Here is a 230,686-nt window from a genome sequence, read left to right as displayed (position 1 = left end):
GTAACTTTGATGCCTTTGTGCTCTAAATCTAGCGCCAAGGTTTGCGCTATATAGCTAAGTGCCGCTTTCGATGCACCGTAAGCTTCTGCTCGCGGCAAAGGAATGTAACTTGCAGTTGAACCAACAAAGACCAACTGACTTTGGTTACCAAGACGTGCCTGCATAGCTTCTACGCAATGAAGGAGCCCAAACACATTGACATCAAACACCCGTTTAAATAACGCAGTATCTACGTGTCCATTGTCGATATATTCACAAGTGCCAGCATTTAAAATAATCAACTTAGGAATGACGGCTAAGCTATCGAATGCCGCTTGAGTCGCAGCTAAGTCGGTTACATTAAACGCCAAGGTTTGTATATTGTTGCTCTGGGCTGACAATGCCGCTAAACGCTCTTGGTTCTGCCCACACGCAATAACCTGTAGGCCTTGATTGGCATAATCTAAAGCGAGCTGCAAACCGATACCCGAACTCGCACCTGTAATTAAAATATCAGCCTCGGGTTTAACACTCATTGACCTAACCTCGTTTTAATATGGCGAATGACTTTGCCCAGTAGCGGCACGCCTTCATAAATCATTTCACCTAAATCGAAATAATCTCGGTGAAAGACCACCTTATTGCCATCGAGCTCTAAGCGAGTACAGCCTTCGACTGTACGTGCTTTTCCCTTCTCAATATCAGGGTGCGAAAATGTCATGGTCCACTGCACAAAGGCCTGCTTTTCATCCACTAGCGAATGGTGAATCTGGAAATCACAACTCGTAATGTTGCTGTAAAGCTGAGCAAAATACTCATGGAGCGCATCCCAGCCTTCAATACGATGCGCTGGGTCTTCAAATACAATATCGGGATGATAGATAGCCTCTAAGTCGACTAAGTTATCCTTTCCTAACTGACTGTATACCGTAATAAAATTTGCTAATACTTGGTTAGAACTATCTATAACACCTTGAGTCATCGTCTTATCCTCTGCACGGCTAGCTATCTTGGTGCTCTATACCAAACACCTCTTTAAACGCTACCCTGTAACTTCCCTTGTTCATTGGCTCGTTTAAAGGTTTCAATTGCTAGCAATCTTGCCTGTTTATGATCCACTATTGGCTTGGGATAACTCAGCGTATGGGCACCTAGCCAAAGGTGTGGGCTGTGAATGAATTTATCAGGAACATCTTTCAGCTCCTTTATCCATTTACGAACAAATTCACCTTTCGGATCAAAACGTTGACCTTGTGTTGTCGGATTAAAAACGCGGAAATATGGTTGCGCATCTGTACCCGTTGATGCCGCCCATTGCCACCCGCCGTTATTGGAAGCCATATCACCGTCAATCAGGTGCGACATAAACCACTGCTCGCCTGCTTGCCAATGAATTAACAAATCTTTGGTCAAAAAACTCGCAACTATCATACGAAGACGGTTGTGCATCCACCCAGTCGCTTTTAGCTGCCGCATTGCAGCATCAATAATTGGAAAACCAGTCTCACCCTGCTGCCAAGCATGAAGCAGAGTTTCATCATTTTTCCATACCACATAGTTTGTCCATGCATGGAAAGGCTGTTCACGGCACAATTTTGGATTCGCATCCATCAGATGGCGGTAGAACTCTCGCCACACTAACTCGTTAAACCAAGTAAATGCCCCTGATTCTGGGTTTTCTAAACACTCAGGATATTCTGTCATCAAGCTATGAAAGCATTGACGAAGAGACAGCGCGCCTATTGCAAGATAAGGCGATAAACAGCTCGTACCATCAACGGCGGGATAATCACGGTTAGCGTGATAGTCCATGGCTTTCTCATAGCAAAATGTCAGTAAACGTTGGCGAATCGCTTCATCATCCACAGCCCAATCAATGCTTGTTGTTACGGGGTAACTAAAAGAATGCGTTGACTCTAAATCGGGATATTCTTTATTAAGCTCATCAAGATCACCTAAAATACTAGGGGTTGGCTGAACAAGTGCCCTTCCCGTTGACCGAATTTGCTCCCGATACACTTGAATCCAGCTTTTGCGAAAAGGCGTAAAGACTTTAAATGGATCACCTTGTTTATTGAGCACTCGTCCTGGTTCAATAATGCAATCGTCATCAAACACACTCAGCTTGATAGCTCGCGACGCAAGTTGCTCACCAACGTGTAAATCTCGCTGGTTTTCGTTGATCAAATACTGTTTATTGCAAAATACATGATCCACCTGATACTGCTGAGTGAGCGCTAAGATACAAGCTGGCACAGCAGCAAAGTCAGCCACTTCTTTTACAATTAGCGGAATATTCAATGCTGCAAGAGACTGTTTCAACTCAACTAAGCGGCGCTGAATAAAGTCAATTTTTATTGGCGCTTCATGGTGCTCATGCCACTGCATAGGTGTTGCAATATAAAGGGCAATCACTGGCTCTGAGACTTGGCGAAGTTGGCATGCTTGTAGTAATGCCGTGTTATCAACAACACGAAGATCATTACGTAACCAGACGAGTTTACTCATTGTTTCACCTCGCTATCTTGCCTTTCAGGCAAAGATCCATCCGAACTTATCTGCGCTAACTCAGGGTGAATCTGCTTAATCGTGCCGGTAATTTTAATTGGGATACCTGCCTTTGTTACCCAAGCGATAAGATCATTTAAGACTTTATTCTGTAAGGCTTTTTCGCCACCTATCACTACGGAACAAGCATTTACTTGATCTATCATTCTGTCTAACCCAAATAACTTCCCTTGATAGTTTTCTAGCAAGAAAGTACGCCGCCCCTGCTGCTTTGCTCTTAACAGTTCCAGCGGTAATTTATAACTACCCTCATTATCAAAACTCATGACGACAATGAGTTGCTTACCTGTTGATTTAATCTGCGCTTCGGTCGAGATTAAACATTTACGACAAAGGCTAATCCAAAACGCACGTTGCGCATCTGAAAGTGGTGTATCTAGTCCATCTAAGTGCTGCTGTATGGGGAAAAAAAACTGCTTTTCCAGCACAGACAATGGGTACTCTTTTAAGAGTTGGAGCACTGTTTTTTCAAGCGATTCTTTACTAAAGGCATCGATGCTTGCGAGCACCTCAGCGGTAATATCGAGCGCCTCTGCACTCACCATATTTGCTGGTGATTGCTCTAATAAAGGTTTCACTTTGCCGATAGAAACCCCTTTATCAAGCCAACTTAAAATAAGTTGAATTCGTTCAATATCGCTTTCTGAATATAAACGGTGGCCTTTTTCTGTTCGCGTTGGATTCAATAAACCATAGCGTCTCTGCCACGCCCTTAATGTCACCGTATTGACACCCGTTTTTTCAGACACGTCACTGATAGCGTACTGAGGCTTTTCCTGATGACGATTATTCACGCGCTGAGTGGCCGCTTTTGTATTACATCGCATAACGAAGTTTCAACTCTTGTGGGTATGGGTTTAGAAATACTTGAGTTTGCAAGTACGCATCTGGGTTTTGCTGTAAATGGTGATTAATCAAAGTCAGCGCCGCCAGCAGTGGCATATTGCCAACGCGGTAATCCATAATGAGATCCGCTAATTCTTTTTTCTGCTGCTTATCAAGATCACGTTTAAAATAACCTTGAAGGTGCATTAATACATTGGTGTTATTACGGCGATTTGCGCGGTTTTTAATCGCCTCCATAAATTGCAAACGGTAACTGTGGTAAAACTCATCCAAATCCCAGTCTGCAATTTCAGCCACCATTCGACCAAGCGATTTGTAGGCGACTGGGCAATGTGCCATCAAGACTAATTTATAACGTGAGTGGAACTTAACCAGCTTGGCTCTAGTGGGCTCATTCCCCATACAGTTGTAAAAGTCATTCAAAGTAAAGACACGAAATACAAAGTTCTCACGAAGGTATGGGTCTTGTAGGCGGCCGTCTTCTTCAATCGGTAACCATGGCATGGCTTCCATTAATTTTCGAGTAAACACACCAGCCGTGCCACCTGGAATCGTATTGCCGTTTTCCATATACAGTTTTACTCGCTCCATGCCACAGGTTGGTGATTTTGCACACACCACATAGCCACGTAGCTGACTAAGGCTAGGAATTTTCTTATCGCTAAAAATCATCATTTCATCGGTAAAATCTTTAGTGACATCTTTAGTGCCGACTAAGCGTTCTTCACCGTCTTCTGTTTTCATTAAACGTATTGTCGGGCGTGGAACAGGTAAACCAATCCCGACCTCAGGACAAATCGGCTGAAAGTCAAAGTAGTCAACAAGCTGCTCTTCAACAAAAATATTTCGTTTGTGTCCGCCATCAAAGCGAACTTTCTGGCCAATCACACATGCGCTTACACCTACTGGAATACCCATGAGTTTTTATCCTTTTAGTTATACAAGATTTACCATTTGTACAACTAAGAGTAGAAAATGGATCACTCTTGTACAAGAATTTTTTTTGTATAACTAATAAGCATCAAAATTAATACGCGATATGGATTGCATTTACGCGTCTAAGCTCATATTTTTGGGTATGTGTTTCTCTTTGATATTGAATTATGAACCCAGAAGAAAAACAATTTGCAGTGATTGGACTTGGTCGTTTTGGTATGGCGCTTTGTGAAGAATTATCAAGCCATGGTGCACAAGTGCTTGCCATCGATATTCACGAGCCAAGCGTGAAAAAAGCGGCGGACATTACAACTCAAGCCGTTGTTGCTGACTGTTCAGATGAACAAACAGTGGCAGAGCTTGAGCTGCATGATTACGACATGGCGATGGTATCTATAGGTGAAGATGTTAATGCTAGCATTCTCACCACCTTAGTGCTGAAAGAAGCTGGCGTAAAAACGGTGTGGGTAAAAGCTAAAGACAAGCATCATGCCAAAATATTGCAAAAAATAGGCGCAGATAAAGTCATCATGCCTGAGCGAGAAATGGGGATCCGTATTGCTTGCAATATGCTCGATAGCCGCATTTTCGATGTACTGGATTTAGGCAGTGGGCTTGCCATCGCTGAAGTCATTGTGTCACACAGCCATTTAGGCAAAGAGATTCAGCAACACCCCTGCTGCCAAAGTAAAGACTTGCAGTTATTAGCGCTAAAGCGTGGCCCTGACATTCGTAAAGATTTACCTTGCACGACCTACTTAGAAACTGGCGACATTTTAATTGTCGCAGGACCTGAAAAAGAACTGATTAAACAGTTAAAACGTTTATGAAACGCTTACCAAACCATGGGCTTTACATCCCCCTAAAAACACCTAAACGGGGCGAACGCTGGTCTGAGCCTAAAATCATACTGGTCAGTTTTTTGTGTATTTTGCTGCCAGCTGCGGCATTGATGACCATGCCCGTGTTCTCGGTCAGTGGGTTAAGTTTTATGGATGCCCTATTCACAGCAACCTCAGCTATCAGCGTGACAGGGCTTGGGGTTGTCGATACGGGTAGCCATTTCACCTTATCTGGCCAAGTGTTATTACTTGTTTTGATGCAAATTGGTGGTCTAGGGCAAATGACCTTATCAGCTGTTTTGCTCTATATGTTCGGGTTACGCTTGAGTTTACGGCAACAGTCATTAACGCAAGAAGCGCTGGGGCAAAACAAAGTTGTTAATTTGCACCAGCTCATCAAGCATATTGTCATTTTCGCTTTTACCATCGAATTGATTGGCACTATTGTTTTGGCTTATCGCTGGGTCCCAGAAATGGGCTGGAAAACAGGCTTATTCACTGCATTATTCCACTCAATATCAGCTTTCAACAACGCTGGTTTCTCGCTATTTTCAGACAGTTTAAGCCAATTTAATCATGAGCCTTTGGTGCTTCTGACCATTGCTAGCCTGTTTATTCTTGGCGGGCTGGGCTTTACGGTGGTTTCAGATATACACCGAAATAGTCATCGTGGTTTTCAGCACCTGCAACTTCATAGCAAGATTATGCTCATTGCGACGCCTTGCTTGTTGCTCTTTGGTACCCTGATGTTTTGGCTGCTCGAAAACACCAATCCAGCAACCATTGCTAACCTAAGCACTGGCCAGCAATGGCTTGCAGCTTTCTTTCAGTCTGCCACCATGCGCACCGCAGGCTTTAATAGTGTCGATTTATCGCAACTCACCCACCCGACAATATTAATCATGATCTTGTTAATGCTAGTTGGTGCGGGGTCTACGTCAACGGGCGGTGGTATTAAAGTATCGACCTTTGTTGTTGCTATGACGGCAACCTGGTCTTTTTTACGTCAACGTAATCATGTGTCTTTGTTTAAACGTACTATCGCAACCAATACAGTGACTAAATGTCTAGCCATTATTGTGGTCAGTGGCTTAATGCTAACGTGCGCCATGTTTCTTCTTATGATTACAGAAAAAGCCAGCTTTGTTTCTATCATGTTTGAAACCATCTCGGCATTTGCCACTGTTGGGGTTTCTGGCGGATTAACAGCTGAGTTATCTGAACCTGGAAAGTTCATCATGGTGGTGGTGATGATTACAGGCCGTATAGGCCCATTAACGCTGGCATACATGTTAGCGCGTCCAAAGCCGTCTAAACTTAAATACCCAGAAGGCAATGTGTTCGCCGGCTAACTTTACAGTCAGCATACAAAATGTAAGCGCGACACATGAATAATGCGTCGCGCTTTACATCTCTACAATGAAACCCACTATTACCAATCAAACATGGCTGGAAACGGTAGTAAATTCATTGTTATCACAGAGAATGGGCAAGCTTGCTTACACCTTACGCAACCATCACATTTCGCTTGATCCAATTCAGGCAAGCAAAAATCGGCGATAGAAATCGCTTGATGAGGACATTGCTCGGCACACAGTTCACACTCACCAAATAAACGGTTCTGACAGTTGGTACTGAAACTCGGCCTAAGTTCGGTGTCGTTTTGCTTATCCTGTAGCTTCTTAGCGTGTAACGCCCCTGTCGGGCAAGCTTTTTGGCATTCACCACACATGCTGCAATAACCGTAATCAATATCTAATTGTGCTAAACCACTTTCAACATGAATGATCGTTTCTGGGCAGGCCAATTCGCACTCTGTACAACCCGTGCATATTTTCTGAAAAAGCACTTCTTCAATGGCGCCCGGTGGACGTGCTACCACTCTGATAACTTGACGTGCATCTAGCTGTTTGGTGACCACATTTTGATCTGCTGATGCTTTTACCGATGACGAGTCAGCCGATGCCTTCTTGGTACCCGATGTGAAAGCACGAAACAAACCACGCCGACTAATGGTTTTATGTTCCATATAGGCTTTGTAATAACGCTCGTCCTTTTCTGCCATCTTAGCGATAAACCTTTAATGATAGCGGCTTCAATTGCCATGCATCCTGTATCGACAAGCACCAGTCTTTCACTAAAGCAGCTAAATGCTGATAAGTGTTGGTTGCAGCATGCTTTTCAACCAATTCAAGATAGCGTAAACACCAAGGTAACAAGTGATCGGTCAATAAGCGCTCTACAATCAGTGGCTCTTGGGACTGTTCAATCAGCTGGCTCACAGCAAACAACATTAAGCCAAATTGATCTTCAGGTTCACGCATTCCTGTGTCTAATTCAATATTGTTTGCTCTTAAAAACTGACGTAAGCGTACTGTTGAATCACCAAATACAACCTGTTCTTTATCTAGATAAACCGATCCCCACGGGGGCGCAACCATGGTTTCTCCGCCTTCAAACAACAAGAAAAAATCATCGTTAAGTGCATCATTTGTGTCAGACTCGACTGCATGAACAAAATCGGCAAAGCCATTATGCTCTAAATCATCACAGCCTTTGAGCAGCGTAATAATGGCCTGATTGTTTTCGTGAGTTAGTGGAAAATAAAATAATGAACCAAAAATTTTGCTCATTGCATTCACATCGGCAAGGCTTAGTTCAGTTGATGTGTCATTTACGTTCTGCATAAGGTAACTCGGTAGTTCACTTAAAAATGAGGGGGAAAGCCCCCCCTCAGCACTCAATGGTTAATACTTTACACGTAGCGTGACAGTTACAGCCCAACTGTCATGTGAAGATTAAAGAAAATATTACGCCCCAGTAATTCAGCCACTAGCACAAGTGCTAACCCCACAACAGGCAAGGCAACACTGCCCTTGATACGATTGATACCAGTCAGCGCAATCGCAGCACCAACAATAAGCAGTACAATTCGGCTACCTTGCAACATTGCCATGTTCGGTACTAGGTCTTTTGCCGACACGACAGAAGATTGAATCTCACCTAACGCCACCATTTGTGACAACGTCACGACAATATTCGCAATAATTGAGGAAACCACCAGACCTTGAAGGCCACGTGTATATTTCGCATCTTCAAACTGCGCATTATGCATCAAGATTGACGCAAAAATGGCCCCCACAACAGCCATCGTCAGTAGGAAAGACCAACTGGTGTAAGGCGTATCCCATGTTGGAACCGTTTCAATTAAGTACACATTCATCATTGAATACATGAAGGCAACACCAGCCACCATACCTGCTATTTTCAAGCCTTTACGTACACTTTCAGTGCCTTTATTCAGCATTTCTAACAACCAATAAAGACCACCAAAAGCAAAGAACATGGCTCCCGTCAGGATCTCGTTAGATAGCCAGCTGCTACCCACTTGATTTAATGCATTCATTGCGCGCATTGCGCTACCAAGGTGGGTTGATGAAGCAACAAAACCCAACCCCATTACAACCCACACAAAAAACATATTTCTCGTGATTTTGCTTTTCACATCAACACGTGAATTTGTCATCAAATTTGCAAGCGTCATAATTAAATACGCGCCAACTGCAGTCTGTGCCAGCACTGTAAATAGCACTAAAGACAATTCATGATAACTCATCTTAAACCTCCTTCGGATTCGCTAGGTGACCAGTGGTGTCATTTGTTGGGCGTGCATGACGATTAGGCTTGATCACGATATTAGGCTTGGTAATTAATGAAGAAGGAAGCGGTGCAACATCAGCATTTGTGCCATATTTTTTACGCAGTTCACTAATAGGGCCAAATTCAAGCGCACGTAGTGGACATGAACCAACGCAAATAGGCTCTAAGCCTTCCGCTACGCGTTCATAACAGCCATCACATTTGGTCATGTGACCTTGTTCTGCATCAAATTGTGGTGCGCCATAAGGGCACGCATTGGCACAGTGCTTACAGCCAATACAAACGTCTTCATCAACAATAACAAAGCCGTCTTCTTTGCGTTTATGCATCGCACCTGATGGACACACTTTGGCGCACGCAGGTTCATCACAGTGGTTACAGGCAATAGAGGTGTAATATGCGAAAACATCTTGGCGGTATGTGCCGTTTTCTTCTACCCAGTTACCGCCAGCATATTCATATACACGGCGAAAGCTTCTGTCGACACCCAAGTCTTTCACATCTTTACAAGAAAGCTGGCAAGTTTTACAACCTGTACATTTACTCGAGTCAATATAAAAACCATATTGTTTCATGATTCAGTCCTTACGCCTTTTTCACTAGTTGAACTTCAACTAGGTTTGTATGTTGAGGGTTACCTTTCGCCAATGGGCTTGGTTTTTGCGAGGTCAACACGTTGATTGAGCCATTATGGTCAACCTTTTGGCCGTCTGGTGCATACCATGCACCTTCACCTAGCGCGACCACTCCTGGCATCATACGAGGCGTTACTTTGGCGTTGATACGTACTTCGCCACGATCATTGAAGATACGAATACGATCACCATTTTTAATCCCACGCTGCTCAGCATCTAATGGATTAATCCACATTTCTTGCTGTGCTGCTTGCTTCAAAATATCGACATTGCCATAAGTCGAGTGGCAGCGGGCTTTGTAGTGGAAGCCCGTTAACTGCAGCGGGAACTCTGCACGTTTAGGAGAATCCCAACCCTCAGAAGTACTCACGTAAATTGGTAATGGGTGAATTACATCACCTTCAGGCAATTCCCACTCAGCCGCGATGTCTGCCAAGGCTTCCGAGTAAATCTCTACCTTACCTGACGGCGTATTCAATGGATTATTAATTGGGTCTTCACGGAAGGCTTGGTAAGCCACATAGTGACCATTAGGATCGCTACGTTTCACAATGCCTTGTTGACGCACGGTTTCGAAGTCTGGCAATGTTGGATCTAACTTTAAGGTTTCTGCATACAAGTGACGTAGCCAACCTTCTTGATCACGACCTTCAGTAAAGGCTTCACCTACCCCCAAACGCTCTGCTAAATCCGCACAGATTTGGTAGATACCACGTGATTCAAACTGAGGCTCAATCGCTTTATCAGCAAAGATGAAATATGGCATGTTGGCCGCTTTACCATCCATACAAAAGTCAGCTTGCTCAGACGTAGTTAAATCAGGCAAGACAATGTCTGCATACTTCGCCGAAGACGTCATGTGGTTATCAATCACGACGATCATCTCACACGCTTTTTCATCTTGAAGGATGTCATGGGTACGGTTGATGTCTGAATGCTGATTGATCAAACAGTTACCTGCATAGTTCCAAATGAATTTGATTGGCACATCAAGCTTATCTTTACCGCGAACACCATCACGTATTGCCGTCATTTCTGGACCGCGCACGATGGCATCAGTCCAAAGGAACATAGAGATCGACGTTTCGATAGGATTTTTCAGGGTTGGGAAACGGACAAATGGAATATTGTAATCCGATTCACGCGCACCAGAGCCGCCACCATGAATACCTAAGTTACCCGTTAGCAAGGCCAACATGGCAATGGCACGAGAAGCAATTTCACCATTCTGAGTACGCTGTAAACCCCAGCCTTGATAAATAGCACAAGGTTTGGTTGAGCCAATTTCGCGGGCAGTTTTGATAATGATATCGGCAGGAATACCTGTGATAGGTGCAGCCCATTCGGGTGTTTTTTCTACGCCGTCTTCACCCAAACCTAAAATGTAAGATTTGTAGTCACTGTTTGCAGGCGCTGAAGTCGGCAACGTTTTTTCATCATAACCAACACAGTATTTATCTAAGAATGGCTGATCAACTAAACCTTCTTTAATCATTACGTGCGCCATTGCAGAAATGAATGCTGCATCGGTACCCGGTTTGATTGGGATCCACTGATCTTCTCGCCCTGCTGCTGTGTCATTGTAGCGAGGGTCTATCATGATCATTTTGGCGTTAGATTTCGCCTTACTTTCCATTAAATGGTGAATCAAGCCACCGCCAGACATACGTGTTTCAGCGGGGTTATTACCAAATTGCACGATCAGTTTGCTGTTTTCTGTATCCGAAAAAGAGTTACCGTTTGCCCAGCCACCGTAGGTATAACTCAGACCTTTAGCAATTTGTGCTGTTGAGTAATCACCGTAGTGGTTCAGATAACCGCCAGTCAGATTCATTAAGCGTGCAATCAAGGTTGAACCAGGAGGCCATGACTTAGTCACCGTCCCACCTAACGTTCCTGTACCATAGTTCAGGTAGAAAGCCTCATTACCATACTCTTTTTTAATACTCTTAATGCTATTGGTAATTTCGTTGTAGGCTTCATCCCAAGAGATGCGCTTAAACTTGCCCTCACCACGCTTACCAACACGCTTCATTGGGTATTTTAGGCGATCAGGATTATAGACACGACGACGCATTGAGCGACCACGCAAACAAGCACGTACTTGCACATCTTTGTTGGCGTAATCATCGGTGCCAGTATTATCAGCATCGACCCATTTGATTTCACCATCAGCCACATGCATACGTAAAGGACAGCGGCTGCCGCAGTTTACTGTACAAGCACTCCAGACGACCTTTTCTTCTGCTGGAGTTTTATCATTCGCCTGAACACTACTGGATTTGAAGGGCAAAGTAATTGCACTTGTGGCCGCGGCTAAACCTCCAACGACAGATGAGGACTTAATAAACCCCCTCCGCGTAAGTTTTGGAATGAGATTTTCTTTATATTTATTAGTCATGACACATCGCTCATAAATTATTATTTATAATGGTGTCAATTTTGTTCACATACCTCTTTATGGTTATTGATAAGCGTCAACAAATGAATGAGAAGTGCATAAGCTTACAAGCACACGTGATAAGCATCATGTTTTTATGCCTACAGAAAAAAGCATGTAAAAGCACGCTATTGCTGCCTGAAAACTATTATCAATCGGGATTAAATCGCATTATCACCTCCTTACTCCTTAATTTTCACATAAAAAAAACAGCTACCGTTACGATAGCTGTTTCTTCATTTCAATATGACTTCAACGTTTTCCCATTATGCCAAAACAAACATTGCAATATATATTCACTTATCAAGCATATATTTGTTATCAGTCATTGCATTTCATAACGGCTAATTGGCATATAATACTAACGATACTGATAGTAAGACGACTAGCTTAAAACTGTTCCTATACTCAGTAGTACCATCACCATCGCAGTCAAAAACACCAACAGCGGGCCAATGAAGCGAAGCCATGACGAATAAGCGACACGTCCAATTGCCAAACCACCCATGACAACGCCCGATGTTGGTGTAACTAAGTTAGGTAAACCAGACGCCGATTGGAATGCCGTTACGACAAGCTCGCGCCCCACCCCAGCAAAGTCAGCTAAAGGTGCCAGTACTGGCATAGAAAGTACGGCTAAACCTGATGATGATGGCACAACCAAACACAGTACCGCTTCTACCCAATAAATCGCATTCACAAACGCTACTTGGTGCAAACCACCTAATAAACCTTCAGCATAATTCAAAATGGTATGCGTGATATTCCCGTTGTCCATCACTACAACCAGACCACGCGCGATGGCAATAATAAGCGCCACACCAAGCAAATCACGCGCACCATCAACAAAACTATTAGTCAGTTCAGTTTCAGACAGTTTACCGACTAAGCCAGCCACAATACTTGCGCCAATGAACAATGCTGAGAGCTCTGCCATCCACCAGCCAGCAACCGACACCCCCCACATCATGACTGCAAAAGTTGCCCCAAAAATGGCCAAGACAGCTTTGCGAGTACCCGTCAGTTCTGGCGCTTCTTGCTCTTTACTGTGTAAGAAATGACGTTCATTCTCTTCTTTTTGGTGTGCAACAAGCGACTGTGACGGATCGCGTTTTACTTTTTCCGCATAGCGCATGACATAGAATACACAAGCTAGCCAACCAATCACCAAGATAGCAACGCGTAGCCACAGACCTTCCATGAAGTTAATTTCAGCTGCGTTCGATGCAATCACAGTTGCAAATGGGTTGATAGTTGATCCCAAACAACCAATACCCGCACCGACCATGATGATAGCAACACCAACGATGCTGTCGTAACCTGCCGCAATCATGACGGGGATCAATAAAGCATAAAACGGGATTGTTTCTTCAGCCATGCCGTACACAGTCCCCCCCATTGCAAATAACCCCATAAGGATTGGGATCATCCATTTTTCTTTACCGTTAAGGCGTTTCATTGTGCCAGCAATACCCGCATCAATCGCGCCAGTACGGGTAACAACCGCAAGGAAGCCACCAATTACCAGTACAAACAAAGCAACATCAACAGCACGAGCAGCATAGTTACTAGGGTCGTAAAAACCTTGAATCGGTGCCATTAATACATCGACCACACCTTGAGGGTTTGCTTCTACGGTTTGGTATGAACCTACGAGTGGCACCATACGACCGAGTGTTTCATTCTTCTCCATTTGATATTGGCCTGCAGGGATCAACCACGTCAGTACCGCCATCAAAACCGTCAGGATCATTAAAATTGTGTAGGCAGAAGGAAATTTTAGTTTTTTCATTATGATGTCCTTATTGTGTGGGGCGATTTATCCGCCCCACGTTGGGTGGTTATCCACCTTCTTTTTATGCAACGAAATCCATGATTTCTTGAACTGACATGCCCGAAAGCCCCATTTTGTTTAAGGTACGCCCTTGCTCAAAATAGTTTGTATCGTTGTAAGCATTATCAATGTGTAAACAAGAGGTCACCATGGTCGTTGCTACGCCAGCCAGCTGACCAAACTCAAAGCACGGTACCAATAAGAAAGCGGCATCTTCCGTGATATAGCGGTTTCCCGCTGAATTTGGTGCGCTGTTTAACTTGCCATGTGTTTCAGATGTACGGTTAACTTCATAAACGGTTTCACACTCCATTGCGTATAACGCATTCATTGCATCAAGTTCTGGGGTCAGCGTTAAACCTAATGCTTTACCCACAGCCTGACGTTCTTGTTCCATAACGGCAGCAGCTTTTGCTGTAGAAATAGAGCAGCAATCTTTGTAGTAATTAAACTGGCCATCATAGTTTTCTAGTAATCCCATATTTAATGTGGTTAACAATGGGTGGCCGCCAAAGTTGATATTTTCCAATCCTGCACTAATTACGTTATCTAGCGCAGTCAAAGGCAATGGCATTACAGGTTGCAAACGAGCAATCGCCTCTTGCGTTTTACTTGCGGGTAATGCTGCAACAGGTAGAAACTCTTTCATGCCTAAAATGGCAAGTTCAGCAGGGCCGACAATTCGGGTTGCCCAAGGAATTGAGATAGCATCCACAAAGGTAATATCAAGATCCGCATAACCTTGATCTTGCTTGATACGGTTGAGTACCAATGAGCCATAGTTGCCCGGCATTAGCATGATAATTTGTCCATCACGTAAATGCGGCAACATCTCAATAAACAGCGGCTCTTGAGCGAACGATGGGACAGGTAAAATAAGTAAATCTGAGTAGGCAATTGCCTCTTTTAATTCACGCGTCACCTTGTCTATTTTTTGAAAGCCTGCATACGTGAGGGGAACATCATTAAATGAAGATAACGCTTCTATACCGCCGCGAGCTTCAATATCAGCTAACGGCTGATCAAAGCCTTTTGCACCAAATAAGCATACGTTCGCGCCTTGAAGAGAAAAGTGGTAAGCCGCTGTAAGTCCAGCATTGCCAGAGCCAATAATAGAGACTTGAGGAGCCATGTTTTGTGTCCTTAATCTGGTTGTTTTTCCTGAAACCAGATTAAGGAATTCTTCGTGCTTCTCGCCAATGCATCACTTTACTACTGGTATGCAAAAAAGTAATAGTTACTCAATAAAGCACACCTAAGCAACTGATAAATTACACTTTAACATTCACCCCCCGCTATTACCGAAACCCAGCAATAATGTGACTTTACACATTATCGCTAATATCGAGATCGCGCATTGGGCCAATTTTAAGGTAAATATTCATTTCATCAGCAAGTAGTAAAAATTGTTCAATGAAATGTTCGGCGTGACGATGAATCGGTTTTAAAGCTGGGTATAAAATATCGAATTCAAACGGTAATCCAAACACAAGTGGCCGCATTACGACCGCTGGATGTTCACTTGCCATATGTGCCGTAAAAGGATCAGTTATTGCGATACCTATTCCCTCACGGACAAGTGCTGCAGCCGTACTTGCCAATGACACTTCAATATGTTCTATAGTGGATAAACCATAGCGTCTTAATAGGGCATCTATACGTCGCTGAGTAATATCCTTCTCATGGCGGATCACCACCTGATCAGCAATGTCATAAATATCAATGCAGTTTCTTTTCGCTAGCGGAGAGTCACTGGGTAATAAACACACACATTCACACTCCACACGCTGCGCTTTCACTCCCGCGAGTGGTTCGTCAATAAAAGCAAAACCAATATCTGTTGTTTGGCTTTGTACTCGACGCATCACATCTTCAGAACGGTAAGTTTTAAAACCCACTTTTAACTGTTGAGATTGTTTTAAAAAACTCGCAAGAATACGAGGGAGAAATGCATTGGATAATAATGGCATAGCTGCAATATTCAGGGTACCGAAATGATGTGACCGAATCGAATCAGCTGCATTATCCAGACCTGACACGGCATCAAAGACTTTCGCTACCTCTAAATAAAAAGCTTGCCCTTCATCACTCAATATCAATCGGTTACGTTGCCGCGTGAATAGCTTAAAGCCCAATCTATCTTCTAATCCCGCTAAGACTCTACTCACAGCAGGCTGGCTTAAGTTAAGGCGTTCAGCAGCTGCAGTCACCGTCTGGCATTCGACAATGGCACGGAAAGCATTTAATTGGGACAATTTCATAAAAGTTTATTTTCAGGCGCAATATAAAGAGATCGGCAGATTACCAAACCTATGAACTGAGAGCTTTTACACAATGTGTAATCTGTGATTACTATTCACTTCATGCAAATAAAATAAAGTTTACGTCTGATTAATTTCATTCAACACACTCATAACCATAGCTAATTAGTCGCAGCACTAACCCCTGATTAAAATAATCTCATCAAAATATAGCCATGAGCAGAAACCGTATGAAGCAAGGAGGCTTTATATCTATTGCATTAAAAAAAATGTACTGAATTACATATAGTGAGTAAATAATGAAAAAACTCGTCCTTGCGCTTACGCTTTCAGCATTAAGCAGCACACCTACGCTGGCAGACATTCACCTTTCACCGGAAGTTAAAATTGGAGCATACAACGGGTTTGGTTTACAGGCAGGCTTAACTGACACTTTAGGTTTCGATGCTGTCTTTGTTAGCTACAGCCGCACTGAATATAATAAATTCAACTACGATGAAAGGTTGGATACCTACCGTATCGGGGCTCAACACATGTTCGGAGCCTCTAAAATTCATGGCTTACAAATTGAATTGGGATTAGCCGATTACGACGGTAAAAAAAATCGATCAGGGAATGAAGAAACGAAAGCAAGTAAAGGCGTTAGTATTGGGGCATCGTATATTTTCCAAGTTACTCCTAATATAGGCTTACGTGCAGGTGGCGATCTCAATACTTTCAGATCATCCACCACTTTTATCCCGCATGATTTGTCTCCAAATCTCAATATCGCCATGACCTTTACATTTTAATCCTCAGTTCCAAGCTGTTGCTTAAAGCCAAAAATGAAAAAGAGCTCACAGAGCTCTTTTTGCTTAAAAACGACTATTTCGATTTAGGCTGCACAAACTTACGTTTTGCGTCAATTACAGCAACATCACGTGTAAAGTTCTCACCCAGTACAACCCCCTTACCTTTCACCAATATGAACTCGGTTTGTTCATTTAAATCAGCTAAGCGTGTTCGTACTTTAACAACAGGCAAGCGCTCTTTATTACTTTTAACCCAACGCTCTACAGGTAATTCAACTTCTTCTTTACCCGCTTTGATTTTCACCCAATCTTTCCCATCTCGCTCAAACTCTTGAATATCTGAGACACCAATCGTAGACATTTTGGCTTTACTATCAACCGTTACCTTTACATGTGCTTTTGCTGCACCCAACCACACAAACTCTTGCGCGCCCAAAATCAACTTACCGTCTTTCGTTGTAGTCACTGGCTTAGGTTTTGGTTTCGGCTTTGGTTTTACCTCAGGCTTAACGTCTGGTTTCACCTCTGGCTTGATCTCTGGTGCTATCTCAGGTTTTAGATCTGGGTCTGTCGGCTTAACATCTGCCGGCTTTTCTGTTTCAGGTATAGGTTTTACTGGTTCTTGTATCGCTTGTTGCTGTGCACACCCTGCGAGTAAAATAGCAAAAAGACCTACCGCGACTTTTTTCATTCACTTACACCTATTTTTATTTTGGTATTATTTCAATAATATGCGTGATAAGCGTTCAACACCAACCCACATATAACAGAATGTCGCATTAAGCACATTCTTGGCCATAACGCTCAAACTTATGGCTGATCCACTCTTCATCGTACCAACCAATATTACGGCTATGCTTTGCGTCATCCCACAAACTGAGAAACCAGCGTCTAGCTTGGTAGCCGTCTGCAAGTTTGGCTTTCTTAATGTACATGTCAGCTAGCTTTAAATCTGGGCGAACATCGTATAAGTGAAACAGATCAAACTCACGGTGCTTAAAGCCAACATCGCAAGGGTCGATCAAAGCAGCGACTTTATAAGTTTTGGGGTCAAATAAGACATTACCTATATGGCAATCATCATGCACTAACGATGAACCTTGGTTTATAGGTGCTAAAACTTGCGCTCGTGACTCCCATAGACTGGCAAAATCATCTTTTAGTTGGCGAGAAAATGGGGATGCTGCACTCATTAAATAGCGGTAAACGGGATACATCCAGTGTTCAAAAGCATCAATTAGCCTTGGAGAAAAAGTGTGATCATCAAGTTCAAAGCCTTGTTCATGGCTGCATTCATGTAACGCGAGTAAAACATCAGTGTAGTGTTCACCAAATGTCGCGATGGCTTTTTTGTCCAGCGGAAGCTCATGGGCAGATCGACCATCTAACCACTCTAAGACCAAATAATCATACCCTTCATCACGGCCATAAAAGTAAATAGCAGGAACCGGGCAATCAAGGATTTTATTTAAGCGCTCAAGCCCTTGAATCTCTTTAGCCAACCGGCCAATTTCTTTTGAAAATTTGATGACAGCTTTTTGTTTATCTGTCGCAAGGAATACAACACATCCATAAAATGTCAGCTCAGTTTGAACAAATGAAGCTCGCAACCCAAACAACTTTTGAAACGTATCAGACGCAATGCGTTCTAATTGTTGCTGATTCATAATATTCCTTTTAATCCAGTGCAATCGGTATCATACCAATAAAACAACACCACATTCTGAATTAGAATAACCCATTGAAAAATATAAAATTTACCCTTTAATCTTTAAAAACAATGCAACAAAAAAACCATAATTGCTAGTTTTTTGAATCAAATTTATGATTTTATCTTCATCTTCCTAAATAAATACAAGGTCACTAACCACAAAGAGTTAACAACACCATAACGACCACTACAGCTTAAAGTATTCCATTTACGCCTCCCTGACTTACGAAGGTTAAGTTTTTCTTAACCCTAGCATCAATTTATTTAACTCAACGAAAACTTACGACTCACGTATACTCCCTCATTATTCTCACCCTACATAAATTCACTCATGCAATTTGCTAAAAAACCTTTTGCTTTTCATAAAGCTGATCTTCCTTTTTATTTAATAGCCCTTGTATGCTTTCTCCCTATTGTTAGCTCGCCTGTTGCGCTTATTTTGGGCTTTACACTCGCGAGTCTTGGCTTAATTCCCGAAAAGCTTAATCTGGCTAGTTTTACTAAAAAGCTACTAGCCTACTCAATTGTAGGCTTAGGCTTTGGTATCAATTTAAGCGAGGCAATTACCGCAAGCCAACAAGGTTTAGGGATTATTGTTTCATCTATATTCTGTACCTTAATTTTAGGAACTATACTGACCCGCTTGTTCAAACTCGATGTGAAAACAGGTCACCTGATTGCCTCAGGTACTGCAATTTGTGGTGGTAGTGCTATCGCCGCAGTTGCGCCAGCCATTAACGCAAAAGATGAACAAATTTCATTAGCACTGGCGACTGTGTTTGTGCTCAACTCTGTGGCGCTATTTATTTTCCCTGCTATTGGTCATTTATTTGAAATGAGCCAACACGCTTTTGGTACTTGGGCTGCTATCGCAATTCACGATACATCTTCTGTGGTAGGTGCAGCGGGAGCATATGGCGATGAAGCATTAAAAACAGCAACAACATTAAAGCTTGCTCGAGCACTGTGGATTATTCCAATTGCCTTTTTGAGTGCGCTAATGTTCAAAGGCGACAGTAAGAAGATTGCCATTCCTTATTTCATTGTGTTTTATTGTGTCGCCATCGCTATTGCACACCTACTGCCACAACTTGGCGATCTCTACAGCTTAATATTCTTGGCATCAAAGCGTTTACTTGTCGTGTGTTTGTTCTTAATTGGTTCTGGCATTACGGTGCAAAAACTACGTGCATCAGGTGCTAAACCACTTGTATTAGGTATTTTGCTCTGGATTGCGATTGGCGGTTCATCGTTAACTTACATCTTGATGAGCTAATCAAAGAGCCGTTCACACTATCTATAAAAACGAGAGCATGTGTTCTCGTTTTTTATTCCTTGCTTTTAATCCTCACCATTTCACCTCAAAATTCACCTGCAGCATCCGCCTTTCGAACCCATCTTTTATAAAATGTTATCTCACGCTTTTTGTCATTCCCTTGAGTTTTATTTGCGAATTGTTGGCCACTCTCACCTCTAACTTTAATTAAAATCACTCATCGTAACGATGAAAATTATACGCTTCGCAACGGGGTGCTTTTTCCCTAGTATTCGCCTCCCATTACCGACCAAAAACGCGATTTGTGACAATGCAGGCAGTAACCACGTCTTCTAATGCTTTATACACCGACTTATCTTCTTACTACGATTTGATGTGTGCAGACATCGGTTACGAAGCACAAAGTCATTATGTTCGTCGACTCCACCAACTCTTTGGTAACGAGGGAAATACGCACCTTGATCTCGCCTGTGGTACGGGCCCGCATGTACGCTACTTTATTGACTATGGCTACCAAAGTCGTGGACTCGATATTAATCAGCCCATGCTAGACATGGCTCAAGTTCGCTGTCCTGAAGCAGAGTTCACGCTAGGGAATATGTGTGATTTTACGGTAGAAGAACCACTTGATCTCATTACCTGTTTTTTGTATTCCATCCATTACAGCGGTGGTATTGAAAACTTAAAAGGCTGCATTGCAAGTGTGCATAAGGCATTAAAAGACGGCGGTGTTTTTTGTTTTAACTCTGTAGAGAAAAACAAAATCAATAATGCGTCTTTTGTTCGCCACTCCACACACTTCGATGACAGCGAATTTGTGTTTAGCTCTGGCTGGCACTACAGCGGTGAAGGCGAAAAACAATCGCTTAAATTGAGCATTGAGAAAACAACCGAACAAGTTACTCAATCTTGGCAAGATGAACACCCTATGGTTGCGGTAGGTTTTGATGAGTTAAAAGCATTGCTGATGCCTTACTTTGATGTTCATGTGTTTGAGCATGACTATGACAAGATCATTCCAGTGGGCGATAACGCGGGCAACGCCATTTTTGTTTGTGTGAAACGCTAAGATTTAACGTACTGCCCCTTACTGAACGCTATCATGTGTAGCATTCATTAAGGGATAACTTTACGCCTCAATAGGTGTAAAGCAGATTGCCGACAATGATATACGCGTTAGTTCGTAAACAGCTCTAAGGCGTAATATCGAGTTTGTCATTCCTCTGCTTCTTCACATTAAATGCCAAATGAGCTTCCTGCTCTTTGGTTTGTTTTCCTCGGTGATATTGTTTGTGGTTGAGCCCCATATAAACTAATACAACAAAAGCGATCAAATCTAATACGGCACTATAAATGCCTGAGGTCAGCAGCGACGCCCCCACTAACGCAATAACCAACCCGATCCCTTTATACATAGATTTTTCCCTACTTCTTTTTCTAGTTCGTCCTTCATTATTGAAAAAGAATCAGGAAGTAAAAAATACCGTTTATCTCTAACTAAGTCAGAATTGGTATAACTCCCCTTGTTATCTCACTATTTTATAGCTTGTTAGGCGATACCAAGCGCGTCATACAACCAATTAACTAACAAGTACTTCGTCTGTTACTAGCTTTTCATGTACTTGTTTCACAATAGCGTCTAGCCCTTGTGTTCTTCCAGGAGTGAGGTGAGATTTTAGTTCCAGTGCCTCAAACCAAGCTTGAATATCGAAAAGTCGTACCTCATGGGGCTGCTTACCGTGATAAGCAACTCTAAGCAAAGCAAGTAGGCCTTTGACTATGGCTGCATCACTGGTGGCTAAAAAGATCAAGGTTCCTGATTCTATGTCACAGCTCAGATCGAGCCATACCTTACTCTGGCACCCCTTGACGATATACTTCGCTGTCATCTTTGCATCTGGGTAACTCGGTAAACGCTCTCCGAGCTCAATCAAATACAAATAACGCTCTTCCCAGTCACAACAACGATTGAAGTTGTTAGCCAATTTTTCTGGTGTCATGTATTTACCTTAAGAGCTGAGTAATTCTGCGCAAACCTTGCACTAAGACATCAATATCCGATGATTGTGTATACATGCCAATTGAGGCTCGACAAACCGCACTTTGGCCTAACTTTTCAATTAATGGCATAGCGCAATGATGACCTGTGCGTATCGCAACACCATATCGATCGAGAAACGCCCCGACATCAAATGCATGGTGTCCTGTCAAATTAAAAGCAACGACTCCTTCACGGCTATCATCGCAGCCATAAATTTCAATGTCATCCACTTGCACAAGACAATCGAGCAAATACGTCATCACTTGGCGTTCATACTGGGCAATTTTTTCCAGCCCTACCGCTTCGATATACTCAATAGCTGCGCCTAAACCTAGGATACCAGCTATATTCGGGGTCCCCGCTTCAAAGCGCCATGGTGCCTCACCATAGGTCGTCCCATTTGGTAAAGTGACTTGCTCTATCATGGCACCACCACCTTCCCATGGCACCATATTGTCCAGATGACACCCTTTCGCATATAGAACACCCGTACCAGTCGGCCCGTAAAGTTTATGTGCTGAAAATACGTAGAAGTCACAGTCTAAGCCCGTTACATCAACAGCTTGGTGCATCACTGCCTGCGCACCATCAACTAAGACGGGAACATTGTGATTGTGCGCATAGCTAATAATCGCTTTGATTGGATTCACGGTGCCAAGTACGTTCGATACATGAGTCACAGCAATTAAACGTGTTCGAGCAGTAATTAAGGATTGAAGCGCCCTCATCTCCAAGCGATTATCTTGATTCAGTCGCCACACCTTTATCGTCACCCCGCAGCTCGCCGATAAAAGCTGCCAGGGAACCAAATTCGCATGGTGCTCCATTTCCGTTACTATGATTTCATCGCCCTTCGATAACAAAGGCCTTAAATAGCTATTAGCAACAAGGTTAATGGCTTCTGTCGCCCCCTTGGTAAATACGACATTATTCGGCGAATTGGCACCAATAAAACCGGAAACTTGTAAACGAACATCTTCCATGTCTTGCGTGGCTTTTGCGCTTAGATAATGAATACCACGATGTACACTGGCATAATCATTTTGATAAAAGCGTGTCATTCTCTCGATCACAACATTCGGTGTTTGCGCCGTCGCTGCAGTATCGAGGTAACGCAATGTTTTTTGATATACCTCGGTCTTTAATGCAGGAAAATCATCAACCCAAGGACTCTTTATTACCGTATGATCACACATAAAATTCACCTTGTGATCTGCCTGTAAACTTCTCTGGAATTAGATGTGGATCTAACCCTTTTTTATCAGAATGGGGCCGTACTTGAGATAAAGATCCCACCAACTTGTCACATACATGTTGTTTAACGCATCCATTACGGATCTTAAACGCCACTTCAGAAGCAAAAGCAAACAACAGCATTTGTTGCGCTTTGTCCTTTGATATCCCTCTTGCGCGCATATAATCTACCTGTCTAGCATCAAGCTGACCTGTCGTTGCGCCATGGCTACATTTCACATCATCAGCGTAGATCTCTAGCTGAGGCTTACAATTTACTTGAGCGGATTCACTCAATAGCAAATTATGGCTATCCATTTGCCCATCTGTTTTCAAAGCACTTGGTTCAACATAGATCATGCCATCAAACACCCCATTAGACGCACCTCTCGCAATTGTCTTATGCAGCTGTTCACTGCGACAATGAGGTGCTTGATGCCGTAAATAGGTTCGACTATCAAAAGTCTGTTGATCATCTGGCATAGAGAGGCTATTCATTTCGATAAAACCATTTTCACCCTGTAAATGACTACTTGTTTGATGACGGCACAATACGCCAGATAACATCAAACAATGAGAATGAACACTAGCATCGCGATCCACAACTATATCGTTATGCCCAAAATGATGCTGGCAAGGCGCCTCTTCTATTAATTTAGTGTGATAGAAGTGTGCCCCTTTGCCCACATCGGCACTCATTCGAGAAAGCGTCACACCACCACCTTGATCCAATGAGATGTGATGTTCAATCAGCTCACACTGCGATAAACGCCCTAACGATATATGATGACGATAACTGCACACGTCCCCCTTCATACCGCTGCTAATATGCAGTAAGTAAATGGGCTTATCGATTACAGTCTCTGCGTCCACTTCAATTAAAACACCACCGGTTGCCGTGGCATCCGTTAGATAAGTGAAAGCATCAGGTTGAACAGATTTCGACAATTCATACGTTTCAACATCTGATAGTCGATCGAGAGGTGTAATGGTTATTTTAGGGATCCAATCTGAGCATCGAACTGAAAATAGCCCATCAAAGAACACTAACCGATAACCATCAAGGTTAAGACTTAAGCTTTCATATGAAATATTTTCTACAGGTTGAAATACCGCAGAGTGAAGTGGCAGTTGTTTAAAACCCGACAACGATGTGTATTTCCAAGCATCGTCTTTGTTTATAGGAAGCCCTTCAGCTGCAATTTTACGCCATTGTTGTTGTTGCCATTTCCCCGATTGAACCATGCCCTCAAGGTTTTCCATTAATGCCGCATTATTCTTCACCTGTGATCCACCCATAGCCTTTATCCTCAAGTTGTTTTGCTAATGAATGGTCCCCTGATTTCACTATTTTTCCTTTATAGAGAACATGCACATAATCTGGTTTGATGTAATCTAAAATGCGCTGGTAGTGCGTTACCATAATAAACGAACGTTTGTCGTCTCTAAGGGCATTAACCCCAGCAGAAACCGCTTTTAACGCATCAATGTCGAGCCCCGAATCTGTCTCATCAAGAATGCATAATTGCGGCGACAAAACAGCCATCTGCAAAATATCATTACGTTTTTTTTCGCCACCCGAGAAGCCTTCATTCACTGCACGCTGAAGGAGGTCGGCTGGCATTTTAAGCAGCTTGGCTTTATCTTCGAGCAAATCATCAAAATCAAATCGGTCAATTTCATCTTGACCTCGATACTTTCTAATGCCATTTAACGCCGTTTTTAAAAATAACTTGTTGCTGACACCGGGGATCTCAACCGGATACTGAAACGCCAAGAAAATACCTTCACCTGCACGCTCTTCTGACTCGAGTTCCGCTAATTCCTTACCATTGAAGACCATGCTTCCCTTGTCGACTTGATACTCTTCTTTTCCCGCTAATGTCGACGACAGGGTACTTTTACCCGATCCATTTGGCCCCATGATGGCGTGAACCTCACCGGGCTTAATGGTTAAATGAATACCTTGAAGAATGGGCTTATCGTCTACACTGACATGTAAGTCTTTAATTTCTAACATTTTGGTTATCCCACGCTGTGTTCGAGGCTAATAGAAAGCAATTTTTGCGCTTCAACCGCAAACTCGAGCGGTAATTCTGAAAACACGTCTTTACAGAATCCATTAACGATCATTGAAATAGCATCGTCTTCACTGATGCCTCGCTGGGTGCAGTAGAAGAGTTGCTCTTCGCCAATTCGAGAGGTCGTCGCTTCATGTTCAACTTGAGCGCTTGGATTTTTAACTTCGACGTATGGAAAGGTATGGGCTCCACAATCTGCGCCAATCAGCATCGAATCACATTGGGTAAAGTTGCGAGCCCCCTCTGCACTGGCCAGGATTTTGACTAGGCCGCGGTAACTGTTTTCACTTTTACCGGCAGAAATCCCTTTAGAGATAATGGTTGAGCGGGTGTTTTTTCCGATGTGGATCATCTTGGTTCCAGTATCAGCCTGCTGAACACCGTTGGTCAGCGCCACCGAGAAAAACTCCCCAACAGAATGATCCCCTTTCAAAATCACACTGGGGTATTTCCACGTAATGGCAGATCCTGTTTCTGATTGTGTCCAGGACATCTTGCTATGAGCACCTTCGCAAACCGCTCGCTTTGTCACAAAATTAAGTATGCCGCCCTGAGTTTCTTCTTCACCTGAAAACCAATTTTGCACCGTCGAATATTTCACCTCTGCATCTTGGTGAATAATCACTTCTACCACGGCAGCGTGTAACTGATAGGCATCGCGCACTGGCGCCGAACAACCTTCTATATAACTGACATAAGCGCCTGCATCAGCAATTAAAATTGTCCGTTCAAACTGACCTGTTTTTGCTTGGTTAATTCGAAAATAAGTGGATAACTCTCTCGGGCAGCGAACTCCTTTGGGGATATAGACAAAGGTGCCATCAGAGGCAACGGCTGCATTTAGGGCCGCAAAAAAATTATCATCCGCAGGAACAACTGTCCCTAGGTACTGCCGCACTAAATCTGGATATGTATGAATAGCTTCGCTGAATGAACAGAAGATAATCCCTAGCGCTTTTAACTCTTGTTGATAAGTTGTGGTAACAGATACCGAATCAAAAATAGCATCAACTGCAACCTCCGCCCCCTCTCTTACAGGAACACCCAATTGCTTAAATGCGGCTTCTACTTCATGGGTAAGAAATTCATTGGAACCATCATTTGTCGTCGCGCTATCGCATTTAGCACAAGTCGGTGCGGAGTAATAACTGTAACTTTGATAATCAAGGCCAGTGTATTCTGCTTTTAACCAATGAGGTTCTTCCATTTTTTGCCATTTTCGAAAAGCATCTAGCCTAAATGCCAACATCCACTCAGGTTCATTACGTTTTGCCGATATCGCACGCACTACCTCTTCATTAAGCCCTATAGACAAGGTGTCTGATGACAATTCAGTATAAAAACCTTGTTTGTAGTTGCTACTTTGCAACATCTCTTCCACTTCTGGCTGTGTCTCAACTGCACACATTTTTACACTCCGAAGCTTTCACCACAGCCACACATGTTTTTGACATTAGGGTTATGGTAAACAAAGTGACTGTTTAATCCTTGGCGAACAAAATCAATCTCTGTGCCATCAAGCATGGGCATAGCACTCAAGGCAACATAAAACGCCACATCCCTAGAACTAAATCTAAGATCTGATTGCTCTGCTTGTTTGATGAGCTTCACCTCGTAAGCGAAACCCGTGCACCCTGAAGGCCGTACACTTAAATGAAATAACTGTTCATTAGAAGACAGCTGCGCAATTCTGCTGGCCGCTGATTCAGATAAGTGAATCCCCTTCCACACCATGTCATGAATAGAAACCTCAGTTGAATCTGACCTTTGAACACTCATGCTCCATTCCTCATTGCATTTATCAACCCGAACAGCAAATGTGAATGATATTTATTCTCAATTAATATTCAACCATGAATTTTATATGGGATTATAATCAACCACATCATATTGACATTTCCCAGCTTGCAAATACTATATGTGGAACACGAAGGGATAATAATTATCATTTAGATTAAAAGGAGACTGTAAAATGGATATTGTTGTTTATTCAAAACCTCAGTGTGTTCAATGCACAGCCACCGTAAAAGCGCTTCAAACAAAAGGCATTAAGCATAGCGTAGTTGACCTCACCCAAGATGATTCTGCAATGAAGGCGGTTCAATCTATGGGTTACAGGCAAGCACCAGTTGTCGTCGCAGGTTCGCACCATTGGTCTGGATTTCGTCCTGATATGATCGACCAGATCTGCTAATGCTTGTCTATTATTCAAGCCTTTCGGGTAACACAGAGCGCTTTATTAAACAGCTCAAGCTACCCGCAATACGTTTACCACTTAATGCTGACGATCCCACACCAGCAATAACACGCCCTTTCGTTTTGGTGTGCCCCACCTATGCCGACGGGAAAGGGGACGGCGCCGTCCCTAAATCGGTGATTAAAGCATTAAATGACACCCAGATACGTTCTTTACTAATAGGCGTAATTGCATCGGGAAATCGAAATTTTGGTGCATTATTCGCTCAATCCGGCGTCATTATTTCACGTAAATGCAACGTACCATTACTGTATCGATTCGAGCTATCTGGAACACCGCAGGATGTACACAAGGTGCGGCATGGACTACAACAATTTTGGAACCATCATGGACACGCAATTCACGCATAATTCGTTGGACTACCATGAGCTCAATGCGATGCTCAACCTCCTCGATGATCAAGGAAATATTCAATTCGAATCAGACAAACAAGCTGCCCGTCAGTTCTTTTTACAACACGTTAATCAAAATACCGTGTTCTTTCATAACTTAGCTGAAAAACTGGATTACCTTATCAGTGAAGAGTACTACGAACCTGAGGTTTTACAGCAATATAGCACTGCGTTTATTGACCATATTTGGCAAGCGGCTTACCAAATTAAATTCCGTTTTCGGACTTTTCTCGGTGCGTATAAGTTCTTCACCTCTTACGCGCTTAAAACCCGAGATGGAAAGCGTTACTTAGAGCGTTTTGAAGATCGCGTTGTAATGACTGCTCTCGCGTTAGCCCAAGGCGATGAAACATTCGCCCTGCAATTAATGAACGAAATCATCCACCAGCGATTTCAACCAGCCACCCCTACCTTCATCAATTCAGGAAAAAAAAGCCGTGGCGAACTAATTTCATGTTTCCTGCTGCGAATTGAAGACAATATGGAAAGTATTGGTCGAGCAATCAACGCCTCACTACAGTTGTCTCGACGAGGTGGTGGGGTTTCGCTATTGCTAAGTAATTTACGCGAGCAAGGTGCTCCAATAAAAGGAATTCTCAATCAAAGTTCTGGTGTCGTACCTGTAATGAAATTGCTCGAGGACAGCTTTTCATATGCCAACCAACTCGGGGCAAGACAAGGTGCTGGGGCCGTTTACCTCAATGTTCACCACCCAGACATCATGCATTTTTTAGATACTAAACGTGAAAATGCCGATGAAAAAATCAGAATCAAAACACTGAGTCTGGGTGTCGTTATCCCCGATATCACCTTGACACTCGCGAAACAAAATAAAGACATGTATCTGTTTTCACCATACGACGTCGAGAGACGTTATGGTATGCCCTTCTCTGAAATTAGCGTGACAGAGAAATACCAAGAAATGGTGGATGACCCTAAGATCAAAAAAAGGAAAATCAGCGCGCGAGCCCTATTCCAAACACTGGCTGAGATCCAGTTTGAATCTGGCTACCCTTACATCATGTTTGAAGATACTGTTAATCAAGCCAACCCAATCCAAGGCCGAGTTAACATGTCTAATTTGTGCTCTGAGATCCTCCAAGTTAATGAAGCATCAGAGTTTAATACTGACTTAAGCTACAACCAATTAGGCCGTGATATCTCATGTAATTTAGGCTCAATGAATATAGCCAAAGCCCTCGATGGCGGTAACCTTCCACAGACCATCGCAGTGTCGATAAAAGCGCTGAATGCGGTCTCAGAAATGTCCAAGATAGACAGCGTTCCTTCCATTCGTAAAGGTAATGACGAAAGCCATGCGATTGGTCTGGGTCAAATGAATCTCCACGGGTTCTTGGCAAGAGAAAATATTCACTACGACAGCCCAGAAGCTATCGACTTTACCAATGTCTACTTTGCTATCGTACTATTCCATTGCCTTGTCGCCTCTAATCAACTAGCAAAACAAAGGCAAGCAACCTTTTGTGGCTTTGAGCATTCAAGTTACGCCAGCGGCATATTTTTTGACAAATATCTAAACCAGAGTTTTCAGCCTAAAACTGAGAAAGTCACTGAATTACTCACAAAATTAAGTCTGAAACTACCTAACCAAGATGACTGGAGCACGCTCAAGCAGCAAGTCATGCAGCACGGCCTGTACAATCGTAATTTACAAGCCATTCCACCAACAGGTTCAATTAGCTATATCAATGACTCGACCGCTTCTATCCACCCAGTGACGGCCAAAATTGAAATACGTAAAGAGGGCAAAATCGGCCGTGTCTACTACCCAGCCCCGTATCTCGATAACACCACTATCTCATACTATCGCGATGCTTATGAAATCGGCCCCAAAGCAATTATTGATGTATATGCTGCTGCGACTCAACACGTCGATCAAGGGCTGTCATTAACCTTATTCTTCAATGATAACGTCACAACCCGTGATATTAACAAAGCACAGATCTATGCCTGGAAAAAGAAAATTAAAACGCTCTATTACATTCGTATGCGCCAAAAAGCACTCGATGGCACTCAGGTTGATGGCTGTGTTTCTTGTTCGCTGTGATTAAAAAGGAAATCCCCATGACAATAACTCCCACTTTACAACCAGTCAGAGCGATCAACTGGAATCGAATACAAGATGATAAAGATCTCGAGATTTGGAATAGATTAACCGTCAACTTTTGGCTTCCAGAGAAAGTGCCTTTATCTAACGATATACCAACCTGGCAACAACTCACGGATGAAGAACAGACCCTGACAATTCGCGTTTTCACAGGCCTAACTCTGCTCGATACTATCCAAAATACGGTTGGAGCCCCTGCGCTAATGGCAGACTCAAGAACACAGCACGAAGAAGCGATATTGACTAATATCGCTTTTATGGAAGCAGTGCATGCCCGTAGCTACTCCTCGGTATTTTCGACTCTGTGTACCACACCTCAAATTGATGAAGCCTTCCGTTGGGCAGAAGAAAATGAGCTATTGCAAAGAAAAGCGCAGATTATTTTAGATGACTACCAAGCCAATGACGATCCACTGAAGAAAAAGGTCGCCAGTGTATTTCTCGAAAGCTTTTTGTTCTATTCCGGCTTCTATCTACCTATGTATTGGTCAAGTCGTGCCAAGTTGACCAATACCGCTGATTTAATTCGCTTAATCATTCGCGATGAAGCCATTCATGGTTATTACATTGGTTATAAGTTTCAACAAGCCTTCAATGAACGCAATGAAACGGAACAAGCACAAATTAAAGACGAAGCGTTTGCCTTAATGTTCTCATTGTATGAACTAGAGAGCCAATATACTGAATCACTCTATGATGGTGTCGGCCTCACAGAGGATGTTAAACACTTCTTACACTACAATGCTAACAAAGCATTAATGAACCTAGGTTTTGAGCCTCTCTTTCCTGACGAGTTATGCCAAGTCAGCCCTGCAATTATGGCAGCACTCTCCCCCAATGCCGATGAGAACCATGATTTTTTCTCGGGTTCTGGATCTTCATATGTGATTGGCAAAGCCGTCGCGACCGAGGATGAAGATTGGGATTTCTAGCGCCCCATACGAAAAAAGCGACTAATTAAGTCGCTTTTTCGTCTCAACTTGCTCCCTCAGACTAGAGGGTACAATTACTGGCTAGGGACTTCATCACCCACCAGCTTGCCATCACGAATTGTAATAATTCGCTTGGTTCGCTGAGCTAATTCCAAATCATGGGTAACCACAATAATGGTTCGGCCTTCTTGGTGAAGTTGATTAAACAGAAGTTCAATTTCAGCACCGGATTTAGTATCAAGTGCCCCGGTTGGCTCATCCGCTAAAATAATTTGCGGCTCATTAACGAGTGCACGCGCTATCGCAACACGTTGCTTTTGACCACCAGATAATTGATTGGGTTTATGATCCATTCGATTACCCAAACCCACTTTTTCAAGTAATACCGCCGCACGTTTACGCCTTTCACGTAAAGAGACACCACCATAAACTAAAGGTAAAGCAACGTTATCGAGCGCACTGGCATATTCCAACAAATTAAAACTCTGAAATACAAAACCAATTTTTTGGTTTCGGATGGCAGCAAGTTGATTACTGGTTAAGCCTTCTATCGACTCACCTTCCAGCAAATATTCACCGCTACTGGCTTTGTCTAAACAACCTAACATATTCATTAAAGTCGACTTTCCCGAACCAGAAGGCCCTAAAATAGAAAGAAACTCGCCTCTATTGATGGTTAAGCTAACGTCATCAAGTGCTTTAACTACTTCTGCACCACTTTGATAAATCTTACTAATAGCTTGCAATTCTACTAATGACATAACTAAATTAATCTCTACTCGCCTTGTAGCGCTTCTAGTGGTGTCACACTGGCAGCTTGTCTTGCTGGGAACCATGCCGCCAACAATCCAACAAGCGCTAACGCGCCAACCACGATCATAACAACAGCTAATGACAGCTCAGGTACAGGTCGACCAAGCTCTTCGTACAAATAATTACCTTCGATAGGAATAGCTGATAAAGCCTGAACAGCTGATTGCGAAATCGCTAAACCAATGACGCCTCCAAGCCCCATTGTCAGAAATGCCTGCACCAAGTAATGCAGTGTAATATCCGTTGGCGTTGCGCCAATTGCCATACGCACGCCAATATCTCGGGTCGCTCGTTTCACTGATGCATACATTACATTGGCAATCCCAACACCAGCGACTAACAAAGTGACCAAACCGATGATGCCAAGGAAACTTTGTAGCCCAAGCAAAAATGTCTTCATGGTTTTCTGGCGCTCTAGCATATCTTCCAATTGCACAATTTGTGCATCTTGCAAGCTAGCGCCATATTTACGGCTGATCACTTGCCGAATGGTTTTAGCAAGTAACGTACGGTCACTGCCTTCCGCGGGGTAAACCTCAAGCGCAGAAACAGGTGCATTGGTATTGAAACGTTGCCAAGTGGTAAAAGGAATAAACACCGCATAATTAGCGGGTACACCTTCCCCAACGCGCATCGCTGACGGTTTAAGAATACCGACTATGGTAAATGACTCTTCACCAATTTTGACGGTTTTACCAACAGGAGATTCATCAAGCTGAGGTAAATTATCCCAGTCAGTGATCTCTCCTTTATAGAAAAGTTCAACCGCGACACTCTCACCCAACACGATGACTTTACGTTGCTCTTTTAAATCCAAAGGATTGAGCCAACGTCCACCATCAGCAATCGAAAAACCCATCATGGATTGGTAATCCGCCGAAACAGCCATTGGGGCTTGCCAACTCACTTGCTTGTTATAAATAACCTCTTTGTCCCATGTCACGACGGGTTCTGCGGCTTTAACAGCAGGCAAAGCACGAATAAGGTCAATATCTTCAGGGTAGAGTTTTAGCATCTTTCCTTGGCTAAACTGACCATAATTCATGGTCGCCATACCGCCCATAACACGGATCAATTTACCGTTACCACTCTCTGCATGACGCGTTAACCCTTGGCTCAGACCTTCACCAATCGAAAGCATTAACGCAATACAAATGGTTGCCCAAGCAATCGCAAGGATCATCAAACCAAGACGCAGTTTTTCTGCTGCCATCTCTTGGAATATCTGTCGAAATGGAATCATGCTACCCCCTTGCACTTAACGCGATAACAGGCGTTAATCGTGCGGCGCGACGAGCAGGAAACCAAGCCGCCAGTAACGCCAAAACAATGGTAACCCCAACCGTTAGCCACAATGACCAAGTGGTAATTTCAGGCTTACCTAACCAACCAGGTAAACCAATGGCAAGCAAACCTTCAACAGCCCCATAAGCCAATAGCACGCCAACCAAACAACCAAGCCCTACTAATAAGCACCCTTCGGCAATAAAGTGATTTAAAATATCTCGCTGCCTAGCACCAATTGCCAAACGCACGCCAATCTCACGCGTTCGTTCAGTTACCGATAAGAACATAATATTAGCCACACCTAATGCGCCAACAGCCAATGTCATTACGCCACTGGCTCCAAGAAAGCTTTGGATACCGCGTAATAATGCATCGAAAAACTTCGCATCTTCACCGAAGTTAGGCAGCCAGATAGCATTCGGATCAGAAGGGTTAAAATGCTCAATTTTTGCGAAGTAATGTTGCAAGCTCTTGCGCAATAAAGCGCCAGATACACCCTGGTGCGGTTTAACCCAAAGTTGTGAGGGCTTGGCGTACCATAAATCTAGATATGTTTTTGAGGGGATGATTACTTGATTATCTTCACGACGGCCAAATGCACTGCCACCTTCTGCTTGCTGAGTTAACCCAACCACAGTAAAAGGCACGCCATTAATTTTCAGCTCACCTCCGACCTGTAAGTTTGCTTGCTTTGCCAGCTGCCAACCAATAACAGCAACGCGTGAATGGTTGATCATGTCACTAGGGTTAATCCCTCGCGAGCCTTGCTGCAAACGAACATTTCGCAATTCGGTGTAATACTGATCAGCGCCACGGACATAACCGGGAATTGTTCTCCCTGTAACGTCTGTAACACTTGCATCCCATTTAAAGTAAAGGACGGACACCGCGTCGATTTCCTTATGTTCAACCAACTTGCGGGCAGTCTCTTCACGAAAGGTAATAGCACGTCCTGCAGGTAATCCTTGCCAAGGCTGGGTTGTACGGCCATTCATTGCAAGTTGCGTATCACTCATTAACACCGCGAACGATTTAACGTTCACTTGGTAAAAGCCCTCACCCAACGCCACAAGTACAAGTACAGCCAAAATCCCCCAGCTCACCGCTATAACGGCCAAGGCTGCCCGCAGCTTGTGCGCAAACAACGTTTGGTATATTTGCTGAAGTAGCATCATGAATGAAGTGCCTTACTCACCATAGAAATTGCATTATCGTCTAACTGGCCAACGGCTTTTAGCAAGGCTGCTCGGTTTTTCCAATACTGGTAAAGTAAGACTTGCAGCGCGTTTTTGCTGTCGTATAACCGGTTATGGGCACGAATCACTTCGAGGGAGTCAATTAAACCGGCACCATAAACAGATTGTTTGCTTGAGAGCACTTGCTGCCTTGAGTTCACCTGTTGCTGCGCCATTTCGACACGCTGCCAATCAAGCGCGAGTTTACGGTAGCGGATTTGTACATCTTGTTTTAACTGAATCTCAACAGCGCGTACATCTTGTTTCGCTTGCAAGATCTGCAAAGACGCTTTTTCTACATTGGCACTTGTTGATCCATTTAAATCAATTGGCACGCTGAGGCTTAAACCTGCATACAAATCGTTATTGTTCGATTTGCTCTCATTACGGTAGCCAACGTTGCCTTTGACAGTCGGATAATACCCTGCTTTCGCAGTATCTTTATCAATTTGGGCGGCTTTTAAGTTTTGCAGAGCAACCAGTAATTCAGGGCTGTTGTCCTTTGCCATTTTTAACCAATCTTGCTCACCGTTATATTTAAGCGGTGGCGCAAACAGGTGTTCTGCGTTTACTTCATCAACCTGATCAGGCATAACATTAATTAAATTCGCTAAAGCTGCTTGGTTATCGAGTAACTGCGCCCTAGCCGTTAAGATAGAAGCTTGATCATCAACATGGCTAGCGCGCGTATCTTCCAGATCCGTCGCCATTATTTTACCTGCTTTAAAGCGCTGCTCAGTCAATGCTAATAATTTGGTACTTTCGTTATATTTCTGCTCAGCCAGTTTCAAAGCAGCCTGTGACGATGCGACATTCAAATAAGCCGATATCACCTTTTCTGCTAATGCATTCTTTTGCGCAGAGGTCTGTAATGCTTTACTCATTAAACGCGCTTCACTCGCATCTAATGTTCGCCACTTTGCACTGTCCCAAATGGTTTGATTTAATCTGATCCCATACTGGCTTGTGACCTCATCACTGTTAGAGTCACTCCAGTTTGCACCTGCACTCGCAGAAACGTCTGGCAATAAGCCCGCCCGAGAGCTATCAACATCGGCTTCACCAATTTGAACATCAATTTGTGACTTTAGATATTGTGGCTCATTAGCCTTGGCTGCGACCCAAGCATCAGATAAAGTAAGAGCATTCACCACAGAGCTAAAGGCCGTGGTCGCCATAATAGAGCAGCTCAACGCTATGCCTACCATCACTCGATTTAAGCGAAGCGGCTTAGCCGGTATGTTCCGTGTTTGTCGATTAGGCATTCGGTGCTCCCATCATACTAGCATCGAGTATCGCTTCGCCTTCAGTCAGGCCTTCAATAACCTCAACATTAATACCGTCCGATAAACCTAGCTTAACAGGCTGCACTCGAAAACCAGCTTCACTCTCATCTGGGATCAAAACAGACGGCGATTCACCATCGAACTGTAATGCTCGTTCAGGAATAGTGGGTACATCAGTAACAGACTTTAACGTGATTTTTGCAGTTGCGGAAAAACCAGAACGCACACGCAATGATTCAGGGAATAAGATCTTATCTATTTCAATCTGGAAACCATTATCAAAATTGCCGTTGGTCGCTTGGCCATTAACGGCATTAAGCTTTTCAGACTGAACGGCAACTTTATTCAAATGCGCTTCTACACTCACTTCTGGGTAAGGTGCGAGCGTCAGATTTGCTGCCATACCGGGTGATAATTGTGCGGCATCATGCTCACTCACACTGCCTTTGAAGATAATATTATCCATGTTTGCCATCGACATCATTACCGTCGCCGCTTGATTGGACTCGGTCGAAATAATGGGCTCACCCACTTCAACTAATACATTCAAAACAGTGCCAGTAATAGGCGCATAAATGGTCGAAGATAGCTTTGCCTTACCAACCGTCGACTCACCACTTTGAATAAGATCGAGGTTTTGTTTTTTCTGACGTAAATCGGCTTCTGCCTGACGTACCTCAGTCCTAGCGCCAATAAAGTCCCCATAATTTTTAGGGATAACATTATTTTTAACCAGACCAGCTAAGTTGTCGTATTTCTGTTGCGCTGAGTCCAATCTTGCTTGGCTCGTCATTACGTCTGTTACGGCTTGCGTTAACTTTTGGGGGGTTGGGTTTGGTCTGATCTTAAACAGTGCCGTCCCCGCTTCAACCTGCTCACCCGTTTGGTGATAGATTTCTTCGACGATCCCTTCTAATTGAGATTTGATTTGTACCGAATGGGCGGGAACAATTTTACCCACTGCAATCGCCGTCTTTTCAATATGACCTTGCTCAACAGTCAAAGTAGGTTGTGTCGCAGAAGTATCTTCTGCCGGTATTTGCAAATAAAAATATCCACCAGTCGCTAATGCAATCGCGATAGCGCCTGAAATCCAGCGTTTTTTCATAGTTATATTCGTAATGGCTTGGGTATATAAGGGTTATTGACCAGAAGGTCTGCGTGAAGTTCAAAAATAATACATCGTTCAATTCGATATAGCTAGCCATAATATAAAAGCCTCAATACAAATGTTGAGGCTTTACATTACTTACACAATTTTGCTACCAAAGGGGCATTTTAAGCAGGGTTAACTTGCAGTAAGAGTAAGGAGGTGTTCTTTGAAACCAACATCAACCAAAGATTCAAATGCTTGCCAGACATCGTCGGGAATGGGTTGTTCTATGGCGTATTCAAATTCTGGGTAAACACGAATACGTTGTAGATCACCAAGCATAACATTGATCAGATCACTGTAACTGATCACATCATTTGGGTAATTATCAAAAGAGATTGCTGGCGAAGTAACAATACAGTGCTTATTTGGCCACTGTCGCATAAAGGTCGCATAGGTACGACGCTCCATAAATGGCTTCTGAACCAGAATAAAGTGTTGTGGGTCTAGACCTTCATTCTCGAGTAAGGCTTGGGTAAATTGAATATTCTCGCCAGTATTTGTCGACTGAGGCTCAACGAGAATCTTACTTTCAGGCACACCAAGATCGGCTGCAATCTGAGCAAAATGCTCTGCTTCCGATCCTTCAAACATGCCTTGGGTCAGCTCACCGACCCCGCCCGAAAAAATAATAAAGGGCGCATAACCGTCTAGATACAGCTGCGCCGCATATTCAGCAACGCGAACATCATTGCTACACAACACAAAAATGCAATCACTCTTAATCAAAGTGTGGTCTAATTTATGGTAGTCCCATACTTTTTGCGCGAGTGCATGAAGTTGTTTTGCCATGTGATTTCCCTTTCCAAAATTCATGAGTTCTTACTTAATGTGAGAACTTAAAATGAAATTAAGATGACACTGCCGATATTATTCGAGCGTTGCGGCTTAGATAAGTAACTCGATTAACTTGCGCGTTTTAGCCAAACTGGTGTAATTGCACAGCTACCTTTACCTGCACTTAACCATGCTTGCTCACTTTCAATGGTTAATTGAAGCTGCATTGAGCGTTCAAGCAAGGCTTCCATTTCCACTAAAGATGCATCTGAAATTTGAATGATTTCTAGATTTTTGTAAACCGCAAGTTTTTGTTGGTGCTGTTGCCACCATTGTGCCGTCGCATTATCGCCATAAACGACTAATAGAACTTGCTTAGCTTTATTGCATGACTTTTTAATGCGTTTTTCATCAGGTAGACCTAAATCAACCCAAAGTTCGATTTCGTCACTGTAGTTCTTATTCCACAGCTCTGGTTCATCAACATCACTAAGACCTTTTGTAAAAACAAGCTCTTCTGATGCTTTAAGACCCCATGCAAGCAAACGTAACATCAAGCGCTGTTCAGTTTCTGAAGGGTGTTGAGCTATAGTGTGGTTGACGTCTAAATAAACGTGACGGTCAAGATCGGCAACATTGTACTGTGCCTTATAGATAGTGGCTTTTAGCGCCATGAGAATGTACACCTGAGAAGTTAATATCAGGAGTGTAGCCAGAATAGGATGGTTAAGCAATTTCCATTTTATTCAAATAGATAAGCATGCACTACAACAGCCATAATCGTGCAAATATCCAGCAAATTATATGTTACTCATTCATTTGGAGCCAAGGAAAGCACATCCCATTGCCCTTGAATTAATGCTTCTTTTTTGGCTTTAGTTAGCCGTTTAATTCGGTATTCTAACTGCATAGCTAGGCGCTTATCGCCAACTTCTTGCGACCATACAAGCAACAAAGGCCCTTTCCCTTTTAGTGCTTTCGCTCCTTGATTACCCGTTTGATGTTGTTTAAAGCGTCGTGAGACATCAATCGTCACACCACAATACAAGCTATTGTTGCGCATTCGAATTAAATAAACTGACCACGCTTTCACATCCGCTACTTCTTCTGTCGCCATTGGTTGAGTAATCTGACTATCACATTCAGTGGTTATTAGTTTCGTCACTGCTTTAGGGGAATTCATCGTAATCGTTGGAATAAGTTAGGAGTTATGATTTTAATACAACGGGATCAGTCGATATATACGGAACTAAAAACAGAAAGCTCAGCGAATTGCTGAGCTTCTAACTAAAACAAGTACATTATATCTAAGTTAGCTCGTTAGGCTTTCAAGCATGTCACGTAGCTCTGCAACATCTTGTTTTAATGTGGCAACCTGCTCTTCCAATTCAACAATACGCTCTTCTGATACCGCAGATTTCGCACTTGCCGTTGCTGGAGCGGCAACAACAAAATTTTCGACATCCACTTCACCACTAAACAAATGCATATAGCGGCAATCACGCTTACCGGTTTCACGCGGTAGCTTAACAACAAAGGGGCCTTTTGGGTGAGCCGCTAATTGATCAAGCACGGCTTCTGCTTCTTTCACATCCGCAAACTTACATAAGCGGTTCGTACGTGTTCGGATTTCGCCTGCGGATTGTGCACCACGCAATAGCATGACACAAACTGCGCCTTTCTCTTGCTCACTGAACTGGAAGGTACTGAATTCAGTGTTACAAAAACGGTGTTGGAACTTAGCGACACGACTACCAAAACCCGTGACTTCTTGAATAAAGTGGCGTGATTTAAGTAGCTCTATCGTATCGAGGACTTCAGCTTCTGTCAGCGCCATCACTGGCTCACGGCTACTTTTTTGGTTGCAAGCTGTTGTAATCGCATTCAATGTTAAGGGGTACTGATCCGGGGTAGTGACTTCCTTCTCGAGTAAACAACCAATCACACGTGCTTCATTTGGTGAAAAGTTAATATCCATGATCTATTCCTCTACCCTTCAATTTTCTAATTTCCATAAATTTTATGGAGATACCTCTAGACACATTAGCACGACACTTACACACGGCAAGCACCAATGATTTTAACTGCTGAAAATTTCAGCGCAGATAGAATAAAAGTGAGATCAAAATCGCACTTACTCTACAGCTGCTCTCGGCTTAGCACTGCACATAAAATACTAATCAGCGATAAAACGACAATAAAAAAGCGCCTTTCGGCGCTTTTTCATTATAACGTTACGCTTTACTGCTGAACTTCAAAGCCAGGTGTATACACTTCTACACGACGGTTTTGAGCACGCCCTTCTTCATTGTCATTCGTTGCGATCGGCTGAGTTTCACCGCGACCTTCCGTTTTAATACGATTAGCATCAATATTGAAGTGACTAGCTAGGTAGCCCGCAACAACATCAGCACGTTGCTCCGAAAGTTTCTGGTTATACGCTTCTGCACCACGGCTATCTGTATGACCAATCACAAACAATTCAGTTTCAGGGTAATCGACTAAGCGTTGTGCAATAGGCTGCAAGCGATCAATATCTGCTTGAGATAACGCATTACTGTCAAACGCAAATGGTAACAATTGCGTTAATGGCTCAACTTGCACTACAACAGGCTCTACAACTACAGGTTCAGCTAACACAGGCTCTGGCTCAACAACCGCTACAGGTGCTGGCGCTCCCCAACCGTAAACTAAGCTAATACCGTAAAATTGAGCGTCGATACGTCCCGTTTTATCTTTGTCACCAAGATTGAAGTAGTATTGATACTCAAGTCGAGTCGATAGATTATCGGTAAAGAAGTATTCCGCACCGACACCCGCCGTAGGCGCAAAGCCATTTTCTTTCTCATTGCCGGCTTTTACTTTGTAGCCATAACCACCAGCTTTTGCAAACAGATCAAAAGAGTCCATCGCTTGCCAAGTAAATTTACCCACAAGATCGATACCTTGTGTTTCGAAAGAGCCACCACCGTCGACTTTACTTTTTAGTTTACCAAGATGGGTATAACCACCTTCTAAAGCAAACCAAGGAACAAAGTTATAACCAACAAACACACCTCCCCCGAAATCATCTTTATCTAGCTGATCATCAGCTCCTTTAATGATTCCTTCGAAGTTGTTGTAATGCGTACCACCAATACGGGCACCCGCATACCAAGGGTTATCACTTACTGCGTGTGCTGCTCCTGAGATTAATAGAGCCAGCGGTAGAACATAGGTGAGCTTAGACATATTGAATATCCTTATTATTTTGAGCCACTACAACCATGTGTTTAGTCCGAGTATTAGTTAAATACAAAATTTAAACGTGAAAAATTGTAGATATATCAAATTTTTGGGAATTTTCTGGGGATATGCCATGTCTATTTTAAATAGTTGGCAAGAAAAATACATTTATTGCGTCTGCATTAGTATTAAGAACCAATCACTTATCCACAAAAACAATGATGAAAGAAGAATAAAACAGACAAAGAGAGGGAAAAGACTAATTAAAGAGAGAGTACTGAATATTTTCGGTGAAAACCCAGTACTCTCGCTTATAATTCAAGACTATTTTATTTATTCGATAACTGTATTTGGCAGCTAACCACAATAAATTAGACAAAACCTCAGTCTAAATATAGCCAAGGCCATTGCATTTAATTATTTGCAGTCGCTCCTTCCGCAATCGCTTCAGCTGTTGCATCTTCAACGGCTAAAAATAAGTAGTCCACAGTACCTTTTGGTGATGTCATCGGGTTCAGAGTCACGTTCTGATACATAAATGAGGCCTGCTGAGTTATTGGTCTAACATTACGGCACTTAAACAAATATGGGCGCTGACGCCAGATTAAAAAACTGCGACAACCTAAGTTAAAAACTGGGCGTGATTTAGCAACAAACCATTCTTTAGGGATTTCCGGAAAAACCTCAAACAGTGTTTTGCCAATCACTTCGTGCGATTGCTTGCCACTATGATGGACCATAAAACCATTCCATACATGAATGGTGTATTCACGATCCAGAACAATCAAGCCAAGATCAACATGTTGAACCATGTCGACCATCCAGTGAAACTGCTCAAATTCAGCGGGTAGCGACAGCATTCTTTAATCCTCGTCCAATAAATAAGACAGCTTGTTATCAAGCAGTGGCAGCGATTCATCAACAAACATCAATAGCATGTCACATTTGATATTTGTGTTTTCAATACAGTAACTCACTTCAAACGTCATTGTACGTCGCCAGTTTCCTGATGTTTGATCAATAAATGAATCGACGGGTTGATGCTTACCAAGCAACACAGGGTGGCTTTGGAAGAACTTCACTTCAGCCTGCTGCCCTAACCCTTTTAAGAAAGACCCCACAAGAATATTACTGACATCCATCAGTAGTTCTAACTCAAAATCTTGTCCACTGTCTTCTGGGTATTGCATCAACTGCATGACTTCACTAACACTTGAGTCACTCAGCAAAACTAGCGCTTCACCAGCAATACCTTCACCACTGAAACCTTGGCATACACCCGACATATTGCTATTGCTGGCAAGGTGGCGCATGGTCATATGAAGTTCGCTCACTTCAAACACATTAACATTAGGAAGCGGTAGATTCACAAATACGTCAAAGTGGCGAGCAAGTGAATCAGCCGCACGACCAATGGCTACGTTGGCAACTTCTAGATAAATATCACGACGACGCAATGCTGGAATAGCGGTACGTTGAATAGGCGCATCAAAATCAAACTCTGCAGGCGGCGGTAACAACTCTTGCAACAAGGTTTTGATATAAGCTTTATCAACGGGTTTTTTCAAGAAATCAAGCGCGCCAAGGGCTTTAACACGTGATTGAGCTTGTGGTTGGATGTCGCCTGAAACGACAACCACTTTGATATCGATGCCCTGCTCTTGAATCGCTTGCAGCGTTTGATAACCATCCATTTCTGGCATGGTTAGATCAAGGAACATCAAAGAAAACTGTTTTTCTTGCAGTTGTTTCAGGGCATCAAGACCATTCACTGCAAATGTGACTTCCGCATTTAACGAGCTTGGTAAAGCGCGAGCCATTTGTTTTCTGGCTAATGCGGAGTCATCACATATTAATACTGACGGTGTCATACTCGCTCCGATGCGCTTCTTGTTGCCGATATACGCCAACATGCAGTGTAATGCGGTTTTAAACCAACCAAAATGAGGTTGTTAACACACTTATTATTAGTATGAAGAACCTAATAAGGCGCTTTCAGCACCACGCTAAAATGACGGGGCTGGCACATCGCCAATCTTAGTTATAGAGGCTGCATATTGATACGCGTTTTGGTTTCTGGAGCGCTTTTTTTGACTTATTTTAGTGTGGTAATAATATCAGTAGATTGTTGCTCGGTCTTGTTTAATTCCTTTTAGTAGGCACTTTTCTCGCGTTTTCATACAAAGCTATCCATTCTTGGACGCTAACTTTGGCCACAAGCTGCGCAATAAGCTCAAAGGGGATCTTATTTATATTCTTAAAACGAATACAGCTCTTTCCCATGTCCAGTTTGCTCTTACAATATTTAGGGTACTCGTCCACAAACCAAGCGAGTAACTCAGGGCTACTGTAAATGCCAGAATGGTAAAGCGCGATAAAGTTTTTTTGGCTAGCGATATTAATGAATGGTAAAGGTAGATCGGGAGAACAGTGATACCCATCAGGATAGAGTGAATGAGGCACAACGTAACCTATCATGCCGTAGCTCATTGTTTCTTGAAAACCTTCAGGTAAATTATCAAGAATAATATGCCGTAACTGCTCGATGACCACTTGACGCTCTGCGGGCAGATCAGCCATGTACGCTTTAACGCTTGTTGCCTCGGATTTCATGTTAACCTCTGCTCGACAATGGTTGATTGTTCAAATCATAATCCCAATCTGTAATACACTTGCTTGTCCGATCATTCACTTAGACAAGATAGCAGCACATTGCTCATCCATAGTCCTATCAAAATGAGCCACTTTTGCATCAATTAGGCGATGAACAGGCAAACGTTTACATTCTAACTGTTTCAATACCTGTTCGGGCTAAGTAGAATAGTCGTTCGATTTTTCGGATTGATTGTTATTACCCAATGATTATAAACAAAACAAATAACACTAAAACCCTCACAAAAGTTGGCATTGTAGGCGGTGGTGTTGCTGGATCAACCATCGCACTACGTCTCGCTGAAATAGGTGTTGATGTTGTGTTATTTGAAGAAGGGGCATCACTTGTCAATGGGCCACCTATCTGTCATTTGCACGCTGGTGGTAATCTGTACCGTGAAATTTCAGATCAGCAATGCTTGGATTTATTAAAACAATCAATCGACACCCTTAGAGTTTTTCCACACACGGCAAATATTCGCCCTACCGTTATCGCCGTTCCAACACGAGATAATGGTGAACCCGACGCATTGCTCCCTCGACTTGAGTTACTTCAACAGACATACCAAAACTTAGTTGAAAGCGATGAAAACAATAAAGTACTAGGCGAACCTAACGATTACTTTAAGCTCTATGATCAGGCCACATTAACTAAACTGGCTGCCAAAGCATTACCCACCACCCCAGCCACACTAGATGACTGGATGATCCCAGTGGCAAAAAACCTCAATCTTGATGAATTTAAGTACCCGATCGTTCTAGTCCAAGAATATGGCTTGAGTGTCTTTCGTATCGCTGCAACAGCCTCACTCGCATTATCGAAACTAAATACATGCCAAGTGCTAACAGGTGCAAAAGTAAATCACCTTGAGCAGAATGACTCAACACAACAATGGGATATCCACTTCCAGCAATTTAATGCTGAGTTACAAGATTGGGTTACGGATTGCGAACAAGTCGATTATCTCATCAATGCTTGTGGGTATCGAACAGGCACAATAGATAACATGGCTCAGCTTCCTCGCGAACGCATGGTCGAATTTAAAGCCGCTTATGTCACCCATTGGAAAAATAGCCAAGGTATATGGCCTGAAGTTATTTTTCACGGTGAACGCGGCACTCCAAATGGCATGGCACAACTAACACCATACCCTGATGGTTACTTCCAACTTCATGGCATGACAGAAGATATTACTTTATTTAGCAAGGGCTTAGTACACTCTACTGCAACGAATGCACAACCTGAATTAAGTGCTCCTTTCATTAAGAAATTGACCCACGCATGGCAAGAAAATGAAGTCACACTCAGAAGTACACGCGCAATCCACCACATGTCGCAGTTTGTTCCTGAGTTTTCAACAGCTACAGTAGGTGGGCTTCCCTTATTCGGAGCACAACAAATTCCAGGGCAAGATGCAACGTTACGCGCTGCCGATATTAGTTTTGATGGGATGAATTATGCCCGCACCGAAATTGTCAAAGCTTCGTCTGCTCTATCAGCTGCAAATGCCGTTGTTGAAAAACTGCAATCACTTGGGCTTATTACGGCAAGTGTTTCTGGCTCGCTGGAAGCAGACTTCCCCGTGACATTGAGTCTAACATTGTCACAAGTTGAACACTTCGCCGAACAGTTAGCTGAACAACGAAACTACCCTTCCGCACTAGCTCGCCAAGTTGCTTTCTAAGAATGCAAAATAGCCATGCTCAGAGTATATCTCTGAGCTTGCTAAGCCTACCTTCGTCGTCACCCACCTTGCTCTTTACCTCTCAAATACTCCTAAGCACCGCATCACGAAAATAAAACCATAAAAAGCGAAGATATATTCATCAAACCATCATCTTGCAATTGATGTTTATACTACAATCCACTACCTTAACCGCTCATTTACTTCACCGCTTTAGCTCTAGACGAACATCTTGGTGTAATCTTCTTTCTTCACCTCTACCGCCATCATGAATAACTACGCGTTATTTGGATGTTTACGACTAGGCTTAATAGCATCTATTTAAAAGCTAAACATTATAATGAATAATAAATTAGGATTAGGCGCTCTGACCGCACTAGTCTTGAGCACTATGGTCGGTGCCGGAATTTTCAGTTTGCCGCAAAATATGGCAGCAGGCGCAGGGCCAGGTGCCGTAATGATAGGCTGGCTCATTACCGGTATTGGTATGCTAGGTTTAGTGCGCGTCTTTTACAGCCTTTCTATCCGCAAACCCCATTTAGATGGTGGTGTTATTGCCTATGCCCAAGCCGGTTTTGGCGATTTCCTTGGCTTCAATTCCGCTTGGGGATTCTGGCTAAACACCCTTTTGGCCAATACCTCCTATGCTGTGGTCGTATTTAGCGCGATTGGCTACTTTACTGACTCACCGGGCAACATTTTGTTTGGTTCAGGCAATACGTGGCAAGCAATGCTAGGGGCAACAATCTTAATTTGGTTGATGCACTACCTTGTGACGAGAGGTGTAAAAGAAGCGGCCTTAGTGAACATTGTGGTTACTTTCGCAAAACTGGTCCCTCTTTGTGCCTTCCTTGCTTTTGCTGTACTTGCCGCCAATTTTGATAAATTCAATATGGACATCTGGGCGCAGAATAACAGTGGTTTAGGCAATGTCATGGATCAAGTCCGCTACACCATGTCGATTACCTTATGGGTCTTCATTGGTATTGAAGGTGCAGTGGTATTATCAGGCCGTGCAAAAAGCCGAAAAGCAATTGGTCATGCGACTATTATTGCTCTTCTGGTTGCATTGGTTTTATACGTCGCTGTCACTTTGTTTGCTTTTGGCGTGATGACTCAACAAGAACTCGCTGAACTGAATAACCCTTCAATGGCATTAATTCTGGAGCATATTGTTGGACCTTGGGGGGCATGGCTGATCAATATTGGTTTAATTGTTTCAGTATGTGGTGCGTTACTCAGTTGGACAGTTGTTACAGCGGAAGCACCTATGGTTGCCGCTAAACAAGGGCTGTTTCCTCAGTGGTTTGGCCGAGAGAATAGCCATGGCGCACCGATTACGGCATTAACGGCTTCAACTATTGGTGTACAAGCCTTTTTGATCATGACCTTATTTAGCGAAAGTACATACCTTACGCTGGTCAACATCGCGACCTCTTCTATCTTAATTCCTTACGGTCTTTCTGCCGCTTACGGTTTGCAAGTGGCATTGAAAAATACTTGCTACGACGGCAACAACAATGCGCGACGTTGGGATTTGCTCGCCAGCGCCATTGCAACCCTTTACGGTACTTGGCTGATTTATGCCGCAGGTTTGGATTACTTGCTCTTGGTTGCCCTGCTTTACTTCCCTGGGTTATTAGTCCTGTTTTGGACACGTAGAGAGCGTCAGCAACCCTTGCTGAAAGGTAAAGGCGAATGGCTTGGCGCTATCATCATCACCCTGATGTCAGCTTCTGCTGTTGTTTTACTCGCTAACGGTACACTGAACATTTAAACAAAGAACACGTTAACAGTGCGCGGCTTACTCCATTATCGCAAAATGGTAATGAGTAAGCCTTTCTCTTTCTGGATGCTATCAATAGAAAACAGCAAGCCATATCGTTTCTTGCACCGGGTCTGTCCACGAGACACGATGGCGTTGATGCGCTTTGATATCAATATAATCTCCTTCCTGTAAGCTAACCTCGACCATCCCTTCTTCAAACAACAGCTTCGCCTGTCCTTTAACCACCATTACCCATTCATTTTCTTTTTGATCGTACCATTCATTCTTAGGCGTAACCTGTCCTTTAGAAACGATACGCTCGATACGAACGTTGGGAGTATTCAATACTTCCTCGAAAATTTCTTGAGGTAACTCACGAGGTATATGCGTAAATAAGTTATTTTTCACCTACGATCCTTGTTTTTGTTCTATAAAAAAGGCGGGACAAGCCCACCTCTTAGTAAATTAACTTAAAATTCGCTATTTTAATAAAACAGCTATTTAGGTAATGAGATTTCAATTTTACGATTTAGTGCTTCAAGCTCTGCTTCTAAGGCGCTAAGTTTAGCTTGTTCACCTTGTACAATATCCAATTTAGCTTCATATTTTGTACAATCAGCTTCTGACACCCAGTCCCAACTCGTACCACTTTTAAACTCATCGCACGCTTTTTTAGACTCTTTCGCAACAGCTTGTGCTTTTTTCACATCTACCGCTGCATTATCTACCTGTTTTTGTAACTTCAACTGCTGCTGATAGAGTTCTTTTGAGTTATCAAGCACAACTTTTTGCTTTTCTGCTGTCGTTTTTAGTGCAACGACTTTGGTGTCAAGTTTCTTCTGGGTAACCGTCATTTTCTTTTGCTGTTTTTTCAGCGAGGCAAGTTGTGCATCAAAGTCTTTCTTCTGTAGCTCTAACTGAACATTTGCCGCTTCGAGCTCGGTGGTATACTGCTCTTTATCTAGTGAGGATTGCGTTTCAAGCTCTGTATAACTTGCTTCAAGTTTTGAATACTTCGCTTCTAACTGCTGACTTTTATCAACCGCTAGCTGGTATTGCTCTAGCGTGGGATGCTGTTCCCGTTGCCACACTGCCGTAGCTAAAATAAACCCAACCACAGAACCAACAAGTGCAGCTATTACCAATGATGATGTCGTGCTTCCATTTTGCATTTTTGAGGGCATAGTTACCTTCTTCACATTCAAGCCTGCTCTGTTACTAATCATATCAGTTAGATAGTGTGATATGTCAGTACATTATCAATTTTATCACTGCACTTTTAGTAATTTCACCTGTCCTACTGTTAATACAATTTCTCAGGCTAAAGCAATCCTGTCTCTAAGACATCATTCTCAGCGTGAGCTCGCTACATTCAAGTCATGAAGACACATTTCGCACTGCGATAATATTACCGCTCAAGGAGGCAAGTAATGGTTACCCCACTTTTATTTCTAACCGTATCAGCATTTTCGACACCATTGCTTGAGAACTCAAGTTACCATCAGCAGGGTAACACCTGTTTCTTAACCGTAAATGAAGAACGTAACCAAGAAAACATCGTCCTGCTACTAAGCCTATCGGCAAATGACGAAGCATCGGTGACAGTATTTCATCGTCAAGCTTTTACAGAAAAGAGTGAAGGCTTGCTTCACCAATCTGCCACTAAGCTCAATAACTGGTATGCGAATCACGATTACCCCGTTACCCACCGTTTATATAAAAAAGTCGATGACAAGCCCATTTATGCAACCACACTCACCGCACCATCAGACAACGCTTCGACATTTATTGATATTTTTAAGACACGGGGAAACAAAACACGTTTAAATATGGATGGGATGGATTCACATTTATCTTTTGTTGCTGATAAAGTTCAAGCTGACGCTTTTTATCAATGCGGACAATCTGTGAGACACTTAGCTGCTATCCATGATAACAGCTAAGTGATTGGTTCACAGTTACTTACTGGAGAGATTTAAGGTTAGGTCACCAGGCTTAATCCAGCCTATTTTGCGCATCATTTCTGCAATTACGAGTGTAATAACAGCAGGGGCAACTATGTGCATTATTAAAATGGCTTTATAAATTTCACCATCGGCTAAGCCAGTGCCTTCCATTGCTATGTAGGTTTGGATCTGACCAACAAACCCTGACGTCCCCATCCCAGCACCTAATGGTGTATTTTCCATTGTAAAAATGAGTGTGGCAACAGGGCCTAAAATGGCTGATGTGATAATTGGTGGCCACCAAATTTTAGGGTTTCGGATAATATTTGGCATTTGGAGCATAGAGGTACCTATCCCTTGAGCAGCAAGTCCAGCCCAACGGTTTTCTCTAAAGCTCATTACAGCAAAGCCCACCATTTGTGCACAACACCCGACAGTCGCCGCACCTGCAGCCAAGCTATTTAAACTCAGCATGATCGCAATAGCAGCACTACTAATAGGTAACGTTAGTGCCATCCCCATTAATACGGCGACAACAGCTCCCATTAGAAGCGGCTGTAACTGTGTCGCTGATATGATGATATTACCCAAACCATCCATTAATTCGCCAACATGCGGCCCTACCCAGCTGCCAACCAATACCCCAACCGTCACAGTTACGGCAGGCGTAACTAAAATATCAACTTTGGTTTCATTCGCGACCAGTTTGCCACATTCTGTTGCTACTACAGCCGCAATATAAGCACCTACAGGCCCTCCCATTGCAGCACCTGCAGCACCTGCGGTTGTTGCCGAAAAAAGCACTAATGGTGGCGCTTTCAGTGCATAAGCGATCGCGACACCAATTGCTGGACCTGTCATCTGCTTGGCAATTGGCCATAATGTTTCGGACAAAATGGGAATACCAAACTTAATACCTATAGTATTTAAAATCGATCCAATAAGAAGTGATGAAAATAGCCCTAACGCCATAAAACTCATGACATGAATAAAATAATTACGAAAGGTAAACTCAATATTTTTCTTTTGCAGAAATGCTTGAATACCTAGCTTTGTTACTTGCATAGTCAACCTGTATTTTCTAGTCCTGTTACAGCTAGTTTTTCTTTTTGTATGATCCCCACTCGGCATGCGATTCTAACGCAGCTCAGCATGAATACCAATTTCCTTGTATTTTGCTCCAATTTATACTCATTTTATTATTAGGCAGCACTAAAAAAGCAGCGCATATACCACTATCAGCATAAAAAACTATATCAAGCATTATTTCGACTAGCATAGAAGTCACCTATTGGCTTTTGCTGCTTGAGGCTTGATATGAAAATCACCCCTATCACTCTCGCGTTAACTCTCTCTTTCCCTCTTTTGGCTCATGACTCAGCCCCTGCCATTATGCAAGCCAAAGATTTACTCCTCACTACGGTTCAAAATAAGCAAAGCTTAGAAGGGTCTATTAGCGACTACCTAGTCAGTGAAAAGTTAGATGGTATTCGTGCTTTTTGGGATGGGAAAGGCTTCGTCACTCGCTCAGGCAATAAACTCAATGCACCTGATTGGTTTATCGATCAATTCCCCACTATTCCATTAGACGGTGAATTATGGGCTGGTCGCGGCGGTTTTCAGCATGTTGCCAGAACGGTTCTAGATACACTACCCAATGAAGATTCATGGCGTAGGATCAGCTTTATGGTCTATGACACCCCTACGCCGAATATGACGTTTGCTCAGCGCTACACCATGCTAAATACGTCAATTACCGCACTTAACCACCCGCATATTCAAGTGATCGAACAGTTTGAAGTCAATAACCTAGATGAATTAGAGAAGACTTTAGACAAAACATCCTCGTCTGGCGGTGAAGGCCTGATGATTCATCACAAAGACAACTTGTACCAACTAGGACGAAGTGAACAACTTTTAAAATTAAAGCGTTATCAAGATGCAGAGGCCAAAGTTATTGGCTACGAAGAAGGTAAAGGTAAATACACTGGTATGATGGGCGCAATTTGGGTTGTGACCCCCGATAATATCAGGTTCAAAATTGGCAGCGGCTTTAAAGATGCTGAACGCCAAACACCACCAGCCATTGGCAGCACAGTGAATTATCGCTATAACGGACTCACTGAAAGCGGCATTCCGCGCTTTGCTCGCTACGTCAGGATCAGAAATAACCCTGATATTTAATGCTCACACGATTTGTTCTAGCGAGGTTCACTCTAAAGATTCCCACTAGATGGCTTCCCCAAATACAAGAAAAGCGCCATAGGGCGCTTTTCTTATAACGGTAAGATCAATAATTTAATCGTACTTCTTTGTTTCTAAGATTTTATATTACTGAGCTTTGAAAATTTGTGCTGCTTCCAGTTGTGTCATACTACGGATCTGGCGCCAAACAAAATAGAAGATCCCCATCATCATAATCATCGATGGAATAGCTATCATAGGATAACTTAGCAAGGTCATACGACCCAACTCTTCATTAAAAGCGGCCGTTCCCGCAGGGCTTGTTACAATCCAAGTCGCTAATACGTAATTCATGATCGATGAGAATACAAACGTACTTGCAAACAAATAGTTAGAATTCATTAAGCAACGCTCAAAATCCGCTTGTTGACCATTTTGAATCAAGCGTTGGTTGATTTCAGTTAAGTTCAGCACTGTATCGTTAAAAATCATCTTCTTCACGACAGGAAACTTGGTGAATGTCGAAATGAACACACCCACACCAATCAGGCCTGGAATCAGTGCTTCTTTTACTGCTAACCATTTAGTATCTAATTCAAGTAAACCAATACCACCTGTTAGCAAAACACTCACAAAACCCAGTAAGGATATGAAGTTAAATTTACGAAAACGTACTAGCTCATAACCACCAAATGCTAATGGAAAAGCCAGAGCAATCACTAGCGCCCCGACAGATCCTAGGTGTTCTTCACCGCTGAGCTTCATGAGGATCCCAGAAGGAACCACTACATTAAACACAATCTCTAAAAACGGATTTGATTTTTTCTCTGTCATAGTGCCTTACAAACGTTAATCTAATATCAATGCGCGCCTATTGTTCCGTGATTTGAACACACTGTAAAGCCCGAGTGCGTTACAAAGCGTTAAGCGGCGTATACCTACTACTTATAAACATAGCAGATACCCACTAAGCACCTAATTTCCTTCTATAACGTAAAGATATTGTGACCTAACCGACATTATTCAAAGAAAACATGTAAATTTACCCTACTCCTTCTATGGCAGTTTATGCATTTCTTACGAATCAAAAGTATATAATGACCTTACTATTAATTACATTTACTCATGAAGCTGGATAATTAATCGCTGTTACGCTTTAGCGTTATTTCCTTCGTACTTGCTAGTACTATGATAGTTAGAGTTTTATCACATTTCATCATGCTTTTTTTTCTTATTCTACCCCCACATTAAGGCGGTAAATATTTCAGCCACTTAATGATTATTCTACGACCCGATATAAATAGCCTGGTTTCACCAGAGTTAATTTAGTCAAAAATAAATAATAATTAAATAATCAGAGAGATATGATCATATGCGTATAGTATTAGCTTTAGGCGGTAATGCCTTATTAGCTCGTGGCCAAGCACTCACCGCTGAAAACCAACGCGAGAATATTAAAAAAGCAGCAGCAAGCATTGCTGCAATTGCTAAAGAGCATGAAATTGTTGTTGTTCACGGTAACGGCCCACAAGTTGGCCTATTAATGGAACAAAACTCAGCGTACCAAGAGTACTCACCTGAAACTACACCATACCCAATGGACGTACTTGGTTCACAAACTTGTGGCATGGTAGGTTACATGCTTCAACAAGAACTTCGTAACGTTGACCGCGAACTAGCAATTGCTACACTTGTAACACAAACAGAAGTAAGCAAAGAAGACCCAGCTTTTGCTAATCCAACTAAATTTGTTGGCCCTGTATACACAGAAGAGCGTGCAAAAGAAATCATGGCTTCATCTGACATGATGTTTAAAGCAGATGGCGACTACTTCCGCCGCGTTGTTCCATCACCTAAGCCTAAAGATATTGTTGAACTTCAACAAGTTGAAACACTGCTTAAAGCAAGCAACCTAGTTATTGCTTGTGGCGGCGGCGGCGTACCAGTTTGCTTCGACGACAACCGTATTGGCACAGGTGTAGAGTGTGTTATCGATAAAGATTTAACCGCTGAATTACTAGCAGAAAAAATCAATGCTGACCTATTCATCATTCTAACTGACGGCTCAGTTTACCGTAACTTCGGTAAAGAAGACCAAGCTGAAATGAAACAAGCAACGCCAGCTGGCCTGGCTGAGTTTAACTTCCCTGCTGGTTCTATGGGTCCTAAGATTGATGCTGTATGTCAATTTGTAAATTCAGGCCGTGGTAATGCAGCTATCGGTTCTTTATTCGATTTAGACCGTATTACACGTAACGAAGCTGGTACGCTAATTACTCAAGGCGAAGGTATTGTTTACTACTAAGGTTAAATAACCTGTCGTTTAAACAAAACTACCAATTCCATTTAAGTGTAACTTCTTTTGAAGTTACACTTTTTCATCTTAAATAAGTTATTAATTACTGCGTCTATTTTTTCATATATACATGTAACTTTAATAAAATTAAAAAGAGCACCTTCCCTCTCTGCTTTAATCCACTCTGCATTTTTAATGTAATCTACAAACTATATCTAGCTATATCCTTCTTATATTATTGAATCAATGCCCATCTAGCCTTCGTCTACTAACTTAATAATCTTTACCAAAATTGAAATCTCTTTTTTAGATTTTATTTAACATCACAACATGCTGGGAATTCCAACAAAAAACAGATTTTAGACGATAAAACACGCAAAAACAGCAGCGATAATCACACCTCACTCTCGCTACACATAAAGAGCATTTTAAATGCCACTTATAATGCTTTATGATGTAGTCATTGCTTTGCTTATCAACTCATTAAGCCGCGATAAGCCCCTATAATATGGAACGTAAGATGGCCATTTCTCGACGTACTTTTTTAAAAACATCCATTGCTACGGCTGTTGCCGCAGGTGGTGGCTTAATGGTTTACCCTGCTTCAAAATTTTTTGATGATGAAGATATCGAAGTGATCCCACACGCTAGTCATTGGGGACCTTTTAATGCCATCGTAAAAGCGGGGGTACTTGTTGGTATTCAACCTCGCAAAGAAATAGATGCAATGCCAACTGAAATGTTAACAGAGGGTTTAATTGGTCGTGTTTATGATAAAACTCGCGTTAAGTACCCCATGGTCAGAGCATCTTACCTTGCAGACCCTAAAGGCAACAGCAAGCCACACTTACGCGGAAAAGAACCTTTCGTGCGTGTTAGTTGGGAAACGGCTCTTTCTCTTGTTGCCGATGCGATTCAAACTACAGCAACCAAGCATGGCAATGAAGCTATTTTCAGCAGCTCTTACGGTGGTTGGTCACACGCAGGACTGATGAGACCCCAAGTATTACAAGGACGCTTTTTCAATTTAATCGGTGGTCAAAGTACAACAACAGGTGACTATTCAGGTGGTGCATCCCAAGTGATTTTGCCTCATGTTATTGGCGACATGGAGGTCTATTCACCGCAAACAGCTTGGCCAGTTATTGAAGAACACACCGAAACATTTGTGCTTATTGGCTGTGACCCTTGGAAAAACAACCGCATCGAATTCCGTGTTGCTGATCACCAGATGTATTCACATTGGAAGCAGTTTGCAGATAAAGGCATAAAGTTCATATCCATTAACCCACAACGAACAAGAACTGATGACGAACTCAATGCTGAGTGGGTAAAAATTGTTCCTAATACCGATACCGCGCTTTTTTTAGCCATGGCACAACACGTTTACGTTAGTGGCCTGCACGATAACGCCTATCTCGAACGCTACACAGTTGGTGCTGATAAATACATCAATCACCTGATGGGAAAAGACGATGGCGTTGTTAAGTCGCCAGCGTGGGCAGCGAATATTACGGGTATACCTGCCGAAAACATACAGGCAATGGCTGAAAAGTTTGCAACAAGCAAAACTCAGTTTGCTGCAGGCTGGTCTTTACAGCGAGCAAATCATGGTGAAATGACGCACTGGGCAATCATTAACTTCGCAGCAATGCTAGGTAAAATTGGTAAGCCGGGTGAAGGTGTTGGCTTTAGCTGGCATTACGGTAATGGTGGCATGCCACAATCGGGCAAAGCACTACCAATCGGTTTATCACAAGGGAAAAACCCAGTCAGTGCAACCTGCCCTGCATCACGCATTTCCGAAATGCTAATGAACCCAGGTAAAACGTTCACGCGTGATGGCATTGAATATACCTATCCTGATATCAAAATGGTGTATAACGCTGGTAATAATTTATTATCACACCAACAAGATACTAACGAGCTAATCGCAGCGCTTAACCATAAAGTTGAAACCTTCGTTTGCCAAGACCCATGGTGGTGTGCCTCTTCACGTTATGCCGATATTGTACTGCCAGCAACAAGTACCTTAGAGCGTAATGATCTTTCTTCTGGTGGCACTTACAGCAACGATAAAATTTATGCCATGCGCCAAGTTATTCAGCCTTATGGTGAAAGCCTTGATGATTTTGAAATCTTCCGCAAGCTGGCAGCAATCTTTAACGTTGAAGACAAATTTACCGATGGTTTATCATTCGATGACATCTTAAAGCGCGCCTATAAAGCGTCTTCAGCCACACTTCCCTTCGATGATTTCTGGCAAACTGGCGTTGCATTGCTACCTGTACCGCAAGAAGCAAATCAATGGGTAAGGCATGGTGATTTTTATCACAACCCTGATAAGTTCCCGCTTCATACTACATCTGGAAAAATTGAGCTTTTCTGCCAAGATATTGCTAATTTTGAGGTTAAAGATTGTCCACCCATGCCGACATTTCTAGAACCCTTTGAATACTTGGGTAATGCAAAGCCAAACCAAGTGCATGTCGTGAGTCCTCATCCTTATATGCGCGTACACTCTCAACTAGCAAATTCAGACGTCCGCAAGTATGAAAATGTACAAGGCCGTCAATATGTTCTTATTAACGATATAGATGCCCAAAGACACGGCATTCGTTCCGGCCAACTGGTTGAGATTTTTAATGATCGCGGGCGTGTAATTGCAGGTGCAAAAGTTTCTGATCAAATCATGGCTGGTGTGATCAGTTTGGAAGAAGGAGCATGGGTACAGTTTGATAGTCAAGGACGTTGTAACGGCGGTTCAATCAATGTCTTAACATCAAGCCAAGCATCCAGTGATTTGAGCCAAGCGACCAGTGCCAATACTTGCTTAGCCTACATCCAACGGTGTCGTGACCCTGAATCATCAAACTTAGCATTCGAACCACCTAAGGTATTGGCGCAAAAGACAGAAGTAAATATAGGCACAGTCACTACAACTTTGGCGAATGAAAGTTCAGTAAGCTCTCAGCAAAGCGTTGGTGAAGAATTATTTTATCAGCGCTGTACTATGTGTCATTCGGCCAAAGATCCCAAACAATATACGAAATCACAATGGCACGGCATAACTAAAAGTATGTTCCCTCGTGCAGGGCTGAATCCGATAGAACGCGAAGAAGTCATGGCGTTTCTTGAAGCTAACGCGAAAGATGCCAAATAATACGACTAGGATGTTTCATTGAAATTAAAAAAGCAGCCAAGGCTGCTTTTTTATTAATCAATACTTTCACCAACACAATGGCTATTAACCATTTATGCGTCAGGATAACCACTCGGGTTCGTTGACTGCCAGCGCCATGTATCCGCTGTCATATCTTCTACTGTATGTTTAGCTTCCCAGTGCAATTCAGCTTTTGCTTTAGCTGGATCAGCCCAACACTCTGCAATATCACCAGGACGACGGTCTGCAATATGGTATTTCACTTCAGCACCCGAGGCTTTTGAAAAAGCGTCGACCATTTCTAACACACTGCTACCATTGCCGGTACCTAGGTTATAAATATGAAGACCCGCATCTTTCCCTTTGTAATTTAGAGCAGCAAGGTGACCATCCGCCAAATCAACAACATGGATATAATCACGCACACCCGTACCGTCAACTGTCGGGTAATCATTACCAAATACCGCTAAAGATTCACGACGACCAACCGCCACTTGAGAGATAAATGGCATCAGGTTATTTGGAATACCTTGTGGATCTTCACCCATGGTGCCTGATTGATGCGAGCCGACTGGGTTGAAGTAGCGAAGTAACGTAATACTCATTTCAGGGTAAGCATGCTGAATATCCGTTAAGCACTCTTCCACCATTAGCTTACTACGACCATATGGATTCGTTGCGCTTGTCGGAAAATCCTCAGTGATAGGCACAGATGCAGGATCACCGTATACCGTTGCTGACGATGAAAAAATCAAGCTATTCACACCCGCTGCGCGCATAGCCTCAACCAGCACCAAGCTGCCATGAACATTGTTGTCATAATATTCTAATGGTTTTTCTACAGACTCACCGACCGCTTTTAAGCCAGCGAAGTGAATAACTGCCTCGACATCATTTTCTTTAAATACAGCATCAAGGAAAGCACGATCACGAATATCACCTTGATAAAAAGCAGGGCGAACATTGGTCAATGCTTCAATACGATCCAAAACTGATGATTTACTGTTGTATAAGTTATCTAAAATGATTGGCGTCATCCCAGCTTCAATCATCTGCACACATGTATGGCTACCTATGTAACCCATACCACCAGTAACTAATACGCGCATGGCGTTCTCCTTGATTTGGCTGCCTGTTCTTTAAAAGCGAAGACAAAATTTCTGTCACCATTGTACGCTATTTTTAAAGACTTATAAAAATGTAAGGCACTTTACGCTGATTTTATAACCATGAGTCGCAAGTTTCATAACTTTTATCCATCAATCAAGAATAACTAAAACTCCGAGACACACGCTAAACGAGCCAGTTCTAACAAACACCAATACCTCCAAAGTATTAATAGATTACCTAGTAACCATACAGACACCAATTAAGTAAATACCATTGACTCAATGGATGATTAAATTCATTCTTACGCCAAATTAATTTAGTCCACTTATTTCATATAAATATTGGACATCGCACAATTTGCCGCTTATTCTGGTGACGTTCTTCACATGATGAGAAGTTCTTCACTCACACAGTTACATGGAAGTTAGAGATATATGCCGGTTTGCATAAAGAGCAGTCAACTTGAATCCCCCAATTTCGCATACATTGAATTAAGTAAACAGACCCTACAAAAGCAACTTTCGGTCCTTTTCCCTGCTTCAGGGATTATCTGCACCATCATTGCTTTTAGCTACTTTGTGTCTGATGTAAGCAGTATATTCACCTTATCTGCACTAATAGGCGCACTACTTTGTTACGCCTTAATGTATGTTAATCGCCAAAATATTAACCCCTACTTGCTCGTGTGGGTGCTCATCTTTTTTACCACAACAGCATGTACACTCGGGTTTATGCTGAAAGGTGACAATGACATTTGCCACACCATCGGGCTAACGATTCCACTACTTTGCTTTTTTTCCCTAAATACCAAAACGGCTTGGTGGTATAGCTCTCTGTTTGGCATTCTTTATATGGTCCTCAGTGTAGAGTCCATGACTGAAAAGCATATTCAAATACCCGAAGCGCTGCAGAACATTAGTGCTTACTCAATTGTACTGATCCTTGCCTATTTGCTTGCCCGCCATCGAAATGAAGCTATTGAGTTAGTCAAAAAAACCGCTTCAACTGACTTTTTAACCGGCTTACATAACCGCCAAGGTTTAATACCGATTTATCAAAGTGAAGCTGCGAGAAGTAAACGCTACTTACGCGATTTTTCACTCGCGTTGATCGACATCGACAACCTAAAAGAAATTAATGATCGTTTTGGCTTAAAAGCCGGTGACAAAATCCTAATGATGATCGCCAAGTGCCTGAAAGAACATTGCCGCCAAAGTGATCACATTGCTCGCATTGGTGGTGAAGAGTTCTGTTTATTACTACCAGAAACTGACATAAAGCAAGCAGAAGAATTAGCCTCCCGACTTCGTGAAGTGTTATCAAGTTGGTCTTTAGAACTAGACTCTGGGGAAAAAATACAAGTCACTATCAGTATTGGCTTAACGCAGGTTGAGTACCAAGAATTCAGTTACGATTATATCAAAGCAGACAGCGCCCTACTTCGCGCTAAAAGCTGGGGTAAAAACCAAATCGCCGTCAGCGACTAGTTTTCCCACCTTATTATTAACCGTCACAATACATTTGCTATCGTGGCGGTATGAATAAAGCTTACTGTCAATTCGCTGAATATCTTTTATAAAAATAATTTCTACTCTATTTCCCTTGTTACTATATCAATATTGATAACCCAATATATCGACATGCAGGGATTGGATGAAAATCGAAGAGTTGAAACTATTTATCAAAGTAGCTGAACTTGGAAGCTTTACCGCCGCCGCAAATGCACTTGATCTACCACGAAGTAATGTAAGCCGTAAGATTATCGATCTTGAAAACACCCTTGGTGCAAAATTGTTTCATAGAACAACTCGAACATTATCCCTTACGAACAATGGTGAAGCTTACTATCAAGAAGTACTCAAAGGACTCGCCATTCTCGATTCAGCCAACGCAATGGTCACAAATGCAACCTCGAATGTCACAGGCCGTATAAAGCTAGGCTTATTACCGGAAACTCATGAGTTATTGCAACCCATTTTGTTTAAGTTTCAGGACAATTACCCAGATGTCGAACTTGATGTACGCAACATTACTAACGGTTTTAATGACATGCATCTACAAGGGTTAGATCTTTGTTTTCATGGCGGACAATTGTTCGATTCAGACTTGGTTGCCAAAAAAATCCTATCATTAGGCCGTTGCCTCGTAGCTTCTCCAGCCTATCTTGAAAAATACGGGAAACCAACCAAACTTGATGACCTTCAGCACCATCAAAGCATCTGTTTTCGTTGGCCAAGTGGCGAAGTTGATGACCATTGGCATTTTGCTCAACAAAGTATCAAGCTCTCACCCAAGCTCATTTGTAACAGCATAGGGTTTGTCAAAAGTGCCACTATGCTCAATAGAGGGATCAGCTTCGTCCCTAAGTTAATGGTAAGCAAAGAAATTCAGGAAAATAAACTGGAAATTGTATTAGACGGCCAAACAACGATCGATGAAAATGGTTGGTTGCTTTATCAACAACCGCGCAGTTTGAATACCGCCAGCCGCACACTTATTGATTATTTGGTCACTGAAGTACCGAAACTCAGCATATTGTCCTAACTTTTAGGACAGTGAATCTCATAAATCACCGATTATCCGAATAGTGTTCAATTGTAAGATAGCTCGCAACATCAAGGAGCTATCTTATGAATACATTCAACAAAACCACTTTGGCTGTATTACTGATCAGTCTTACTGGTTGCAATCAAAGTATCTCTTCTACGCCCACGACTAAAGCAGAACGCCCCGTTCAAGTTATTGAACTACAAACAGCACAACCAACAAGTCAGAAATTTTTTAGCGGTGTGGTTCAATCGCAAGAACAAGCGGCATTAGCTTTTCGTGTTCCCGGGACAATCACAAATATTTCGGTCAAAAAAGGTGACGTGGTCACTAAAGGCCAAACACTTGCCCAACTGGATCCTCATGACTATCAAGTCGCCCTCGAGGAACTACAAGCCCGCATGCTAGAAGCAAGATCTGCCCATAGGCTTGCCAAAGCCGAGTTAAAGCGTGTGCAGCAAGCAATACAAGATGATGCCATTGCCAATGTTAATCTTGACCGCGCCATCAGTGGGTACGAACGCAGCCAAGCGGCAGTCAAAGTGGTTGAAAAAAATATTCAACGTGCGACGGACACCTTGAACTACACCACCTTAACAGCTCCTTTTGATGGTGTTATTGGTGATATCACGCTTGATAGCTTTGAGCAGGTATTGCCAGGACGTGCCATTCTAACACTGCAACAAAACAACCAACTTGAAGTGGAAATTGACGTACCAGAAAGCCTAATTGCACAATTCAAGCTAAACCAAGTTGCTGCCCTTTCTTGGTTCCAATCAGACAAAAGTTTGCTCGCGACAGTGTCTGAAATCACCACAACGCCAAATCTTATCAAACAAACCTACACAGTCACCTTAACCCTTGACGAGCATGACAGTGAACTTTTCCCGGGGAAAACGGTGACAGTCAGTACCCCTCTATCGCTCTCAGACAGTGATTACTGTTTGCCTTACTCAGCCTTGATTGGAAATAAAGAAGACATGCATGTTCACCTTATTCGCAATAACCTTATCACGAGAGAAAGCGTTACCCTGCAATCTTTAGATGCCTACAGCGCTTGTGTTACTGGCAATTTCGCCGCTGATGATTATGTCGTTATCAGTGGTAGCAGCTATTTAACGCCCGGTGATAATGCACCGACATTGATCATTAAAACGCTATAAGGAATCACCATGATCAATTTAGCCGAATTCGCGATACGCCAGCGAACATTCGTCATTTTTTTCAGCGTACTAAGCATCATTGCAGGACTTTACTCTTACTTTGATTTAGGAAAATTAGAAGACCCTAGTTTTACGGTTAAAACAGCTGTTGTCGTGACGCTGTACCCAGGAGCTTCCGCCGAAGAAGTCGAATACCAAGTCACCGATACCATAGAAACAAAACTCCAAGAAATGGGCTCACTCAATCGACTACGTTCATTATCTCGACCGGGCCTTTCAATGGTATTTGTTGATTTAAAAGAAAACCTCAACTCTAAAGATTTACCACAGCAGTGGGATTTATTACGTCGGAAAGTGAATGATGTAAGCTTGCTCTTACCTGCAACAGCACAAATGAATATCGTTCAGGACGAATTTTCTGAAGTCTACGGCATGCTATTTTCGATTCATAGCACCGATGCAGCACCAGAAGAGTTACGCCGCTATGCAGAAACACTTCAACGCCAATTAAAAGCTGTTGAAGGTATCAAGAAAATAGAACTTCATGGGGTTCAACCGCGCGCTGTTTATATTGATTTACCAGACGAGCGTCTCGCGCAGTACGGTTTATCTGCCTCTCAAATTTGGAACCAATTGAATGCTCAAAACATGGCTTTTGAAGCAGGTAAATTCGATGCAGGCCAAGAACGCATTCGCGTAAACCAAAGTAGTAATTTCCAATCATTGACCGATGTTAAAAACCTCGTCATTAAAGGCGGTATCAGCGAATTAGGAACCGGTCTTATTCGCTTAGGTGATATTGCTAATGTCACTATGGGCTACCAAACACCAGCATTAACTGAAAACCGTTTTAATGGCGAGCCCGCTGTAACATTAGCCGTTAGCCCAGTTCAAAGTATTAACGTTGTCTCGCTTGGCGACTCAATAAACACCATTATTAAAGACTTTAAGCAAACATTACCATTGGGCGTTGAAATATCAACAGTGGCCTATCAACCCGAAGAAGTCCAAAAATCAATCGATGATTTTGTCATAAACTTACTAGAAAGTGTGGCCATCGTCTTCATCGTCCTTTTGGTATTTATGGGCTTTAAAAGTGCTTCGATCGTCGGTGGCAGCTTACTGCTCACTATTCTATTGACACTTGTCTACATGAACATCAACAGCATTGATTTACATCGGGTTTCTTTGGGCACATTTATTCTTGCATTGGGGATGCTTGTCGATAATGCCATTGTCATCACAGATATGATGCAGTCAAAACTCAACAAAGGTATAGAACGTACAGTCGCAGCCATTGATTCAGTGAAAGAAACCACACTGCCCCTACTTGGCGCTACGGTAATTGCCATCATGGGTGCCAGCCCTGTTTTGTTCTCAAAAACAGATGCAGCTGAATTTGCAGGTTCTGTCTTCTACATCATCGCCGCTTCACTGTTACTTTCGTGGTTTGTCGCCATGACATTCACCGCTTTAATGTGCTGGTTATTCATTAAACCACAATCAATCAAATCAGACGTAAAACCAAGCCGATTAAGGCAATGTATTCACTGGACAGTCGATCACCCGGTAAAAACACTCACAGGTCTGATTCCGCTTATCATAGTGACGGCTATTGCCGTTCCATACATCAATGTTAACTTCATTCCACAATCTGATCGCCCTGTTGTATTCCTTGATTACTGGCTACCAAACGGCGCAAAAATAGAGCAAACATCGGCTGACATGAAAGAAATAGAACAATGGCTACGCGCTCAACCTGAAGTCGAAAGCATTTCAACTATGATTGGCGCGAGCGTCCCTCGTTTCTCTGTCACTGTAGAACCTGAACCACTCGACCCTGCCTATGGCCAAATACTTATCAACACAACAAACTTTGAAGGCATCAACGCCCTCGTTGCACGTGGTGATAAATGGCTAACAGAAAATTACCCAAACGCAGAACCACGCTTCCGAGGTTTGAAGCTAGCTACAGCTGATAAATATGCAGTAGAAGCTCGTTTCTCTGGGCCTGACGTTAGTGTTTTACATCATCTTGCTGAGCAAGCAAAAGTCATCATGGCAGCACACCCAGAAAGCAAATATGTACGTGATGATTGGCGCCAAACCAGTAAGGTCATTACACCGATCATTAATCAAGAAAAGTTACGACGTGCAGGGATCAACCGAGCTGATATTGCATTCGCGATGAAACGAGCATCAAATGGTATACCACTCGGTCAAATGAACCTAAATGATGAACTAATCCCAATTCAACTTCGCGGTTCAGAGCAGAGCATGGCATCACTAGAAACACTGCCTGTGAAGTCATTACTTGGCTTACACACAGTTCCACTCGGGCAAGTCGCTGATGGTTTCACGCTTTCCGCTGAAGAAAGCATGATTTGGCGCCGTAACCGTTTGAAAACCATCACTGCACAGGCTGGCGTCAGCCGTGATTCAACCCCAGCCAGAGTGCGTAATGCGATAAAAGCCGACATTGAAGCAATCGCCCTTCCCCCTGGCTATCACATGGAATGGGGAGGTGAATATTATGATGAAAATAAGGCGATTACCGATATTTTCAAACAACTACCAAAAGCCATGCTAATCATGGTTGTGATTTTGGTTGCTATGTTCAATAGCTTTAAACAACCCGCCATTATTCTTGCCACGATTCCACTTGCAGCAACAGGTGCCACTTTCGCCTTACTGGGTTTTGGCAAGCCATTTGGCTTTATGGCATTGATAGGTGCAATTACCCTCACAGGCATGATTATCAAAAACGGCATCGTTTTGATGGATCAAATAGAGCTTGAACGTAAAAACGGTTTAGCCCTGTCAGATGCAATCAAAGAAGCAACCGTAAACCGTACTATGGCGATTTCCATGGGGGCATTAACCACGGCTCTTGGCATGATTCCCCTGCTTAGCGACTTACTCTTCGATCAAATGGCAGCCACAATTATAGGCGGACTAGCTGCAGCAACGGTACTGTCATTGCTGGTGATGCCAGCCATTTATAAGCTAACGACAAAAGACACCTCTGCATTAATAAAAACAGCCACAATAGCGCAAATTTAGGAGTTATTATGACGTTTTATACATCACGAAAATTAGCCCCCATTGCTCTTGCTATGTTGTTAACTGGCTGTGCGGTTGGACCTGACTACCAAGCTCCAATGGTATCGATTGCTGAGTCATACCTAAATACAGAGGCAGCTGAAAGAGCATCGAACGACTTATGGTGGCGACAACTCAACGACGACACATTAAACGCGTTAATCAACGATGTGCAACAACAAAACGTGTCGCTAAAAGTTGCCGCAGAACGCATCAAAATGGCGAATCAATACCAAACTATGGTTGCCTCATTCAAAGTGCCAACAGTCAGTGTTGGAGCGGGATATTATAACTATCAGATAAGTAAAAATGATTCGTTAGCGGGACCATTGGTCAGCCCCATTGCTATCCCGCCAGTTACCCCTCAACTGCCATCCAACGTTACCTTAATGGACAATCAACATGACGGTGGTTATATCGGAGCCTCAGTTGCTTGGGAGTTAGATCTTTTTGGTCGTATTGACCGCCATGCTGATGCAGCTCAAATTCGCGTAGAGCAAGCAGAAATAATGACATCTGGGCTAAATACCTTATTAACGGCAGATCTCATCCATAACTATCTGCAATACCGTGGCGCACAAGCGCGAAAGGCATTGGCGCAGGCGAACATTGAAGATCAACGCAAGACACGTCAACTGATAAAGAAAGTCGTTAAAAGTGGCTATGGTTCACAATTGGATTACGCACAAGCCACAGCCGCTTTAGCTGCAACAGAAGCGCTGATCCCACAATTAGAGATTGCAGAGCAAGCGCATAAACACAGAATAGCTTTATTGCTCAATGAGCCATTAACACAAGTGGATATTCGATTAGCCCAACAGGAAAAGCTCCCGACTCTGAACGGCATTATTCCAACAGGCTTACCTTCAGATTTACTAAAACGTCGCCCAGACATTCGCGTTGCTGAACGAGAAATGGCCGCAATAAATGAAGAACTCGCTGCCAGCATTGCGAATCGATATCCGAAATTTTTCCTAACAGGCACGCCTGGCGTATCTGCCAGCAGTTTTGATGATCTGTTTAGCCGTGATTCATTGGGATGGGCTGGTGCGGTAGGGGTTAACTGGAATGTATTTGATGGCGGCCGTGGAAAAGCCGCAGTCAAAATCAATGAAGCACGATTACAATCTGCAGCGTTGCAATATGAATACACTGTAAATGCCGCGATAGCAGAAGTCGATTCCAGTTTATTTGCTTATGGTCGCTCACAAGAAACGCAGAAACAAATTGATGAAGCATTAACAGCAACCGACCTAGCTGTTAGTAAAGCAAAATCACTTTATAAAGCTGGCTTGATTGATCACCTATCAGTACTTGATGCACAACGCCAACAGCGCATGATTCAAGATAGTCAATTAGCAGCTCGCCTCCAAACAGCAAATATCACCATTGCTGTGTATAAAGCACTTGGTGGAGACTGGCAGATACTCCCACCGCCAAGTGAACAAAAAGCAATGCCAACCACCAACTCAAATAGAACGAGTGAAACATTGGTAAGCTTATAATCAATCAAGGTGTACACCAAAAGGTGTGCACCTTAATCACACTTAGTTACGAAAAAAACACAGTAAAATGAGACATTAACATCAGTTTTTAATGATTCTACAAACATTAGTTCACTCTAGTGGATGTCGCTCCATAACCCCGCTAGGATAATTTGATAGGCAATCACTAACATATATTAATAAACTGGACATCCATTTCTCAGGAGGAGTAATGAACTATATCGACGGTGTACTCCACATCGAATCTTTCTTAGCAGTGACGCTGGGTATTATCGTGCTGTTTATAGGGCGACGCTTAACTCAAGCGAGTTATTGGCTTCGTGAGTTCAGTATTCCCGAACCCGTATCCGGCGGAATTTTAATTTCCATTGCTTTCGCCATCTTACACTACGTCACAAATGTAGATGTCCAGTTTGAACTCGCTACACGTGATTTATTGTTAGTTTATTTCTTCACCACAATCGGTATTAATGCCAGCCTGGCTGATTTATTCAAAGGCGGAAAGCCGCTCATCATCCTGCTCTCGATTACAATTGGCTATATGCTAATTCAAAACATCACAGGCATTGGTATTGCTACCTTACTCGATCAACCTGCTGCATTTGGCTTACTAAGTGGTACCGTCTCGTTAATTGGCGGCCATGGCACTGCAATCGCTTGGGCACCTAAAATTGGTGAAGCCTTTGATTTAGACACTGCGATGGAGATTGGTATTGCCAGCGCAACATTTGGCTTAATTCTCGCCAGCATTATGGGGGGACCAATCGCAAAATTCCTCATTAATAAACATAAGCTGACGCCAACCAAGCATGAGGAAATGGATATAGGTACAAAACAGTCTGAGCCACAACCGCGGATCAACGCTTATGATTTTCTTGATGCGGTGCTAGCCATTCATATCTGTATCATTTTAGGGGCAATCTTAAATGAAACAATCGCATCGGCAGGCTTAGAATTGCCACTATTTGTCACGTGTTTATTTGCCGGTATTCTAATATCAAACCTTGTGCCAGCCTCCTACCCTCGCCTAACAGGTACACGTTGGCCCTCACGCAAGCCTGCGGTTGCTTTAATTGCAGATATTGCCTTAGGGGCTTTTTTAGCCATGTCGCTGATGAGCATGCAGCTATGGGCACTCATTGATTTAGCCGGGCCAATCTTTGTGATTCTAGGCGTACAGTTCATTGTCGCGGTTTGTATCGCCATCTTTATTATCTTCCCATTAATGGGTAAAACCTATGATGCTGCCGTGGTTTGTGCGGGGTTTGGCGGTATATCACTGGGATCGACCCCAACCGCAATGGCGAATATGTCTGCGGTTGCTCAAAAATACGGTAACTCCCACCAAGCCTTTATTATCGTGCCTCTGGTGTGTGCTTTCTTCATTGATTTGGCTAACGCCTTAATCATCCCCTACTTTATCGGATTTATTTCTTAAATCTCGCTCAATATATTGCTATCAAGGAGAGGGCTGATGCAGATAACCATAAAGCGTCACCCTCGCTGTCTTATCATTCTTGCTGGTTAATCCACAGATAGCCTTGATATAATTAGCAAAAATATCGTAAAAAGGTGCAAGATGAAAACAACACTTTGCCAGTGGAAATGCTTTTCTGTTGAAGAAGAAAGCCAAACCTTACCTGATGGTCGAGACATATGTTTTACCACAGTAAAACACCCAGGTGCTGTCATTATTCTTCCCGTGACAGAAAATGGGGATTTAGTACTCGTCAATCAATACCGCCCTGCGATAAAGCAATGGATTTTAGAATTCCCAGCAGGAACACTTGAAGATAGTGAGCAAATAGAAATTTGTGCGCAACGTGAATTAGCAGAGGAAACCCAATTAGCGGCAAAAAACTGGACGAGCCTAGGCCAATTATTACCCGTACCGGGATTTTGTGATGAACTTCAGCACCTTTTTCTAGCTACAAACTTAGAGAAAACAACTGGCGAGCTAGACGATGATGAAATCATAGAAGTTATCACAATCAGTACTGAAAAATTTGAATCCTTAATTGCTAACAATACAATTCAAGATGCAAAAACCATCGCCACTTATATGAAAGCAAAACTTACTGGCTTGATATAAGACTTGAGGCAATGAAAAATAACCATCATCCAACGTCAGTGAAATAGACTCGCTAAAGCCTTTTGCCTCTACAGAAGGCTTTCACCTATTCTGCTAACTTCTCCGCGCGAAGGTATACCGCTTTTACATTCGCTCCCATTAAACAACTCGAAGATACTTTAAACCCTAGCGGCTGAACCATAGTCGCAGCTAACTGCGGCGTAAGAATGATTGAAGATGTCGATTTTGTGCCATATTTTCGACTGTAACGATATTTAAGCATCAGTTGGTTTAACCAAGTCATACCATGAAGAGTAAAGCTCAGCACAATAAGTCGTCCCCCCGCTTTTAGTACTCTAAAGCATTCAGCCAAAGCGAGTTCAGGGTTAGGTATAACGTGCAGTAGATTCGCCATGAAAACAGTATCGAATGAAGCATCGGCATACTGCAATTTAAAACAATCCGCCACTTCCACACTAACATGATCTTGTTGGGCAAACCTGTCAAAAGTAATGGTGACCATTTGCTCTGATATATCAGTGGCAGTAATCGCCGTCGCAGTCTCTAGAAAACACTCCGTATAAGTACCATTACCACAGCCAAGCTCTAACACATTGCCGAGATCTTTTAATCGTCTCAGTTCAGACTTCACCAAAGTAATATCTTTTACACCAACCACATAGTTATTACTTTGCTCAAAATCTTGCGCAAAAGCTTCCCACTTGTTATCACCCATGCTTACCGCCTTTTTATGCAACTTGATCATCTAACAAGATCATCCGCCTAAAAAAAGCATCTGGCAATTAGAGTAACTCACAATCACGAAGTGATTCACATTATCATTTAATATCTACTAGCAAGATCGGAGCTAAAAGGAAGTTATTGCAAAATGGTTATATTCTGTCGCTAACACATTGATAAAATTTAATAGATGATTGCTTCACCATCGTTTCTTCGTCCTTATAAACGAAGTGAGTATTATCAAATGAACTGGCAGATAAATTTGATTGTTTCGTATAGCGTAAGATTAATCGATTACCTCTAACATAAACCGACACACTCCAATCTTCTTTAAATAGACCGTATGCTCCACCCAGTGTTTTTACGTTATACGTCAACGAGAACTTTTGCTCTTCATCTTTGCGCCAATTCGATGAACGGCTAATCGCTGTAGAGTCACCGACAACACTGTATGTACAATCTAGTGCCTTTTTATAGGGGGTTGTCACTTCACTAACATCATATATAGAAACAATGGCAGATTGCGGTTTATACAGGCGCCCTCTGCTTTCTAATGTCTGAACACAACCAGATAACAACACCAAAGTAAAAGTGCATAAGGCTAATTTTAAAATTCTCACAACGCCGCTTTGTTCCTATTCTTCAATGGACTCATTTTACAGCACCACATACTAATAAAAGTAGAGCTATGCCCCTTTCTAATCCTTTATACCAATCCGGGTGAGTAAATGATCAGGTTATTGCGCAGGAAAAAGCACTGAGAACAAAGCCTAGATTGCAGCTAGCTAGTTGCTCTAACTACAAAATCTATAACGCCGTTATCATTGATTTTAACCAGCAAGAACGATCAGTTGCTCAGTTAGATTGGTATTACATTCAAATGCTCTGCTACATTGCCAAGTCATTTCGCCAAAACAACCAAAATAAGAGATCTCATCCCTTATAGTGCAGGGTAATCGCTGACAAGCATAATATCAAGAATATCAATACAGATTAGAAGGCACGCGATGAATCTAATATGAATAAGATGTGTGATTGAATAAGATGGCTAAAGAATCAGCCAATCATAAAAGAAAGAAAATAAAAAAACGGCCACCACATATTCATGTGATGGCCGTTTAGAGCACCTAGTAACAGATGCTTTCAACTGGAATCAGCAATTACAAGTGTTTTGAAATCTCGTCAACACTCGCTTTAGCATCACCAAATAGCATTTGCGTGTTCTCTTTAAAGAACAATGGGTTTTGAACACCCGCATAACCTGTATTCATAGAACGCTTAAACACAATAACGTGTTTTGCATTCCACACTTCAAGTACAGGCATACCTGCGATAGGACTGTTTGGATCTTCCATTGCAGCAGGGTTTACTGTGTCGTTCGCACCAATAACCAGTACAACATCCGTTTCAGACAGATCATCATTAATCTCATCCATCTCTAACACGATGTCATACGGTACTTTTGCTTCAGCTAACAGTACGTTCATATGGCCAGGTAAACGACCCGCTACAGGGTGAATACCAAAGCGAACGTTCACACCTTGAGAACGCAGTTTGTCAGTAATTTCATGCACAGGGTATTGCGCTTGTGCTACTGCCATACCGTATCCAGGAGTAATAACTACTGATTTCGCATCTTTCAGCATTTCAGCAACTTCTTCCGCTGATGCTTCACGGTGTTCGCCTTGCTCTTCATCTGATGAAGACACTTGAACATCAGTACCGAAACCACCAGCAATTACACTGATGAATGAACGGTTCATTGCTTTACACATGATGTAAGACAGAATGGCACCAGAAGAACCAACCAATGCACCCGTTACGATCAACAAGTCATTCGCTAGCATGAAGCCCGCTGCTGCTGCTGCCCAACCTGAGTACGAGTTAAGCATAGAAACAACCACTGGCATATCCGCACCACCGATTGAAGCAACCAAGTGGTAACCGAATGCAAATGCGATAAGCGTTACAACAATAAGCGCAAATGTCGAACCTTCTACATTTACGAAGTAAAGCATAAGAAGGAAAGAAACCACTAGAGCCGCAAGGTTTAGCTTATGACGATGAGGTAGCATCAAAGACTTAGAGTCAATAATGCCGCGTAGCTTACCAAACGCAACAATAGAACCAGTGAAGGTTACAGCACCAATGAATACACCAAGGAAAACTTCCACAAGGTGGATATTCAGTAGTGCACCAGTTAGCTCACCATGATCAATGTAGGTATTGAAACCTACTAGCACTGCAGCCAAACCAACAAAGCTGTGAAGAATTGCCACTAGTTCTGGCATTTCAGTCATTTCAACTTTCTTCGCAAGGTGCATACCGATACCACCACCGATAACCATCGCTAAGATGATCCAGCCAGTACCATGTGCATCAGGGCCAAAGATTGTTGCGAGAAGCGCAATCCCCATACCCGCGATGCCGTAGTAGTTACCTGCGCGTGCTGTTTCTTGCTTGGATAGCCCCGCAAGAGACATGATAAATAGTACCGCAGCAACAAGGTATGCCGCTTGTACGATTCCTGCAGACATGTGTTACTCCTTATTTATCTTTACGGAACATTTCAAGCATACGTTTGGTCACCATAAAGCCACCAAATATATTGATACTTGCAATTAAGACAGCAATAAACGCCAGGAAGGTGACAATCCCAATCCCCTGACCTATCTGCAATACCGCACCAAGAATGATGATGCCTGAAATAGCATTAGTTACTGACATTAGTGGTGTGTGCAATGCATGCGTTACATTCCAAACCACGTAATAACCAACAACACACGCAAGAACAAATACCGTAAAGTGAGCAAGGAACTCAGATGGCGCGTAATTAGCAATCCAACCAAATGCTGCTAATCCCGCCGCCATAAAGCCATATTTCTTCACAGGAGAAGTTGGCTCTTTTTCGATCTTAACTTGAGGTTTAACCTCAGGTGCTGGCTGTTGAGGCGCAGCCGATACTTTGATTGGTGGCGCAGGCCACGTAATCTCACCTTCTTTGATCACAGTAAGACCACGTAATACTTCATCATCAAAATCAATGTTGATATTACCGTCTTTCTCTTTGCAAAGAAGTTTAAGGAGGTTTACAAGGTTAGTACCGTACAGCTGAGAAGATTGTGTTGGTAAACGACCTACCATATCGGTATAGCCGATCACTTTAACACCATTTGGTGTAGTAACGACTTTATCCGCTTCAGTGTAAGCACAGTTACCGCCATTAGCAGCTGCCAAGTCAACAATCACACTGCCCGCTTTCATTGAATCAACCATTTCTTTGGTGATCAACTTAGGTGCAGGACGACCAGGGATTAGCGCTGTCGTAATGATGATATCAACATCTTTCGCTTGCTCAGCGTATAAACGCTCAGCCGCTTTGTTGAATTCATCTGACATTTCTTTTGCGTAACCGTCACCAGTGCTGGTGTCTTCTTTGAAATCAACTTCAAGGAATTCAGCACCCATACTTTCAACTTGCTCCTTAACTTCAGGACGCACATCAAAAGAACGGACAATTGCACCTAGGCTCCCCGCAGCACCGATAGCCGCAAGCCCAGCAACACCCGCACCAGCTACCAAGACTTTCGCTGGTGGAACCTTACCTGCAGCCGTGATTTGACCAGTGAAGAAACGACCAAATTCATGAGCCGCTTCAACAACCGCACGGTAACCCGCGATATTAGCCATAGAACTCAACGCATCTAGTGCTTGCGCACGCGAAATACGCGGTACAGAGTCCATTGCCATAATGTTGATGTTTTTGGTTGATAGCTTTTCTAGCAATTCTTTATTTTGAGCTGGCCAAATAAAGCTAACAAGGCTTGCACCTTCTTTGATCAAATCAAATTCATCAACACCAGTTTCATCATTTACCTGTGGCGCATTAACTTTCAGAATTAAATCTGATTGCCATACATCTTCAGTTGAAACGATAGTTGCACCCGCAGCTTCAAAAGCCGCATCGTCAAAACTAGCCAAGACACCAGCATTACTTTCAATCGCAACGCTGAACCCCATTTTTAATAACTGCTCAACCGTTTTCGGCGTAGCAGCCACTCGCGTTTCGTGCGCGAGTATTTCTTTTGGCACACCAATCTGCATTATTATTCCCTGAACATTGGCATTAATGTAATGTTCTTGTATCCAACCAACAACGTAATATCAAGCACTTTGTAAGAAAAATACAAGAAAACCCAACAATAGCCGATAATTTACATCAAATGTCGCTGACTATTGAAATTAAATAACACTTTTAACACCAGGACAGAGGTCAAACCACGTTATAAAACGGGCATTTAGCTATAAGTAATTACATAAATGACTAATAAATGTATCACCAGCCAATTATCAGGCTAAAAAGACCACACTTCGTGTTAAAAATATCTGTTTAAAACGTTGGCTAGCTAATAACCACATTGAAAATTCAGCCATCATTTCAAACTTGATGATCCTGCAGTACCATCAGCGATCACTAGTACTTCATGATCCTCAAACTGTAAGACACCTATCGCATCTTCTTATTTCTACTTATTCGCGACTCGTAATATTCATCGTAATCGTTAGCCGTATCTATGCTGTGAGTACAAACAAACGACTAAGCGGCATTACTTAAACATACGGTCGCCATTTTGATCGATGAACATTCTCGCTTTATCTAGCATGAAGGTCTCTGCATCTTGCTTCGAACCCAAGAGATCAGAGCGAATAAATGTATGCGTTTTGATTTCACCGTCGATAGTTTTACAAATGCGTCCCGCAATACGGAATTGGCCACCTTCAGATATTGGCTCTGGGTAAATCAAATATCCATTATGCTCAATCGGATCGACAACCACTGGCTGTTTTTCTTCTTTATTGAAACCAAATAATTTTGACAGGAAACCCACGTCATTCATCTCCTAAAAAGCCTATGCCTTGATAATGCCACAGTGTACAGAAGAAAAATTAAACCAAGGTTAAAATATAAAGAAAAAACCTTGTGAAGCATTGCCTTGTACGCAAATTAGTCACAAAAGAACCATGTAGAACACATTAACATCGTAGATCGAAGCTAGCCTTGCGCGGCTTTTCATTAATTACGGTGTTTTATGAAAGGATGCTGCAAAAGAAGTGTATGAATGTTAGAAATGAAAAACGCCAGCATGAGAGCTGGCGTTAAAATTTGTCTACGTTATCAGCTATCGATTAACGATACATGCCGATATCTTTTTGTAGATGTACAGGAAGATCCGATACATTGTATTGCTTAGGTGATTTAGAACCACCGAAAAGAACGTCTACTGCGTGTGCAATCAATCCTTTGATATCTAACGCATAGGCTTTCTTAGTTTCAGTGCTTGATGGAGCAATGGTATCAAAGTTAAGTGCCTGTGCCATGATTGCCTCTACTTTATGGTTTAATTTTGAACTGTGGTAATAATAGCCGCTTACTTTCCGTTCCAAAAATGACAATATTTTCAAATTAAAATAAGAAAAACTAATGCGTTAATCAGTTGTTAAGCACCATTCAAAGCGAAAGAATATAAGCACAAAAAGAATGAATAAAACCGCACTTCCTCGCTATCCAATGAATAACTTAGAATTAGTTTGTTTTTAGCCTTAGCTTGTAGTAACAATGAGGTAACAATTTCGCGGGTGAGTTTTTTATGTTGGCATTTATATCTAAACATTCGTCATTACTTTTAATGCTAGCAGCAGTATTTGGCTTTTTATTACCTAATGCATCAAAAGCACTCTTCCCCTACCTTCCTTTCATCTTATTTTTCCTGATGCTGTTTACCCTATTGGGTATACAGCAACAAATACTGATAAAAAAATTAGCAGAGCGACAAATCTGGGGATATGCCTTTTTCCATGCCGCAGGCCTATCACTCATCAGCTGCTCACTTGCAGCGCTATTGGGTGCAGATAACACATTATTACTAGCAATCTCAGCAGTTACGGCGACAGGCTCACTGTTTGCTACACCTGCAATTGTTCGCTCTATCGGCTTAGATGCACTAGAAGCAATGGCGATGACAATTGCTACAACCTTATTAATGCCTACAGTCTTGTATTTTAATCTCATGATTTTTCAAGACGGTGCTTTTAGCTTAGATATGAAAAGCTACTTCGTGCGTTTGATTATTTTTATCGCGGGTCCAATGTTAATTTCTGCACTATGCCATCGCTTAATACCCAAGGAGTCACTGCAAAGGATCCACACTAAGCTCGCGCAATTTACCATCTTATTAGTCTTTAGTTTTCCTTTCGGTCTCGTCGGTGAATTTCGCAAAATATTCGATTTATCACTCTGGCTTGGTGTTCAATACTTACTCATGGGCATCGCCTTATGTGCACTCTTCTTTATAGCGGGCTATATTTATTATCACCGACAAGGCATCGACCAAGGGTTAGTCTCTGCAATAACTGCTGCTAATCGAAATGTGCTACTCACTTTTACTGTTGCTAGTGGGTATTTAGGGCCAGAATACCTCGCCCTTATGGGAGCAATTCAATTCCCAACCTTTTGTTTACCTCTTTTTGTGAAGTACCTATCACCACGGCTCCATAAACGCGCATCTAGATTAGAAATCGACCAATAGCGTTGTAACTTCAAACAAATCACGCTGTCTGAAGCTAATCACTTGCCTGATTGGAATGATTTTTTTATGATGCGAGTGAATTCTCAGGGCGGGGCGAAATTCCCCACCGGCGGTAAATAAAGGTTGTTACTCATATTTTCACCTTTATCAGCCCGCGAGCGCTTGAATGCGAGCACTTTTGGTAGTGAGCAGTCAAGGTCAGCAGATCTGGTGAAAACCCAGAGCCGACGGTCATAGTCCGGATGAAAGAGGATCAGTGGAGGTCAACACCTATTGTTGCCTCGTGCTTTGCATACACACTATTTACTCGTGCTAGTTACCTCTAGATACCGAGTATTTGGTTGTCTTAGTTATTTCAGTTCTCCTGAAACGCTGCCTTTCTATGCCCTGATTCTGGTATCAATATTTATTTGGAGTTAATTACCATGAATCAGTCTCTACTTTCCCCTTTTGGAACGGCTTTCCAACGTGTTGAAGCTGGATTAGAAGCAATCCGCCAAGGTCGCGGAGTACTTGTTGTTGATGATGAAGATCGTGAAAACGAAGGCGATATCATTTTTGCAGCAGAGACCTTAACACCAGCACAGATGGCATTAATGATCCGTGAATGCTCAGGGATTGTTTGCTTATGTTTGACCGATGAGCGTGTTGAACAGCTTGAATTGCCGATGATGGTAGAAAATAACACTAGCGCTAATGAAACTGGCTTTACTGTAACAATTGAAGCCGCACAAGGCGTGACAACGGGCGTTTCCGCTGCTGATCGCGTAACAACCATCAAAGCAGCCATTGCCGATGGTGCTAAACCATCCGATCTTTGCCGTCCAGGCCACGTCTTCCCATTAAAAGCAAATGCTGAAGGTGTGCTCGGTCGACGTGGTCATACTGAAGCAACCATAGATTTAATGCGCCTTTCAGGCTTGAAACCATACGGTGTATTGTGTGAACTTACAAACCCTGATGGCACTATGGCACGTTTACCTGAAGTGATTGCTTTTGGTGAAGAGCATGATATGCCAGTGTTAACAATTGAAGATCTTGCGGCGTACCGCCTAGCAAAAGAGACGAACACTCAAGAGACTTTAGCTGAAATCGCTTAATGATTAATCCTTAGCGATTGCGACAAAGAAAAAGCTGTGCTGCTATGGTGCAGCTTTTTTATCGACTCTCGACAAATATAAATACATCGTTGATATGCCTTTATTTAAAAGGCTCTATTTGAAAATCTACCTGCTCGGCTACAAGCCAACAGTTGGCATAAGATAAACCAAGGCTCCCCACGCAGAAACCCAGCCCACGACCATAGCAACATCCATCCAATCTTTATGCATACAAACTCCCATACGAACTCTACTGTTATTTCACACTTGAACCCTCTGTATTTTTATCGTCAGAAACGAACACTTCTTGAACACTTTTTCTCAACATTTTGAACGTTCAATTGATGAAGTCGCACTTTGGTAAAGCGCATAAAAAAACATCAACCAAGGTTGATGTTTTTTAAAAAGTTAACCAACAAAAATAATGCTTAATCTAAGCGACATCCGCACATTGGCAAGGAATATAGTTAACACGAATCGAATCTGGCGCTCTAAGCTCAGAAAGCGTATAAGCATAAGCCTCAAACGCCTCAGCCATTGTCACGTTCAATGCAACCGGCTCCATCTCATAATTAAGCAATGCATCGTAGCCTTCTTTACCTGTTGCGGTGTAGCCGGAAGATACTGATGTATAGACAACATCATCTTCGATCAGTCGCCATTCACCCTCTTTAAAGGTTTCTAACGACTCAACACGCGCACCTTTCTCGGCACAGCAGCGATAGGTAAAGCGCAAGTTCGATACATAAGGGAAACTACCACTCCCCGTACCTTCAACGCCGTTATCAATAGCGTTATTTATGGCGCCTTCAAGGGCTTGACGTAGGTATTTACCCTTAACTTTGTAAACCATTAAGCCTATAGCAAATGGCAATAGACGACCGGCAATATCAGCAGAAGTTAATGGTCCTGGGTTTAATGATGCACGCACCCCACCCGCATTGTGAATGGCGAAATCGACATCATACCCTTGCTGAATGCCTTGCCAACGAAACGCATCAACAACAAGCGGGGCAATTTGACTCGGCCCTTTCGCATCAGGGATACGAGTGTGGCGCAAGGGTTCTGCCACCTTAGTAATATGCTGGGTTTGTAGCTGTCGTACCGCAGGACGATAGTCACTATTCAGAAGGTTTTCGATTTCTGGATCTTTCACACAAAAACGAACATTGGGTTGCGCTTGTAAATAAGCTTTAACTGCTTGGTGCTGACCTTCTTCTAAATGCTCGGTACGCGATGCATCAAAAGTAAATTGACGACCAAGCAGCAACTGGTGAACACCACCAGCACGCTCAACACTCCCATCAGCATTAAAGTCTAATTCAAGCTGACCAAGTGACATAGCATTACAACCAGCCTGAACAACACAAGTACCGCTAAGCATGCGTGCATAATCATCAGTTACACCGTAACCAAGATTTGAAAAGTCACCTTGCATGGTATGCGTGTGGCCACCAATAATAGCGCCAACACCGTCTAATTCTTCTGCCAATAAAAGATCACGGGCATAGCCTAAGTGGCTTAGAACAACAATTTTATTAATGCCATTGGCACGAATAACGCTTACGGTTTCTTTCGCGACTTTTAACACATTAAGAAAATGCGTGTCTGGATCTGGGTTCGCGATCCCTTCCATGTTTTCAATCGCCAAACCAAAAACAGCAATCTTCTCGCCATCTACAGATTTAACAAGATAACGCCCATACGCTGGTGATTCATCTGTCGCAGGCTTGTAGCTTAATACGTTCGGCTTAGGCTGTAGCGGGTTCGCTTTACTTTGATCTTCTTGGGTAAGATCCCAATTAGCGGCTAATAACGGAAAATTCGTATGATCGAGAAAATCAGCGACTGTTTGATTTCCCATATCAAGCTCATGATTACCTAACGCCATGGCTTCTACACCAATAGCATTCAGAAGCTTCGCATTAGCAATCCCTTTGTATAACGAGAAGTACAGTGTTCCTTGGAAACAATCACCTGCGTGAACGAACATAAATTCACGTCCATGCAAATAGGCTTGTTTTTTTACATCCTGTACAGCTGAAGACACACGGGAAAATCCACCACAGCTGGCGTACACAGGAAGACTCTCACCCTGCTCTGTCGGCATAGGTAAGTTAAATTGAATGGCGGAAGGCTCAAAGTGTGAATGCGTGTCATTGATATGAGCAATTGTAATTTTAGCTGCGCGATGTTGAGTCATAATGATTCAGCGTCCCTCCGTGAATAAAGAATAAAGAGGTCTATCACGTTGTAAGACAAAAATGAGATGCCACTTACGAGAAAAACGTGATGTAAAACGAAATATAACACAGAGTTGTGCTCAACCCATGATGAATATTTGGAAAAACCTTTATTACTAAATCGAAATAATAGCCATCATCGCAATATTCTATCCTGAGCAGGCCCCTTTCATAAAGCACTGATGCCAATAACAAGATGCATATTATCGATGGCAAACACAGAGCTAAGCCAATGAAGCTGCTACACTTTATCTATAGATAAGAATTAAATTCACCTCATACGGACGCTATATTTAAGGACAAATTATGCTCGATACTGATAACACCGCACTTGTAATAATTGATGTGCAAGGCAAACTTGCTCAAATCATGTATCAACGTGATGAGTTGTTTAGCCAATTACAAGTTATGGTGAAAGGTGCGCAACTGATGAAGCTACCTATTATTTGGGTTGAGCAAATTCCAGATAAACTTGGGACAACCATTCCTGAGCTACAGAATTTGCTAACAGATCAGTCTCCTATTGCCAAAAACACCTTTAGTGCCTGTGGCAACCACAAGTTTCAAGCCGCGTTAGAAGCAAGCCAGTGCAGTAATATTATGGTCGTGGGCATCGAAGCGCATATTTGTGTCTATCAGACAGCCATGGATCTTCACCTTGCAGGGCATCATGTAGAAGTTGTCACCGATGCCGTCTCTTCACGCCACCCTGCTAATAAGCAGCTCGCATTGGATAAAATGGCACTCGCTGGTATAAAAATGACCAGTACTGAAATGGCACTATTTGAACTTCAGCGTGTTGCTGAAGGAGATCAATTCAAGCAGTTACTTTCTATCATTAAATAACGCACAGAGCCCAAATAAAAAAGGCGATGCTATTTAGCACCGCCTCTGTTGTTTCGCTGATTTTAACACTAATGCTATTAAATTATACACCTACACCAGCAAACAATGACGATATAAAAATCAGCAATAGTGCAAATGTCATAACACCCTGCACAGGCTTAGAACGAGTGATCAGTGGCATTAACCACACACCTACAGCTGCAACTAATAAGCCTAAGCTAATAATTTGCGCAATTAATGGTCCAACTTGATTCTGTGTTTCAGCTAACGCTTCTAGGTCACCAAGCTGACTGGCGCCCATAACAAAGCACACTATGGCAAGCAAGGTTCCAGCTACTGGAAAAACGTGATTAACAGCTTCCACCTTATGCTGCGCCCTAACTAGAGCAGCATGAGCAAACAACATTCCACCAACGAGTGTTGTTGCTATAAAGTGAGACACGACCAGCCAATGTGTCGAACGAACAACAAAGCCATTCACAAGATAAGCAATGCCAATCACCATCACATTAACAAGTAATATTTTTCGAAATCCTTCTGTTGCCACTAACCCTTTTTCTACAAACCAGTAGCAGATCGCAAAACCAAAGAACACTATCGCAAGCAGCACTTCATTCGTCAGCGAGTATGGCGAATTTACCTGCATTAGCATCAAGTTTCCTTCTCGTAAGATCAAAGAAACAAACAACATGAGCCATAATGCAGGCATAGTTCGGTGAACACGATCACTTTGCCCAAAACAGAGCTTGCCACTTAAAATCACACAAGCTAACGAAATAAATGCGCCAATTGCGAGCTGAGAAAATACACTCGACGTAATAAATGGCCAATCGGACCAAGACATGAAAAACCTCTTTTCCCAGTAAAAACATACATATAGATTAAAACTGGAATAAACTGTCACTTTGAAAGCAAGTATTCTGCCTCAACCCAGCTCAACACACCAGTACGAAAAAGGCGTGCCACGCACGCCTTATCTGTTTGATATGCTTTTAAATGGCGATTTTTACCGCTAATTATCTAATGACTGATGCCGTAGCATAAGTAAAGTCAGCACTAGCGCTATCACAGCAACAATCGCCATTCCGCCATAAATAAAGTTAAAGCCTTCTGCTAGTTGAGCAGAAGAAAAATCAGCGAGCGATGTTTGGCTATGGCCATCAATATTTACCACTGCACTGGTGGTTGACGATTTTGATAACTGAAAATGAAAAAGTGCCGAACAAAATGCAACACCAATCGCTCCGCCAAGTTCACGGCCATAACTAAACATCGACATCCCTATACCACGATCAGCCGGTGGCAACACATTTTGTACCACTACACTAAGCGATGGAATGGTAAAGCCAAGCCCCAACCCTGCGAGACCAAGCGCTAGTGGTACGTAAAGATCACTGTGTAAAATCCATAGTGCAATCGCAGCCAGCAAAAATCCCACCACCACAAACGGCTTATATTTTCCCCTACGAGCAATTAACTTACCGCTACTAAATGCCCCTGTAGTGATACTAAACATAAATATCATCATCAACATACCGCTTTCAGATGCTGTCATTTGCTTTTGCCACTGCATCTGTAGGGGTAAATAAACCAGTACAGCAAACATTAGCAGCTGAGACAGCATCATCAAGCCAACACTCATCATATAGCCATCAAGATGCACCAAACGCGCAGGTAAGATAGGATCGGTTTGCTTACGCTCAACAAGCACCAGAAGAAGGGTTGAAACCACTAGAACAGGCACAAGAATATAATTACTGATGGTGGATTCTGGCGATACCACTAGCAGTAATACAGTAGACAACAACATTAATAAACCAGCGCCCTTCCAATCAAATGAAGAACGCCTCCCTTTACTTAGATGTGATAAGTTTCGATTCACCAGCCACATCGCTAATGCCCCTAATGGCAAATTAATCCAGAATACCCAACGCCAATCTGCATTCTCAGCAAAGAAGCCACCCAGTAATGGCCCTGCAATACTTGAAACTGCATAAACAGCAGAAATATACCCTTGATATTTCCCCACATCTCTTGCTGGAATACAATCTGCAATCACGGTAAAAGCCAGTGCTAACAGTCCACCGCCACCAATACCTTGCAACACACGTCCTGCAATTAAACTCGGCAAATCTGGTGCGAGGCCACACGCCACCGAACCAAGAATAAACAAAACGATGCCGACATTTAGCATGCGTACACGACCAAAAATATCACTCAATTTGCCATAGACAGGCAGCACAGCAGTTGCTGCTAATAAATATGCCGTAATCACCCAAGTCAGTGCTTGGCCAGCACCCAGCTCTTCACCAATAGTAGGCAAAGGCGTTGTCACAATACTTTTCTCTAGTGAGCCCAGTGCAATCACTAACGCAACACTAGCAAGGACAGTTTGTGGCTTCATTACAACCTCCAACAATATTCAGCGACACCATAATGCATTTATGAATGAAGGTACATTTAACTATTCGTGTTGAATCAATTAATTTCCCCAGCAACTAGATATAAGAGGTAACACACTCTTTAATAAGCACTATTATACTTCCACGCAGGTGGGTAAGTGGCATTTTTAAAGATAAATAAAGCTTCATCATGCAGGAGTGACAGCGTCACCTATAATTAAGTGCGTTCTTTTCAAGGCGGATAAAAAATCCGAAGATGAATGATGAATACAAAATTAAATATCTTACTTACCAGCACGCTGTTGGCAGGGCTCTCTTGTAATCTATACGCTGCTGAGAGTAGTCCAAAAGAAATGTTAGAAGATGCACTCAGCGCCGCACCGCCGACTTTAAAAGATAAAGTCACCGTGCTGGACTGGGAAAAAAATGTCTTACAAAAAGGTGACAGTCGCTACACCTGCTTCCCGACGCCTCCACAGCTTGAAGGCAAAGCGCCTATGTGTATGGATGAAGCGTGGATGGAATGGGCTGATGCTTGGATGAACAAAAAACCGTTCCAAGCTAAGACTATCGGCATTTCATATATGCTGGCTGGCGATCAAGGGGCAAGTAACATCGACCCTTATGCCGAAGGTGAAACTGAAGAAAATCAATGGGCCAAAGAAGGCCCGCATCTCATGATCATCACCCCAGACCAAAGCTTACTGGATTCGCTCCCCGTCGATCCTAATAACGGCGGACCTTATGTGATGTGGAAAGATACCCCTTACGTCCACATTATGATTCCTGTGGGTGAAAGATAATATTGCCAATAAAGCGTTTCACCTTAAGACCTACATTAGCCCTCCGACATACAAGGAGGGCTATTTATAGCCTAACTTATATGATTCACCGCAAAATCATAGTCAAGCATTGACCTTCCCTTGTCTTCCTAGTATCTTATTTTTCATTGTGAATTAAGTGGTTTTCTCAACGTGCGCTGTTTTCCTATAAGCACCGAGCAATACCAAAGCTTCTATAATTTAGATTGAGTGACCAATCAGCTTTCGTATGACTGAATTGGTCGATAAGGAATATGCCATGCCTTTACGTGCTATCACTAATGTCGATGTTTTCGATGGAAACAACATCATTTCAAACCAAGCAATCATCCTTCAGGGTGATGAAATCATTGATGTATTACCATTAGATCAAGCCACGCTTCCTGACGTTGTGATTGATGGTAAAGGCGCGCTGGCAACTGCGGGATTCATTGATATTCAAATAAATGGCTGCGGTGGTGTGTTACTTAATACCGATATTCGTAAAGCCACACTTGATACCATGAATACAACTAATCTACGCCATGGTACGACCCAGTACTTACCAACCTTTATTACTAGCCCTGAAGCGCCAATGAAAGCCGTTGTTGATATGGTTGCAGGCATTGCTAACCCAACAGCAGAAGGTATTTTAGGTTTACACCTCGAAGGACCTTTTATTAGTAAAGCTAAAAAAGGGGCTCACCAAGAAGATTGTATTCGCAAGCTAGATGAAGTGACTGCACATTATCTTGCCGATAATGCAGCACATATCAGTGTTATCACACTGGCACCTGAAAATACCTCACAGCAAGTTATTGATATTCTGACTTCAGCAGGCATCACAGTGTCACTGGGGCACACCAACTCTACTTATGACGAATGTGCAGAGAAGAAAGGTCTGACAATGGCGACACACTTATATAATGCGATGACACCATTAGGTTCGCGTGAGCCAGGCACGGTCGGCTACATCTTCGATCAAAAACCACATGCTGGCATCATTGTTGATGGGATTCACTCTTCATACGCTTCCGTTCGCATCGCACACCAACAACTGGGCGAAAAACTCTTCATGGTCACCGATGCAGTCAACCCTGCGGGTACTGATATGACAGAGTACGACATGGCAGGCACAAAAGCTTACGTTACTGATGGAAAATGTCACTACGCTGACGGCACGATTGCTGGTGCTGCCATCACCATGATTGAAGGCGTAAAAAACCTCATCAAACATGTTGGCGTATCCAAAGAAGAAGCACTACGACTTGCGAGTCTCTATCCTGCAAAAGCATTAGGCTTAGACGATAACTACGGCAGAATTGCGAAAGGCTATAAAGCAAACATCACTTTACTTAGCGATGATCTCGCTGTTACTTCTGTATTTCAAATGGGAACAGAACATAACTACAGCTAATAAGTTCAGTCATCGTTCAGCTTGATTGAATACTGATAATTAGTAACTAGAACATAAAAAAGAGAGTCGCTTAGGCGACTCTCTTTTTATTTAAACTTGATTTGGCCTTAAATAGAGTTAAGGTGCTTCTTGCAGCTCATCGACAGGTAACCAATCCACTTCTACGTTCGCTTGTTCAAACATATCTTGGCTAACTTTGATTTTTTCACCCCAACGCGATAAAAAGTCTTCACTTTGCTCTGGGCAGTGAACAGCAGTAATACCAGTTTGAATAATCTTTGCGGCACAGTTCGGACATGGAAAATGTGTAACCCAAATTTCGCAGTCATCTAAGTCACGCTTCGCAAAAAGAATGGCATTCTCTTCAGCGTGCAGCGTTTTCAGATACTTCATATCACGGTCGTCAGTTTCAGCACTATCCGAAATACCGTGCGGGTAACCATTAAAGCCAACTGAAACGATACGGTTGTGCTTGGTGATAACCGCCCCTACTTGGGTAGAAGGGTCTTTACTCCAAGAGGCAACCAGTTCAGCCATCTGATTAAATCGTATTGCCCACTTTGAAATCATTTTCTTCCTCACTAAAACACGTTGTATTTATTCATATCACGAGTCGATATGTTGGCGTTTTTAACCTCATCAATACTAGTAACTGCAAGATTATAAACGCCAACACACAGTTTCTTTCGCGGTATCCCTGTTGAACTTTACGTCAATAAATCAGTATCACTCAATGAAATCATCACTAAGTGACACTAAAATATCGAATCGACCAGCAATATTATTCTGCGGCTGCTTTAGGCTCAGAATCTAGTTCTTCCGTCACAACAGCGTCAGTTTGTGCTTCATTTTGTGCAGCCAGAGCTTCTTCTTGCTCCATTTTTGCACGCTCAGCCTTAGAGATATAGCGAGGCTTATTGCTTTTATGAAGCTTAGAGTTAGTCTTTTTCATCCTTTTCTTAAGGATCTGGTTCACTTTCTTTTTACGGTTCATGGTGTCAGTATTCGAGTAATATTCGTAGCCGGCAATTATATACGTAACTGCGACTAAGATGCGAGGTCAATCACGGAAATGGTCGCTAATATGATCTAGTTAAGTGATTAAAAATACACTCGCTATCAACCCATCGCGCGATATTCCTAAATGACATCAATAATACAGACATCATGAGACACAGCCTAATCCGTATGGACGATAAGCTTTTCAGCCAAAGACATGGCCAAGTTATTATCGTAATACGCGGCTTCGTTAATGAAATGTGGGTAAGCGATGTAATCCCCTTCCCAAAAAATTTCTGTGCCATCAAATAAAGTAAATATTGGATCGCCATCTTTTAGCGGTTTAAAGTCACCGTCTTGTACAGAATGATGAACCATACCAGCACGTTCACCTGCTTCATCTAATGGTAGTGATAAGGTTTCAGTATATTTAAACGCTTCATATGTACGAGGTAAAGCCGGTACATCAGCTTGATTGTGTAACTCAATAAAATCAAGAATATGCTTAGTCATTTCAGCCATCCAATCAAGTACATCTTGACGAATAACCGACTGAGGTTGCGGTCCAATTTCAACAATCACACCTTGTGGTGACAGTGAGCTAAGAAAAAAGTGCTCCTCAACCGATGCATGATCTTCAAATACCACAACTGCTGATGGCATATGCTGTTTAACGTAGGCACCCATCTTGCGATTAAATTCATCAGATTGTAGTAAGATCAGCGAAGGCCCCATATTGCTGGTGGTATTATGCAGATCGATAATAAAGTCGGTTCGTGCATCCCCTTTAGGACCTAACTGCTGATTGAGTGACTTTGCCAAACATTGCTCATAGCCACGTAAATTCGGGTTATTCAGATCATCGTGGCTAAACTGGCGATTTAAGTCAAAATCAACATAGCGCTTATTTTGCTCAAAGGCTTTTTCATTAGCGAATACTGTTTCCGTTGAAAAAGTACTTCGTGAAATTATCTCAGGTTGCTTATCCCACTGACGCAGTAAATAAATACCCGAATATTCATTACCATGAGTACCGCCAACAATCGCAACCGTATTGATCTTATCCATTTACATTCTGTCCCTGTAAAACCTTGAATACTTAAGGTATATCACCTTTAGCATTTAAACGATACAGCTAAAATCAGAATAATCATGCAATTTTATCAACAGTCGATAAGTTAACTAATTGCTGAGTATATTCGTGCTTTGGTTCGGTAAATATTTCTGCGGTTCCACCCTGTTCAACCACTTCTCCTTGGCGCAGCACCAAAGTGTAATGACATAGAGACTTCACGACATTTAAGTCATGACTTATAAATAAATAACTTAAACCGTATTTTTCCTGTAAGGTTTTTAGCAGTTCCAATACTTGTGCTTGGACAGTACGATCTAAGGAGGATGTCGGCTCATCCAACAAGATAAATTCAGGCTTTAATACTAACGCGCGTGCAATCGCAATCCGCTGACGTTGCCCTCCTGAAAATTCATTCGGGAAACGGTGGCGAGTAGTGATATCCAGTTCAACTTCTTCCATCACCTTACAAATCGCAGCGTCTTCTTCGTCCGCTGAAAGCTGCGCATGCACCTTCAACCCTTCACCGATAATTTGAGCGACTGACATTCGAGGATTTAATGCCGAAAAAGGGTCTTGAAATACTACCTGCATTTTATGACGAAACGGCAACATCTCCTTGCGATCTAACGCTGAAATATCGTGCCCATCAAATTCAATAACACCTTCACTTTCGAGCAATTTTAATATCGCCATCCCTGTCGTCGATTTACCACTGCCGCTTTCCCCCACTAAACCAACACTGTGCCCTTTTCGTAAAACAAAACTCACATCTGTAACCGCTTTTATGTGCGCAATGGTTCGTTTAAGAATCCCCCCTTTAATCGGAAACCAGACGCGTAAGTCATCCACCTTGAATAAAGGCTCAGACTGCATATCAACAGAAACGGGTGAACCTTTTGGATCAGAATCAATTAACTTCTTAGTATAAGGATGGCTTGGGCTTGTGAATATTACCTGTTTATCATCGGTCTCGACCAAACGGCCAAGCTGCATCACTGCAACCCTATCGGCTATTTTACGAACGATACTCAAATCATGGGTAATAAATAGCATTGCCATGCCCATCTCTTGCTGCAAGCTTTTTAGCAAATCAAGGATTTGAGCTTGTACTGATACATCTAACGCCGTAGTGGGTTCATCGGCAATCAGTAATTCTGGCTCATTCACTAGCGCCATCGCTATCATGACACGTTGACGCTCGCCGCCTGATAACTCATGAGGATACGCATTTAAGCGCCTTTCAGGGTTGCGAATCCCCACCTTATTGAGCCAAGTCAGAGCGTGCTGTTCAGCTTGCTTAGGCCGCATACCTCGATGAATGGCTAATGTTTCGCACAACTGGCGACCAATTCGATGCAAGGGATTAAGTGACATCATAGGTTCTTGGAAAATCATCCCTATTCGGTTACCCCGTAACCCTCGCATCTTACGCTCGCTACAGCTCAGCATATCTATGCCGTCATAATCAATTGTGCCATTAATATAGCGTGCTGTCGCTTTAGGTAATAAACGTAAAATAGCGTTCGCTGTCACTGATTTTCCCGAGCCACTTTCCCCCACTAAAGCAAGCGTTTCACCTCTACGAATACTTACACTCACATCGTGCGTAACTTGGCTTACCTCCTTACCTCTGGCAAAGCCTACCGATAAATTGTTGATGGTTAGTAAAGTGTTAGGCATGGTGACTTATCCTTGTTGGTGAGGGTCAAAGGCATCACGTACTGCCTCACCGATAAATACAAGTAGGCTTAGCATGACAGACAATACCGCAAACGCAGAAAGTCCTAGCCAAGGCGCTTGCAAGTTGGTCTTACCTTGCGCAAGTAGCTCGCCGAGTGAAGGCGAACCTGCTGGCAGACCAAAACCGAGAAAGTCGAGTGAGGTTAAGGTGGTTACTGAACCACTTAATATAAAAGGCATCATAGTCAGTGAGGCCACCATGGCATTTGGCAGCATGTGCCGTAAAATAATCCGGCTATCACCCACTCCCAGCGCTTGTGCCGCACGCACATAATCAAAGTTTCGGCACCGCAAGAACTCCGCTCGAACAACACCAACAAGCCCCATCCAACTAAACAACACCATAATGCCGAGTAGCCACCAAAAATTCGGTTCTACAAAGCTGGAAAGAATAATCAGTAAGAACAGCGTTGGCATGCCAGACCATACTTCAATGAAACGTTGCCCCATTAAGTCTAACCAGCCACCGTAATAGCCCTGACATGCCCCTACAACGACACCAACTAGGGTGGAGATAATTGTTAATGCAAAACCAAACAATACCGAGATACGAAAACCATAAATAATACGCGCAAGCACATCTCGCCCTTTATCATCAGTGCCTAACCAATTAACCGCATCAGGTGCCGAGGGTGCAGGTCCCGCTAAGTTGTAATTGATAGTGTCATAGTTAAAGTGAATAAGCGGCCAAACCATATAGCCTTGCTGCTCTATCAGATCGACAACAAAGGGATCGGTATAATCCGCTTCTGTTGCAAACTCACCGCCGAACTCAGTTTCTGCGTATTGCTCAACAATCGGAAAATACCACTGCGAGTCGAAATTAATCAGCAAAGGTTTGTCATTCGCAATAAGTTCAGCGAATAAGCTCACTATGAATAACACAGAGAAAATCCATAGCGAGAAATAGCCCCGTCGATGAGCTTTAAAACGCAGCCAGCGCTGCTCTGTTAATGGGTTCATTGCCATTAGCGCGCCTCGAAATCAATACGGGGATCCACCAAGGTATAGGTGATATCAGAGATAATATTCAGTAACAAACCGAGCAAGGTCATGATATAGAGCGAGCTAAACACAACAGGATAATCACGCTGGATAGTCGATTCAAAGCCAAGCAAACCAATCCCCTCAAGCGAGAACATCACCTCGATCAACATAGAACCCGTGAAGAACAAACTGATAAAAGCACTTGGAAAGCCAGCGATAATAATCAGCATTGCGTTACGAAAGACATGGCGATAAAGAATGCTATTTTCATCTAGCCCTTTTGCGCGTGCTGTCACTACATACTGTTTGTTAATCTCATCAAGGAAAGAATTTTTCGTCAGCATGGTCAAGGTGGCAAAACCGCCTATCACCATCGCTAAAGTTGGCAGTGCCAAATGCCAAAAATAGTCGCCAATTTGCTGGTACCAATTTAGTTGATCCCAATCTGGGGATACTAAGCCACGTAAGGGAAACCAGCTAAAATAGTTGCCACTAGCAAAGAAGATAATCAATAAAATCGCAAACAAGAAGCCAGGAATAGCATAACCGACAATAACAACCGCGCTACTCCAAATATCAAACCGCGAACCGTGATGAATGGCTTTGGCAATCCCTAAAGGAATGGAAACCATATAAATGATAATGGTACTCCACAGCCCCAGTGAAATAGAAACTGGCAATCTATCGATAATAAGATCGATAACATTGCCGCCTTTAAATAAGCTGTCGCCAAAGTTAAAAGTGGCGTAGTTTTTCAGCATATCAAAATAGCGTTCGTGCATTGGCTTATCAAAGCCAAATTGCTTTTTGATAGCATCAATCACTTCAGGATCTAACCCTCGAGATCCGCGATAACCCGTCCCTTGCTCTCCATTACCCTCTGTTAATGCCACCTCCTGACCACCACCGGAAAATCGCTCCATAATGCCGGAAGAATGCCCCTCTAATTGTGCGACCGCTTGCTCAACAGGGCCACCAGGTGCTATCTGAATAACAAAGAAATTGATGGTGATGATGGCCCACAAAGTAGGGATTACAAGTAACAATCGTCGAAGAATATAGGCTGCCATATCATCTTGTTGATCACATCTGTAACCAACACTCCTTATGATTATTTACCTTAGCCAGTACGTATCCATTACGCCCATCATGTCACTGATCCAGATAGAGCCTATTGGCGTTTTTTCGGTAATTTTTTCACTTTATCAGCATCAATCCACCAGGTATCTTCACCTAAGGTGTATTTCGGACGAATAGCAGGACGTGCGAATTTGTCCCAAGTGGCTATACGGAATTTACTCAAGTGCCATTGAGGGATCACATAAAAATTCCACTGTAATACACGGTCTAAAGCGCGACCATAATCTAACAGTAATTTAGGATCGTCTTGGTTTTCTGCAATCTTCTGCGTCAGATAATCAACCGCAGGGTCTTTAACTCCCGCGGTATTGTAAGAACTGTCGATATAGTGACTGTTCCATGCAATCAACAGGTTACGGCTTGGATAACGGTTAGCCCCATAACCATGCGAAACCATGTCAAAATCTCGGTCACGAAGGCGTTTCACATACTGAGTGGTATCCACGGTGCGGATCTTCATGTTCACGCCAATCAACTTCAAATTTTTCTGTACAGGAATCGCGATACGCTCTGTGGTTGGGCTATAGATCAGAAGTTCAAAATCGAGAGTTGCACCGGTTTTAACATTCGTCATCACCTTATTGTTTAGCTCCCACCCTGCTTCTTTCAATAGGCTAAGGGCTTTTCTTAAGTTAGCGCGAATACGCCCAGAACCATCAGACATTGGTGGTTGGTATGCTTGGGTAAAAACACGTGTGGGTATCTGATCTTTGATAGGTTCAAGTAATGTTTTCTCAACTTCAGAGGGCAAGTCTTTCGCTTCATACTCTGTATTTTGAAAATAACTGCGAGTGCGTGTGTATTGGTCATAAAAAAGTGTCTTGTTCATCCATGAAAAATCGAGGGCATAATTCAATGCCTCACGAACACGAGCATCGGAAAAGATGTTACGTCCGGTATTAAAAACAAAAGCCTGCATAGACTGTGGAATTTCGTGGGCGATTTCTTCTTTCTTAATTAGACCATTATCAAAATTTTTGCCCTGATAAAGCGTTGCCCAAAACTTTGCGACATTCTCTTGGCGAAAATCGTATTCTCCCGCTTTAAACGCTTCAAGTGTTACCGTCTCATCGCGGTAATAGTCATAACGAACCGTATCAAAGTTGTTACGGCCTATATTAACTGGTAAATCGGCCGCCCAATAATCTTTCACTCTTGCGTAGGTAACACTTTGCCCAGCCTTGTAATCAGAAACTTTATAAATACTGCTACCCAAAGGAGGTTCATTAAGCGGCTCACCCAAGTCTTTACCTTCCCAGTAGTGCTTAGGTAATACCGCCATACCCTGTACTAACGACAGCAAAATTTCGCGATTAGGTTTCGCCATCTCTATACGAACCGTTCGTGTGGACTTTACATCCACTGACTTAACATCTTTATAGTAGATTCGATATTGCGGCACCCCTTCAGTCGAGAACTTCATAAAGGTAAAGGCAACATCTTCTGCGGTGATAGGGTGACCGTCATGGAAAACAGCATCAGGGTTCAGATCGATTTCCATCCACGAATAATCATCGTTATAGCGAACTTTACTGGCAATAAGCGGATAATAGCTTTCGATTTCATCTTCTGATGGCAGAAATAAAGTATCATAAATAGCTTCAGCCCCCGCAGCAGAAACACCACGTGTACCAAAACGGTTAAAGCTATCAAAGGTGCCCACACGTGAGTAAGTGATGTTTCCCCCCTTGGGCGCTTGAGGATTTACATAATCGAAATGGGTAAAATCACTCGGATATTTTGCTTCGCCAAAACCAATTAAACGGGTTGTTTCTACTACTTGCGCATGAACAAGTTGCGCACTCATCATCGCAATACCGACGGTTAACGATAACTTCCTCTGCATAAAAACCTCCCATCAATCATACCCGTAAGCACAACAAAAGCTTAAAAAACGCATAATTATCATAATAATACGATAGGCCAAAAGTCCCGATTCAACAACTTATCGCCTTGATATTTATAGAAGGTAGGAGTTAATAGAGACGTTATTAGGTAACAGATTCAAGAAGATATAAATCTCCTGATTTTTAGAACAAAAATCCGTATAATTCGGCTTCATTTAATTTTGAAGATGAGTGTTATGAGCAAAGGTTACTCTTGTGTAGGGCTTTTTAACCCTAAAACCCCTGAAAATGTTGGTTCAGTGATGCGTGCCGCAGGCTGTTACGGCGTGAATTCTGTTTTTTATACGGGTACACGATATGACCTTGCCAAACAGTTCTGTACTGACACCAAAAACGTACACCGCGATATCCCACTGATCGGCGTTGAAGATCTTAAAGCTGTATTACCTTTAGGCTGCGTTCCAGTTGCAGTTGAGCTATCTGATGATGCAAAACCCCTACCCGATTACAAACACCCTGAGCGTGCTTTCTATATTTTTGGTCCAGAAGACGGTAGTTTGAAAAAAGATATCACTAATTTCTGTCGCGAAACTATCTACGTACCCACTAAAGGCTGTATGAATTTAGCGGCTGCAGTTAATGTAATTTTGTACGATCGCTTGGCAAAAGGTGATAATTTTTCTCACCACTAATTAATGCACATAAAAAACGGGCTATCTCATGATAGCCCGTTTTTTTTAAGAAGATTAAGCCCACATTACGCGGGTTGCGTTTGCAGTTTTTGCTTCTCTTGTACGCTGCGCTTTTGCATTTGGTATTCGCGTAGTTTCGAATAACCGTAGGTAACAACAATAGAGAAGAATAAGTAAGACAATGAGAACACGATTGGTGAATTAATCAAATTCGCTTCTAAACTCCACATCACCCCTACTACTGTAACAACCATTTTAGCCACAAGGCCTAATAGCAGCATAAGTAACGCGAGTTGCGGATAACGTGTTGAACTTCGAAACGCTAGCCAGTAACCACTACCGACTGCAATAGCCGCAACGGCGAAACCAGCAACAAAAGAGTGATAGTGCTCACCCGAAAAAATACCAGCGACGATAGAGATAAGGAAAATAAGACCAAGTTTCATACACACCTCTTTAGTGCAAATAAATTAGAAAGCATCCTTTCAACGTGCTACTCGATTGACAGATGCATTTTCCCATGAATCGCACAGTTTTCATACCGCCTAAATATACCACCTCAACATAATCACATTATTTTTCATAAATTTACATCCTGTAACAATGTAACGCATTGTTTTGGCGACACCGCACAGCCCGTTGTTAAATCAATGTTAAAACCCACCTACATTGTAAGAAATTATTTCAAAAAGCCTTTCCATGATTATAAATTGTGTCTCTGTTGCTCTTTTGGCTAGATACACCTTATTTATACGAAGAATCCTGATGTTATGCAGATTTAAATATGGAATTTTACTTTTCATACTTGGTATGCACCTTCTTAGGCAAAATTGTACGCCCGCCACGTTGAAATATTGCTATTAGGGCTTTGGCTTTGGCTTTGGCTTTGGCTTTGGCTTTGGCTTTGGCTTTGGCTTTGGCTTTGGCTTTGGCTTTGCAATAGTGAGGTAAGTCGCACGATAAAAGAAATAAGAACAATATATTTCTTCATTAAATTGAAATGTACTTAAAAAACAAAAGACAATTTAAATATACTTAATGAGAATTTAAATACGGTTAGTTTGGATTTGTTTCACAAACATAAGTAATTAACAGCTTTATTTTTAATTAAAGATAACACGGAGTAACTATCACTTAAAAACAAAGCAGACAATATAAGCACATGAATAACAAAGTATTAAAAACACAAGTGAATAATCAAACACATAATGTAGATTGATAAAAATGTAATAGACAACAATATAAATAACAATATATCGCCAAAATTTTAATATTTATCCAGTATTGTAATTTATCGCTTCTATATTTATCGTCCCTCCCCGAATTAGATTAGATATCTAATTCATCTTTTTTAAAAATTTTAAATTTCACACGGCATATCTATGACGTGTGCATTCACTATGCATCGTCTTTTATTAAGGAGAATAAATGTACAAGCCCTGTTGGATGAGTGTCCCACTCATTGTAATGCTCACTGCGTGTGGTGGTGACGATAATTCAAATGCAACCCCTGACCCAAAAGTTGATAAGAAATCTTTAACTTTTGTGGGCAATGTATACGACGGTCCTATCGCAGATGCCACTGTTTCAGTTTATGCTGGTACACAGTTACTTGCATCAGGTAAAACAAATGCCGACGGCAAGTATATTATCAATGCAGGCATTGATAATACCTTGTTCGAAAAAATCAAAAATCAACCTATCACGTATCGTGCCCTACGTGACGACATCATTCTTTACCAATACGATGGAAAAAGCTTAGAAGAAGCCTTTAAAAAACAACAAAACTCTTCATTAATCAGTAACTTTTCAACTGTCGAATATGTTCTCGCTGATGTCGATCAAAACAACTTTGTCACAGACAGTGAATGGAAAAATTACCAAACATTAGACCGTAATGCACTCGAACCTCAAATCATGCGCTATGGTGTCGGCTTAAAAGCAATCATCGATTATTCTGCGTCTATGGCTGGATTCAAAAACAGTACTATTTGGTTACGTGCTGTTATGGACAACATGTCTTGGGAAGAATGGTTCAAACTTAATAACCGCGCTTATACTACCGCTTGGGATTCATTATTCAACGATAAGTGGTTCCTCGAAAATGAAGCTCACCGTTTCAATGATATTTATGCGTGGGAAACTGAATTCGACAGTGTCGTTGTCCCTGATAACACTCCTGTACTCAATAATATTATTATTTCAGGCTTACCGCAGCGTGCAAGTATTGGCGACTTAGTTTCACCATCCATTTACGGTATTTTATCTAATGGTGTTTCACTTGATATTACAAGTGAATCAAACATATCAGTTGCCCCTGCTGGCGCTATTGTCGTTGATGGACATAAATGGCGAATTAAACAAGCGGGAAAAATTACTGTTTATGCTGAACATTTAGGTGTCGAAGCAGTTAGCGAAATAATTGTTTCTGAAGATGCCTCTCTTGAAAACATAGTACTAACAGGCATAGACAGTCGTGTTACTGTTGGCGATCAACTTCAGCCAGTAGTCTCAGCGCTATGGACTGATAGTACGACAACAGAAGTTACATCACTTGCCTCCTGGTCCGCGACCCCAGCTGATGCCGTGTCAATCGATGGTGATAAACTTCAAGTACTAAAAACGGGGGATATTACCTTAACCTCTACCTATCAAGGTGCGACTGCAACGGTTAAATTTACTGCCGACAAAGCTGTTTTAACCTCACTTCAGCTTGGATTTAATCATCGCGAGCAATACTTAGAAGATCAATTTACCGTAATTGCTGAAGGTGTTCACCACAATAACTATATTGTGGATTTCAGCGCTGACGCTGAGTGGAAATCAAGCAACCCCGAAATTCTTGAATCATTAGGTAATGGACAGTTCCTTAGCAAAGGTGTCGGTAGTGCTACTGTTACAGCGACGCTAGGTGAACTTACCGCATCGCAAGAGTTCGATGTTGTTGCCAAATTGATGACAATCAGTTTAAACCTACCAAACAACAGTGTCGCGAAAGCTGAAACACTTCAACTAACTCTAAACGGTGAATACAACGACGGCAGCGTGTCAGTGATTTCAGAAGATACCACGTGGACCAGTAGCAATCCTGAAATCCTAGCCATCGATGAAAGTGGTGTCGCGACAGGTATTATTGAAGGTGATGTGGTTGTCACGGCAAATCACAAAGACAAAGCTCTGTCTGAAAACGTTAAAGTCATTGCGGCAAAAATAATCAGCTCTGAACCGCCATTCGACCTAGAAACACTCAGTGGCACCATGATGCTTGCTGAAGGCGGTAGCTATCCATATCATTTCAAATTCACACGTTCAAACGGCAAAGTCTATGAGTTTGTTGCAGAACAAGGTGGCTTGGACTTCGAATGGAGCGGCTTTAGAGAAGCAGCAGTAGATGAATCTGGTATCCAGATTGCTGACAACGATGAAGACAAAAATCGAATGCGCGCCGTACGTGCAGGTGATACTAAATTAAAACTGCAAAAAGTACCGGTTGAACTGCAAAAAATCTTTGCTGAACTTGGTGTTGATGTATCGGTAGGCAGCAGCCCACAGGCCGTGGAACTCAGCGTTAATGTCGCTGATAACGCTGATGTTTACCAGTGGCATAAAATGGCACGCAATGCCAACATCCCTGAAGATCAAGAGCTTATTCAAGCAATCAAAGACGAAAATACGCTATATCGTTTCTGGCAAGCCGAAGACAGCAAAAATGGTCCGCTTTTCGTGACTGAGATAACATCCGCAGGTGAAAGCGATCCTCAAGAAGTTGCGTTACCAACAGAAGACTTCAAGATGCTACGTAACCAAATGCAAGCCACGCAATATGGTTACACCTTCTTGCTCACAGCCAATGATCATCTAAGTGGTGTCAAACGCGAGCATAAAGGCTATCGCTACCATTTAGCGACAGGCGAGCTAACACCTGTTGACATGAGCTTCTTCCGTGATAATAAAGTTAACCTATCCAGTGATGCCTTCTATTTCACAGAAGCAGGTAACTTCTTACACTTGAGTTCCAGTTACCCGAATGAAGTCACAGTCAACCTCTTTGATTTCGAAACAAGCACATGGGCTGAGCAATACAAAATCTATGGTGAGATTTTGCAGCTACCATCAAGTGCTGATGAAATTGCGGTATTAAAAAGGCCATCGTCTGATGAATATCTAACATCGCCTTTGCTGACCATCATCAACCTTGCAACATTAGAAGTGACAGAGCAGGAATTGACCTACCCAGGAGACAGTCCTTTCTACTGTAATATCAAGCAAGCAATCAGTCTCGCTGTTCGTGAACAACTGAAAAACTCAGGTGCTGGCTGTTTGGTGAGTGATGCTTACAATAAGAATGCTCAAGGATACTACCTATGGGATAACATTGCTGAGCTGCCAAAACTGCACCTGTTCAACCACGATGACATTCCATATCGCGATGATAACTACGGAGTCGCATCCGTTAAATCAGATGGACATGTCACTTTTGCCGCAGGTCGACGTAACGCGTTTGAAGGTGTAGATGCAAGACACTTCGAAGTGGCTGAAATAGTCACAACGGAAGTCGATGGTTCAATCGTCGAGCAAGTTGCTTCTCATACCTTTGATAAATCGGGTAAACAAATGTCAGGCGAATACTCGACTCATAAGGCAATTGATGGCACGCAATACACGATAGCAAACCCGAATGTTCCAGGTGAGCTAATCGCTATCTTTGGTCATGGTACCGCCGTTAATAAAGCCGATGGTACTTGGGAGAGTGACAAATTTATTTATCCGTTCCCAGCTGCCGATATGCCAGCTTACCACCTAGGTGACACTATCGTACTCACGAATGAAACTGAATACGCGCGCGGTTTCCAAGGTTACTGGCAACTTCAACTGCGTAAACCTGCAGTTGACCCTATCGACCCTGTAGATCCAGTAGAACCAACTGATCCAGAGCCAAAGCCTACACCAGCTCAGTAATATTGAGCTAATACTAAGTTCCCCGTAAACAAAGGGCTGCCATTGGGTAGCCCTTCATCTTTCCCTGGTTTATTAACCATTCAATTAGCAATAAGAAATATTGCTTTTTCCGCTGGTTGCGAGTACATATAAGACGATTTTTTAATTGGCGACTAGCCTACATAGGCTCTGATATTGTACAAACGACTAGAGAAGTTCCCCATTTTCATAACACTCCTGACAGTATTGCTATTTAGCCATGCTGAGAGTGCTATTGAACTCAGTTTTTCTCAAAGTCCATATTCCATTACAAACCCAAGCCAAGTACCTGATGCGTCAAACGATACATTAATACTGCGCAGTGCTAATTTACGCGTCTCGTCGCAACCCGATAAGTCCCCCCCTAAAGACCCTCACCTATGGCCTTTAGCGATCCTGACTATTGCCTCATTCATTCAGCTTGCGTGTTCCGTTCGTAGGACCCCGCGTGGCTACCTTTCCTTCTATAATCACCGTATTGCGGGCTGGCATGACAGCAACCTGCAGTTTCGTTTCATTCATTCCCGCTGATCGTTTCACTATACCTCTTATAACATCCTTATTTTTTATTGGTATATTGGAGCATCTATGTTTGAAGCTACCCAAGAAGTACTGGTTGCAATTTGGCATCAGGACTTCAGTGTACTGCTCGCGCCGGGCAGTGCGATCTTAATTTATATTCTTGTAACACTGTTTATTGGGTTAGAAAGTAGTTTCTTACCTGCCGCGCCTTTGCCTTGCGACAGCATCGTCGTATTAACGGGTACCTTGGCGGCCGTTGGGGTATTGAATCCTGTTATCGCCTTTCCTTTACTGATCGTAGCGGCATCAATTGGCAGTTGGCTCGCTTACTCACAAGGTCGATGGCTTAACCGGTTACCGATAGTCCAATCATGGTTAGATAAAATTCCAGATGCCAGCATGCGCACCGTTGACACCTTACTGACGCGTCATGGTCTCATTGCATTATTCTCTGCACGCTTTATTCCTGGGGTTCGCTGTGTACTCCCTATGGCAATGGGCATGAGAGCACAAGAAATGCCACGCTTTCATTACTTTTCATGGCTAAGTGCCACTATGTGGGTTAGTTTGCTCTGTGGCATTGGTTTTCTTTTGCCATCCCTGCCTGAACCTATCAGCCGCCTAGCAACGATGGCGCTAATGGCTGCACCTGTTATTACTTTGTGTTTGGCTATTTTGTCTTTTATTACTTGGCGTGCCCGTCAAGCGATGTGTCGATTGAAACCCATCCAGAAGGATGCTTAACAGAGCATAATTAAATCTTATTTAGGTTCCTTTCGAACTCACTTGCCTTGGATATGGCAGATAGCGATTACCTCCAATCAATCCTGCCTAAGTGATAGCAAGTCAATAATAAGGGGCAGTACAAGTTGCCCCTCAATTTCTAATTGTTGGTACTAATTAATTGAATTAGTCATTGGTTACTTGACTAATAAATCATCCTGAAAAAACGTTCTTTCCATGTATTAGGTTTACAGTAAACCAGAATACAATTTGAGTATTGTATGTGAAAAAATATCCTATTCCCCAACTTGATCTGCCGCTCTTACTTGCAGTCTTAATGCTGATGTTGCTGAGTTCCATGACAGTATGGAGCGCAAGTGGCTTTAGTGAAACAGTCATCACTAACCATCTTATTCGGTGCATGATAGCCCTATGCTGTCTTTTGGCTATGTCAGCAGTGCCATCACATATATACCTGCGATTTTCGCCGCACTTATACTTGCTAACCGTCATTTTATTGCTCGCTGTTGCCTTAGTGGGTGATAGCACCAACGGTTCACAACGCTGGCTTAAACTTGGCTTTATTCGGTTTCAGCCTTCAGAGTTGGTCAAGATCGCCATCCCCATGATTATCGCTTGGTTAATCCATACTAGTGGACAAGCATTAGATTTAAGGAAAATTCTCTACGCACTCTTACTGGCCGCTATTCCAACCATGTTGATCTTCATTCAACCCGATCTGGATGGTGCGCTATTTGCCCTTATCTATATGTTCTTTGTTCTCTATTTTGCAGGGATAAGTTGGAAAATCATTGGCAGCATTGTTGCTATTGTTGCCACGCTCATACCTCTGATGTGGTTTTTCATCATGGAGGTTTATCAGAAAAAACGGGTCTTACAATTTCTAAACCCTGAGAGTGATCCTTGGGGGGCTGGCTATCAAATCATCCAATCCCTTATTGCAATTGGTTCAGGAGGAATAAGAGGAAAAGGATGGACCAATGCGAATCAGGGCCCTTTAGGGTTTATTCCTGAAAGCCAAACCGACTTTATTTTCTCGACTTATGCCGAAGAATGGGGGTTCATTGGCAGCGTTTTCTTACTGGCGCTGTACTTGTTTATTACGCTACGTATCTTATGGATCTCATGCCAATCAGAGCAACTCTACAATCGTCTGTTATGCGGGTCATTAGCATTAAGCTTCTTTCTCTATACCTTTATTAATACAGGTATGGTCAGTGGCTTACTGCCCGTTATGGGTAGTCCTCTCCCCTTCTTTAGCTATGGCGGAACAGCGATGATCACCCAAGGGATCACCTTTGGCATCATTATGGCGCTGTGTCGTTCACGCCCACACCGCATCGAAAAAAGTGGATAACATCTAATAATTACACTAAAAAGCCCTCGATATTCGAGGGCTTATGTTTGTCGCTTGGTTTATCTCTTTTTTATCTTTTGCTTTAACCAAGCAAAGCGATACATGCGCCGCTTGCGGCAACCACAGGCGCCATAAAGCGAGAAGGAATAAAGCGCGCAAGTTGATAACCCAAAGAGACAATAATGGTTGAAGCTAATAACATGCCCGGTGCAAACTCCATTAACACCGCACCACCAAGTTCAGCTCCGTGTGCCCAGCCGTGAAATAGAACTAAAGTAACCGAAAGGCTAAGTAAGACAGTATTAACAACGTTAGTTTCTTTGTTACGCATTTTCCACATGGTGGCTGCAACAACAAACACTGAGCCTAAAATCAAGGTTTCCATCCCAGTAATAGCACCGCTCAACTCACCTAATAGTACACCTGCGAACATAAAGCCAAGCACAGATACCATCAACACATAGCCTTTTTTCACACTGTTTGCTTGGCGAGCAACAAACCCCATAGCCAGTAACATCACTAAATGATCAAGACCAAAGAAGGGATGAACAAAACCTTCCATGAAAGAATTATGTAAGCCATGAACACCAACATGTGCAGATGCCAATGGTGACGCGATCAATAATGCTGCTGAAATACAGCCCAAATGTGTTTTTTTCATCTTCGATACTCACTCATAAATACGGGTAAAAATATAAACAGTAATGCTTAGTCAACATGCTATTGATGGCAGGTCACACGCTCGGGGTGGGTATAGACATCGGCACGACCCGGTCGACAAAACCCCACTAAAGTCAGGTTTGATTGCTGGGCGAGATCAACAGCCATCATGGTTGCCGCAGAAATCGCAAATAAAATTTCGACACCGGCCACCACCGCTTTTTGCACCATTTCAAAACTGGCACGACTGGTGACTAAAATAGCGCCCCCGGTTAATTTGTTTTTAACAATGTGACCAATCAGTTTATCGAGCGCAATATGACGACCTATGTCTTCTTGAATTGCCAAGATCTCGCCTTGTGAGGAAATATAGGCCGCGGCATGAGTCGCCCCTGTGATCTTGTTTAATGCTTGGTGCTGTTTGAGCTCTTGGAGCGCACAGTCAAAGCTGGCGATATCCATGGTGAGTTGATTACCCAGCGGTGCTAACGGGCGCACGACTTGATCCAGTTGTTCTGTACCACAAATACCACAGCCCGTCCGTCCCGCCATGGTTCGTCTGACATGCTTCAAATGTTCGAAGCAGCGATTACATAACTCAATGTGTAATTCGATACCTTTGGCAGTATGAACAATATCGATATCGTGAATATCACGATAATGCTGGATAATGCCTTCAGATAAAGAGAAACCAATTGCCAAATTTTCTAGCTCAGTAGCAGAACACATTAACACTGTATGTGAAATGCCGTTATAAACGAGAGCAACCGCTGATTCAGCAGCTAAATTATCAAATTCATCTCTATCGAATACATTTTTGCGGTATCGAGATACCTTGTGAGAATCATACACACAGGCATGCTCTTCACAATTAAATACATCGTGCATTATAAACCATCCTGGCTTATCTATAGTGTAGATAGTAATTAACCCCAGCATGGTTTTGCTGGCATTAATTACCCATTATTAGTAAATGATTTTGATGAAATACCTAAACGCTGCATCCGTGATAATAAGGTGGTACGTTTTAGTCCCAACCGAACCGCGGCGCCTTTAGGCCCTGCAACAATCCCATTTGTTTCTTTAAGAACCTGAATAATATGTTCACGCTCTATGTTTTTAGCCGCTGATAAATCTTCCCTTTCAAAAACATCTCTATTTTCTGAAATATCATCATTTTCAGCAGTAATATCTTGTGATTCTGAAACACGCTCCCCTTTTGGTAATAACGCTTTAAGCTCTTCTGCTGGTAAATTTAGAACATTACCTCGCGTCACTACCACAGCACGCTCAATTACATTTCTTAATTCTCGAATGTTACCAGGCCAAGGTAACAGTGATAGTAATCGCACTGTTTCAGCAGGGATACTGGTTATATTTCTATTCATTTGTTTAGCAATAACACGGGTGAAATGTTTAGCCAACAATGGAATATCTTCACGTCTTTCTCGAAGTGGTGGCAATACAATAGGGAAAACATTGAGACGATAATATAAATCGCTTCTAAACTGTTTTTGTTGCACCATTTCTAGCAAATCACAGTTCGTTGCAGCAATAAGCCTGACATCGACAGGGATCAGCTGGTGTCGCCCTATTCTTTCCACTTCTTTTTCTTGCAATACTCGCAACAATTTAGGTTGAAGTTCAATCGGCATATCGCCGACTTCATCAAGAAATAAAGAGCCTTTGTTTGCGCGCTCAAACCGACCAATACGATTTGACAAGGCCCCAGTAAAGGCACCTTTTTCGTGGCCAAATAAATCACTTTCAAACAAACCCGATGGCACAGCTGAACAATTCATCTTGACCATGTCTTTGTTACTACGATGGCTTAAGTCATGAATAGCTTTAGCTATCAGCTCCTTACCTGTACCTGTTTCGCCTAAGATCAGTACGGTACAATCACTGTCTGCCACCATCAGCACCTTTTGTAGCACATCATTCATGACACCACTTTGACTTATGATGTCATTAAACACTTCATGCTTTGGCTCTTCATCATTTAGCTTAATCACATCACCCACGCTGGCTAATGACATCACTTCTTGGCTTGTTTGAAAGTTAGCCAATGCCATTGCTGATCGTGCGGCAATTTGATGGAACAACGCCAAATTACAGCTTTTAAAATAATCTTTTTCCCGATGAACCAGTTTCATCGCCCCCATTACTTTGTTGCGAAAAATCAACGGTAAAATACACGCTGATTGCAAGGTTTGGGGAATAAGCTTGCTGCACTCTTTATACGATAAACTTAAATCCGGAATATCATCTTTATTAAAAATAAATGGCTGCATTGTTTCTAACACACAAGAAGCAGGTGTATCTTCAAACTGAGTGTGCTGAACGATGCATTTAACATTACTTGATTCAACATTATCTGCGTCATAACAACAGAATCGCTCTGTTGTATTTTCAGATGACATCAAACTAAAGCATTCAATGTTAAAATACTTCTTTAAGTGTTTAAATAAGGTTCGTGTCAGATCTTTTATTTCTACCTGACTAATAACTGCATTAGTAATATCAACTAATATTTTATTCTCGTCATGACTCCCTGATTGGTCTTCTTCACTGTTAAAAAATGCTTCTCTTTCAACAACAGCTTCCAATGCAAAAGCGATAATCGATGACAATTGCTTCAGCTTTTCAAGTGCATTATCGTCAAACGTTATTTCATTATTAATGAGGAACTCAACCCCACCATAATGTTTGGTTAATGTCGTCAGCGGAAACTGACAGTACATTCTTAAATTCTTGTATAACTCATTTTTCACTAAGCTTGGGTATGAACTAAAAAATTCACCATCACTTAGGTAGTTTACAATTTCATTGTCGCCATCATCATGCTCAGGAAGACAATGATTAAGCTCGACCAATTTAGGTTCACTTTTGTCTTCAGGTGATACGTAAACCAGTGAACTGCGATCGTCATCATTTTCATGAAGGATCAGGTTAATTCTATTAATCGGCACAAAATGGAATTCAATACTATTCAAACACAGTATAAAAGACGGAATATCTGTAGCGGTTAACAGTACTTGCGCTAACTCTTGAAAATCATCATCCCACTTGGCAGAGATACTCTCGATTAAAGGTGCACTCTTTGTCCTCTGCATACTATCCATAATCCAATACAAACAACATTATCAAGAGGTTACACTAGCAATCCAGTTGCACATTGATACAGCTCAACTTGATAACTCTTTAGTAGTACGCCACTTGCTCGTACTTGTCTCAATGTGGCAACCGTCACGATTGCCACATTGATTTATCGTGCTCTACCCAAGTAAGTCATGTTGTTAAATATACTCCCTTGGGTATAGCTGCATTAATTTGTAGCTAATGCAGCATTTCTTAGTTTCAATTTCAGTGCACTGTATTCAACCTGAACATGATTTTCTGCCCAACTTTGATCAACAATTTTCTCAATGTTAACAGCACAGTACTTATATTCAGGGGTGCTAGAAATTGGGTCAACATGCTCGATGGTTAACTCATTACAAGCGCCAATCCACCATTGGTAAGTCATGTAAACCACACCACGATTAACACGTTCGTTTACTGCAGCGCGACTGATAACTTTACCTCGACGAGATGACACCCATACCAGCTGCTGGTCAGCAATATTAAGTGCTTTCGCATCGTCAGGGTGAAGCTGAACATAGCCAGGTTCATCCGCTAAGGTTTGCAGCGCTTTACAGTTACCTGTCATAGAACGGCATGAATAGTGGCCCACTTCACGTACAGTCGATAGTACGAATGGGTAATCGCTATCCGGCGTTTCTAGTGGCGAACGCCATTCCGTTGCAAACAACTGACCTTTCCCACTTGGTGTTTTAAAGACATTGCCTTCAAACAAGAACGAGGTACCCGGGTGATCTTCAGTTGGACAAGGCCACTGAACACTTTTCAGACCCGCCATTTTTTCGTACGTTGCCCCTGCAAATGTAGGGCAAAGCGAGCGCATTTCATCCCAAATCTCTTGCGTATTGTTGTACGACATTGGGTAACCCATCGCCGTAGACATCAAGCTAAAGATCTCCCAGTCAACTTTCACGTTTTCTGGTGGGTTCACTGCTTTATAGAAGCGTTGGAAACCACGGTCTGCACTACTGTACACACCTTCATGTTCACCCCAACTGGTCGCAGGGAAGATCACGTCGGCCATTTCCGCAGTTTGGGTCATGAAGATATCTTGAACAATCACCAAATCCATTGCACGTAAGGTTTTACGTAATGCAGCTAAATCCGCTTCAGTTTGTGCTGGGTCTTCACCAAAAATGTAGAAGGCTTTACATTCACCATCTGCCACTTTGTGGTTCAAATCTGTCAAACGATAACCTGGTTTAGCTGGCAATTTAACGCCCCAAGCATGTTCGAATTTAGAACGGATATTCTCGTCTTCAACATCTTGATAGCCAGGGTAACGGTTAGGTAGCATACCGAGGTCACAAGTACCTTGTACGTTGTTTTGACCACGTACAGGGCCAACACCTACACCACGACGACCAAAGTTACCTGTCATGAGTGCAAGACTGGCTAAGCCTTTAACCACATCAACCGCTTGACCAAATTGGGTCACACCCATGCCCCAGAGGATCATAGATTCTGACGATTTCGCGTAAGTGCGCATCGCTAGACGAATGTCTTGTGCTTTTAGCCCAGTAATAGATTCAACGTATTCTGGGGTGTATTTCGCGACTTGTTGACGGTACGCTTCAAAACCTTCGGTGTACTGTTCAACGTAATCGCGTTTATATAAGCCTTCTTCTATCAATACGTTCGCAAACGCATTCACTAAGGCCATGTTGGAACCATTTTTCAGTGGTAACCACTGATCGGCAATACGCGCTGTTTCAACCATTCGAGGGTCACAAACAATCACTTTTGCGCCGTTAGCTTTGGCTTTAAGAATATGTTTTGCCACCACAGGATGAGAATCTGCTGCATTGTAGCCAAACACCAATAAGCATTTTGTATCTTGAATTTCAGTAATCGCGTTGCTCATTGCGCCATTACCTACTGTCGCCTCCAGACCGGAGACTGATGGAGCGTGTCAAACCCGGGCGCAGTGGTCTACGTTGTTAGTCCCAATCACTGCACGGGCAAATTTTTGCATTACATAGTTTGCTTCATTACCCGGCCCACGGGCTGAACCTGTTGTCATGATCGCGTCTGGACCAAATTCCTTCTTGATGCTCAATAATTTTTCACTGGCAAAAGAAATCGCCTCATCCCATGAAACCGCTTCCAGCGCTGCGTCTTTATGACGACGGATCATTGGGCTTTTAAGGCGTGGCGTTAGCAAGTTAGTATCGTTTAAGAAGTCCCAGCCGTAATAGCCCTTAAGGCAAAGTTCACCTTCGTTGGTACGACCATTTGCCGCTTCTGCTCCAACTACTTTGCCATTCTCTGTCAGTAAGTTGAGCTTACAGCCTGTACCACAGTAGGGACAGACAACTATTGTTTTTTCCATAACACTCTCACTTTTAATAACATTTACAAAGCAGCAACTGCGGCAATTGACTCTGCAGCGGCTTCGCGTTTTTTCTTCGTTATTTCTTCTATGTCTTCAGCTTCGATTAACTGTAGGGCGTTAGTCGGGCATACCTGAACACACGCGGGACCTGTACTGCTCCCACTACATAAATCACATTTTAGGGCCTGCGCCTTTGGCACTTTCATTTTGAAAAGAGCAGATTCTGCGCCGTTATCTACCATCTCGCTAACCACGTTCATCGCGCCATAAGGGCACGCAATCACGCAAGTTTTACAGCCAATACAACGTGACTGGATAACTTTGATTTGATTATCTTCCGACACAATGGCGTTATTCGGACACACTTGTGCACAAGGTGCATCCTCACATTGACGACAGAGTACCGGTGTGGTCACTTTGGCGTTTTTAATTAACTTTAAGCGCGGATGAAATCGTGCAGGATCAATCGATGTGACAGAATTCTCTTCCGAATGAGAAAGTACGCATGCCACTTCACAGGTACGGCATCCTATACAACGATTGGGGTCTGCGAAAACAAACCTGTTCATGACACTATCCTCTTTCTTTTTCTCACTTACTTCCAATAAGCTGTCGAAAATATCCATGACACCAATCCGTATAATGCATAAGGTGTACCAATTTTAAATTGACTTCTTAAAACATCGTAACGTATTGATTTATCAATAGGGTTGGAATAACAACAGCCTCCAAATACTTCAAGTAGAAAAGTGTCGATGTCGACATCGACACTTCGTCATCAGAAATGACGAACACAAATAGCGGATATTTATACCGCCGCAAAACCACCGTTGCCTTGCCAAGTTGGCAACGATTGATACACGGTTGTCACGGCATCACGCACCATGTCTGTCATCGGGAACGAGAAGGCAACAATTGCAGGTTGAATACCAACAAAGGTGACTTCAGGTACAAAAGTTTCCAGCTCTTCAATCAAGAAATTAAGCGGCAAACAATGGGTCGACATAATGAACATTTCAGCGATCTGATCAGGTTCGATAATCCTGATCTCCCCTGCTTTCTCACCAATCTCAGCTGCATCAATGATCAACACACGTGCAGGTGACAATTCTCTGATCTGGTGAACGTAGTTTTCAGGGGCGCTGCCACCATCAATTACAACCCAATCGGTCACAGGATTTTCCTGCATCATTTCCGCTAATAGCGGGCCAGCGCCGTCATCACCCATCATGCTATTGCCGACGGTTAGTACGATATTTTTGCTCATTAGCGACTTCTCACCATTAAATACATTGTGGGTTCGTGGTAAATCTCGGTCAGTACCTCAATCAACCCTGCCGTTAGAGCTTGTTGCTTTTCATCTTGCTCTTCAGTCGGAATACTTGAAAAAGCGCCCGCTAACATGTGAAGATGATCGGGATAAATCGTAATTTCGCCAAAGGTGAAAAATCCCGCCATCTTTCGGTATGCTTCACTGTCTTGAGGTAACTTTTCTATCCAAGCTTTGTATTCGTCTCTGGTGCATTGCAAGACGGTTTTTAGGCAATCAACCACACCTAGGTGGTGACCTATCGCAAGGCTGTAGTACAGCACTTGCTTGGCTTCTTCGGGTACATCGTATTGCTCATCAACAAACTTACGGCTCAGCGCATAAAACATGACATTGCCCGCTTTTAACGCTTGTTCGGCCTCTTTCACTTCTTCTGACATACTGGCCTCTAATCCGTTACAAGTTCAGCCGATTCAGACTGTTTCGCATTCTGTTTAGTACTGGCATCACTTGCTTGTTCATCGATTGCTGATTCACTGGTTGGTTGCCCACTCATGTGTGCAAGCGATACGCGGTACAAGTTTTCGATAATTTCGTGCAAACGCGGATCGTTTTTTTCGACCATAAACTGGTTCACTTTGCTATCAACATCGTCAGGGGTACAAGTCACTAATAAATCCATAAACTCATCAGCAATCTGCTGACCATGACGATAGCCCGCTAAACGACGAGCTTCGCGTTCAATCAGCACTTTGAGTTCAAGCGGAATGCCGGTGTGTTTCAAGGTGACCCGCTCTGTTGGGTCTTCAAAATGCACTTCGGCTTTCAGTTTTTGATCAAGTAAACCGAGCGCCATCGCAAACCCATAAATGGTGGCTGCTGGCGTAGGAGGACAGCCCGGAATATAAACATCAACCGGTATGATCTTGTCCGTTCCACCCCACACACCATAAAGGTCGTGGAAAATCCCACCATCACAACCACAAGCGCCGTAAGACACTACGATTTTTGGGTCGGGTGCCGCTTCATAAGCCCGCAGTGCAGGCATACGCATCGGGCGCGTCACAGCCCCCGTAAACAATAAAATATCGGCATGACGCGGTGAAGCAACCACCTTGATACCAAAGCGCTCGGTATCAAATACAGGCGTAGTTGCAGCAAAGATTTCAATTTCGCAGGCGTTACAGCCTCCGCAGTCAACCCGATACACATAAGCCGAACGTTTAATATCGTTCAGTAAGGTACTTTTTAATTTCGCAGCATGAGGATCTTGCTCAAGCGGTTGAGCCGCCGTATGGGCAGTGCCGACAATTTTCTTAATTCCTTTCATCTGACACTTCCTTATTTAGTTGCTTGGCATGGAAAACATTTTTACCAAGTAAAATGTTGCCACCGTCCAGCATGTTTTGTTTACGACGACAATCAGGACAGGTTTCAAGCTGCTGACGACGCACTTCAAACTGCTCTTGACTCATACCGCCCTGCTTTAGTAGATCCAATGCATATTCAACCGCTTTTCGCGGCGCAAAACCGATACCGCACTCACGACATTGAGTAAGAGAAAAGTTAGCTTCTTGATATAGATCTTTTTTATTACTCACAGCCAACTCAAATTCTTTGGATAACTTGATGGCTTGGGTTGGGCACACTTCTTCACAACGACCACAAAAAATACAGCGAGCAATAGAAAGCTGCCAACGGCGCGTACCTTGTTCGGCATCGGTTTCCATGATCAAGGCATTCGCGGGACAAGCTCGCGTACAGGCTGCGCAGGCAATACATTGGTCGGCGTTATATTCGGGTTTCCCACGAAAATCGTCGTTCACTTCAAGCGGTGCGAAAGGATACTTAGTGGTACTTTCGCCGGCTTTAATGATGGTTTTTATTAATTTAAACATCTGTTAGCCTCCTACTTGAGTGGCGAGTTTTTCCGCTCAATGCCATAACGTTCGATTTCTTTGTAAGACACTGTGGTCGACTTGCGTTTTTTGGTATCCACCAGCGTCACACGGTCGGTACACGAATAACATGGATCCAAGCTACCTATGATGAGTGGCGCATCAGAGACAGTGTTACCGCGTAACATATAACGTAAGGTTGGCCAGTTGGCATACGTTGCTGCACGACAACGCCAGCGGAACAGTTTTTGATTATCCCCCGTCATACTCCAGTGAACGTTTTCACCACGTGGCGCTTCTGTGAAACCAAGAGCAAACTTGTTCGGGGTGTAAGTGAAGCCTTCCGTCAACAGAGCCCCACTCGGTAAAGTATCAAGGCCGTATTCGATAATATTGAGTGAATCGAATACCTCTTTGATCCGCACCATCACCCTGGATTGCACATCACCACCATCAAAGGCTTGCAGCTCAATAGGCACATCTCCATAGGCCTCTAGTGATTGTTGGTGCACGATACGCGCATCACGTTTAAAGCCACTACCACGGATCAATGGGCCAACAGGGCTGTAATCACGAGCGATATCTTTGGCTAATATCCCAACCCCAACAATACGCTGTTCAATGTTTGGCGTGCTAAGCAGCATGTCGACCAAACCTTTAAACTCTTGGCGTACCTGACGAACCAGTTCGATACCTTTTGTACGGTGTGCTTGCAAAATATCGCGGCGAACACCGCCAATCAGATTCAAGCCGTAGGTTTTACGTGCCCCCGTTAATAGCTCGGCCATTTCCATGGTTTTTTCACGCACTCGGAAGAACTGCATAAAGCCAGTATCAAATCCAACAAAGTGGCTGGATAGCCCAATGTTCAACATGTGGCTATGAAGGCGTTCCACTTCCAGCAATACGGTACGGATCATCTTGGCCCGCGCGGGTACAGGGATATCCATGGCGTTTTCAACAGAATTGCTGTAACCCACGCTATGCGTAAAACCACAAATACCGCAGACGCGGTCAGTCAGGAATGCGACTTCGTTATAGCCCATACGGGTTTCGGCCAGCTTTTCCATGCCACGGTGAACATAGAACATGCGGTAATCCGCATCGACAATGTCTTCGCCGTCAACAAACAACCGAAAATGCCCAGGTTCATCAGACGTAATGTGTAACGGGCCAACAGGCACGATGCGGTTTTTATCATCACCTAGTTGATTATCGAACTTATAGGTTTCTGTTTCTGTGGTCGGCATCGGACGTTGACGATAATCCATCGCATCTTTTCTTAAAGGGTGAAGGTCGTCAGGCCAATCATCGGGTAAAACTAAGCGGCGCTCATCAGGCAGACCAACTGGACGCAAACCATACATGTCACGCACTTCACGTTCACCCCACACCGCCGCAGGGATAACAGGAGTAATTGATGGGAATTCTTGGCTCACCGCATCAACTAATACCTTTACTGTTACCCAGCTTTTAACTTCGCCTTCCATCGACAATGCGTGGTAAACGGCAAAGTGGCCGTTAAGCGAACGTTCATCATTACCGAATGAAACCGTCAGCCAACCACCTTGGTCGTAGTACAACCATTTCATCACATCAATCAAGGCAGTCGCTTTTACCGTAATAGTGACTTGATTATGGGTTTGCCATTCTTCGTCAATAATGGCGCTAGGAAAGAACTGACGGACCCCTGCAATATAGCCGTAGCCCTGCTTATTATTATTTTGTTTAGTATTGAGTTCTAAAGTATCCACTCGCTTATCTCTCTTTATGTAGGGCAACAGAAGATGGGGTTGTATCGGCAGAAACAGATTGCTGCATTTGCCAAGGTAGGTTTAGTGCATCGATCATGGTTTCATCTTTGCTATCAAGTACCACCAAGGCCGCACGATCTAAACCGTGCAGAATAGGCTTAGGTATATGGGTTCCCATTACCAGCATCATCACAATCAGCACTATCATTGGCGCCAAGGTCATCACGCCCAGCTCGCCTTTTTCAACCTGTTCAGGTTTTGGTCCTAGTACACAACCTGCCACCATGCGCGCAAGTCCAGCTAACACCACGGTAAGCAAGAACAAGAGCACCACAGTCATGATCGTGTAGTTGCTACCGATACCTGCGGTGACCACCATGAATTCACTGATGAATAAGTTAAACGGTGGTACACCACCCAGCGCCAATGCGCCCATACCCAATAACACCCCAGTAATAGGGGCAACACGAAGCACCCCTTTCACTGTGTCCATGTCACGGGTGCCGTATTTCAACAAGATATTACCCGAGCCACAGAACATCAGGGTTTTGCCTAAGCTGTGGTTAATCACATGTAATAGCCCCGCTAAAATCCCTAAAGGACCAAGCGCTATTGCCAAGGTGATCAACCCCATGTTCTCTACACTCGAATAAGCCAATAAGCGCTTAATATCGCGCTGGGTAATGATGAAGAAGGCTGCGACAGCCACCGACATAAAGCCAAACACCATCAACAACATTTGTGGGAATTGCGGACCAATCGCTTTCACCGTCACTATGTAGTAACGCAAGATAACCAATAACGCACAGTTAAGCAGACCCGCTGACAGCAAGGCACTCACAGGGCTTGGGGCTTCGGAGTGTGCATCGGGTAACCATGCATGCATAGGAAATAGACCCGTTTTAGTCCCAAACCCAATCAAAATGAAGATGAATGAGATATGGACCAAGGTCGGATCCAGCAAGTTGGCGTGTTGGTGAATTTCAGTCCAAAAAATCGCCGTCGATGGGTCACTAAACACAGCGGCAGCATTGGAATACGCCATGATTGAGCCAAACAGCCCGAATGCTACCCCGACACTACAGATGATGATGTATTTCCACGCCGCTTCCAGCGATGAACGTTGCCCGTATAAACCGACTAAGAACACCGAACTGATGGTGGTTGCTTCAATCGCCACCCACATCATGATCACGTTATTCGCGGTGACAGCCACCAGCATAGTGGCAAGGAAGAAGTTGAATAAGCCGTAATAAAGCGCGACTTTCTTCGCTGATAATTCCCCTTCTTTAAACTCATGGCCGATATAGCCAATCGAGTAAAAGCCCGTTAATAGCCCCACTAAAGCCAGTAAAGCAGTGAACAACGCCGATAAACTGTCTAAGTACAGCCATTGATGAGCCGCAAAAATAGGACCATCGGTAAACACATCTGCTGCGAGGGTCCACGAAATCGCCAGCACAGCCAACATGCTAATAACATGTGCCCCAATGGCGAGTTGTCTTAGCCCCTTGCCTCCCCAGTAAGAGAGAAAAGAGACAATCCCAGCCACAAACGGCACAGCCAGAAGCAACGGGAGTAAAAGTGTTGAAGACATGAATATTACCCCTTTAACGTAGTAAGTTGCTGGGCATCCAAGGTATGTAACTTGGTGTAAATCTGCCTAACCAAAATAATCATGAAGATCACAGCAAACACCGCATCAATAGTGACGCCAATCTCCACCAACCCAGGGGCCTTATTAGCAAGCAATGCCAAAGTCAGTGACGAACCATTTTCCATCAAGCAGTAACCAAACAACTGCTTAAGAATGTTTCGCTGACTGACAATACACAGCAAGCCTAAGAAGAAGTGCCCTAACGATACCGCTAATGCCGGTTTCAGGTGGGCAACCAAAGGAAGCTGCACAGATTCCACCGCCAAGAAGCTCAGCAAAGTGATCACCCCTCCAATAATCACCAGCCACGCAAAGTGGATAACGGGCTTATTGGCTTCAGCGTCATACATCTTGCTAAAGGCGTAATACAGCAGCGCTGGCAGTGCGATCACCTTGGTAATAAAGGCAGTGATCGACCAATGATAAAGCTGCGGCGCATCCACGGTATTGGCGATAGCAATAAAGGTCAGCACCAAAACAAATGACTGTAGCGAATACAGCATTGCCACTACCCGCGGCTTGTTGACGCCAATTACCATCAAGGAGGTAATGATCAACAGCCCGGCTAGATTATTAATTACAATTTCTCCATTCATCGTCATTCCTTAACTCAGCCAATTAGATGCAATAAAGCTCGAACAGAAAGACATAATGATCAGAATGATCAGTACGGCACTCATGGAGCGAGGAAGAGGTTTTGCAGTGGCTACAGCCTCAGAGGGCTCACCAACAACAGTTTTACCAAACCAGTACAAGATCCAACCAAAGCTCGCGACAGATTCAACCAAGGCCAGAATCATCACAGGCATTAACCAGCTATGCTCGCTAGATAGGTTGAAACCCGCAGCAAAGAGTGGGAATTTACTGAAGAAACCATTGAATGGCGGTACGCCCGTGATGGCCAAGGCAGCAACGCAGAAACCCACGGCTAATAGTGGCGATTTCTTCACAATGCCACGCAGTGCTGGCAACATACGCGTACCACAGGTGTAACTCAGCGCCCCTGCTACCAAGAAGAACAAGCTCTTCGCAAAAGCATGGTTAAAGATGTACGTCACCCCACCCTCGAAAGCGAGGTCGGAACCAAAGACAGATAGCGACAACGCAAGGAAGATATAAGCCAACTGCGTAATCGTGGAGTACGCCAACAGACGCTTCATATCGGTTTGTGGTAAGTACATGATGAAACCGTAGATCAAGGTGATCATTGCACCTGTCACACCTATCACACCGATCACTTCAGGAATATCTCCTCCCGACATAATCGCGCGAGCAAAGATATAAACCCCCACTTTCACCATGGAAGCAGCATGCAGATAAGCACTAACAGGCGTTGGTGCATTCATCGCATCGGGTAGCCAAACATGAAGCGGTAGCTGAGCTGATTTACCCCATGCCGCCATCATGATGCCCAAGAAGACGATAGTTTTGGTTTCTACTGATAGCGAAGCCAGAGCGGATAACGAGAACGTTCCTGTTTCTTTGAACACAAACGCAGCCGCGACAAACAAGCCAATCGAAGCAACGTGAGTCACCAGTAAGGCTTTAAGTGCCGCTTTGAGCGAGGTCGGTTTTTGGTAGTAACCAATCAAAGACCAAGAACAAGCGCCTGTGATTTCAAAGAACAGCAACTGACCCAGAATGGTTGACGACAGCACTAAACCCGCCATTGCACCGATAAATATCAGCAAAAAAGCGTAGTAACGTGGCAAACCTTCATGGGGATGTTCACGGTTGCCTTCGGTCATGTAGCCTAACGAATAAATGCTAACCAACAACCCGAGCACCACTACAGCAACTGCAATTAAGGTACTGACTTTATCTATGGTTAAACCAAATACTTCCGTCTGGGAAAACATCACCAGTTGATAGGTAACACTGGTTTCGCCACTGTTAAAAAAGGCCGCAGCTAATATCAGCGTACCCAGCGATGCGAGTGCAGCGAATAACTGACACACCCATTTCGCCGCCTGCCGAGGCACTAAGACAGTGATGATCGCCCCTAAAAAGGGAACGAAAATCGTTAATAGAGCAATAATATCCATAACTTTTCTCTATGCTCCCTATAAGCCTGTGAGGAAAAAGATGAACGCTAATACCGCGATACCAAATCCCACCCAAGTCAGGTGATGCGTTTTCAAGAATCGAGTTCGTGCCACGCTGTTTTCAATCACGCCTGCCACTAAAAATACGACGAACAATTTCAGCATTAAGATCCCCGTTGCCGAGGCTAATGCAGGAAATGTCAGTGACGTGGCTTTACCAAACGGAATGAAAATTGCGAGGAACAGCTGAGCAACCACCAGTTGTTTTAAACCAAGGCCAAGTTTAACCATGGCTAAACCAGAACCCGCATACTCAGTGATTGGCCCTTCTTGCAGCTCTTGCTCGGCTTCTGCACAGTCAAACGGCAACTTACCCATTTCGATAAAAATCACGAATGCACAAGCAATCCCCGCTAATACTGTTGCGCCAGGAGCCGCCCATGTCTCGGTTGCCATATGATTACTGATGTAACCAAGGTCAGACGTGCCCACTACCAATGCCATCGTAAAAATGGACAGCATCAAAATCGGCTCTACCAGCACACCCAGTGTCAGTTCACGGCTAGAACCGATCCCCGAGAACATGCTGCCTGAATCCAACCCCGCTAACGCAAAGAAGAAGCGGAAGATGGCAAACAAATAGATGTCGGTGATCACATCGCCTGCAATTGGAAATGGCGAGTAATTGGTTACCGTTGGCAGCGCCATCCCAATCAACAACATGGTGATAATCAGCACCGATGGCATGATTTTGAAAATCACCCCTGACGGTGTGGGTGCCACTTCTTGGCGACGAAGCAACTTAAAGATATCTCGGTAGTCTTGCAGTACACCCGGCCCCTGACGTGAGTGCATTTTGGCGCGAAGAACACGCGAAAAGCCGGTCACAAGGGGGGCGAGCCCCAGCATGATTAATGCCTGAACGATAGCTAACGCAATCAGCTCAGGACTTGGCATCTCAAGCCCTTGCATCAGTTAACTCCTAAATCTACGGGGATGAATAACAGCACCAGCAATGCAATAACCATGTATAAGCAATAGGTTCTAAAATCACCGTATTGCAGCCATTGCAGACGCTTACCGACACGCAGAACAAAACGTGCAACAGGCAATATCACTCTGTTATCAAAGAAAGGTTCGATGTATGCCGCTCCTGCTTTGGTCTTATCAAGGGTCAAAGCGAACAGCGGCGCTGGATTTAACCAGTTTCGAATGGCGTATAGCGGAACAAACATGGCACGCAGTGGCTGAGTAAAACCGCCTGCTGACACTGTCATGCGATCTTCATAACCATAACCACACGCCCAAGGATCATTGTTATGTCGACGTGTAAGTTTCGGCCCTTTGAAAATAGCAAGAATAAGCGTAGGAACCAGTAACAACCCAAGTAGCGTCAAGGCAATCACAGGTGTCGATAGAATCGCTTGCGCGCCGTTATCTGGAATAAGTGCAGCACCTTGCGTCACCGTAATGGCATCGCTATTGACCAAACTACTTGCAACACTTGATATCGTTGGTGCGATCCAAGGCGAACCGACACCCAATACAATACAAAGCACGGCTAACGACATGGTGCCGAACACCATAGGTTTAGGGACTTCAGTCGCTTTAGTGGCTTGCTCGCTTCGTGCGGCACCACTAAAACAAATGCCATACACTTTCACGAAACACATGCAGGCAAGCGCCCCAGTAATAGCAAGCATGACTACGGCAATTGGCCCCGCAATCGACATCGCGAAGGTGCCTTCTTTACTCATAGTCAGTAGCGATTGGTAAATGAACCATTCACTGACAAAACCGTTAAGCGGCGGTAAGGCTGAAATCGCCATAGTACCGATCAGAAACGCTAACGCGGTATACGGCATTAACTTGGCAAGGCCACCCATTTTTTCCATGTCTTTGGTGTGAACACGGTAAATCATTGAGCCCGCGCCTAGGAACAACAGCCCTTTAAACACGGCATGGTTCAGTAAGTGGTATAAGCCACCAAGTAAACCTAGGGTTGCCAATACAGGCTGGTCGTTAGCGATGCCTATCATGCCAATACCAACACCCATCAAAATGATGCCGACATTTTCCACCGTGTGGTAAGCCAGCAAGCGTTTGATATCGTGCTCTGCCAAGGCATACATAACGCCTAACACCGACGATACGCCGCCAAAGGCCAATACCACATAGCCCCACCATGCCGTATCAGCACCAAGAAAATCGATACCGACTTTGACGATACCGAACACACCGATTTTGACCATCACGCCCGACATTAATGCCGATGCATGAGAAGGTGCTGCGGGGTGAGCTTGTGGTAACCAACCGTGTAAGGTGATCATCCCTGCTTTGGCACCAAAGCCAAAGAAGGCCAGCAAGAACACCGCCGATGCTTGCCATTGTGATAGGTCAGCGGTTTTGAAGTCTGCGAAGTTCAAACTGCCTGACTGACGATACAAAATGAAGAAGGCGATCATGATCAACACAGAGCCAGCATGCGCTATCAAGAAATATTGCAGCCCGGCTTTCACCGCCTTTTCATCTTGCTCAGAAATCACCAAGAAGTAAGAAGCCAGCGACATCATTTCGAAAAAGACAATGAAGTAAAACGCATTGTCAGAAACAACCAAGGCCACCATGGACGCAATAAAGACATTCATAAAGAAGCCCATTGCCCAGACACCTTTTCCTTCGTATTCCCGCATGTAAGACAGTGAATAGACAGCACACGCCACCACTAATAGCGATATCACTAACACCATAAAAGCAGACAGTGCATCGAATCGGATCACGCAATCAGCAAAGGTAAAAGGGCTATAAAGTTGCTGCGTGATGGCGTCCCCACTCAATAGCACAGGTATCGCCGCTGCAATACCTGCAATACCGCCTAACGCACACAACACGCCAGAAACATGTGCGGCACGTCGTTCATCGTTATGAAAAATTAACGAAAGCCCTGCGCCTGCGAGATAAAGCAAAATCGAAAGCATTAATAAGTCGAGTTCTATCATGATTCCTGTCGCTCCAAAGCTATGGTTGAAACATCAAGAGCCGCCTCATTGCGCTTATTTTGACTTGCATCAGCCATGCCTTGCTCTTCAACCAAGAACAAAGCCTTGGTAGGACAGACTTCGATACAGGCAGGCGAGCCAGTGGTGGACTGACATAAGTCGCACTTCACAGCAATACTCTTCACACCTGGCTCCCACGCTAATATGTCTTTACCAAAACATTGCGGGCTAGAGGTTGATGGGTTACTGGAATGGACGGTGGAGGGAATATAGATGTCATAGGAGTTCGCCATATCAACAGGGCGACTTCCATCTATGGCAATGGCACCAAATGGGCATGCAATGGCACAAAGCGTACAGCCTACACAGAGGCTTTCATTCACAACAACACTACCCTGTTCTTGGGTAATGGCATTGACAGGACATACTTGCGCGCATGGTGCATCTTCACAATGACGGCATAGCACAGGCGCAGTGGCCTGCTTATGTCTCATTACAGTCAATCTTGGGTGAGCTTGCAGACCTTCCGCTTTGTGGGCTGTAGAGCATGCTGCCATGCATGTCCCACACCCGATACATAACTGAGGATCTGCAATAACAAAGCGATTCATAACTAACCTTAGTTAAATTGCAGTTCGAACCCCTTCTATAACAACTTTCGTACCAAGATTAACAAGCATCAAAGCAAACAATATAATCCATTGAATTTAATAGACTTAAAATTTAAAAATCAAAATTTTGCTCGCATATATCAGGCTATTTTTCATGAATAAAAACGAATGTCGACACTAATGACGATGACGATCATCACTTCATCATACAAATAAAAAGCTTCCCAATACGCCTACTGATTTATATTTGATTAGCATCACAAAACTTTTTAAAAATTAATGATTTAATTTTCGCTCTTTGAATATTTACTCCCCCGCCGATCATTTTTAGCAAGTTTAGGAGTCGCCATGCATGAAATGTCTCTGAGTATGGACACAGTTGATCTCGTCGTAGAGCAAGCTACTCAGCAAGGCTTTAACAAAGTCACCAAGGTATGGTTAGAAATCGGGGTATTGTCATGCGTCGAACCGGACACCATTAAGTTCTGCTTCGATCTCGCAGCAAAAGAAACCATCGCTCAAGATGCGAAACTCGAAATAGTACCGAAAGCGGGTGAAGCCCATTGCTATGATTGCGATAAAGCCGTTTCTCTCGCCCAACGTGGGGAAAGCTGCCCGATCTGCCAAGGTTACAAACTAAAAGTGCTGCAAGGCGATGAAATGCGAATTAAAGAAATAGAGGTTGAATAATATGTGCAATGTTTGCGGATGTGGTGATAACCAGATTGAACACGTCAATGCTGACCATCATCATGACCACCCCCACGATCATCATCACGGACATCACCACGAACACCCACATAGCCACTCACATGTAGCGGCTCACCAAGAAAATCCACAACCTGTTATTGTGCATCACCACTATCATCATCAGGGCGATGTTCACCACCATCATTATCATTACCCTGACCCATCATCACAGCACCAATCACAACAGCAACACACGCATAGCCACGATCACCACCATGCTCATCCGCATGACCACTCACACACGCATTCACATGGTCATTCGCATGAAGAGCATCACGATCACCAACATGCGCATGAACTGACACCAGAACAATCCGCTCATGGCGATTTACATTACGGCAAAGGTGAAGCCGAAACCCATGTCGCAGGTGTTAGCCAACGCAAATTGATTGAAATTGAAATGGATGTGCTCAGCAAAAATAATCACCTTGCTAGCCACAACCGTGAACACTTTGACCAAGCCAATCAACTCGTATTGAATTTGGTATCAAGTCCAGGTTCAGGCAAAACGACCCTGCTAACTGAAACCTTAAAGCGGATTCAACAAAGCGATAGAGCCTGCGCTGTAATTGAGGGTGATCAGCAAACCACTAACGATGCCGATCGTATTCGTGAAACAGGTGTAGATGCTATTCAAGTCAATACAGGCAAAGGCTGCCACTTAGACGCGAAAATGGTTCACGATGCCTGCCACCAGCTGGGCCTTGAACAAGACGGACTCTTGTTTATTGAGAACGTGGGAAACTTGGTTTGCCCTGCCAGCTTTGATTTAGGCGAGAAGTACAAAGTCGCGATTCTATCGGTAACCGAAGGGGAAGATAAGCCGCTCAAATACCCAAATATGTTTGCCGCTTCACAACTGATGATCATCAACAAAATCGACTTACTGCCCTACGTCGCCTTTGATGTTGAAGCCTGCATTGAAAATGCGCGCAAAGTGAATCCATACATTCAAGTACTCAAGCTTTCTGCGACAACAGGTGAAGGCATGGAGGCTTGGTTAGATTGGCTCAATAATGCCTAATTCTGACCGCTGAATTTCTTCACTTTACTATTAGCTTACTCTGTCTACTCTGTGCGATTTGTCGCTAATTGAATAGACAGAGATTGACAGAGTAAGCTGTGTCGACACCTTCTTTTGACAGCCAAGTGTCATCGTCATTTCTGTCAACTCCTACCTAGCAACAACATCTAGCTTTCATTTAAAACAATCACTTAACACTCCATTTTCATCTGGCACGGTTATTGATATCTAGTGTTTGTATCCAATATCCAATAACAGCTAAAGCCAATATTGCACGACACCTTTTGCGTGGTATTTAGGCTTACACAATAACCCGACCAGGGGAGAATAAAATAATGAGTAACGAACAAAACCCATTTGATGCCCTCATGCCCACCGACATGACGATCAAGGCTGAAGAAGTTGGTATCTATAAAGCGACCAAAAACCCATTACAATCTTTTGTACTCGCGATCACCGCGGGTGTGTTTATTTCTATCGCGTTTGTTTTCTACATCACAGTCACCACAGGTTCTGGCGGCATGGCATGGGGAATGGCTAAATTCGTCGGCGCTATCGCGTTTAGCCTTGGCTTAATTTTGGTGGTGATCTGCGGTGGTGAACTATTCACCTCGACCGTATTAACGACCGTTGCCCGTGCCAGTAATCGAATCACCAATCGACAGTTATTCCGAAATTGGGTCACCGTGTACTTTGGCAACATGCTAGGTGCTTTATTCTTTGTGACTTTGATTTGGCTTGCCAAACAGCACCTTGGTAATAGCGGTGAATGGGGTATTCATGCGATGCAAGTGGCGCAACACAAAATCCATCACACCTTTATTCAGGCGGTCGTGCTGGGTATTTTGTGTAATTTGATGGTGTGTTTAGCGGTATGGATGACCTTCTCGTGCCATAGCGCAACCGACAAAGTAATGGTCATGATTCTGCCTGTTGCCATGTTTGTTGCCTGCGGCTTTGAGCACAGCATTGCCAACATGTTTATGATCCCTATGGGCATAGTGATCCAGTCTTTCGCCTCACCTGAGTTTTGGCTTCAAACTGGCCACACGGCTGCAGAATTTGCTGACCTTAATGTTACCAACTTTGTATTTAACAACCTGATCCCTGTCACTATCGGCAATATTATCGGTGGTGGCTTCTTTGTAGGGTTAACGTACTGGGCGATTCATCGTCGCCCACAACTTGAAAAACAACGTGCTGAGCAAGCAGCTCTTCCTAAATAAACCAAAGCAAACCAGAAATAGCACGTCAAAACGCTAAAACGTCAGGTCACCACAGCTTATCGCTGTTAATCCTTTGAGTTGTGGTGACCAAGCTTAATTGAACCGCCTAAACTACTTACCGCTTGCTTGGAAACTAACTTGCTAATGTTTCTTTGATTTCGTCCGAGCTAAAGCCATGAGAATACAAATAGGCGTAGGCTTTACTTTTGTCTTTTGAATTCGTCAAATCAAAGCGTTTTTTCTCTAACCGTAGTTGGCAATTTTGATAGAAATCAATCGAACCATCCCTTTCTAGTTTCTCAATTTGTTCATCAAACTGAGACACATCGATCAGCTTTTGCTGTAGCTCACGCTTAATAACAGACTTACCTTTTAACTTACGGGCTAACCGCTCGATCTCTTTCACGATATCAGCTTTATCTGCTTTGATTTTCTGCTTTGAAGCCAGTGTCGATGCAACAGGATGAGATTGCATAGCTTCACGTACATCAGAAGACCGAAAACCATGTTTGAGCAATGTCGAATAGAGTTTATCGCTCGATAGCCCCTCCAAACGCATAGCTGAAAGGCGATTGCTCAATAAGCTAAGTTCGCAAATGTTGTCGCGATTCACTAGGTGATCAATCGCTTCATTCGCTGTTGAGCTCTCTATCCCCTTCTCTTTCAACTTGGTTAAAATGTACTGGCGGCCCTTTTCTGAATTAAACGCCATTTCAGCAAAATGTACCGCAAACTTTTTATCCGATTTAAGGTACCCACGGTCTATCAAGTCATTTAAAACCGTGTCGATCCATTCTTGATTATCGGTTTTTGCCTCTAGCTTTTTCCGTAGCTCGCCAATGGTACGATCTTTCGCTTCGAGATGATAATAAGCGCTGCCATAGACGTTATCTATCGTCTTGGCTTGTTTAATAGGACGCTGAGTAAACATGGTGACCTCGAATGACAGAAATGAAGATAAATGAATTCCAAAAACTACTCATCAGACTTTAAAGCAGATCACGCAGGCTTGCTATAGCGCATTAGTAACGATGAAAGAGAATGAGTAATTATCACACACCACAAGAGGAAAAATTAACTGCAAATTAATGCCCCTAACGTCCCAGTATCTCATTTCTACAGCGGTTGAAATAAAGATACAGCGAGAATGCTCACGATATTTTTATGCAGTACGTTAAGAAAGTCACAGACTTAGAAATAATAACATATGAAGATATTACTTTCCGTAAGCAAAGGAAATTATTGATCTCTTTATTTTTATAATCCTTTTAATCAAGTCATGAGGTTTAAATGAAATTTAAGCGGGCATACTTTGATCATTATATGATTGATTCAATGCGAATGGCTTTATTTATTATCATTGTTCTTTCACTTGTTAATTTCGCCCACTACAACATGAGCCTTAACATTTTCCGCGAAAGGATGATCGATACAGCTCTGGAAAGGACAACAAACTATACCTCTCGCACACTCCAAGATGTAAACGACACTTATGCATATGCTAGTCAAGTTCTCGCAGAGTTATACGCTTATAAAATACAGCAAGATTATAACCCTGCTGATATATTACTGGACCTTAAAGAAAAGGAAAAATCACTTTCCGTAAAGAATATAGGCTTAATCGATATCCGAAGTAACCTTTACTTAGATAGCTTAGGGCGTATCCTTTCAATAGATACAAGTTCAGAAAGAGATAGGTGGATCCAAGATTTTCTCGAGATGCCACAAGATTACCGATATTATTTTTATGACCCTGATAACTTGGAATATGAGACGCTTTACTCTTTTTATTATGACCATAAAATCAAAAACAAAAGTAAACAGGTGATCGGTATTCTGGGGGTCGGAATAAACTATGATGAATTTTACAATAGAATTCAAGCATTAGATGAAGGTATCGATGTATCCTTTCTTACAAAAAATGGTGAAATAAGACTGCCTAAATCGATTAAAGGCGAATCAATTTACTCTCTGTACCCTCATGTTTCCAAAGAAAAATTTCAGTCTATAGAGAATGAAAACCAGATTATATGGAAACACAATGCGAGTGAGAGTTTTCTCTTCTATTTTCATTATTTAAAAGATATTAACAGGGTTCTTCTTCTGAAGATCAACGTGACTGACTATTATAATCAGTCAAGAAAGCAGCACTTTTATTCCTTTCTCCTTGGGGTTGCCCTTACTATAATTGTGGTACTCATAAACCTCTCAGCCAGTATCTATCAAAGTAATCGATTAAAGCGCGCAGCTTTTTACGATTCACTTACCCACTGCCGCAACCGTAATTATCTTGATAGTCAAATCAAAAAATACCGCTATTGGCAAAAGATAAGGCAAACTGAATACTCTATGATTGCCTTTGATATCGACCATTTTAAATCAATTAACGATACTTTTGGGCACTCAGAAGGCGATCGGGTTTTAAAACAAGTTGCCGAAATAGCTAACAGCTGCCTAAGAGATAGCGATGAGTTTATTCGGTGGGGAGGAGATGAATTTATCATATTGCTTAATATGAATGCACAGCACGCTGTCACTATTGCCAATCGAATAAAAGAAAATGTAGAACAAGAAACACTGGTTTCATTATCAATTGGTATTACAGATATATCAGTGAAGGACAGCTTCAAATCAGCCATGAAACGCGCAGACTCAGCACTGTATGATGCCAAGGAGAATGGGAGAAATCAGGTTAGAGTTCGCTAATTAACGGCCCATAAAAACACATAATTGTAGCGATTAAGTGAGAACGGAAAAGAATGCTATTAATACTCACAGCCGCGGCTCCAGAAAGTGGATAGTTTTATATGGAAATCTACCCACTTTCATCTCGCCACGTTATAGCGCATTCGCATCAAATGATTTGCGAGGAATAAATCGGCCATTCCCTGCTTTGCCCGTAAACTCTCGATTACGTGCAACAACCTCTCCTCGACTGATGGTCATTACTGGCCAACCTTGGGTTGGGGTATTCTCAAACGGGGTGTAATCTGCATTGTCGTGCAATAGCTCGTGAGTAATCGTGACATTCTGTTCTGGGTCAAAGAGCACAAAATCAGCATCCGAACCCACTTGTAATGCCCCTTTTTGAGGATAAAGGCCGAACAGTTTGGCTGGAAGATAACTGGTTAACTCAACAAAGCGGCTCGGACTGAGACGCCCTTTCATCACACCTTCTGAAAACATCAATGGCATTCGGGTTTCAACACCCGGCATGCCATTAGGACATGCGCTAAAATTGTCTTTGCCACGCTGTTTCTGCTCATGGTAGGTAAATGAACAATGATCGGTCGCTATGGTATCAATGCTCCCATCCACTAGCCCTGCCCACAGTTTTTCTCGCTCAGCGGCAGGCCGTAATGGCGGACTCAGAATGTATTTCAGTGCATCTTCTTTTTCATAGCAGCTATCATCAAGCATCAGATATTGCGGACAGGTTTCAACCCATACCGGTTGGTGGTTGTCGCGAGCAAGACGCGCATAGTCTAAACCCAAGCCATTGGAAAGATGAACAATATACAGCGGCGCATCCCCCGCTAATTTAGCGAGATTGATCATTCTAGCGATCGCTTCGGCTTCGCATTCAAGTGGGCGGCTTATCGCATGATATTTAGGTTGGGTTTTACCTTGCTCAAGCAACTGTGTTCGACGCAAGGCAATCGCAGCGTCATTCTCTGGATGAACCGTTGCCAACGCCCCCACTTGTTTAAGCTGCATCAGTGCCTTTAAAACCTCGGCATCATCGAGCTTGTAGCCGTAGGTAAGATATAACTTAAAGCTGGATATCCCTTCTTCTTCAACCATTGATGCCATTTCAGCGAGAATGTCGTCATTAACATGCTGAATAACACCATGAAAACTGTAATCAATTGCTGCCGTATCCTTGGCATACGCTTGGTATACATTGAGCTGATGATGGAGACTGCATCCTTTCGGGCCAAACCCCATATGATCGATGACCATAGTGGTACCGCCACAAGCTGCAGATCGAGTACCAGAAAGAAAATCATCACAACTGCGAGCGATACCGACATCAATATTGAAGTGAGTATGAACATCAATACCGCCAGGCATCACATATAAGCCCGTCGCTTCAATAATTTCACATGACTCAGGAATAGTATGAATCTCAGGCGCTATTTCAGCGATTTTCCCATCAATGATAAGAATATCGGCTTTTTGCTCTTGCCTATGATCAACCACTATTCCTTGGCGAAGCAGCATTGTCCTTGATTGGAAAGGAACAGGACTGTCCGATTGGCGTTGTGATTTTTTTTCCGAAGCCGCTGAAAACATAGTCTCTTCCTTCGATTTACTCTTTGCCGCGGTCAATAAAAATAGAGGTCAACTAAAATTGGCCTTACCGCAAACACAATTAAGGGTTGGCTCGTATTACTCTTTCTTTTGCCCGTTAAAACGGCGACTCGCATTAATAGACAAAAGAAACAGAAAACATCAGCATGACAAACAAGAAATCCATCCTGGGTGAGATGTTACCCCCAGGATGAAAAGGAGGAATAAGCAAAGCTTGATATCCTCCTTCAGTCATTACAAAAACTATTTGTTGAGTTCACTCAAGTACATCTGAGGGATAACAGCGTACATCGCAGCACAAGTGACTAAGTGATCTTTCCACGTTTTCTCGTTTGGCGCATGTGCTTCAGGCTCTTTACCAGGGCCAAAGCCAATCACAGGAATACCATAGCGACCCATGATAGAAACGCCGTTAGTAGAGAAGGTCCATTTATCAACGGTTGGTTTTTTGTCGAACAGTAACTCGTAAGAAGCTTCTAGTGTCTTAGTCGCAACATGCTCTTCATCAATAACCCAAGCAGGGAAATAACATTCTGTCGGATAAACTAACCCTGTGTAGGCTGGGCGGTCGTAGTCGTACATAGAGACTTTACCACCGAATTTCTTAACAGAGTCCAGCTCTTCGATTTCTTTGATAGCACCTTCCCATGTTTCACCCCAAGTCAAACGACGGTCAATCGAAATTGCACAGCTATCGGCAACCGCACAACGGCTTGGTGAGGTGTAGAACACTTCAGATACGGTCAATGTACCTTTGCCTAGGAATGGGTCATCGCCAAGATTAGCAGATAATTTCTCAATATCGTTGAGCATATGGCCCATTTTAAAGATGGCGTTGTCACCACGTTCTGGTGCAGAGCCATGACAACTCACCCCTGCAACATCAACACGGATTTCCATACGGCCACGTTGGCCTCGATAAATCTGGCAATCTGTTGGTTCTGTTGATACCACAAATTCAGGGCGGATATTGCTTTCTTGAATAATGTACTGCCAACAAAGACCGTCGCAGTCTTCTTCTTGAACCGTACCTGTAACAAGTAAGGTATATTCGTCTTCCAAGCCAAGCTCTTTGATGATCTTACCGGCGTAAACCATAGACGCCATACCACCCTCTTGATCCGATGCACCACGGCCACCGATCACCTCATCATCTTCCATACCTTCGTATGGGTCGAAGTTCCAGTTATCCATGTTACCGATACCCACGGTATCAATATGTGCATCCATAGCAATTAGGTGAGGGCCATGACCAATCCAACCGAGTACGTTACCCATAGGGTCGATTTCAACCTTATCAAAACCGACTTTTTCCATTTCTTCTTTAATGCGTAAAACAACTTTTTCTTCGTTACAACTTTCACTTGGAATCGCAATCATGTCACGAAGGAAGCGAGTCATATCCGCTTTATATTCTTGGGCTTTGTCCAGTACTTGAGTGAATGGAATATTCATTATAATTCTCCTTGAACCGAGCGGTGGTCATCACACTCGGTATGATCGATTTTCACGGCATCCTGCCTTTTTGATGACGCTGACACGACGCTAAATTGGAAGTTTGGGTTTATCAATTTTTAAATCATTCAATGGCGCTGGTTAGTGTGAGAGCACAGAGAAAGCGCAAAGGTATAAACATCAATACGCGCTTTCATGCAGTCATTCGCTAACGAGCAAAACTCAAATCGTTTGATGCTTACCGCCCCATACCACTTCACGATAATGGACAGGATCGGTATCGCCTTCGGTATTAATAAGGAGTACCACTGAGTCTTTATTGAAGCCGAGTTTAGCCATCAATTGTTCTTTTTCTGGGTGGAAATGCACTGCGGCAAGCAAGCCAGCACCGACAGCACCTGATTCACCAGAAACAATCCTTGGGTCGCTACCTAGTGGGTTGCCGAGTACTCGCATCCCGAGAGCGGCGACACTGTCTTGGCAAGAAACAAACTGAGTAGAACAGTCACGAAGCACTGGCCAGCCAATAGGATTAGGCTCTCCGCAGGCCAAGCCGACCATGATGGTCTCAAGGTCACCATTAACATTGACCATTTCACCCTTCTCGCTGATACCAGAACGGTAGATACAGTCAGCGTTATCTGGCTCGACAACAACAGAATGCAATTTATCTGGGCCATACTGCTCACACAGGTAACCAAGCACACCACCCGCCATTGCACCAACACCAGCTTGAAGGAAAACATGCGTTGGACGCTCAACAGCCATGGCTTTCATTTGATCGACGGCTTCTGCCGCCATGGTGGTGTAACCTTGCATGATCCAAGTTGGTATTTCGGTATACCCTTCCCATGCAGTGTCTTGCACCACTTTCCAGCCATTTTCATTCGCTGTTTTAATGGCAAGACGCACGGTATCGTCATAATTCATGTCGGTAACAATACATTCCGCACCCAGCGCCCGAATATTGTTTACTCGCTCATCGGCTGCACCTTTTGGCATATACACAACAGCATTCTGACCGAGTTTATTGGCAGCCCACGCAACACCACGACCATGGTTACCATCGGTCGCCGTTGCGAAAGTCATTTTTTCTGTAATATCGTTTTTTAATTTCGCGAAATCAAAAGCATTGATATCGAGGCTGAATTCATCACACAGTAAACGGGCGATGGCATAAGCCCCACCCAGCATTTTGAAAGCACTCAAATCGAAGCGGTAGGCTTCATCTTTGACTAGAATTTTCCCAACACCAATGACGTTAGCTAAACAGTCAAGAGAATGCAGTGGTGTTGGTTGGTAGCCTTCCACCGCTTGATGGAATGCACGGGCTTTTTCCGCCTCGATGGCGGTGAATAGAGGAGAAAGCTGACCGTTATAGTGGCGGTTATCGGCGATCTCCATTTTTAGAGTGAACGTAGACACGACCATACCTCATAAAAATAAGAGAAAGAAAAGGCGGGGCTATTCAATAAGCTAAGGGATTACCCCCGCGATTAGACTTGCATAAGACAAACAGTTTGATTGGGTATTTCCCTGCCTAACAAACACATAAAACGTCTTTTGTTAGGCAGGGGAAGGTTCGTGATGCGATTGCGTTATTTAACACGCTTCTTCGCATCATCCAGCAGTTCTTGTAGGATAAGTCCTGGCTCTTGGTATTTACGGTTCATAATCATTGCCGCAATCACATATGGCTTCCAGCTGGCTTCCTTATAAGTTTCAATACGGTACTTATCAAATACCGACTCTTCCACTTCGCCAGCTTCGCAAGACACGCCCGTAATATCTGCTGGTAAACAGTGCATGTACAATGCTTCACCCGCTTTGGTTAGCTTCATCATTTCTTCGGTACAGTGCCAATCTTTATGGTTAGCATTCTGTGCCAGACATTCTTGTTCCAGTGCTTTCAAGCCATCATGATCGTTAGCACGTAACAACTCTGTACGGCGCCCCATCACTTGGTATGGCGCCCAAGATTTTGGATACACGATATCAGCATCTTTGAAAGCTTCTTCCATGCTGGCTACTTGCGTGAAACTACCGCCAGATGCAGCCGCATTTTTGCGTGCTTCTTCAACCACTTCAGGGATAAGGTCATAACCTTCAGGGTGCGCTAGCGTCACGTCCATACCAAAGCGAGTCATCAGGCCGATAATGCCCTGAGGAACTGACAATGGTTTACCGTAGCTTGGCGAGTAAGCCCATGTCATCGCGATTTTCTTGCCTTTCAGCTCTTCTAAGCTACCGAAGTGTTCTTCCAGCCATGCCAAATCAGCCATAGACTGAGTTGGGTGGTCAATATCGCACTGAAGGTTAACCAGTGCAGGACGGTGAGGTAACACACCTTCTTTAACACCATCATCCAGAGCTGCACCGACTTCACGCATATAGGCATTACCCGCACCTAGGTACATATCATCACGAATACCGATAGCATCAGCACAGAAAGAGATCATATTGGCCGTTTCACGCACGGTTTCACCATGGGCGATTTGAGATTTACCTTCATCTAAATCCTGTTGAGCAAGCCCTAACATATTGATCGCAGATGCGTATGAGAAACGGGTACGCGTTGAGTTATCGCGGAAGAGAGAAATACCAAGACCATTAGTAAACACGTTAGTAGCAATATTTTCCTGACGCATCGCTTTAAGTACTTGCGCTGTTTTCAGTACACGCTCAAGCTCTTCCGGTGTTTGCTCCCAGGTCAATAAAAAGTCTTTATCATGTAATTCAGATTTTAGCTCATTAATTTCCTTGATCAGTTCATTGATGCTCTTCATATTTTCCTTCCCAGTATTAATTGTTATGCGTCCCTGACAGTACTTTCATCACAGGGCAGTCGCTTAATAGATAGTGACCCTAGAATATTCAGTAATAAGTTACGGTTAATAAATGTAGATAATTCAGAACTTGACTAAGTAGCAATCAACATTTGTGCCAACATTAATTTCTGTGAAAAGTTATTTATAAATAACCCTCACTCCCCATAGATACAGGGGTGTGAGAGCCATTAAGTGCCCCTATATAAAAAAGGAAAATTAAATGGCATAAAAACTATCAAAGATGTATCAGCCCTTTACGCCAAAATGATAGTGATAAGAGTAACGGAATATCATTTTGATATTTCAACATGATCTTGGTAACAAAAGCCTTCCATTTTGATCTTTTCAATTAGAAAAACCTGACAAATATCCAAACAGTCTATTTTTTTTTCATTTATGCTAATTTTGTCATTAAAGGAATAGTTTGAATAATATGCAGAACACTACCTCTCCTTCAGAATTAATGCAGTTGCAACCAACAATCCTTCGATTTACCCAAATGTTGTCAGCAGTGTTAAAAATTGATGCCGAAGTTGTCGATGCCGATTTGGTTAGGATTGCAGGCACAGGTCCCTACAGTAAGTTTTTTGGCAAAAAGCTAAATACAAGCTCAAGGATTTTCAGATACATCATTGAAACAAATGAAGAAAAAGTTGTAGTTAAATCTAGAACCGATCCTTTGTGCGAAGGATGTAACAACAAGAGTTCTTGCCGTGAAATGGCCTTCCTTGGTGTTCCCATTATGATTGAAGAACGCTGCTTAGGCGTGATCAGTCTTGTTGCATTCACTGAAGATTCACGTGAAAGAATCAAGGATAATGTCCAACTTTTCTCAGACTACGTTAAACACATAGCGCAAATAGTTGTATCTAAAGTTGTCGAAAGAAACAGTAAAAATAAAGGCCTTGATGAGGTGTTTACTCATCTTATTGAAAACATGGACCAAGGCGTATTAGTTCTCGATGAAAACAATCGAGTAAAATATGGTAATCAACCAGCACTTAATAACTTAAATATAAAGCAGGACGCTTTATATGACCATGAAATTAAAATTAGATCATTGTCACTTCACAATAATGAAATAAAAAGCCATCAACAACATATTATTTCACAAGGTGAATGGCAAAAACTCATTGTTGGGCAATTTTATAACACACAAGGGCAGCAATTATTTTTGATGGCATACCATCAACCCAATAGCGATTTTACGATTCAGGATCATGGCTCCCTACTCAGCACTGTCATTGGTGAATCAGCCAAGATGCGCCAACTCAAAAAGATGATTACGCGTGTTGCCAGCAGCCCTTCAAGCGTACTGATAAATGGTGAAAGCGGCACTGGTAAAGAGGTGATTGCAAACGCAGTACATAACCTCAGTGATCGAAGCCAATCCCCCTTCATTGCGATCAACTGCGCCGCGATTCCTGAGGCCTTGCTGGAAAGTGAATTGTTTGGCTATGTCAAAGGCGCGTTTACTGGCGCCTCTAATAAGGGCAAAAACGGCCTAATTCAAGCGGCTAACAAAGGAACCCTCTTTCTTGATGAAATTGGCGATATGCCAATGACGCTGCAAGCGAAACTGCTACGTGTACTGGAAGAACGTAAAGTGATGCCGATTGGCTCTAATGATGCTGTCCCAGTGGATATCAGGATTATTTCCGCTACCAATCATAATTTTCAAGAGATGATAGCCACCAATAAATTCCGAGAAGATTTGTATTACCGTCTCAACGTGATCCCTTTCCAACTGCCGCCTTTAAGGGAGCGAGAAGGCGATATCGCATTACTGACTAACTACTTTCTTGAGTATCACACACAAAAAATCGGCGTGGCTTACCCAGGGATAAGTGCTGAAGCCATGCGCCGCCTTAATGTCTATCATTGGCCGGGTAATGTGCGTGAACTCAGTAACTTAGTTGAATATCTTGTCAACATTGTGCCTGAAGGTGACCAAATCGACATTGACTTACTTCCGCCGCACTTTGAGCAATCATCAGAAATATCCAGCCCTGAGGCTGCCTATAACGACGATTACTCGATGAGCTTAGAAGATATGGAAAAGAACCGTATTGAAGAGGCGATACATCGTCTGGGTAACCGCAAAATGGTCGCCGAAGAGCTAGGGATAGGTATTGCAACCTTGTACCGTAAAATTAAAAAATACGAACTCAACAGCCATCGAGCCTCTTGAAGTGGATTAAATCATCAATAACACATCAAAAGAAAGCAATCATGGGTAGCAATAACTAGCAACGTCAAGTAAGCCGACTGTTTGGGGGGAGCTTGGTGAGATCAGTATGTAAAACGGGGGCTGTTATAAGCCCCCTTTAGCTACTGTCGACTTTAAGCATGACAGCAACTAAAGGGAACATAATTAAAACTAGATTGCCCAACCTCCTGCGTAGAAGGCTACCAATACAATTGCAATGATGACAGTACCAACATTCAAGCGTTTCGCCTCACCAGAAATCACGCGGCCAATCACTAAAGAACCAAAGCCAAGCATAATACCGGTAACAATATTACCCGTTAGCACGATAAATACCGCACACATAAGGCCCGATAGCGCATCAACTGAGTCAGACATATCCAATTTGCTGACGTTGCTCATCATTAACAAACCAACGTACATCAAAGCAGGCGCCGTGGCATATGCTGGGACCAAGTAACTCAGTGGTGACAAGAACAGTAGTAATACAAAGAGGCCGCCAACAACCGTTGCGGTTAAGCCCGTTTTACCCCCCGCTGCTGTACCTGCTGCCGATTCGATATAGACAGCGGCTGGTGCTCCACCAACAAAGCCAGCAAAAATACTACTCACGGAATCCGACGTTAGTGCTTTACCACCATCGATAATTTGACCATCTTTATCGAGTAACTTTGCCTGACCAGCAACGGCACGGATAGTACCCGTTGCATCAAAAATAGCCGTCATCACCAAAGCCAATACACTTGGGATCACGACTGGGTTCAATGCGCCCATAATGTCCATGGTTCCCAGTAAGGATTCACCTTCCCCACCAAACGAAGGCATCGCAAATAGCCCCTGATAGGTCACGTTAGGATCGAAGATCAAACCAAAGATTGAAATAGCAATAATCACCAGCAGAATACCACCGGGAACTTGGCGCTTCTCAAGCCCGAAAATCGCGGCTAAGCCAACAATCGACATAAGCACAGGTAATGAAGTGAACTCACCCAATGCAACAGGTAGGCCGTCATGCGGGTTTTGCACCACCAAACCGACACCATTTGCAGCAATCAGTAGCAAAAACAAGCCAATACCTATCCCTGTTCCGTGCGCAATTCCGGACGGTAAGTTCGTCAATATCCATTGGCGCACACCAGTAACGGTAATAGCAGTAAACACCACACCCATTAAGAACACAGCACCTAGCGCAACGGGAATACTGATCCCCTGCCCCAGTACCAAACTAAATGCGGTAAACGCAGTAAGGGAGATCGCACAGCCAATAGCCATCGGCAGATTTGCCCAAAGCCCCATTAGCAGTGAACCAAACGCTGCGACTAAACAAGTAGCAATAAACACTGCCCCTTGGTTAAATCCAGCCGCTCCAAGCATACTCGGCACAACAATGACCGAATACACCATTGCCAGAAATGTCGTCAAACCGGCAACAACTTCTTGTTTTACACTACTACCGCGTTGGGAAATTTTAAAATACCCATCCAACCCGCCTTTACGGGATGTGTCTTCTTCTACCACTGTGGATTCATGATGAATCGAACTATTCTCAGACATGATGTGATTCCTTGTAAAATTGAGTGTCCGGCTCGCTGCCTGAACACCTCGATAAACGTTGAGCTTCCTCTCAACCCGCCCCGTAGCAATCGATTGCTTTCTTGGGGCTGTGACTTGTCCGTCACGCTATAAATGTTGCTGACTTTTTTATCGACACAACCCCAGTTACAGAACCCATAACCTCCATAAAGAAGTATCCCTAGAGCGAATAACCGGGGCTGAGCAAGGTAAATTGGCGGCGATTATACGCCTCACTCACCCTGAATTGTCAAAAAATCATTTTCTAACGAAACCGTTTGCGTAAAGTTTAACCTCTTTCGTACACTAACCGGCCATCGACATAAGTTCGGTAGATACTTCGGTCGTCACCCAACGTCATCAGCATGAACAACTTATCAGACAAATTACGAGAGCTGTCGTAGCGAAGTTGTTGTAGTGGTGTTGAGCATGGGTCGATAATGACGAAATCAGCCTCTTTACCCACTTCGAAGTTACCAATTAAGTGATCCAAAGAGAGTGACTTAGCGCCCCCTAGCGTGGCCAAATAAAACGCTTCGAACGCTGAGAGTCGATGCTGTTGCAACTGCATAACCTTGTACGCTTCGTTCAGCGTTTGCAGCATATTAAAGGTTGTTCCTGCACCGATATCGGTCCCCATCCCAACTTTTACCTTACGTTTCCATGCTTCCTGTAACTTGAATAAGCCGCTGCCAAGGTAAAGGTTAGATGTTGGACAGAAGGCAACCGCCGAGTCTGTGTCTTGTAAGCAGTCCCACTCCTTATCTTCAAGGTGGATACAGTGGGCAAACACACTCTTCGACCCCGTCAGACCATGATGGTGGTAAACATCTAGATAACCGTCTTGCTCAGGAAAGAGTTCTTTTACCCAAGCAATTTCATTTTGATTCTCACACAAATGCGTGTGTATATAGGTATCTGGGTATTCTTCTTTAAGTCGGCCAGCGATAGCTAACTGCTCTGGTGATGACGTTGGTGCGAAACGTGGTGTAATGGCATACAGTAAACGACCACGTTTATGCCAACGCTCTATCAATTCTTTGGTTTGGTTGTAACCTATCTCTGGCGTATCCAACAAATATTCAGGCGCATTGCGGTCCATCATCACCTTACCGGCGATCATACGCATATTGATCTTCTCGGCTTCTTCAAACAGTGCATCAACCGATTCAGGGTGAACCGTGCCAAACACCAAGGCTGTTGTGGTACCGTTTCGCAGTAGCTGCTTGATAAAGAAGGTCGACATTTCACGAGAATAGTCTTTGTCTTTATAGCGAGCTTCCGTTGGGAAGGTGTAGTTATTTAACCATTCCAATAGCTGTTCGCCATAAGCGCCAACCATTTCGGCTTGAGGATAGTGAATATGGGTGTCGACAAAACCTGGCATGACAATCTTGCCAGGATAGCTTCGAATACGAACAGTCGATGGGATTTTATCTTTACCTTCAGACCATTCGCCAACCCATTCGATACGCCCGTTATCGACTAACATCAAACCATCTTCAATAAAGCGGATGTTCTGCTCTATATCTTCAGGTTTGTCGACAACTCTCGCGATATCTAAGATAGACGCTCTAATTGCTTTAATAGATTGGGTATATTCCATGATTACCTCTTATCTTTCCGTGCTGGCCAGTGGTAGGGCACCGTTTTTTCCAGCTCTCATTTTTATTAAATTCGTTCTTTGGAAAACTTAAACTTGTTGTTCACGTGACTGCATGGCTTCTTCCTCAGCCAATGCTTTTTCACATTCTTCACACTCTTTGATTTGGTCTTTCAATGCTTCGCGTTTTTCATTCGCACTCTCAGCTTCATCGGCACGGTTAATACCCAAAACAATATTGAGCCCCAACGCGACTAAAGAGCCCGTCGTAATGCCCGAGCCAAGAATGACGCGGATTGAATCTGGCATATAGGTTAAGATTTCAGGGCGAACCGTTACCGCCATGCCCGAGGCAACCCCGACAGCAATGATGAGCATATTGCGTTTGGTGAAGTTAATTCGTGACAGGATGCCAATACCTGCGGAGATGATCATGGCAAACATCACAAGTCCTGCCCCACCAAGCACTGGAGAAGGAATGGTGACTACAATACCGCCTAGTTTCGGGAACATACCTGCAATCACCATGATCACACCGGTAACAGCAACCACATGGCGACTCGCTACACCAGTAATCGACACAATGCCGACATTTTGACTGAATGATGAAAAAGGCGTTGCACCAAATACTGACGCAAGGGCACTGCCGACACCGTCACATAAGATCCCTTTCGATAGTTTCTTCCCTGTTAACTTGGTATGGGTTGCATCGCTCAAGGCTAAGAAGTCACCGGTCGATTCCATAATGGTAACCAGATAAGCAATGGACATCCCAATAACGCCACTGATCGTAAAACTTAACCCGAAAGGTAATAGTCCAGGCAAGGAGAAGAACTTAGCCTCTTTTACCGGTGTAAAGTCCACCACTCCCATAAAGATCGCGACAATATAACCAACCATCATGCCAATCACGATAGCAGCAGCCGAAACCAGTCCTTTACCCAGTTGCGATAACACAATCACCACAACCAACACCAATAAACCCAACATCAAGTTATTGATTTGACCGTAATGTTCCTGTCCAACAAATCCACCCGCCAACCAATCGACCGAGACAGGTAAGATTGTTAGACCAATCAAAACCACCACGGTACCAGACACCACAGGCGGAAAGAGTTTCCTGATTTGTGGCATGAAACGACTACCAATGATCATCACCAAGGAACCCACCAGTGATGCACCAAATATCCCTGAGATACCCGAGTCCATCCCAATAGAAATCGAGATAGCCACAAAGGTGAAGCTGGTTCCCATCACCACAGGCAGCCGGATCCCAACAGGACCAACCCCTTTGCATTGGATGATAGTCACTACGCCCGATACCATCAGAGCGGCATTGACCAAAATAACCATTTGTTCCGTTGGCAAACCAATCGCACTACCGACTACCAAAGGGACAGCAATGATAGCCCCCATTGCAGCAAGCATATGCTGAAGGGCAAGGAGAATTGCGGCCCCCATTGGAGGCTTATCTTCCACGTTATAAAGCAGTTTCATTTCAGTTCCATCCGTACCTGTGAAACACTAGGGTCTTTACAACGTGATCAACCAGAGCCTATCCCTGCTTACCCGTCGATAACCCAACAAAAAAAACGGCCATTTCCCATCCACTGGAAATGACCGCCTTCGCATTGATTACAGCTTATTCAGACCTTGTAAAACCTTCTCTGGTGTAAAGTGCCAATCTCGCATCCAAACGCCACATGCATCATGAATGGCACTGGCAATCGCTGGCGCTGCGCCGTTAACACCAATTTCAGAAATCGATTTCGCACCATAAGGGCCAATCGGATCATCACTTGGTACTAATACCGCTTTGAAATCACGTGGGATATCACCAATCATTGGCGCACCATAGCTCTTCAAGTCGCGGGTCACAGGGACACCATGCTCATCATAAATCAGCTCTTCATATAAGCTGTGACCAATGGCGCGCATACTGGCACCGTAAATCTGTCCCAACGCTAAATCTGGGTTAACTGGCGTACCGCAGTCGAGCAAGGCATGGAACTTATCAAGACGGATTTCACCCGTACGCGTATTCACCGCCACTTCTGCGAAATTCGCGCCATAAGGGAAGGCAAATTCTGGTGTAGTGAAACAACCTGAAGCCAATAATTGCCCCCACCCTGTTCCGCTTTCTGCTTTGTGGGCAATATCGAAGTAGTTGACTTCTCCTTGCTTACCTTTCACCAAGCCCGGCGTCACAATCGCGACATCTTCAACGGGCTCACCCAGCATTTCAGCGCCACACTGAAGGATTTTCTCGCGCATCGCTTCTGCTGCTCGCTTAGCCGCATTACCAGAGAAACAAGTGCCTGATGAAGCGTAGGCCCCCTTATCAAACGGCGCATGATCGGTATCCCCAGAATGAATCGTAATGTCATCCATCGGGCAACAAAGCACTTCCGCGGTCAGTTTACTAATCACTGTATCAAGGCCAGTACCGATATCTGCGGCACCAGAGTGAACAATGAAGGTACCATCCGATGCCATTTTGATTTGGCAGTTCGCTTGATCGATATCTGGAATACCGGATTTTTGCTGGATAATCGCCACACCACGGCCCACTCTCCATTCACCGTCATCCTGTTTCGGACTGTCCCACTCAATCAACTTGCGACCTTCGCGCAAAATAGGTCCAAGGGCACAGCTGTGAACTTTAGGCGCACTGGCAGGCATTTTACCTTCACCGATAGCCGCGAGAATTTTCAGCTCTTGGCCTTCAACCACGCGGTTCTTCTCAACCATATCAAGATGGTCAATGCCAAGCTCATCTGCCATTTCGGCCATTGCCATCGTCAATGCGTAGTTGCCTTTCGGTGCACCGTAACCCTGATAAGCCCCAGTCGGACAAATATTGGAGTAATACGTGGTGACCCTGAAGTCCACATTGTCACATGGGTACAAAGGTAAGGATAAAGCAGGACCATTTGATGGCACCGTCAGCGCATGGTTTCCGTAAGGGCCGGTATTGGCACGGAAATCCATATCAATGGCTGTTAGTGTGCCGTCTTTCTTCGCACCGAGTTTCACCACCACTTTGGCAACATGGCGGGTTGAGTTAGAAATAAATTCTTCTTCACGGGTATGGTGGAAATACACAGGACGGCCTGTCGTCCACGTAGCCCATGCACACACATCTTCCAACAAAATATCTTGCTTAGAGCCGTATCCACCACCGACACGCTCTTTAACTATGTGTACTTTGTTTTGCTTCACATTAAGAATTTTTGCTACCTGACGGCGCACGTGCCAAGGCACCTGGGTCGAATCGTGCATCACAATGCGATCACCATCCATATAGCTATAGCAGATATGGGTTTCAACAGGCAGTTGTTGCACCTGTTTCGATTCGTAAGTACGTTCGATGATCTTATCCGCTTCCGCAAAACCTTTATCGAGATCACCAATATGGCCGCGAACACTGGCGGCAATATTTTTGCGAGGGAAACAACCAATCGGGAAGTTCACGATTAACTTACCTTCACGCGGATCGGCGTTTCGGTTCTGCTCTTCTAAATCATCAGGCGCACCTACGCCATATTCGATTGGCTCGTTATGAATGATCGGCGCATTGGCAGCCATCGCCTCATCAATACTCATGACAGGCTTAAGCACATCGTATTCGACGTCAATCAGTGTCAATGCTTGCTCTGCAATTTCCACCGATTCAGCGACAACAGCAGCCACACGGTCACCCGCATGGCGCAGCTTTTGACCAAACATACGGCGATCAAGCGGTGATGGTTCAGGTGCACTCTGACCACCCGGTGTATAAGGAATATCAGGGCAATTCTTGTGCGTTATCACAGATACCACACCTGCGAGTGCTTCAGCTTTAGACACATCCAGATGCTTGATCCAAGCATGAGCGTGCGGACTTCTCAGCATCTTAATCACGCAAGCGTTAGCGGGGATCCGATCTTCAACATAGCAAGGTTTGGCCTGCACCATCTTCGCTGAGTCAATCTTCGGACAGTTCTTACCAACCACCGCCAAGTCATCACGAAACTCTGGCGCAAACTGTTGAGTGTAAGCAGGATCGTCAAGACGCTTCACGGCCAATTCAACTACTTCATAGAACTGCTGATAACCCGCATCACGGCTAAACAAGCCAGATAGCGCATCATCTATCTCATCGCGTGTTGGCTGTGGAATACGCTCTAGGAGATCGGTCAAAATCAGCGCCAATGCAGGGTCGTTATAACCCGATTGCACCACGCCCACATCGATCATCGTCCGCTGCACTAGGCTTAACTGATTCCATTCACTAAGCGCTTCCGCTGTTTTGACTTCCGCACCTTCAAGCTGGGCAGCAATCAGTAAAGAGGCGTTAATTAATTTGCCATTAAGCAGGATCACATCCGATCCCGCATAACCCCAACCATCATCGCTATTACGAACCGAGTGATAACCCATAGAATGCAGCAATGTCTGTACATTTTCGCCAAGACGGCATTCCAAAGATTGAGGACGGCCATTTAAGGTAAATTGAATCGTCATGATTATGCCTCCTCTACCATGTACTGACATTCAGCCATCAAATCCGTGATCACAACACCGGCGATATATCGCTTATACTCCACACCGCCGCGAATATCGGCTTCTGGGTAAATAGCATCGGCAACGGCTTGCTCTAGCAGTTCCCCTTTTAAATCTTGTGTTTCGACATCGCGAAGACGAATTGGACGGGCCGCACCTTGATGCAAGGGCGACACACCATCAAGCGCGATGACTTTATTGCCTTGCTTATCAATCGATACCGCAGCCGTCACAATCGCAAGCCCCGCCGCAGAGCGAGTAATGTTGTAACCAATACAAGTCAGGCTGCTATCTGGAATAATGACAGTGGCGATAAGCGCTCGCTCATCATTATTGATGTAATCTTCAACATCCACTTCCTGGCCATTGGCCAGTTTCAATTTTGCTTTCAGCGCAAGTAGGCTAGGTATTAACAATGCCTCTGGCTGTCGTGCGGCAATCTCACCACCCAAAGTGGCCTGATTACGGATATGACGGGAATAGATAAACGCAGCAGATTGCTTTAAGGCCACAGGAACAAGCTCATGGTCAATTAACTGCTGGATGTGGCACATCGCACCTATATATAAGCTATCACCTTGCTGCTCGATCTGGGATAAATTCAGTTTTCCCAAAGAAATAGCTATCGTCTTATCCGTTTTGGTAGGTGCTGCATTGATTTTAGATCCCCCACCAAACCAAATGGCATCATTGCCATGTAACTGCTTGAATTCAAGTGCCTGAGCAGGGGTATCAGGCGTTAGATATTGTTCAATCATATTAATTGCCTTTTCGCATTATCGTTGTTATTCCTGCACCATGCGTTCAACCTAATGGCTCTACGGAACGTTATTAATGTCTTAAAAACTAAAAAGGCAACAAACACGCCAAGCTGCTAAAACCGATTGTTTAAGGAAAATATTCGTGAGCGGAGTCAGAAATTTAGCCCAAATTGGCATCACCATCGGGACAAATATTCCTTTTTACTTGTTAAATGTTCTCGACCTAACCACCTAAATAATAACGGTTATCACTAAGGGGGATGGTGATATCAAAATAATATCAGGGGCTATCAATATGATATGAATGGCGTTGATAGTGCGGTAAGTATCAGTGATCCATGCGAGGTGCCAATCCGTAGTTACCCACAGCAATAAAAATAAGCAGGTATCAACATGCGCCATTTGGTCACGCATTTCCCCGCTGCTGTTAAATTAATAACAGCGCTCAGTATTTTGCTCTTTGCCTCCATCGCCTTATCCAACACAGTTATTCCATCAGGAACCATTATGATCGACTTAACACAGCCTCACGAACACCAGCAGTGGAAAGCCACCAACGACAATGTGATGGGCGGTATTTCACAAGGGCAACTCACTTTTGATAGTGAGTCGAGTCGTTTTTGGGGTGAGATATCACTCGACAACAATGGAGGCTTTAGTTCGATCAATCGAACGATTGGCCCTCTACCATTCGAGGTTAATCAAGTGGCAGTGAGTTTTATCGGTGATGGCCGTCGCTATCAACTAAGACTCGCGACATGGAAGAACGGTAATAGAATCACTTACAAACACGAGTTTACAACTAACAAAGACCAACAGCAGGTGAAGGTCTTTGACCTCAACAAGTTTCAAGCGGTATTTAGAGGGCGACTTATCAGCAATGCCCCTGAACTTACAGCCCAAGACATTAAGCAAGTTGGCTTACTCATCGCCGATAAGCAGCCCGGCCCCTTTGCGCTGAATTTAATCCAAATTCGATTTCAAAGCTCACAGGAAGTGAGTGAATAAATTAATGGTATTTTCAAGCCAAAATATCTTGGCAGAAATGTTTCATTGCACATTTCTCGAATACACTACTTGATAAACCAGCTAAAATCACAACTAATAGAGTATGGTGACCAAAAAATTTTGACCATATTTAAATCAACTATTAACTCTCTTTTTAATCTCGATCAGATTTTTAGGCGTGATGCCAAGCATCTTTGCCGCTGTTTTTATATCTCCATTATACAGCTCCGCCGCACGTACAACTTTAGCTTTAAATTCATCAGTTATCTCTTTCAATGAAAGTTTATTATGTTCATCTAAGAAGTTTTCAATTGAGACATCCTTCGGTCTACTAGCCGTTATTTGTCGCCACGTTGATTCAACATAGCTGATTAATGAAATGTTCTTTGGCAAAAGATCAGAGCAACGTTGATAATCAGCACACAAAATTGCTATTTTCTGTAAGTCTCGATAATTACCACTAAATACACGATCTATATTTGTTAACCAATCAAGAAATTTTTTATCATGCTCAACGGGATTCAGCGCCCCTTTAAAATCCATTTTTTCCCATACATGGATGAACTCACCACAGATTGCCTCTCCAGGTTGCAGTGGAGAAAATTCAAGAGTCCTTTGACTTATTCGGTCAAGAAGATCTGGTAATATCAATTCCGCTAATTGTCCAATCTTTTGATTACTAGCCGTAATTAATTGAAACTTAACCTTTGTATGCTTATTACTACCTAATGGAACAAAAGAAAAGTGCCCCTCATGGTCTGTTTGTAGTGCAGTAAGTAACAGTGACTGAGTTGCTTTATCTAGATGATGGATCTCATCTAAAAATAACGTTTTATTGTTTGCTTCTGAAAAAGCACCACTTTTATTTTCATTCGCCCCTGTAAATGCACCCTTTACATGACCAAATAACTCACTTCTTGCCAGCTCTGGATTACTCTGAAACTGAGCACAATTTACACTAATTACATCTCTGCCTTGGTTCGCATAAACATCTGTTACAACTTTTGTTTTACCTACCCCTCTGGCTCCAAGCAACAGAATTGTAAAATTATCTCCAAGTTCTCGATATTTATTTAGCCAGAGATATGTCTTTTCTTGTTGTTCAGATAAACCATATTGGTCCAAATCATCAGCTCGCAATTGAACTAATAAATCCTTATTCGCCTTTTCTATTCTTATCGGTGTTAGCCTTTCCTGAAGGTTAGATTTTTTTTCATTAATACACTTTACAAGATGTGCTGATTTAAAACGAGGTGACGCCCAAGATAAATAATGAAAAGCAATCTGAAAACTTGTCATAGCTCCCCATAAGTTTACATAAGCATGTTGATTTAAATTCTGTTCTGCCAACCAATATCTCAGAATTTTCGCAGTTCTATATTCATCATGCAACTGAGCATACTCTATATCTAATTCAACAAACTCTATCTGTGGTGACTTTTTATAGATCGAGGAATTATCCTTATACCAAGCAACCTGAGTTCCGATGCTGAACTCATTAATAATGTGCCAAAGATCCTGCTGATGGCGCCAATTTTTCTTCAACCATTGATAATCTGGAAAGTTCTTATCTTCAGCACTTTGTAAGTACGAAACCAGATTAGCTAAATCTTCTTTAGTTTCATCATAATTTGTTGAAGTCTTATGGATGCTTTCTTGAATGTTTTGTTGTTTTTCTGGAGATACAAACTCTTTCCATCGAGACGAGCGCCCTATAGTCACTTGATAATTGAGGGGTAATAAATACACCCCTCTTTCAAGGCACTCCAATTCACCATTTTGTGAAAATTTCTCCTGCATCTGATACGAGTCAAATCGTTCTGTGCTTTTAGGAAGAGTGCTGTTTTTTTGATAAGCATCATTCATTGCTTGGAGTATGACATCTAAATAGCCAATACCATGCCACTCAAAAAAAGGGGTGATAAAAGTAAATTTCTCAGACATTTAAAACATTCCTCACAGTCTACAGCAAACCTTTTGGTTAAAAATATACAACCAAAAGGTTTTGGTCAAGGTCGATCAAATGCGGCAATTAAAAGAAACCAAGGATAACTCGCTGTTTTTATGGTGCTTTTATTTTATCCTCAACACACTATAATTTTGGCACACTAACTGCATTAACAGATAGACCCATAAATCAGCATGAGGGACCATCGATGAAAAGCTCAACCTGTTTTTGCCGCACAACAAACCAACCATTGTCTGTCTATTTCACTGAATTAGGAGCCACAGATGCAGCGAGCGATGAAAATCAATGCTACGGACATGATTTTTCCTTTGCCAATATCCTAAATGTGAGCATTGGCATTTGGCGCCCAAGCACCGACACACTCCAAGTAAAACTTGTTTTAACTGCACAGGAGGGGATGGCAAAAACAAACAACTCTATCCGACATATCATGCGTGAAGCAAAGAGCCGCAATTTTGTTACAAGATAAAGGACAACACTTAAAACTGTATGAGTGCCCTTTTCATAAAGGCTGGCACTTAAAAAAGAGTCACGACTATTATTAATATTATAGAAGATAAATAAAATGCTAATCAGTCAAATTAAAAGTATTAATTATAAGCTTTTACTGGTACTCATACTGAACGGATTTATTCCACTAATCTACTCTACAACCAGAATTCATCTCTTAGGTGATATGCCCGATACATGGGTATATAGTATTGCCGCGCAAGTATCATGGCTCAATATTGGTTATGAAGTACTCAGCGAAGCTTTATTAATTCCACTGGCTTTTCTTCTGGGTCAAGTTATTTCAGAAAAACGCGCTTATGAGTTACGAGTTTCAACATCATTAGTAATTGTTATTCTTTTTTACCTAATTGTAACCGCTTTAGTATTGATGTTTACGCCAAAATTTGTCATAGGAATGAAGCAAGATGCTCATCTAATCATACAAACTGTTGAGTATATTCGCTTAGAATCGATAGCCATTCTTTTGTCTAGCGTATTTGGTTTTTTTAGTTTGGTGTTGGTTTTAAAAGATAACCAGCGAGCATTATACACCCTATTAATACTACAAACGGTACTAACGCTAATAGGTGATAGCATGTTTGCCAGTCAGTTGCCACTCTCACTCACCCTCGGTGTAAATGGCATTGCGACAACCAATATTTTGGTCAACTTATCACTTTCAGTAGTATCGATTATTTATTTAACTAAGGATGGTTTCCGGCTACGTCACATTCAATTTCAACATCAAAATTGGATCAAAGTCTGGTTTAAGATTGGTTCTAAGTCTGGATTAGAATCCTTTGTTCGTAACTTTGCATTTTTAGTTATGATCTTGCAGCTTATTAATCAGGTTCAACAATCGGGTGTGTACTGGGTCACAAACAACTTTATTTGGGGGTGGTTACTCCTGCCGATTCTCGCTTTAGGGCAATTAATAAAGCAAGATACAGCAACAAGTCGAAACCTAACACATGAAAAGATCAATGCATATATTGTTTTGAGCCTCGTCATTATTTGTTTTTGGCTGGCAAGCATGCCTTTATGGGATGTTTTTATTCTAACGGTGATAGGAGTCACAGATCCCGGCCCTATAGTTCAACTTGCAGGTTTATTAATAGGGTTTTACGCAGTATTTGCCTTTAATAATGTTATCGATAGTTACTTTTATGGCTTAGGTCGAACAGATTTGATGCTCTATCAATCCCTCATCGTTAATATATTGTTTTATGGCGGAGCTTATATTGCTTACCAAGTGGACTGGTTTATTCCATCACTAGAAACTATCGCATTAATGTTTGGTTTTGCCCTGCTTTTTGACGCTGTACTTACTCTAGGTCTTTATATCTGGCTAAGAAATACAGAACGTCAAAAGCCAAGCTTATCTAATGTGTTTGGTTAAGATAGTAAGCGATATATAAAAACACTAGGAAAGCTACCCATTCCTAGACTACTACTATGAAATAAAGATAAGCAATGAGGGGAATAGACTTAGGTTAAGAGTTATGGATTAAATTCTTATGCTAACAAGGTCAGCAAGCGAATTATTCAAAGTGCCAACAGGTCGTTTAACAGGCCAGTAAATATTATTTCATCTATATATTTAAATTGGTTTGGCATGAGAATAAATATAATTAAACACTAAAATGTAATAAGAATGATACTATGAAAAAAGAAAAACCAACAAACAAATTGGCTAATAACTCACCAAAAAGAAAAAAGAAAGATGCTAATCCAATATCAGGAGGGAAAATTAGAGAGCTTGAATTATCCATAACTAATAAATGTAATTTAAATTGTCTAGGATGCGGCTTCAACATTCCTAAGCAAGTAACTCCTGTCAACGGACAAAGGATAGATGAACATATTAAATCTCTTGAACTATTAAAATCATGTGGTGTAAAAGTTGAGAAGATTATTATTTCCGGAGGAGAGGCATCTTTGTCCAGAAATCTCAATAAATATCTTGTCGATATTCTAAAAGTTGGTATATCCGAACAAATTGAAATAGTTACAAATGGTCTCTATCCTAAAGGGATAAATAGAGAAACTTTAGCTAATTTAGATAGTTTAATAATTAGTGATTATGTTATGACAGAAGAGTTTGAAGGAACCTGGAGACAATACATAAAAGCTCTAAATTACAAGGGAAAAATTGAATTTAGAAGAAAAACGGCTTGGGATGACCTGCTGAGTGAAGTTAAAAACAAACCAGAGCAAACAAGGCATCATTGGTCAACTTGTTTCTATAGAAAATATGATGTCACTCTAGAACGCGGCCGCCTTTTTAGTTGTTCTCGCATCGCAAAGAAAAAGTGGGACGAACAGGGTTTGTTAATTAATTCTGAAACTTCACTCAGTGATGTTTATAGTTATTTAACATCAAAAGTTCCTAGAGATGCGTGTTATTCATGTGCAACTATTGGTAATAACTCAAATATTCCAGTTGCAGTGCAAACTCGTAATAATATAGAAAGAATAATACTAAAAGCAGAACAATATATGAGAGAGTGTCTTTGAAATGGATAACAGCAAATTTTATTACCTAGTTGGCATAGAAGGCTCAGGAAAAACAACCGTATCTAAACAACTAGCCAAGAGCACTGATGATGGTTTAGCCATTCAGACATCCACTCGTTTCTTTAGCTTCCTCAAAAGAGAAGGTATAGATACACTGTTCGATTTTAATTTGGTTGATAATAACACACGTGAAAAATTAGTGAACAAATTTCATCTTGAGTTCATCAGAGAAAAAAATAAATATAAACACTTATTTTTAGATGGTCATATGTATGTTGATAATTCAGTCACAGGTGAAAGAGTTAATGCTATGGCTACAAATAATAATGGAATATCCAATGGCATTATTTACCTAAACTCTTTTTCAAAAACGATAGAGAGTAATATTAATAAAGATAACACATCAAAAATCAGAAACAGAAAAATTCGAAGTTTAAATGAAATAAAAGATCTTTCTGAAAAGGAGTTTCAAGCAGCAGAAGATTATTGCATAAAAAATGACATTCAATTTGGAGTGTTAAATCACACCTATTCAGATGGTGAATTTATGAAAAAAAAATATTCCGATGTTGTTTTTTTAAATGAATATTATCTTCCACAAACTCTAAAAACCAGAAGTTTATACTATGAACAATTTGACTCTAAGCTATCACCATCAGCCTTACGCAGGCTTCATCATAAGATTGGTGAATTTCTAGTAGATGCATTTTACTCAAAAACTAAACTAGGCCAAGAGAACTACCAAGTTCTTTCTATGGATCGGTCAGGAAACTATATATCCAATGGATTCATAAATAATTACAATGGAAGTTTTTATACATATAAAAAATATAACAACGATGACTTTCACTTATATAACGACAAAAAATTAGTGATTATCGACTCAGTCATTGATAGCGGGAAAACCATAAAAACAATAGTAGAATCACTTCCTGAGTCATATCGTATGAAAATTCATGTCATTTGTTTATCCATTAATGTAAAAGCATTGAATATGATGCATTCTCTTAAGCATAAAGTTTCATTTCATTGTCTTGGCTTTTCCAACAAAGAAGATAGGCCAACAGGAAAAGGTGATATGGGAGCCCGGCTATACGGTACCCACCATTAAATAGCCTGAATACTATATTTATATATGTGGTTAAAAAACAAACAAGCTACCTAAACAAAAAAAGGGGCCAAACGGCCCCAACTCGAATAACAAAGGAAAACACGAAACAGAGTAAAATTAACTTCTTGATAGTCCTTCTAACCAACGGGTGAGTAGATTCAGCGAGGCCTGCTGCCGATAAGTCGCCGTTGAGCGTTGATCGTCTATTGGGCGAATGATTTCGCGATAGCAGTCTACAACCTGAGCGATAAATTTCGGTTTAGCCAATGTTTCCACTGACCGACCAATAACCAAAGACTCCAATTCACGACTACGCACTACAGTGGGCCCCACCGCGCCGAATGCAACACGCCAATCTTCAATCACTGGTGCTTTCTTTGGAAAACGCTTGATACGAGCCAAGCCAGCCACTGACAGCTTGCTTAGCGCATTAGCCGCTCTTGTCCCCACTTTGTGGTAAAACACTTCTGGCAAATCATGGTGTGGAATAATGATATGAGTGAGCATTTCATCTTCCCTTAGCGCGGTAACCCTTGGCGCTAAGATGAAATCTTTCAATGGCATCTCCCTCTGTCCATGAATGGATGACAAAACAACATGCGCATCTAGTGCATACAAGGCAGGCAATGAATCCGCGGCAGGCGACGCATTGCAAATATTCCCGGCTAATGTGGCGCGATTACGTAAGGCGGGGGCTGCAATTTTAGCTACGCTTTGACGAAGTATCGAAGGCACCAAGGGATTACGCTCAATATCGGCCAGTACAACACCGGATCCAATATACAAAGCTTGCTCTTGATTGTTCTCATCTTCGTGATCGGTCGTCAAAATGTATTGTAATTCATCGATGGTATCGACAAACAGTACGTCGTCCTCAAATCGAGGTGACATCCCTGCCCTAACGCCATGCTGAACCATCAAATCCGTGCCCCCAGAAAACACTGTCATCTTGCCTGTCGACAAGGTATCCAATGCCTGAGCCAAGGTTTCAGGCCGATAGATGTTTACCATAAGCCCTCTCCTTTTTGCGCGGCGATCTTAGCGGCTTCAACAATCATCCCGTAGCCTGTACAGCGACAAAGATTGCCTGAAATAGCAGTGCGAATAGCATGTTCAGAAGGGTTAGGATCAGCGTCAAGTAAGGCATAGAGCGCTAATACCATCCCTGGCGTACAGAACCCGCATTGCACACCTTTTGCCTCAAGCAGCGCATTGATCACGCACAGGCCTTTTTCGGTCTGCCGTAAGCCTTCAAGCGTCATGACATCACCGCCCTCGACTTGGCTGATAGGCATCATGCAAGCATTGACCAAGCGCCCATTGAAGAGTACCGAACAAGCGCCACACTCACCTTCTCCACACCCTTCTTTAGTTGCAGTGCGTCCCATAGTGCCGCGCAAGGTATGAAGTAAAGACTGCATGGGTTCAACGTCTACAGCGACAAGTTCGCTATTAAGGTAGAATTCAATCTTCATTGATAGGTTCTCCATTGCCAGCACTTATTGTCTTAATTTGCGTGCTTTTTCCATCAGCCAGTGCCTCACACACTTTTTCTGGCGTGACGGGTATCGACGAGAGTGGCACGCCAATGGCATTCTCAACTGCAGCAGCAAATGCAGCCGCGCCACCATTATGCGTGAGCTCACCGCCACCTTTGGCGCCATTTGGCCCATAGGGGTACGGGTTATCGACAAGTGCACTACCAATGGCAGGAACATCAAGCGCTGTCGGGATAACATAATCGGCCATTGAACGCTGAGCAAAAACACCATCTTGAGTGAGTTCTAGTTTCTCGCAACTGCCATAACCCAGTGCCTGCACCAAACCACCTTCAATCTGGCCTCTGAAAATCGTGCCGTCGATGGCCTTACCTATGTCATATACCGCCCAGGCACCAGTAATTTCAGCTTCACCTGTTGCCATATCGACCTCAACTTCAACTACATTGGCGCCGTAGCTGGTTGCTTGGTAAGCATTACCTTGGTAAGTGTCTTGATTCCACTGGTGATAGTCAGGTTTACAGTAAACCTCGACGATCTCTTGTGATTCGCCTTCTAGCCACATTTTTTGCAGCTTTTTCGCGGCTTTTTCGAGGATATAGCCGACGATCAAGATCGAACGCGAAGCCACTGTCGGGCCAGAATCGGGCACGATGCCTGTATCGGGCACCGCAATTTGAACAAGATCTATGGATTTATTGAGCGTATCAGCCACGATCTTGCGGAAAGTCAGGCTTAGCCCTTGGCCTATGTCGGTATTAGAGGCGAGGATTTGCACCGTGCCGTCAGGCTCTTTAACCAATTTGACTTTGGCCCTGACTAAGGTGTCTTCCAAATCACCTGCAAAACCACAGCCATGCTGGAATATCGCTAATCCTATACCTTTATTTTTACCTGTGCTTTTTCCTATACAGTGATCAAAGTGACTCTCTTTCGACAGGTTAAATTCGGCGAATTTACGCTGATAATCCGACATATCGAGCACTTTTTGCAGCATCTCATCTAGCACTAACTCACCGAATATTTCAGCGCCAGTCAGAGATTGGGATTGAGATGTCAGCATATGCTGTTGTTTGAAAGTGACAGGATCAGCATCAACTTCTTTAGCGACGTGATGAATGTGGGTTTCCATACAGAAGCAGTTCTGTGGTGAGCCAAACCCGCGGAAGGCACCCGTCGGTACAGTATTCGTTGCCCAAGCATGCCCTTCAACACGGACATTAGGAATGTCATACACATTGGTTGCCGTGGTGATGGTTCGCTGCAACACGATGCCTGATAAGCTCAGGTAGGCGCCAGCATTAACATCGAATTTGATGTCCATGGCGATGATCTTGCCATTAGCATCAACACCGGTTTTATAGTGGAAAGTGACAGGGTGACGCTTAGAGGTGGTAGCAATATCTTCCCCACGCTCAAAGATAAGCCTGATGGGTTGTTGTAACTTCTCGACAGCAACCGCTAATGGCGCTGCAAGCACATCAGGAAAATCTTCCTTACCGCCAAATCCGCCACCAGTTGGACATTGGATCGCCCTAACATTGTCGTGGCCCAATACAACCGCCATGGTATGGTGCACATACCAAGGGCACTGCATCGAACCTTCGAGGACTACTTTGCCGTCTTGTGGATAGCAAACCGCCCCTTGCGTTTCGAGATAGATATGCTCCTGATAGTTCGTCGAGCAGGTCTCTTCAATGATGGTCACCGCATTGGCAAAACCAGCTTCAATATCCCCTTTCGTCAGCATATGCGTATCAAGGACATTGTTATCAGCATGAATCGCACCATCTTTCAGTGCTTTGGACTCATTGATGGTATAGGCAGGTGTCAACGGCTCATAATCAACATGGATTTCATTGAGTAGTGAGTCAACGACATCAGGATCAGGCCCAACGACCAAGTAGATCACCTGACCGACAAACCGTACCTCTTGGTCAGCAAACGCTGGCCAGTCGATTTCGACAATTGGCAGCACATTCTGTCCGGGAACATCATCTGCACCAAAAATATGATAGCCATCAGGCAATGATGGAAGTGTTACCGATTTAATCCGCCCACGAGGGCAAGAAGAGCGATAAAACCGCCCTTCTAATAGTCCCTCGTAATGGCGATCGGCAATATATTTCGCAGCTCCTGTGGCTTCCTCCCACTTAAAGCGCGTATTTACCGTATCCATAACGGGATCTCACATTAATCCAACTTATCCATGGTTTGCCATAAACGCTTAGCGACCTTGCGAGCCTCTGCGTATATCGGCGCCACATCGAACGGGAACGCTCGATCTTCATAAACAAAGCGACCTTCAACCACCACGCTATTCACATTGCCCGCATTAAAGCCAAAGGCAACATGACCCGCGAGGTTATCCGCAACCAATGGCGTCGGGCTGGTGTAATCAAGGATGGTTAAGTCAGCTTTGTTGCCTGCATCTAGACGACCGAATTTCGCGCCGAAGTTACGGGCCAAAATTTCATTACCGTTCCATAAGTGACGTAAGAAACTATCCGGCCATAACGGACCACCCGCATCACGGTGTTTGAAGAAGGCGAACTTCAACTCTTCAAACATATCAGCCCCGATACCATCAGTACCCAGTGCGACATGTTGGAAGCGCATCAGTCTGTCGTTGTAACCCACGTTGTTGTTCATGTTCGAACGGGCGTTGTGGACCAAGAAGCCGTTTTTAGCGTTCAGGATGGCAATGTCCTTCTCGGATAAGAACAAGCCATGTGCCAATAACGTCTTCTCGTTGATCAAGCCGAAACTATCTAAACGCTCAACAATATCTTGGCTATAGTGGTGGTGACTATGGGTCACGTCGTAACGATCTTCTGCCACATGAACATGGATCCCACGACCTGTTGCCTGCACCGCTTCAGCCATCATAGATAGACCGTCATTGGTGACGGTAAACGGCGCATGTGCACCAATATGAGCTTCGACTAAGTAAGGTTCGTCACCCTTTGCCTTCGCACTATCAATCAACTGGGCAAATGCGATATTTTCTTCAACGCCAGCCACCATTTCTTTCATACCGTGGTTACGATCAGTGGTTTCAAAGCAAGTCATGCCACGCAAGCCCGCCTTCATGAACCCTTTACGCAAGGTACTTAAAGAGCCTGCGATATAGTTTGGCGATGCATGATGATCAATCACCGCCGAACAACCGCACTTGATGGCTTCGAGTGAACAAATCAAGCCGCTGTAGTACACAGCTTCTTCGTCCAAGGCTCGGTCCATTCGCCACCACAAGTTCTTCAGTATCGAAATGAAGTCAGGGCTTGGCTTAATATCTGCCATGATCCCGCGCGCTAATCCCGAGTAGAAGTGATTGTGAGAACAGACAATGCCCGGCATCACCAGTTTTCCTGCCATGTCCTTGATGACGGCATCAGGGTAATTAGCGGCCAAATTGGCGCCAACTTCCCTGATTTTGTCGCCATCAATAACAATATCGACGCCTTCTTTGATCAGTGCAGGTTCAAACTGCACCGCTGTTGCGTTTCTGAGTACTAACATTCCCTGACTCCTCACTAAACGTCTACTTTGCCAAGCAAGTAACTGTGGTTAGCTATGACATAGCTAATAATCGTCGCTTCATCGGCGAGCGATTCTGGCATGTCCACATTGCCCTGCTCATTAATACGGAAGGAATAAATCTCACTGTGACTGCGAACCAAGACTTCCTCACCATCAACGAAGAATCCGGCGTTGGTGCTGTTGGCAAAGTCTTCACGCAAGTTAAATAGCGTGAACTTGTCTTTGTACGGCTTGCTATCCCATGGGCAGAACTGAGCACAGTTTCCACATTCATTACAGTACGCATCTAGGTGTAATGTCTGGAACTGGTCACGGAAGCCCGGAATTGGCAGCGAAATATTGGCGCGGTTCGGGCAGACGTCGACACACTTGCTACAAATGTATGAACATTCCAAACAGCGTTTTGCTTCTTGATCGATGAACGCTTCACGGTCCGATTCTTCCAGTTGGTTAGCTGCAATCAACTTAACTTGGATATCACCTTTACGTGCATAGACAGCTTCAACCTGCACATCCGATTTCGCTTCTAGTTGCTCATCGGCCTGTGCTTCACGGGCCAAGATGGTTGTTGCCGCTTTACGGCCACCTGAGATTGCCGACACGATAGATGATGGACCTGTCTGGGCATCACCCATCAAGAACACATTTTCAACCTCGGTTTCACCGCTATCTTTGTCGACGACTGGCCAGCCATCGGCTCCCATCGGGATCCCCATGCGAGAAAGCACTTCGCAATTTGATTGCTCACCTACCGCAGTGATCAAGGCATTCACCTGAAGCTCAACCGTCATGTCTGTCGCAACAGGACGGCGACGTCCTTTCTCATCGGGCTCACCTAGCTCCATAACACGCGCGGTCAACTTACCACCCGCTTCAAATTGCTCTGGATTAGTTAAGAACATGAACTGCACGCCATCTTCTACCGCTTCTTCATATTCTTCTTTGTAAGCTGGCATTTCCGCGATAGTACGGCGATAAAGAATTGTCACCTTCTCAACACCCGGCACTTTCAGTGCAGCACGGGCACTGTCCATTGCGGTGTTACCAGCCCCAACAACAGCCACATGTTTGCCAAGCTTGAGCTCGTCGCCATCGTTGAAGCTGCGTAGGAATTCCAGTGACTTGTAGATATTGGTGTTACCACCAGAAAGTGCAATTGGGTTGCCTTTGTCTGCACCTATACCCAAGCAGACATATTTGAAACCACTTTGTTTAAGGGCATCTACCGTCAGCGCTGGGTTGCAGCCGTACTCAATATTCACCCCGTGATCTTTCACGAACTGAATATCGTGCTCTATCGCTTCCGCAGGAATACGGAACTGAGGAATAATATTCTTCACCACCCCACCAGCATTTTGTTCTTTCTCAAACACGGTAACAGGGTGACCCGCACGCGCCATGAAATAAGCCGCAGAAAGCCCCGCAGGACCGGCACCGATCACCGCGACAGGATGTTTGGCCGTATCTAGGCTTGGCTCATGCCATTTAGCTTTATACTCATCCCAACCTTTGGACAATGCGATTTTCTTCATCTCACGGATATTGAGCGCACCTTCGTAATCACGACGAGTACAGTTGTACTGGCACTGGTGATCACAAATATGGCCTGTGATAGAAGGTAATGCGTTACGGGCGTAGATGACTTCGAGCGCTTCGGTGTACTTATGCTCACCCATCAAGCGAATATATTCTGGAATGTCCTGACTAATCGGACATGCAGTCACACAAGGTGCGACATAACAGTCAGTCAGTGGCACGGCTTTCTTAACACTGATTTCTTCAGGACCACGCCACTGTTTCTGGACGTAATCGGCATCAAGGGATTTCACTGCCAAGGCTTCAAGCTTGACCAAATCCACTTTGCCCATGCCCCACTCGTCACTGCCTTCTAGCTCTTTGGCACAGTCAGACAGACGAAGGTAGCCACCCGGTTTTAGCAAGTCAGTCGCCATAGTGATAGGACGGATCCCCGCTTCGAAAATCTCGCGGATATTGAATTTGCTGGCACCGCCCGAGTATGAAATTGGCAGTGTGCCGTTGAATTCGCGGGACAGTTCTAACGCCACATTGATAGATAGCGGGAACAAGGCACGGCCAGACATGTACATTTCTTTATCAGGTAGGCGGCCTTTTTTATTGAGGGTACCTAGGGTGTTGGTGAGCTTAACGCCAAAGCCGATCCCTTTCTCTTTGCCGAGATCGACCAAACGGTGAAGCATGGCTTTAGCATCTTCAATTTGCAGATCATGGCTGAAAGACTCTTCGCTCAGCGCAACATAATCAAAGCCAGCATTGTCGAGGATCCCACGGACACGCTCAAAGCCCAATAGCGTTGGGTTTAACTTAACAAAGGTGTTGATCCCCTTCTCTTCGATCATGTAACGACAAATCGCTTCAATTTCATGAGGAGGACAGCCGTGCATAGTAGAAAGGGTGACACCACGGGTTAACTGGGCAGGAATAGCATCGATCATGGCATTCAAATGATCGCATCTATCTTCTAACTGATACTCATGAATAAACTCAGGGTCTTGGCTGAAGGCTTTCAGCTCGTTGGCATAGCGGGCAAAATTGGGGTGCTCACTCGCATCCAGCATATCGTGGATATATGTCTGCATCGCTGGCGTTTGGATCCCAGACAAGTCATAACCCACACTCATATTAAAGATAAACGACTTACTCTCACCATCTGTTCTCGGCGCAAAGACCTCTTCCAGTAAGTGTAAGGCCATCCACGCCTTCAAGTACTCATCATACGCTTTGATAAGTGTAAATTCGGTCGACCATTCGGTATTGAAACACTCATCTTCCGCATCTATACATGGCTTTGCGAGCTCGAGTTGGTCAAGCTTCTGAACGGTTTTCAGCTCCATGAAACGACCGCCAGCTAACCACGATGTAATGATATTCTGGGCAAGTTGAGTATGAGGTCCAGCCGCTGGGCCAACAGGGGTTTCACAGTTCTCTCCCCATACCGACAACGAGGTGTTACTCGCTTTACGGTAGAACTGTTTTTCTGGAATACCAAAGATAGATTTACTTTGTTTATATTCACTAAACATTCGGTTAAGTAGCTCACCGAATGGAACGGGACGCATGATGTCTCCCATGATAGATCTCCTTGATGTTATTCTTGTTCTTCTCGGCACGTTTATTTACACAATGTGTAGGGCAAAAGCGTATAAATACGTTATTAACTAAAGAGCAACTACTAAGCCAAACTTTTTAACCTTATTAAAACCTAGTAATTTATTAATTAATTTCGTGAGCGAAGTCGAAAATTCAACGCATTTGATAACGAGAGGAAAAGAATTTCGTTTATCAACATCAGGAAAGAATCAATAAAAACAACCCGTAAATGAGGATGATTATTAATTATAAAAAAAGGCTATCATATTAATAAAAAACTATCAGTTTGATATTAATCATACTGATAGATATTGAGTCGCAAGTAAAAAACAACATCGACTAGAGATGAAAACAAAATGTGATATAAACATACAATCTCTATCACATTAATAATAACACCAGAATCAACTATCAAATTGATAGTACTAATGTGACACTTCACACAAATATTTATAAGCTTGTGGCGTATCCACATCTAAATATATTTCTTCTACATCCAATTCTAAATATTTAACTTGTTCACTAAAGAGAATCGCTTTCATCGATGATTTAATATCGGCATGAATGACTCTATTTTTCAATCTATGAGGGATAAGTACAGGATGGCCCGGCCGTATGGCACTACCAGGAAACACAGTACAACTGCCTCGTGCTGACCATAACTGCTGAAATATATACAAGGGAATACAAGGCATATCGCCATGGGTAATGAAAAAGTAATCGCTCTCTACATGCTTAACACCCTGCTGGATAGAGCTAAACATACCCTGTGCGTAACTCTCATTACGCACTAATGTAACTCTTTTATTATCCTTGTATTTTTCAACAAGCTCCAACCCTCTATAGCCCACAACCAAGATCACTCTGCTACAAAATGAGAGCGCGTTTTCGATACTTGCATCAAGGATTGTATGCTGCTGATAAGGTAGCATGAGCTTCCAACTTCCCATCCTTGACGATAAACCTGCCGCAGGTATCACACAGTCTACATGCTTGGGCGTTAATTTTTTATCCATAATAAAAACACTCATTAAATAACATTTATGGTTTATAAGATGAAGACTCGGTTAATTGAAAAAAATCCAAATGAATTTATCTTGTCTGAGTTGTATCGATACACTTTAACATCTAAAGATACCCCTTTATATATTACTTTGGTTGGTGGTGGTGGAAAAACATCGGTGGCATTTTGGTTAGCTAAAAATTTCAAACAATGGGGGTGTTCGGTATGTGTGACAACAACAACCAAAATGTATTTACCTACCCAAGATCAAGCTGATTATATTATTCCTCTCGATACTATCAATAGTAAAAAAGACGATAAGATAAGTAGCAAGCATCATTCCTCAGCACAAAACGATTTTGGTATTTGTGAGCCTACAATCACTTTTATCTATAAATCATTGATAACGGATCATTTAAAAACAACCAAACCTAAAGTATTAGGTCTGTCTGAAAAAGAGATAAAAATGATCGAAAATGACTGTCCCTTCACTGTTTTTATTATTGAAGGCGATGGTTCGCGATCTCTACCAATAAAAGCACCTAATAGGAATGAACCTTGCATTCCAAATTATTCAAACATGGTGATTGGTGTCACTGGCGCAGAAGCCATCAACCGCAAAGCAATGCCCTGTCACATCCACCGTTGGCCCGCTTTTTCAGCCATTACAAAATGCCAACCGGGTGATGTGATTGATGTTCAAGTATTGCAACCGTTGATATCTCATCCGCAAGGACTCTTTAAATCAACCCCAAAAACAGCAAAAAAGATCTGGTTGATAAACAAAATGGATCTCGCCAACGATGCACAAACCGTAAGCAAGATAGCTGAAAAAGTGCTGGCGAGCAGTCCGCAACTCAACGCTGTTTGGCTAACGGAAATGCGGGCGGAAACACCAATCAAAGAAGTCATTTTGAAGTAACAAGTAGCTAATGCCACTGAGTCATGCCACTGAATCATAGCAGCTACCTGACTTCGTCAGTACAGAGGTCATAAATAATGAATATATTTGCCAAGGCAGCCCAACTAGAACAAGAGAATGTGCCATTTGCACTTGCCAATATCATAGAAACCCGCGGCTCGGCACCACGCCATTCAGGCCAGATGATCATCAAGGCTGATGGCACCATCACAGGCACAGTTGGCGGTGGGATGATTGAGCGATATGTGATTGAACAAGCCTTGGAAGCGCTACAAGAGAAAAAGCCTCGCGTTGTTAAAGGACGTATGACCCGCAATGGCCCTGATGCGATGGGCATGGATTGTGGTGGCGCGATGACAGTGTTTATCGACGTCTATGGTTTGCGCCCTAGCTTGATTCTTATTGGTGCTGGGCATGTCAACCGTGCCGTTGCCCAAGCCGCTCACGTACTGGGTTTCGATATTTCTGTCGCCGATGCCTATGCCGATAGTCTCGCCGAAGCGCATTTTCCAATCGGCACCAAACGTCTACTCGGCGATACCATGGAGCAGGCCATCGAGCAACTCGATATCAACAAAGACAGCTATGTCGTCATCGCGACGAATCACCAAGATCAAGATGCTATATCCAAAGTCGTCGACTGTGAAACCCGCTATACCGGTCTTATGGCGAGTCGTCGTAAAGTACAGGCACTTTTTACTCACCTGCGTCAGAGTGGTGTCGATGAAGATAGGATCAAAAATATCCACTCCCCTATCGGTTTCAATATCGGCGCTGAAACACCGGAGGAGATCGCCATCAGCATAATGGCTGAAATCCTCAAGGTGAAACATGAGTCAGCGGGCGGCCAAATGAAAGATGATACCCGCCTTAACCGCAATAAATTGGTGTTACTACGCGGCGCGGGAGACATATCAACCGGCGTTGCTGTTCGCTTATTCAATGCCGGCTATAAAGTCGTGATGACAGATATCGCCAAACCCACCATGATTCGCTGCGGCGTATCGTTCGGGCAGTGCTTATATGGCAACCCCATCGAAGTAGAAGGAATCACAGCCTGCAAAGCCAATAACAAAGACGAAGTGTTCGATATCATTGACCGCAACCAAATTCCGGTTGTGATCGATGAAGATTGCACCTCGGCAGAGACACTAAAACCCACATTCTTGGTTGATACGATCCTTGCCAAGCACAATCTCGGTACTCAAAAAGACATGGCGCCAATTACCATCGCCTTAGGCCCAGGTTTTACCGCAGGTAAAGATTGTGATGCCGTTATTGAAACCAATCGAGGCCATCATTTAGGTCGAGTGATTTACCACGGTTCAACCCAGCCAAATACAGGCGTTCCCGGCAATATTGCAGGTTATACACATCAACGCGTACTTAGGTCGCCATGTGCAGGTGTCATGCATAACCACGTCAAACTTGGCGATCTGGTTGAAGAAGATGATGTCATTGCCCATATCGGTGACAGCCCTGTAATCGCCCCACTAAGCGGAATGGTACGCGGGTTATTAAACGATGGCCTGACCGTTCGAGAAGGCTTTAAGATTGGTGATATTGACCCTAGAGGTGCGGAAGCGGATTACACTACGGTATCAGATAAAGCACGCGCAATTGCAGGTAGCGTATTAGAAGCCATGTTACACCTTGAACACAAGCGAGTAAGCTAATCAACGACCTAGCTACCTTTACCTTTAGCAAGGCATTTTTACCATAACTAGGGTCGCATGCAGCTTGGCTTGTATTCATCAACTTGTATTCATCAAGCTGGGCTGCATTTTAAATTACGTAGAACCACATGCACGCGAGCGCTTCACTTCCTTTATTTGGCGTGCACTGACGTTAGTTCTTTTTGGATGCTGCGTGCTGCTCTACCATGATGCAATCACTTCATCGCTTAAGCAAGATTTACTGACATATTGACGCCGTTTACCCATATGAAGGATAAAGCCTAAATCAGTTTGTTGAAGTTGGTCGATGTCACTCCAAGCGATGTTACGCGTATTTTTACCACTTTTATAATTCACACCGTTAGCGTCAACATGAAATACCACTTTGCTGCCAAAGCTCATACTGAATGTTTGTCGCCATAGCCACCAGGTTCTCTTAAAATAAACACTAAGTGCCTCAACAATACTCAAAACAATAAAGAACCAACCAACGTGACCAGTGGGTAGTAGCTCAAATTTAACTAAAACCACCCCAAAAATCAGAAAAAGTATTCCTTTTAAATAGGCTTTTGGAAATTCAGCAGGACGGCTAGTTTGATCATAACACTCAGCAAAGAAGAGCTTATCGAGGGTGTATTCTATGGTGAAATCAAAATCTTTAGACATATGTGGCTACTTTGAGGTTTTCTATGAATGAGTATCCCATGCTGCGACCTCGCAACGCGAGTATTGTATAGCTTCTCGGTACTTTTCTTTAGCTGTTTTGACCCTATTTTGTAAATCAATAATACCGCCAAAGTCTACTCTCACCATCGCCAGTTATCCCCTCATTAGTTACTTGGTTGAATGGCGCCAGTCTGGCATCATGCACCAAAGAACGCCGTGAACAGTAAACGGTACAAAGAGTGTGAAGGTAGTCAGTGTTAAAAAACAGCCAACAATTAAGTAACAGTTACAACGAACATGGTTACTTTGTTATTAGAAATTATTTCGATGAAGCTCAAATTGCATCGCTTAGAGAAGTGGTATTGAAATTCCATGAATTATGGAAAGCAGACAACGAAGAATTCTATCAGGAAGAAGCGTTTAACTCGTCTTTAATTACGGGAAGCGAATATTTGCTCAGCAATGATAGAAAGATACTTTTTAACTTCATCAGCTCCCCAAAAATCATGGACGTGGTCGATGCGGTGATTCCGGAAAATCCAGCGTTTATGAACACGCAGTTGTTCTTCAATCCGGTGAATCCGCAACAAAAAGACTTCTGGCATCGTGACTGTCAATACGACTATGACATTGAAGACCAGATGAAAGTCATACTCGAAACACAAGTGTTGCATCTTCGCGTGCCCTTATTTGATGAGCTCGGCATGGAGATCATACCCGGCACGCACAAGCGATGGGACAATGAAGAAGAGTACAATGTTCGCCAAGAAGTGAATGGCAAAGTAAGCAGTGATAGCATCTCTGGCGGTAAGCCAATTGCGTTAGCGGCGGGCGACTTATTGGTGTTTTCAGCGGATATGATCCACCGTGGCCTATACGGATTGGATCGTTTGGCGTTGGATATCTTGATTTTTGATTCATCAGCGGATTATGTCGACTACGTCGATGATGATTGCTTACCCACTCAATCAATGCTCAATAATATTGCAGACCCAAGATTATTTATGAACACGCTACACCTAAAGTCGATGCAGTGTTCTTAAGTAAGAAAAAGGACCTTAAACCTTCTGCCCAGCAATAGCGGTAAGGTCTGACTTATTAAACTCATCACACGCCAATCATGAATGGCATTTTATTTTATCGCAAGATTAAATGCAGAATTTCGTCACAGAACCTTTTTAGACAACTTGGGGCGTTAACAATGCGTTGTTTTTAGATAAGGTTAGGTCGTTGCCATAGCTAGATAGCGAAATAAAAAAGCCTCTTTAACCTTATACAGTTAAAGAGGCCCTTACCATGCAAAGAAACAACCTAGTTCAAATATGCCATTGTTTCATTTGAAGTAATAAATAGCGTTTCTTCGCCAGTATTATGTACCGATTTTAATTCTAACTTTTGATGATTTGGCTTGATGTAATAGAGTTTATCATCCGTATCAATCAGAAGAGTTCGTAGCCTACCGTAAACAACTACTTGTTCTAACTTTTTCCAGCGCTTACTTTTATCAATCGTCGGTAATAAATCATTGATGCCTTGATTCATAACGATAGACTGTAATGTCAATTGTCCATTTTCATCAAGCATTGCAAAAGTGTCAAAAGTACCTTCAACTTTCATCACGCGCGCCTTGTTATGAGCAATAACTCGTGGTGAAGCGCCGCCACCTAAATCCCAGCAATCGACATCACCATTACGACTCAACGCACAAAAACGGTCACTATCAGGGCTCGCTGCCAGTGCTTGATACTCACCTTTAATTTCACTACCAAAATGATAAGCCATTGGTCCCCAAAGCAAAATATTCCCTGAGCTATCTAAGGCGAGGAAATGGCTTTGCACGGGCGCGATATCGACAATATTCGCTTGTAAACGACGGTAAACTTTGATTTCATCATCAAGGCTTTGATAGGCTGAATCTTCAAAATTAGATGCTGCAAGAATAGGACTGCCACCAGCCATAGCACCGCCCCAAGTGACAACACTTCCATCATCAAATAAAGCAGCTGAAGCCGCGTCGTTATGAACTAGCTTTTTCGCCCCTTCTTGCTCAAGTCGAGCCAAAATACTTGGTTCAGGACGACATCCGCCTTTCAAGCGGTGGATCAAAAGATGCTCCCCTGTCGCACGATTAAATAAGTATCCACAATGGCTTTGTTGCACACTTTGATTATTAGCCAATAATTTAAATGGGAGTTTCTCGGGCGGATTCCAAGACCCATCCACGGCTAAACGCCCATCTTTATATCTCCTTGGCACTTTATCAGTACGGTTATAAGCCTCTATTTGCGGTACATCAGGGGCTTCAGCGACAATTCGCCATGGCGATAATGAGTAGTCACGAAAGCGAACACGCTTAAGTTGGTTAAGTAAGCGGTTATGTTCTAAATAATAATTTGGCTCATCATGCTGGGCGTTCAACTCTTGATAACGCTTTTTCAGATCACCGCTAAATTGTTTTGTATATTGAATGGCATCCTCGCGTACTTCAGAACGCCCACTATCAGCTAAGACATTAACGTCATCTTTAAAGCGATTAGAAAACTCGTTTCTGCTCCTCCAATAGCTAGAAGCTTCATACCAATGCTCTTTACGCGCGTGCAAGGCCAACTCAAACTGACTATATCTGTCTTGAAAAGCTGCCGCTTCTTGACGCCAAATAATCGCTTGCTCTTTATCGCCCGACTCATTTGCTCTATCCATCAACCATAGCATTGCAGTTACATTGCCTTTAATTGCTGCTTGGTAAATTTTAGCGCGAGTTTCAGGTAAATCAGGGGCTTGTTTAAGCGCAGTCTCAAGCAAAGCGTTGGCATCACCTTCACTCATCGCACTTTGTAAATATGCTTCAGCGTTTTCAGGCTCGCCGTTTTCAAGCAGCACTGATAATTGATACTTACATGCAGCGTCACACGATCCAACTATGTCGGCTTGACTTAGTAACATCAAAGCAGAGTCAGATTCACCACCATTAATCATCACATACGCGAGTTCTGTAAACGCGCCAAGCTCACCCGCTTGAGCGGCAGTGAACAACAATGATTTCATCTGCTCGCTATCGTCTTTAGTGAAAAAAGAGTTTCCTTGTTGAGCAAATAAAAGATCACCGCGAGCGAATAACGCAGGTCCGTAGTTACCCGCCTTTTCAAACCAAGTATTCGCCTCATTTAGATCTGGAGTCAGCATACTAATGCCATGCTGAAACTGTAATCCCATGCGGTAACTTGCTATCGCATCGCCTTGCAATGCGGCTGGTTTAACCCATTCATTAACACAATGCTGGCTTAGATATAAAGGGTCCTCTTGAAGACACATATCCAAATGCATTTGCGGCGGCACTTCAGTCGTATAAGCCCATTGCATCGCAGCTTTTAAATCTTGAGGCAATCCATAGTTGCCCGTTCGATAACCTTCCGCTAAATACATTCGAGATTGTCTAATATCGGCTTTTGCGGCTTGCCATAAATATGATGCCGCTTTGCTTGGGTCTGATTGACTTGACCAACCTTGGATATGACCTAAAAATGCACTGTAAGCTGAATACGCATCGCCTAATTGTGCGCTCAATTCAAACATTGCCAACGCACGATCTTTATTCGGCGACTCTAGCCCCTCCCCCGTGTAATAGAATTGCGCCAATGCCCCTGCACTCCAAGCGGTATGCTTGGTGATAGACTCAGCCAGCGTAAGTCGCTGCTCAGCGCTAAGCTTCGGCTGTTGTAATTCATTTTTAAATTCTGATAATGGATCTGCAGCTAAACTTGGACTACCAGCAAGCGCTGCAATTATAGGGAAAATAGAAAAACACCGCACAAGATAAGCCTATAAAACCAAATAAAGGCGAAAACTTACCATCTAAAGTACTGAAATAAAATAATTAAATTTGATTGACATTAATTATGAGCAGCGTTTTAGTCAGCGAAAAGCAAGCGCAAAAATTTCGTCACATATTATTTCACAATGCTATCGAGTATATGAGGTGATTATATACCCCTCTAAATCGGATTAGTTTTGGTAGGGAAAACACTACAGTATAAAAAAGCAGTCACTGACTGCTTTTCTTAATATTTTTATTAATTAATCACACACTTCATAGAAATCAAGCGTTGCCACTGTAGATCTCTAACGAATTGAATGACATCTTTTATCAGTAATTCTTTTGATACATCATACTCTGACAATAAGTAATCCAACAATTCTTGAACTGTCGGTTTTGACTCGATTACTTTCAACAACATATCTTTAGCCGTATCTTTAAAGTAAAACAGCTCCATGCTTTCATTCATTGCAATTAAAAATTCACCATCATCACGAACCTTTAATGGATTTGATACCAGTTGTAATGATTTAAGTTTATCGAATACAACGGCACTCATTAAATGAAACCCTCAATTTTTTTTAACTTTCGTATAGTACATCGATTGATGTCATCACCAATAAGTTTAGATGTAGCAGCAGCGCCAGCTACAAGGCCCACAGCAGCAGCTGCGGCTGTTGCTGCTGAAAAAATAGCCAATGGTGCGGCCATCGTTTTCAACTGAGTACCCAAAATACAATTAGGCGATGCATACGTTTTTTTCATTAGAGCCTCTAACCTTCAAATTGCCACTATTATGACTTGCTTTAATATTAGTAATATCACCAACCATTTTTCCAACAGCAACCGAAGCCGCTCCTGCCGCCGCTGCGACAGCACCTACAGCCAAGACAGTAGGTAAACCAACCCTAAATGAGCTTGTTGCTATAACTGGTTTAATATATTTTTTTTTCATATATCTTCCTAATCATCTAACTGAATATCAAGGTCTGTATGATTTTTATGTTCCGGGTGCTCTCCATACATATCTAACTTAGAAATGTATTCATTAACCTTCGGATGTGACCAACATGAATTACCATGCTTTTTCCATATAGCAGAAAACTTATCGTCAAAAACATTCCCTAGAACAAACGGCATTGTGCAATCCATACGAACATCACCATTTGGTCGAACTACAATTGCAGAGTTAGGTTGGTTTTTCTTTCTTATTATGTCTTCTTTTAGATTCGAACTAGACAGGACTTCCATTCTGCCATTATATTCACACTGTTTGTTTTGAATGATGTTATACAATTCAGTTAGGAAACCTTCACTAGTACAAACAATAGTTTCATCATTTGAAGCTCGTCCACTTGGCATAATTGCACCACACACTATAGATGATGCGCCAAGTTGATAGGCAAGATCGACCATATCAGGTAATCTAGATAAATTTTCTGGCGTTACTGAATGAGCAATTCGCAGTGGTAGCCCCGCACTAGAAAGTAAAAAAGCAGCCTCTATTGCTTTGTCCCATGAGCCTGTAACTCCACGGAAATCATCATGCTTTGCAGCATCAAAATCATCAATAGAAACCTGAACCCAATAATAGTTATACTTTTGTAGCTTTTTAACTGTTGATGGACGGATTAACATCCCGTTTGTAATTAATATGAAGCCAGTCCCCTTTTCATGGAGTGCATCCATGACTGTGAACATGTTCTTACCATAAAGTAGTGGCTCTCCTCCGGAGATAATGCATTGGAAAACACCACCGTTTTCGTTGATGTTATCTATTACTGACAACCACGAGCTAATATCCATTCTATCAGTACAAGCATCTTCACCTGACGCATTGTAGCAATGCTTGCAGTACAAGTTGCACTTCATCGTTAATTCGAACTGAACTCCAATAGGCATTGGAAATTCTAGAGGGTACAAACCATTTTTTTGATTTTCAGTAACTTGCTTTATTTCCTGCTCAATAAATTCTTGTTGTTGTCTAAGCAACGAATGTTCAATCATTTTCTTCTCGCAATCGTTTTATTTCTTTTAATTCATTGCAAAACTTAACTGTTAAATCATAGAATTCCTTTGCTGTGTATTGGTTTTTATATAACTCAAACACTTTTTCATACTGACAAAGTTCTGGTCTTCTACTATAAATTCTGCATTTATTGCCTTCCAAGTAGTCGCATACACCATTAGTTTGTAAGTGTTTCAGCCCTTCGACTAAATGGATATGTCTACAACATTCACCGCAAGCCTCACAATCAAACGGCTTCAAATCTTCACTCATGGTTGAACGACCTAAATATGTTTAATCTGGATTAAATCAACTGAAAAATATCATGTATACACATAAATTACAGTGACATACATCATTTTCGCATGTGATTTTAACGAAGTTAAATATCGCTTAATCGAGGAGTTTTCGACCTAATTTGACGCATTACCTTTCGCACTCTAAGCCCGAGAGAATGTAAAGAAAGTCATAGAAGCAGGGAGGAAGCACGAATTCGTCAATGCTTAATCCCCCCTGCCTCCCTTACTCATCGCACTCACTAAAATAAGCGCAATTCATCTATTACTGATGCTAACAAATACGCGGTAACAGCTCGCCTTGCGGTAATTCAAGGTAACGACGCCCGCCCCATGGGTTATGCATAATCACTTTGTGCTGTTGTGCTTCAACCACGGTGCCTATCTGTTGGGCGCTTGGTGAAAACAGGCGCAACACATCTAAAGCGGCAGGAACATCTTTCGCGGGAACCGCCAAAATCATGGTGCCTTCGTTGGCTAAATCGTAGGGCTCAAAACCGTATAATTCACACAAGCCTTGCACAGCATCGGCAACAGGGATTTTCTCTTCTTCGACATCAATTTGGATTTTGGAGCCTTCACACCATTCATTCAAAACAGCCGACAAACCACCGCGAGTCGCGTCGCGCATAGCATGAAGGGAAACCCCAGACTCAATCAGGCGCTCGACCACTGGCCACAATGTCGCACAATCACTCACTAGCTCAGACTCTAAGCGCAGTTCATCACGAGCCATTAATATACAGCTACCATGACAACCAATATCGCGAGAAACCAAAATGGCATCGCCCGCCTGCAGCTGACTTACCGAAATATTGGGGTATTTAACCGTGCCAACGCCTGTTGTGTTAATAAACACGCCATCAGCCGCACCACGAGGCACGACTTTAGTATCGCCACACACGATTTGTGCACCCGATTTTTCTAGTTCCGCTTTCATGCTTTTCACTATGGTTTCAAGCTTGTGGTACTCAAAACCTTCTTCGATGATGAAGCTACAACTCAGGTATTGCGGCTGTGCACCGACCATGGCTAAGTCATTCACTGTGCCTGCTATCGCCAACTTACCAATGTCGCCACCCGCAAAAAACAACGGAGAAACGGTAAAGCTATCTGACGTGAACGCAATCGGCCCTTCAAGCTGCAATACCGCGGCATCTTCAGCTTTCAACAGTATCTCGTTTTGAAAATGGTGGAAAAACAGATCACTGATCAGTTTATTCATTTCCTGACCACCGCCACCATGGCTTAGTTGAACAGTTCTCATGCTGTGATCTCCTTTTCTGTCTTAGCTCTGTTTATCGAGGCTTCGTCTGCTGTAGCCTCTTTAGCCGCGGCGTCTTTATTCAAATCGAGGTCAAACGCCAAGCCTGCATAGCGATAATAGGCATTGCACGCCCCTTCCGAACTGACCATACAACTTCCCATTGGTTTGGTTGGGGTACAGCCTCGGCCAAACACACGGCATTGATTCGGTTTCGCTAACCCTCGTAAAATGTCGGCACACTGACAGGCTTTATGATCTTCTATCGCCTGATCCGACAAAACATCGGCAAACACAACTTCTGCATCACGATGACGATATTGCTCCGACAACACCAGAGATGACAATGGGATATCGCCAAGGCCACGCCAGCGAAAATGCGGACGCAAGGTGAACATACTCGCCACTTTCTGCTGTGCTGCTTGATTGCCTTTGGCTGTGACAACACGGGTGTATTGCACTTCTAACTTGGCGACACCTTGTACTTTCTGCTCCACTATCATCAAAATCGACTGCATCACATCAACAGGTTCAAAGCCGCTCACCACAACGGGTGTGTGGTAACAATCGACAATCGGCTGATAAATATCAGAACCGGTAATGGCACTAACATGCGAAGGACCAATAAAGGCGGTAACTTTGGCTGCGCCGTCTGCCATTACGGCATCAACCGCAGGCGGCACTAACACATGGTTAATATGAAAATAGAGGTTGGCGACATTTTGCTTTTCAGCCAGCTCCAATAACACGGCTGTCATTGGTGTGGTGGTTTCAAAACCAATCGCAAAAAAGACCACCTTGCGATCTGGGTTCTGCTTAGCGATTTCAAGGGCATCAAGCGGATCATAAACCGGACGAACATCGCCCCCTTTTGCACGACATTGCGCTAAGGTACCTTTCGAGCCAGGTACACGGATCATATCGCCCAAGGTTACCAGAATGACCTCGGGTAACATCGCCAGTTCAATCGCATGATCAATCCGCTCTTTCGGCATGATACAAACAGGACAGCCGGGACCATGAATGAATTCAATATTACGGGGTAACAACTGATTTAAACCGTATTTCATGATGGTGTGGGTATGACCACCGCACACCTCCATGATTTTAATCGGTTCACTTAATTGAGCAGAAAGTTGATGAATACGTTGAGAAAGCGACTGCATTAACTCGGGGTTACGAAAGCCTTGGGAGAGATCTTTAAGTTCAATCATATAAACAATGCTCTCGCTTCTTCTTCACCCATTTCAGCCAATAATAAGCGGTATTCTTCTAGGCTTTTTAAGGCTTCTTGTTCATTGATTTTGCTAATAGCAAAGCCAACATGGATCAATAAGTAATCCCCCATGCTCAATGGGTCTTCGATTAAATGCGTACTGATCCTACGTCGGACGCCCAAAGTATCGACCGTGACCGTACTGTCCTCTGCGTGGATTTCCACTATCTGCGAGGGAATACACAAACACATAATTTATCTCTCTTCCAAGTTGGTAATATTCTTTTTATTAAGGACGGAATGCCTATAAGCCTGTGCCTTATTGCCATAATCCATGCCAAAGCTGCCCCATCGCGATCCCACCATCATTAAGTGGAATGATTTCGCTGGTGAGAAACGAACGATCCTCAGATGTAAAGCGGGCATCAAGCCTGTCCATCAGCACACGGTTTTGGAAAACCCCACCCGAGACCACAACGGGGTACTCAGGGTGTTTGGCACTGATGGTGTAGATCATCTCAACCAGCGCGGTAAAAAACTGATTCGCCGCGTTTAGCTTAACCGCCAAGTCTCGCTGAGCCATAAAGTTAGAGGAATCTGATTGGGTAGCACTGGTGATTAGATTATCGATCACACTCGCAAGTAGGGGTTGCGGATCGATAACGTCATTTTCAACAAAAAACATAGGGATAGGCAGCGGTTCTACCGCCTCATTTGCTTCTGCTTGTATAGCAAGCGCTTCTAATCGCATACCGCACTCACCTTCATAATCAACCCTTTCAACAAGGCCAAGTAAGCTGGCAAACGCATCGACTAAACGCCCCATCGAAGTGGTATAAGGTGAACTCTGTTCGGTTAGCCATAATCGGTACAAGTTATCGAGTTTGCTGTTAGGCATGCAGGTAAAAGCGTCTAGCTGTAATGCTTTTATCTGTTCGAACGAGTAATACTCCAGCAGCAAGCCCAACAAAATCCGTGCGGGCTCTTTAATCGCTCGCTCACCACCGATTAGGCGGAAGGGTTTTAGATGATAAAGGCGCTTAGCCGTTTGATGATCGGCCAGTAACACCTCCCCACCCCAAATTTGGTGATCATCCCCCAAGCCTGTGCCATCAAAAGCAAAACCTAATACCGTTTCTCGCATTTGGTGTTCAGCCATAACAGCAACAATATGGGCATGATGGTGTTGCAGCTGGAGTAATTGAGCAGGCTTCTCGCAACGCGTGTCGTGGTTGTTAGTGCGAATACTGTCGGGGCTATTTTCCTGAGCCGCTTCTTGACCATTTTTCTGAACACAGCCTTGAACAGAACCTTCAACATAGTCCTGCGCCCACTCTGTGGTCATATAGTTTGGATGCTTGTCGCACACTATCGTTTGTGGTTTTACGTGATAAATATGAGTAAAACCATTCAACATTTGTTGATAGTGTTGCTGCATGTCCAAGCCAAACATATCACCGACATGTGGGCTGATGATCCCTTGCCCGGCAAACCCCAAACCAAAGGTCACTTTTTGCTGTCCACCCACAGCCAGCACAGGGTGCGTTAACTTATGTGGCAGCGAAAAAGTATAAGGAGCATAACCACGGGCTAAACGGAGTGTTTGTCGTCTACCGCCTGCAACCTGGACCAAGCTGTCATCGCAGCAATGAACGATTTCACGGTTATGATCGAGTACGCCATCCACCACATGCCCCAACTGCCTGAAAATATCATCACTGTTCGCAATTATGGGAAAGCCAGAAATATTGGCGCTGGTTGCCACCAAAGGCACATCTACTAAATCGAATAATAAGTAATGCAGCGGTGTGTAAGGCAACATCACTCCAAGATAAGGGATATTGGGCGCGACATTATCGGCAATATCAGCCCTAGTCCGAGCCGTAATAGTAAGATCTTCACCACTTACGTAACCTGAGCACGATGCTTTTTTACGAAATAAGGTAATAGGCCGCTGCTGAGATCCTAATAGTGCCCACTCTTGCTGACTGCCTTCTATATAGCATTGGGCTTGGTGTGTATCTTTCATCATCACCGCCAGCGGTTTGCGTTGGCGTTGTTTGCGAAGTCTGAGCTGAGCGACTGCCTGTTGATTAGTGGCATCACACATTAAGTGGAAACCACCAAGACCTTTTACCGCAATGATTTTCCCTGCATTCAAGGCAGCAGCTGTTGCTTCTATCGCCGCATAATGATCAGCAATAGGTTCGGGTTGCTCTGCCTTACACGCTAGATCATAAAAACTGACCCAAGGCCCGCATTTAGGACAGCTAACAGGTTGCGCATGATAACGGCGATCTTCAGGGTTGGTATAAGCCGCTTCGCAATCAGGACACATAGCAAAAGCCGCCATCGAAGTTTGCTTACGATCATAAGGCAGCTGTTTAATTAGCGTATAGCGTGGGCCGCAGTGGGTACAATTGGTGAAAGGGTAACGATAGTGACGATTGGTTGGATCGTTAATATCATCAAGGCAAGCAGGACAAATACCTTGGTCTGGCGACACACACACTGTGGCACTTTGACTGCTGTCACTTTCGGTAATAATAAACTTGGGGGTATGTTCAGGTGAGACATTATCAGAAATAAAAGTTAACGCATCAACAACCGCAATCGCTTGGGCGGTAATACTATCAATACGGCTCAGCGGTGGCGCTTGCAAAGTGATGTCGTTATAAAAAGCCGTTACTTGTCTTTCCTCGCCTTCAACCTCAATACTAACGCCATCACCATTGTTAAGCACATAACCACTGAGTTGATATTGCTTGGCCAGTTTGTAGATAAAAGGTCGAAATCCGACCCCCTGTACTATCCCTGTAATATGAATTAACTGCCGAATTTGCCCCATGCCCCACCAACTTACCCCAAATATCTAACGCGTTAACGCTAGACAAAATACGCCAAAACGACACGCACACATATTTGTATGATAAGTAATTGAGTGAATAATAATTAGACTAAGTTCACATTAAATCAGTTGGGGTTACTTTTGGCCCAAACTCAGCAATAATTCTGCTATCACATTGATTTAAATCAATAATAACAAACAAGTTTAGACAATAAACAACTATCAGATAATGACATTAACGAGCCCTAAAGCATAAGGCTTTACAAGAAGCACGCCTAAAATGTGACCAGCCATACAACCTATTGTTAATTCGATACTTAATTCGCGATGCGGTCATTAAAACACGAGCAAGGGCAAGTTTACTCACCAAATATTGATCTAGTCTCATAGATTAACAAAGCTAATAATTCAAATTTATAGGGCTAAAACAAGATAATACCGAGGTAATAATGATCACCATTACTATAAATGGGAAGTTGCTTGAGGTTGATAACAATCACACCCTACTCACTATCGCGAAACACCATGGCATCGACATCCCTACGCTTTGCACTGTCGATACCAACCTTGATTCCTGTAATAGTTCAAGTGGCGATAATACTGCCACTCACTCGCATTGTGAGCTCTGCGAAGTTGAAATTGAAGGAAGCGGATTAAAGAAAGCATGTAAGACAACGCCTTATGATGGCATGTCTGTGATCACTGAATCTGATGCACTTTCAAAACACAGAAAAAAAATTCTGATTCAACTCTTGTCTGAAGACAGCAAGGAGTATTGCGAAGCACCTTGTCAAACCGCATGTCCAGCAGGGGTCGATATTCAATCTTATTTACACCATATCGCCAATAACGAACATCAAAAAGCCATTGAAGTCATTAAGCAAACCCTACCTATGCCATTGTCTATTGGCAGAGTTTGTCCTGCATTTTGTGAAGCTGGCTGCCGACGTCGATTAATCGACGAACCACTCGCAATCCGCCAATTAAAACGGCATACCGCCGATATCGATCTTGTCGCACTTGAGTCCTATGTACCACCACGGAAACCCAGCAAAGATAAGTCGATTGCGATCATAGGTAGCGGCCCTGGCGGATTAACCTGTGGTTATTACCTGAGTAATGAAGGCTACAATGTCACCGTATTTGAAGCCATGCCACTGACTGGTGGCTGGTTGCGCTATGGCATTCCTGAATACCGTTTACCCAAAGCGATTCTAGATAAAGAAATCGAGTTAATGTGTCGTAACGGTATGGAAATCAAAACCAACTGTAAAATTGGCGAAAACCTAAGCCTTACGGCACTCAGCGAAGAATACGATGCCGTTTGTATGGCAGTTGGTGCATCCAAGGCTGTGGGCATGGCCTACCCCGGCAGTGACTTAGAAGGTTGTTATTTAGGTGTCGACTACCTTAAAGATTTCATGACCGAGCAAAAATGCGTAACAGGTAAAAAAGTCGCGGTGATTGGTGGAGGGAATACTGCGATTGACTGCGCACGTACCGCAGTTCGTGCAGGGGCGGAAACGACATTAATTTACCGTCGTACCCGCGCAGAAATGCCAGCAGAAGCCTATGAAGTGGATGAAGCCGAGAAAGAAGGTGTGAAATTCAGCTTCCTCACCAACCCCGTTGAGAATATTGCGGCTACTGATAGCGAGGATACAAATAAAAACAATTGGGTCAGTCAGGTTAAATTAGAGATCATGGCGCTGGGTAAACCCGACTCGTCAGGGCGCTGCCGACCAGAACCAACAGGTGAATATATCACCCAAGAATTTGATACCGTGATTGCTGCGGTATCGCAAGCACCTGATTTAAGCCTTCTAGATAATGAAGACATCGCCATCCCGCTAACGCGTTGGAACACCATAGATTGCGATGAAAATAACATGTACAGCGGTATTCGTAATATCTTTGGTATTGGTGATTTTCGCCGTGGGCCTGCAACAGCGATCGAAGCCGTAGCCGATGGTCGCCGAGCCGCAGACGCTATTGCGTACTATTTGGATGGGCAGCTTGATCGCCTGCCACATAAACCCTTTACTTTCAAAAATGATTCCAAGATGCAGTTCGTGAATCCAGACCATTTGACCAATATCACTGAAGTGATGCGTATGCTCTCTAAAGGCAAAACCGCGGAACAAAAAGAAGTGAAATTTTCAGATGCGATGCAACACATCTTACGGGTCACTGTACCTGAGATGACACTTGAACAGCGCCAAGGGAGCTTTGAAGAAGTTGAAAAAGGGATGAGTCATCAAGCTGCGGTCACGGAAGCGGAACGCTGCCTCGAATGTGGCTGCCACAGTCGTAATCAATGTGCCCTTCGTGATTGTGCTTCTAAGTATAATCTTGATAACGCTGAACTTTCCGCTAAAAGCCAACATCAACCAATAAAAAGTTGGCTCTAATAAAAAGCAATAATAGTCATCTCGCGATTAATTTCATCCCAGAACCGACACCATCAATATGATGTCGGTTCTGGGTGTATTGATTCGAGAGTGCGACTCTGCAGCGCTGGCAATTTAGCTAATTAACTGCATTTTACTTTTCACGCTCTACAGATTCAGACCCGGTGTGATCATGCTGAGCCTGCTTGTTATCACTCTGGCTCAAACGGCTACTGACTAAACTTGCCACCATGATAGCTAAATAAAATCCCCCTAGAATGGATTCAATAAAAACGAAAAATCTTGGGATGGGTAAAGCAGGTGAAATATCACCGTATCCAACCGTTGTTAAGGTGATAAAACTAAAGTAAACCGCTTCAAAAAGGTTATCAAGCCAAGGTTTATATTCGATGCCATTAAAAGCAGTTGGAAATAGTTCTAATTGAATCAAGTAGATAAATGACCACGATAAGCCCAGCAGTAAATAGACGCAAATTGAACCAACAATTTGATTGCCACTGACATAATCTGTGATCATCACTTGTTTAAGCGCAGTGTAAGTATGCGACAACAAGAAAAACAGCAAGGTGAACAAGGTAACTAGCGAGAGATCGACAGTTTCCAAGAATGTAAAGGTGCCAGAGATTGCAGCCAAGAAAAGCAGAAAACCATACCAGTTTCGGTAGAACACCTTTTCTCTATGTACCCCAGCGATCGACACTCCTAAACAAATAATGATCAAAGCCAAAATGGTCTTCTGCCCCCCCGCAAAGAGCTGCTGCATAAAAGCACTGATAAACAACAGCCCCAACAAGGCAGCCAGCAGAAAGTAAAAGTTATCGTCTTTTGAGACTTTCTTCATCATAGCTGACCGCTTTCTTCTTGCGCTGAATCAACCTTTGTTTCACCCTCAGGGCGTACCTCAATCGATTCGCTGTCTAGCCACACAGTGAATAGTTGATAGGTCAAACTCAGCACGACAGCACCAACGAACAAGCCAACTATGCCTGACATCGCCATCCCACCGAGCGCACCAAGTAAGATAACCAACATAGGGATATCCGATCCTCGGCTTAATAGCATAGGTTTTAAAATCGCATCACTGCCGCTGACCAAAATACACCAGATCATAAACAGAACAGCCGTGGTAGTGGTATCTACGCTGAAGACATAAATAATTGCAGGTAGCAGGGCTAGAATTGGCGGCAGCTGAATGATCGCCACCAGCAAGACTAACAGCATCCAAAAACCTACCGCTGGCACACCCGCAACCGCAGCCCCTATCCCTGTCATAACAGATTGAATCACCGCAACACCAATCACACCTTGTACAACACTGCGCACTGTAACTTTTGATAGCTGGGTTAAGTCTTCACCATGATCACCCGTTAAACGGCTTGCAATCAGTACAAACGCACGTTCACACTTATCGGCATTCGCCATGAAAACGCCTGCAATAATGGTCGAAATGATGAACTGAATAAAACCGCCACCTAAAGAGCCGATGACAGAGGCTAACTTAGCAACTACGGCTTTAACTTCTTCACCATAATTGGCAAAAACACTTTCTAAGTTTGATGATGCTTGCAACCCAAAGGCATAGGCTTTTTCACCAATGATCGGCCAGTCTTGTATGCTAGGAGAAGGTTTAGGAATCGCCATCGTCCCTTCTTGAATCCCACTCACGAGATCGGCTCCACTAGTATACAGGCCCGTCGAAAGTGCAATCAGCGGCAGTAACAGCAACAAGACACCAATAAAAGCGAGTCCCCCGCTCAATTTCCCCTTACTAAGGCCATATTTTCCATGAGCCCAGGTCACTATAGGATAAAGTGCTGTGGCGATAATTCCGCCCCACACCACCAGCATAATAAAGGGCCGTAGAATCGAGAAACACCAATAAACAAGAATGGCGATAGCGGCTATTTTAATTGATACATCAATAACTTGTTTCGTAAATTCACTTTCATGCTTCATAGGTATTCCTTGGTATTGAATACAGCAAAGGTTAGATCTTCAGAAATTTCCAGTTTCTCGTTTCTAAAAAGAACGACGCTACGATCATGTAAATACCTATCATGAACAGCTGAAAGATCCGTATAAACATGTTGTTGTCTATTTCCCCCGAACTCATCAAGGTACTGCCAAGTAAAACTAAAACTGTGCTAAAAGCGGTTGCAAAAATTGGGGCTTTCTCAGGCTTAGTATAAATTTGAGTCGCCATCACAATCGCAACCAATGAAATAAACAAGGTATAAAACAAAATATTGGGTACAAGCGATAGGACGAAGAAAACACCAATCGCAAGCACACCACCTATGGTATTGGTGATAATCAAGAAAGCGCTTAACTTGACTGACTTCTCCCCTGTAATCATCAAGGATAGTAGAGCGATGAACATCATGGTCAGTAGCGCTTCAGATATTTGAAAGATGAAAAAGAAACACACCACAGGAAACGAGATAATCATGGCTCGAAACGCGGCGTGCCAGCGTTGCTCTTTTGTTAATGGTGAAGCTTGGTAACCTGTAAAGGTAGACTCAGGCTCTGGGAAATAAATGTGTACAAGGGCAAAAATAATGACCGCGACAACCCCCGAACTAGCCAATCCCACCGCCAAAAAGACAGATACCCCTTGATTCGAAATCGCCATAAAGGGCAGCATAAGCACAGCGATGATCAAAATGGTGGCAAAGAGATTCCATTTAGGGTCAGTAAACAAGAAATAACCCCACAGCATCATTAAGCCAACCAAGATCAGCAATGGTAATGGATACTGAGTAATACCATTTGATAACAGTAACCCCAGTGCAATAGTCGCCACCATAGCGATAGTTAATTCATACAGGGTTTCTTTGTTCAGCTCAGGTTTATCGACCAAAAACTTAGCAACAAATATCGGTGCAACAAAAGCGAGCGGCCAGTCAATCAAGGCTGCCAGAAATACGGCTACCCCAACCCCGACGGTATAGCGAATAATTTTGGTCTGAACGCGCGCATCCTCAAGAGGATCAGGGCTGCTTGTCGAGACGGCTAACGGATTATCGGACATAAGACATAAAGCTCACGAAACGAATCCACAGCTTACCAATGGTATTGAATATAGGATTATCGCCACTATAAACAATGACATCAGCCTGCCCCCCAATGCGAAGTAATCCACTCACTTCTTGGTGATTGAACTCAATAGAAATTGGCAACATTTGAGTCTGTCGCAACCAACCCGTTTGATTATTTGCTTGAGCGAGCTTACCAGCTTGATCGTTTTGACCCCAATCAACGCCCCAATCCACACTGGTGACTTTACCTTTAATTACCTTGCCTGGTGCAAAATCTAGCGCCACTTCAACTTCGTCGCCGGCCTTAATATTGCCTAAGCTATTCTCGCGGAAATAGGCTTCCACCCAAATGCTTTCTGTTGAAACAAATGTCATCAAGGCTTGCCCCGTCGAGGCGTAGAAACCTTCCGATAAACTGAAATTAGAGACACCGCCCGCTGTTGGCGCTTTAATTGTGGTTCGCTCTAGGTTGATTTGTGCCTGCTCTAAAGCCAATAACGCCGCTTTGATCTGGCTATTATCTTGCCCTTTTGCCCCTAATTGCTGCTTGGCTTTTTCTAAGTCCGCTTTAGCATTCACCACATTCGCACGTGCAGTGGCTAAATCGGCACGCGCCTGATCGCCATCGGATTGTGAAACCACACCACGCTTCGCCATGGCAAGTACGCGATTCGTTTGTAATTTGCTGTTTTCTAACTCAACCACAGCCGTTGTGACACGCGCTTGTGAAGCCGCGATTGCTGCCGTTTGCGCCCCAACATTTTGACCTGCAATTTCTAAATCTTGTTCTGCCTGTTTGACCGCAATTTCATAGTCTGTCGGATTCAACTTAACTAAAACATCACCTTCTGAAACGGGCTGATTTGGCTGAACTAGAATATCCAACACTTGGCCTGAAACTTCTGGTTTGATCGGTACGACATAACCTTTAACACGCGCATTATCTGTAAAGGGAATAATGCGATCAGAAATAATGCTAAACGTCAGCATCAAGGCTGCAATTAACAGCAAACAATTGGTAATTTGACGAATTTTATTGGTTTTAGGTGGCGTTTGTTCCTTGTTGTTCTGCTTTTCATCTTGATTCTCAACAAGGTCTTTATTTTCTATTTCAGAGTTATCCGACATAACCTTTCCTACTGAATGCTTTACTGGATATAGCGCTAGTCTAATCAAGGCATTTATTTAGACGCTTCTAAAACTCATCAATAAGAAACGTCTCTTACTTTAAACACAGCAAACTATATTTATGCCTTTCAACAATACCGATGGATTGTATTATCATAGCAAAATAAATATATACTGAACCAAGCAATAAAACTTACCATTTCGCGCCACTTGAATTATTGTCTAATAAAAATGGGGGAATAAGCATTGTCAGTTAAGTCACAGAACACCTTGCCGATGATACGCACTGAATACACTCGAATCTTAGTAGAAATATTTACAGAGACTGGTATCAATGCGCATGAATTACTAAAAAATTCAGGATTACCGCCAGATCTACTCAGTAATACGCAAGATTATCTGCCAGTCGAACCCGTAAAACGCTTGATCTACCTATTATCACACCAAGTCGATGGCAATAATTTCAGTCATTTACTGCGTCTTGCTTTTCGCGAACACATCATTCCATCCATCATCAGCCAATTTGATACAGCTGAAACAGTGCGAGATGCCCTCATCCAAGCAAGTAGGATCTTTTCATCGGATTCGCCGGGGAGTCAAATTGCTGTTGAAGAGGCACATGGTCGATTTTGGTTTTGTCGCGGTGCACATTATGAAGAGTCACCCTACTTCATTTGGGGAGAAGTCTTTGCTGTGCTTTATACCATAGAGCTAATCAGTGCATTGACTCTATTAGATTGGCATCCCACACAGGTAAAGATTCAACATAACAGTACAGAAGCGATTGAATCTGCAATTGGTTCAGAGACACAGCTATTTGTTGGACACAACAAAACAGCGGTTTTGATCAATCAAGAAGTGCTAGAGACTAAACTTCAACTTTCGACGTTCAGCGCTAGGCCTAAAAAAGAATTGGTCGAGTGGCATACTAGTTTTAGTGATAACGTTTTTACAGCGTTGCTACCCTACGTAAAAGAGTATTCACTAAGTATTGACCAAGCTGCTCGTCTACTCCAAATGTCATCACGTACACTTCAAAGGCGATTAAAAGAAGAAAAGACCACCTTTAGGCAAATCAAAGAAAGCCTAATGCTATCTGCTTCTTGCGATTTAATGGAGCAAGGACGTTCACTCACTCAGATCGCTAACCAATTAGGGTATAAAAACCTTTCTCATTATTCTCGTGCTTTTAAAAAAATTACAGGACTTTCACCAAAATCTTATAAAAAATCACTATTAGGGATAGAAGAATAGCTGAGCTTTTTATTGCTATTACAAGCAGTTAATTTCAGTGTCTTATTATTGCACTTATTTCTTATTCACGACCCGCTATTATCATAATTTGCATTTAGGAAAGTACTTATTTTAATTTACCATTTTACGCCAATTAAAATTTCAAATAGCCATTACTCTTTCAATTAATCTTGTATTTAGGCAAAGTGAATCACCTAAAGCACGCACATTGAATATAGGTATTAAGCATGAGCTCGATTGAAAAAGAATATGGTTTCAACACGCCCCAGCGTTTATTTGTTGGTTATACCCTTGCTGTATTAGTAGATTTGACAGTTCTCAACTTTTTCGATGAGTATTGGGATTATGTCACTATTGAATCATTTACAATTTCATTTGCAGCTGCCATATTACTTCAACTACTACTAAAACTATCAATTAGCGCTGAACATAAAGTGGCTAATTACTTTAAAACGAAAACTGGCACTGCCCCAAAAGTGTATCGAGGGTTAAGTACTTACGTTATTTTAGTCGGCAGTAAATTTGTGATGCTCGAAGCCATCAATATCCTCTTTGGCGAAAAAGTGACTTTCAGTGGACCGTGGAACGGCGTGATTGCTTTCTTTGCTGTCGTGTTTACTATCTTGATTTCTGAGGTTGTGATCTCAAAGATTTACTTTGCATTAAGTGATCAGAATACAGCACAAGCCAATACTGATTCGAACACGCTTTAAGCCTCGCACCGTCGTTGATGTTCTATTAGTTTTGATTGAGTGATTTATTTCCTTGGTTTGTTTCGACTTAACTGCGACAATCTAGGGGTTATTCTCATACCAAATATGGTTAATTATGAAACTTTTAGTTCGCAATCTTGCGCGCACAACAACTGAACACGAACTTCGTGCACTTTTTTCAGAGCACGGTTCTGTTGCTGAATGTACTCTAGTACTAGACCAAGAAACGGGTCACTCTAAAGGCTTTGCATTCGTTGAAATGCCTGATGAAGATGAAGCCAAAGTAGCACTAACAAGCCTACACATGACAAGTGTTGCTAAAAGCAAAATTCGCGTTAAGCGTGCTGAAGGGTAATCGGTTATAACCCTTCCCTTTATACCAAGAAGCCAGCAACCTCGTGTGCTGGCTTTCTATATCTCTATCTATATATTGTCACATACTGACATTACGCAGCCTGTTAGCAAACAACTAGGCGAGTCCTCCCGCCCCCCTTGCTGACTGCTCGCTGTTCTCGACCAATATCGCGGTTGCAGTTGTTTTTAAGGTATCCCACTCTGCATCATCCACATAAATGCCATCGTGCCATGCACTTTCCTGCGCCCCTAAAAATGATTGCGCCTCGACATGCGTGCAATAACCTTCAGAGACCCCCTCGATATCGAAATCTTGGATAGACAGTTTTATGGTCATGTCATGCACCTTGTGAGAAACAAGATCGACATCCGATAAAAAGAGTTCTGGCGCGACACAGCCACGATTGAGTACATACATAGTGTGCTTAGGGCTACTGCCATTTTCCCACTTGGCAGTACAAGCAATGCCTTTGGCAGCCAATTTCACGAGTTCGCTATATGCCAACCAGCGGTTGTGACAGTTCTTTAATTCTATCGTCAGCACACTGCCGCCAATCATTTTTTCAATGGCGTAATCCATCACTGCGGGTAAATGACAAGCCAAACTACAGCTGTGTAGATCGACTTCAATGGTATTTTCATCACGCAGATAAATATCTACTGGGCTGTCGACTTCCAACCCCATGTGCGCACTGGCATTGTTAAAATGGTGTACGCCATGCAAGCCAACCATCTGTAAATCGGCAACCATGGTCGCAATGACATCGCCCTCACCGCATGCCCGACGCATTCCAAGGAAAGCTTTGTTTACTACCGCAACTAATTCATTATGAGAAACGATCATCAGCCCTTTCCTCCGTATTGCTGTTGATTAGAATGGCACGATGCCTTTAGCTCATCCTGACTGGGTAATAACGGAAACAACCACTGTTCTTGAAAAGACGGCGTTGATAACTCATCCAGTAGCGGTGCACCTTGAAAGAAAGTCACACGTACCCAACGATCTGATCTAGGGTCAAATTTAGTCGCTCCAAACACAGCTAACTTGCAACGCAGCAGATGCATAGGAAGCGATGCTTGATGCAATACATTCATTTGTATATCGCCCATCGCTTTATTTCCTAATGTCCACACTCTGCGAGCTATCGCGCGAAATTGCGGTTGAAGAACCAGAAATTCCGCTAATGACTGCGTTGGCGGTTGTACTGATAGTGCTTGATATAACCGATAGACTTGGCGACCAATGTCCAACGGCAGCTCTCTTTCTTCCCCTGCTTCTTCGCCGCGAACCCCTAACCTTGGTTCTTCTTTATCTTGTGAGCGATACCAAAACCAGTAGCTATTTTCAGTTTGGTTAAAATCTGTGTCTATTGCCCAGCGGTAATGCTGCTCTAGCGTGGTAATCAAATCTTGAACTTGCTTGCCACTTGGCAACGATAAGGTTTCATCGCAATTCATTTGCTCTTGATAAGCATCAACACGTTCAGGGTAAAGCTCCATCAAGCAAGTCAGTAGGATTTCTTGGGCTTCCATACTCATATGCAATGACGATTCAACCACCTGCTGCCAAGTATCACAGCTCGTAATCAGGGCTTCTAACTCGTTATCTAATCGTTTTAATTCACTTTCAGCTACATTATTGAGCAGCTGTTGATGCTCATTAATGGTTACAACTTGGGTTAAATGCAAAATCGCTTTTTGAAGTAGTGCCTGTAAGTAAGCATATTTTGCAAGCTCAGTGGGACACGCGAGCACTTCAGCCAGTGCGGCTTCTCGCGTTGTCATCCACTGATCAACAATACATGGGTGGTTGATCAAATAAGGGGCCATACCCAAACCCGTTGCGTTTCCGATCCCTAAGTAACGTTGCAACTCTCGATGCAAAGCAATGGCTTGAGCACCGCCTTGTTGTTTCGCGAGGTAATTCACCCAATCTAAGCTAAATTCACGCAGTAAGTACACCGCACACATCTGGGCACTAAAGGACTGATTAAAATCGGGGTTATTTTCAAGTAGCTTAAAGTCTGCAATGCCAAACTTGCCATTTCCGTATACAGCGGTTGTGCGTAGGATATAACCCACTTCCGCCAAGGCTGCAGGATCAGGTTGTACACCTGTCGCAAGGTGACTCACAATATGTTCAAACACACGCACACTTTTATTTGCACGCGCTAACACTAAGACAGTATTTGGATTACGTCCTGCTTCTTGCAACGGAACATTAGCCCTTAACCGCTCTAATAAGGCCACATCAACATCACCTTGAAGCAGCGCAAAAGTCACATCCCACTTTTCGGCGATCACGCGATCATTACGCTCATCATCAGCAATGTGATCGCAAAATACAACCAAGTGATACACATGATGGGGCGTCACCAGTTTATAGATAACATGACCAAAACCTTGTGGGCATAACTGCCACTCATGTTGAGTCACTTGCCACTGCTGCTGTGCCATTTTTCGAATCATGGTCCTCACAAAACTGATTCGATTTTGGTGCATAGCCCCTAGCCTTTCAGGCACCATGACGACGTCTGCGCTTCGCATTGACGCTTTAGTGTTAGTTGAACGATGTGCATCCATATTGCTCACCACCATGTGTAGTTGTAAGAATGTTCATTTATAGTGAGGGCGATAGTCTCGCCCTAACAGTTGAATGACTGATGTATCTTCACCAGTTCGATGGAATACGTGCAGGCCAACCATGCACGCGGTAAATCACAGTCCTTGTGCTTTCGCCATCTTCATCGCGATCTGAGGCGCGTTCCAAAGCGATGGCAACAAGATTAATGAAACGGGGACAGCTGTGATGACAATGAAAGATTGCAACGCAGAGATACCGCCAGAGCCGAGGGAGATCAGTATCAGTGCTGTAACCCCCATCATCACTCCCCAAAATGTTCTTATGACAGGGTTGGGTTCAGTTTCACCACTCACAACCACACTGATGGTGTACGTCATGGAATCCCCTGTGGTCACAATAAAGATGGTGGTTAAAATCAGGAATAAGATTGATGTCAGCATCGGCAATGGCAGCTGCTGAGTCACCGCCAGTAATGCGCCAGGTAAATTGAAACCTTCAAACGCTTTACTCACACTACCAGGGTCTGCAATTTCAAATGCTAAGCCAGAACCACCCACAATGGTGAACCAAAAACAGGTAACAAAAGGTGCCACAATACTTATGGTTGTGATGATTTGACGTATGGTGCGGCCACGTGAAATACGGGCAATAAAGATAGCCATCATAGGGCCATAACCAAGGAACCACCCCCAAAAGAATACCGTCCACCAACTCAACCAACCTTCATCACCACGGTAAGTCGCCATCGGAATAAAGTTATCTAACATACTGCCTACACCTTGAATGTAGGCATTAAAGATGAAGTTAGTCGGACCAAAAATCAGCACATAAACCATTAGCGCCATCGCCAAAATAACGTTGTAACGGCTAAGCATTTGCATGCCACGGTTTAAACCACTCAGTGCCGATAAGGTATAGAGTGCAATCGCAAATAAAATGATGATGAGCTGAGTGGTAAAACCATCTGGAATATCAAACAACGCATTAAGTGCATAACTTACTTGAAGGCCAAGGAAGCCAATAGGTCCAATCGTGCCTGCTGCAACTGCGATAATACAACACGCGTCAATGATGGCGCCGGTATGGCCTTTGAGTGCTCGTTCACCTAATACAGGATAAAGTAAAGTACGTGGTTTTAACGGTAACCCCTTATCATAGTGAAGGTGCATCACCACGATAGATGTTAAGCTGCCCACTATTGCCCAAGCAAGAAACCCCCAGTGCATAAACGATTGTGATAAGGCATTAACAGCCCCTTGTTGCGGGTTTTCTTGAGGGCCATACAAAGGTGGCGGACTCACAAAGTGTGCAATGGGTTCTGCCGCAGCCCAAAAGACCCCACCACCCGCTAACAGCGTACAAAAGATGATCGCCATCCAACGAAAACCGTCAATCTCAGGTTCGGCAAGGCCGCCTAAAATGACTTTGCCTGTTCGCCCTGCTGCCAAGCCAAGACCAATAAGAAAAGTCAGAAGTAGTAGCATTTGCCAATACGGACCAAAGATTTTTACCGACCATGCAAACCCAGTATTAACGAGCGTTGATAACAGGTCCGCATCAAACACGGCTATCGCGACAAAGAGAGCGATGAAACCGCCGCTGTACCAAAACGCAGGGTTATCTAAACCAAGCTTTTCAGATGTCGATTTTGAGGTGTCCGTTCGTGTGTGTTCACTTGCAATTTTGTTTGTGCTCGCGTGCATACGATTACTTAAATCAGACATACTCTGACTCCAGAGGTTTTTGTAGCGACCAGCCATTCAGTGGCTACAAGAGATTTGTTTAACACCAGCTCTATTCTTGTAGTATTGAGCTCAGTATTTAAGTGCAGTTACTTTTCCATGAAAATATTACTTTTTTATCAAAGCCTTATTCGGCCAAAATTTTAGCTTGCTGATTCCAGCCCCTCGCTCAGGAAATTAAACCAGTTCTCACCCAAGACTTTTCCTGCCTCCCCTTCGCTGAATCCATGCTGGATAAGTCCGTTATAAATATTTTCCATACCTGCACTACCACAGAACCATGGCAATGCATCAGGCCAGCCTGAGTTACTTGCTGAACCTTCACCGTAATCCATAGCTTTCGACCAACGTCCATTTCGCATCCACTCCAAAACGGCTTGGGGCTGGTTTAAACATAGATCACTACCGATACCTAGGTGTTCTATCCCCACCATATCGGCTGTTGTTGCTACCATCTGGCAAAAATCATCCAAGGTACATTGGCTACCGTTTGGCAAATGAAAGGGGTACAAACTAAAGCCAATCAAGCCACCGCGTGCCGCTAACGCTTTGATAACCGTGTTTGATTTATTACGTAGGGCATCATGAGCAAATGTAGGATTTGCGTGGCTGATACAAATAGGACGTGACGATAAGTCGATTGCTTCAAGTGTGGAGCGCTCAGCACTGTGTGACATATCGATAATCATGCCGACACGATTCATCTCTTCGATGGCTTGTTTACCAAAACGGGTAATGCCAGTGTCATGCTTTTCATAACACCCCGTCGCCAGTAAACTTTGGTTGTTATACGTGAGCTGCATGATCAGCAACCCTTGCTGACGCATTACTGGGATCAAGCCTATTTCGTCGTCGATTGGAGAACAGTTTTGCGCACCAAGAAAAACGCCAACTTTGCCTGTTGCTTTTGCTTGCTCAACATCTGCCATTGAATGAATTGGCATGATTAAGTCGGCATTTTGCTCAAACCGTAAATTCCACTCAGCGAACCGAGTCAGTGTCTCACGGGCATTTTCGTGATACACCACGGTCGCATGTACGGCAGTAATGCCACTGGCTTGCAAGGTTTGAAAATACTCTCTATCCCAATTGCAGTACTGCAACCCATCAATCACAATCCGTTGTTGATACATAGCCACTCCTTAAACGGTGTTTTAATCTCATGAGTGAGTAAGCAAGCCTCACCTACTCACTCAGACCAGAGAAAGTGCGATACTTTCACACTTCCCTGCTTCAAAGCGCTTAATAAGGGCGCTGGTAGGCTGTTTTCACTACGGTATAGAACTCTTTCGCATATTGGCCTTGTTCTCGAGGGCCAAAACTCGACTCTTTACGCCCCCCGAATGGCACGTGGTAATCCGTACCCGCTGTTGGTAAATTCACCATCACACAACCTGTTTGCGCCTGTTGCTTGAACATGGCACTGGTACGCAGACTCTGCGTGATGATCCCCCCTGTTAAACCAAAGCGAGTATCATTGGTTGTCGCTATCGCTTCTTCTAAATCCGCTACGCGAATCACACAGGCCATAGGAGCAAACACTTCTTCTTGGTTTACCTCCCAACTATTTTTCGTATTCAAAAATAAAGTTGGTGACATGTAATAACCATCATGTTTCAAGCTCAAACGCTCTCCACCACAAGCGAGTTCAGCACCACTTTGGCGTGCTCGATCAATCCAAGTGAAATTAGATTCAAGCTGGTTTCCATCCACAACAGGGCCCATAAATACGCCATCTTCTAACGCATGACCGACTTTTAATTCGCTCATACGTTTGATCAAAGCTTCAACATAGGCATCGTGAATATTGTCCATCACCACTAAACGAGATGATGCAGTACACTTCTGGCCCGCACCTGAGAATGAACCGGCTATTGTGGCGTCTACTGCTGTTTGAATATCGGCATCATCAGCAATCACCAAGGCATTTTTGCTGCCCATTTCAAGCTGACAACGAACAAAATTAGGCGCTGTTGCCGCTGCGACTTTACGGCCTGTCTCAACGGATCCTGTAAAGCTGACACCGTTAATGTCTTTTGAATTGATAAGGGTATTACCAACTTGCGAACCACTACCTAACACCAAGTTAAAGGTGCCAGCAGGTAAGCCTTGACGATGAATAATTTCAGTCAGTGCAACTGCGCTTGCTGGAGTCAGGTTGGCTGGCTTCCAAATGACGCTATTACCAAAAGCTAATGCAGGCGCAATTTTCCAAGCGGCTGTCGCTGTTGGGAAGTTCCATGGTGAAATGATTGCTACCACACCCACAGCTTCACGCGTCACTTCTACCGACACACCAGGACGAACTGAATCAGCACTATCCCCAATCTGGCGCAGTACTTCAGCGGCAAAATATTGGAAAAATTGACCAGCTCGGTAAATCTCACCGCGCCCTTCGGCAAACGGCTTACCTTCTTCACGGGAAAGCAAGGCCCCAAGTTCATCGCAACGGGCAATTAATTCGTCACCAATGGCTTGAAGCACGGCTTGCTTGCGCTCAATCGGTGTTTTTTCCCATTGTGGTTGAGCCTGTTTTGCGACCGCGATTGCTTGCTGCACTTGCGCTTCACTTGCTTGCGCATAATCACCGAGATTTTCACTAATATCTGATGGATTGATATTGGCAACCGTGCTGATCCCTGACTGCCATTCGCCAGCAATATAAAGTGAGGTTTCTGATTGAACATTCTGTAATTGAGTCATCATTTTGTCCTTGTAACTAATACTTGATAAACAACGGCTGTATTGGAACCTAACAACCTTCAATATTCTTTTGCACAGTCAAACTTATTTCGGTTGGTATAAAAGAAAACATGCTTTGGCGACACAATCACACGCTTGGTTGCGCCACTGCTGCATACACGACAAATTCCACCAGCATTTCTTCACGAGCAAGCCCTGCTACAACGATGGCTGCTCGATTTGGGTAAGGCGCGTTGAAATATTCGGCATACACATTGTTAACAGTTTTAAGGTATTCACGATCGGTTACATAGATCATCACTTGCAGTACGGAATCTAATGATTCGCCTGCGCATTCCAAAGTATGGATCAAGTTACTAAAGGTTTGACGAGTTTGAGCTTCAATACCGCCTTCAACAACCGTCCCTGTTTGGTCAATAGGGATCTGCGCTGTATATAAGGTGCCATTATTGACAATGGCCCATTCCAATGGGGCTTTTGAAGCAAATAGAGAGGTCTTTACTGGATGTTTTTGAGTATGAGCATTCATGTTTTAATTCAACCATGTAACAGCAATGTTTCAAGATGGTTAAATACTGCCCTTTGACACTTGATAAATCTAACGGTAAATTTTGTACAAATGATAATAAAAACTTATCACCTTACGGGAAGCATGATAAACAAAGGGCTGACAAGGAAGCATCCTCTATGAGTATAAAGCTCCAACAATTGAAACATTTTGTATTAGTGGTTGAAGAAGGTGGATTTCGCGCTGCATCTCATCGCGCTAATCGATCACAAGCTGCACTTTCGACCTCAATAAAAGAGCTTGAAAAAATATTAGGTCAGTCACTTTTTGAAGCGGGCAACAAATCAACACTCACACCATTCGGTACAATTTGCTTGCCTAAAATCATTCAATTTTTAAACGTTTACAATGCGTTAAATAATGATCTACGCGCTGCTGCAGCTGGTCAACAAGGACGAGTCCGTATAGCAAGCGTCCCTTCTGTTGCGGCTAAATTGATCCCTAGCGTCCTTGGTGCATTTTGTGAAAAATACCCCAATGTCGAGGTCAGCTTAATCGATGATAATGCCGCAGGAGTGGAAGAAAGATTACTCTCAGGTGAGGTCGATTTAGCCTTAGGGAATTGTTCCGAACTTGAAGAAGACGCCATAGACTTTACGCCGTTAGTCTCAGATCCCATCGGTGTCGTCTGTTTACGCGATGATCCCATCGCGCAACAACCTGAAGGGATTGAATGGAAAACACTGTTACAACTGCCGTTTATTCGCAACGGGACATGCAAGCTATTAGACCCAACCCCAGCGCGGACTCTAAGTGAACAAGCACTCTATTCTGTAGAAAACATTACGTCATTATTCTCAGTTCTAGAGTTAGGAATTGGCGTAACTACCCTACCGAAGCTGGCCTTCCCAACCAACGAAACTCGCTTAGTCTGGATCCCACTGATAGACCCACCGCTTAAACGTCAAATTGGTATTTTCCGGTTAAAAGATCGAACTATTTCACCACAAGCGCAAGCTTTTCATGATTTGTGCATTGAGTATTTAAATTACGATGATGTTAGTCATGACTCAAATGCGTGAAGCGCAGAAGAATGCGTGCCTTGTTTATGATTATTCAATCATTACTAAAACGAAGCACTTTCTTGAATTCTGGATGCTGGTTTGATGCGCATATTATTCCACTCATAATTTAATATACACACCACAGCGTTGACATTGATAGATGGCCTTACAGAACAATTTCTGAAAAAACGTACGTTTAATTCTTTTTACTTCTGAATGCTGACAGGACACTCACTCACCTTTCATTTCTATTGCGCGTTTTTCTAAACATACTGCGAACACCAATTAACGTTACTAACTTTAATATTTACAGCATGATATACCATTAAATGGTAAGGCATTTTAATCTTCGCCTCAACAGTAAGTTCAAATATTCAAAAAATCACATAAGCCATTGGCTAATAAAAAACCGATACCAACAAGATAAAGCCTCCTACCTGTAAGGAGGCTCATAATAAAAGTGAGAATAGTGAGTTGTTATACCGCAGGAGCTGGCTTACCCGAGGCTTTAAGTTCGCCGCCACCATCAGGTATCAAGTGATCGTATTTCTCAGTCAGGTGATCCTGAATTTTCTGATGGTACGCCCCGTTTAATTTATAGAATCGGAAATAAATCACCAATGCAATGACAAAAAAGAAGCTTGGCAAACCAATCATGATGCACTGCATGCCAAAGATAGTGTCAGCACTTTGTTCAATATTAGGAATATAGTTAACCGCAGTTAATGCAATGCCAATAAAGAAAGCAGCAAATGCTGAGCCTGCTTTAACCACTAAGGTTTGTACTGAGAACGCGATACTTTCACAGCGTACACCTAACTTATACTCACCGTAATCAACAGTGTCTGCCACCATGATAACGTTTAGCACCCAAAACAGCGCCGTACCGATTTGCAGTAAAATACCGGCAGTAGAGATCAGCAATACACTCTGTTGATCATATAAGCCGATATAAATAAGAACTAAGCTACCTAAAATCGGAAAACCAGAGGCCCCAGCCCATAACATACGGCGAGAGAAAATTTTCGCTAATTTAGGGAAAAGTACCAGTGTGATTAAGTTAGCCACGCCGGCGTATGCCATGTAATACGGGAACAACTCTTCGTTGCCAACAACGTATGTGAAGTAATACACCGCGAACGCCATAATAATGTTTGTGGCAAGGTTATATGACAACGCCATACAGAGTACGCAACTTAGCTGACTGTTTTTATAGATTAATGACACCATTTTCTTCAGTGACACTTTCTCTTCAGCTTGTTCACTATCGAGTTTATCAGTTGAATAACGCTCTTTTACATTACGCAAGGTAATAAAGGTTGAAAGGGCAAAGCACACAATCAACATTAGACTGAACACCTGAAAACCAAAGCCTTTATCTTCACCACCAAAGTAGTTAATCATAGGCATCGCAATAGCTGCTGTGACTATCCAAGCAAGGCTGGCAAAGAAGCGAGGATAAGGAACGAGCTCTTCACGTTCTCGCTTATCAAGCGTTAATGTGGGTACTAATGACCAAAATGGAATGTCCATTAAGGTATAGGTCATGCCCCACAATATATAGGTAACTGCGGCATAGGCTATCAGCCATGGACCTTCAAAATAGTGCGCGGTAAACAACATATACAGCACAATAGAATTCGTAATTGTGCCTATTAAAATCCAAGGTTTGAATTTGCCCCAACGTGTTCGAGTATTATTCACAACCCAGCCCATAATAGGATCGTTAACAGCATCCCAAATACGTGCGACTAAGAAAATCGTCCCGACAATGCCAGCAGAGATCCCTACAACGTCGGTGTAGTAAAACATGAGGTACATATAAACAATGGTAATGGCAAAATCTTTACCAAATGCGCCAAAACCGTAGCTTAGCTTGGTGTTCATTGAAACACTCATTGCGACTCCTATGGCCCCCTTTCTATTTAAGCGCTTTATCCTCATAAAAAGATAAGGGGGCTAGATTCCATTTAATTCACGTTAATATTGATAATGGTTGGTAATTATTATTTTTAAGGTATTACTGCTTCGCCTTTGCCCTGTATTGGCTAGGCATAGACTCATATACCACACTAATTTTATTGGTGTACCCAAGCAGGCAACCAACCTTCATGCGCAGCAATCAGATCATCAACGAGCGCATAAATTTCATCAATGCCAAGCACTGCAGCTGTGTGTGGATCTAACATTGCAGCATGGTAAATACGGTCGCGGTTCTCTGTCAGAATGGCTTCCGTCAGTAAGGTTTGTACATTCACATTAGTTTGCATTAATGCCGCCAAGTGACTTGGCAATTGCCCAACTTTAGTCGGTTGAATACCATTGGCATCGACTAAACATGCCACTTCCACGCAGCAGCCTTGGGGCAAGTTATCAATCAGGCCATCATTTTTTACGTTGCCGTAAATCACGCTTGGGACACCCGCCCAAATCGCATTCATGATGATACTGGCGTACTCATGCGACTCTTTTACTTCAATACGATCTGCATTTTTAAAATCTTCCAAATCGTGTTTCCACGCTGCGATTTGCTCAACACAACGTTTTGGGTATTCATCTAGCGGCACTTTATAACGTTCGATCAGATCTGGGCGATTTGGCTTAATGAAATATGGCGTGTATTCAGAAAAGTGCTCTGATGACTCAGTAACAAAGTAACCGAGCTTTTTAAACATTTCATAACGGACTAAATTTACGCAACGACCCGCGTGGTGAATACCGGGCTTAGGTGCTTTACCACTTTCAAACGCAGCTAAAAGATCAGGATAAATATCAAGGTACTCGCCCTGCTCTGTTTTCTTTTCTAGTGTGAGGTAGTACGCCATGTGATTGATACCCGCACAAGTAAAGCGTAAATCACGGTAATCGATCTCCAAATCACGCGCCAACTCTTCTGCCGTACCTTGCACTGAATGGCAAAGGCCAACTTGCTTGATGTTAGGGTATTTCGCGTACATAGCCCATGTATTCATCGCCATAGGGTTTACGTAATTCAGCATGGTCGCATCTGGGCAAATTTCAGTCATATCTTCACAAATCTGCCATAAATGCGGGATAGTACGTAACGAACGCATAATACCGCCAGGACCTAAGGTATCAGCAATTGTTTGCTCTAAGCCATGACGTTTACAGACTTCAAAATCTGTCACAGTACATGGTTCGTAACCTCCAATTTGAAAAGCAACTACAACAAAATCCGCACCTTGTAACGCTTCTTTTTGATCAAGGTGACAAGTGATGGTGCCTTCAGCCCCCGCTGATTCCATTAGTTTACTAACAACGATTTGAGATTCCGCTAAGCGAGTCTCATCAATATCCATTAACGCTATTTGTGCATGTTTAAGTGCTGGTTTATGGAAAACATCGCCAAGAATATTCTTAACGAAAATGGTTGAGCCAGCTCCAATGAAAGTGATCTTTGGCGTGTTCATGCGATTTATATCCTTCAATCTCAAGTAACAATAGTTATGTGATGATGAAACATTACACGCCTTCACATTAACTTTTCGTCTCGCTAAATGATGTCGCTATCCTGTTTTCTCCTATTTAGTTTCAGCTGGCGTAAAATATGAGAAAACAGGACAAAATGGTGTAATTTAGTGATGTTTTCGGAGGCCTAAACAATAAAAAATATGAAACTGTTAGCTATCTCTCGCCTTACCATTTATACCTAATGGAAATAATCAGTATGTGATACTTATCCTGAAAGAAATGGAAGAGTCTGATAGAAAAGCCAAAGCATACCATTCTCTAAAGAGCTCACTGACATGAAGCCACATGATAAAGAAGCCCTGCTTATCTCTCCGCAGGAAAACTACTCAACAGAAAGTGTTTCTGTCAGCCCGCTGTCGCTCTATTCCTCGTATGAGAAGATAGACATTGAGCTTAGACGACCGCATGACATGCCTGGCTACCACTGGCACGGGCAAGTAGAAGTAAACATTCCATTTGGTGGGGATGTGGAGTACATAGTGAATGGCAGCCCAGTATTACTTAAAGATGGGCATATTGGTTTATTTTGGGCTTCAGTTCCGCACCGCTTAACGAATATTGGTGAGTGTCGAAATATGGGGATCATTAATATCCCTATCCATCACTTTTTATCTTGGCCGTTAAATAGAGAGTTCGTTAATCAAATTACGCATGGTGCGGTATTACACTCAGATGCTCCTTCATTAGTTAGCGAATTTGAAATCGCTCGATGGGAAAATGAAATGATGCATTTAACCGAGAGCCGCCAACAACTTGCTGCTGATGAAATCAGCTTAATGCTAAAGCGAATATGCCTCGATGGCTGGTCACAAGTATTAACGAGCCGAACAGATAAACCGACACAAAATGGCGTCTCTAAGCATTCGCAGTTTTATGTCAGTCAAATGCTTGAATACATAGCGACACACCATGATACGCCGCTAACAGTAAAGCAAATTGCTGAGCATGTTGGATTACATGCCAACTATGCGATGGGAATTTTCCAGCGCATGATGCAGCTGACTATCAAACAATACATTACCGCCATGCGTATTAACCATGCACGCGCACTATTAAGTGATACTGAAAAGACAATCTTAGATATTTCACTGACCGTAGGTTTTAATTCAAGCAGTCGTTTTTACCAAACCTTTCAGAGCTATCTTGGTGTAACGCCAACTCAGTACCGAAAACTCAGCCGCAACGATCACCGCTGGGCATTAAAAGACAGTAGTCCTATTCATCAGCTAGAAAAAGGGGCCTGCGATGGTAAGCGACCGGTTGGTGTATCAAAATCGTTATAATACCATTAAGAATTTATTTCTTACGATGAAACAAGTAGTCATCAAGGCTGTGTTGCAGATTGAGAAAAGCTAGCCAGCGCCTTAGTGATTTTTTCAATTACAGCATCACATCCTTCAATATTGTGTCTGGTTTGCAAGTATTGCGGATCATTGTAGGTTAACCACACCTGTTGGTTTTCATCTTCACTGACTACCACTTTCTGGGGTAAATCAATGGCAACACTTTGACTACATGCCATCAAAGGTGAGCCTACTTTAGGATTACCAAAGATCACTAACTGAGTTGGACGTAACTTTACCCCAACCTTTTCAGCTCTTTTGGCATGATCGATACGAGCAAAAATAATCATCCCCTTTTCTTGCGCGACGCTCTCGAACCTATCGGCAGTTTCATCCACGCTGAAACCACTTTTAAGCATAATTAGTCCATTATCAGCATTTGCGGTTGTCGTTAGCACTAGAGCAAGTACGCCACCTAGAAAGTATTTCACCAGCATACAGCCTCCATATCTCAAATGATGAATTATAAAGAATAGTGAAAGCATAGAAGCGAACGATTAAATAACCAAAGTCAAATCATGCAGTGAGCAAAAGCACTATGGTTTATGGCGATTCTTCCATTAACAATTTAATGCCAAGCCCCACTAACACCACAGCTGTGACACCTTCCATCCAGTGCATAAAGCGTGCATTTTTAAGAAGGTTTTTGGCTGAGTTCAATATACTAGCCAAGCCACATTGCCATACCATAGCAATAATGAAGTGAATCGAAGCCATTAGCATTGACTGCCATAAGGGTGATCCTTCTGGGTTTACAAACTGGGGAAGAAACGCAAGATAGAATACCGCTGTTTTAGGGTTTAAAACATTCGACAAGAAGCCTTCACGCAAAGACCGTTTCGCGCTATAAGTGCCTTGTACCAACTCCCCAATTTCAATGCATCCTTTATTTTTCACCATAGCCCGTAAACTACTTACCCCTAACCAAATCAGGTATGTAGCCCCCACCATCTTGACCATCTGAAATAGTTCTGCTGATTGCGCCAAAATAGCAGAAATTCCAACTGCAGAAAAAAAAGCATGGACAAAAAGCCCACTACAAATACCAAAACTTGTCATGCAACCGTCGGCCAACCCCGAGCGGCTGGTGTTACGAATGACCAATGCGGTATCTAACCCTGGAGTCAGCGTTAAAATGGTGATGGCAATTAGAAATGCCTCAACGTTTAGGATATCCATATCTTTTCATCTTGATGCTGTGTGTCATATTTCAACATCAATACCGCCAAATGAACTGATTAGCAAGCGTCAATAGCGCCTGAATACACACCAATATGCCACTCACCTCATATTGCTTGCCTTTTTATAGAACAAAGCTAAGTTGTTGAATAAACGTACTCATTCATTACAAGTCACGAATATAAAAAACAACGCGATTATTAATTTACTCTATGAGTATTTTATGATGCTAAAAGCGGGCATACCATTTTTTGCTTTTACTCAATCGTATTATTATCAATTGTTAATTAAAACATCTAGTATCTTATAAAAGACCAATATAATATGATTTCGATTCAATAACACAAAGTGAAAATTAACGCCTCACCACGAAGTTATTAACATTCAATTTACGAATGAAAACAACAAGGAAAATCCAGTATTTATCATTACTAATGTGAAGTGACACTTTACTATTTTTGAAAGTTCAAATTATTGATACTCAAGTTTTCATATTTATACCTCAGCGATAAAACAGTAGATTTACGGTACATCCCCCTTAATAAAAGCCATTAAAACAACTATACTCACCTTCGTTAACTAAGAGCGGCATATATACGATAAAGTTTTAATGTAATCGATTAGAAATTAAAACTTATAATCCAGCTTATCGATAAATAGTTATATACACCCTCATAATTAAAATTTGAATCAAGATCACAAGAATAAGGATATCTTGTGATAACACCAAGGACGAAATAGATAAGAAACAGGCATAGTAAATGAATAACTCCGCAACGTACTTGCTCGCTGCGTTAAGAGAAAAAATTAAAGAAAAAGGAATTTGTTATGCTGAACTATCGATTGGTACGGGGATCCCCCTTTCGACAATAAAAAGACAGCTGCATAACACTGCATTAGGGCTTGATAAGATACTCTATTATGCGAGTCATTTAGATACCGATCTGGTTGAACTATCGCAACGAGGCCGGCAGTTACAGCTTGAAAACGAACAGTTTATAACAGATGTGAATAGTGATATTTTCCATCAGTTTCCTCACCTTTTCGACTTTTTATATTTACTTCGTCGTAATGAGTGGACATTGGAAGAGATCACCCAAAAGTACACCCTGAGTTCAACTTCTATAACCCTATACTTGCGGGCATTAGAAATGATGGACTACGTAGTGCTTAAAGGTGAACACCAGTACCAGTTTAAAGATAAAGGGCGTTTTATTTTTGAAGAAGGCTCAAAGCTAGATACATTATTTGCCGAAAGATTTCGTAAAGAATCATTTAGCCATAAAATACGTCCTCCTATTTGTATTGGAAGAATTGCAATTACAGAAGATCAAGAGGAAAAACTCGCTACGGAGGTATATAACAAACTTATAGAATTTGATGTTCAAAATAAAATGGGTGAAAACAAAGAAACATTGAAAAATGTACTTATGACATTTACTCCAGGTAATCAGATATTTCTATCTGACACTATCCCTAATGTAGATGGTGAATTACTAAAAGCAATTTCGTTCGCCAAAGAATTAGAATAAAAATATAAAAAATAAAGAGAATCCTATTTACTCTGGATGGATTCTCACACTTAAAATTCGCTTATTTATCTAAGCAAAAATTATAACGTAAATAATAGGAAAATAGTATGTTTAATAAAAGCACACTTGCTATTGTAATCGGGGCTTCAATTTTACTTTCTGGCTGTAATTCTAGTAACGATGATAACAGCGGTAGCGGCTTCACTCTACCTGTTGCACCTACATCTGAATTTACCAATGTCATCGATCGTACGGGCAATCCAACACATCTTCGTGATTACGATGTTTACTCGAACCTAAAATACAATGCATTAATTGATAATGGCGCATGGCATGGTCACTTACTGCCTGAAGATGCTGCTGGTTACGGCACTTTTGGTGGCATCATGCAAGTGACGCAGGAATATGCACATTTCATGTCTGGTGAAACATTCGACAAACTCACAATTACAGATAAAAACACAGGAACAACCTATAACCTGTCGAATGCTAAAGCGAAGGTTTATTCCATTCCCGGCGCTTTAGTTCAAGTATTAGAATTGGATGACATTCATGTCCAAATGGTTCTACGCTTTGTCACTAATCGCTCTTCGTTGGTTGAAACTAAGATCACCAACTTGACCAAGAATGACATGGATCTTTCACTAGAGTGGGATGGCGAACTAGTTAAATACGCGCGTTCTGGTGAAAAGTATGAAAATAAAACGGTTGCTGAATACTACCCAGAATACAAACGCCAAATTTCGGCGATTGATAATGGCATCAAAATTAATTTCGGTGATATGAAAAACAACTGGGCAATTCGTAGCGATGCTGATGCCGAGTTCCGTATTACACGGTCGTTAAAAACGCGTACTATCGCCAATGAGACATCATTTACGTCTTACTCTGAAACACAGGTGCCATCTAAAAAAACAACCACTTTCTATACCGCCTACTCTAACTTGCACAATGCTAAAGAAGTCGCATCTGAGATCGTTAAACTTCAAGACGTTTTGGCAACACCCACTAGCTACATGAATGCTTCAAAAAAACGTTGGGATGGTTATTTAACCAATGGGTTAACCAATAAAGATGCAACACCAGAGCAAGCCCGTGTCGCAGTAAAAGCCATGATGACCCTAAATGGTAACTGGCGTTCAGCGGCGGGTGATATTAAGCAAGCAACGGTGACACCTTCCGTCACTGCTCGCTGGTTCTCTGGTAACTTAACCTGGCCTTGGGATTCATGGAAACAAGCGTATGCGATGGCTCACTTTAACCCAGATGTTGCCATGGATAACATTCGAACTGTTTTCCAAGAGCAAATTCAAGCTAACGATAAAATTCGCCCACAAGATAAAGGTTACTTACTTGATGTATTGACCTACACCAAACCAACGACACGTGGTGGTGCAGGCTCTGAAAACTGGAACGAGCGCAATACTAAACCATCGCTAGCCGCTTGGTCTGTCATGGAGGTTTACCATGCGTTGGCAAATGACTTTGACCGTAAACAAGATGCGCAAGCTTTCATTGATGAGATCTATCCAAAACTAGTGGCATACCATGATTGGTGGCTATCGAACCGCGACCACAACCAAAATGGTGTCCCTGAGTACGGTGCGGCGGTTGATCCTGCCCATAATACACCTGAAGGCATAATGTACGTATGGGTAGAAACTAAAGATCCTAACTTCACAACGATTATTCCTGCCGAAGACATCATCAAAAAAGACGGTGACCACTATCAAGTGAAAGGTATGGCTTCTTACAACAAGATTCTGGATCAGGTTGATTACATGAACCTTGAAGTGGGCGCACAAGAAGCGGCAGGTTGGGAATCAGGTATGGATAACGCTGCGCGCTTCGGCTTTATCTACAATATTCATGACATGAACAAACAAGCGACTGACATCAATAACCCTGACAAGAATGTTGATCAGCTAGGCCGCTATGCCGCCACTGCGCATGGTTTTGATAACAGCATGGCGTTAACTAATGGCGCATGGGATTACACCAATAAAGATGCGGCTAACCTAGCTAAACTCAAACTGGCGAAGAAAGATTGGGAAGTACGCTTTGCAGAGAACCGTGCCAATAAGAACGATCCAGCAGGTCAACTACTTGGCTTCTCCATGCTGCAAGAATCTGTCGATCAAGCCTCTTACATGTACTCAGACAACAAGTACCTCGCTGAAATGGCTGGCTTAGTGTCTGATGGCATCGTAGGTAAAGATCGAGCGCAAGAGTTCTTAGATGGTGCAAGTAAAATTAAAACCTACATTAACCAATGTATGTTTGATGAGGGTACTGGCTTCTTCTACGACATTCATCTTAATGTTGAAGCAGATGGTACAACCCCAGCCCCATTAGCCAATGGCTGTGCAGGCGAACCTATTGTTGCTCGTGGCCGAGGCCCTGAAGGCTGGTCGCCCCTCTTCAATGGTGCAGCTACACAAGACCATGCCGATAAAGTTATTGCGGTGATGCGTGATCAAGACGAATTCAATACGCCAGATAAATTCCAAAATAAAGGGGTGCCTTTACCAACTGCTTCACAAACAAACCCAGCTTACGGCAAGGATGTATACTGGCGTGGGCGTGTATGGCTAGACCAAGTGTACTTTGGCTTCCGCGCTATGGATAACTATGGTTATAAACAAGAAGCGATTACGATGGCCAACGAACTATTTAATAACGCGGAAGGGATGACAGGCAACATGCCGATTCGTGAAAACTACAACCCAGAAACGGGCGCGGTACAAGGTGCATCGAACTTCTCTTGGTCTGCCGCTCACTTATACATGATGTATAACGTTTTCTTCACCAAATAAGTATTCACTATAGATCAACCAATATCATGGGCTTTAGATCCCCCCTAACCTAACAGCCTAAATGATACAAACCAAAGCCGACGCTGGTTCATTCGTGTCGGCTTTTCTTCGTAGTCCATTCCCCTTTTGTGACTCACAGCTAATTGTATAGATAACAAGCAAAACCAACCTTACCTTAAACGCATATTGTTGCTGACAACTTTATATATTGAACCATATCAACCTTTTTAATATGCGTAAGAGTGATATGACATCATGACGTGTATCATTCCAAGCTTAAATCAGCGTGTAGATAAAACACATAAATCAAAGCACCTACTGGGTACTCCCTAGAAATACACGTTGTGATGATATTGGTTAGGATTTTTATGGCTTCTAAAGCATAAGGAACAGGTTAGGTTCATGAAAAAAATAATATTAATTGCAGTTTGCATCATGTTTGCAATTGCAGCGATAGCGAGTGTCTCTTCAACATCTTATATCTCCCATCAAGAAATCGATAAAATCATACTGAAAAAGTCGCAAGCACAAGCTGAGCTACTGGCTAAAAACGTCGAATATATCTTGAGTTCATCTTCACAGCCTGTCGAAGATTTACAGCAATTTGTACTGTCACTAAATAGTCGCTCAGACATTAGTTATGCCGTTGTTATTGATAAAAATGTTCAGGCGATTGCGCACAGTGATATAGAAAAACTCAATAAAGTCTATAACGATAGCTATACCGTTGATGGCGCGACACGCGGCAAACCACAGTATTCGAAATGGTATGCCGATGTTCAAAAGGTATGGGTATACGACATTTTATCCCCTGTTTATGTCAACGGTGGACTATACGGTACATTTGATATCGGTATTCCTATCACAGAGGTGAGTGACGCAGCTAAAGGCATCGTAATGAGTCAGCTCGTGGTTATTCTTGGTATTTTCTTCATCTGTGGCTGTGTACTGATGTGGCTATTAGGCAAACTACTACGCCCACTTTCAGGCTTACAACACGCGCTAGAAAACATCTCTAAAGGCGATGGTGATCTAACAATTCGCTTACCTGTTAATGGCAATGACGAGATTGCCCATATCTCAACCGCCTTTAACACTTTTGTTATCAAAATTAATGAGATCATTGCACAAGTTGCAAATACTGGTGTCGATCTGGGTCATTCCGCAACGGATCTACGTAGCCAATCCCAACAGGCATTAGCACGCGGTCAAGATCAAAGCGAGCAGTCATTGTTAGTTGTTACGTCAATGAACGAGATGATCGCAACAATCGCAGAGATTTCCCAAAATGCGAGTGGTGCGGCCGAGTCCGCTGAAAAAGCGAATATCGAAACCCAGAATGGGCATAAGATATTGCAAGAAGCCACCAGCACAATCACGAGTCTTGCAAATCAAATCAATGATACTTCAGGGGTCATTACCTCTCTTGCCGATAGAACACAGTCTATTGGATCTATCCTAGAAGTAATTCGTGGTATTTCAGAGCAAACAAACCTCTTGGCACTCAATGCTGCAATTGAAGCCGCTCGCGCAGGTGAAGCTGGACGAGGCTTCGCTGTTGTTGCTGATGAAGTAAGAAACCTCGCCACTAAAACGGCACAATCGACAAATGAAATTCAAACCATGATTGATCAGCTTCAAGACGAAGCTAAGAATGCGGTTGATGCGATGGATAGCAGTAAGTCACTCACCATTGAAGGTTCACAGGCGACGGAAAAAGCCCAGCAGGCTCTAGAGAGCATTTCGGCACAAGTGATGGCAATACTAGATATGAATACCCAAGTAGCCACTGCGACTGAACAACAAACCAGCGTGGCAAATGAGATCAACCTAAATATGGATACAGTTGATAGCTCGGTAAAACTCGGGCTAACAGCAAGCCAAGAGCTCGAACTCTCTAGCCAAAAACTGGCCGATCTAGCGAAAACACTCGATCACCATGTTGGTGCTTTTAAAATCAACCAGTAAGTATTAACAGTAACTTAAACTTCAGCCTCCCGTTTTTGTTTTCGCGGGAGGCTTTTCTCCAGAGATATTATCTCCAGGTACTTTTCCTCTCGGAGCTTTACTTATAGAGACTTTCTCGCCGTTGCAAGTAACGTACTCCCACCACCATAAAAATAACCTTACTTAGATAAAAACTACACAGGCATAAAACACTTGAGTATCAGGCAATATAAAATCACAATAACTGTACATTTTAGGGTTCACGTAAGTAGCTATTCATGAATAAACAGCTCACCAGTGGCATATTGGGTGGTTTAATTCCCGTTTTGGGTCTTATTTTATTATTGGCTGGAGGCTCACACTTCCCTGTTATTGAGTGGCCATTTGAAGCATACCAAGGCTTGGTCTTTAGCTTAGTGTGGGGACTCGGTATTTCTCAGTACCTTGCGTATTTTATCTCTGCCATGTTGTTTATAACGCTGTTTGCTGTTGGCTACGCGGTGGGTTGTAAGCTCTATCGTCAGCTGCGCCACTAACGATAAACACCTAATTGCCCCTAATACGGGCAATTTCATTCTCTGAAATCCCAAGTGATTCCAAGAAACGTTGATGTTCTGTCGGCTCCAACTCTTCAAACTTTTTGTGCCACGTTGTCATATCTTCTTCAGTAAAGCCCGCAGCTTTCATAATGTTCACCCAGCGCGCTTTGGTAACCTTATTATCGGTTAAAAGAGCGGGTTCCTGCAGCAAGCCAACAATGGCCTTTTGTTGCGCCCGTAAGTTCTGAATTTCTCGCTCAAGCTCATTAAAGTGATCTTTCATAATTTGCGCTTGCGACTTGCCCTTTTGAGCTAACAAGGTTCGAATACTTGCAACAGGCAGCCCGTATGACCGATATGAGGTGATCGCTTTTAAGCGTTCAACTTCTTTTTCGCCATACCAGCGATAGCCATTATCAGCACGATAAGCGGGAAACAAAATCTCTTCACGTTCGTAATAAAGAATAGTCGCGCGCGAAATCCCGCACTTTCGAGCCAGTTGAGTTACAGTTAGCATAGATTCACCATTTATTATCCGGCTGAGTAATATCAACCCTAAACCTATAGACGGGTCAAGGCTAACTTTCTCCATTAACTTACAAAGGTAACAACTCACCATACCCGATCACGGAAGCATTGCTTTTATGATGCCTTTCGCTATGGTGTTAACTCACAATTTAAAATCATTAGGTTAGGTATAAACGCCGTGTATCTAATGAGTAAGGAAACATATAACAAGGAGCTGTTATTCATGCCAAACACAACATGGCTTTCGGATATTAGGTTACAGGGTAACAATATTACTCTAGTGCCCCTGAAAAAAGAGCATGCTAAAGCGCTTGTTCAAGCGGCATCTGATGGTGAGCTTTGGAATTTATGGTATACATCCATACCCAATGAGGAAAAGGTTGATGCTTATATAGAAACAGCGCTGTCAGAAAAAAAACAAGGCCGTTCACTACCCTTTGTCGTTATCAATAATCAGACTCAAGAGGTTATAGGCACGACTCGTTATTGCAACGCTGATTGCACGAATCATCGCGTTGAAATAGGTTACACATGGTATGCAAAACGTTATCAACGCACAGCGGTAAACACCGAGTGCAAATACCTATTACTGACTTATGCTTTCGAAAATTTATCTGCCATCGCGGTTCAATTTTGCACTCACTGGCATAATCAAGCCTCACGTAATGCCATCGCACGCTTAGGTGCTAAGCAAGATGGAGTTATTCGCAATCATCAAAAGATGCCAAATGGTAGTTACCGAGACACGGTTGTTTTTTCTATCATTGAAAGCGAATGGCTCGCTGTTAAAGCAAACCTAACATTCAAGCTTCAATTGTCTTCATAACAAAGAAGGCCACTGTCGGCTGGCATACACACGAGGGATCAACAATGGATTATGACCAATACAATGCTTTTTGTCGTGCATTACCAGCAACGACCTATGTTGTGCAATGGAATAACTCTCACGTATGGAAAGTCGGTGGAAAAGTCTTTGCCATTGGCGGGTTAGGACCAGACGATGCACCTGCCTTTATATTTAAAACGTCTGATCAGAATTATCATTACCTGAGTGAGCACCCCGGTTATAAACCAGCGCCTTACTTTGCATCACGCGGGATGAAATGGATACAACACTTTGCAAGTTCAGCGCAGACGGATGAAGAACTCATGTATTACCTGACCGAGTCTCACCGAATTGTTTCCTTAGGGCTGACAAAGAAATTGCAAAAAGAGCTGAACTTAAATCAAGTGTGATTGCTATCATTCAACAGCTATTCGTACAGTAAAAAGCCAGTGATTCGTCACTGGCTTTTTGTTGCTATCGGCGAGAAAACAGAGTTTCTTAACAAATACTGCCCTATTTTACGTTAGGGTTTTGTCCCAATACGGTTTCAGCAGCTTGTGCATTATCAAACATTGTAAAGTTGTACTGTTCAATTTCCCATGTATCGGCACGATCTAGCGTCCATGTTTGGTTCGCTTGGTCGGTGTAAATTGTCCATAACGTTGGGAATACATCATTCACATGTGGGTCGATACGGTCGTAGCCAGAGAACACATTATTAGCAACTGCTTTGATGCTCAGTGCTGCTTTTGCTGGGTCTTTGACATCTCGAGCATACAAGTCTTCAACAATTTCTTTGGCGCGAAGACGTCTGTCGTATGAACGGATACTGGCGTCCGCTTTCGTGCCCTCTTTGTCCATGATTAAATGCGTGCTGAACTCAGGATCATTCGACATGAACTGTACACCAGGCGCGGTTTCATACGTGCCTTCATAGATTTTTTGCTCACCCTTCACATACTCAATAACCGCACTCTTGCCCGATGCATCTGTAATTTGATAATGAACTGGGGCTGAAATACATTCATTGGCATGACCCGGTAAATCACAAATTTTCTGGTCAATCACATCAATGCTACGCAGCGCTTCGAGTGCTTCATCGGTTGTGGCAAAGTTATCAACCACGAAGCGTGGCACTTCACCTGCACTCACATCTGGAACCCCAGCTTTACCCGCTGGAAACTCAGTGTAATCTTTACCTAGATACAAGATACGCGCTACAAGCCCTTTTTCATTCATCGCTTCAGCCACAATCCCAGGGTTAAAAGATTTAATCTGCATAGAGGCATACTTAGATTTACTTGTGACACCATCTTTTGTATCGGCATACTGATTTTCAATACCTCGTCCTTTACCGACAACTTCTGCTTGATCTTGACCAGTCCAATCCATAGTACGGACTGTCATGCTAACATCACCATTATTGTAAATAGCCGATGTACATGCTGTTGCTATGCTTGCCATACCCATGGTTGATGCTGCAATTAACGTCGCGATAATAGTTTTTGATGCTTTCATAATCTTATCCTCATCAGAATTCGACTGGTTATCTCGGTGAGATATTCAATGTTGAATATTGGTTGAGTACCCCGTTTCGTTGGCATTGATATTACTCGCCTGATGAAAACAGCACCAACAAGCAGCTGTAAGTCAGACTTACAGGATGAAAGCTTCATTTTGGATAAATAATGCATATAAGCCATACCGTTATGGCCTTACTATTACGATATAAACCTTCTGCTATATGAAAGGTTTTTTATGCTACTATCTCTTTGGTTTCTATGGACTAATAACCAAAATATTCACAAGGAGCGTGAGTTTGGGGAAATATATTGCGATCTTTTTATCTCTGTTTTCATTCAATTCGTTCGCTGAGGATAAACCACTCACTACACCCACTTGTTTACCAGAAGCTGTGTTAACAACGCCTATCACTTTGTTTTTAACCGAATCAATTAAGGCGCAATATGCCCCCTTTGTTATTGAAGGCCACATAAAGAGTTGGTTGGAACATTCCAATACCGTCATGCGTAATTCTTGCATTCCCATGAAACGGACCTTAAAAGAGGTGGTGTACATCAGTGAATTACTCGATATCAACTTCCAAGATATCTATGCTGTGCATGATCTCCTCGCCTATTACTATCCAGATAGAATAAAATCGCTGCAGCAAAACCAATCACATCATCACGTATACCCTTATTACGGCGTAGTATTCAGCACGCGGAATTCAACGTTCAATCCCGATAAATGCGGACAAACAGACGTTACACTCTATCCTCAATTTTTCGTGCTAGATATAAACTGTCCCAAAACCGTGTTAGAACATGAATTAGGCCACTTAGCATGGGCAAATCACGATATCGATACACTCTCAGATCAGACTGAAGGCTACCTATTCGATTTAGCAACTTGGTTACCTGTTGGGCTCCATTCTAAAATAAAACAATACGCCTATGGTTATCGCTGCGGAGGTAAAGGCACAGTGATGTCTTACGCGGATGAATTACACCCCTTCTACTCCAGCCCTTCTATCGCTTTCGATGGCATAGCGTGTGGCAATGATGTATATGCCGATAATGCTCGAGTACTAAGAGAATACGCAGAAGCAAAACTAGAAATAACAAATTGAGTCAATAATATGCAGCGAATTATCACACTCATTGAAAAGGATCAATTACGGCAAGAGGCGCTTCATTGTGTATCGCTACTAGCACTTCCACAATGTTATTTAGCCGCTGGCTTTGTCCGAAATTTAGTCTGGGATCACCTGCATCCCGAAAAACCGATAACAACCCCGCTCAATGATCTGGATGTTATTTATTTCGACCCAACTGAAAGCGATCCAAGCAGAGATATTGCGCTTGAGCAACAACTCTCAGACATGATGCCAAATCAAAATTGGCAAGTGCGAAATCAAGCAAGGATGCACGGCTATAATGGCGATCGCCCGTATTTAAGTACACTAGATGCCATGCGTTTTTGGCCAGAAAAAGAAACAGCCATTGCCATTAGAAAAGTGCCAACGACAGCTGGCAGAGGTGGTTACCAAGGGATAAGTGCTTTTGGTGTAGATTCTTTATTTGACCTCAAGATCACCCATAATCCTAGGCGTTCACGCGCACTCTTCGAGCAACGAATCCAAGCAAAACAATGGGTAGTCCATTGGCCTAAACTCACAATTGGAAGTTTCAGTGATGCACTATGATAAAAAATACATGTTACGGGCGCTTGAGCTATCACGACAAGCGCTACCGCAATGTCGCCCCAACCCTCCCGTTGGCTGTGTGCTGGTAAAAAATGGGAGCATCATTAGCGAAGGTTATACGCAACCACCCGGTCAGCACCATGCTGAAGCACATGCTATCGCGTTATACTTAGAGAATACGTCAGCCAACTTTAGTGATGTAACCGCTTATGTCACTCTTGAACCCTGCTCTTTTGTGGGACGAACACCTGCTTGCGCTGACACCCTTGCGACCTTAGGTTTTAAGCGTGTGGTTGTTGCCCTTATCGATCCAGATCCGCGAAACAGCGGAAAAGGCCTAGCTCGACTTCAGAAAGCAAACATTCAAGTTGATGTCGGCATAGCAGAAAGCCAAGTAAAAGCATTTATTAACCAATATCTCATTAAGAATTAATAAATAAGCATTCATTTGTTAAGCAACCTCTATTTCAAGGAAGAACATGACACCAAATCAACAAGCAATGATAGATGCCTATCTAGTACAGTTAACGCCAACCGAACGTGCTGCAATCCCTCAAATTATTGCTGAGTATTTTTGTGCCGATGAGTACAATGCCAATGAGTGCGCTCGTTTGATCAATAAGGGTATTAAACGCGCATCCTGTAGCCTGAAAGCTGGCTATGACATTGAAAATGATCCACTACCACAAGTTGGTAACTTAACCCTTGTTTTAAACTGGGCTGAAGACCCCGTATGTATAGTACGACTCACTGAGGTATCCACCAGCCCTTTTAATCGAGTCTCGCGGGAATTTGCGGAATCAGAAGGCGAAGGAGATGGTAGCTACGAATGGTGGCGTCAGGCTCACATCGACTTTTTCACGCATTATGCCGCCCAAATAGGTGCGACTTTTAATGAAGAGTCAGAACTTGTACTCGAACGCTTTGAAAAAGTCTTCCCGTTATAGCAACATCGTTAGCTCAATCATTATTACAGCAATAAAGAGAGAGACTTTATAACCATGCACTATCATCAAGTTCCATCGGATCAAGTCCCTTTATCCTTGTTGCTCGAAGCCGATCCATCAGAAATTAGTATTCAAGGCTACTTATCTAACGCTTGGTGCTTTGTAGCAACTGAGAATACTGATATACGCGCAGCCTGTATTGTGTCACCAAAAAAATCTAAGCAGCGACAAGACATGTCTACTCTCGTTGAAATATTCAATGTTTCTGTACAGCCTGAATATCAACAGCAAGGCATCGGATCCAAACTGCTGGCATTTTCCATCAATGCGCTCAAAGAAAAAGGGGTAAAGAGGATTGAGCTCGGTACAGGTGCCTTTGGGTACCAGCTCACCTATTACCACCGATTAGGTTTTAGAATTGATAAAGTAGTTAAAGACCACTTTATTACACACTACCCAGATCCAATCATTGAAAATGGTATTCAGCATAAAGATATGCTGAGACTGTATTTAGATCTTTAATACTGATAGAAGGCTGGCAACGGAATGGCAGTAACAATGAGGCGAATAAACGTTGTAGGGACCAGTGGCAGTGGTAAATCAACATTCTCAAAGCATTTAGCTGGAAAGTTGTCTTGCCCTTATTACGAAATGGACAGTTTGTTTTGGAAAGCAAACTGGCAGGAATCAACAGATGAAGAGTTCTTTGAGGCTTTATCGCAAGTCACATCAAATGAACACTGGGTATTAGATGGAAACTATAACCGAACAGTTCCGATAAAGTGGCACAAGGTAGATACTGTTATTTGGATTGATTACTCTTTAGGCCGCACTCTATACCAAGCAGTAAAGCGCGCTGTTTATCGCATTATTAGCCAAAAAGAACTCTGGCCAAACACCGGCAATAAAGAAAGCTTGAAAAAAGTACTAGCCAGTAAAGATTCAATATTACTCTGGACACTCAAAACATATCACACTAACAAGATTCGCTACCAAAGCATCATGACTGACGAGCAATATTCGCACATTCAGTTTGTAAGAATTACATCCCCCAAAGAAGCAAAGCAATTTATCGAAAATATCATAGCATGAAGATAATAAAGTAGAGCTAGGTTTCTTGTATATATAACCTAGCTCTAAAGCAAATAACACAAGCTATAATTTACGACCTAAGCGTTTTTCTACTTGTTTTTTCTCCCAATCAGCACCGAAGAAATTCATTATCTCAAATGCACTTAAAGCATGAGATACAATACCGATACCCCAGCCCATTGCTGGCCACCATGCCCAGATATAACTAGCGTCAGTGATAAAGTTTATAACAAACAGCATACTAATCACGAGTACATAAGTGACTAAGTGGGAATAAAAACCTTTAATCTCTCTGACCTGAGCAAGTACTTTACTTTCTTCATCAGAGATACTTATATCACTATGCATCTCAGCATGCTTGATGTCAGAGTCATTCCTATTCATATCGTTCATATCTGGCTCCTGTTGTAAATCCGTTACTTGAACTTCAAACACAGCAGCGAGAGATTTTAAAGATTCAAGGCCAGCCTTATGCCCTCGTTCAATACGTTGAATGGTTCTCACACTCAACCCACTGATTTGCGACAAGTGTTCCTGAGACCAGCCTCGTTGTAATCTTAATTTCCTAACTATCATCGCCAACTCCCTCTGCTGTTTCGGTGAAGATTAGCCCTTCAGGCCAATATTAGTAACGTCACGAGCACGACACAAACATGACAAACCTTATTTATCAACAACTTAAATCAAATGCAATCAACCCAATATCGTGCGATAGGATATGGAAACACCTTGCCATGGACAATTTTATCGAACCGCCCGCCATTACTTTCAATAACACGACGCGATGCAAGGTTGTCTTCGTTGGCTGTAATCAATGCAGAATGAATACCTAATGCCTTGGCTTTGGGTAGCGCAAGTTTCAGCATGGTCCTGCCATTGCCTTGCTGCCTGAATGAAGGTGCTACATCATAGCCAATATGGCCTGCTTCTAAGGCAAGAAATTCGTTGTCTATATTATGGCGAACACGAATCGCACCTAATATCGACTTATTATCATTCACTAGCCAATAGTGATTACAAGGCACATACCCTTCGCGCAGATTCACACCGTTCGCTTCATCAAGAAGACTCTGAACATAAGCAGCGAAATCTTGTTTCCCTGCGATATAAAACTCTGCATTTTCATGATCATTAACCTGAAAGTCGTCATAAAAATCAGAGAATGCGCTTTCAAATTTATCTGAAGGTGAAATTAATTCCATTTACTCTCTCCTGCCATGCTTATCTCATGGCCTACAAATATACGCTTATATTACTAACGTATTTATACCATGAAAATAAGTTTATAGTGAAAGACAGTTTGTTTTAATCTATTCACAAATAAACATAAATTTAATGCGCTATGGGTATTGATTCATTAGTCCCTAGATTCCGAACTTCGCGCTTCGTAAAGATTTCCATGCCAATATTGGTTTAATGACATGCCAGTAAACGACAATGCAACCATAAACAAGTAAAACGTATAGTACAATATCTGAAATTAACTGATGAGTTTCATGACTCCATGGGTTATTCCAGTCTTCAGTAAAAATCATGACAATAGTGGCAAAAAATGTTGTCGAATACGCAATCATTATATGCATTGCGACAAAAAGTGAATGCTTTAAAACAGTAAACTTCATAAAAACATATTCTTTAATAGATTTTGTTTTTTATAATTACTCATTAATAGACACATAAAACCATACCCAATAAAGCATAACGCTTTTTAGGTATATAAAATAAAAAATGAGAATTACAAATCCAGAAAGACCAGAGGATAATATAATAGAAGTTTTGCCGTAATGCGAGTGTAGATTCATATTAATGGTGAATAGTTAAAGTAACACTATGTACCCAATTGGAAAAGAGAGACTGGCATGTAAGCGGAACGTAATAGAATTAAATTAGATATGATCTTAGACTGATGAAATATTGCGCTTAATCGCAATTAAAACTCAATATTTCACCAAATTAGCGACTATAAAGATGAATACGTTAACCTGCACGACTTCCATTTGGCATCGGTGTTTCTGGCATTGCTAAACACGGTAACTGCTTATCAGCATAACCAATATCGAACAGCATCCCCTGCGATACTTCTCCTGCCATTTTTTGCTCAGGAAGATTAACAACAAACAGCGCCTGCTTGCCTTCAATTTCAGACGGGTTTTCACGCTCTTGCTTGATACCAGCAAGAATAGTGCGTGTATGATCGCCGAAATCTACCGTCAACTTCATCAGTTTTTTGGATTTTTCTACATCTGTGACTGCGGTTATTGTGCCAACACGAATATCGAGCTTTTCAAAATCACTGAATGCGATAAGTTCTTTTATGGGTGCAGGTGTCATTTTTCTCTCCTATACGCTGAAAAGTCTGTTCATTCTAACAAAAAAACACTGTGTTAAGCGTGATCATCGTGACTCCTTTCATCATCAAGTTTCACCTGCCAAAGTCTTTTATACACCAAAGACATACAGTGCTACAGTTAGGAATACTCATTACTCAGTCAGTCGTTACATGAATTTCAGCCTAGAGCAACTTGATGCTTTCGTTACCGTTTACGAGCAAGCATCTTTCAGCAAAGCCGCTACTAAACTCAATAAACACCGCACTACTATTGGTCAGGTCATCTCGAATTTAGAGGATCAACTCGCCATCAAAGTCTTCGATCGAGTTGGCCGTTCGGTCAAACCAACCGAAGATGGTGAACTCCTTTATCGCTATGCAAAACAAGCCATCGAGCAAGCACGGACTTTTGATCGTGTGGCATTAAGCCTTTCTTATGGCGGGCTTGAATCGGTCACCATTGCGTACTGCAGCTTTTTACCCAATAAGGTGCTAACCGACATTCGTGCCAATCTTGCAAAAGCATTCCCCTCTATGCGAGTTAACTTTATCGTTCGGACTAAGCCTGAAATAAAGAAAGGGATTCAAGATGGCTCCATTCACTTTGGGATGGTGAATGTTCACCATAGCACGCTGATTAACAGCATCGATTACACCCTTCTAAACCACATTTCTTTTGCACCCTTTGTTGGCAAAAGCCACCCTATATCCGCCATACCGACTGCCGAGCAGTATGGAGCATTAAAAACAAGCCGTCAGTTTGTCCTAAAATCATTAATTGACGATGAGATGGGTGAAAAAGTGATTCTATCCCCCAACTACGAAGTCATAGATCAGCTGTCATTGATCGTGAGATTTGTCGAACAAGGGCTTGGTTGGTCAGTGCTTCCAACCAAAATTATTCATTCCGAATACATCAGTGAACACTTAGTCAAACTACCGGCTGAGCAGCTAAAAGACGACTTGAAGATCCCTCTCGCACTTTGGTGCCCACATTCAAAACAAATCACCAAAGTAAAAGAAAATATTATCGCTACAATAGCGCAATACACACAATAATTACGACTATCTCCATAGCTAGCCTCCTTTTGATGGATCTGATCCATCAAAAGCGATTACGAGCCGCTAAGTCCTCCCTCTATCATTGAGCACCTTTCAATAACTACGTTGATCCGCCCAAAGGTGACAAAAATTATGATGCCGCATGAAATTGCATTAGGTGAAGTGTATATCCCGCCACTTCTATTAGTTGTCATCATCGCTTATGCACTGGCGAGTTTTGCCTTTTTTATTGCTGGCAAGCTTGGGTTGTACCGCTTCATAGCTTTTCCCGTTATTGCCGAACTGTGCTTAATGGTTATTTTTGTCAACGCCATCAGTAAATACATCACGATTTTTTAAGAGAATTATTCAATGCTAAAACGTTACTTACTCACCCTTATTTTAGTGGTGACGGCTTCGGTGATCCTCTATTCACATTACCTCACTTATACACAAAACCCTTGGACACGCGATGGACAAGTCCGTGCATATGTCATCCAAATCACACCACGTGTAACGGGGCAAATTAAAAAAATGTACATTGAAGATAATGCACAAGTTAAAAAAGGTGAGGTGTTATTTGAAATTGATGACAGCGTATACAAAAACAACCTAAACAAAGCCCTTGCAAGCCAAAAGCAGGCTATCGCTTTATTAAATAAAGCCAAAAATGAAGAACGTCGTTCACTGAATTTAATCAAACGTACACCAGGCGCTATCCCTACACTAACGCTGAATAACTTACACAATGCCGTCGAAACCGCACAAGCCAGTGTTTTTGCGGCAGATGCGCAAATCGATGCTGCTCAGTTAGATCTGACGTTCACCAGAATTACAGCACCAACAGATGGCTATATCACGAACCTTAGTCATCGTGTCGGTTCACAAGTTGTCGCGAATACTCCCGTTGTTGCTTTGATCGATCAAAATAGCTTTTGGATTGAAGGCTTTTTCAAAGAAACAGATCTGCAAAATGTTAATCCAAAAGACAAAACCTTAGTCACTTTGATGATGCATGATGATCAACCACTTAAAGGTGAAATTCAAAGTATAGGTTATGGTATTGCAAAACAAGATGGCAGCACAGGCAACGCTTTATTGCCAAACGTAAACCCAAACTTTCAGTGGATCCGCCTAGCCCAGCGTATACCTGTAAAAGTGCACCTCAAACAAATGCCTCAACAGTTACAACTTCGAGTCGGCATGACTGCATCAATCAAAATCATTAAAGATAAAACGTCAGTATAAAAGAGGACGCCATGCGTATTAGCTCGTCGACAAAAAATGCTATTAAAGTCGCCATTTCTGTTGTTTTGGCTATATGCCTTGCGCTTTGGTTTCAGTGGGATAAACCCTATTGGTCGGTGATTAGCATCATAGCAATGGCAGCGAATGAAACGTATGGCCATGCATTACGTAAGGGGCGAAATCGAGTATTGGGTACATTACTCGGAATGGGCTACGCGCTCTTTCTTATTGGTTGTTTCTCTCAAAATCCTCTGCTGTTTATTCTCTTCTACACGCTATTCTTAGCTTATTGTGTATTTATGGCGGGTAATCAGCGCTACGGATATATGTTCACTATCGCTTTTGTGGTTTGCGCCATTATTGCTTCGATTGGTGGCTTTGATAGTACCAACACCTTTAATATTGCTGTTTTACGTATTCAAGAAACGCTACTGGGGGTTGTCGTTTACTCCATTGTTTTTCGCATACTATGGCCACAAGAAACAGAGTATCATTTCTTTATGGCGCTCAAAAAAGTTGTCGTAGAACTCAACCGCCGTTATTGCACGTTACTTGATAACAACAGCCGTAAGGTAGACTGCTCCAACAGTGTGCAGCCCCAAATATATAAGCTACAAGAACTGCTCTCCCTGCCTTTAACAGGCAGTCATCAACTACAGCATCAACACAAACAATGGCGATTGTTGGTGGGTGTTTGTCAGCGAGTACAAGCACATATTGATTATTTAGAGCAACAAAATGGATTGCTTGAAAGTAACAATGCTACAGATGTTGAAAAAGCATTATGCACATTAGCCACAGTGCTACCGCTACTAGATAAAGCAATAACAAACGATAGAAATAGCCATAAAAGACTACGCCTCTTCATGCAAGAGCATAGTGTCGAATTAAAAGTACCGCTTGAAATACAGCCACCATTATTTGATAACGCCATTAAACAACGAAGACTAAGTCAAGAGACAAAAATTCGACTGCGTAATGCATTAAAAGCCGTGTGTATATTGCTGACTTGTTTTGCGCTATGGATCTTTATTCCACTGCCTGGTGGGGCAATATTTCCAATGCTAGCATCAGTTTTTGCCAACGTCATTGTGACTATGCCGGATAGCATCGTTAAACAAGCTTTTTGGGGAACACTTGGCTGGGGGGCAGCCATCCTATTGCAATATACCTTCATCATGCCCAGCTTTACCGAGTTGTGGCAGTTAGCCGGCTTTTATGGGATTAACTTTATTATCATTTGGAAATTGTGCGAATCACCTAGCCTAGGCATACAAAAAGTGCTTGGTGGTAATTTACTGGTCGTACTCACCATGAGTGCGTTACAAACAACACCCAGCTATAGCATAGAAACACCGTTAATCATGCTAGTAAACGTGATGATTTGTATGGCTGTTATTCGCTTTTATACAGGCCTATTTTCGAGCCCTAAAAGTTAAAAAACAGCAAAGCGTATCTATTAGCAAAACTGAGGCCTATTGGAAAGTAACAAGAAAATCTCTTCGATAGTTCTCAGATTTATATAAATAAATCAGCTTATATCAAAGTACAGCACGCCTGCTCTATTAGCACGAACAACGCCAAAAGCGATTTTATTTCTCGCTCTTTTTTCAAGAATTGAACTAAATCAAAACAAGCTATTTTTCGCTAATTTCTCTCAAGCTAGAGTATTGACTTTACCAGATGCGGCATGATTTCTAGCCTGTGAGCATTTCCCACAGAGTTATTCACAGCTTCTGTGGATAACGAAAGATCTGTGATTAACTTTGTTCACAGCCTAGTCGAACAAATAAAACAGAGTAAAGCAGAATATAACTGATTGTTTTAATAAAACTTTCAGCGAAATTATAAAATTCCAAATACAAGCTAAAATAGCTTGTTCATTATTTTTTAAACCTATTCATACCCACGCCATTGTTTACGACAATGTCAAATTTGAAAAACATCGTCCCATTTTTGAAAATGCCGCTGTAGAAGCTCTACCCTTTGAGACAAAACGATAAAGCAGCCCTTCTACTGTATTTTTGATCATGATTTCTACACCATTTCTTATAAAGAATTAGCACTTACACATATATGCAAAAGGTAGCTCACCCTTAAAACCCCACTCTGCAAAACTCATATGTTATCGATTTCATTAAAAAAGCACTCTCCTTTGCAAGATCATTTACATTGATATTTAGGCATTACACCCAATAGAAATGATAAAAATCGTTTGCATTACAATTAACCACCAAAAAGCAAACGTTTCTACGCCAGAATAAAATCATAGAAAATCGACCAACCTATTGAATTAACTACACTTAAAGCAGGCGCGTCGAAATAATAAAAGAAATAACAAAAAAACCACTTGATAAGTTTATTTATATCCATAAAATACGCGCCGTTTGGCTGAAATATGGCAACAATAATTTATTTAGTGATAATCGACTGTAGAGGTTTGAAATGGCTGGCGACAATAACTATAGCTTGGGTCCCGTACCGCAATCGGCGAGGAAAGGGGTTCTATCGCTAACCATGGTAATGTTAGGGTTGACATTCTTTTCCGCCAGTATGTGGACGGGTGGAACATTAGGAACTGGGTTAACCTATGATGATTTTCTCCTCGCTGTCCTGATTGGTAATTTAATTCTCGGTATCTATACTTCTTTTCTTGGTTACATCGGCTCTTCTACAGGCCTCTCTACTCACCTTCTTGCTCGATTCTCTTTTGGTTCTAAAGGCTCTTGGCTTCCCTCTCTTCTTCTAAGCGGTACGCAAGTTGGTTGGTTTGGTGTTGGCGTAGCAATGTTTGCCATCCCAGTTCATAAAGCCACAGGCATTGATACCAACATCCTCATCGCCGTTTCAGGTTTATTAATGACAGTCACTGTGTACTTCGGTATTGCCGCATTAATGATCCTTTCCGCTATCGCAGTCCCAGCCATTGCGCTACTGGGCGGTTACTCTGTCATTGAAGCTGTTAGCAGCATGGGTGGCATGGAAGGTTTAAAAGCCATCACACCGAAAGACCCTCTCGAATTCTCTACCGCACTGGCACTCGTCGTTGGCTCATTCATTTCAGCAGGAACGCTAACCGCCGACTTCGTTCGATTTGGTAAAAAACCTAAAGCTGCAGTATTCATCACCATGATTGCTTTTTTCATCGGTAACTCCTTAATGTTTATCTTCGGTGCTGCAGGTGGTGCTGCAACAGGTCAGGCCGATATTTCCGAAGTGATGATTGCACAAGGCTTATTGATTCCTGCGATTATCGTGCTGGGTTTAAACATTTGGACAACCAACGATAATGCGCTGTATGCCTCTGGTCTAGGGTTCTCAAATGTCACAGGCATTCCAAGTAAGTACCTTTCTATGATTAACGGTATTATCGGTACTCTATGTGCGCTATGGCTCTACAATAACTTTGTTGGTTGGTTAACCTTCCTATCGGCAGCAATTCCACCAATTGGCGGCATTATTATTGCGGATTTCTTGAAAAACCGTCATCGTTACAAAGATTTCGCAAATGCAGAATTTACTACGGTTAACTGGGCAGCCATCATAGGTGTTGCTATCGGTGTTGCAGCAGGCCACTTCCTGCCTGGCGTTGTCCCAATCAACGCAGTATTAGGTGGCGCATTAAGTTACTTAGTGCTGAACCCGCTTTTAAACCGTCACAATCAATCTGTTCAAGCTAACGCATAAGGTATATGGCGATGCAACAGTCAGAAATGCTCATCAAAAACGTTACCATTCAAGGCAAGGAAGGCCTGCATCAAATCCTCATTGAGAACGGTCAGTTCTCTAAGATCGCACCTGCAGATGAAGCGATTGCATTTGAGGGCAACATAATTGACGGTGAAGGCGGTATGGCGATACCTCCTTTCTGTGAACCTCATGTTCACCTTGATACAACACAAACAGCAGGTGAACCGAGCTGGAATATTTCAGGTACGCTTTTTGAAGGTATCGAACGCTGGTCTGAGCGTAAAGCCCTACTCTCTGTCGAAGATGTAAAAAAACGAGCAAAACAAACACTAAAATGGCAGATCGCTAATGGTGTTCAACATGTGCGTACCCATGTCGACGTTTCTGACCCAACACTGATTGCATTAAAAGCCATGTTGGAAGTAAAGGAAGAAATGAAGGAATGGGTTGATATTCAAATTGTGGCATTTCCACAAGAAGGTATCTTGTCGTACCCTAATGGTAAAGAGCTGCTAGAAGAAGCGGTAAAACTGGGTGCTGACGTTGTTGGCGCTATTCCACATTTCGAATTTACCCGTGAGTATGGCATTGAGTCACTACACTTTGCTTTTGAATTAGCGCGCAAATACGACCGCTTAATTGATGTGCATTGTGATGAAATTGACGATGAGCAATCACGCTTTGTGGAAACATTGGCCGCTCTCGCACACAAATACGAGATGGGCGATCGTGTAACAGCAAGCCATACGACAGCAATGCACTCATACAATGGTGCTTATGCTTCTCGCTTATTCCGTTTGCTAAAAATGTCAGGGATTAATTTTGTTGCTAACCCTCTGGTAAACATTCATCTGCAAGGCCGATTTGATGACTACCCGAAACGTCGTGGCATTACGCGTGTAAAAGAGATGCTTGCGGCTGATATTAATGTCTGTTTTGGTCATGATGATGTATTTGACCCTTGGTACCCACTAGGCACAGCGAATATGTTGCAAGTACTGCACATGGGGCTGCATGTGTGTCAGGTGATGGGCTACGATCAGATTAACCAATCATTAGATTTAATCAGTGTGAAATCGGCTCGTACATTAAACATTCTATCTGAGTACGGTATCGAGCAAGGCAAAGCCGCTAATTTGCTTGTCTTGCCAGCTGAAAATGGTTTCGACGCCGTTCGCCGCCAAGTACCGGTTCGTTTCTCTATTCGTGGTGGTAAGGTAATTGCTGAAACACAACCAGCAACAACACACATTACATTAGATGAAAAAGAAGCGATTACTTTCCGTCGTTAATCATTTATAGCGATTGATTTATAGATCGCCAATGAACGCTAAAAGCCACTGCACATTCACTGCCAGTGGCTTTTTTATCTACCCTATTTTAATCTTCTCTTGTTGTCGACTCTCCCGACAATCTTATGATTTATACCAATCAAACTAAGTAACTGATCGTTCTTGCTGGTTAAAATCAATGATAACGGCGTTATAGATTTTGTAGATAGAACAACTAGCTATCTGCAATCTACGCCTTGTTCTCAGTGTTTTTTCCTGCGCAATCACCTGAACATTTACTTACCCAGATTGGTATTAACGCTTTCTTCGCCTCACAAATGCAACCGCCCCTAGCAGTAATCCGATATACCAAGGCACTGATCCACCACCATCATGATCAATAAAATTACAGTTATTCGGCGAAACCCCTTCAGCATTAGGGTTACACTTCTTATCACCGTCCGGGTTATTCGGGTCATCTTTAATAAAGTCTGGCTGTGTGACAGCGTCACTTGGAGCGCCGTTATTCAAATAGCCCTGTACCCAATTGTAATAAGTTCCCATGCGAGTATAAAAAGCAGGTCGGTTGATAGAGCCACATAAGGGTGAACCGCCGGGCACACCGCTCATGATCCCTAATTGGATAACTTTCCCTTGGGCATCTTTAACCGTAACAGGGCCACCACTGTCTCCTTTACAAACATCGGGCCCGTAGGGTGGAAGATCTTCCGGCGATCCGATCGGAGGCGTACTAATTTTGGAGGGTAGCGAACATATTTTAGTGAGGTTAAATGGGCTATCAACCAATGACGGGGCATCATCGCCACTTTCCAATCGGTCAAAACAAAGATTCATCGGTAAAAAAGCGACGCTGGCTGTTTGCAATATATCTGAAGCGGACTCACTGCTACCATCGATCGCTGTTGTTCCCCAACCCGTTACTGTCAAATTTTCAGGACGCTTACCTTCATCCCATGCTTCACCTAGCACACGATCAAAATCGGTTGCGACTTGAGAATCAGCTAATGTGATAGGCGTTAACGCTGTAGGGAAAGATCGATTAACACGCAATAGTGCTATATCACTGTCTAATGCCAGCGCTTTCACATCCGATTCAACACTACCGTCAGGCCGAGGAGTGCTCACTATTTTAGACAATCGCGTGTACTTAGGGTGAACCACAACATGAGAGACCGAATAATAATCATCGATTTGCGCGTTTGATAAGGTTGCTTCACCGACAGTAATACTGATTTGATAAGGTTTAAGCACAAAATAATCGGATTCAATCGCACCATTTGTTCTTGGATGAACAACACAGTGCGCAGCCGTTAATACCCAATTACTGTCTATAATCGTGCCGCCGCACATCGGGTGTTCATTGTTAACACTTAATCGAAGTGATGCCATCCATGGATTATCTGCAAGTGTCGCATTTTCGCCATCAATGATCCGAGGTGCAATATTAAATTCTTGTGCGTATAAAGGTAAAGAGACACTCGCTATCCCTAGCCCAACAGCGAAGCAAATTGTTTTATCAAACATGCCTTTCTCACTACTAACATCCTTGTAATAGCGGGATCTAATCACATTATGGATACTACCCAATTGCTGTGACAAACCTTTACGAGAGACATCATTAAATCAAATGAAATGCCTACAACTGATAAGCGTGAAGGGTTATATTTGCCGAAATTTATCATAAAAAAACCGCACCCAATGAGTGCGGTTTGTCTTGTTCGTTACCGGAAATACGTTAATTTATGGACAATTAACTTCTTGGATATCAATCTGGCTTAAACCTTCAATACCTAACTGTGTCGCCAAAGTAGGGAAAAACTTAGCGTTCTCATAGGCTGACTTGATATCTGTAAGATCAATTTTATACACTTTCAAGTTCAGTTGTTTCATTTCAGATGGCGTACAGCTTTTTCCATCTTCAAAACATACTGGTGTTGTAGTATCGATCTTCGCACATGATGACCCATGCGTGCCAATTCCGTAATTATCTAAATCAGCTTTAGTCCCATTAGGGAATACATCGGGTAAAAGGCTCGCCAATTTGCTATCTGTCACAGAGTGCGTGCCGTCCGCTAAGCCACTTAAGCCCGCAACTTCGACGCTTTCAACCGCAAACACCTTGGTTTTGCCTGACAGCGTGTCTTTGATTTCTTCTTCCGTGCAGCCAAACAGGGCTACTAAGCTAATAAGTGCAATGGCCTTTTTCATAATCATCCTTTATGTATGTTCTAATTATGTTGTTTGCATGCTACTAAACATCGGCTAATTATGCTTTTTCTTTATAGCTGTAACTATAATTAATTGCGTTTTTTTACTTTTGCGCTATTTTTGCTGTACTAAACCGTATGTCGCTACAATATAATTGTGTGATATATGCCCATTTGCCTTCCAAATTCACTAAATGGTGGCATAATACGGCCTCACAAAATCTACGGACAATTTCTAATGACTATTGAAAATATTCTAAAACAACGCAGCGAATCTAAGTGTGAGCTTTGTTCTTCAGACAGCAACCTAAGTGTTTATGAAGTGCCAGCATCACCGGATCAAACTGCTGGTTGTTGTGTAATGGTTTGTGATACTTGTCGTGGACAAATCGAAGATGCAGATACAGTTGAAGCTAACCACTGGCGTTGTCTTAACGACAGCATGTGGAGCCAAACTCCAGCTGTTCAAATCATGGCTTACCGCATGCTTAACCGTCTTGCGGCATCAGAATCTTGGGCTCAAGACCTTAAAGACATGATGTACATGGAAGAAGACATGGTTGAATGGGCTGAGAAAGGCATCGCACTTGAAGAGCTTGAATCAATCCAAACTGTTGACGTTAACGGTACACCGCTACAAGCTGGCGATAACGTTACTGTGATTAAAGACCTTCCAGTTAAAGGTTCTAGCCTTGTTGTTAAACAAGGTACTGCTGTTCGTGGTATTCGTCTAAACGACAACCCACTACACATCAGCGGTAAAGCAGCGGGTACAACTATGGTACTTATCGCAGCTTACTGTAAAAAAATGTAATTCACTCGAATGCATGACTCAAAAAGGCGCTTATTTAGCGCCTTTTTGCTATCCAACATTTATGATATGGGCTCCCCCACCACCTTTCTATTTGGTTATCTGCCCCATTCTTAACACGATTTTATTCCAATAATTTCATCACCTTATAATACTTACACAGTGACTAAATCTTAAATAATCTCGAATAGGGGTAGATGATCCACGTGATTGCGTTATAATCCCTGCCATACAAAATGCTAAACATATTGATATTTTCAGTGTGTTTGAAAGTTAGTCGGGGAGCCTTAGGCTGAGACTGCAAGGTATACATACCAAGCGGGACCCGTTGAACCTGATCCAGTTAACACTGGCGTAGGGAACTAACAGCTGTGTCCCCTATTCCGATCGCTTAAGATCGCACTATTGGCACCTGTTATCCCTACATCAATTTTAGGGATAAATTATGGTAACGCCATCTAAAACACCAATCACTTTAACCATCGCAGGCTCTGACAGTGGCGGTGGTGCGGGCATTCAAGCCGATATAAAAGCAATCTCTGCCACTGGTGGCTACGCGTGTTCCGCTATCACAGCGCTGACAGCACAAAACACCCTTGGTGTCAGTGGTATCTTACCTATTTCACCGGAATTCGTTGAACAACAACTTGATGCTATTTTCTCAGATTTAGACGTGAAGTCCGTTAAAATTGGCATGTTAAGCGATACCAAGATCATCGCTATGGTTGCTAAAAAGCTACAACAATATCAACCTAACCACTTGGTGATCGACCCAGTAATGGTCGCCACTAGCGGTGATTTATTACTCCAACAAGATGCTATCTCTACACTTAAAGACATGCTTCTTCCCCTCGCCGATGTTATTACCCCCAACCTACCAGAAGCGGCGGCATTACTAGGCTGCGCTGTGCCTCAAACTGATTCTGAAATGGATGCGTTAATCGAGGATCTTCGCCAACTCAATACAAAAACTGTATTACTAAAAGGTGGCCATCTAGAGCAAAGCGAAAACAGTACCGACCTACTCATTACTGCCGATGATGTGTTTCGCTTTAGTACCCATCGTATTCAGACCAAAAATACCCATGGTACGGGTTGTACCCTTTCTGCTGCTATCGCATCTTTCCTCGCTCAAGGCTACGATTTGGTCGAGGCAGTCACTCACGCAAAAGGTTACATTTCCCATGCTATCTATCATGCAGATTCATTAGACATCGGCTCTGGTCACGGCCCTGTTCATCACTTCTTTGCTGGTCATTTTGATCCAACCGCATAAAAATACGGACAGAACAATGCCCCCTATGAGTCAACCCATGAGTCACCGCGCAGGAGAGCAAGCAGGCGTCGCTGTCGCACTGACACAATGCCAACTTCGCTACCACAGCAGTGAACAACCACTTTTTTCACAGCTCAACCTCACACTACCTCAAGGTCAGTGGAGTTGTATTCTAGGCAAAAGTGGTTGCGGCAAAACATCCTTATTGCGTTTATTGGCGGGCTTATTAAATGAGCAAGCAGATTGGCAAGGTTCTCTCACCGTCTCAGATCAGCTTCCCATTGAAGGGCGTGTGGCGTACATGGCACAGCAGGATCTACTATTACCTTGGTTATCTGTGCTTAATAATGTCTGTTTAAGCACTCGCTTTAGCCCAGAGCAACCAACAGAAAATAGCCTAGAACGCGCATGCGAATTACTTAACCATGTCGGCCTTGGTGAGCACATCCATGCCCGCCCCGATAGCTTATCAGGCGGTATGCGACAACGTGTTGCACTTGCCCGTACGCTGTTACAAGACAAGCCTATCGTATTAATGGATGAACCTTTTTCGGCATTAGATGCCGTAACACGTCATAAATTACAAACACTTGCGGCCACCTTACTAAAAGGGAAGACCGTATTGTTAATTACCCACGATCCGCAAGAAGCATTGCGATTAGGAGATCAAATCCTATTCATGTCTGGCTCACCTGCCGCGATGGTTTCACTACCGACACCACAAGGGCAAACCCCACGAGATTACACAGCAGAGCTCGCACAGCATCAGCAAAATATCATCACGCGTTTGGAACAAGATTATGGCTAATCACCCTCAGCTTGCTTTGCAGGCAAGTGAGCGAACCCTATCATGGTCAAATACAGTATCACACCCAGTGATCCGCCTGCTGATTAGTATGGCTATCATCCTCGGGTTATGGCAATTAGCCGTTGTTTTATTTGACTTGCCTAGCTTTATTCTACCGACACCAATGGCCGTGTTTGAAAAATTACTTCAGCGTTATGACGTCTTGTTTTATCACGCATCAGTCACCGCATCTGAAGTCTTATTGGGGCTGTTGCTTGGGCTTTCTATGGGACTAATGTTTGCACTGCAGATGTTATTGTTTGATCCCCTAAGACGTTGGTTATTGCCTATTTTAATCGCAAGCCAAGCAATTCCTGTCTTTGCCATTGCCCCTATTTTGATGCTTTGGCTGGGCTATGGCATTGCGTCCAAAGTCGTCATGGCTGCACTCATCATTTTCTTTCCTGTTACTACCTGCTGTTACGACGGATTACGTCACACACCAACGGGCTATTTAGATCTGGCAAAAACAATGGGAGCCAACAAATGGCAGTTGTTACGTCACATTCGTCTGCCTGCGGCTTTACCAGCATTAGCATCAGGTATTCGAGTTGCAGTAGTTGTGGCTCCTATTGGTGCGGTTGTTGGTGAATGGGTTGGCTCCAGCGAAGGCTTAGGCTACCTAATGTTACAAGCTAACGCGCGTATGTTGATCGATGAAATGTTCGCTGCGCTCTTTATTCTCGCGTCATTCTCAATTGCGCTCTATTTTTTTGCGGATAAAGCACTTAAACGCCTTATCCCTTGGCAAAACACGGATCACACTCATTAATCGTGTGTCCTTAATTTTAACCCGTATTTACCCAAAAAAGTTACTACCTAGATAACAATTACGATAAAGGCTTAATATGAAAAATTGGCTTACACAACAAAAACTTACTAAGTTTGCTTTCGCACTAGGCTTAGCCATTACAACCATCGCGAGCACAGCGGCTTCAGCAGCTGACACAGCAAAAAAAGAAATGACCTTAATGCTAGATTGGTTTGTTAACCCTAACCACGGCCCTATAGTAATTGCCCAAGAAAGAGGACTCTTTAGTGATCAAGGTTTAACCATAAAGATCCAAGAGCCTGCCGATCCGAGTGTCCCAGCTAAACTGGTTGCTGCGGGTAAAATTGATATGGCTATTTCGTATCAGACAAGCCTAACAACCGATGTGGCTGCTGGCTTGCCGCTTATTCGCTCTGCAACACTCATCGCCACACCACTCAATACACTAATGACATTGGATAATGGCAAAATCAAAACACTTGCTGATTTAAAAGGCAAAAAAATTGGTATTGCGATTGCGGGTAACGAAGAAGCAACCATAGGCACCATGCTTCAAAGCGAAGGCGTTGCATTTGACGATGTACAAATCATCAATGTTGGCTGGGCACTTTCATCTTCACTTGCATCTGGCAAAGTCGATGCAATCTGGGGCGGCTTACGTAACTTTGAAACGAATCAGTTAGCCCTCGAAGGTTACCAAGCGAAGGCCTTCTTCCCAGAAGAACATGGCGTACCGTCATACGATGAGCTTGTCGTTGTCGCGAATAAAAACAGCTATGACGCTGACGCGTTGAAGAAATTCAACACCGCGATTGAACTGGCGACACAGTATATTGTGAATCATCCGGACCAAGCCTGGAAAGAATTTGTTGCCTATGCACCCGATACACTAAACAACGAATTAAACCGCCGTGCATGGCAAGACACGCTGCCAAGGTTCGCACTGCGTCCTGCAGCAATTGATCCTGTGCGTTACGATAACTTCGCACAGTTCATGTTTAAACACAAAATCATCAGCCATGCGCCAAAAGCGCAAGATTACGTTCCGAGTTTATAAGCAGCCTAGGCGCTACAAGGTACATTATAAACAGGCTCGCCTTCACCCAGTTATTGCTTTCAGGCACTCACTACTTTCACATTCCACCCGCTTATTAAAGTAAGCGGGTACAAAAGGACAACCATGAACTATCAGGATCTTATTACCGCTTGCCAACAAGATTGGACGGACTACACCCAACATCGCTTTGTTCAAGAGCTTGCTAACGGCAGCTTAAATGCAGCCGCTTATTTGCATTACTTAAAGCAAGATTTTCTGTTTTTAAAACACTATGCACGTGCTTATGCACTGGCCGTTTACAAAGCACCGACATTAGCCGATATGCGTGAACCTCTGCCGAGCCTCTCGGCGTTGTTAGAGACTGAAATTCAACATCATGTGACGTATTGTGGTCAATGGGGCTTAACAGAGCTGGACATGGAAGCCGAACTCGAAGATTTCGGTACAGTCGCTTATACCCGTTACGTGCTTGATACTGGTATGGCTGGTGATTTACTCGATCTCTACGTTGCCCTTGCGCCTTGTGCGATTGGCTATGCCGTTATTGGTGAGCAACTTATCCAGTCGCCAGCAACCAAAATAGAAGGAAACGCGTATGCCAGTTGGATCGAGATGTACGGCAGCGAAGATTTTCAGCAAGGTGCGCAAAAAACTATAACACGCCTAAACAAGATGTTAGCTGAAGTTGAGCTTAGCAGCAGCCGTGGTCAACGTTTGTGTGAAATTTTTAAAACCGCAACACGTATGGAAGTGGCGTTTTGGCAACAAGGCTTGAATGCAGCCAGCTAATACCAATCTAACTAAGTAACTACATAAATCTATACCCGCCATTCACTAAAAAGCCGCAGTGTTATTATTACACTGCGGCTTTCTTATTCTATCCGTTTATCTCCAAGCGACTTATTACCCGCTATCTATATTCCGAGTAATTTACAGACAAGGCTTGTCTATAGCCAAGGTTTACCAATCAAATAAATTCTGGAAGAAACGCTGCACTTTTTTCACACACGTCACTTTCAAAGTGCCGTTTGGATCCCAAGCAGGAAAATGGTCTTGCCCTAAACAACGCTGGCTATAGGTACCATTTTGATTGCGTTGATAGTCAAAGGTCGAGATCCCAGAAGGCTGTTGCTGAACAAGCGGCTCAGGATCGCGGCGTAATATATAATCGGTATATAAACGCAATGCACCAGATGATCCCGTTAGATTAGAGTTGGAATTGTCGTCTTTACCCATCCATACGGTAACAACTTCACGGCCATCAATGCCCACATACCAACTGTCACGTCCTTTATCTGATGTCCCCGTCTTACCAGCTAAACGCGATGAGGGGAATTGGCTATTAAGATAACGCGCCGTACCTTCTGTCACCGCTTTTTTCAGACCATACATAGTCAACCAAGCCGCTTGCTCTGGCACAACTTGTGATGCAACAGGTAACTGCTGGAACAAGACGTCGCCATCATTAGTAACCACTGCACTCAAGGCCTTCAACTGTGCTTTACGCCCACCACTTGCTATGGTCTGGTACATCTGTGTCACTTCGAACGGCGTCAAGGTGAACGCACCTAACAACATGGAAGGCAATGGCGGAATTTCCTTACGATCGACACCCAGCTTCGCCATGGTATCAATCACATCGTCCAGACCAACAGCCATACCTAAATTTACCGTTGGAATATTATAAGACTTAGCCAACGCTAGATAGAGGGGCACTGCACCACGGTACTGACGATCATAATTTCGTGGCGACCAAGTCTCGCCACGCTCCCCTGTTAACTTTAGCGGTTTATCTTCTAGGCTAGTTGCCAAAGAAAACCGCTCTGGTTGTGACAATGCCGCTAAATAAATCGCAGGTTTTACCACAGAGCCAATTTGACGTTTTGCATCAATAGCACGATTAAACCCCGCATAGCCCGGCTTACTACCGCCAACCATAGCGCGAACTTCACCTGTGTTCCTATCAGCAATAACGATAGCATTCTCTATATTAGCACCCGCTTTTTTAGCCATTTTAGGCATGGTAGCACGTACTGCTTCTTCTGCTTTTTCTTGTGACAAAGGATCAAGCGTTGTAAATAATCGTAGCCCTTTACCCGATTCAAACTTATCGCCCACCTCTTCGGTCAGCTCACGACGTAACTGATCAAAATAGGCCGGTTGTCGACGAGAGAGCTGCCCTTTTTCTTGCACATCTAATGGACGCTGTATCGCTCGCTCATAGCTGGCGCTATCTATCATTTGGTTATCGTGCATCATACGTAGCACTAAATTACGGCGGGCAGTGGCACGCTCAGGATAACGCCAAGGATTATAATAAGACGGCCCTTTGACTAACCCCACCAGCATGGCCTGCTGATCAACGCGAAGTTCAGACAATGGTCGACCAAAATAGAAATGAGCCCCCATCGCAAAACCGTGAATAGCTTGCTTACCACTCTGCGCAAGGTAAACCTGATTAAGGTAAGCATCGAGGATTTGGTCTTTATCGTAGTTATGGTCAATGATCAGCGCCATATAAGCCTCTTTGATCTTGCGCCATAAACTGCGCTCACTCGATAAAAACAAGTTTTTCGCCAGCTGCTGGGTTAAGGTACTGCCGCCTTGAACGGTTCGCCCTGCTTTTACATTCGCAATAAATGCGCGACCAATAGCCACAATCGAAACGCCATCATGCTGATAAAAGTCGCGATCTTCTGTCGTTATCAAAGCATCAATTAACGCGGAAGGCATTTGATCCTTAGGTAGGTAAATCCGTTGCTCCGTTGTTTGCGATTCCAGCATCCCAAGCATTTTAGGTTCAATACGAATGATCCCAAGTTGCTTGAGTTCTTTCTTTCCACCGCGCTCAACCCATTCAGAAATACGTTTCACCGCACTGTAATCAAATTCCACCACCACATGTCGCTCGTCTTCTTTACCTTCTTTAAACGTAAAAGGACGACGGACAAACTCAAGCTTCAAACGTGAAGCTTTATACTCACCCGACCGACTAGGAGCATCGACTTGCTGATACTTCAGTTGCTTTAATTCATTAAGAACTTCTTCATAACGCACCTTTGCCCCTGGCTGCAAAATCAACTCGCGGGCATACACAACCGAAGGTAACTGCCACAACTGCCCCGTGAACTTATCACTCACCACTTGTTGCAGCCTAAAACCAAGTAATGTCATCGCAGTGACCACAATCAGCCCCACCGCTAGCAAAGCATACATAATACGCTTGCGCTTACCGGCTCCTCGAATGAACTTAGGATCTTTTTGAGCCTCTGGCACCTCCCCTTCTGAGTGCGAGATGCCAGAAGGCTTGTCACTAAAAGAAGACGCTGCTTTATGGGGCTCGGAGGATGACTGACGATCTGACATAGGAATACGCTGAATAGGTCACAAAAAACAGCGACTATATGAAAGGCCCCATAATGAGATGTCATCCCATTGTCAGGATTGTGCGAATCCTATCGGCTAACAAACCCGTTGCTCTTTACCAACTATTGAAACAGCGGTGGTAATTCGTAATGAAATCACTCAGAATACGCGCCCGCTCTTTTTATCACGCAGTCCGTCTGGATAAGTTGACACTTCGGAGAAGTATTATGGAACGCGATTACACATTTGAATGCCTTGTTACTATGCCACGACACGAACTGGAAGAATTCAGTATGCGTGTACTCAGCCGCATGGTACCTGAAGAAATGATGGAAGAGCTATTCACGTTTGATCAAGAAGAAATCGACAGTGAAGACCGCCTGAAGTCAGCACAATTTGATGCCATGCTCCGTATGACAGCCATTGCGCTTGGTGAAGTAAAAGGTGCGTTTGAATCGTCTGAAAATGCACATCAAAACACAGAACGCATGACTCGCCTACTGTTGTGGCACTTCTACGCTTTATCATTCAATTTAGAAGAAGCCGTTACGCTTGAGCAACACTGCGAAGAAGTAGAGAAAATATTAAAAAATGCGCCAGAAAATGCATTTGGTTGGGTTTCAGTGCTTACTGAATTACTGCACGCTTACGCAAATTTAAGTGACAAAGCATAGCGATCTTACTTAGGTATGCGTAATGTCCATGCAACAAAGACACAAAAAGCGGCCGAGGCCGCTTTTTTTAATCATCAATCTAGCTAGAACAAAGGTATTATTTTAACCAACGCGTTTCTCGCCATGCTTGCTGCTGTTCTTTCTCTAAGAAAGTCCAAGCAACAACACGTGTGATTTTTTGCCCTTGTGCCATTTCAATCGTCTGAACATCAGCAGCATTTACCGTTTTTAACTGTTGGTAAATTGCGGCTAAATTCTCTTTCTTCGACACTAAAGTTGTAAACCAAAAGACTTGATCAGCACATTCCGCACTCTGCTTGATCATACGTTGAATAAAAGCCGCTTCACCGCCATCACACCAAAGCTCAGCCTTTTGGCCACCAAAGTTAAGCGATGCAGACACCTTACTAGACGGCGTTAACACCTTCCCGCCTTTTTTCGCCGAATTGGCCGCTAAATTACGTACTTTACGTTCACTGCCTGCCAGTGCTTCTGCCTCTGAAGCATGAAATGGAGGGTTACATAAGGTGAAATCAAACAGATCGTCATCTTGAATCATATTGGTGAAAATATGGTCTGCATTTTTTTGCAAACGTAATTTCACACCATTTTTCAATGTCTTGTTACTACTTACGATAAACTTAGCAGATTTAATCGACAAAGGATCAACGTCCGCACCAACAAATCGCCAGCCATAAACACGGTGTCCAACGATTGGGTAAACGCAGTTCGCACCGACACCTATATCTAACCCAGAGACAAAGCGACCTTGAGGGATCTCTCCCTCGTTAGAGGCTGCTAATAAATCCGCAATATAATGAAGATAATCCGCACGCCCAGGAATAGGTGGACATAAAAACCCAGCAGGAATGTCCCAGTAATCAACCTGATAAAATTGGCGCAATAATGCTTTATTTAACACTTTCACAGCCATAGGATCGGAAAAGTTGACAGAGAGGTCACCAAAGCGGTTTTCTGCAACAAAAGGTGCCAACTCTGGACTACATTGGATAAGAGCAGGAAAATCGTAACGTGCACGATGCGGGTTTCTTGGGTGCAATCCTTTACTCGGTTTTGTTGTCTGTTTTTTCTTCTGTGTCATTCCACTTACCAATCACTGTCGGCACAAAGCCATTTATATCGCTATTGTAACCTTGTCATGATTATAAGGGGAGATTGATTCAATTATTAAAAGGTAATCGCGCAAGTTCACTCAAAATCATTGTGTTAGGTACGACACACTTCTTCCACATCGACTTAAAGAAATTAACAAATACATAGCAAATTCATCATGATGGGCTTACTATCATAACTATGAGGCATGGTGAATATGCTCAAAAATGTCATTTCACGCAAAAGGATTATTGCTATGCGATTGACACTGTTATTGCTGATAAGCATTACTTTCAATGTATTCGCAAAAACTCCCCCTTCCATCGTTTTCTACTATAACGATGTCG

General features: G+C 43.1%; 201 protein-coding genes, 2 pseudogenes and 2 riboswitches (2 of these 205 cut by a window edge). Of the genes and pseudogenes, 76 read left to right on the top strand and 127 right to left on the bottom strand.

The features are described 5' to 3' along the window. The 5 genes in view from OCU77_RS18885 to OCU77_RS18865 are tightly spaced (at most 53 nt apart) and all read right to left on the bottom strand, a layout consistent with a single transcriptional unit that may run on beyond the window. Positions 1-515: the 5' portion of an SDR family NAD(P)-dependent oxidoreductase gene (locus tag OCU77_RS18885; RefSeq protein ID WP_107302650.1), read on the bottom strand. The gene continues 232 nt to the left of window position 1, outside the view; only the first 515 of its 747 coding nucleotides appear in the window; its start codon is at positions 513-515; its stop codon lies off the left edge, out of view. Then, complete coding sequence (locus OCU77_RS18880; protein ID WP_048897867.1) at positions 512-961, bottom strand: nuclear transport factor 2 family protein; 450 nt, start codon at positions 959-961, stop codon at positions 512-514. Before OCU77_RS18880 ends, OCU77_RS18885 begins: the two co-directional genes overlap by 4 nt. 53 nt (positions 962-1,014) lie before the next feature. Then, entirely contained in the window at positions 1,015-2,487 is a 1,473-nt protein-coding gene (phrB, locus tag OCU77_RS18875; RefSeq protein ID WP_048897866.1) for a deoxyribodipyrimidine photo-lyase, read from the bottom strand. Further along, positions 2,484-3,374, bottom strand: a complete 891-nt coding sequence (locus OCU77_RS18870) for a MerR family transcriptional regulator (RefSeq protein ID WP_053111765.1) — start codon at positions 3,372-3,374, stop codon at positions 2,484-2,486. The genes phrB and OCU77_RS18870 overlap by 4 nt, the downstream gene beginning before the upstream one ends. Further along, positions 3,364-4,311, bottom strand: coding sequence for a YbgA family protein (locus tag OCU77_RS18865; protein WP_048897865.1), 948 nt, complete (start codon positions 4,309-4,311; stop codon positions 3,364-3,366). The genes OCU77_RS18870 and OCU77_RS18865 overlap by 11 nt, the downstream gene beginning before the upstream one ends. Positions 4,312-4,496: 185 nt before the next feature. Between OCU77_RS18865 and OCU77_RS18860 the strand changes: the two genes are divergently transcribed. After that, complete coding sequence (locus OCU77_RS18860) at positions 4,497-5,159, top strand: potassium channel family protein (RefSeq protein WP_048897864.1); 663 nt, start codon at positions 4,497-4,499, stop codon at positions 5,157-5,159. Then, a complete protein-coding gene (locus OCU77_RS18855; RefSeq protein ID WP_048897863.1) occupies positions 5,156-6,523 on the top strand; it encodes a TrkH family potassium uptake protein in 1,368 nt (455 codons plus the stop codon). Before OCU77_RS18860 ends, OCU77_RS18855 begins: the two co-directional genes overlap by 4 nt. A gap of 80 nt (positions 6,524-6,603) precedes the next feature. Here the strand turns inward: OCU77_RS18855 and OCU77_RS18850 are convergent, their stop codons facing one another. From OCU77_RS18850 to OCU77_RS18815, 8 genes are all read right to left on the bottom strand, one after another. After that, positions 6,604-7,236, bottom strand: coding sequence for a ferredoxin-type protein NapF (locus OCU77_RS18850; RefSeq protein WP_107302651.1), 633 nt, complete (start codon positions 7,234-7,236; stop codon positions 6,604-6,606). Between the two features lies 1 nt (position 7,237). After that, positions 7,238-7,858: a TorD/DmsD family molecular chaperone gene (locus OCU77_RS18845; protein WP_107302652.1), complete on the bottom strand. Its 621-nt coding sequence runs from the start codon at positions 7,856-7,858 to the stop codon at positions 7,238-7,240. Positions 7,859-7,944: 86 nt separating this feature from the next. Beyond that, a complete protein-coding gene (locus OCU77_RS18840; protein WP_107302653.1) occupies positions 7,945-8,787 on the bottom strand; it encodes a DmsC/YnfH family molybdoenzyme membrane anchor subunit in 843 nt (280 codons plus the stop codon). Position 8,788: 1 nt separating this feature from the next. Then, a complete protein-coding gene (locus OCU77_RS18835; RefSeq protein WP_048897861.1) occupies positions 8,789-9,406 on the bottom strand; it encodes a DMSO/selenate family reductase complex B subunit in 618 nt (205 codons plus the stop codon). 10 nt (positions 9,407-9,416) lie between these two features. Further along, positions 9,417-11,867, bottom strand: coding sequence for a DmsA/YnfE/YnfF family dimethyl sulfoxide reductase (locus tag OCU77_RS18830; RefSeq protein ID WP_048897860.1), 2,451 nt, complete (start codon positions 11,865-11,867; stop codon positions 9,417-9,419). 424 nt (positions 11,868-12,291) lie between these two features. Further along, positions 12,292-13,698 carry a YfcC family protein gene (locus OCU77_RS18825; protein ID WP_048897859.1) on the bottom strand — a complete coding sequence of 469 codons (1,407 nt, stop codon included), beginning with the start codon at positions 13,696-13,698 and terminating at the stop codon, positions 12,292-12,294. Between the two features lie 64 nt (positions 13,699-13,762). Further along, positions 13,763-14,872 carry an NAD/NADP-dependent octopine/nopaline dehydrogenase family protein gene (locus OCU77_RS18820; RefSeq protein WP_107302654.1) on the bottom strand — a complete coding sequence of 370 codons (1,110 nt, stop codon included), beginning with the start codon at positions 14,870-14,872 and terminating at the stop codon, positions 13,763-13,765. Between the two features lie 193 nt (positions 14,873-15,065). Beyond that, a complete protein-coding gene (locus tag OCU77_RS18815) occupies positions 15,066-16,001 on the bottom strand; it encodes a LysR family transcriptional regulator (RefSeq protein WP_048897858.1) in 936 nt (311 codons plus the stop codon). Positions 16,002-16,300: 299 nt separating this feature from the next. Between OCU77_RS18815 and OCU77_RS18810 the strand changes: the two genes are divergently transcribed. Then, positions 16,301-16,792 (top strand): hypothetical protein, encoded by a 492-nt coding sequence (locus tag OCU77_RS18810; protein WP_048897857.1) that lies wholly within the window; start codon positions 16,301-16,303, stop codon positions 16,790-16,792. Between the two features lie 73 nt (positions 16,793-16,865). On the opposite strand, the gene OCU77_RS18805 is transcribed toward OCU77_RS18810, so the two are convergent. Further along, positions 16,866-17,483, bottom strand: coding sequence for a putative ATP-dependent zinc protease (locus OCU77_RS18805; RefSeq protein WP_048897856.1), 618 nt, complete (start codon positions 17,481-17,483; stop codon positions 16,866-16,868). Between the two features lie 88 nt (positions 17,484-17,571). Further along, entirely contained in the window at positions 17,572-18,459 is an 888-nt protein-coding gene (locus OCU77_RS18800) for a phosphotransferase (protein ID WP_048897855.1), read from the bottom strand. A 375-nt stretch (positions 18,460-18,834) separates the two neighbouring features. Here OCU77_RS18800 and OCU77_RS18795 point away from each other — a divergent pair, with 375 nt between their 5' ends. Together OCU77_RS18795 and OCU77_RS18790 are read left to right on the top strand one after the other, a co-directional pair. Then, positions 18,835-19,779, top strand: a complete 945-nt coding sequence (locus OCU77_RS18795; RefSeq protein WP_107302655.1) for a YeiH family protein — start codon at positions 18,835-18,837, stop codon at positions 19,777-19,779. Between the two features lie 310 nt (positions 19,780-20,089). Next, positions 20,090-20,848, top strand: coding sequence for a class I SAM-dependent DNA methyltransferase (locus OCU77_RS18790; RefSeq protein ID WP_048897853.1), 759 nt, complete (start codon positions 20,090-20,092; stop codon positions 20,846-20,848). 124 nt (positions 20,849-20,972) lie between these two features. Here the strand turns inward: OCU77_RS18790 and OCU77_RS18785 are convergent, their stop codons facing one another. The 7 genes from OCU77_RS18785 to OCU77_RS18755 all read right to left on the bottom strand — a co-directional run bounded on the left by OCU77_RS18785 (position 20,973) and on the right by OCU77_RS18755 (position 26,913). Further along, positions 20,973-21,194: a hypothetical protein gene (locus OCU77_RS18785; RefSeq protein ID WP_048897852.1), complete on the bottom strand. Its 222-nt coding sequence runs from the start codon at positions 21,192-21,194 to the stop codon at positions 20,973-20,975. A 165-nt stretch (positions 21,195-21,359) separates the two neighbouring features. Next, entirely contained in the window at positions 21,360-21,779 is a 420-nt protein-coding gene (locus OCU77_RS18780; protein ID WP_048897851.1) for a SufE family protein, read from the bottom strand. Between the two features lie 4 nt (positions 21,780-21,783). Then, positions 21,784-23,016, bottom strand: coding sequence for a SufS family cysteine desulfurase (locus tag OCU77_RS18775; protein ID WP_107302656.1), 1,233 nt, complete (start codon positions 23,014-23,016; stop codon positions 21,784-21,786). Then, the gene (gene sufD, locus OCU77_RS18770) at positions 23,009-24,352 is read right to left on the bottom strand and encodes a Fe-S cluster assembly protein SufD (RefSeq protein WP_084711724.1); all 1,344 of its coding nucleotides are present in this window, start codon (positions 24,350-24,352) and stop codon (positions 23,009-23,011) included. The genes OCU77_RS18775 and sufD overlap by 8 nt, the downstream gene beginning before the upstream one ends. Then, entirely contained in the window at positions 24,327-25,073 is a 747-nt protein-coding gene (gene sufC / locus OCU77_RS18765; protein ID WP_048897850.1) for a Fe-S cluster assembly ATPase SufC, read from the bottom strand. Before sufC ends, sufD begins: the two co-directional genes overlap by 26 nt. A gap of 5 nt (positions 25,074-25,078) precedes the next feature. Further along, complete coding sequence (gene sufB / locus OCU77_RS18760; protein WP_048897849.1) at positions 25,079-26,542, bottom strand: Fe-S cluster assembly protein SufB; 1,464 nt, start codon at positions 26,540-26,542, stop codon at positions 25,079-25,081. Between the two features lie 2 nt (positions 26,543-26,544). Then, the gene (locus OCU77_RS18755) at positions 26,545-26,913 is read right to left on the bottom strand and encodes an iron-sulfur cluster assembly accessory protein (protein WP_048897848.1); all 369 of its coding nucleotides are present in this window, start codon (positions 26,911-26,913) and stop codon (positions 26,545-26,547) included. A gap of 193 nt (positions 26,914-27,106) precedes the next feature. On the opposite strand from OCU77_RS18755, the gene nrdH reads away from it, so the two are divergent. From nrdH to nrdF, 4 genes are read left to right on the top strand one after another with little or no spacing between them, the layout of a single operon-like run. Further along, positions 27,107-27,328 (top strand): glutaredoxin-like protein NrdH, encoded by a 222-nt coding sequence (nrdH, locus tag OCU77_RS18750; RefSeq protein WP_048897847.1) that lies wholly within the window; start codon positions 27,107-27,109, stop codon positions 27,326-27,328. Further along, positions 27,328-27,741, top strand: a complete 414-nt coding sequence (gene nrdI, locus OCU77_RS18745; RefSeq protein ID WP_048897846.1) for a class Ib ribonucleoside-diphosphate reductase assembly flavoprotein NrdI — start codon at positions 27,328-27,330, stop codon at positions 27,739-27,741. The genes nrdH and nrdI overlap by 1 nt, the downstream gene beginning before the upstream one ends. Continuing rightward, positions 27,719-29,851, top strand: coding sequence for a class 1b ribonucleoside-diphosphate reductase subunit alpha (gene nrdE / locus OCU77_RS18740; protein ID WP_048897845.1), 2,133 nt, complete (start codon positions 27,719-27,721; stop codon positions 29,849-29,851). The genes nrdI and nrdE overlap by 23 nt, the downstream gene beginning before the upstream one ends. Before the next feature lie 17 nt (positions 29,852-29,868). Further along, positions 29,869-30,843 (top strand): class 1b ribonucleoside-diphosphate reductase subunit beta, encoded by a 975-nt coding sequence (nrdF, locus tag OCU77_RS18735; protein WP_048897844.1) that lies wholly within the window; start codon positions 29,869-29,871, stop codon positions 30,841-30,843. A 74-nt stretch (positions 30,844-30,917) separates the two neighbouring features. On the opposite strand, the gene OCU77_RS18730 is transcribed toward nrdF, so the two are convergent. The 13 genes from OCU77_RS18730 to OCU77_RS18670 all read right to left on the bottom strand — a co-directional run bounded on the left by OCU77_RS18730 (position 30,918) and on the right by OCU77_RS18670 (position 43,232). Then, complete coding sequence (locus OCU77_RS18730) at positions 30,918-31,604, bottom strand: ABC transporter ATP-binding protein (protein ID WP_048897843.1); 687 nt, start codon at positions 31,602-31,604, stop codon at positions 30,918-30,920. 14 nt (positions 31,605-31,618) lie between these two features. Continuing rightward, positions 31,619-32,899, bottom strand: a complete 1,281-nt coding sequence (locus tag OCU77_RS18725; protein WP_048897842.1) for an ABC transporter permease — start codon at positions 32,897-32,899, stop codon at positions 31,619-31,621. 1 nt (position 32,900) lies between these two features. Beyond that, the gene (locus OCU77_RS18720) at positions 32,901-34,118 is read right to left on the bottom strand and encodes an ABC transporter permease (RefSeq protein ID WP_048897841.1); all 1,218 of its coding nucleotides are present in this window, start codon (positions 34,116-34,118) and stop codon (positions 32,901-32,903) included. Next, a complete protein-coding gene (locus tag OCU77_RS18715) occupies positions 34,115-35,443 on the bottom strand; it encodes a TolC family protein (protein ID WP_244915168.1) in 1,329 nt (442 codons plus the stop codon). Before OCU77_RS18715 ends, OCU77_RS18720 begins: the two co-directional genes overlap by 4 nt. Next, entirely contained in the window at positions 35,436-36,572 is a 1,137-nt protein-coding gene (locus OCU77_RS18710; protein WP_048897840.1) for an efflux RND transporter periplasmic adaptor subunit, read from the bottom strand. Before OCU77_RS18710 ends, OCU77_RS18715 begins: the two co-directional genes overlap by 8 nt. 180 nt (positions 36,573-36,752) lie before the next feature. After that, the gene (locus OCU77_RS18705) at positions 36,753-37,409 is read right to left on the bottom strand and encodes a YdcF family protein (protein WP_048897839.1); all 657 of its coding nucleotides are present in this window, start codon (positions 37,407-37,409) and stop codon (positions 36,753-36,755) included. Between the two features lie 113 nt (positions 37,410-37,522). Beyond that, a complete protein-coding gene (locus OCU77_RS18700) occupies positions 37,523-38,068 on the bottom strand; it encodes a YaeQ family protein (RefSeq protein WP_048897838.1) in 546 nt (181 codons plus the stop codon). A 137-nt stretch (positions 38,069-38,205) separates the two neighbouring features. Then, positions 38,206-38,511, bottom strand: coding sequence for a GIY-YIG nuclease family protein (locus tag OCU77_RS18695; RefSeq protein ID WP_048897959.1), 306 nt, complete (start codon positions 38,509-38,511; stop codon positions 38,206-38,208). A 195-nt stretch (positions 38,512-38,706) separates the two neighbouring features. After that, complete coding sequence (locus OCU77_RS18690) at positions 38,707-39,372, bottom strand: YceH family protein (RefSeq protein WP_048897837.1); 666 nt, start codon at positions 39,370-39,372, stop codon at positions 38,707-38,709. 263 nt (positions 39,373-39,635) lie between these two features. After that, the gene (locus OCU77_RS18685) at positions 39,636-40,625 is read right to left on the bottom strand and encodes an OmpA family protein (protein ID WP_048897836.1); all 990 of its coding nucleotides are present in this window, start codon (positions 40,623-40,625) and stop codon (positions 39,636-39,638) included. A gap of 407 nt (positions 40,626-41,032) precedes the next feature. Further along, entirely contained in the window at positions 41,033-41,479 is a 447-nt protein-coding gene (locus tag OCU77_RS18680; protein ID WP_048897834.1) for a PAS domain-containing protein, read from the bottom strand. A gap of 3 nt (positions 41,480-41,482) precedes the next feature. Further along, positions 41,483-42,490, bottom strand: a complete 1,008-nt coding sequence (locus OCU77_RS18675) for a response regulator (protein ID WP_048897833.1) — start codon at positions 42,488-42,490, stop codon at positions 41,483-41,485. A 271-nt stretch (positions 42,491-42,761) separates the two neighbouring features. Beyond that, a complete protein-coding gene (locus OCU77_RS18670) occupies positions 42,762-43,232 on the bottom strand; it encodes a DUF1801 domain-containing protein (RefSeq protein WP_107302657.1) in 471 nt (156 codons plus the stop codon). A 245-nt stretch (positions 43,233-43,477) separates the two neighbouring features. On the opposite strand from OCU77_RS18670, the gene OCU77_RS18665 reads away from it, so the two are divergent. Together OCU77_RS18665 and OCU77_RS18660 are read left to right on the top strand one after the other, a co-directional pair. Continuing rightward, the gene (locus OCU77_RS18665; protein ID WP_048897832.1) at positions 43,478-44,956 is read left to right on the top strand and encodes an FAD-dependent oxidoreductase; all 1,479 of its coding nucleotides are present in this window, start codon (positions 43,478-43,480) and stop codon (positions 44,954-44,956) included. Positions 44,957-45,296: 340 nt separating this feature from the next. Beyond that, positions 45,297-46,733 (top strand): basic amino acid/polyamine antiporter, encoded by a 1,437-nt coding sequence (locus OCU77_RS18660; RefSeq protein WP_048897831.1) that lies wholly within the window; start codon positions 45,297-45,299, stop codon positions 46,731-46,733. 81 nt (positions 46,734-46,814) lie between these two features. Here OCU77_RS18660 and OCU77_RS18655 read toward each other — a convergent pair whose 3' ends face one another. Both OCU77_RS18655 and OCU77_RS18650 read right to left on the bottom strand, forming a co-directional pair. Continuing rightward, positions 46,815-47,132 carry a cupin domain-containing protein gene (locus OCU77_RS18655; RefSeq protein WP_048897830.1) on the bottom strand — a complete coding sequence of 106 codons (318 nt, stop codon included), beginning with the start codon at positions 47,130-47,132 and terminating at the stop codon, positions 46,815-46,817. Positions 47,133-47,221: 89 nt separating this feature from the next. Next, positions 47,222-47,908, bottom strand: a complete 687-nt coding sequence (locus OCU77_RS18650; protein ID WP_048897829.1) for a hypothetical protein — start codon at positions 47,906-47,908, stop codon at positions 47,222-47,224. Positions 47,909-48,154: 246 nt separating this feature from the next. Between OCU77_RS18650 and OCU77_RS18645 the strand changes: the two genes are divergently transcribed. Further along, positions 48,155-48,667 carry a hypothetical protein gene (locus tag OCU77_RS18645; RefSeq protein ID WP_107302658.1) on the top strand — a complete coding sequence of 171 codons (513 nt, stop codon included), beginning with the start codon at positions 48,155-48,157 and terminating at the stop codon, positions 48,665-48,667. A 15-nt stretch (positions 48,668-48,682) separates the two neighbouring features. Here OCU77_RS18645 and OCU77_RS18640 read toward each other — a convergent pair whose 3' ends face one another. Further along, positions 48,683-49,735 (bottom strand): PTS transporter subunit IIC, encoded by a 1,053-nt coding sequence (locus tag OCU77_RS18640; protein ID WP_048897827.1) that lies wholly within the window; start codon positions 49,733-49,735, stop codon positions 48,683-48,685. 252 nt (positions 49,736-49,987) lie between these two features. Here OCU77_RS18640 and OCU77_RS18635 point away from each other — a divergent pair, with 252 nt between their 5' ends. Further along, complete coding sequence (locus tag OCU77_RS18635) at positions 49,988-50,854, top strand: DNA ligase (RefSeq protein WP_048897826.1); 867 nt, start codon at positions 49,988-49,990, stop codon at positions 50,852-50,854. A gap of 147 nt (positions 50,855-51,001) precedes the next feature. On the opposite strand, the gene OCU77_RS18630 is transcribed toward OCU77_RS18635, so the two are convergent. Further along, entirely contained in the window at positions 51,002-51,688 is a 687-nt protein-coding gene (locus tag OCU77_RS18630) for a VC0807 family protein (RefSeq protein WP_048897825.1), read from the bottom strand. Positions 51,689-52,226: 538 nt separating this feature from the next. Here OCU77_RS18630 and arcC point away from each other — a divergent pair. Both arcC and OCU77_RS18620 read left to right on the top strand, forming a co-directional pair. Next, complete coding sequence (arcC, locus tag OCU77_RS18625; RefSeq protein ID WP_048897824.1) at positions 52,227-53,159, top strand: carbamate kinase; 933 nt, start codon at positions 52,227-52,229, stop codon at positions 53,157-53,159. Positions 53,160-53,670: 511 nt separating this feature from the next. Then, positions 53,671-56,313 (top strand): molybdopterin-dependent oxidoreductase, encoded by a 2,643-nt coding sequence (locus OCU77_RS18620; protein WP_048897823.1) that lies wholly within the window; start codon positions 53,671-53,673, stop codon positions 56,311-56,313. A gap of 92 nt (positions 56,314-56,405) precedes the next feature. Here OCU77_RS18620 and galE read toward each other — a convergent pair whose 3' ends face one another. Continuing rightward, positions 56,406-57,422 (bottom strand): UDP-glucose 4-epimerase GalE, encoded by a 1,017-nt coding sequence (galE, locus tag OCU77_RS18615; protein WP_048897822.1) that lies wholly within the window; start codon positions 57,420-57,422, stop codon positions 56,406-56,408. A gap of 873 nt (positions 57,423-58,295) precedes the next feature. On the opposite strand from galE, the gene OCU77_RS18610 reads away from it, so the two are divergent. The 7 genes from OCU77_RS18610 (at position 58,296) to OCU77_RS18580 (ending at position 67,832) form a co-directional block, all read left to right on the top strand. Next, complete coding sequence (locus OCU77_RS18610; protein WP_261856010.1) at positions 58,296-58,910, top strand: GGDEF domain-containing protein; 615 nt, start codon at positions 58,296-58,298, stop codon at positions 58,908-58,910. A 166-nt stretch (positions 58,911-59,076) separates the two neighbouring features. Then, the gene (locus OCU77_RS18605) at positions 59,077-59,967 is read left to right on the top strand and encodes a LysR family transcriptional regulator (protein WP_048897820.1); all 891 of its coding nucleotides are present in this window, start codon (positions 59,077-59,079) and stop codon (positions 59,965-59,967) included. 86 nt (positions 59,968-60,053) lie between these two features. Then, on the top strand, positions 60,054-61,133 hold the full coding sequence (locus tag OCU77_RS18600) for an efflux RND transporter periplasmic adaptor subunit (RefSeq protein WP_048897819.1): 1,080 nt from the start codon (positions 60,054-60,056) through the stop codon (positions 61,131-61,133). A 9-nt stretch (positions 61,134-61,142) separates the two neighbouring features. Next, complete coding sequence (locus OCU77_RS18595) at positions 61,143-64,196, top strand: efflux RND transporter permease subunit (protein ID WP_107302659.1); 3,054 nt, start codon at positions 61,143-61,145, stop codon at positions 64,194-64,196. 8 nt (positions 64,197-64,204) lie between these two features. Continuing rightward, the gene (locus OCU77_RS18590; protein ID WP_048897818.1) at positions 64,205-65,740 is read left to right on the top strand and encodes an efflux transporter outer membrane subunit; all 1,536 of its coding nucleotides are present in this window, start codon (positions 64,205-64,207) and stop codon (positions 65,738-65,740) included. Positions 65,741-65,951: 211 nt separating this feature from the next. Beyond that, positions 65,952-67,178 carry a sodium/glutamate symporter gene (gene gltS, locus OCU77_RS18585; RefSeq protein ID WP_048897817.1) on the top strand — a complete coding sequence of 409 codons (1,227 nt, stop codon included), beginning with the start codon at positions 65,952-65,954 and terminating at the stop codon, positions 67,176-67,178. 141 nt (positions 67,179-67,319) lie between these two features. Further along, positions 67,320-67,832 (top strand): NUDIX hydrolase, encoded by a 513-nt coding sequence (locus OCU77_RS18580; RefSeq protein ID WP_048897816.1) that lies wholly within the window; start codon positions 67,320-67,322, stop codon positions 67,830-67,832. A gap of 85 nt (positions 67,833-67,917) precedes the next feature. Here OCU77_RS18580 and OCU77_RS18575 read toward each other — a convergent pair whose 3' ends face one another. The 6 genes from OCU77_RS18575 to OCU77_RS18550 form a co-directional block, all read right to left on the bottom strand. Next, positions 67,918-68,547 (bottom strand): class I SAM-dependent methyltransferase, encoded by a 630-nt coding sequence (locus OCU77_RS18575; RefSeq protein ID WP_048897815.1) that lies wholly within the window; start codon positions 68,545-68,547, stop codon positions 67,918-67,920. Positions 68,548-68,704: 157 nt separating this feature from the next. Next, the gene (locus OCU77_RS18570) at positions 68,705-69,172 is read right to left on the bottom strand and encodes a hypothetical protein (protein ID WP_048897814.1); all 468 of its coding nucleotides are present in this window, start codon (positions 69,170-69,172) and stop codon (positions 68,705-68,707) included. Between the two features lie 540 nt (positions 69,173-69,712). Further along, positions 69,713-71,089 (bottom strand): Re/Si-specific NAD(P)(+) transhydrogenase subunit beta, encoded by a 1,377-nt coding sequence (pntB, locus tag OCU77_RS18565; protein WP_048897813.1) that lies wholly within the window; start codon positions 71,087-71,089, stop codon positions 69,713-69,715. Positions 71,090-71,099: 10 nt separating this feature from the next. Further along, positions 71,100-72,656: a Re/Si-specific NAD(P)(+) transhydrogenase subunit alpha gene (pntA, locus tag OCU77_RS18560; protein WP_048897812.1), complete on the bottom strand. Its 1,557-nt coding sequence runs from the start codon at positions 72,654-72,656 to the stop codon at positions 71,100-71,102. A gap of 503 nt (positions 72,657-73,159) precedes the next feature. Beyond that, positions 73,160-73,441, bottom strand: coding sequence for an HlyU family transcriptional regulator (locus OCU77_RS18555; protein WP_048897958.1), 282 nt, complete (start codon positions 73,439-73,441; stop codon positions 73,160-73,162). Positions 73,442-73,739: 298 nt separating this feature from the next. Beyond that, positions 73,740-73,931 (bottom strand): hypothetical protein, encoded by a 192-nt coding sequence (locus OCU77_RS18550; protein ID WP_048897811.1) that lies wholly within the window; start codon positions 73,929-73,931, stop codon positions 73,740-73,742. A 269-nt stretch (positions 73,932-74,200) separates the two neighbouring features. Between OCU77_RS18550 and OCU77_RS18545 the strand changes: the two genes are divergently transcribed. Both OCU77_RS18545 and ribB read left to right on the top strand, forming a co-directional pair. Then, complete coding sequence (locus OCU77_RS18545) at positions 74,201-75,139, top strand: hypothetical protein (RefSeq protein WP_107302660.1); 939 nt, start codon at positions 74,201-74,203, stop codon at positions 75,137-75,139. A gap of 75 nt (positions 75,140-75,214) precedes the next feature. Then, positions 75,215-75,397, top strand: a riboswitch (FMN riboswitch). Positions 75,398-75,564: 167 nt separating this feature from the next. Beyond that, on the top strand, positions 75,565-76,239 hold the full coding sequence (gene ribB / locus OCU77_RS18540) for a 3,4-dihydroxy-2-butanone-4-phosphate synthase (RefSeq protein ID WP_048897810.1): 675 nt from the start codon (positions 75,565-75,567) through the stop codon (positions 76,237-76,239). Between the two features lie 433 nt (positions 76,240-76,672). Here the strand turns inward: ribB and OCU77_RS18535 are convergent, their stop codons facing one another. Continuing rightward, a complete protein-coding gene (locus tag OCU77_RS18535; RefSeq protein ID WP_107302661.1) occupies positions 76,673-78,442 on the bottom strand; it encodes a bifunctional metallophosphatase/5'-nucleotidase in 1,770 nt (589 codons plus the stop codon). Positions 78,443-78,788: 346 nt separating this feature from the next. Between OCU77_RS18535 and OCU77_RS18530 the strand changes: the two genes are divergently transcribed. Beyond that, complete coding sequence (locus OCU77_RS18530) at positions 78,789-79,328, top strand: hydrolase (protein ID WP_048897808.1); 540 nt, start codon at positions 78,789-78,791, stop codon at positions 79,326-79,328. 82 nt (positions 79,329-79,410) lie between these two features. Here the strand turns inward: OCU77_RS18530 and OCU77_RS18525 are convergent, their stop codons facing one another. Both OCU77_RS18525 and OCU77_RS18520 read right to left on the bottom strand, forming a co-directional pair. Then, the gene (locus tag OCU77_RS18525) at positions 79,411-80,172 is read right to left on the bottom strand and encodes a DmsC/YnfH family molybdoenzyme membrane anchor subunit (RefSeq protein ID WP_048897807.1); all 762 of its coding nucleotides are present in this window, start codon (positions 80,170-80,172) and stop codon (positions 79,411-79,413) included. A gap of 168 nt (positions 80,173-80,340) precedes the next feature. Beyond that, the gene (locus OCU77_RS18520) at positions 80,341-81,732 is read right to left on the bottom strand and encodes an MDR family MFS transporter (RefSeq protein ID WP_048897806.1); all 1,392 of its coding nucleotides are present in this window, start codon (positions 81,730-81,732) and stop codon (positions 80,341-80,343) included. Positions 81,733-81,990: 258 nt separating this feature from the next. Here OCU77_RS18520 and OCU77_RS18515 point away from each other — a divergent pair, with 258 nt between their 5' ends. Together OCU77_RS18515 and nagA are read left to right on the top strand one after the other, a co-directional pair. Beyond that, entirely contained in the window at positions 81,991-82,533 is a 543-nt protein-coding gene (locus OCU77_RS18515) for a hypothetical protein (RefSeq protein ID WP_239685875.1), read from the top strand. A gap of 277 nt (positions 82,534-82,810) precedes the next feature. After that, on the top strand, positions 82,811-83,947 hold the full coding sequence (gene nagA, locus OCU77_RS18510; protein WP_048897805.1) for an N-acetylglucosamine-6-phosphate deacetylase: 1,137 nt from the start codon (positions 82,811-82,813) through the stop codon (positions 83,945-83,947). Positions 83,948-84,064: 117 nt separating this feature from the next. Here nagA and OCU77_RS18505 read toward each other — a convergent pair whose 3' ends face one another. The 7 genes from OCU77_RS18505 to OCU77_RS18475 all read right to left on the bottom strand — a co-directional run bounded on the left by OCU77_RS18505 (position 84,065) and on the right by OCU77_RS18475 (position 91,734). Then, positions 84,065-84,517 (bottom strand): dCMP deaminase family protein, encoded by a 453-nt coding sequence (locus tag OCU77_RS18505; RefSeq protein WP_048897804.1) that lies wholly within the window; start codon positions 84,515-84,517, stop codon positions 84,065-84,067. A gap of 211 nt (positions 84,518-84,728) precedes the next feature. Then, positions 84,729-84,941, bottom strand: a complete 213-nt coding sequence (locus OCU77_RS18500) for a DUF2986 domain-containing protein (protein ID WP_048897803.1) — start codon at positions 84,939-84,941, stop codon at positions 84,729-84,731. A gap of 185 nt (positions 84,942-85,126) precedes the next feature. Continuing rightward, positions 85,127-86,014, bottom strand: coding sequence for an aspartoacylase (locus OCU77_RS18495; protein ID WP_048897802.1), 888 nt, complete (start codon positions 86,012-86,014; stop codon positions 85,127-85,129). Positions 86,015-86,096: 82 nt separating this feature from the next. After that, complete coding sequence (locus OCU77_RS18490; RefSeq protein ID WP_107302662.1) at positions 86,097-87,701, bottom strand: ABC transporter ATP-binding protein; 1,605 nt, start codon at positions 87,699-87,701, stop codon at positions 86,097-86,099. A 6-nt stretch (positions 87,702-87,707) separates the two neighbouring features. Further along, positions 87,708-88,730 carry an ABC transporter permease gene (locus OCU77_RS18485; protein WP_048897801.1) on the bottom strand — a complete coding sequence of 341 codons (1,023 nt, stop codon included), beginning with the start codon at positions 88,728-88,730 and terminating at the stop codon, positions 87,708-87,710. Continuing rightward, positions 88,730-89,818 carry a microcin C ABC transporter permease YejB gene (locus OCU77_RS18480; protein WP_048897800.1) on the bottom strand — a complete coding sequence of 363 codons (1,089 nt, stop codon included), beginning with the start codon at positions 89,816-89,818 and terminating at the stop codon, positions 88,730-88,732. The genes OCU77_RS18485 and OCU77_RS18480 overlap by 1 nt, the downstream gene beginning before the upstream one ends. A gap of 101 nt (positions 89,819-89,919) precedes the next feature. Further along, positions 89,920-91,734, bottom strand: a complete 1,815-nt coding sequence (locus tag OCU77_RS18475) for an extracellular solute-binding protein (RefSeq protein WP_048897799.1) — start codon at positions 91,732-91,734, stop codon at positions 89,920-89,922. A 237-nt stretch (positions 91,735-91,971) separates the two neighbouring features. Between OCU77_RS18475 and OCU77_RS18470 the strand changes: the two genes are divergently transcribed. Continuing rightward, complete coding sequence (locus tag OCU77_RS18470) at positions 91,972-92,427, top strand: RNA methyltransferase (protein WP_048897798.1); 456 nt, start codon at positions 91,972-91,974, stop codon at positions 92,425-92,427. 65 nt (positions 92,428-92,492) lie between these two features. Here OCU77_RS18470 and OCU77_RS18465 read toward each other — a convergent pair whose 3' ends face one another. After that, entirely contained in the window at positions 92,493-92,873 is a 381-nt protein-coding gene (locus OCU77_RS18465; protein ID WP_048897797.1) for an NADH:ubiquinone oxidoreductase, read from the bottom strand. Between the two features lie 346 nt (positions 92,874-93,219). Beyond that, positions 93,220-93,405, bottom strand: a complete 186-nt coding sequence (locus OCU77_RS18460; protein ID WP_048897796.1) for a hypothetical protein — start codon at positions 93,403-93,405, stop codon at positions 93,220-93,222. 450 nt (positions 93,406-93,855) lie between these two features. Between OCU77_RS18460 and OCU77_RS18455 the strand changes: the two genes are divergently transcribed. The 3 genes from OCU77_RS18455 (at position 93,856) to rodA (ending at position 100,027) form a co-directional block, all read left to right on the top strand. After that, the gene (locus OCU77_RS18455; protein WP_048897795.1) at positions 93,856-97,386 is read left to right on the top strand and encodes an Ig-like domain-containing protein; all 3,531 of its coding nucleotides are present in this window, start codon (positions 93,856-93,858) and stop codon (positions 97,384-97,386) included. 606 nt (positions 97,387-97,992) lie between these two features. Beyond that, positions 97,993-98,670: a DedA family protein gene (locus OCU77_RS18450; RefSeq protein ID WP_048897794.1), complete on the top strand. Its 678-nt coding sequence runs from the start codon at positions 97,993-97,995 to the stop codon at positions 98,668-98,670. Between the two features lie 262 nt (positions 98,671-98,932). Then, positions 98,933-100,027, top strand: coding sequence for a rod shape-determining protein RodA (rodA, locus tag OCU77_RS18445; protein WP_084711723.1), 1,095 nt, complete (start codon positions 98,933-98,935; stop codon positions 100,025-100,027). An 82-nt stretch (positions 100,028-100,109) separates the two neighbouring features. On the opposite strand, the gene OCU77_RS18440 is transcribed toward rodA, so the two are convergent. From OCU77_RS18440 to OCU77_RS18365, 16 genes are all read right to left on the bottom strand, one after another. After that, entirely contained in the window at positions 100,110-100,688 is a 579-nt protein-coding gene (locus OCU77_RS18440) for a HupE/UreJ family protein (protein ID WP_048897793.1), read from the bottom strand. Positions 100,689-100,747: 59 nt separating this feature from the next. Next, the gene (fdhD, locus tag OCU77_RS18435; RefSeq protein WP_048897792.1) at positions 100,748-101,575 is read right to left on the bottom strand and encodes a formate dehydrogenase accessory sulfurtransferase FdhD; all 828 of its coding nucleotides are present in this window, start codon (positions 101,573-101,575) and stop codon (positions 100,748-100,750) included. 68 nt (positions 101,576-101,643) lie between these two features. Beyond that, complete coding sequence (locus tag OCU77_RS18430; RefSeq protein WP_160314697.1) at positions 101,644-103,461, bottom strand: sigma 54-interacting transcriptional regulator; 1,818 nt, start codon at positions 103,459-103,461, stop codon at positions 101,644-101,646. Between the two features lie 554 nt (positions 103,462-104,015). Beyond that, the gene (gene fdhF, locus OCU77_RS18425) at positions 104,016-106,163 is read right to left on the bottom strand and encodes a formate dehydrogenase subunit alpha (RefSeq protein ID WP_084711721.1); all 2,148 of its coding nucleotides are present in this window, start codon (positions 106,161-106,163) and stop codon (positions 104,016-104,018) included. A 23-nt stretch (positions 106,164-106,186) separates the two neighbouring features. Next, positions 106,187-106,792: a 4Fe-4S dicluster domain-containing protein gene (locus OCU77_RS18420; protein WP_239685874.1), complete on the bottom strand. Its 606-nt coding sequence runs from the start codon at positions 106,790-106,792 to the stop codon at positions 106,187-106,189. Positions 106,793-106,974: 182 nt separating this feature from the next. Beyond that, positions 106,975-107,433, bottom strand: a complete 459-nt coding sequence (gene hycI / locus OCU77_RS18415; protein ID WP_048897788.1) for a hydrogenase maturation peptidase HycI — start codon at positions 107,431-107,433, stop codon at positions 106,975-106,977. Continuing rightward, positions 107,433-107,876 (bottom strand): formate hydrogenlyase maturation HycH family protein, encoded by a 444-nt coding sequence (locus tag OCU77_RS18410; protein ID WP_048897787.1) that lies wholly within the window; start codon positions 107,874-107,876, stop codon positions 107,433-107,435. The genes hycI and OCU77_RS18410 overlap by 1 nt, the downstream gene beginning before the upstream one ends. An 8-nt stretch (positions 107,877-107,884) precedes the next feature. Beyond that, positions 107,885-108,766, bottom strand: coding sequence for an NADH-quinone oxidoreductase subunit B family protein (locus OCU77_RS18405; protein WP_107302663.1), 882 nt, complete (start codon positions 108,764-108,766; stop codon positions 107,885-107,887). Further along, a complete protein-coding gene (gene hyfH, locus OCU77_RS18400; protein WP_048897786.1) occupies positions 108,753-109,334 on the bottom strand; it encodes a hydrogenase 4 subunit H in 582 nt (193 codons plus the stop codon). Before hyfH ends, OCU77_RS18405 begins: the two co-directional genes overlap by 14 nt. A gap of 11 nt (positions 109,335-109,345) precedes the next feature. Further along, positions 109,346-111,088, bottom strand: coding sequence for a hydrogenase large subunit (locus OCU77_RS18395; RefSeq protein WP_048897785.1), 1,743 nt, complete (start codon positions 111,086-111,088; stop codon positions 109,346-109,348). A 4-nt stretch (positions 111,089-111,092) separates the two neighbouring features. Then, positions 111,093-112,685, bottom strand: a complete 1,593-nt coding sequence (locus tag OCU77_RS18390; RefSeq protein WP_048897784.1) for a hydrogenase 4 subunit F — start codon at positions 112,683-112,685, stop codon at positions 111,093-111,095. 5 nt (positions 112,686-112,690) lie between these two features. Then, positions 112,691-113,341, bottom strand: coding sequence for a hydrogenase 4 membrane subunit (gene hyfE / locus OCU77_RS18385; protein WP_048897783.1), 651 nt, complete (start codon positions 113,339-113,341; stop codon positions 112,691-112,693). Positions 113,342-113,350: 9 nt separating this feature from the next. Beyond that, entirely contained in the window at positions 113,351-114,790 is a 1,440-nt protein-coding gene (locus tag OCU77_RS18380) for a hydrogenase 4 subunit D (protein ID WP_048897782.1), read from the bottom strand. Positions 114,791-114,808: 18 nt separating this feature from the next. Further along, on the bottom strand, positions 114,809-115,762 hold the full coding sequence (locus OCU77_RS18375) for a respiratory chain complex I subunit 1 family protein (RefSeq protein ID WP_048897781.1): 954 nt from the start codon (positions 115,760-115,762) through the stop codon (positions 114,809-114,811). After that, positions 115,762-117,789 carry a hydrogenase 4 subunit B gene (gene hyfB / locus OCU77_RS18370; RefSeq protein WP_107302664.1) on the bottom strand — a complete coding sequence of 676 codons (2,028 nt, stop codon included), beginning with the start codon at positions 117,787-117,789 and terminating at the stop codon, positions 115,762-115,764. Before hyfB ends, OCU77_RS18375 begins: the two co-directional genes overlap by 1 nt. After that, positions 117,786-118,400, bottom strand: coding sequence for a 4Fe-4S dicluster domain-containing protein (locus tag OCU77_RS18365; RefSeq protein ID WP_048897780.1), 615 nt, complete (start codon positions 118,398-118,400; stop codon positions 117,786-117,788). Before OCU77_RS18365 ends, hyfB begins: the two co-directional genes overlap by 4 nt. 348 nt (positions 118,401-118,748) lie before the next feature. Here OCU77_RS18365 and hypA point away from each other — a divergent pair, with 348 nt between their 5' ends. The 3 genes from hypA (at position 118,749) to focA (ending at position 121,400) form a co-directional block, all read left to right on the top strand. Then, positions 118,749-119,090 carry a hydrogenase maturation nickel metallochaperone HypA gene (gene hypA, locus OCU77_RS18360; RefSeq protein ID WP_048897779.1) on the top strand — a complete coding sequence of 114 codons (342 nt, stop codon included), beginning with the start codon at positions 118,749-118,751 and terminating at the stop codon, positions 119,088-119,090. A 1-nt stretch (position 119,091) separates the two neighbouring features. Further along, positions 119,092-120,174, top strand: a complete 1,083-nt coding sequence (hypB, locus tag OCU77_RS18355) for a hydrogenase nickel incorporation protein HypB (RefSeq protein WP_084711720.1) — start codon at positions 119,092-119,094, stop codon at positions 120,172-120,174. A gap of 335 nt (positions 120,175-120,509) precedes the next feature. Then, a complete protein-coding gene (gene focA, locus OCU77_RS18350; RefSeq protein ID WP_048897778.1) occupies positions 120,510-121,400 on the top strand; it encodes a formate transporter FocA in 891 nt (296 codons plus the stop codon). 133 nt (positions 121,401-121,533) lie between these two features. On the opposite strand, the gene OCU77_RS18345 is transcribed toward focA, so the two are convergent. Further along, positions 121,534-122,331, bottom strand: coding sequence for a RecX family transcriptional regulator (locus OCU77_RS18345; RefSeq protein WP_048897777.1), 798 nt, complete (start codon positions 122,329-122,331; stop codon positions 121,534-121,536). Between the two features lie 359 nt (positions 122,332-122,690). Here OCU77_RS18345 and OCU77_RS18340 point away from each other — a divergent pair, with 359 nt between their 5' ends. Then, entirely contained in the window at positions 122,691-124,106 is a 1,416-nt protein-coding gene (locus OCU77_RS18340; protein ID WP_048897776.1) for a sensor domain-containing diguanylate cyclase, read from the top strand. 132 nt (positions 124,107-124,238) lie between these two features. On the opposite strand, the gene hydA is transcribed toward OCU77_RS18340, so the two are convergent. The 4 genes from hydA to ygeW form a co-directional block, all read right to left on the bottom strand. Beyond that, positions 124,239-125,696 carry a dihydropyrimidinase gene (gene hydA / locus OCU77_RS18335; protein ID WP_280523524.1) on the bottom strand — a complete coding sequence of 486 codons (1,458 nt, stop codon included), beginning with the start codon at positions 125,694-125,696 and terminating at the stop codon, positions 124,239-124,241. A gap of 261 nt (positions 125,697-125,957) precedes the next feature. Beyond that, positions 125,958-127,169, bottom strand: a complete 1,212-nt coding sequence (locus OCU77_RS18330; protein ID WP_048897773.1) for a YgeY family selenium metabolism-linked hydrolase — start codon at positions 127,167-127,169, stop codon at positions 125,958-125,960. 222 nt (positions 127,170-127,391) lie between these two features. Further along, the gene (dpaL, locus tag OCU77_RS18325; protein WP_239685873.1) at positions 127,392-128,600 is read right to left on the bottom strand and encodes a diaminopropionate ammonia-lyase; all 1,209 of its coding nucleotides are present in this window, start codon (positions 128,598-128,600) and stop codon (positions 127,392-127,394) included. A 167-nt stretch (positions 128,601-128,767) separates the two neighbouring features. Beyond that, the gene (ygeW, locus tag OCU77_RS18320; protein ID WP_048897772.1) at positions 128,768-129,955 is read right to left on the bottom strand and encodes a knotted carbamoyltransferase YgeW; all 1,188 of its coding nucleotides are present in this window, start codon (positions 129,953-129,955) and stop codon (positions 128,768-128,770) included. A 475-nt stretch (positions 129,956-130,430) separates the two neighbouring features. On the opposite strand from ygeW, the gene OCU77_RS18315 reads away from it, so the two are divergent. After that, complete coding sequence (locus tag OCU77_RS18315; RefSeq protein ID WP_048897771.1) at positions 130,431-132,188, top strand: sigma 54-interacting transcriptional regulator; 1,758 nt, start codon at positions 130,431-130,433, stop codon at positions 132,186-132,188. 189 nt (positions 132,189-132,377) lie between these two features. Here the strand turns inward: OCU77_RS18315 and OCU77_RS18310 are convergent, their stop codons facing one another. From OCU77_RS18310 to OCU77_RS18285, 6 genes are all read right to left on the bottom strand, one after another. Next, entirely contained in the window at positions 132,378-133,760 is a 1,383-nt protein-coding gene (locus tag OCU77_RS18310) for an NCS2 family permease (protein WP_211320086.1), read from the bottom strand. Between the two features lie 307 nt (positions 133,761-134,067). Then, the gene (guaD, locus tag OCU77_RS18305; protein ID WP_107302666.1) at positions 134,068-135,384 is read right to left on the bottom strand and encodes a guanine deaminase; all 1,317 of its coding nucleotides are present in this window, start codon (positions 135,382-135,384) and stop codon (positions 134,068-134,070) included. Between the two features lie 87 nt (positions 135,385-135,471). Beyond that, a complete protein-coding gene (locus OCU77_RS18300; protein WP_048897770.1) occupies positions 135,472-136,878 on the bottom strand; it encodes a nucleobase:cation symporter-2 family protein in 1,407 nt (468 codons plus the stop codon). 138 nt (positions 136,879-137,016) lie between these two features. Then, positions 137,017-139,887 carry a molybdopterin-dependent oxidoreductase Mo/Fe-S-binding subunit gene (locus OCU77_RS18295; protein ID WP_107302667.1) on the bottom strand — a complete coding sequence of 957 codons (2,871 nt, stop codon included), beginning with the start codon at positions 139,885-139,887 and terminating at the stop codon, positions 137,017-137,019. Between the two features lie 2 nt (positions 139,888-139,889). After that, positions 139,890-140,684, bottom strand: coding sequence for a molybdopterin-dependent oxidoreductase FAD-binding subunit (gene ygfM / locus OCU77_RS18290; RefSeq protein WP_107302668.1), 795 nt, complete (start codon positions 140,682-140,684; stop codon positions 139,890-139,892). A gap of 234 nt (positions 140,685-140,918) precedes the next feature. Beyond that, positions 140,919-141,101, bottom strand: a complete 183-nt coding sequence (locus tag OCU77_RS18285) for a hypothetical protein (protein ID WP_144414887.1) — start codon at positions 141,099-141,101, stop codon at positions 140,919-140,921. Between OCU77_RS18285 and OCU77_RS18280 the strand changes: the two genes are divergently transcribed. Continuing rightward, positions 141,081-141,695, top strand: coding sequence for a CIA30 family protein (locus OCU77_RS18280; protein WP_048897769.1), 615 nt, complete (start codon positions 141,081-141,083; stop codon positions 141,693-141,695). The two genes, OCU77_RS18285 and OCU77_RS18280, sit on opposite strands and share 21 nt — an antisense overlap. A 135-nt stretch (positions 141,696-141,830) precedes the next feature. Here OCU77_RS18280 and OCU77_RS18275 read toward each other — a convergent pair whose 3' ends face one another. Further along, the gene (locus OCU77_RS18275; RefSeq protein WP_048897768.1) at positions 141,831-143,639 is read right to left on the bottom strand and encodes a sigma 54-interacting transcriptional regulator; all 1,809 of its coding nucleotides are present in this window, start codon (positions 143,637-143,639) and stop codon (positions 141,831-141,833) included. A gap of 212 nt (positions 143,640-143,851) precedes the next feature. Here OCU77_RS18275 and OCU77_RS18270 point away from each other — a divergent pair, with 212 nt between their 5' ends. The 4 genes from OCU77_RS18270 (at position 143,852) to OCU77_RS18255 (ending at position 147,784) form a co-directional block, all read left to right on the top strand. Continuing rightward, positions 143,852-144,133: a hypothetical protein gene (locus OCU77_RS18270; RefSeq protein ID WP_048897767.1), complete on the top strand. Its 282-nt coding sequence runs from the start codon at positions 143,852-143,854 to the stop codon at positions 144,131-144,133. 96 nt (positions 144,134-144,229) lie between these two features. Next, entirely contained in the window at positions 144,230-145,555 is a 1,326-nt protein-coding gene (locus OCU77_RS18265; RefSeq protein WP_107302669.1) for an MATE family Na+-driven efflux transporter, read from the top strand. Positions 145,556-145,818: 263 nt separating this feature from the next. Further along, a complete protein-coding gene (locus tag OCU77_RS18260) occupies positions 145,819-146,673 on the top strand; it encodes a radical SAM protein (protein ID WP_048897766.1) in 855 nt (284 codons plus the stop codon). A gap of 1 nt (position 146,674) precedes the next feature. Continuing rightward, positions 146,675-147,784, top strand: coding sequence for an AAA family ATPase (locus tag OCU77_RS18255; protein WP_048897765.1), 1,110 nt, complete (start codon positions 146,675-146,677; stop codon positions 147,782-147,784). Between the two features lie 117 nt (positions 147,785-147,901). Here OCU77_RS18255 and OCU77_RS18250 read toward each other — a convergent pair whose 3' ends face one another. From OCU77_RS18250 to mocA, 6 genes are all read right to left on the bottom strand, one after another. Continuing rightward, entirely contained in the window at positions 147,902-148,795 is an 894-nt protein-coding gene (locus tag OCU77_RS18250) for an FAD binding domain-containing protein (protein ID WP_048897764.1), read from the bottom strand. Then, positions 148,789-149,259, bottom strand: a complete 471-nt coding sequence (locus tag OCU77_RS18245) for a (2Fe-2S)-binding protein (RefSeq protein ID WP_084711719.1) — start codon at positions 149,257-149,259, stop codon at positions 148,789-148,791. The genes OCU77_RS18250 and OCU77_RS18245 overlap by 7 nt, the downstream gene beginning before the upstream one ends. Beyond that, complete coding sequence (locus OCU77_RS18240) at positions 149,249-151,462, bottom strand: xanthine dehydrogenase family protein molybdopterin-binding subunit (protein WP_048897762.1); 2,214 nt, start codon at positions 151,460-151,462, stop codon at positions 149,249-149,251. Before OCU77_RS18240 ends, OCU77_RS18245 begins: the two co-directional genes overlap by 11 nt. Before the next feature lie 14 nt (positions 151,463-151,476). Further along, positions 151,477-152,805 carry a putative aminohydrolase SsnA gene (gene ssnA / locus OCU77_RS18235; protein ID WP_048897761.1) on the bottom strand — a complete coding sequence of 443 codons (1,329 nt, stop codon included), beginning with the start codon at positions 152,803-152,805 and terminating at the stop codon, positions 151,477-151,479. Positions 152,806-152,819: 14 nt separating this feature from the next. Then, positions 152,820-155,936: a putative selenate reductase subunit YgfK gene (gene ygfK, locus OCU77_RS18230; protein WP_107302670.1), complete on the bottom strand. Its 3,117-nt coding sequence runs from the start codon at positions 155,934-155,936 to the stop codon at positions 152,820-152,822. Positions 155,937-156,380: 444 nt separating this feature from the next. After that, positions 156,381-156,971 (bottom strand): molybdenum cofactor cytidylyltransferase, encoded by a 591-nt coding sequence (gene mocA, locus OCU77_RS18225; protein ID WP_048897760.1) that lies wholly within the window; start codon positions 156,969-156,971, stop codon positions 156,381-156,383. Between the two features lie 27 nt (positions 156,972-156,998). Between mocA and yqeC the strand changes: the two genes are divergently transcribed. Next, positions 156,999-157,880 carry a selenium cofactor biosynthesis protein YqeC gene (gene yqeC, locus OCU77_RS18220; protein WP_244915169.1) on the top strand — a complete coding sequence of 294 codons (882 nt, stop codon included), beginning with the start codon at positions 156,999-157,001 and terminating at the stop codon, positions 157,878-157,880. 77 nt (positions 157,881-157,957) lie between these two features. Then, on the top strand, positions 157,958-159,556 hold the full coding sequence (gene yqeB, locus OCU77_RS18215) for a selenium-dependent molybdenum cofactor biosynthesis protein YqeB (RefSeq protein WP_107302671.1): 1,599 nt from the start codon (positions 157,958-157,960) through the stop codon (positions 159,554-159,556). Between the two features lie 172 nt (positions 159,557-159,728). Here yqeB and OCU77_RS18210 read toward each other — a convergent pair. After that, positions 159,729-160,222, bottom strand: a pseudogene (locus OCU77_RS18210) (YcxB family protein). 254 nt (positions 160,223-160,476) lie between these two features. Between OCU77_RS18210 and OCU77_RS18205 the strand changes: the two are divergent. Then, positions 160,477-161,265 (top strand): phytanoyl-CoA dioxygenase family protein, encoded by a 789-nt coding sequence (locus OCU77_RS18205; protein ID WP_048897758.1) that lies wholly within the window; start codon positions 160,477-160,479, stop codon positions 161,263-161,265. 268 nt (positions 161,266-161,533) lie between these two features. Here OCU77_RS18205 and OCU77_RS18200 read toward each other — a convergent pair whose 3' ends face one another. The 10 genes from OCU77_RS18200 to hypF all read right to left on the bottom strand — a co-directional run bounded on the left by OCU77_RS18200 (position 161,534) and on the right by hypF (position 171,668). Continuing rightward, positions 161,534-164,032, bottom strand: coding sequence for an SEL1-like repeat protein (locus tag OCU77_RS18200; RefSeq protein ID WP_107302672.1), 2,499 nt, complete (start codon positions 164,030-164,032; stop codon positions 161,534-161,536). Between the two features lie 260 nt (positions 164,033-164,292). After that, positions 164,293-164,595, bottom strand: coding sequence for a PqqD family protein (locus tag OCU77_RS18195; RefSeq protein ID WP_048897753.1), 303 nt, complete (start codon positions 164,593-164,595; stop codon positions 164,293-164,295). Then, complete coding sequence (locus OCU77_RS18190; RefSeq protein WP_048897752.1) at positions 164,595-164,801, bottom strand: hypothetical protein; 207 nt, start codon at positions 164,799-164,801, stop codon at positions 164,595-164,597. The genes OCU77_RS18195 and OCU77_RS18190 overlap by 1 nt, the downstream gene beginning before the upstream one ends. Continuing rightward, the gene (locus tag OCU77_RS18185) at positions 164,776-164,991 is read right to left on the bottom strand and encodes a hypothetical protein (RefSeq protein ID WP_048897751.1); all 216 of its coding nucleotides are present in this window, start codon (positions 164,989-164,991) and stop codon (positions 164,776-164,778) included. The genes OCU77_RS18190 and OCU77_RS18185 overlap by 26 nt, the downstream gene beginning before the upstream one ends. An 8-nt stretch (positions 164,992-164,999) precedes the next feature. Then, positions 165,000-166,043, bottom strand: coding sequence for a radical SAM/SPASM domain-containing protein (locus OCU77_RS18180; RefSeq protein ID WP_048897750.1), 1,044 nt, complete (start codon positions 166,041-166,043; stop codon positions 165,000-165,002). Further along, a complete protein-coding gene (locus OCU77_RS18175) occupies positions 166,036-166,317 on the bottom strand; it encodes a hypothetical protein (RefSeq protein ID WP_048897749.1) in 282 nt (93 codons plus the stop codon). The genes OCU77_RS18180 and OCU77_RS18175 overlap by 8 nt, the downstream gene beginning before the upstream one ends. A 297-nt stretch (positions 166,318-166,614) precedes the next feature. Then, a complete protein-coding gene (gene hypE / locus OCU77_RS18170) occupies positions 166,615-167,607 on the bottom strand; it encodes a hydrogenase expression/formation protein HypE (protein ID WP_107302673.1) in 993 nt (330 codons plus the stop codon). Next, positions 167,604-168,818 carry a hydrogenase formation protein HypD gene (hypD, locus tag OCU77_RS18165; protein ID WP_048897748.1) on the bottom strand — a complete coding sequence of 405 codons (1,215 nt, stop codon included), beginning with the start codon at positions 168,816-168,818 and terminating at the stop codon, positions 167,604-167,606. The genes hypE and hypD overlap by 4 nt, the downstream gene beginning before the upstream one ends. After that, positions 168,815-169,072: a HypC/HybG/HupF family hydrogenase formation chaperone gene (locus OCU77_RS18160; protein WP_048897747.1), complete on the bottom strand. Its 258-nt coding sequence runs from the start codon at positions 169,070-169,072 to the stop codon at positions 168,815-168,817. Before OCU77_RS18160 ends, hypD begins: the two co-directional genes overlap by 4 nt. 67 nt (positions 169,073-169,139) lie before the next feature. Further along, positions 169,140-171,668, bottom strand: a complete 2,529-nt coding sequence (gene hypF, locus OCU77_RS18155; RefSeq protein WP_048897746.1) for a carbamoyltransferase HypF — start codon at positions 171,666-171,668, stop codon at positions 169,140-169,142. A 449-nt stretch (positions 171,669-172,117) separates the two neighbouring features. Between hypF and OCU77_RS18150 the strand changes: the two genes are divergently transcribed. Continuing rightward, on the top strand, positions 172,118-174,079 hold the full coding sequence (locus tag OCU77_RS18150) for an FAD-dependent oxidoreductase (RefSeq protein ID WP_107302674.1): 1,962 nt from the start codon (positions 172,118-172,120) through the stop codon (positions 174,077-174,079). Between the two features lie 133 nt (positions 174,080-174,212). Here the strand turns inward: OCU77_RS18150 and OCU77_RS18145 are convergent, their stop codons facing one another. Genes OCU77_RS18145 through OCU77_RS18130 form a run of 4 tightly spaced genes read right to left on the bottom strand, consistent with a single transcriptional unit; the run spans position 174,213 to position 178,245 of the window. Beyond that, on the bottom strand, positions 174,213-174,920 hold the full coding sequence (locus OCU77_RS18145) for a potassium channel family protein (protein ID WP_048897952.1): 708 nt from the start codon (positions 174,918-174,920) through the stop codon (positions 174,213-174,215). Continuing rightward, positions 174,920-176,035, bottom strand: a complete 1,116-nt coding sequence (locus OCU77_RS18140) for an AI-2E family transporter (protein ID WP_048897745.1) — start codon at positions 176,033-176,035, stop codon at positions 174,920-174,922. Before OCU77_RS18140 ends, OCU77_RS18145 begins: the two co-directional genes overlap by 1 nt. Positions 176,036-176,066: 31 nt before the next feature. After that, entirely contained in the window at positions 176,067-177,110 is a 1,044-nt protein-coding gene (locus OCU77_RS18135; RefSeq protein WP_048897744.1) for a DUF2955 domain-containing protein, read from the bottom strand. Continuing rightward, a complete protein-coding gene (locus tag OCU77_RS18130) occupies positions 177,100-178,245 on the bottom strand; it encodes an HlyD family secretion protein (RefSeq protein WP_048897743.1) in 1,146 nt (381 codons plus the stop codon). The genes OCU77_RS18135 and OCU77_RS18130 overlap by 11 nt, the downstream gene beginning before the upstream one ends. 246 nt (positions 178,246-178,491) lie before the next feature. Here OCU77_RS18130 and OCU77_RS18125 point away from each other — a divergent pair, with 246 nt between their 5' ends. From OCU77_RS18125 to OCU77_RS18115, 3 genes are all read left to right on the top strand, one after another. After that, on the top strand, positions 178,492-179,499 hold the full coding sequence (locus OCU77_RS18125; RefSeq protein ID WP_239685864.1) for a helix-turn-helix domain-containing protein: 1,008 nt from the start codon (positions 178,492-178,494) through the stop codon (positions 179,497-179,499). 227 nt (positions 179,500-179,726) lie between these two features. Beyond that, complete coding sequence (locus tag OCU77_RS18120; RefSeq protein ID WP_048897741.1) at positions 179,727-180,212, top strand: hypothetical protein; 486 nt, start codon at positions 179,727-179,729, stop codon at positions 180,210-180,212. A gap of 115 nt (positions 180,213-180,327) precedes the next feature. Further along, positions 180,328-180,567 carry an RNA recognition motif domain-containing protein gene (locus OCU77_RS18115; RefSeq protein ID WP_048897740.1) on the top strand — a complete coding sequence of 80 codons (240 nt, stop codon included), beginning with the start codon at positions 180,328-180,330 and terminating at the stop codon, positions 180,565-180,567. A 114-nt stretch (positions 180,568-180,681) separates the two neighbouring features. On the opposite strand, the gene OCU77_RS18110 is transcribed toward OCU77_RS18115, so the two are convergent. The 6 genes from OCU77_RS18110 to OCU77_RS18085 all read right to left on the bottom strand — a co-directional run bounded on the left by OCU77_RS18110 (position 180,682) and on the right by OCU77_RS18085 (position 188,124). Further along, positions 180,682-181,410 (bottom strand): DUF3726 domain-containing protein, encoded by a 729-nt coding sequence (locus OCU77_RS18110; protein ID WP_048897739.1) that lies wholly within the window; start codon positions 181,408-181,410, stop codon positions 180,682-180,684. Then, positions 181,410-183,149, bottom strand: coding sequence for a hypothetical protein (locus tag OCU77_RS18105; protein ID WP_239685863.1), 1,740 nt, complete (start codon positions 183,147-183,149; stop codon positions 181,410-181,412). Before OCU77_RS18105 ends, OCU77_RS18110 begins: the two co-directional genes overlap by 1 nt. Positions 183,150-183,284: 135 nt before the next feature. Further along, positions 183,285-184,874, bottom strand: coding sequence for a BCCT family transporter (locus tag OCU77_RS18100; protein ID WP_048897737.1), 1,590 nt, complete (start codon positions 184,872-184,874; stop codon positions 183,285-183,287). A 161-nt stretch (positions 184,875-185,035) separates the two neighbouring features. Next, complete coding sequence (locus OCU77_RS18095; protein ID WP_048897736.1) at positions 185,036-186,025, bottom strand: membrane dipeptidase; 990 nt, start codon at positions 186,023-186,025, stop codon at positions 185,036-185,038. 109 nt (positions 186,026-186,134) lie between these two features. Beyond that, positions 186,135-187,595, bottom strand: a complete 1,461-nt coding sequence (locus tag OCU77_RS18090; protein ID WP_048897735.1) for an aldehyde dehydrogenase family protein — start codon at positions 187,593-187,595, stop codon at positions 186,135-186,137. A gap of 127 nt (positions 187,596-187,722) precedes the next feature. Further along, positions 187,723-188,124 carry a RidA family protein gene (locus tag OCU77_RS18085; protein ID WP_048897734.1) on the bottom strand — a complete coding sequence of 134 codons (402 nt, stop codon included), beginning with the start codon at positions 188,122-188,124 and terminating at the stop codon, positions 187,723-187,725. A gap of 158 nt (positions 188,125-188,282) precedes the next feature. Between OCU77_RS18085 and OCU77_RS18080 the strand changes: the two genes are divergently transcribed. Continuing rightward, the gene (locus OCU77_RS18080) at positions 188,283-189,185 is read left to right on the top strand and encodes a LysR family transcriptional regulator (RefSeq protein WP_048897951.1); all 903 of its coding nucleotides are present in this window, start codon (positions 188,283-188,285) and stop codon (positions 189,183-189,185) included. Positions 189,186-189,644: 459 nt separating this feature from the next. On the opposite strand, the gene melB is transcribed toward OCU77_RS18080, so the two are convergent. Next, on the bottom strand, positions 189,645-191,066 hold the full coding sequence (gene melB, locus OCU77_RS18075) for a melibiose:sodium transporter MelB (RefSeq protein WP_107302675.1): 1,422 nt from the start codon (positions 191,064-191,066) through the stop codon (positions 189,645-189,647). A gap of 179 nt (positions 191,067-191,245) precedes the next feature. Further along, positions 191,246-192,598: an alpha-glucosidase/alpha-galactosidase gene (gene melA / locus OCU77_RS18070; RefSeq protein ID WP_048897733.1), complete on the bottom strand. Its 1,353-nt coding sequence runs from the start codon at positions 192,596-192,598 to the stop codon at positions 191,246-191,248. Positions 192,599-192,934: 336 nt separating this feature from the next. Here melA and melR point away from each other — a divergent pair, with 336 nt between their 5' ends. Then, positions 192,935-193,942, top strand: a complete 1,008-nt coding sequence (melR, locus tag OCU77_RS18065) for a transcriptional regulator MelR (protein ID WP_048897732.1) — start codon at positions 192,935-192,937, stop codon at positions 193,940-193,942. Between the two features lie 41 nt (positions 193,943-193,983). On the opposite strand, the gene OCU77_RS18060 is transcribed toward melR, so the two are convergent. Together OCU77_RS18060 and OCU77_RS18055 are read right to left on the bottom strand one after the other, a co-directional pair. Continuing rightward, positions 193,984-194,439, bottom strand: a complete 456-nt coding sequence (locus OCU77_RS18060) for a DUF302 domain-containing protein (RefSeq protein WP_107302676.1) — start codon at positions 194,437-194,439, stop codon at positions 193,984-193,986. A 106-nt stretch (positions 194,440-194,545) separates the two neighbouring features. After that, entirely contained in the window at positions 194,546-195,181 is a 636-nt protein-coding gene (locus OCU77_RS18055) for a LysE family translocator (RefSeq protein ID WP_048897731.1), read from the bottom strand. A 761-nt stretch (positions 195,182-195,942) separates the two neighbouring features. Between OCU77_RS18055 and OCU77_RS18050 the strand changes: the two genes are divergently transcribed. The 4 genes from OCU77_RS18050 to OCU77_RS18035 all read left to right on the top strand — a co-directional run bounded on the left by OCU77_RS18050 (position 195,943) and on the right by OCU77_RS18035 (position 202,012). Continuing rightward, the gene (locus OCU77_RS18050) at positions 195,943-196,713 is read left to right on the top strand and encodes a hypothetical protein (protein WP_048897730.1); all 771 of its coding nucleotides are present in this window, start codon (positions 195,943-195,945) and stop codon (positions 196,711-196,713) included. A 107-nt stretch (positions 196,714-196,820) separates the two neighbouring features. After that, positions 196,821-199,529: an alpha-glucosidase gene (gene ygjK / locus OCU77_RS18045; RefSeq protein ID WP_048897729.1), complete on the top strand. Its 2,709-nt coding sequence runs from the start codon at positions 196,821-196,823 to the stop codon at positions 199,527-199,529. Between the two features lie 402 nt (positions 199,530-199,931). Further along, the gene (locus OCU77_RS18040; RefSeq protein ID WP_048897728.1) at positions 199,932-201,497 is read left to right on the top strand and encodes a methyl-accepting chemotaxis protein; all 1,566 of its coding nucleotides are present in this window, start codon (positions 199,932-199,934) and stop codon (positions 201,495-201,497) included. 257 nt (positions 201,498-201,754) lie between these two features. Next, entirely contained in the window at positions 201,755-202,012 is a 258-nt protein-coding gene (locus tag OCU77_RS18035) for a hypothetical protein (RefSeq protein ID WP_048897727.1), read from the top strand. Positions 202,013-202,022: 10 nt separating this feature from the next. Here OCU77_RS18035 and OCU77_RS18030 read toward each other — a convergent pair whose 3' ends face one another. Then, entirely contained in the window at positions 202,023-202,532 is a 510-nt protein-coding gene (locus OCU77_RS18030; protein WP_048897726.1) for a MerR family transcriptional regulator, read from the bottom strand. Positions 202,533-202,766: 234 nt separating this feature from the next. Here OCU77_RS18030 and OCU77_RS18025 point away from each other — a divergent pair, with 234 nt between their 5' ends. Then, positions 202,767-203,369 (top strand): GNAT family N-acetyltransferase, encoded by a 603-nt coding sequence (locus OCU77_RS18025; RefSeq protein WP_048897725.1) that lies wholly within the window; start codon positions 202,767-202,769, stop codon positions 203,367-203,369. 44 nt (positions 203,370-203,413) lie between these two features. Next, complete coding sequence (locus OCU77_RS18020; protein ID WP_048897724.1) at positions 203,414-203,779, top strand: MmcQ/YjbR family DNA-binding protein; 366 nt, start codon at positions 203,414-203,416, stop codon at positions 203,777-203,779. A 103-nt stretch (positions 203,780-203,882) separates the two neighbouring features. On the opposite strand, the gene OCU77_RS18015 is transcribed toward OCU77_RS18020, so the two are convergent. Together OCU77_RS18015 and OCU77_RS18010 are read right to left on the bottom strand one after the other, a co-directional pair. Further along, positions 203,883-204,887, bottom strand: a complete 1,005-nt coding sequence (locus OCU77_RS18015; RefSeq protein ID WP_048897723.1) for a linear amide C-N hydrolase — start codon at positions 204,885-204,887, stop codon at positions 203,883-203,885. Positions 204,888-205,148: 261 nt separating this feature from the next. Beyond that, positions 205,149-205,418, bottom strand: a complete 270-nt coding sequence (locus tag OCU77_RS18010) for a hypothetical protein (protein ID WP_146156698.1) — start codon at positions 205,416-205,418, stop codon at positions 205,149-205,151. On the opposite strand from OCU77_RS18010, the gene OCU77_RS18005 reads away from it, so the two are divergent. Genes OCU77_RS18005 through OCU77_RS17980 form a run of 6 tightly spaced genes read left to right on the top strand, consistent with a single transcriptional unit; the run spans position 205,417 to position 208,616 of the window. Continuing rightward, positions 205,417-206,001, top strand: a complete 585-nt coding sequence (locus OCU77_RS18005; RefSeq protein ID WP_146156699.1) for a hypothetical protein — start codon at positions 205,417-205,419, stop codon at positions 205,999-206,001. The genes OCU77_RS18010 and OCU77_RS18005 overlap by 2 nt on opposite strands. Before the next feature lie 9 nt (positions 206,002-206,010). Continuing rightward, positions 206,011-206,577: a nucleotidyltransferase family protein gene (locus OCU77_RS18000; RefSeq protein ID WP_107302677.1), complete on the top strand. Its 567-nt coding sequence runs from the start codon at positions 206,011-206,013 to the stop codon at positions 206,575-206,577. After that, a complete protein-coding gene (locus OCU77_RS17995; protein ID WP_048897721.1) occupies positions 206,567-207,010 on the top strand; it encodes a bifunctional diaminohydroxyphosphoribosylaminopyrimidine deaminase/5-amino-6-(5-phosphoribosylamino)uracil reductase RibD in 444 nt (147 codons plus the stop codon). The genes OCU77_RS18000 and OCU77_RS17995 overlap by 11 nt, the downstream gene beginning before the upstream one ends. 46 nt (positions 207,011-207,056) lie before the next feature. Further along, entirely contained in the window at positions 207,057-207,524 is a 468-nt protein-coding gene (locus OCU77_RS17990; protein WP_107302678.1) for an ASCH domain-containing protein, read from the top strand. 54 nt (positions 207,525-207,578) lie between these two features. Continuing rightward, entirely contained in the window at positions 207,579-208,046 is a 468-nt protein-coding gene (locus OCU77_RS17985; protein WP_048897720.1) for a GNAT family N-acetyltransferase, read from the top strand. Between the two features lie 36 nt (positions 208,047-208,082). Beyond that, positions 208,083-208,616, top strand: a complete 534-nt coding sequence (locus OCU77_RS17980; protein WP_048897948.1) for a shikimate kinase — start codon at positions 208,083-208,085, stop codon at positions 208,614-208,616. Between the two features lie 63 nt (positions 208,617-208,679). On the opposite strand, the gene OCU77_RS17975 is transcribed toward OCU77_RS17980, so the two are convergent. The 3 genes from OCU77_RS17975 to OCU77_RS17965 all read right to left on the bottom strand — a co-directional run bounded on the left by OCU77_RS17975 (position 208,680) and on the right by OCU77_RS17965 (position 210,947). Then, a complete protein-coding gene (locus tag OCU77_RS17975) occupies positions 208,680-209,192 on the bottom strand; it encodes a 2TM domain-containing protein (protein ID WP_048897719.1) in 513 nt (170 codons plus the stop codon). Positions 209,193-209,299: 107 nt separating this feature from the next. Further along, positions 209,300-209,818, bottom strand: a complete 519-nt coding sequence (locus tag OCU77_RS17970) for a GNAT family N-acetyltransferase (protein WP_048897718.1) — start codon at positions 209,816-209,818, stop codon at positions 209,300-209,302. Positions 209,819-210,593: 775 nt separating this feature from the next. After that, positions 210,594-210,947: a tRNA-binding protein gene (locus OCU77_RS17965; protein ID WP_048897716.1), complete on the bottom strand. Its 354-nt coding sequence runs from the start codon at positions 210,945-210,947 to the stop codon at positions 210,594-210,596. A gap of 169 nt (positions 210,948-211,116) precedes the next feature. Here OCU77_RS17965 and OCU77_RS17960 point away from each other — a divergent pair, with 169 nt between their 5' ends. From OCU77_RS17960 to OCU77_RS17935, 6 genes are all read left to right on the top strand, one after another. Beyond that, complete coding sequence (locus OCU77_RS17960) at positions 211,117-212,004, top strand: LysR family transcriptional regulator (RefSeq protein WP_048897715.1); 888 nt, start codon at positions 211,117-211,119, stop codon at positions 212,002-212,004. Positions 212,005-212,142: 138 nt separating this feature from the next. After that, the gene (locus tag OCU77_RS17955) at positions 212,143-212,346 is read left to right on the top strand and encodes a DUF1656 domain-containing protein (protein WP_048897947.1); all 204 of its coding nucleotides are present in this window, start codon (positions 212,143-212,145) and stop codon (positions 212,344-212,346) included. Positions 212,347-212,358: 12 nt separating this feature from the next. Next, complete coding sequence (locus OCU77_RS17950; RefSeq protein ID WP_048897714.1) at positions 212,359-213,234, top strand: HlyD family secretion protein; 876 nt, start codon at positions 212,359-212,361, stop codon at positions 213,232-213,234. Positions 213,235-213,245: 11 nt separating this feature from the next. Beyond that, complete coding sequence (locus OCU77_RS17945) at positions 213,246-214,673, top strand: FUSC family protein (RefSeq protein ID WP_107302679.1); 1,428 nt, start codon at positions 213,246-213,248, stop codon at positions 214,671-214,673. Between the two features lie 1,006 nt (positions 214,674-215,679). Beyond that, positions 215,680-216,921, top strand: coding sequence for a cytosine permease (gene codB / locus OCU77_RS17940; protein WP_107302680.1), 1,242 nt, complete (start codon positions 215,680-215,682; stop codon positions 216,919-216,921). 11 nt (positions 216,922-216,932) lie between these two features. Beyond that, positions 216,933-218,216, top strand: a complete 1,284-nt coding sequence (locus OCU77_RS17935) for a cytosine deaminase (RefSeq protein ID WP_048897712.1) — start codon at positions 216,933-216,935, stop codon at positions 218,214-218,216. Between the two features lie 294 nt (positions 218,217-218,510). On the opposite strand, the gene OCU77_RS17930 is transcribed toward OCU77_RS17935, so the two are convergent. Beyond that, entirely contained in the window at positions 218,511-219,740 is a 1,230-nt protein-coding gene (locus OCU77_RS17930) for a trypsin-like serine protease (RefSeq protein WP_048897711.1), read from the bottom strand. Between the two features lie 216 nt (positions 219,741-219,956). Beyond that, positions 219,957-220,424 (bottom strand): hypothetical protein, encoded by a 468-nt coding sequence (locus tag OCU77_RS17925; protein WP_048897710.1) that lies wholly within the window; start codon positions 220,422-220,424, stop codon positions 219,957-219,959. A gap of 237 nt (positions 220,425-220,661) precedes the next feature. On the opposite strand from OCU77_RS17925, the gene OCU77_RS17920 reads away from it, so the two are divergent. The 6 genes and pseudogenes from OCU77_RS17920 (at position 220,662) to tenA (ending at position 225,975) form a co-directional block, all read left to right on the top strand. After that, positions 220,662-221,237: a PhnA domain-containing protein gene (locus OCU77_RS17920; RefSeq protein ID WP_048897709.1), complete on the top strand. Its 576-nt coding sequence runs from the start codon at positions 220,662-220,664 to the stop codon at positions 221,235-221,237. Between the two features lie 265 nt (positions 221,238-221,502). Next, positions 221,503-221,612: riboswitch (TPP riboswitch) on the top strand. Between the two features lie 67 nt (positions 221,613-221,679). After that, positions 221,680-222,510, top strand: a complete 831-nt coding sequence (thiD, locus tag OCU77_RS17915; RefSeq protein WP_107302681.1) for a bifunctional hydroxymethylpyrimidine kinase/phosphomethylpyrimidine kinase — start codon at positions 221,680-221,682, stop codon at positions 222,508-222,510. Positions 222,511-222,547: 37 nt separating this feature from the next. Further along, positions 222,548-223,318 (top strand): ABC transporter ATP-binding protein, encoded by a 771-nt coding sequence (locus OCU77_RS17910; RefSeq protein WP_048897708.1) that lies wholly within the window; start codon positions 222,548-222,550, stop codon positions 223,316-223,318. 61 nt (positions 223,319-223,379) lie between these two features. Then, a pseudogene (locus tag OCU77_RS17905) lies at positions 223,380-224,129 on the top strand (ABC transporter permease); the annotation flags it as partial. A 76-nt stretch (positions 224,130-224,205) separates the two neighbouring features. Next, positions 224,206-225,186: an ABC transporter substrate-binding protein gene (locus OCU77_RS17900; protein WP_048897706.1), complete on the top strand. Its 981-nt coding sequence runs from the start codon at positions 224,206-224,208 to the stop codon at positions 225,184-225,186. 123 nt (positions 225,187-225,309) lie between these two features. After that, entirely contained in the window at positions 225,310-225,975 is a 666-nt protein-coding gene (gene tenA / locus OCU77_RS17895) for a thiaminase II (RefSeq protein WP_048897705.1), read from the top strand. 171 nt (positions 225,976-226,146) lie between these two features. Here tenA and mrcB read toward each other — a convergent pair whose 3' ends face one another. Then, a complete protein-coding gene (mrcB, locus tag OCU77_RS17890; protein WP_084711718.1) occupies positions 226,147-228,552 on the bottom strand; it encodes a penicillin-binding protein 1B in 2,406 nt (801 codons plus the stop codon). A gap of 227 nt (positions 228,553-228,779) precedes the next feature. Here mrcB and OCU77_RS17885 point away from each other — a divergent pair, with 227 nt between their 5' ends. Beyond that, on the top strand, positions 228,780-229,226 hold the full coding sequence (locus OCU77_RS17885) for a hypothetical protein (protein ID WP_048897704.1): 447 nt from the start codon (positions 228,780-228,782) through the stop codon (positions 229,224-229,226). Positions 229,227-229,323: 97 nt separating this feature from the next. Here OCU77_RS17885 and rlmF read toward each other — a convergent pair whose 3' ends face one another. Further along, complete coding sequence (gene rlmF, locus OCU77_RS17880) at positions 229,324-230,328, bottom strand: 23S rRNA (adenine(1618)-N(6))-methyltransferase RlmF (RefSeq protein ID WP_048897703.1); 1,005 nt, start codon at positions 230,326-230,328, stop codon at positions 229,324-229,326. A gap of 267 nt (positions 230,329-230,595) precedes the next feature. Here rlmF and OCU77_RS17875 point away from each other — a divergent pair, with 267 nt between their 5' ends. Continuing rightward, positions 230,596-230,686: the beginning of an endo alpha-1,4 polygalactosaminidase gene (locus OCU77_RS17875; protein ID WP_107302682.1), read on the top strand. 2,636 nt of this gene lie beyond the right edge of the window; 91 of the gene's 2,727 nt are visible here — the first part of the coding sequence; it begins with the start codon at positions 230,596-230,598; its stop codon lies off the right edge, out of view.

The organism is Photobacterium swingsii (assembly GCF_024346715.1).
Classification (GTDB): Bacteria; Pseudomonadota; Gammaproteobacteria; order Enterobacterales; family Vibrionaceae; genus Photobacterium; species Photobacterium swingsii.
This window is presented reverse-complemented; position numbering and strand designations above follow the sequence as displayed.

Coding starts and splice junctions, on each gene's coding strand:
- OCU77_RS18880 (WP_048897867.1), bottom strand. CDS start 961: ATGACTCAAGGTGTTATAGATAGTTCTAACCAAGTATTAGCAAATTTT.
- phrB (WP_048897866.1), bottom strand. CDS start 2,487: ATGAGTAAACTCGTCTGGTTACGTAATGATCTTCGTGTTGTTGATAAC.
- OCU77_RS18870 (WP_053111765.1), bottom strand. CDS start 3,374: ATGCGATGTAATACAAAAGCGGCCACTCAGCGCGTGAATAATCGTCAT.
- OCU77_RS18865 (WP_048897865.1), bottom strand. CDS start 4,311: ATGGGTATTCCAGTAGGTGTAAGCGCATGTGTGATTGGCCAGAAAGTT.
- OCU77_RS18860 (WP_048897864.1), top strand. CDS start 4,497: ATGAACCCAGAAGAAAAACAATTTGCAGTGATTGGACTTGGTCGTTTT.
- OCU77_RS18855 (WP_048897863.1), top strand. CDS start 5,156: ATGAAACGCTTACCAAACCATGGGCTTTACATCCCCCTAAAAACACCT.
- OCU77_RS18850 (WP_107302651.1), bottom strand. CDS start 7,236: ATGGCAGAAAAGGACGAGCGTTATTACAAAGCCTATATGGAACATAAA.
- OCU77_RS18845 (WP_107302652.1), bottom strand. CDS start 7,858: ATGCAGAACGTAAATGACACATCAACTGAACTAAGCCTTGCCGATGTG.
- OCU77_RS18840 (WP_107302653.1), bottom strand. CDS start 8,787: ATGAGTTATCATGAATTGTCTTTAGTGCTATTTACAGTGCTGGCACAG.
- OCU77_RS18835 (WP_048897861.1), bottom strand. CDS start 9,406: ATGAAACAATATGGTTTTTATATTGACTCGAGTAAATGTACAGGTTGT.
- OCU77_RS18830 (WP_048897860.1), bottom strand. CDS start 11,867: ATGACTAATAAATATAAAGAAAATCTCATTCCAAAACTTACGCGGAGG.
- OCU77_RS18825 (WP_048897859.1), bottom strand. CDS start 13,698: ATGAAAAAACTAAAATTTCCTTCTGCCTACACAATTTTAATGATCCTG.
- OCU77_RS18820 (WP_107302654.1), bottom strand. CDS start 14,872: ATGGCTCCTCAAGTCTCTATTATTGGCTCTGGCAATGCTGGACTTACA.
- OCU77_RS18815 (WP_048897858.1), bottom strand. CDS start 16,001: ATGAAATTGTCCCAATTAAATGCTTTCCGTGCCATTGTCGAATGCCAG.
- OCU77_RS18810 (WP_048897857.1), top strand. CDS start 16,301: ATGAAAAAACTCGTCCTTGCGCTTACGCTTTCAGCATTAAGCAGCACA.
- OCU77_RS18805 (WP_048897856.1), bottom strand. CDS start 17,483: ATGAAAAAAGTCGCGGTAGGTCTTTTTGCTATTTTACTCGCAGGGTGT.
- OCU77_RS18800 (WP_048897855.1), bottom strand. CDS start 18,459: ATGAATCAGCAACAATTAGAACGCATTGCGTCTGATACGTTTCAAAAG.
- OCU77_RS18795 (WP_107302655.1), top strand. CDS start 18,835: ATGCAATTTGCTAAAAAACCTTTTGCTTTTCATAAAGCTGATCTTCCT.
- OCU77_RS18790 (WP_048897853.1), top strand. CDS start 20,090: ATGCAGGCAGTAACCACGTCTTCTAATGCTTTATACACCGACTTATCT.
- OCU77_RS18785 (WP_048897852.1), bottom strand. CDS start 21,194: ATGTATAAAGGGATCGGGTTGGTTATTGCGTTAGTGGGGGCGTCGCTG.
- OCU77_RS18780 (WP_048897851.1), bottom strand. CDS start 21,779: ATGACACCAGAAAAATTGGCTAACAACTTCAATCGTTGTTGTGACTGG.
- OCU77_RS18775 (WP_107302656.1), bottom strand. CDS start 23,016: ATGTGTGATCATACGGTAATAAAGAGTCCTTGGGTTGATGATTTTCCT.
- sufD (WP_084711724.1), bottom strand. CDS start 24,352: ATGGGTGGATCACAGGTGAAGAATAATGCGGCATTAATGGAAAACCTT.
- sufC (WP_048897850.1), bottom strand. CDS start 25,073: ATGTTAGAAATTAAAGACTTACATGTCAGTGTAGACGATAAGCCCATT.
- sufB (WP_048897849.1), bottom strand. CDS start 26,542: ATGTGTGCAGTTGAGACACAGCCAGAAGTGGAAGAGATGTTGCAAAGT.
- OCU77_RS18755 (WP_048897848.1), bottom strand. CDS start 26,913: ATGAGTGTTCAAAGGTCAGATTCAACTGAGGTTTCTATTCATGACATG.
- nrdH (WP_048897847.1), top strand. CDS start 27,107: ATGGATATTGTTGTTTATTCAAAACCTCAGTGTGTTCAATGCACAGCC.
- nrdI (WP_048897846.1), top strand. CDS start 27,328: ATGCTTGTCTATTATTCAAGCCTTTCGGGTAACACAGAGCGCTTTATT.
- nrdE (WP_048897845.1), top strand. CDS start 27,719: ATGGACACGCAATTCACGCATAATTCGTTGGACTACCATGAGCTCAAT.
- nrdF (WP_048897844.1), top strand. CDS start 29,869: ATGACAATAACTCCCACTTTACAACCAGTCAGAGCGATCAACTGGAAT.
- OCU77_RS18730 (WP_048897843.1), bottom strand. CDS start 31,604: ATGTCATTAGTAGAATTGCAAGCTATTAGTAAGATTTATCAAAGTGGT.
- OCU77_RS18725 (WP_048897842.1), bottom strand. CDS start 32,899: ATGATTCCATTTCGACAGATATTCCAAGAGATGGCAGCAGAAAAACTG.
- OCU77_RS18720 (WP_048897841.1), bottom strand. CDS start 34,118: ATGATGCTACTTCAGCAAATATACCAAACGTTGTTTGCGCACAAGCTG.
- OCU77_RS18715 (WP_244915168.1), bottom strand. CDS start 35,443: ATGCCTAATCGACAAACACGGAACATACCGGCTAAGCCGCTTCGCTTA.
- OCU77_RS18710 (WP_048897840.1), bottom strand. CDS start 36,572: ATGAAAAAACGCTGGATTTCAGGCGCTATCGCGATTGCATTAGCGACT.
- OCU77_RS18705 (WP_048897839.1), bottom strand. CDS start 37,409: ATGGCAAAACAACTTCATGCACTCGCGCAAAAAGTATGGGACTACCAT.
- OCU77_RS18700 (WP_048897838.1), bottom strand. CDS start 38,068: ATGGCGCTAAAAGCCACTATCTATAAGGCACAGTACAATGTTGCCGAT.
- OCU77_RS18695 (WP_048897959.1), bottom strand. CDS start 38,511: ATGGCGACAGAAGAAGTAGCGGATGTGAAAGCGTGGTCAGTTTATTTA.
- OCU77_RS18690 (WP_048897837.1), bottom strand. CDS start 39,372: ATGGATATTAACTTTTCACCAAATGAAGCACGTGTGATTGGTTGTTTA.
- OCU77_RS18685 (WP_048897836.1), bottom strand. CDS start 40,625: ATGTCTAAGCTCACCTATGTTCTACCGCTGGCTCTATTAATCTCAGGA.
- OCU77_RS18680 (WP_048897834.1), bottom strand. CDS start 41,479: ATGCTGTCGCTACCCGCTGAATTTGAGCAGTTTCACTGGATGGTCGAC.
- OCU77_RS18675 (WP_048897833.1), bottom strand. CDS start 42,490: ATGACACCGTCAGTATTAATATGTGATGACTCCGCATTAGCCAGAAAA.
- OCU77_RS18670 (WP_107302657.1), bottom strand. CDS start 43,232: ATGAAATCCGAGGCAACAAGCGTTAAAGCGTACATGGCTGATCTGCCC.
- OCU77_RS18665 (WP_048897832.1), top strand. CDS start 43,478: ATGATTATAAACAAAACAAATAACACTAAAACCCTCACAAAAGTTGGC.
- OCU77_RS18660 (WP_048897831.1), top strand. CDS start 45,297: ATGAATAATAAATTAGGATTAGGCGCTCTGACCGCACTAGTCTTGAGC.
- OCU77_RS18650 (WP_048897829.1), bottom strand. CDS start 47,908: ATGCCCTCAAAAATGCAAAATGGAAGCACGACATCATCATTGGTAATA.
- OCU77_RS18645 (WP_107302658.1), top strand. CDS start 48,155: ATGGTTACCCCACTTTTATTTCTAACCGTATCAGCATTTTCGACACCA.
- OCU77_RS18640 (WP_048897827.1), bottom strand. CDS start 49,735: ATGCAAGTAACAAAGCTAGGTATTCAAGCATTTCTGCAAAAGAAAAAT.
- OCU77_RS18635 (WP_048897826.1), top strand. CDS start 49,988: ATGAAAATCACCCCTATCACTCTCGCGTTAACTCTCTCTTTCCCTCTT.
- OCU77_RS18630 (WP_048897825.1), bottom strand. CDS start 51,688: ATGACAGAGAAAAAATCAAATCCGTTTTTAGAGATTGTGTTTAATGTA.
- arcC (WP_048897824.1), top strand. CDS start 52,227: ATGCGTATAGTATTAGCTTTAGGCGGTAATGCCTTATTAGCTCGTGGC.
- OCU77_RS18620 (WP_048897823.1), top strand. CDS start 53,671: ATGGCCATTTCTCGACGTACTTTTTTAAAAACATCCATTGCTACGGCT.
- galE (WP_048897822.1), bottom strand. CDS start 57,422: ATGCGCGTATTAGTTACTGGTGGTATGGGTTACATAGGTAGCCATACA.
- OCU77_RS18610 (WP_261856010.1), top strand. CDS start 58,296: ATGACTGAAAAGCATATTCAAATACCCGAAGCGCTGCAGAACATTAGT.
- OCU77_RS18605 (WP_048897820.1), top strand. CDS start 59,077: ATGAAAATCGAAGAGTTGAAACTATTTATCAAAGTAGCTGAACTTGGA.
- OCU77_RS18600 (WP_048897819.1), top strand. CDS start 60,054: ATGAATACATTCAACAAAACCACTTTGGCTGTATTACTGATCAGTCTT.
- OCU77_RS18595 (WP_107302659.1), top strand. CDS start 61,143: ATGATCAATTTAGCCGAATTCGCGATACGCCAGCGAACATTCGTCATT.
- OCU77_RS18590 (WP_048897818.1), top strand. CDS start 64,205: ATGACGTTTTATACATCACGAAAATTAGCCCCCATTGCTCTTGCTATG.
- gltS (WP_048897817.1), top strand. CDS start 65,952: ATGAACTATATCGACGGTGTACTCCACATCGAATCTTTCTTAGCAGTG.
- OCU77_RS18580 (WP_048897816.1), top strand. CDS start 67,320: ATGAAAACAACACTTTGCCAGTGGAAATGCTTTTCTGTTGAAGAAGAA.
- OCU77_RS18575 (WP_048897815.1), bottom strand. CDS start 68,547: ATGGGTGATAACAAGTGGGAAGCTTTTGCGCAAGATTTTGAGCAAAGT.
- pntB (WP_048897813.1), bottom strand. CDS start 71,089: ATGTCTGCAGGAATCGTACAAGCGGCATACCTTGTTGCTGCGGTACTA.
- pntA (WP_048897812.1), bottom strand. CDS start 72,656: ATGCAGATTGGTGTGCCAAAAGAAATACTCGCGCACGAAACGCGAGTG.
- OCU77_RS18550 (WP_048897811.1), bottom strand. CDS start 73,931: ATGGCACAGGCACTTAACTTTGATACCATTGCTCCATCAAGCACTGAA.
- OCU77_RS18545 (WP_107302660.1), top strand. CDS start 74,201: ATGTTGGCATTTATATCTAAACATTCGTCATTACTTTTAATGCTAGCA.
- ribB (WP_048897810.1), top strand. CDS start 75,565: ATGAATCAGTCTCTACTTTCCCCTTTTGGAACGGCTTTCCAACGTGTT.
- OCU77_RS18535 (WP_107302661.1), bottom strand. CDS start 78,442: ATGACTCAACATCGCGCAGCTAAAATTACAATTGCTCATATCAATGAC.
- OCU77_RS18530 (WP_048897808.1), top strand. CDS start 78,789: ATGCTCGATACTGATAACACCGCACTTGTAATAATTGATGTGCAAGGC.
- OCU77_RS18525 (WP_048897807.1), bottom strand. CDS start 80,172: ATGTCTTGGTCCGATTGGCCATTTATTACGTCGAGTGTATTTTCTCAG.
- OCU77_RS18520 (WP_048897806.1), bottom strand. CDS start 81,732: ATGAAGCCACAAACTGTCCTTGCTAGTGTTGCGTTAGTGATTGCACTG.
- OCU77_RS18515 (WP_239685875.1), top strand. CDS start 81,991: ATGATGAATACAAAATTAAATATCTTACTTACCAGCACGCTGTTGGCA.
- nagA (WP_048897805.1), top strand. CDS start 82,811: ATGCCTTTACGTGCTATCACTAATGTCGATGTTTTCGATGGAAACAAC.
- OCU77_RS18505 (WP_048897804.1), bottom strand. CDS start 84,517: ATGATTTCAAAGTGGGCAATACGATTTAATCAGATGGCTGAACTGGTT.
- OCU77_RS18500 (WP_048897803.1), bottom strand. CDS start 84,941: ATGAACCGTAAAAAGAAAGTGAACCAGATCCTTAAGAAAAGGATGAAA.
- OCU77_RS18495 (WP_048897802.1), bottom strand. CDS start 86,014: ATGGATAAGATCAATACGGTTGCGATTGTTGGCGGTACTCATGGTAAT.
- OCU77_RS18490 (WP_107302662.1), bottom strand. CDS start 87,701: ATGCCTAACACTTTACTAACCATCAACAATTTATCGGTAGGCTTTGCC.
- OCU77_RS18485 (WP_048897801.1), bottom strand. CDS start 88,730: ATGGCAATGAACCCATTAACAGAGCAGCGCTGGCTGCGTTTTAAAGCT.
- OCU77_RS18480 (WP_048897800.1), bottom strand. CDS start 89,818: ATGGCAGCCTATATTCTTCGACGATTGTTACTTGTAATCCCTACTTTG.
- OCU77_RS18475 (WP_048897799.1), bottom strand. CDS start 91,734: ATGCAGAGGAAGTTATCGTTAACCGTCGGTATTGCGATGATGAGTGCG.
- OCU77_RS18470 (WP_048897798.1), top strand. CDS start 91,972: ATGAGCAAAGGTTACTCTTGTGTAGGGCTTTTTAACCCTAAAACCCCT.
- OCU77_RS18465 (WP_048897797.1), bottom strand. CDS start 92,873: ATGAAACTTGGTCTTATTTTCCTTATCTCTATCGTCGCTGGTATTTTT.
- OCU77_RS18455 (WP_048897795.1), top strand. CDS start 93,856: ATGTACAAGCCCTGTTGGATGAGTGTCCCACTCATTGTAATGCTCACT.
- OCU77_RS18450 (WP_048897794.1), top strand. CDS start 97,993: ATGTTTGAAGCTACCCAAGAAGTACTGGTTGCAATTTGGCATCAGGAC.
- OCU77_RS18440 (WP_048897793.1), bottom strand. CDS start 100,688: ATGAAAAAAACACATTTGGGCTGTATTTCAGCAGCATTATTGATCGCG.
- fdhD (WP_048897792.1), bottom strand. CDS start 101,575: ATGCACGATGTATTTAATTGTGAAGAGCATGCCTGTGTGTATGATTCT.
- OCU77_RS18420 (WP_239685874.1), bottom strand. CDS start 106,792: ATGGATATTTTCGACAGCTTATTGGAAGTAAGTGAGAAAAAGAAAGAG.
- hycI (WP_048897788.1), bottom strand. CDS start 107,433: ATGAGCAAAAATATCGTACTAACCGTCGGCAATAGCATGATGGGTGAT.
- OCU77_RS18410 (WP_048897787.1), bottom strand. CDS start 107,876: ATGTCAGAAGAAGTGAAAGAGGCCGAACAAGCGTTAAAAGCGGGCAAT.
- OCU77_RS18405 (WP_107302663.1), bottom strand. CDS start 108,766: ATGAAAGGAATTAAGAAAATTGTCGGCACTGCCCATACGGCGGCTCAA.
- hyfH (WP_048897786.1), bottom strand. CDS start 109,334: ATGTTTAAATTAATAAAAACCATCATTAAAGCCGGCGAAAGTACCACT.
- OCU77_RS18390 (WP_048897784.1), bottom strand. CDS start 112,685: ATGTCTTCAACACTTTTACTCCCGTTGCTTCTGGCTGTGCCGTTTGTG.
- hyfE (WP_048897783.1), bottom strand. CDS start 113,341: ATGAATGGAGAAATTGTAATTAATAATCTAGCCGGGCTGTTGATCATT.
- OCU77_RS18380 (WP_048897782.1), bottom strand. CDS start 114,790: ATGGATATTATTGCTCTATTAACGATTTTCGTTCCCTTTTTAGGGGCG.
- OCU77_RS18375 (WP_048897781.1), bottom strand. CDS start 115,762: ATGCAAGGGCTTGAGATGCCAAGTCCTGAGCTGATTGCGTTAGCTATC.
- hyfB (WP_107302664.1), bottom strand. CDS start 117,789: ATGATAGAACTCGACTTATTAATGCTTTCGATTTTGCTTTATCTCGCA.
- OCU77_RS18365 (WP_048897780.1), bottom strand. CDS start 118,400: ATGAATCGCTTTGTTATTGCAGATCCTCAGTTATGTATCGGGTGTGGG.
- hypA (WP_048897779.1), top strand. CDS start 118,749: ATGCATGAAATGTCTCTGAGTATGGACACAGTTGATCTCGTCGTAGAG.
- hypB (WP_084711720.1), top strand. CDS start 119,092: ATGTGCAATGTTTGCGGATGTGGTGATAACCAGATTGAACACGTCAAT.
- focA (WP_048897778.1), top strand. CDS start 120,510: ATGAGTAACGAACAAAACCCATTTGATGCCCTCATGCCCACCGACATG.
- OCU77_RS18345 (WP_048897777.1), bottom strand. CDS start 122,331: ATGTTTACTCAGCGTCCTATTAAACAAGCCAAGACGATAGATAACGTC.
- OCU77_RS18340 (WP_048897776.1), top strand. CDS start 122,691: ATGAAATTTAAGCGGGCATACTTTGATCATTATATGATTGATTCAATG.
- hydA (WP_280523524.1), bottom strand. CDS start 125,696: ATGTTTTCAGCGGCTTCGGAAAAAAAATCACAACGCCAATCGGACAGT.
- OCU77_RS18330 (WP_048897773.1), bottom strand. CDS start 127,169: ATGAATATTCCATTCACTCAAGTACTGGACAAAGCCCAAGAATATAAA.
- dpaL (WP_239685873.1), bottom strand. CDS start 128,600: ATGGTCGTGTCTACGTTCACTCTAAAAATGGAGATCGCCGATAACCGC.
- ygeW (WP_048897772.1), bottom strand. CDS start 129,955: ATGAAGAGCATCAATGAACTGATCAAGGAAATTAATGAGCTAAAATCT.
- OCU77_RS18315 (WP_048897771.1), top strand. CDS start 130,431: ATGCAGAACACTACCTCTCCTTCAGAATTAATGCAGTTGCAACCAACA.
- OCU77_RS18310 (WP_211320086.1), bottom strand. CDS start 133,760: ATGTCTGAGAATAGTTCGATTCATCATGAATCCACAGTGGTAGAAGAA.
- guaD (WP_107302666.1), bottom strand. CDS start 135,384: ATGGAATATACCCAATCTATTAAAGCAATTAGAGCGTCTATCTTAGAT.
- OCU77_RS18300 (WP_048897770.1), bottom strand. CDS start 136,878: ATGAAACTGCTTTATAACGTGGAAGATAAGCCTCCAATGGGGGCCGCA.
- OCU77_RS18295 (WP_107302667.1), bottom strand. CDS start 139,887: ATGACGATTCAATTTACCTTAAATGGCCGTCCTCAATCTTTGGAATGC.
- ygfM (WP_107302668.1), bottom strand. CDS start 140,684: ATGATTGAACAATATCTAACGCCTGATACCCCTGCTCAGGCACTTGAA.
- OCU77_RS18280 (WP_048897769.1), top strand. CDS start 141,081: ATGCGCCATTTGGTCACGCATTTCCCCGCTGCTGTTAAATTAATAACA.
- OCU77_RS18285 (WP_144414887.1), bottom strand. CDS start 141,101: ATGCGTGACCAAATGGCGCATGTTGATACCTGCTTATTTTTATTGCTG.
- OCU77_RS18275 (WP_048897768.1), bottom strand. CDS start 143,639: ATGTCTGAGAAATTTACTTTTATCACCCCTTTTTTTGAGTGGCATGGT.
- OCU77_RS18270 (WP_048897767.1), top strand. CDS start 143,852: ATGAAAAGCTCAACCTGTTTTTGCCGCACAACAAACCAACCATTGTCT.
- OCU77_RS18265 (WP_107302669.1), top strand. CDS start 144,230: ATGCTAATCAGTCAAATTAAAAGTATTAATTATAAGCTTTTACTGGTA.
- OCU77_RS18260 (WP_048897766.1), top strand. CDS start 145,819: ATGAAAAAAGAAAAACCAACAAACAAATTGGCTAATAACTCACCAAAA.
- OCU77_RS18255 (WP_048897765.1), top strand. CDS start 146,675: ATGGATAACAGCAAATTTTATTACCTAGTTGGCATAGAAGGCTCAGGA.
- OCU77_RS18250 (WP_048897764.1), bottom strand. CDS start 148,795: ATGGTAAACATCTATCGGCCTGAAACCTTGGCTCAGGCATTGGATACC.
- OCU77_RS18245 (WP_084711719.1), bottom strand. CDS start 149,259: ATGAAGATTGAATTCTACCTTAATAGCGAACTTGTCGCTGTAGACGTT.
- OCU77_RS18240 (WP_048897762.1), bottom strand. CDS start 151,462: ATGGATACGGTAAATACGCGCTTTAAGTGGGAGGAAGCCACAGGAGCT.
- ssnA (WP_048897761.1), bottom strand. CDS start 152,805: ATGTTAGTACTCAGAAACGCAACAGCGGTGCAGTTTGAACCTGCACTG.
- ygfK (WP_107302670.1), bottom strand. CDS start 155,936: ATGGGAGACATCATGCGTCCCGTTCCATTCGGTGAGCTACTTAACCGA.
- mocA (WP_048897760.1), bottom strand. CDS start 156,971: ATGGATAAAAAATTAACGCCCAAGCATGTAGACTGTGTGATACCTGCG.
- yqeC (WP_244915169.1), top strand. CDS start 156,999: ATGGTTTATAAGATGAAGACTCGGTTAATTGAAAAAAATCCAAATGAA.
- yqeB (WP_107302671.1), top strand. CDS start 157,958: ATGAATATATTTGCCAAGGCAGCCCAACTAGAACAAGAGAATGTGCCA.
- OCU77_RS18195 (WP_048897753.1), bottom strand. CDS start 164,595: ATGAGTGCCGTTGTATTCGATAAACTTAAATCATTACAACTGGTATCA.
- OCU77_RS18190 (WP_048897752.1), bottom strand. CDS start 164,801: ATGAAAAAAACGTATGCATCGCCTAATTGTATTTTGGGTACTCAGTTG.
- OCU77_RS18185 (WP_048897751.1), bottom strand. CDS start 164,991: ATGAAAAAAAAATATATTAAACCAGTTATAGCAACAAGCTCATTTAGG.
- OCU77_RS18180 (WP_048897750.1), bottom strand. CDS start 166,043: ATGATTGAACATTCGTTGCTTAGACAACAACAAGAATTTATTGAGCAG.
- OCU77_RS18175 (WP_048897749.1), bottom strand. CDS start 166,317: ATGAGTGAAGATTTGAAGCCGTTTGATTGTGAGGCTTGCGGTGAATGT.
- hypE (WP_107302673.1), bottom strand. CDS start 167,607: ATGAGAACTGTTCAACTAAGCCATGGTGGCGGTGGTCAGGAAATGAAT.
- hypD (WP_048897748.1), bottom strand. CDS start 168,818: ATGATTGAACTTAAAGATCTCTCCCAAGGCTTTCGTAACCCCGAGTTA.
- OCU77_RS18160 (WP_048897747.1), bottom strand. CDS start 169,072: ATGTGTTTGTGTATTCCCTCGCAGATAGTGGAAATCCACGCAGAGGAC.
- hypF (WP_048897746.1), bottom strand. CDS start 171,668: ATGGGGCAAATTCGGCAGTTAATTCATATTACAGGGATAGTACAGGGG.
- OCU77_RS18150 (WP_107302674.1), top strand. CDS start 172,118: ATGATCACCATTACTATAAATGGGAAGTTGCTTGAGGTTGATAACAAT.
- OCU77_RS18145 (WP_048897952.1), bottom strand. CDS start 174,920: ATGAAGAAAGTCTCAAAAGACGATAACTTTTACTTTCTGCTGGCTGCC.
- OCU77_RS18140 (WP_048897745.1), bottom strand. CDS start 176,035: ATGAAGCATGAAAGTGAATTTACGAAACAAGTTATTGATGTATCAATT.
- OCU77_RS18135 (WP_048897744.1), bottom strand. CDS start 177,110: ATGTCCGATAATCCGTTAGCCGTCTCGACAAGCAGCCCTGATCCTCTT.
- OCU77_RS18130 (WP_048897743.1), bottom strand. CDS start 178,245: ATGTCGGATAACTCTGAAATAGAAAATAAAGACCTTGTTGAGAATCAA.
- OCU77_RS18120 (WP_048897741.1), top strand. CDS start 179,727: ATGAGCTCGATTGAAAAAGAATATGGTTTCAACACGCCCCAGCGTTTA.
- OCU77_RS18115 (WP_048897740.1), top strand. CDS start 180,328: ATGAAACTTTTAGTTCGCAATCTTGCGCGCACAACAACTGAACACGAA.
- OCU77_RS18110 (WP_048897739.1), bottom strand. CDS start 181,410: ATGATCGTTTCTCATAATGAATTAGTTGCGGTAGTAAACAAAGCTTTC.
- OCU77_RS18105 (WP_239685863.1), bottom strand. CDS start 183,149: ATGGATGCACATCGTTCAACTAACACTAAAGCGTCAATGCGAAGCGCA.
- OCU77_RS18100 (WP_048897737.1), bottom strand. CDS start 184,874: ATGTCTGATTTAAGTAATCGTATGCACGCGAGCACAAACAAAATTGCA.
- OCU77_RS18095 (WP_048897736.1), bottom strand. CDS start 186,025: ATGTATCAACAACGGATTGTGATTGATGGGTTGCAGTACTGCAATTGG.
- OCU77_RS18090 (WP_048897735.1), bottom strand. CDS start 187,595: ATGACTCAATTACAGAATGTTCAATCAGAAACCTCACTTTATATTGCT.
- OCU77_RS18085 (WP_048897734.1), bottom strand. CDS start 188,124: ATGAATGCTCATACTCAAAAACATCCAGTAAAGACCTCTCTATTTGCT.
- OCU77_RS18080 (WP_048897951.1), top strand. CDS start 188,283: ATGAGTATAAAGCTCCAACAATTGAAACATTTTGTATTAGTGGTTGAA.
- melB (WP_107302675.1), bottom strand. CDS start 191,066: ATGAGTGTTTCAATGAACACCAAGCTAAGCTACGGTTTTGGCGCATTT.
- melA (WP_048897733.1), bottom strand. CDS start 192,598: ATGAACACGCCAAAGATCACTTTCATTGGAGCTGGCTCAACCATTTTC.
- melR (WP_048897732.1), top strand. CDS start 192,935: ATGAAGCCACATGATAAAGAAGCCCTGCTTATCTCTCCGCAGGAAAAC.
- OCU77_RS18060 (WP_107302676.1), bottom strand. CDS start 194,439: ATGCTGGTGAAATACTTTCTAGGTGGCGTACTTGCTCTAGTGCTAACG.
- OCU77_RS18055 (WP_048897731.1), bottom strand. CDS start 195,181: ATGGATATCCTAAACGTTGAGGCATTTCTAATTGCCATCACCATTTTA.
- OCU77_RS18050 (WP_048897730.1), top strand. CDS start 195,943: ATGAATAACTCCGCAACGTACTTGCTCGCTGCGTTAAGAGAAAAAATT.
- ygjK (WP_048897729.1), top strand. CDS start 196,821: ATGTTTAATAAAAGCACACTTGCTATTGTAATCGGGGCTTCAATTTTA.
- OCU77_RS18040 (WP_048897728.1), top strand. CDS start 199,932: ATGAAAAAAATAATATTAATTGCAGTTTGCATCATGTTTGCAATTGCA.
- OCU77_RS18035 (WP_048897727.1), top strand. CDS start 201,755: ATGAATAAACAGCTCACCAGTGGCATATTGGGTGGTTTAATTCCCGTT.
- OCU77_RS18030 (WP_048897726.1), bottom strand. CDS start 202,532: ATGCTAACTGTAACTCAACTGGCTCGAAAGTGCGGGATTTCGCGCGCG.
- OCU77_RS18025 (WP_048897725.1), top strand. CDS start 202,767: ATGCCAAACACAACATGGCTTTCGGATATTAGGTTACAGGGTAACAAT.
- OCU77_RS18020 (WP_048897724.1), top strand. CDS start 203,414: ATGGATTATGACCAATACAATGCTTTTTGTCGTGCATTACCAGCAACG.
- OCU77_RS18015 (WP_048897723.1), bottom strand. CDS start 204,887: ATGAAAGCATCAAAAACTATTATCGCGACGTTAATTGCAGCATCAACC.
- OCU77_RS18005 (WP_146156699.1), top strand. CDS start 205,417: ATGAAACGGACCTTAAAAGAGGTGGTGTACATCAGTGAATTACTCGAT.
- OCU77_RS18010 (WP_146156698.1), bottom strand. CDS start 205,418: ATGGGAATGCAAGAATTACGCATGACGGTATTGGAATGTTCCAACCAA.
- OCU77_RS18000 (WP_107302677.1), top strand. CDS start 206,011: ATGCAGCGAATTATCACACTCATTGAAAAGGATCAATTACGGCAAGAG.
- OCU77_RS17995 (WP_048897721.1), top strand. CDS start 206,567: ATGCACTATGATAAAAAATACATGTTACGGGCGCTTGAGCTATCACGA.
- OCU77_RS17990 (WP_107302678.1), top strand. CDS start 207,057: ATGACACCAAATCAACAAGCAATGATAGATGCCTATCTAGTACAGTTA.
- OCU77_RS17985 (WP_048897720.1), top strand. CDS start 207,579: ATGCACTATCATCAAGTTCCATCGGATCAAGTCCCTTTATCCTTGTTG.
- OCU77_RS17980 (WP_048897948.1), top strand. CDS start 208,083: ATGAGGCGAATAAACGTTGTAGGGACCAGTGGCAGTGGTAAATCAACA.
- OCU77_RS17975 (WP_048897719.1), bottom strand. CDS start 209,192: ATGATAGTTAGGAAATTAAGATTACAACGAGGCTGGTCTCAGGAACAC.
- OCU77_RS17970 (WP_048897718.1), bottom strand. CDS start 209,818: ATGGAATTAATTTCACCTTCAGATAAATTTGAAAGCGCATTCTCTGAT.
- OCU77_RS17965 (WP_048897716.1), bottom strand. CDS start 210,947: ATGACACCTGCACCCATAAAAGAACTTATCGCATTCAGTGATTTTGAA.
- OCU77_RS17960 (WP_048897715.1), top strand. CDS start 211,117: ATGAATTTCAGCCTAGAGCAACTTGATGCTTTCGTTACCGTTTACGAG.
- OCU77_RS17955 (WP_048897947.1), top strand. CDS start 212,143: ATGCCGCATGAAATTGCATTAGGTGAAGTGTATATCCCGCCACTTCTA.
- OCU77_RS17950 (WP_048897714.1), top strand. CDS start 212,359: ATGCTAAAACGTTACTTACTCACCCTTATTTTAGTGGTGACGGCTTCG.
- OCU77_RS17945 (WP_107302679.1), top strand. CDS start 213,246: ATGCGTATTAGCTCGTCGACAAAAAATGCTATTAAAGTCGCCATTTCT.
- codB (WP_107302680.1), top strand. CDS start 215,680: ATGGCTGGCGACAATAACTATAGCTTGGGTCCCGTACCGCAATCGGCG.
- OCU77_RS17935 (WP_048897712.1), top strand. CDS start 216,933: ATGCAACAGTCAGAAATGCTCATCAAAAACGTTACCATTCAAGGCAAG.
- OCU77_RS17930 (WP_048897711.1), bottom strand. CDS start 219,740: ATGTTTGATAAAACAATTTGCTTCGCTGTTGGGCTAGGGATAGCGAGT.
- OCU77_RS17925 (WP_048897710.1), bottom strand. CDS start 220,424: ATGAAAAAGGCCATTGCACTTATTAGCTTAGTAGCCCTGTTTGGCTGC.
- OCU77_RS17920 (WP_048897709.1), top strand. CDS start 220,662: ATGACTATTGAAAATATTCTAAAACAACGCAGCGAATCTAAGTGTGAG.
- thiD (WP_107302681.1), top strand. CDS start 221,680: ATGGTAACGCCATCTAAAACACCAATCACTTTAACCATCGCAGGCTCT.
- OCU77_RS17910 (WP_048897708.1), top strand. CDS start 222,548: ATGAGTCACCGCGCAGGAGAGCAAGCAGGCGTCGCTGTCGCACTGACA.
- OCU77_RS17900 (WP_048897706.1), top strand. CDS start 224,206: ATGAAAAATTGGCTTACACAACAAAAACTTACTAAGTTTGCTTTCGCA.
- tenA (WP_048897705.1), top strand. CDS start 225,310: ATGAACTATCAGGATCTTATTACCGCTTGCCAACAAGATTGGACGGAC.
- mrcB (WP_084711718.1), bottom strand. CDS start 228,552: ATGTCAGATCGTCAGTCATCCTCCGAGCCCCATAAAGCAGCGTCTTCT.
- OCU77_RS17885 (WP_048897704.1), top strand. CDS start 228,780: ATGGAACGCGATTACACATTTGAATGCCTTGTTACTATGCCACGACAC.
- rlmF (WP_048897703.1), bottom strand. CDS start 230,328: ATGACACAGAAGAAAAAACAGACAACAAAACCGAGTAAAGGATTGCAC.